Consider the following 230686-nt stretch of genomic DNA (forward strand, 5'->3'; position numbering starts at 1 on the left):
TCTCGATAATCCAACGCTTACGCGGGTCTACCTTATCTCCCATCAGCGTAGATACGCGCCGTTCGGCTTTGGCCGCGTCCTCAATCTGCACCTGAAGCAGGGTGCGGGTGGCCGGATCCATGGTAGTCTCCCACAGCTGGTCCGGATTCATCTCGCCGAGCCCCTTATAACGCTGAAGCTCGAGATTTTTGCTGCCCAGCTGCTTCGTTACCGTCTCCAGCTGCTCGTCAGTCCAAGCATACTGCACCGTGCTGTTCTTGCCTGCCTTCTTCGTAATCTTGAACAGCGGCGGCTGTGCGATATACACCTTGCCGGCGTCGATTAACGGCTTCATGTAGCGGTAAAAGAAGGTCAACAGCAAGACCTGGATATGCGCTCCGTCCGTATCGGCATCGGTCATGATAATGATCTTGGCGTAATTGCTCTCGGAAACGTCGAACTCCGGGCCGACGCCGGCGCCGATGGTCGAAATGATCGCCTTATACTCATCATTTTTCATGATATCCAGCAGCTTCGCCTTCTCCGGATTCATCGGCTTGCCCTTCAGCGGCAGAATCGCCTGATGCTTCGAATCGCGTCCCTGCTTGGCCGAGCCGCCGGCCGAATCTCCTTCCACGATGAACAGCTCGTTCTTCGTGTAGTCCTTCGACTGCGCCGGCGTCAGCTTGCCGCCCAGGTTCGAGCTCTCGCTCTTGCCCTTCTTGCCGCTGCGCACTTCCTCCCGTGCCTTACGCGCCGCTTCGCGGGCTTTGGCCGATTGGACCGCCTTTTTCATAATCATCTGCGCGATCTGCGGATTCTCCTCAAGAAATACGGACATTTTGTCCGAGACGACCGAATCGACTACGCTGCGCGCCGATGCGCTGCCCAGCTGGTCCTTGGTCTGCCCGACGAACTCGACCTCGCCCATCTTGATGTTGATGACGGCCATCATGCCTTCGCGAAGATCCTGGCCGTCTAAATTTTTGTCCTTTTCTTTCAATATCCCGGTTTTACGGGCATAATCGTTCATCACTCGCGTATAAGCGGTTTTAAAGCCGGTTTCGTGCGTCCCTCCGCCGCGGGTCGGGATCGAGTTAACGAAGGAAACCAGTGTTTCCGTATACCCGTCGTTGTATTGAAGCGCTACTTCGACCTCGATGTCGTCCTTCTCCGCCACAAAGTGAATCACTTCGTGAAGAACCGTTTTCTCTTCGTTCAGAAACTGCACGAATTGGCTGGCTCCGCCCTCGTATTGGAATGACTCCTGCTTGTCCGCGCGCTCATCCTTAATTGTGACCTGCAGCCCGGAGTTCAAAAAGGCGATTTCTTGTAAGCGCTCCAGCAGCGTATCGTAATTGACCGAGGTCCCGCCTTGAAACACCCGCTTGTCCGGCTTGAATGTCACCTTCGTCCCCGTCTGACGGGTATTCCCGATGACTTCAAGTCCCGTAACCGGCTCGCCGACATGCTCTGCGCCTTTCTCGTCAACCCAGTATTCAAAGCGTTGACGGTGCGTTTTGCCGTCCCGGTATATGGTCACTTCGAGCCATTCGGACAGCGCATTCGTTACGGAGGCGCCGACGCCGTGCAGACCGCCCGACTTCTTGTACCCTCCGCCGCCGAATTTTCCGCCTGCATGCAGGATCGTAAAAACGACCTGCGGCGTAGGAATGCCTGTTTTGTGCATTCCCGTAGGAATCCCGCGCCCGTTGTCCTGAACGGTAATGGATTGATCTTTATGAATGGTGACGTCGATTCTCGAGCAAAACTTGGCCAAATGCTCGTCGACGGCATTATCTACAATTTCCCAAACCAAATGATGAAGCCCTGAAGTGCTGGTACTGCCTATGTACATCCCCGGTCTTTTCCGAACCGCCACAAGCCCTTCCAGCACCTGGATATCGTCAGCGTCGTATTCCGTCCGCGTGGTTGTTGTGTCAGTAATTAAATCAACATGATCCGCCATCGCAGCCTCCCCTTAATCATGAAGCTCTTAAGCTCTAGTACTATTGTGCATTATAACATCTCGCGCCGTTAGTTCAATATATCTTTTTTCGTGAAGACGCTAAAGGAAACGATCACGGAGATAAGCCCCCATATCGTTAAAACGGTCAAAGAGAACGGTAAATCCATGCCTTTAATGGGCGGAAGACTGCCGGTTAAATAATCGGTTAAGCGCAAATTGACCATAAATAAATATTTTGCCGTTTCCCAGGATGAGACCATATTGGTCAGAATCGTACCTGAAATCAGCACCGCCAGCATGAGTCCCATGCCCGCCGCTGTGCTCCGGATCAGTACGGAAACCATCAGCGACATCACCGCCACGATCACTGCGGAATACCACACCAGGCCGAACTCCATAATCAGATACAGCCATTGATCCACCGCTCGGACGAAGGTGGTGTCCACTTCCGTGCCGACGATCTGAAAGCCGAAAAATACCGGCATATCCCAGCCTCCGTAGCCGAATACGAGCCCGGATATGAGATAACACAGCAGCGCCGTACAAATGACGATAAGCGAGGTGCATAAAATTAAACTGATCAGCTTGCTCATCAGCACCTTCCAGCGGGGAACCGGCCGGGTTAGCAGCAGTTTGATCGTGCCTGTGGAGTGCTCCGACGAGACCAGATCGGATGCAATGACCATCACCATCAAGGGAATAAACAGCCCGACTGCATTTTTCAGGAACTCTCTTGTAAAGGTTACCCCGTTCGGCGCCGCCGGATTCACATCTTTATCCAAATAGTACTGGGCAAGCATGACTTCGACACGGCGGAACTGCTTCCACTCCTCCGGTACTCGCGCACTGCCGATGCTTCGCGTATAATCGACAATTTTCTGCCGCTGCTCGGCCCGCCAATCCGAAGTGCCGAACTGCTTCAGATTGTTTTGCGAAACCTTAAGCTGGGCATAGGTAAACATCGGAATAAGTGCGGCCAGAATCAGCAGGACAACGAGCAAGCGCTTCTTTTTGATAATTTTGATGACTTCATTTTGCACCAACGGATACAAATTAACCAATGCGCTTCCCCTCCGTCAAGCTCAAAAATAAATCCTCCAGCGTTGGACTTTTCGTCTCCACCCCGTACAGCTCCACCCCGGCCTGCACCAGCTTGCGGGTCAGCACGGGGATCAGCTCGGGATTCAATTGGGTAACGATCTCATGAATAACCGCTGCCATCTGCCTCTCCTCCGCCGTCTCGGCAGGTTCCAGCACGTCGATAACCTGTACTTCTGTATGTTTCTTCAGCTGCTCTAGCGCCTGATCTACAGGGCTGACGTGCCATACGACCTTGCTCGCCGATTCGTCGATCAGCTCGTCCACCGTGCCGACCTTGATGACCTCTCCGCTTGTAATAATGGCTACCCTGTCGCACATTTGCTGAATTTCGCTCAGCAGGTGGCTCGAAACGAACAGGCTGAGTCCCGTTTGGGCCAGCCGCTGTATAAATTCGCGCATTTCCTTGATGCCCTGAGGGTCAAGTCCGTTTGTAGGCTCGTCCAGAATAAGCAGCCTCGGGCTGTTCAACAGAGCCTGGGCGATACCGAGACGCTGCCGCATGCCGAGCGAATACGTCTTGACTTTGTCGTGAATGCGCTCATCCATGCCGACAATCCGGACCACTTCCTCAATGCGTTCCTTCGACACGCCGGGCAGCATTCGCGCGAAATGCTCGAGATTTTCCCAGCCGCTCAAATACGAGTACAGCTCCGGGTTTTCTACGATACAGCCGACATATTGAAGCGCCTGATTGTGATCCTTGTGCACATCGTAGCCGCAGATCGTAATCGAGCCTTCCGTAGGGGCGATCAGGTCAACCAGCATGCGGATCGTCGTCGTTTTACCCGAGCCGTTCGGACCCAGAAAGCCGAAAATTTCTCCTGCGTATACCTCAAAGGAAATGCCCTTGATAATCGGTTTGTTTTTGATTGTTTTCTTCACATTGTTAACCGACAGAACGACCTCTGCCTGCCTGTTCAGGACTGCCACCGTTCACTCCTCCTAGTACCGAATGCGGTTTTCGTTAGGTTCGTTGCTTACTTTACGATTTGAGCGATCCGCTCCGCGATTCTTTCATAGCCGTCCTGATTCGGATGAAAATGATCCGTGTACAAATATTTGTTCAAGTTCAGCTCGAACAAATCGTAGGTAGGCACGACGACAATATTCGAGTACCGGTTAGCGATCTCGAACGCTGCGCTGTTCCATTGTTCGACAACAAGCGACCCTTCCTTTTTCGTATCCAAGTCCAGAAAAGGGTGGTACAAGCCGACATAGCAAATGACGGCGTTCGGATTCTGCTTGGCGACCCGGTCCAGAATCTGCTCCAATCGCTTCAATGCGGCCGGCAGCCGGTCCTTTGCGGCCTGGGTACTAAATTCTTCGCCCGCATCCCCGTTAAAAATCCCCTGCCCGCCTTCGAAAATATCGTTTCCTCCGATGGTGAGCAGAATAAGATCCGCCTGGGAAATCGCGGTGCCGATATCCTTCTTGGCATCCAGGTCCGCCAGCACGTCCGTCGTCTTGAAGCCGGGAATCGCAAAATTGTTAAAAATAAAGACCGGTTTCCCCAGCTGTTTTTCCAGCTTCTCCTTCACCTGACCGACATAGCCGCGTCCGGATAAATCCCCTGTACCCGCCGTAAGCGAATCCCCGAGGGCAACAATCTGAATCTTCTCTCTCGATGCAAGCGATACAGTTGTTTGCTTGGGCGGCGGGGTTTCTGAAGGTGCAGCCGGCGCCGGAGCGGTAGCCGCCTTCGGAAATATGATTTGGTTGACGCCATAGACGAACCCGGCCCCGCACAGCAGCGTTGACAGCAGCGCCGCAGATCCGACAGTTCGCCATAAGAAACGGGTTGACAGCAAAAAAACGCCTCCTTCTGTCCAGCTTTCGACAGCCTCCACATCCATTTTAGAGTATCGTTTTATGCCGTGATTTGCAAATTTGTCCTGTACGCGCTTCAAAACGAACGCGACTCCATGTCTTTTAAAGACATAGAAAAACCTAGCCTGTGGCTAGGTAGAGCTTGTTGAGAAAGCTTTGCGTGATACTCCCTGGGGGTACTTCCCCAGCCGCTTTTTGAAATTAGCTTCAAAAAAGCCGGTCATCGTAACCGATGCCGGCATCATTTTCTATGTCAACCTCTTCTTGCTTATTCGGCAGCTTTCTGCAAAAACCGCAGCGGATTTTCCTGCTTCTCTCCAACCCGGACCTCAAAATGAAGATGAACCCCCGTGGCATTGCCCGTACGCCCCATGATCCCGATTTTCTCGCCCTTCTCTACATTTTCATTCTCCGATACGGTCAACTGGCTCATATGTCCATATAACGTGCTGTATCCATTCTGATGATCGATGATAATACAATTGCCGTAGCCTGTTTTCCAGCCGGCAAAAACGACTTTGCCCCGGTCCGCCGCCATAATCGCCGACTGTTCTGAAACCATATCCATCCCTGGATGGAACGCGCCCCACCGCCTGCCGAAGTCGCTCGTTAATTTGGGATGATATACGGGCCAGGCGAACGATCCGGTGCCTACGCCCGGAATGACCTTCGTCCCTCTTTTGACCTGTGAAGGAACGGCCTTGCGGACGATCGTTTCCTCTCCCGCAGATTCTTCCGTCCACTTCCCGTTCAGCCGCGTCGTTGTATAGGTAATTTGCTTAAGGCCGTTCTCGCCCAGCGTCATCACCTGCTTCACGCCCTCCTTGAGCGAGGGTTCGTCCACATAGCTGGTTTCGTATGGAATTTCCAGCGACTCCGTTTGCCGCTCTACGGTTTTTACCGTCAGCAGCGGCTCCACCGATGAAAGTGTAAGCTGCTGTCCAACCCGGAGAAAAGACCCCTTCAAGGTCGGATTCAGCTCATATATCGTCTGCTGAGTGAGATGAAATTTATGAGCGATACAGGAAATGCAGTCTCCCGGCTGTACCTGGTAAAGAACCGGCTGAGCAGCCCCCGCTTCTATCCTGTTCAGCAGCTCCGAACTATCGGATATCTCTTCCGGACGCAGCTGTACAGGCACCAAATCGATCCGCTGAACAATATCGGCCGAGACCAGCTCCCCCTCCGGGATATATTTTTGCTTGTACCGGTCCAGCAGCTCCCGGGCCGTCCGCTCATCCTTGAGCTGGCCCAAGGGCTTACCGTCAATGCGAAGCTGGGTGCCGCTGAATATAATGCGGGCTCTTTTCTCCAGCTCGGCTTTGATCGCCTCATTGTCATAGGTTGCTTTATAAGCACGCTCAGTGATATAATTCAAATGCTCAATAAGAACGTTTGTTTGTATATTTGGATACTGCTGCTTAACCCGTATTTTCTTGGCCTGAAGCCATTCGTCTACGATCAACGGACTGCTGATAACCCCAACCCTTTCCGTGCCTATGATAACCTGATAACGCGTTACCATATGCTGAGCCATATAAAAATACCCGATTGTGCAGAGCAGAGCGGCGACGGTTAGGAAGCTGCCGCCTACGACCAGCCACTTGTCCTTTTTCCAGCTAATTAAATGTTCCACGTAAACCTCCCGATACCGGTATGTCGGTGGATTATTTATGATAAGCCGTTCCTCCCTTGTATGGAAAGCGGAGGTTCGGACGGAAAAGTTCCGGCTGCATGCGCATGCGGCGTGTTCACACTTTGTTAGTCTATTCAGTCCGAACTTGGATTAGCACCCGAATTTTTTAGTAATCATGAAAAAGACGCCCCTTAAGCTTTAGCTTAAAGAGCGCCTTCTAGAGGAGCTGGAGCCTATTTAACCTACCTCGCGCAGGAAGCGGTATTGAGCTTGAATCAATCCGTGATAGATCCCTTTATGCCGGATCAGCTCCTCGTGCGTACCTTGCTCCATCATCGTGCCGTGATCCAACACGATAATTTTATCCGCATTGCGAATCGTGGACAGCCGGTGCGCGATAATAAAGGACGTTCTGCCTGCGAGCAGCGTCTTCAGCGCTTCCTGAATTTTCAGCTCGGTCTCGGTATCGATGCTTGCGGTAGCTTCGTCCAGGATCAGAATCCGGGGATCGGCCAGCAGCGCCCGGGCAAAGGAAATCAGCTGTCTCTGTCCCATGGAGAGCACGTTGCCTCGCTCCTGCACTTCCGTATTGTAGCCCTGCGGCAGATTGACGATGAAATCATGGGCTCTTACCGCTTTGGCGGCAAACTCAACCTCTTCATCCGTAGCGTCGAGACGGCCGAAACGGATATTGTCCCGAATCGTGCCGGAGAAAATAAACGTATCCTGGAGCACAATGCCTATCTGCGAACGCAGACTCGGGATCGTCACATCCCGGATATCGTGCCCGTCAATCGTAATGCTGCCTTTGGTAATGTCGTAGAAACGGCAGAGCAGGTTAATGATCGTGCTCTTGCCGGAGCCTGTATGTCCGACCAGAGCGATCGATTCTCCAGCCTTCACGCTCAGATCAATCCCTTTGAGCGCATGCCGCCCAGGCTCATATTCAAATTCCACCTGCTTCAGCTCAATATTGCCCTGCACGCGCGGCAGCGGTTTGGCGTTCGCCGCTTCGGCTACGTTCGGCTGCTCATCGATGAATTCAAAGATCCGTTCGGAGGACGCCATCGCGATCAGCATCTGCGAATACATTTGTCCCAGACGATTAATCGGCTCCCAGAAATGCCCGATATAAGTGGCGAAGGCGACGAGAAGCCCGACCGAAATCTCGCCTTGTTGAATCAGATACGCTCCGAACCAGAACAAGATGCAGTATCCGACAGCGCCTGTCACTTCAATAATCGGGTTAAACGATTGGTTCAGCATCGTCGCCCGGTTCCACCATTTATGGTTATCCAGGTTCATGCCATGGAAAAAATCGATGTTTTCTTTTTCCTGCGTAAACGCTTGAGTAACCTTGATTCCCTGAATACACTCGTTGAGATGCGCGTTAATCCGCGACTGCTTCGTCTGAACTACTTGCCAGGCACGGCGGATATGTACGCGCAGCTTGGTCGAAATGACGAACATGATCGGTACTGTAACAATGATGGCCGTCCCCAGCTTAATGTTGTAGAAAAGCAGAATGAAGACGATCCCGAGCAGCTGAACGCAGTCAATCATCAGGTTGACAACCCCGTTGGTAAACAAATCCTGCAAGGAGTTGACATAGTTCGTGATCCGCACCAGAATCGAGCCCGCCGGACGCTTATCGAAAAATTTAAATGATAGCTGCTGAATATGGCTGAACAGATCATGCCTCAGATCGTAAATGACCTTCTGTCCAATGTTGTTCGTGTACCGGATCCGGTAATTGTTGGCCGCCCATTGTATCAGATAAAGCCCCAGCATCCCGCCGACACAGAGCATCAAAAGCCTCGTATTGCCCGCTTTCAATGCGTTATCGATCGCATACGCGATTAACAACGGATTAATCAGCTTCGTTAATGCCCCTACGATCATCATGGTAATCACGACCGGCAGCATCTGCCTGGAGTATGGCTTTAAATATTTGCCCAGGCGCTTGACCTGGTTCCAATCAAATTCTTTATCCAGTATCTCATCGTCCTGATAAACAAATCGTTGACCCGTTTGATCCCCTTCAGCCGCTCCCGCCGCATGCTGCTTCGACGGATTGGCTTGCTCTGCTTGACTCATTGTGCGTATCCCCTCCACTTGGTATGACGCGCTGCGGCCACTTGATTAGCGGCCCGCTGCTGTTCTTCCGCCTCTGTCCATTCCTGCACTATACCGTCATGAGCTGCTTCAGAGTCGGTACCCTCCGCAGACTCTCCTTCCGGCTTATCGGCAAATTGGATTTTGTACGTTTCCAGATAGCGGCCTGCCTGCCGCATCAGCTGCTCATGCGTTCCACGCTGCACCACCCGGCCTTCATCCAGCACGATAATCTCATCGGCGTGTCTTAAGGAAGAAATCCGGTGAGCTATAATAAATGTTGTACGACCGGCCATGACTTCCTGAAATCCTTGCTGGATCTCGTGCTCTGTTTCCATATCGACTGCGCTCGTCGCATCATCCAAAATAAGGATTTTCGGATTTTTGATCAGCGCCCGGGCAATGGCGATCCGCTGTTTTTGTCCCCCGGAAAGCCCCATCCCCCGTTCGCCTACAATCGTGTCATAGCCTTGAGGCAGCTCCATGATGAAATCGTGCGCTTTCGCCAGCTTCGCGGCCTGGATAATCTGGTCCATGGAAATATTTTTCACGCCATAGGCAATATTGTTCCGAATCGTGGACGAGAACAAAAACGTTTCCTGGAACACGATAGCCATCTGATCGCGCAGGCTTTCGAGCGTGACATCCCGTACATCTCGCCCGTCCAGCGTAATACGTCCTTCCTGGACATTATAAGCTCTCAGCAGCAGCTGGATCACGGTCGATTTCCCAGAGCCGGTGCCCCCGAGCAGCCCGATGATCGAGCCTGCCGGCGCATCCAGACTAAAATCGTAAAGCGCTGGCTGTTTATCCGTATAAGCAAAGGTCACCTGCTCAAAACGAATATGTCCTTCCACCTGCTCCGGCTTCAGCTGGATCGCTTGATCCTTATCCTTGACGTGTACATACTGATGCAGCACCTCCAGAATCCGTTCGCCGGCCGCTTTGGACTGGGTAAAGTTATTAATATGAAAACCGATGCCCCACAACGGTCCGATGATGTACCAGATCAAGCTGAAGAAAGCGACGAGCTCTCCCAAGCTGATGGACTGCTGAATGACCATGTACCCGCCGATGCCGAGCAGAAGCACGACGCTTAAATTGGCGAACAGCTCCATGAGCGGGAAATATTTCGCCCAAATACCGGAGGTCGTTACGTTATTTTCGCGGTAATCCTCATTGCGCTCCGAAAATTTACCAATCTCGTGCGGCTCGCGGGCAAACGATTTGACCGTGCGGACCCCAGTAATATTTTCCTGCACCGAAGTCGTCATAGTACTCATCGATTTACGGATGGAACGGAAAGCAGGATGAATTTTGCTCTCAAACCGGATTGCCGTAAACACCAGAAAAGGCATCGTAATCATCGTGAGCAGTGTCAGCTTCCAGTTGATCGACAGCATCATGATCGTACCGAACGTGAACATCATGATAACGTTTAATATTTGAACAAAGCCGAAGCCGATAAAATCCCTGACCGCCTGAAGATCCGCCGTTAGACGGGACATCAGATCACCGGTACGCGCTTGATCGTAATATTGGAACGATAAGTACTGCAGCTTCTTATACAAGGCATTGCGCATATTAAACGCCGTATTGTTCCCCAATTTTCCGCTCAGCGTTCCATGCAAAAATTGAAATAACGCCTTACAGCTGACGACACCTACGACAAGCAGCGACAAGGAAGGCACCACGGAAAAATTGTGTTTCGAAATAACATCGTCAATCAAGTAGCGCAGCAGGTTCGGATACACCAGCCCCAGCGCTGTGGCCGTCATTAAGCAGGCAATCGATGCGAACAAAAATCTTTTTTCCGACCAGTAAAACTCCTTCAGTTGTTTAAAAACCTCCATGGTACCCTCCTAAGCATTATTCCGCCAGCAAACTGGCTTTCTTTGAGCATGCATTAAGCTTTGCGCCGGCGAATACAGCGTTCACCCCGTCGAAAAATGACGGTAAAAGCAAAAATGGCTTTCGATGCACAGGGCTCTGCCACCGAAAGCGTTCGCTTTTTTGAATATTATCATCATCCCTATGGGGCGGCAACAGATTAGACTTCCATAATCATCCTTTAAGCGATAAAAATCCCGATATCCCCATGAAAAGGGGGAACAATCCACTTATTTCTCTCGTATAATACCAAATCCACCCAATTGAAAACCTTTTCAGAAAATCAATGAAAAACGGCCATCCCCGAAGGAACGACCGCTTGCACCGTACACTTGTTCACCTTATTTTTGTCCAAAATATTCCAATAACCGGTCATGCTTCGCTTGCAGCTCGGTTATATTAATCTGCATCTCCAACGCGTCCAGCTGGCCTTGGGCATACTCCCCAAGCTCTGCCTGCATCCGCTCCGACAAGGAACGGTACCAATCCTGCAGCTGCGCCCGATAAGCCGCTTCCAGCCGGTCCGCCTGCTGCTGGGCATAGGCACCCAAAGGCTCATGCAGACGCGCCTCCAGCTCGGTACGCATCGTCTGCTTGCCGTTCCCTTCAAAAAAGTGCTTTGCATTCTTATAAAAGCCTGCAAGCCATTTCCCGGTAACGGCCTCCGTCGTAAATACATCCGAGGCTTCCGGTGTCACGAAAGGAGCCGGTTCGTACTGGGACGGCACAAAATCGGCCAGATCGCCGCCAATGGCGTGAACCCACTGCTCTCTCCGTCTTTTTGCCGTCTTATGAATCGCATTCTCCACCCGGAGTGTCGTTGCGAGCACTTCCTGGGACAAGTCAAACGAAATCATCCGGCGCAAATCGTCCCAAGCCTCCTGAATCAGCGTTTTGATATCTTTGCCTTCTTCACGGAAAACCGCCGGATTAAAGGCCAGATTAAACAGCTCGCCGAAGCGGTAAATGGAACGCTGTCTCACGTAATACAGCAGCTCATCGATCTCTTTACGCAGCTCCCGCTCCTCCGCCTCGGTGGACATTTCCCTCAGCATCGTTTGGGCTTCAGCCAATGTGCTCCGCAAGGAGGCCGCACGACGGCTGCGCTCGGATTCATCGGCTTGAGCGCTGGCGATCCACTGCTTCAGCACCTCTGCCGCACGAACCAGGTCCGCTTGGCCTGACCGCACCGCAATCTCCGTCAGCTCCTCAATGGAAAAGCGGACGAAATCATGCTCGAATGCGGCGATGCCGGAAGCCTGCACCGTTTCCTCGGACGAGGCCAGCTTCCCTTCCAGAGCATAATAGCTCGACAGAGGATAAATGCGCGGCTTGCGGATGCCGTGCTGCTGCAGGTTGCTCTCCACATGGTCGACGACGCCTTGCAGCTCCTCTGGGGAGGAAGCCAGGTCCGCCGCGTTGACGATAAAGAACATTTTATCCAGCTCGAAGCTGTCTTTCACGCGGCCCAGCTGGAGCAAAAACTCCTTATCCGCATGGGAAAATGCATGATTATAATAAGTAACGAATAAGATCGCGTCCGCGTTTTTAATATAATTGAACGCCACGCCGGTATGGCGGGCATTGATCGAATCCGCTCCCGGCGTATCGACCAGCACAATGCCCTGATCCGTCAACGGATTGGAGTAATACAGCTCGATCAAATCGACAAAACAGGACTTGGATTCGTCGGCGGCATACAGCGCGAACTGCTCCGTATCGACCTTCAATTCCCTGCCGATCGCTTCCTTCACGTCATTCCAGCCGCGTTCCACCGCTTTCAGGAATGTGTAATGAGGCTTTCCTTTCGGAGAAACCTGCTCCGCGGATAAACGGCGGATCGCCGCAAGACCGCCCTCCATATCCTGTACGGAGATGCCGAGCACCTCCAGCGAATACTTGACGTCATCGACCAGCCGGTCGAGACTCTTCATCCGGATTTTGGCCGTCCCGTGCGGCCAGCCGTTCTCGGGCTCCGGCGGCATAATTTTATTGATCGCCGCCGTCGTCGGGTTCGGCGACACGGGAAGCACCCGTTCGCCGATCAGCGCGTTGGCGAACGACGACTTGCCTGCGCTGAACGCGCCGAACAGCGCGATCGTGAAGCGGTTGCTTGTCAGCCGGCTCGCCTTCTCCAGCAGGGAGCGGCGGATGCTCTGCAGCTGCGCAACGCCCGCAAGCTCCGCCGCGCCGGCGGTCAGCTGCGCCGCCGCCTCGCGCAGGCGGGCGCGGTGCGCGCCCTGCGCGAGCGGCGCGGTGCCGTCGCGCGGCGTGCGGCCCGCGGCGGCGGCTACGGCTGCCAGCGCTTCGCGGGCGGCCGCGCCGGCGTCAGCCGCCTGCGGCGCTGCGGCGCGCGGCGCGGCCAAGCCGGACGCGTCGGGGTCCGGCATCGCCGGAGCCCGCACCGGCACAGCCGCAAGCGGCGCTTGCAGCGAAGCCGCGTAAGCGGCCTCTGCGGCGGCAAGCCGCTCGAGCTCGCGCAGGCTGCCGAGGCGCGCCTGCAGCGCGTCGAGCTGCGCGCGGTAGCCGGCCAGCTGCGGCTGCAGCGACGCAGCGAGCAGTGCTGCGAGCTCGTCGATCAGCTCGAACGCAAGCTTGCGGTACAGCAGCTTGGCTTCCGCGGCAGCTTGCTTCGTGTAATTGAGCGTATAATCGCCGCCGAAGCCGGCCGATTCGCTTACCTGCTCCGCCAGCCACTCCGGTGCAATATCCATATGGAGCCGCTCGGCAATCTCCCGGACCTGGTCGGCCGAAACCTGAGGATAAGCGTCCATCGACTTGCTCAGCGCCTGCTGCAAGTGGCGTTCTACCTGCGTCGCCAGCTGTCCGGCAAAATCGGTGTGGAAGCCGCTCAGCCTGCGTTCCACTTCTTTGGCCGTTTTTGCTGCGCTTGCAAAGAAGCCCACTTTAAAGCCGGGCTTCCGGCTCTGCAAATATTCGTGCGCCAAATCGCGCGTGACCGCCGGCATAATGTTGGCGTTGTCCAGAATCGCTGTGGTTTCCTTGCGCAGCGCCGTGCGCAGCGTTTCCGGCTCCGTCTCGGCACGGGCTGCCGCCTCGCTCAGCTCCGTCCACTGCCGCTGTGCAGAGTCCGCTCCCTCATCCGCCGCCAGCTCGGCCCGCAGCTGCTCCTTCACCGCTTCATTGCGCTCCGCCATCTTCTCCGCATGCGCTAAGGCCAAATGCTTCGCCGATTTCTCAAGACTCAACGCGGTAAGCTCCTCCCGCAGTTCAATAAGCCGCTTCAGCAGCCAGTCCAGCTTCCCCCATTCGCTGTGGGGATGGTCCGGCGCTTTCACCGAAGTATAGACGATCCCGTCCGGCTGGATATGCCAGTTCCCGAACGCTTCACGCACCCCTGCTTGATAGCTTTCGAAGGAAAGCTCCTGCTCCCGGTGCTTGTCGACCTGATTAATAAGCAGGTAGAGCGGCTTGCCCCATTCCTGCATTTTTTTCGTAAACGCGAAGTTGATTTCGGACTGCACATGATTATAGTCCATCACATAAAACACGACATCCGCCAAATGCAGCGCCGACTCCGTTGCCAAATGATGCGCATCGTCCGTCGAATCGATGCCGGGCGTATCCAAAAGCACGGTATGGCTGCCCAAGAAAGGAATCGGATAGCGCAGCTCGATCGTTTCAATATCTGCTCCGTTACGGGCATAGGCGGGCAGCTCCTCCAGAGCAACCTCATGAACCTTCCCCGGCTTGCCTTCCTCCTGCGCCCGATGCGTTACCTTCGCTCCGGCTTCGCCGTTGCTGATGCTAACAATGTTCGCACTGGTCGGGATCGGGCTCGACGGCAGCAAGGTGTGCCCGCATAGCTTGTTGACCAGGCTCGTTTTTCCAGCGGAAAAATGCCCGCAGAAAGCAATATACAGCTTGCCGCTCTCCGCTTTTTGCAGAAGCTGCTTCAGCTTCAAGCCGTTTTCCGTATCCCCCGTCTCTACTACCTTCCGCTCCAGCGAGCGAATGGCTTCCTCCATCGTTTCCCCAAGTAAGCTAGTCTGGTTCATTCCTCTTCTCCCCACGCTCTGTATCTAAACAAAAAAAACCGAATCGCTTCGGCTTTTAGTGTACCACACTTTCTTTCGACGGAATAAAGATTTCAAACAAATTACGGTGCTGCAAAATCGTAATATCTTTATCCTTTACTTTCATTACGACAACCTCTGGCTTGGTTTTCATTTTCTCCAGGTAATGCTCCGGCACATCTCCGGACTCCATAACCGTTACGCCTTCTACTTGCTTCTCTTCATTTTCCGCCAAAGGCGTTTCCAGCACCTGCTCGTAAATATCGGAAAAAACCTCAAAATCGTTTGTGTATACCGAAATGCATTTCATGTCGATCCCATCCTTATCAATTTGCTGTGGTAATGTTTGCTACTGTATAGGTTTCCTACGACTACCGGATTTCATACGTTTTTTTCCTTCACGGCAGCATTCCACCAGCGGACATACGCCGCATTGCGGATTTTGCGCCTTGCAATGATAACGTCCGAAAAAAATAAGCCTGTGATGCGTATCGGTCCGATTCCTCGCGCGGAACCAGCTTCATCAGCTTCTTTTCCACTTCGAGCACGGAATCGTCCCAGCCCGCCATCCCCAGCCGCTTCGATACCCGCTCCACATGAGTATCTACCGCAATCGCCGGGACGCCGAAAGCATTCGAGACAACCACATTGGCCGTCTTCCTCCCCACTCCGGGCAGCTCAACGAGCTGTTCGTGGGTTTCGGGAATTTTGCCGCCATACTTGTCCAAAATCATGGCGCACAAGGCTTGAATATTTTTGGCTTTGTTCCGGTAAAGTCCGATCCGGCGAATATCCTGCTCCAATTCTTCCAACGGTACGGCTAGATAGTCTTCCGGCCGCTTGTACTTTTGAAACAAGGAAGCTGTCACTTTGTTCACCGTTTCATCCGTACACTGCGCTGACAGCAGAACGGCAATCGTTAATTCGAAGGGATTCGAATGATTCAGCTCACAATGCGCATCGGGAAACATACCGGCAATCGTATCGAGTATGCTGCGAACCTGCTTCTTGTTCATTGTGCAAGCATCCTTTTTTTCAAGTAGTATAAATTTCAGTTTAACGAATCCCCTATCAGGAATCAATGACTTTAGACGACAAAATCCGAACTTTTCACGAATTCCGTCTATTTTTTTTTATAACATGCCCTTATCGCGAAAATAAAAGCCGCCTAAGTGGCTGTAGAAGAATCCCCCTACACCTTTTTAGACGGCTTAATTCCGATAAATGTTACTTCGGTTCAGAGCGAAAACAACTTATTTTTCAATTTCGATAATTTTATCATCCAGAATATACAGCGTCACCTCGTCGTTTTCTACAAAGGCGCTTGCTGCAACCGGAGTGGTTCCTTGATGCATATAAGCTTTGGCGTACATGTTATAGTTCGTTTTATCTCCGGCCGTATTCGGCTTCACTTGCAGACGGTTCAAGACATTATCATAGCCTGCAACGGTTCGTTTGGAGGCAGCCGCTACGGAAATAATCGTCTTATCGCCTGCGTTCACGATTTCTACACGATCATCCGCTTTAATGTTGCCCAGCGCAGCGGTGCTTGTTCCATTCTGATTTACAGTGAACTGGCCTCCAACCGTCACAACCTGCACGGAGCCGGCGAAATCCTGAAGAGTGATTGTACCTTTGGCTGTGTCTACTGCCGTAACCTTGCCGCGGACCGTGTTGAGCAGCTCTACGCTGTTCAGCGTGATCCCCGTATAAGCGACCTTGACATACTCGTCAATCGCAATGTCGTTAAAGACATGCGTCGATTTGCCCGGGTTTACGATTCTTTCATCGGAGGAGATCGTGAATTTCAGCGTCGCCCCGGTCTCATCCTTCACTTCCAGCTCTCTTGCGGTAGTATCGGTGCGCAATACTTTGTAAACGGCGGTTTTCTTCACGGACACCATATTGATGACATCTTGATCTCTGTTCAATTCGCCGACGACCAAATCTCCCACCTGCAGATCGCTTAGCTTCGAACCCGATTTGGAGAAGATGTTCACGGTTGCTCCGTTAATAACGTCAAACGTAATATTTTGCCCGCCGCTGGTACGTAAAGTAATCTGATTTGCTGTCGCATTGACTTGAGAGACCGTACCTACCGCTTGTGTTGAAAGCTTCACACTTAGAACTTTATCTTTGGATACGGTCAAATCTACTTTAGTTCCTTTGTCCTTCATGAACTTGCTCTCAAAGTCTTCAAGCTCCACAGGAATATCCCAAGAGCTGATGGCCGTCGATGTAGTCAGTTTATAAGCAAAAGGAGTACCATCCGCCAGTGTTCCATAAAGCTGATTCTTGGTCGCATCATAGAAATCGATAGTTGCAAAGGAACTCTCAATGATAGATCTGCTTGTTACGGTTGCTTTAACCACTTTGTTGTTCACCAGATCCAGCTGCAGTGAATCGCCGATCTCCAGATCCAATATTCCCGCCGTACTCAGACCGTCGATCGATACCGTAGCATTATCGGCAATGTAATAAGCACCCAGACTGCCGTCTGACTTTGTAATGGTCAGCGTCTTGGAATCGTCCTTCGGATCCGTCATCAGCGTACCTTGCACCGTGCTGCCGATATCCGCCTGCTTCGTAATGCTAATTTCGGTCACTTCATTCGCCTTCACCGTATATTTGACCGTATCCCCCACGTGAAGCTTGGACAAATCGCCCGCCGTTCCATCCGGCATCGTCACCAATACTCTGGTTGCGAACGGGAAGGTTTCGTTCTGAGCCGTAGACTGCTCCAGGAAAGTCACCGTGTTAGCATCGTCCTGAATGCTGGCCACGCTGCCGTCAGCCGTTTTGCTGATAGGCACTTGCTTCACGATAATTTTGGAATACTTGTTGCCAGGCAGCAAAAGATTTCTTTTCAGCTCGACCAGGCTCCCGCTTTGAATGGAGGTCAAGCTTAAGCCGCGGCCGTCCTTATCCGTAACCGCCACATTGTCCGCCAGCTCTTTCAAATCCTGTACGCCGGCTTGCGTAATATCGACCAGCATGTTATTCACGTATACTTTGTTTAATGTACCCTCGTAGGATTCCATCTGCTCCGCATCGTTCGTCAGCTCGATATATGTAACGTTGCCATTCTCTTGAATCACATAAACTTCATTCGTTTCTTTCAGCTGCGTCGATGGAATCCGGCTGTCATCCTTCGCGTTATAGATAACGACATCGCTCGCTACGTTGTATTGGCTGCTTTTGCCGTCCTTCGTCTGAACCGTAATTTTGCGGTCACTTCAGCTCCATTAAATAGCCGATCGTTACACGGTCCGAACGCGTCGTCAGCTCTTTATCCGCTCTGCTTAGGAACGTAGCCATCTGAGCCCGCGTTACATTGCCCTTCGGATCGAAATTGTTATCGTCGACACCGTTTACGATTTGGAGGCTGACAGCCGCATTAATGTAGCCCAAGGCCCAAGAGGACATTTTATCGGCATCGCTGAAAATCGAAGTATCTGCGGCTTTCACATCCGCCAGATCCTGCTTGCCGATAGCACGGATGACCAGCTTCGCAACCCATTCGCGGCTTGCAGGACGGGAGCCCCAGGAGTTTTTCGAACTGCTTGACCCCGTTGCGGTTCCATCCGATTCTTCTTTGATACTGATCAAGCCTTCATCGAAGGCATAAGCTACATACGGCTTCGCATAGCTGTCGACGGATACCGGTAAAATCGTCTCCGTTTTATTTTTCAAAGCATCGTTCTCCAAGCCCATCATGCGAATAGCCATGATGATAACATCCTGCTGGGAAACCTGCGTATCCGGGCTGAATTTGCCTTTGTCCACGCCTTGAATAATCCCCAGCGCAGCCAGCTTCGTAATGTGTTTAATAGCCCAATGCTGAGGACTTACGTCCGTAAAGCGCGAGCTGCTGTCGGCAGCGGACGACGATGTGCTTGTACTTGCCGATGCCCCCGCGGAAGTCTCCGCTGCATAGACCGGACTGCTCATAAGTACGGATAATGCCAGTATGCCTGCAGCCATTTTTTGCGATTTTCTGTAAGTATTGGACATTTCGTAGTTCCTCCCGATGAACATGGTAAATATATCAAGGTTTAAGGTGTGCTTTTATGAAACGGGTGCGGTAAATCCATATGTCCCATCAGACTTTCGACAGCCTGACCGTCCAGCAAAAGATCAAAGCTATCAATCTCTGAAAATTGGAATATCGTTTTTTTCAAAGCTTGCAGCAGCAAAGCTTCTCCTCCGGAACCCAGCCTGGACTCCGGCGACATCGAAACGTCGACTGTCAGCAGCTTATCTTTTAAAGCAACGGAGCGAATGGTAAATCCTTTGAATAAGGGCGCGAGTTTAGGGTCGGGTGAATTGGCCAAAGCCTCCAGAGCAGCCTTGTACTTATCGTTCTCCTGCTTAAAGGAAATCGGAACCTGTTTCTCGACAAGGTTCTCTCCTTGCTCATCCCCGTAATAAGCTTTAATCGTCATTTGCTTATTCTCGTCGGCGGGGGGAGAGGTCTGCGCCTGCGAGCCTTGCGCCGGGTGCTGAGCCTCCGTCGAATTCTGCGGCGCTTGGGTTTGGGCCGGGGGCTTCGCCTGTCCACAGGCCGATAGCAATGCAACGAGCGTCATGCTGAGTACCGCCACCTGGAGTCGTCTTTTGTGCATCGTTATCTCCTCCTTAGTCAATGTTCAGCTGTTGCTTGATTCCGGCTACGATCGAAGCGGCAACGCGGTCTTGGAATGCCTCCTGAAACATGGCCTTCTCATCCGATTTGCTCGTCAAAAAACCGACCTCCATTAAGATCGAGGGCATCGTCGTATTTTTGATGACATAGAAATCGTTCTGCTTGACTTTGCGGTCCGGGAAGCCCGTCGCTTTAATCAACAAGCCGTGCATCAGATTAGCGAATTGCTGGCTTTGCTCCGTATAGTAATACGTCTCGGTTCCCGAAACGGATTCCTTCGCGGCTGAATTCCCATGGATCGATACGAACAGATCCGCTTTCATCTCATTGGCAAATGCCGTGCGCTCCGATAATTCTAAGAATGTATCCGTACTACGAGTCATTTCCGGTTCGATGCGGGGCTCCTGCTCCAGCAGCTTGTACACCTTCGTGGCAAGCGACAGCACAAGATCCTTCTCGTTGCGCTTGGTTACGGAAATCGCCCCTGAATCTTTGCCGCCATGTCCCGGGTCGATGACAACTTTGAATTTGTCCTTCGAGGTCTGCAGGGATGCAACGGATATTTTCCATGCCAGCAAGCCAGGATCAGCTGCAGCTTGAATAGACGTCGGCTTCAAATCTAGTTTTTTGGCCGAATCTATTATTATTCTAACGATAGAGGATTCTTTTGAAAATAGCAAATAACGAATTTGTGATATATTCGCGCTGCTTTCCTTTACGGTTCCTTCCCCTTTGGCGTTGACCTTCAGGGCCGGATCCAGCTTCGAAGCAGGAAATTCAATAATCACCTGGTTCGCCGCTGTGGTTACATTAGCTTTCGGCTTCACTGAGAGGACATCGCCTTCAAAAGAAATGGACGTGACCGTCGCTATAGTATCCTTCACAGGTTCCTTCGACGGATCGGTCCCGGATTTATCCGAATTTTCTTGCGTCGGCGCAGCAGGGCTCGTGTTGGAGGGCTCGTCCGCATTCGACTTATCGGGCTCGGTCGTGTTAGGCTTGGCAGGCTCGTCCGTATTTGTCCTGGAAGGCTCGGCTGTACCCGCCCTCGAAGGCTCCCCGGCCACCGGAACGGGCGGCTTGTCCGATTCCTCCTCCTGCTCCACCGGAGAAGAAACCGTCTCTTCTACAACTTCTTCCTCTCCATTCTCCGCCTGGAAAAGGAATACCGAGCGGGTGAGCTCATCCCACGAAACTCTGACCCCCAGCTGTTCGCTCACGAACCGCACCGGAAGGAGCGTATTTCCTCCGCTGATTTGCGGCGCAGCCTCCAGCTTCGTTTTTTTATCGTTGACCAGCGCCTCGTTCTTATCGATAAACAACTGAATCGTTACGTCCGACTTGACCAGTGTGACTTTGCGGCTTTTCTCATCCCACTGCACTTTGGAGCCGAGCGACTCGGCAATGACCCGGATCGGAACCAATGTGTTTCCTTTCACAATCCTCGGGGGCACCTCTGCGGCCAACTGCTTGCCGTTCATGAATAGATGAATGGGCTGCTCGGCGGCAAACGCCATCACGGGAAAGATCAGCAGAGAAACGAGCAGCATGGAAATCAGCGTAGTTATAACTCTCATCATACACCTCAGCTTATGTAATAGATTAATAGATTTCTGCTTAAGTCATAGAAAAGAACATACGCCGAAATTGGCGAAACATACCATATTATAGACGCCTCAAATGCCGAAAAGTTGCGTATAACGACAAAAAAAGCCCATAATAACAGGTATACCTGTTATTATGAACTCAAGGTTCGGTAAAAACCGGACTAGGCAATTTGCATACGGGACTGTTCCAGCAGCTCGCGGAACTGATCCCCGGAAAGCACTTCTTCCTTGATCAAAATGTGCAGCGACTGCTCGAACACTTGCCGGTACTGCTCCAGCATGGCTCTCGTACTCTCTGTCAGCTGCTGCAATATTTTCGTATTTTCTTTCATCAGCTCTTCCTTCGTAACCATCTGGCGATCGATGATGCCTAAGCTCGTCAGACCGGAATCCATCATAGTTCCAACCAGGTTCAACGCCTGCTCGAAATCGTTGCGTGAGCCTGTGCTTCTTCCTCCGTAGAACATTTCCTCAGCGACAGAGCCGCCGAGCGCGATCATAATCTGATGCTCGATATGCTCTTTCGTATATAAATACTGATCCTGCTGTGGATTGTGACGCACATAACCTAACGCCTGCCCCCGGGGACTAAGCGCTACCTGGGATACCGATCCGGGGCGCACCGTTTCCGCCGCGATAGCATGTCCCAGCTCATGAAGGGCAACGCGGTCTCTCTCTTCTTTTGTCGATTCGCGGTCCGTTTTCTCGCCCATCATCACTTTGTCGACAGCCTGCGAAAGATGCTTCTGCTCAATGAGCGGCGCTTCCTCACGCATCGCATAAATAGCCGCTTCGTTCATGACGCTCTCCAGCTGGGCTCCCGAGAAATGAAAGGTTTCCTCAGCGATAGCCTCAAGATTGACCTGCTCCGCCAACGGTTTATTTTTGGCATGGATATTCAAAATATGCAGGCGGCCTTTTTTATCAGGCAGATCCACCTCAATATGGCGGTCAAACCGGCCCGGACGAAGCAGCGCGCTGTCCAGCATTTCCTTCCGGTTCGTTGCCGCAACAATCAGGATGCGCGGGCTTTCGGCCGTATGAATCCCATCCATTTCGGTCAGCAGCTGGTTCAATGTCTGGTCATACTCGCGGTGTTGCCCGCCGTCACGCTTGCCGCCGATTACATCGATCTCATCGATAAATACGATCGCACTTTCCTTGTTTTCCTTGATGGCGCGGGAGCGCGCTTCTTTGAAAATATCACGGATACGGCTCGCGCCGACACCCACGTACATCTCGACGAATTCACTGCCCGCAGCAGCCATAAATACGGAATTCGTATAATGCGCGGCCGCTTTAGCCATTAAGGTTTTCCCCGTTCCCGGAGTGACCGGTCAGCAAAATCCCTTTTAACGGGCGAATGCCCAGCTTTTTGATTTCCTCGTGCTTGATCAGAAAATCCAGCGCTTCTTTGAGTTCATTCTTAGCGCGCTGCTGGCCGCCGATATCATCAAAGGTCAGGTAGGACGGCGCTTGTCCGCGTGCTTTTTTATCCGCTCCGCCGAAGCTTCCGCCTGCCGTTCGCGCACGATTCATATACAACAGCGATCCTAATATGATAGCCATAAATACGAAAGGAATGAGGTTTACTCCGATAAAATAAAGGAATACTAACACAACAGGCACTACGCCAATGGCGATTTCTTTATATATTTTACTCATTCGGCCACACCCCCATTTTATCAGGCGTACGAGGCAGCATGACATACTTGCTTTGAGTACCGTCCGACATGGTCACATATACATACTTATCGTCCATTTCCGTAGACACCTTCAAATTGCTGTCCGCCGCTCTCGCTTGCAGCGTTGCAGGGATTTGCGAATATTTCTTCGTCTCCATCGCTTGGGCCACATCAAATAACGCGGACGACCACCAGGCATCCAAAGAATCAGAGGAGTCGCTGTCCACCTTCAGCTTCAATTGTTTCTCGCCGATGACGGATGCACCGCCCTTCTGAATCTGATTGTATATTTGACGCAGGCTTGCACCAGGCTTCAGCTTCAGCTCTATTGTAGTTTCGGTGCTTGATATCTTAGTATCGACCAACTGTAAAACACCCGGGGTGTTATTAACGACCGAAGCTAATGGATTCTCCATCGCAACGCTTTGATATACGAAATATCCGCCAAACAATACGGTTGCCGAAATAACAACACTCAAAGAAACAGGTAAGAGACGTAACTTCATAAGCTAACGTCCCCCTTTCTATAGTATATCGTCTGTAATATATAGATAGTATAGCATACGATATATACTCAAGGGGAATGTAAAGTGTGGTAAAAACGTCATTGAATGCTTAAACGGTAAGTATCCAGCATAGCTCCGTCTTTAAACGAGTAGTAATCATAATAATAGCGCTCCCCGTCCTCTTCCGACTCTACCTTATAAAAGGCTTCCCATACCAATGCCCCGTTCAAGACACCGGGCAGGAGCCTGACAATTTCAGCATCCGCCTGATGGGCCAGAACCGCCGCCTTGATTTGATCGGCCGTGACGCCGTCCGCAGCCATCTGCGCATAGATTTCATTATCGCCAACCCAGACAATCATCTTTTGCCCGATCTTGTTCTCGCCCTGAATGACGGTGTAGGGCTTATCGCCAACGAACCGGCCTACCTTATCCGCCTTGGCCAGTATCGTCTTCTGATAAGCCGTTTGTACGGCGGCCCGCTGAATCTGCCATTCCTTTTCATGCACCGCATTAAAGAAACGCACGCCGAAAAACAAAAGAAGAGCAGCTGCAGCTACTGCTGCAACCGCTATTTTAATTTTCATAAATGTCCATCCTCCACTTTCCCGGCTTATTGACTGGTGAGCCGTTCAAAGCAGCGCTGAGCTTCGTACAATATTTTTTCTTCATCTAATGTAAGGCATTCTCCGTTCTGCACGATGCGGCGGCCGTCTACCCAGACATCGGTTACATCCTTGGCCGAAGCGGAGTAGATGATATGGGACACATAGTTCGTTTTCGGGAAAAAGTGCGGCTGATCGATGTCGACGGCAATGAAATCGGCTTTCATCCCGGCTTGCAGCGCGCCTACGTTCTCCAGCCAGATGGATCTTGCGCCTTCCAGCGTTCCCATCCGAAGCGCAGCCTCCGCAGGCACTGCCACCGGATCGCCCGTTACCCCTTTATGAATCAGCGCCGCGAGACGCATTTCCTCGAACATGTCCAAATTGTTATTGCTTGCAGGTCCGTCCGTACCGAGCGACACTTTGATTCCTGCCTTCAGCAATTCCGGCACGCGGGCTACGCCGCTCGCAAGCTTAAGGTTGCTTCCGGGATTGTGGGATACGCGGACATCGTATTTTTTCAAAATTTCAATTTCTTCGTCCGTCAGATGTACCGCGTGGGCAACCAGTGTCGGTCTTGTAAACATGCCCAGCTTCTCCAAATGAGCGACAGGCCGAGCTCCATACTGCTCGAAGTTTTCCTGAACCTCTCTGGCCGTTTCCGACATATGCGTGTGCATAGGCAGCTGAAGATCGTGGGCAGCCTGTACGAAACGCTCGATAAACTCAGGAGGGCACGTATACGGCGCATGCGGCGACATCAGCGTTGTGATTCGTCCGTCCGCCTTGTGGTGCCAATCCTTCGCGAACTGCACCGCTTCCGCCAGCTTGGCGTCCTGCACGTCCGGAGGGCACAAACCGATCGCACCGCGTGTCAGCACGCCGCGCATCCCGCTCTGCTCGACCGCAAGCGCTACTTCATTCATATGGTCGTACATGTCGACCACCGCTGTCGTTCCGCCCTTAATCATTTCCAATATAGAAAGCTCCGTGCCGATTCGCACGTCATGCGAGGTAAATTTGCCTTCCATCGGCCACATTTTTTCCTGCAGCCACACCTGCAGCGCCAAATCATCGCCATAGCCGCGCAGCAGCGACATCGCCGCATGTCCGTGCGTGTTGACCAAGCCCGGCAGAAACAGCTTATTTTTTCCGTCGATACGCTCATCGTACTGGTTCAGCGGCAGCGGCGGCTGTCCGCCGATATATGTAATTTGATTATCCTCCCATACCATACATCCGTGTACAACAGGCAGTAACTCATCTAATGTAATAAAAATGCCGTCTGTAATAATCGTTTTCACTTGCATTCCTTCCTTTCTCAGTACCTGACATAAATTTTACTGTACAACTTCATCCTCTATAAATCAAGTAACCATAGATCGGCGAGCCGTACCTTCTTTACATAATAAACCTTTCATGAACATATTCTGAAAAGGATAAACTATCATTGCAATCCATCCGCCGGATGTGTTATTTTTAATTTTGTGTGTAATTTCACGCTAAAATTCTACAATAATCGATGCCATTGTGAATTTATCGTTAAGATACTTTAAGGGGGCTGTTTCATGCTTTTCGCTAAAAAAAACGACACCGACTTTCTTCTCCTGCTGATTAAAGCTTCGGAAAACACGCTGCATGCGGCACAGATGTTCCGCAATGCCGTGATGGGCGACCAACCGCCGGCGTCCTTTTATCCTCAGCTGAAGGATTTGGAGAATGCAGGGGATCAAATCACACATCAAATTTTTAAAGGCTTGAACAAAGTGTTCATCACCCCTTTAGACCGCGAGGATATCATGGAGCTTGCCTCCAAGGTTGACGATGTCATCGACGGTATCGAAGCCTCCATGGCCCGGTTCGATTATTTGAATATTACGATCAGCGATAAATATATGAAGGAATTTTCCGCGGTGATCGTAGCCAGCTGCCAGCACATTCTCGATGCCTTCAAGCTCCTTGCCAAAAAGAAATACATACAAATTACCGAACACACGGTACAAATCAACAGTCTCGAGAATGAAGCGGACCGTCTGATGCGCGAGGGAATTCGGGAAATTTTCACCAATCCGAAGGATCCTTATCATGATTTCAAAATTAAGGAGCTGTATGAAAGGCTGGAGCAAACCACCGACGCCTGTGAAGATGTAGCCAATATATTGGAAAGCGTCGTTTTGCGTTACTCGTAAGCTTTTTTCATACCCGTAGGAGGAAATTATGTTAACCCTATTGCTCATCATTGTTGGACTGGCTCTGCTATTTGATTTCATCAACGGCTTTCACGATACGGCAAACGCTATTGCAACCTCCATTTCCACCCGGGCGCTGACCCCGAAATTCGCTGTTTTTTATGCGGCCATTTTAAATTTCATCGGCGCGGTCTATTCCTCCGGAGTTGCCAAAACAATCGGGGGAAAGGTAGCCAATCCGGCTAACATCGATCATGGTGTAGAAATCGTTATTGCTACGCTGATCACGGCTATCATCTGGAATCTCATTACCTGGTACTACGGCATTCCTTCCTCATCGTCTCATACGCTGATCGGCTCCTTGGCGGGAGCGGTCATTGCCGGAGCCGGATTTAACCAAGTCAACTGGGCCGGATTTAAGGAAATCATTATTATTCTTGTTTTGTCTCCAATCGTTGCTTTTGCAACGGGCTTCGTGTTAATGTGGATCATTCGCCAGCTGATTATTATAAGCGGAAATCATTCCCGGTCCAGGTTGAACCGGTCGTTCCGATTTTTCCAAATTTTCTCCGCCGGCTTGCTTTCCTTATCTCACGGAGGCAACGATGCGCAGAAAGCGATGGGTATTATTGTCTTCGGCCTTGTAGCGCTAGGATATCAAACCGATCTGGACGTACCGCTCTGGGTTAAAGTTTCGGCGGCCATCGCTATGGGGCTTGGAACGTCCATCGGGGGCATGCGGATCATTAAGACGATGAGTAAAAAGCTGATGAAAATCGAGCCGATCAACGGCTTTGCATCCGACTTGAACTCGTCCATCGTCATCCAAGCCTCCACAGCAATGGGCATGCCGTTATCGACGACACACGTCATTTCCTCTTCCATCATCGGTACCGGATCGGTCATGCGGTTTCATGATGTGAAATGGGCAACGGTCACCAAGATGGTCATGACCTGGATTATAACGATTCCGATCAGTATGATACTCGCCTATCTGATTTACAAAATTATTTTTCAGTTCACCTCCTGACAGCACTAAAAATCCCCAACAGAGAAAAGCCTGCACTCCTTTCCCAAGGATGCAGGCTTCTTTTGATACCCTACCGTTCGTTGCGGGCATTAATCGAGATAATAGGCCAAGCTTTGCAGCTCCGTCGTAAAGTCCGCATGGTGGACCCTCATTTCGTTCGGAACCTTGATAATAATCGGGGCAAAGTTAAGAATCGCTTCAACCCCTGCGCTGACAAATTCATTCGCAACATTCTGCGCTTCGTTCGCCGGTACCGTAATAATGCCGATTCTTACGTGCAGTGCGGCGATCGTTTCCTTCAACTCCCTCATCGGCTTCACCTTCAAGTTATTGATGGATTCGCCGATCTTGGATTCATGAGCATCGAATACCGCAACAATTTTCATATTGTCCTTTAAGTAGGCATTATAATTGCAGAGGGCGCGCCCCAGGTTCCCCGCTCCGACCAAAGCCACCGGAATCAGCTTGTCCAGCTTTAAGATCTGACGTATTTTCTCAATCAAGTAGTCGACGTCGTAGCCGATCCCTTTTTTCCCGAATTCCCCGAAATACGCGAGATCCTTCCGGATTTGCGCCGGATTCAGATCGAGCTTCTGCCCGAGATCTTGTGAGGATACCGTATGGACGCTTTTTTTGCTCAATTCGTTCAAAAATCTAAGATATACCGGAAGCCTTCGAACAACCGCTTCTGATATTTTCATTGTTTTCATTCTCCGTTTTCCCCCATCCACTGCTTAATTCGCGGAACCAGCTGATTGGTCGGCATATGCTCGATCTTCGGTCCGGGCAGTGAGTACAAAAAGTATTTCCCGTAAGTCGTATCGATGACCCTCGTGTCATAAATAATGACAATGCCTTTGTCCTTCGCTGTGCGAACAAGCCTGCCGAAGCCCTGCTTGAACCGGATGACCGCTTGCGGAACCGAAAGCTTCATAAACGGGTTCTGATTCAGTTTCTTCAGCTTCTCCGTCTTCGCCTCGACTAACGGATGATTCGGCGGCTGGAAGGGCAGACGAACGATGGCAAGACAGGTTAAGGCGTCACCCGGAATATCGACTCCTTCCCAGAAGCTGCTGGTACCCAAAAGAATGCTGGAGGCGCTGTTCTGAAACAGCCTTGTCAGCTTGCTCCGGTTGCTGCTGTCCACGCCTTGACCGAGAACCTGCATCCCGAAGGGAGCCAGCCGGTCTTTAAGCGAGGCATGAACCAGCTTCAGCATCCGGTTCGAGGTAAACAGCACAAGCATGCGCCCTTTGGTTTCCAGCGCAACCTCCGCCAGCGATTGGGTCAGATGCTCCAGAAACTGCTTCTCACCGGCATTTCCCCGAATGCTCGGGAAATCTCTGGGGATGGCCACCAGCGCCTGCTGCCTGTAGTTAAAAGGGGACGGCAGCTGTACGGTCTTCAGCTTCGGCTCTTCTTCCTTGCTGTCCGTCTCCAAGCCGAGCTGCTCGCAAGTATAATCGAACGACTTCCCTACCGACAAAGTCGCGGAAGTCATAATGATACTGTCCTTCACGTCAAAGAAATGCTGCTGCAACATCGGACTCACGTCGATGGGAACGCAGACCAGCTGGAGCGACTTGCTTTTATTGAATTGTCCCGCTTCGAGCCAGTAAACGTAATTGTCGTCAGGCATGGTCATGAAGTAGTGCAAATTATCGCGGTGACGATAAAGCTCCTTCACGGTGCCCGTTACGTCCGTTAGAATGCCTTGAAGGTCCAGCTCGTCCTGCATCTCCTTCATTTCCGATAACAGCTTGTCCAGCTTCCTCAGCACCTCGCTGGTCAACAGGAAGATGTTATCCTCCAGCACGAGCAGCTTATCCCAGCCCTGAGGCTGGTCTTCCTTCTTAATGCGGTAAACCAGCTGACCGCCTTCCATCTGGGTCGGGTCCGCACGGGAAGCCAGCAGCTGATACAGCAGCTCCGCCAGCTCATCCCACTGCTCCTTGATCTCGACCAGCTTCGGAGTCAGCCCGTCAATCGTCTGACTCCAGCCTTTGACACGCTCGGATTCGTCGCGCTGAAGTCTCGCTCTAAGCGACATCAGCTGTCCGCTGCGGCTGTCCTTGAACAGCCACCACAGCATGCCGACAAAGGCGCCGTAAAACAATTCAATGCCAAGATGCTTGCTGGCGACTTCTTCGAAATGATGCGCTTCATCTATGACCAAATGCTTATAGTTCGGCAGCAGCCGGTTCTCCGCTTTGGTATCGGTAAACAGCATAGAGTGGTTAGTTATTACGACATCCGCCGTGTTGGCATCATGCCGCGCGCGATGGTAGAAGCATTTTTTAAACCAGGGACATGCTCTGTTCAAACAGGAATCCGTATCGCTCGCAACCGTATGCCAAAAGGAGGCGCCTTTATTGCCAAAGTGAAGCTCTTCTTCATCTCCATGCTTCGTTTCGCTTAACCAGACCACCATTTGACCCGCAGTCATCCGGTCTTCCTTGCCCTGCTCGAAATCCTGCAGGTTCATTTTCTGCTCGAATTTACGCAAGCATAAATAATGGCTACGGCCTTTTAATACCGAGGCTTTAAACGGAACTGGAAACAAGTCCTGCAGCAGAGGAATATCCCGCTCCCGGATTTGCTCCTGCAGGTTGATGGTATGCGTACTGACAAGCACCTTCTTCTCCTGCTTTACACCGTAATATAAAGAAGGAATCAAGTAACCGAGCGATTTCCCCGTGCCGGTGCCTGCCTCGATCATTAGATGCTGGTCATGCTCGAAGGCCGACTCCACCTCACTCAGCATGCGTACCTGGGCTTCCCGGTTCGTCGTACGAGGCGAAACGCTGTCTCAGTTCCGCTTTCAGCTGCTCATAAAACTCGCCGAAATCCGAAGGCAGAGCTTGAACCTCCTTGTCTTCCCGGAGAGTCTCCTCCTCGCCCCAGTCGTCAACATTCAGCTCGAACTGCCGGAAGTACCGTCCATCCTCCGAATCGATAGCAGCATACGCTTCTTTATACAGCCGCATCTCCTGAATAAACCAACCGAAATCGGACAGCGCTTCGTCGAAAATAATGTTCAAGCGCTGCAGCGTCAGCAGGGACAGTCCCTGAAAACGCTCTATACAGCGAAGCCAAATGAGAGCGGTCGCCTCGGCATCGCTATCGGCCTGATGCGGCCGCTCATGCGGCAAATCGAACGTCTGGGAAACCATGCTCAGCTGCAGGCTCGATAAAGAAGGAAACAGCACGCGCAGCGCATCCATCGTATCCAGCACTTTTCCGTCAAAAGGAAAGTAACCGTGCTCGTCCAACGCCCGCTGAAGAAAGCCCAGATCAAAGGCAATATTATGGCCTACCAGCACGCTGTCCTGAAGCAGCGGCACCATTTCGGCAATAACCGTATCCAGCTCCGGCGCATCCTTGACCATCTCATCGTCAATACCGGTTAACGTTGTTATAGAAGAAGGTATACCGATCCCTGGATTAACCAAGGAAGTATACCTGTCCGTAATTTGATCGTCCATTATAATGACAAGGCCAACCTGAATAATGCGGTCCGCAGATTGGCTCCCGGTCGTTTCAAAATCCAAAACCGCGAATTTCATTACTTTTATGTCAATCCCTTCATTCCCACTCTCTTCTTAGCATACCAATACTCCAGGGAAAAGGGAATAGTAAACTTCATCCTATGCAGCTCATTTTCGGACAGGATCTTCCAGAAACTGAAGCTCTCCTTTCTTGGAGCAGGCACAAACACCTGTTTCCATTAATGGCTGCACGCTGGTCGGGTCGGTGCGATAGGCCAGATTAAAATATTCCAGCGCTTTATCCATATTCTGATTGTAAGCTTGAATACAGCCCATAGCGTTAAAGGAAATAGCCTTCATCTGACTGTTGTCGGTAATTTGAGAAAGAAAATGAAAATGACTGTAGCTTTCCGTATTTTCTCCCTTGCGCAGATAGCTCATGGCTAAATACACACGGGCCAGCGTAAAATCGGGCTGTTCGCGAACCATGGACGAGAATTCGCGAATGGCTTCGTCAAACATCAGCAGCTTGTAATAGCCTTGACCTCGGGCAAAGCGTTCCGTATGCTTCCCCATCAATTCCGGATTTTGCAGATGATCTTGATATGAAGGATGATTTGACTGGTAAAAAGCCGCAAGCTTCTCCTCAAACAACAGCCACTCTTCAATAAACGTGTCGCTCATAGCTTTGAGGGCCTGCAGCTTCTCCTGAAGCTCTTTTTTGTTCGCACCCTTAGCCGTTCGGTACTGAGCACTCACTTCATCGAGCATTTCGTTCATGGAAGCAAATAAATGTTTGAACATGTATGCACCTCGCTTTAACCTGAGCATACACTCATTTTTCGCCCCTGCCCGTGTTTTCATTCATTACAGCACGGTGGAATGAATTTCTTCCTTCAGTACGCTGACCACTTTATTATTTTCACCCATTATGGCAATTTGAGGATGATGCTTACGAGCTTCCTCATCCGTTAGCATAACATAAGATAAAATGATGACCGTATCCCCTACGTGCACTAATCTCGCGGCGGCGCCGTTCAAACAGATGACACCGGAGCCGCGGGGCCCTGGGATGATATAAGTTTCGAATCTGGCGCCATTGTTGTTATTGACGATTTGAACCTTTTCATTGGGAAGCATATCGATTAAGTCCAGCAGGTCCTCATCGATTGTAATGCTGCCTACGTAGTTAAGATTGGCTTCAGTAACGGTGGCACGGTGAATTTTCGATTTCAGCATCGTTCTAAACATAGGTTAGACCCCCTTGTGTAAGTTATAAGCGAATAATAGTGTTGTCAATGAGCCGGGTCTTGCCGAACTTCACCGCCAAAGCGATTAGAATGGACATGCCTTCCCGAATTTCCGTAACAGGCTGCAGCGCAGGATAGGCTACAATTTCAATATAGTCGACATCCGCCATCGGCGACTGCCGGATCTGTTCCAGAATGGCTTTGTGCAGCTCGCCGGCGTCCATCTGTCCACGAGCCTCCGCAACGAGACGCTCAGCCATTTTCAGCGAAGCAGAAAGGACCAAGGCTTGCTGCCGCTGCTCGGGCTCCAGATAGACGTTGCGGGAGCTCATAGCCAGACCATCCTGTTCCCTGACGATGGGACACGGCACAATCTGTACCGGCATATTGAGGTCCGCTGCCATTTGTTCGATCACGGCCACCTGCTGGGCATCCTTCTGACCGAAAAAGGCAGCATCCGGCTGCACCATGTTAAACAGCTTCATGACTACGGTAGCCACGCCGTCGAAATGTCCGGGACGGGAAGCTCCGCATAATCGCTCCGTAACGCCGGACACCGAAACCACCGTCTTCGTCGGGGACGGATACATTTCGTCCACCCCAGGCAAAAAGACGATATCGGCTTGTTCTTTCTCCGCTAGCGCCAAGTCTCTTTGCTCATCCCGCGGATACCGGGACAAATCCTCGTTCGGTCCGAATTGAAGCGGATTGACAAAAATGCTCAGCACGACCACGTCGCACTGTTCTCTGGCGGCCCGAAGCAGACTCGCATGCCCTTCATGCAAATATCCCATCGTCGGAACGAACCCGACGCGCAGCGCGCTGTTCCCGGCTCTTGCCTTACGGATCGCCGCTCTTAATTCATCAATCCGTCGAATCACCTGCATTTGATGTATGGTTGGCATCCTCATCTATCCCCTATCGTTTACTTTTTGCTGCCGTATAAGAAGTCAGCCATTTCTTCTTCCATCCGGAAAGAGTGCTCAGGCGCAGGGAAAGCTCTTCCCTTCACTTCATCCACATACTGCTTTATGCCGCTGCGGACTTGCGTGCCGATATCGGCATAGGCTTTGACAAACCGTTTAGGGGCGATCTGAGAGCCATAACCCAGCGCATCATGGAATACAAGCACCTGTCCGTCACAATGCGCCCCCGCTCCGATGCCTATCGTCGGGATGGACAGCTCTTCGGAAATATGGGCGGCCAGCTGTTCCGTCACCAATTCTAGGACGACCGCAAAGGCTCCCGCCTGCTCCAAAGCTTTGGCTGCATCCACCAATTTGCGCGCCTGCTCCGAGTTTTTGCCTTGAATCTTGAAGCCCCCGATCTGGTGAATCGATTGCGGAGTAAGCCCAATGTGGCCCATAACCGGAATCCCTGCCTGCGTACAGGCTTCTACCGCAGCGCTAATTTCCCGTCCGCCTTCCATTTTTACCGCTTTGGCCAAGCCTTCCTGCATGATCCGCGCCGCGTTGCGCAAAGTTAAATCCAGGCTTCCGTGATACGTCATGAACGGCAGATCCGTAACAACAAAAGTCGACGGCGCCCCGCGTACAACCGAGCGGGAGTGGTAAACCATGTCGTCCATCGTGACAGGAATCGTCGAGTCGTAACCGAGGACGACGTTGCCCAGAGAATCTCCGACCAGGATCACGTCCACTCCCGCTTCTTCCGACAGCATCGCTGACGGGTAATCATAAGCGGTCATGACGGCAATCGGAGTTCCGTCCTGTTTCATTTTTTTAAGCTTTGAGGTTGTTACCGGCTTTTTGGCTTGCATGAGTACACCTGCTTTCATTCAAGTTTAGTTAGCCTTAGTATAAACAAAAAAACCTTTTAGCCCACGAAAGCTAAAAGGTTCACATGTTAAATCCACCATATGATCCTTCTGTCTCGGTCCGTTAGGCTCAGAGCAGAATCCGACATATTCCAATTGGGCTATTCAGTTGGAACAAAGATCTTACAATGGGAGTGCGGTTCCTGTCGGATACCGCCTCCGTTTTATTATACCAAACTTTTCATAGTCAGTGAAGCCATCATTTATTTTAAATTCGGCTCAAGCTCAGGGAGCGCCGAATTCGATTGTACCTGAATACCACTTGGTTAGTGTGCCATCCTCCTGACGGACGATCAGCGCCCCGGAATCATCGATGCCTACGGCAAAGCCTGATTTCAGCCCTTGCGGTGACTGGGTCCGGACTTGCGTATGGAGAGAGACGCTCAGTGCCTCCCACAACGCCTTGACCGGCGCGAAGCCCTGTTCGTGGTAAAGCTTGTACATCGTCTCCAGCTCCAGCATAAACTGCTTCAGCAGCTCCTTACGATCAATTTCCCGGCCTGCCTCGATCGCAAGCGAAGTCGCGACGCTTTGGAGCTCTTCGGGGTAATCCTCAGGACGCAGATTGACGCCGATGCCTACGCCGGCAATGACATGCTGCAGATTCTCGTCATCGGCGCTGGATTCCAGCAAAATGCCGCTGATTTTCTTCCCGTCGATGAGCAGATCGTTAGGCCACTTGATTCCTGCGGACAGCTGCGTTGCCTGACGAATGGAACGACACAGCGCCACAGCGACCAGCAGGGTCAAATGGGGCGTAAATTGCAAAGGAATACGGGGCTTAAGGATAAGACTCATCCACAAGCCCTTCCCTTTTGGCGAATGCCATGCGCGCCCCATCCGCCCTCTGCCGGCTGTCTGTTTCTCCGCGATGACGAGCGTGCCCTCTACGGCACCCTGTTTGACCAGCGTATGCGCCATCGTGTTGGTGGAATCCACTTCATCGAAATAATGGATCGTCCGCCCAAACGTTTCGGTCTCAAGCTCCGCCATAATAGCCGGAATATCCAGCTTCTCCGGCTTGCCGATCATCCGGTAGCCTTTGCGGGAAACGGCCTCGAACACATAGCCCTCCTGACGCAGCCGCTCAATATGCTTCCAGATGGCCGTTCGGCTGCAGCCCAAGGTCGTGCTCAATTGTTCGCCCGAGACAAAGCTGTCCGGATTCTCTTCAAATATGCGTATCAGTTGTTCATCCATTCTATGTACCGCTTTCCTGCTTAATTAGGTAAGTTCCCGGCTCACCCAGCGGCCGGCTTCCTCCAGCAGCGTGTCCGTACGGTTCTCCATACGGCCTAACGCGACTTCCTCCAGCAAATACTGCAAAAGCACGGACATCCATGGGCCGCCCTTACGGCTGAGGCCCGAGAGCAGCTGGTTTCCAGATAGATTCAGCTCTGAAAGCTTCGTTACTTTCAGCTCGTCAAGCCAGTCCGTTCCTCGGGCCGCCCATCGCTCGACGTCTGCCGGATCGGCTTGGGCGAATAAGTCTAACCTTCTATCGGAACTGATGATGTCATGAAGCTCCCTCAGCGCCTTCGGCCCGAATTTCAATGCCGCCAGCTTCCAGATCCGCTTGGCATCGTCTTGAGCCGATGCGCTGCTTTCTGCCGAAAGTACCGAGCGTTTGGAGGCTAATACCTCATACGCGGCGGCTGCCACCGCTGCAATCTCCCTTATTTGCTGATTGGAGAAGGTCAGCCGCTTCAGCTCCTCCTCTACTTCCGGGGCACTGCGGGAAAAGTGAAGATAGAGGTAGGCCCAGCGGCCGGTCACGGAGCTTAACTGAGCTATAGCCTCCCAATCCCGGTCAGCATGTAATGCCTGAAGAATGAGCGGGGCTTTCGTATAACGTAAAAGTCCGCTGCCCGCCAAATACTGAAGCGCGGTGTGCGGGGCGGAGCCTCCGAGCATACGCTCGAGCTCCATGCGTACCCGCTCCATCGCAATATGCTTCAGCAGCGGGGCATGGCGGCAGAGCGACTCCCAGGTACGGGACTCCACCTGCAGGCCGTACTCGGCCGCGAAGCGGATGCACCGAAGCATGCGCAGCGCATCCTCTTCGAACCGCTCATGAGGCTCTCCGACGCAGCGGAGAGTGCCTTGACGCAGATCCTCCATGCCGCCGAACGGGTCGACCAGCTTGCCCTCGGCGTCCAGCGCCATCGCGTTCATTGTAAAATCGCGGCGCCGTAAATCCTCCAGTAGGGTGTCGATATAATGAACCTCCGCCGGCCTGCGGTACTGCTCGTAACCCTCTTCCTTGCGAAAGGTGGTCACCTCGTATGTGAAGCCGTCAACAACGACCGTAACGGTGCCATGCTGAAGCCCTGTAGGAATCGTTCGTTCGAACGTCTTCTGCACCTGCTCCGGACGGGCAGAGGTGGCAATGTCGTAGTCCTTCACAGTGCGGCCAAGCATCCGGTCGCGGACACAGCCGCCGACGAGATAAGCCTCGTAACCGTGCTGCTGCAGCCCTTGAAGCACCTTGATCGCTCCTGCTTCCAACGGTTCCCTCATGCTGCCTCCGATTAACAATTCAGCGGCTTCAGCTTCAGCTCTTCAGGCATCGGCCGCTCCAGCACGCGGTAATATATTTCTTCATACTGCCGTGTAATGACGTCATTACAGAAAGTAAAGCGCGCTCTGTGCAAACAAGCCGCCTTCATTTTCTCGTACAGGGCGCTGTCGGACAAAAGCCGCTTCGCATAATGGGCCATCGTTTCTACATCCCCGATTTCCGCCAGGAATCCGCTTTCTTCGTGGGTAATCAGCTCCGGGATGCCTCCGGCGTTCGAAGCGATGGTCGGTACTCCGCATGCCATGGCTTCCAAAGCAACCAAGCCGAAGCTCTCCTTCTCCGAAGGCAGCAGCATGACATCGGACAGCGATAACAGCTGCGCCACATCATCCTGCTTGCCGCAGAAGGTGACGCGGTCCAGCAGACCAAGCTCTTTGACCTTGCATAATACTTTGGACAGCTCCGTGCCCCTCCCCTACAAATAGAAGACGGGAAGGAATGTCGCGGCTGACCTTCTCGAAGATCTCCACGACATCGGTGACCCGTTTGACCGGACGGAAGTTGGAAATATGTATTAAAATTTTCTCGTCAGGGTGAGCGAATTCTTTGCGAAGAGCCTGAACCTCGCGGGGATAATACACTCTTTTGTCAACAAAGTTATAGGCCAAATCAATCGGCTTCTCAATGGCCAGAAGCTTGCGCGTTTCGTTGATCAGATCATCCGAAACAGCCGTGACCGCATCGCTGTGATTAATCGCATAGCGGATTAAATCGCTCAAGGATTCGTCCTGAGCCAGTACCGTAATATCCGTTCCATGCAGCGTTGTAACGACCTTAAGCTTATCTCCGACCATTTGTTTGGCGAGCAGTGCGCAAACCGCATGCGGAATAGCATAATGCACGTGGAGCAAATCCAGCTCCTCCAGCTGTACGACCTGCGCCAGCTTGCTGGCCAAGGACAAGTCATAGGGAGGATATTTGAACACATAATAATCGTTGACTTCCACCTCATGATAAAAAATGTTTTTATCGAACTTTCCTAAACGGAAAGGCATGCTGTGCGTAATAAAATCGGACCTCGTGTCCCTTTTCGGCAAGCAGCTTGCCGAGCTCTGTGGCAACGACACCCGAACCGCCTAAAGTAGGATAGCAGGTAATGCCGATCTTCAACCTTTCCTTCATCTGTCTTCACCCTCCCCTGCCCATAGTATATTCCGTTATTCCTAGAATAATTGAATTAAATAAGGAAGCTTGCTCACAAAGCCTTCGGCATAGCCGACCGTTCTTTTCTGGCCAAGCATCCTGTCCTTTGCTTCCACCCGCTCCAGGTATTCCTGATTCAGCGGGGTCGGCACATAATCGTTGTCTGAAGTTCCCTTTTCAAATTGCGTGCGGTAGCATTGGAGCGCCTGCATCTTCTGCTCGTGATTCGAAGTAATGTCTACAACCAAATCCGCTTCCGCCACATCGTTAATAAAATAAAAATAGCACTGCTCCACGGTATGCGCCTCGGTGCCGGGATCATATTTACGCAGCTTGGCATTAAACACAGCCTCCTGCACCAGCTTGCTGCAGGCAATATGATCCGGATGGCGATCCTCCCAATAAGGAGCAAATACGATTCTCGGTTTATGCTTACGGATCTCACTTGTGATAGCGGCAATGTTCTTCGGCTCAATCCATAGGCCCCGGTCCGGCAAGCCAAGATTCGAGCGCATCGCGAGCCCCAACACGAAAGAAGCGGCAGCAGCTTCTTGCTGTCGCGTCTCCACCGTTCCGTTGGATGACATTTCGGCGTACGTCAGATCGCAGATCCCGACACGATATCCTGCCGAAGTATGCTTAACGATCGTTCCGCCCATGCCAATCTCGGCGTCGTCCGGATGTGCGCCGAAGATAAGAATATCCAGTCCGTCGCTCATTGGCCGTCCACACCAGGTTTATATTTATGAACCAGCTCCCGCCATGCGAAATCGCCGCGGTCTAATGCTTTGACGAGAATTTCGGCCGTTGCGATATTCGTTGCAACCGGAATGCCCTGCACATCGCACAAGCGAAGCAGCGCAATAATATCGGGCTCGTGCGGCTGCGCCATCAGCGGGTCTCTCAGGAAAATAATAAAATCCATTTCATTGGTAGCGACCATCGCACCGATTTGCTGGTCGCCTCCAAGCGGACCGGACATAAAACGGTTCACCTGAAGCTTCGTATTTTCCATAATTCGCGTGCCGGTCGTGCCGGTAGCGTATAAAGTATGATGAGCAAAAACAGTCTCGTAGGCGATAACGAAATTGACCATTTCTTCTTTTTTTCTATCGTGGGCGATTAAAGCGATATTCATTGACATGTGTATCGTACCCCTTATGTTTTTCACTAGTCTTAATCTATAAAATGTTCAAATCCGTATACGATGCCTTCAAGCTCCATCGCTTTTTTCACAGCTACATTGACGCCTGGCATGTAACCCGCCCGATCATAGGAATCATGGCGAATTTTCAGCGTTTGGCCGAATGCGCCAAATACTACTTCCTGCTGCGCAAACACGCCGGGCAAACGAACGCTATGTATTCTAAAGCCATTATACAATCCGCCGCGCGCGCCTTCGATCGTCTCTTCTTCCTTCGGATTCCCTTGGCGAAGCTCTTGACGCGTTTCTGAGATCAGCTCAGCTGTTTTAATCGCAGTGCCTGACGGAGCATCCAGCTTCTGATCTCCATGATACTCTATGATCTCCAAATGCGGGAAATATTTGGCCGCTTGCGCCGCAAATTTCATCATCAGAATGGCGCCAATCGAGAAATTCGGCGCGATGATGCCGCCAATGCCCAGCTCTCTGCATTGCTTGTCCCAGTTTGCGATGTCCTCAGGCGTAAAGCCTGTCGTTCCGATTACCGGACGAACCTTATGCTTAAGCGCCAGGGCCGTATTGCTTACTACGGAATGAGGGGTCGTAAAATCGACTAATACGTCCGGTTTGCTTTCGACAAGAGCAAGCTCAAGATCGTTGCTCATGTTTACGCCGCAGGCATCCAGCCCAACCAGCCGACCCGCATCCATCGAAGGGTCTGAGGATCGGCTTACGGCTGCGGCCAGCTCAAGCTCCGGATCTCCTAATACCATTTTTACTACTTCACGGCCCATACGGCCGCTTGCACCCGCTACCGCCACTCGAATACGACTCATAAGAATATCTTTCCTTTCATTTTCGCTTCATAAATAAATAGATTAGGACTGCATATATTGCTTCAAATGGTTCTGATATTCCTCCAGCAGCTGCCGGCCTATTTCATGCTCCGGATCCAGCCTCAACAGCTCCCGAATCGCCTGAATGGCTTGACTATACTCTTTTAGCCGCGAGTAAGCAAGACCCAGCATAAGAAAAGCCTCCCAAGATAAAGAATCCAGCATGATCGCCTGCTTCAACAGCGCGACGGCCATCCACAGCTGATCCTCCGAACCATGGAAAAACTTCTCTGCCTGCCTTATCGTCTGCCTTGCCTGCAAATGCTGCAAATGGAAGATATAATGATCCTCTTCCGGATCCAGCCTGACGGCTTGAGTCGCATGCTCAACGGCTTTGCGGAGCTTATTGCTGCGAGAGTACGTAATGGAAAGCTTGTAATGGAAGGCGGCATTGTTCGGGTTCATCGCAATCGCGCGTTCAAACCATTCAATGGCCTGTTCAAAATCGCTGTTTAAAATGGCTTCATACGCCTTCTTGATTAACGCATCTCCATCCATCTGCCCATCCTCCTTACAAAGGGTGATGGTACAGCATATGAAAATTACTCGTTATCGGTGTTCAATTTTGTCCAGCGATTCGCATCCCGCGTCCGGAATTTATGCATAATTTTATCATGCGCCTCCGTAAGATCAATCCCCAGGGAATTCGCGAAACAAATCGTAATAAACAATATATCTCCAAGCTCCAATTCAATGGAATTGTCTTCCTCCGTAGGCTTCTTGGGCTTTTCTCCGAATTGATGATTGACTTCCCTTGCCAGCTCGCCTACTTCCTCCGACATTCGGGCTAACATGGAAAGCGGGCTGAAATAGCCTTCTTTAAATTGCGATATGTATTGATCCACTTCAGCTTGAAGTTCTTTGAGTGAGCGCTCCGTCATTCTTACCTCCACCGATCCTTTACTTGATGTGACAAATGAACCTGAAATGGATCTCTTCAGGCTGCTTATTACCATGTTATCGCAAAACAGGCAGACATGACAAATTTTTTTTGTCTTTTCTTACACATACTAAGAAATGTATAGGGGAATGACTTGTCGATTTAAGCCCCATTCCAATGAACGATGCAAGGAGATTGCCTTCATGATATCGGAATTTTTCGCTAAGGACAAGCTTCGCAACCTGCTTCCCATCCTGCTCGGGACCGCCATCTACGCCTTCGGTCTTCATTACTTTGTCATTTCGAATGAATTGATGGAGGGAGGGGTCACCGGGATCGCTTTGTTATTAAATTATATTTTTCACCTGCCGCCTTCATTTTCGACTTTGCTGATTAACATTCCGCTATTTTATTTAGGCTGGAGACATCTGGGAAAGGAATCCATGCTTTATACGATCTTCGGGACGCTGTCCCTCTCCTTGTTCCTGTGGGTGATGGAGCAGCTGATTCGCCACGGATGGATCGTCCCCTTTCAGACGGATAAAGATTATTTTCTTGTAACGGCGTATGCCGGAGTCACCTTAGGTGCGGGACTCGGGCTTGTTTTCCGTTATGGCGGGACGACGGGGGGCGGCGATATCATTGCGCGGATCGGACAAAAATCGAAGGGATGGAGCATGGGGCAGGTGATCCTGATTTTCGATACGGCCGTCATCGGATCCTCGTTATTCTTCATTGCCAAAGAAAAAATATTGTACACCTTCGTTGTTGTCTATATTACAACTAAAGTGATCGACATTATTATTGAAGGCGCGTACGCCGCTAGAGCCTTTACTATCATCTCCGATCATACGGAGGAGCTCGCGGCGCAAATTACGAAGCAAATGGAACCGCAGCGCGACGATCATGCCGGCGGTCGGCGCTTATTCCATGCAGCAAAAAAATGTGCTGTACTGCGTAGTCGCCCGCCATGAAATGAAAAAGCTTAAAGACCTGACCCGCTCCGTCGATCCTCGCGCATTTATCATCATCAACGAGGTTCAAGACGTATTGGGTGAAGGCTTTAAGCCGGAGTAAATGAAATCTATTTCCCGAAAAATTAGGGAAGCTGTGCTTTGTCCTGCTTACGGACGGGGACCAGACCGTCGTCTTTCCTAGACAGTCTCCATCCGGCAAAGCCGAGAACAGCCAATATAAACGAACCGATCGCCAGCGTCCACAGAATCGGATTTTGCTGATCCGTGATCGGCAGATAAGCTGCGGCATCTTTTTTCATGAAGAGCTTGTCAATAATTTGCCGCAGCGGCGTCATTACATTCTTCACCGCGCCATAAGGCTCCTGGTCCGAATGCAGCTGCCCCGTTAAGAAGGTGACTAACGAATCCGCCTGCTCCACATCGGCCGGGTCTCTGCTGATCAGCAAGCTGGGGTGAATGATTGCATAATGCTGCTCCAGCTGACGGATAGCCTGCTGCAGGCCCTGCAGCTGCTTCTGCTCGGCACCTTGCTCGATTCCGCGAATGTCCTCCTGCAGCAGCTTGTAATATTGCAGCCACATCGGTTGATTCGAATGGGTTAAGGCATCGGTTGCCAGCCTGATTTTTGCAGCGGATACCTGGCCCTCGTCAGGAGAATACTTTGCCGCGTTGAACACCCGCTTCGCTTGGGTAACGGTTTCGGCCAACGCATTCATCCCCTCCACGGAAGCGATGCCGTAGTACTGTACCTGTGTCACCTGATCGCCCAACTGCTGCAGAACCATGCGCCCGCCTGTGATATCTCCCTGCATAACCTTTGTATACATGTCATCCGCCGTTTGGTTTAGCAGCTCTACTCTTTGCGTCTGTTCGGGACTCGGCAAAGCTTGTTCCAGCTGTGGAGCCGAACGCTCCTGTTTGCTGCAGCCTGCGAACAGCTGTGCCCCTAACAAGATTGCCATCACAAGGCTTGTACCTCTCCAAGCACCTTTAAACAACATCGGACATCCCTCCTACCATCAATTTATGGAGGGATGTCCACGTTTAGACCTGTTCGGAGCGCATACTTTTGCGTACCTGGATCAAAATTACGGCGAGAATCACACTTACAATACTGAGTGCGACCGTGTAAGAAGCCACTTGGGGCAATTCATCCCACAATGATTTGGGCAGCCAAGGAAAAACGCCCACCCCGTAGTCCATGTAATCGTTTAACAGCACCCAGGCCGCAACAACGGCTACTCCGCCCAGCAAATATGTATACGAGCTTACATATAAAATAGCTTCCGCCGCCATGCCCAAATGAGAGATGGTCAGCATCCAATCCTGCCAATTGACAGGATCTCCTTGATAAGCCGCCGCCCAGATCATTGAAACGGCCCAGACGCCATATTTAAAAGATGTGACGACTGCAAAGGCTTCCACAATCGAGCGAAACCAATTGGTCCTCGGCCGTGCCAGTCTTCCTTTGTAGGAATCAACCAGTAAGTAAGCCATCGTTCCTGTAAAAAACAAGCTTGCTGTCGGACTATCCGGCACAAACGGCAGGTACGCCACAGACAGATTGTCAGCGGTAAATACCAGCTGCTTTCCATACCAATAATAACCGTAGATCGTTCCCAAGAAATTAATCCAAAACATGCTCCATAACATAAAGCGCCCGGATAAAAAGGCTTTGGACAAAAAATAACGAACCGACATCCTGAGCAAGGAAGTCCCTCCCGACTGGATCATCTCTATTTAAAAAACATAGCTATGACCCGCTAAATAAACACTGCGCATAAAGAACGGTACTTGATCGAAAGTGACCTGACCGTTAAACGGTCAGGTCCTTGGAAGAGACTATTGTTTCTGCTTAGCCAACCATTCAGCCAGCTTATCGATATCCGCATCAGTCAAGCCTTTTTTAATGTTCTCATCGTATTGTGCCGCCATGTTGCCTTGGCCTTTTTTGATGATGTTCAAAATTTCGTCTTTACTGTGCTTGTCGCCAATACCGCGCAGAGCTGGAATACCGGAAGAAGGCATCCCTTTCAATTCACCGCCGTGGCAGGATACGCAAGTAGCTTTCTTAAAGATTTCCGCTCCCGGATCGTCAGGCGCAACAATAGCCGCAGCTGCAGCAGGTTTTTTCACGGCACCGCCGCCTTCTCCGCCTGCGCCTTTAGCTGCATGAAGCTCTTCTTCACGCTTGATGTGCTCCGGAATGATGTTCTTCTCTTCAAGCTCTTTCTCGTAGTGCGTCCAAGAAACGACTGTGAGGTATGTACAAGCGATCAGAGTCAAAATCATCAAAGTGGAAGCGATCGGCCGTCTGTAAAAGCGTCTTTCCTTCCCTGTATCCAGGAAAGGGGCAACCATCAGTCCGCCGAACAAGATAGCCGGAATGATAACCGTACCGAACACAACGAATTTATCCGAAGTATACGGATACTTCAGCAATTGATACATGAACAAGAAGTACCAGTCAGGCATTGGAATAAACTGTGTATTCGTCGGATCAGCCGGATACCCCAAAGGCGCCGGATCCGATACAACCAAGCACAATATCCCTACAAGAACTACAACCCCAACCATCCATTCCTTCAATAGAAAGTTTGGAATGAACACTTCCGATTTCCCTGGAAACGCAGAGTAATCCGGCTGGGGAATGTGAGAAGATTTAGCACGGACGCGCGAATCTCCCACATAAACGATTTTTTCGTCAGATTTATGACCGTGAGCCACCTATTTGCCCCTCCTTACTTCTTATAGTGTCGGAAGAAATCCCCGAATACTGCCTTAGAATCCTTCCGCACGCAAGAAAAACTGCCTGTCTAACCGCGGACGCTCAAACTTCAAAATGACGTCGTAGAACGTTTTCTTAAAGCGGACCGGAAATACCTTGTTTACGAATCATAAAGAAGTGGCCTGCCAAGAGGGCAAGCAAAGCGCCTGGCAAGAAGAATACGTGCAAGGCAAAGAACCGGGTTAAGGTTTGCGCTCCGACAATTTCGCCGCCTTGCAGGAAGGTTTTGATGTAATCGCCGAGATAAGGAACCGATGCGGCAATCTTAATACCTACTTGGGTAGCGAAGTAAGCTTTATTGTCCCAAGGCAGCAGATAGCCTGTAAAACCAAGACCCAACATAACGAAGAAAATCAATACTCCGACAACCCAGTTCATCTCACGAGGCGCTTTGTAGGAGCCTGTGAAAAAGACGCGCAGTGTATGTAGGAACATCATAACGATTACCAAGCTTGCGCCCCAGTGGTGCATACCGCGAACGATAACGCCGAATGCAACCTTATGTTGGAGGTAATCGACACTTGCATAAGCGTTGATAATATCCGGAACATAGTACATCGTCAAGAACATACCGGACAAGATTTGAATAACCGTGATAAAAAACGTCAGACCGCCGAAACAATAAACAAATGCGGAAAAATGGTGCGCCGGATTCACGTGTTCTGGCACTTCGTGATCGGCCACATCTCTCCACATCGGCGTGATATCTAGACGTTCATCAATCCAGTTATACACATTTTTAAACATCTGATGTTACGCCTCCTTATTTAACCCTTTTGTTCGGACCAAGCTGACCCACATAAACAAAGCCGTTTTCGACTTTGAGATCGTATTGATCCAAAGGCGCCGGCGCTACAGCAAGGTTCTTCCCGTCAATCGTGTAATGCGCACCGTGACAAGGACAGAAGTATTGTTCCTTATACTCCGGATTTGCGTTCCAGTTAACCGTACAACCAAGGTGCTTACAGGTTGGATTCAAAGCAAATAGATTGCCGTCCTTATCCTTGGCAATCCAAGCTTCCAATTCTGCGTCGTTCTCATACCATCCATCCACTTGATGCAACCTTAAACTTGAAGGATTTCGGCTCGTCCGTAATTTGTCCGGCCTCCACAACCTTAACCCAGTCCGCCTTCGTTTTTGGTTGAAGTACAGGATCAACAGCAAATCTTACCATAGGGACCAGCATTCCGGCGCCCATGAAAGCTGTGGCTCCACCAAGGGTATAGGAAAGAAACTGCCGACGGGACATCTCGCGACGTTTAACCGGCTTTTCTCCCTGATGTTGCGCATCCTGATTATTGTGCTCGCTCATTCTTGTTCTACCCCCTTTTGCAACATATATCACGTCGTTCGACATAACTTTACACCACATACTAGGACATTACTAATAATAGCCTACGAGCTAGGGTGCGTCAAGAATTTTGCCTTGCATTTCAAGGCCCCAACTCTTGTCCAAGTGGTAACATTTAACGAAATTGTCACATCTGTGAACGAGCCAAAATGGTATGTCCAGTACATAGAATTAGCAAAAATGCCACCGAACATACACGGTTCGCAAACGTTACCTTGACGTCCATAATTGCTGCACTTTTGCGCTTACCGACTGTCGAACGTCCGACTTTGAATTCGCTATCATTTCCGGTGTCAAAACAAACAGAGCGTCCGCCTCTACCTTCTCCAGCGGCAGAGCTGCCTCCGTTTTGGCCGTAACAATCACAACGTATCGAAATTGCTGCTTCAATCGTGCGCAGGTTCGGCTGAGCAGTTCTTCCCCCGCTTGTCCGTCCACAAAATGAAAGGCCGGATAAGTCAGAACTCTTCCTTTATAGGGAATCTCCAGACAGTCCAGCGCATCCCGCAAAGCCTCCAAGGCCTGCGTTGCCTCCCACGGCTGTTCATCTCCGCTCAGCCCGGTAACGGGCAGCAGACATGTATCCACATAAGGCTGCAGCTCCGGCCATGAAGACGCCTCCACATCGCTAAATTTCATTTGCCACGCTTCCTTTCCTTGCTCGATATAGTACCCAATGTAACACAAAAAAAAGACATATGAAGAGGTTTCATATGTCTTTCATCAAAATGTCATAATTCAGGCTTCAGTACTTCGGCTGCATTCATAGGTGTAGAGCGATTTCAGTTCTGTAGTCAGGGCAAGAAACGATTCTTCATCTCCCTTGGCCAAAGCCAGATCAATCTCTTTGTACAAATACTGCTCCCTATACTTGCGCAAGGCCTCATCCCAGACCATCTCCGCAAACAAGCTCAGCATCATATCATTGGAAACGTTCATTTTGCCCATAGAACTTACCTCCAGACCGGGTCTCTCTTCAAATTTAGAATAGAGCTAAGGATTCGCCTGCTGGCGGTGCTCGCCGCCCGTTGTCACATAGCTTTTCTGCGTTTCACTGCATTCGCTGCAAATCGGCTTCCTTCAATTTTACGTCCAACCTGGCAGGGGAACCGAGTGAAAAGAGTGTATGGGAATACGTTACATTCCGTCATGTGCGAACCTGCCCCTACTAAAGCATATTCACTTATATCCGCGCCGTTAAGTACAATAGCCCCCATCCCGACGAATGTGCCTTTACCTATACGGCGCTTGCGGTTCATGCCATACAGCGGTGCGCTTCGAACAAGCGCTTCACGGATTGTCAAACGGGATGACAATCTTGTCTTCCTCCGGTACGTAAATACCTTGGATAACCCTGCTTCCAAGCTTGGTTATCTGAATAACGGCCCCATGCTCCTCGTGCTCTCCGATCCGCAGCAGTCCAAGATGCATCATCATCCGCATCACACGCTGTTCCAGAATCGATTCGGGCGTATCGTAGTAGAACGGCCGAATCAATGGAAGCAGCGCCTCCTTGGCGGAGGACACGCTTATCCAATCCTTCGCGAGCTTATCCAGCCAGAAAACGAGCGATTGAATATTCGGAATCGCATTCTTGTAAAGCCGGAGCCAGAACCGGTATACCTGCAGCAAATCTTCCTTGCGGCCTGCAGACACGCGTTCTCTTCCGTGCTCCGTAAGCGCCAGAACCTGATGATGCTCCTGAATCAGCTCCGCATAGTAGCAATAATCATAAATGAAGGAAAACCGGTTCGGGTATTCCTTAAACATTCTTCCGTAGCCGAAACGCCATGCCGTTTTGCCAACAGGGTCCTCTTTAACCGAAAGCCGGTCGAGCACCTGCTGAAGCTGCCGCTTGTACATAAAATTCTCTGCCGTTAATGCCGCTTCCTGCTGGGATAGGTACTGCAGAAAATGAGAGATATCGTCGACGATCAGCTGCTGCTCGTCCCTGTATATCCCCGGCTCGCCTGTCAGGACCAAAGATTGCCGGAGCTGCTTGGTCAAAGCCTCTCCGAACCTTCGTTTCAAATCGTTCGGAACCTGGAATAAATACCGGGTATCCCTTGAGTAGCCGTTGAACAGCCAGCCCCGCTGCTTAAAGCGGGTAATCATTTCCCGCGGATTCCACGCGTCATTCTCGTCTTTTTCGAACCGGCTTTGCTGCACTCTGGCGAGGAGTTCTTCCAGGCTGAACGATCCGCGTTGATCGAAGATCAGCGAGTTCAAGAAGCGCACATCTTCAATGGACAAGTCCACCACTTGGCGCTCAAAAATCTCTCTCCGATTGACCGTAGATAGAATCGACTGGATCAACTCATTTTTGGAGTGGCCGTTGCATTCACAGTTGTACGTATCGGCGATTCGGCTTAGATCGTGAATATCCGCATAGCTTAACATATCCGCTAAATTCATCTGTCCCCACCTCCAATGCCTGCTTACTTACCATTATAGGAAGATGCGGCAAATTTAAACGGGGGCGGAAAAATAAAATAACCCCACAAAGTGGGGCTTATGCTTCGAAGCGGACTCAGGTACTTTGCGGGGACCCCGAAAACATATAAATTCTATCATGTTAAAAAAGTCTGCCCCCGGGCTACAGGGAGCAGACGATATAGGCATAATTATTCAATTCCTTGCAGGTGAACCGTGCAGTTCATCAGCTTGCACAGCCACTCGGCTTCCACTCTTTCCACAATCGTAATCGAAGTATTGGCCAAATGGGACTCAACCGGGTCTCCCAGCAGTTGTTCCAGCACCGGAGCGATATAGCCTCCGTGACTGACAAGAAGTATTTTCTGACCGTGGAAACGGCTGTCCAGATCTTGAAGCAGCGAAGCCCAACGCTCCAGCAGCTGCGCATCGCTCTCCATCCCGAGTTCCTGCTGTCTCCAGTTCTCCCCCCAGCGGCGGATCCGCTCCTCCACCGTAGTTCCTTCCACTTCCCCGAAGTGCCGCTCCCGCAACCTTTTATCTACACCAAGAAAAGGGATCTTCGTGACTTCGGCTATCGTCATGGCCGTTTGCTTGGCGCGGATCAAGTCGCTCGAGAGGACTCCGTCCCATTGTTCTCCCACAAGACGCTGTGCCAGCCGCTGTGCTTGAAACACGCCTACCTCGGCAAGCTCGGTGTCCATCTGCCCCTGCATACGTCCGGCCAAATTCCATTCGGTTGTGCCATGTCGAATAAATCCTATAGTGATCAAACCTTTTCCTCGCTTTCTTATGCTTTTCTTACGATTTCGTTCGCGACAACCAGTTCATCACAAGCAGCGTGCTGGTTAAGCCAAGAAGCGAGACAAAGATCATATAATCCTTCACCGTATGAATCGGTCCGGCCTGATACATGAATGGCTCGCTGAATCCTTTCAGGCTGGCCACGGCGGAAGGCATTGAATGCACGTTCATCGATTCGGTCTTGCTGCCTCCTACGGCGACCGGCTCTTCCATTCTTCCGAAAATGGATGAGCTGTTGGACGCTGCGGCGGTTTCTACCGTCGGCTGATGCGTGATGGAAAAGACAAACGAGAAAATAAACAACGCCAAACAAACGGCAATAGCGGCGGATATGTTTCTTCTAAACCTGTATGTAATCGCGTATTTGCGATCCGTTACCGGCACTCTCCAGCTTTCATCCTGATAAATACGCTCCATGACGCTTCTGGAGATGGGGGTGCGTTCCTCCCCGATATCGACTGCCTCGGAGGCGGACTGAATCAGCTCGGTGCTTTCTCTCCACATCTCAAATTCCGCAGCGCAGCTGCTGCAATACATGATATGCTCGTCTACCCGCCGACGCTTCAAGTCGTGCTCCGGAAGGTCCCAATAGACTCCGAACAATTCCTGAATATCATCACATTTCATCATCGATTCATCCCTTCATACTCCTCAAAAATCGGATCAAGAAAGTATGGTTCCAACTGGAGCTTAACACTTGCTCTCGCCCTGAACAATAAGGATTTAACCGAGCTTACCGTCTGCCCAAGGATATTGGCTATTTCCTGATAATCCAACTGCTCGTACTCACGTAAAATAAGAGCGGAACGCTGTTTTTCAGGCAAATTGTTAATAGCATCGCGAACCATCAGTACTTTCTCATTGCGCAAAACCGTCAGCTCCGGCATAGCATCCGCTCCTGCATGGGGTTCCAAACCGCTTTGCTCCAAAGACACCTTCGTATTTTTATTTTTACGCAGCTCGCTTAGCACCGTATTCCTTGCGATGGTGTATAACCATGTGGAAAAAGTAGCCTCAACTTCCCTGAAGGAATGCAGGCTCTTATACGCTTTATAGAACGTCTCGTTGCATAGATCTTCCGCAAGAGATTCCATCTGGGCGCTTTTCAGCATGTGATATACGAAAGCAAAGATTTTACGTTCATAGCGCCGCATTAACTCGTCATAAAGCTGGACGTTGCCGTCCTTGATCTCTCTGATCAACTGGGAATCGGTCATTCAGTACGACCCTCCTTGTGATTCCTGGCTTACTCCCAGTGATTCTAATTGTTTTACCAATTGGGAGTAAAAAAGTTGCGGTATATGATAAAAAAACATATTAATTTTCGGGGTTCCTCCATAGTTATTCGTGAAATAAGTCAAAATTCCTTCTTAATCGACATGATTCAGAAGAATTGCCAAAAAAAGGTGGATGTTCTTACTACTATTGTACGTTAGGCTATCCCGAAAAGAATAGCAGAACAAAAAAATACCACCTTTATACAAAGGTGGCTGCACAATCTTGTGCGATTATTCGGATAGGAGTGGAGAGAAACCATACTGTACTTTTATTATATGTATACGGTTACAAAATGTCAATGGTTTTTTTGAAAACGGTTTCGTTGAGATTATTAAAAAGCCGGGCTCGTACAAAAAGCGATCCATCGCCAATCTTGTACGAGCCCGGCCTATTTACACCTGGACGGCGTAGTTCTCTTTTTTCAGCAGCTCGATGGCTTTATCCATATGACCTTCGTCTCTAAACGACAGCCTCAGAGCGCCGAGAATGTTTTCACGGCTCTCAATGATATGGATGTTACTGAGGTTCACGTTATGATTGCCCAGCAGCATGGTGATCTGGCCGATAATGCCCGGGTGATCCGGCACATCCACATACACCTCGTACACCGATGTGAGAATCCCCTTCCTCCGCTCCGGCAGGCTGCTGCGGAATTCGCTTGCCGTCCGGAACTGCTCCTGGATCCCTTCCCCGTCGGAGTTCTTAAGCAGCTCGATAAATTGGGCTACTTCTTCATTCCAATCGGCAAGCAGCTTGAGCATGACTTCCCGATTATTGATCAGGATATCCCGCCAAATAATCGGATCGCCGGAGGCGATTCTCGTAATATCCCGAAACCCGCCTGCGGCGAGATTTTGATACAGCGAGTTCGCTTCATTATATTTGGCGATCTGATTAACCAGAGCAACCGCAATGATATGCGGCAGATGGCTTATCGCACCGACAACATCGTCATGCAGCCGCGGGTTCACTTTGACCAGAATGGCCCGGGTCGATTGGAGAAGCTCCGTTAAACGCCCGTACACTTCCTCAGGCGTTGTCTCGTCAGGAGACAGAACATAGTAAGCATTCTCAAACAGCTGGGAAGTCGCCGCTTCTACGCCTGATTTCTCCTTGCCTGCCATAGGATGTCCGCCAATAAAGAAGGCGTCCTTCAGCTCGAGCTTGGCCGCGCATGCGGCAATGGAAGCTTTGGTGCTGCCGACGTCCGTAATAATGCAGCCCTGCTTCAACGGAAGCCGGGACAATTTGAGCAAATATTCCTCGAGATTGCCAACCGGAACGCACAGGAAGATAAAATCCGCGTCCTGCACTGCTTCTTCCATAGAGGTCGTCGCATGGTCCACTACGTTACGCTTCAAATATTTCTGTACCGATTGAGGGCTGTTCGAATGACCGACGACGGTTACCCCCGGCTTGCCTTTAAAGCAAAGAGCGAGCGATCCGCCGATCAAGCCAACGCCGAAAATTGCAATTTTTATCATTCGAAGGTTCCTTTATCTCATTATTATCCCAAGCGCATCTATTGCTTATTGGGAATTATGCCTCGACAGGCACCTCATTCAAAGCTTTTTCAAGTGCGGCAACGAATTTTTCGTTTTGCTCCTGGCTGCCTACGGTCACGCGGATCTTGGTAGGCTCGCCCCACCCTGCATCATGACGGATAATAATGCCTTTGCGCAGCAGCGAATCGAATACCTGTGCGCCGGGACGCTGAACGTCGACCATCATGAAGTTTCCATGAGCCGGGTAAAAGGACAGCTGCAGTCTATTGAACTGCTCGGACAAGTAAGCGATTCCTCGCGCATTCGCATCGCGGCAATCTTCAATGAACTGATTGTCCTTCAAAGCCGCCAGTGCGGCTTTTTGTGCAAAACCGGTCGTGTTAAACGGTTCACGGACCTGATTGATCGAGCGAATGACGTCCGCATGGCCGATCCCATAACCGATACGAAGCGTTGCAAGACCGTAAATTTTAGAGAATGTACGCAAAATAATGGCATTTTTAAATTCATTTACAAGCGCGATGCTGTCAGGATATTCTCCCGAAACATTGTACTCGGCATAAGCCTCGTCCAAAACAACAAGCACATGCGGAGGCACTGCTTTAAGGAAATCCGATACTTCCTGGTGGGAATGCATCGTCCCCGTAGGATTGTTCGGGTTGCACAGCCAGACGATTTTGGTCCGCTCGTTAATTTTGGCCAGCATGGCAGGAAGATCGTGCGCGCCGTCCTTCAACGGCACTTCAATGCATACTGCGCCTTCAATCTCGGCATTGTGCTTATATTGAGGGAATGTGGTGGTAGCCATAATCGTTTCGTCGCCCGGAACGAAAAAGGCACGTGCCAGCATCAAAATAATTTCGTCAGAGCCCGCGCCGAAAATGACTTGATCGGTATGGACGCCGAAGTGCTCGGCCACCGCGTTGGTCAGCTCCACGGCTCCTCCGTCCGGATAAATGCTGGTTTGATCGACATGCGCAATAATAGCTTCCTTGGCTTTAGGCGAGCAGCCGAAAGGATTCTCGTTGGAGGCAAGCTTGATGACTTCCGTCAAGCCCAGCTCACGTTTGACTTCTTCCATAGGTTTGCCAGGCTTATAGACCGGCAGGTGGATAATATTTTTCTTCGGTTGCACCCAGGTCACCTCATTCATGATTGTTATTGTCGGATTCTAGCTAGTTCCCTATTAAATTGTCGCACAACGGCGACTTCTGTTCTTGCATTATTCTACCTTATTTATATAGCATATTCAAACCACTATTTTTCACAGATCAGCCGAAATCGCAGGAGCTTCTTCTTCAAATCGTGCCGGATTCAAGGCATAATCAGCATCCGGCGGCAATACACTTAGACAAATTGGATTCGGAAGGCGTGATGGAATATATGAATGGTTATGGAGCGCATCCAAACCAGGCTCAGAAACCGATTGACCAATCTGCCTATGTCGGACAAATGCCCGCCGTGCACAGCCCCATCGTTCCTATCAGCGGAGTGCCTCAGCCGAATCTGTATATGACCCTGCTCGATCCCGTTTTTCTCCAGCATATCAGCAGGCATCAAGGCCAGCAGATCGCATTGATGACAACTGCGGGGCGGCTGCAGGGCCAGCTTGCAGGCGTAGGCGCGGACCATGTACAGCTCAACCTGGAGGATCGTTCCCTTCATATTCGAATCCAGCATATCGTTTATTTCGAAGGGCCTTTGGCCTCCTACCGTTGAACGTTGATCGATGACCAATAATTCTGCTGCCCTTGTTCCAAGGCCGTCTAGCTAAAATTCCATGAGGACGCTGAAAAAACAAACCCCGTCAACCTATAGGTTAGCGGGGTCTCTTTCATTACCCTATTAACTGCCGTACAAATTGGTCAATCTGCGAGAGCGCCTGCGGGCGCGTCGAATCGTTCTCGAACAGCGGAAGCACTTCTTCCACCTGGCGAACCAAGGCGCTGCCTACGACCACGCCGTCGCAAGAAGTCGCAAATCTCGCAAATTGCTCATGCGTAGATATTCCGAAGCCAACCGCGATCGGCAGATCGGTAGAAGCCTTCACCGTTTGAAGGAAATCGTCGATGCCGCTGTGAAATTCGCTTCTTGTTCCCGTTACCCCGAGTGAAGAAACACAGTACACAAAGCCGGAGGCTCTGCCGACGATACGTTTGATCCGGTCATTGGAAGTTGGTGCGACAAGAGGAATTAAGTGAATATCGTTCTTTTCCGCCATTTCACGAACCTCGGCGTCTTCCTCCATCGGCAGGTCAGGAATAATCAAACCGCTGATACCGCTCGCCTTCAGCACTTCAAAAATCCGCTCCAGGCCGTACTGCAGCACCGGATTATAATAAGTGAACAAGATGAAAGGAAGCTCGCTGCCCTCGCTTCTTGCCTGCCGCGCCGTATCCATGACGTCCTGGATCGATACTTGATGCTGTTTCAGCGCCCGCTGCGAGGAGCGTTGAATGACAGGGCCGTCCGCCAATGGATCGGAATAAGGCACGCCCAGCTCCACCATGCTCGCGCCGGAGGCTTCCAGCTGCTTAATAATATCAATGGAGGTGCGTACGTCCGGATCGCCGATCGTAAGAAAAGGAATAAAGGCAGGCTGCCGGCTTTGCTTCAGCTCGGCGAACTTTTGATCAATGCGATTCATTCGGCGTACCTCCCAAATATTTCATAATGGCTTCCACGTCTTTATCGCCGCGGCCCGACAAGCTGACCACAATAACTTCGTCCTTGCCCATCGACGGCGCAATTTTCATTGTCTGAGCAATCGCATGAGCACTTTCCAGCGCTGGAATAATGCCTTCCGTACGACTCAGCAGCTGCAGCGCCTCCAGCGCCTCTGCATCCGTAATCGGATAGTACTCCGCACGGTTCGTATCTTTCAGATACGCGTGCTCCGGTCCGATGCCCGGGTAATCCAGCCCTGCGGAAATCGAGTGAGCTTCCTGGACTTGTCCGTATGCATCCTGAAGCAAATAGCTCATCGAACCCTGGAAGACGCCATGGCTGCCTTTGGTCATCGTCGCGGCGTGCTTGTCCGTATCAATACCGCTGCCTGCCGCTTCCGCGCCGATCAGGCGGACGCCCTCATCGTTGACGAACGGATAGAAAATCCCGATAGCGTTGCTTCCGCCACCGACAGCCGCAACAATCGTATTCGGAAGACGCCCTTCGAGCTCCAGAATCTGCTTGCGGGATTCATCGCCGATAATACGTTGAAAATCGCGCACCATCATCGGATACGGATGAGGTGCCCGTGGCCGACCCGAGAATATAGAACGTGTCGTCCACATGGCTGACCCAGTAACGAAGCGTTTCATTACATGCGTCCTTCAGCGTTTTGGTTCCCGAAGTAACCGGAACGACCTCGGTCCCCAGCAAATTCATGCGAAACACGTTTAGCTGCTGACGCTTGGTATCCTCTTCGCCCATGAATACCTTGCACTCGTAACCGAGCAAAGCGGCCACGGTTGCCGTAGCGACACCATGCTGTCCGGCTCCTGTTTCGGCAATCAGCTTCTTCTTGCCCATCCACTTGGCAAGCAGGCCTTGCCCCAGCGCATTGTTGATTTTATGAGCGCCGGTATGGTTCAGGTCCTCGCGCTTCAAATAAATTTTGGCTCCGCCCAGATGCTTCGACAAGCGCTCGGCATAATACAACGAAGTCGGTCTGCCCGAATAACGGTGGAGCAAATATTTCAGCTCTTCCTGAAATTTCTCTTCCTTCGAAAATTTCTTGTAAGCCTCTTCCAGCTCGATTAACGCATTCATTAAAGTTTCGGGAACGTAACGTCCGCCGAATTTACCGAAACGACCTAATTCATCAGGTACCTGATTCATGTATGCTTCACCCTTTCGACAAAGCTAGTAATTTTCTTCACGTCTTTGATGCCTTCCGTTTCAACGCCGCTCGATACATCTACACCATCCGGAATATAGGCTTCGACAAGCTCTTCTACATTATCCGCCTGCAGGCCGCCGGCGACAAGTAATTTTATTCCCGCTTCGCTGCACCACCGCCGATAAGGCGGAATGGCGTCCCACGCGAAGGTCTGCCCTGAGCCGCCGCCGTAAACCGGATCATGCGTATCCAGCAGGATCGCATCGACTACGGATCGGTATGGCTCCAGAACAGCCGCGACAGCCCGCTCCGCTTCGCCGGCAAGGCCATCCTCCTTAGCAGGAGCAAAATTCTCCTTGCCTGATTCCGGGCTTCCGGCTTCCTTTTCCCCGCTATGCTGTGCTTGCGTTACGGAGATCACCTTCCACACCTGAACGCCCGGGAAGGTTTCTTTGATCCATGCGCACAGCTCCGGGCTTTCCTTGCTGTGCAGTTGAATGACATCAAGCCTCGCCACCTGCATTAACGCTGCAAGCTGCTCCCGCTCCGGCTCGACAAACACACCAACAGAAAGCGGAGTCTGCAGCCCAGACTCCCGCCGCTGCTCCAGAACGCGTGTCATTTCAGCCGCCTGCTGCGGCGTCACCTGCCGCTTGCTCTTCGCAAATACGAAGCCGATATGATCAATCGGCAAATGAAGGATGGAGCGCAGCGTTTCGGGCTCGCGCAGTCCGCATATTTTTACCGTAGCTGCCGTCATCGCTCTTACCCCTTCGCAGCGTATTGGCCCAGCAGATCGTGAACCGCCTGCTCAACGACCGGCTGGCGCATAAAATGCTCGCCAATCAGCACGGCCTTCGCGCCGATGGATTGCAGATACTCTATTTCGGAAGGCCGGGAAATACCGCTCTCGCTGACTACCGTCACGTCCTTCGGAATATAGGAGATCAGCTCCTCCGTCGTTTTCAGATCAGTGACGAACGTTTTGAGGTTGCGGTTGTTGATCCCGATCAGCTTCGCATCCAGCTCGAGAACGCGGTTGCAGCTCTTCCTTGTCATGCACCTCGATCAGCACGTCCAGACCGATGCTTCTTGCTTCCGCGGAAAACTGCTTCAGCTGATCCGTTGTCAGAATAGCCGCTATCAGCAGCACCGCATCCGCCCCGATGCAGCGGGCTTCATAGATTTGATGAAGATCTATCGTAAAATCTTTGCGCAGAATCGGCACCTTGACAGCTTCGCGCACCTGGCTTAAGTAGTCGTTCGAGCCTTGAAAATAATCGACGTCAGTCAGTACGGAGATACAATCCGTTCCCGCACGTTCGTAGGCCTGAGCCAAACGGACAGGCTCGAAATCCTCGCGGATCAGCCCTTTGGACGGAGACGCCTTCTTTACCTCCGCGATGAGCCCCATAGGGCGGTTACGCCGGGAAGCCAGCGCGCTCTCAAAGCCCAGGCACGAAGGCAAGGAGGCGATGCTCTTCTCCATAGCCGCCATGCTGCGCTGTTCTTTCAATACAGCAACCTCGCGCTGCTTGGTATCTACAATTTTATCAAGAAACATGTCTGATTTCTCCCGTACATTGGACTAGCTCCTGCAGCTTCGACAGGGCCTGCTTCGAATCGATTACATGGGCGGCATACTTCACGCCTTCCTGCAGTGTTCCGCATTTGCCTGTTACATAGAAGCAGGCGCCTGCATTAGCCAGCACAACATCGCGGCAAGCGCCGGTTTCGCCCTGGAAAATGCCGCGGATAATTTCCGCGTTCACAAGAGGATCTCCGCCGACAACTTCCTTAATGCTGTAGGTTTTCAGACCGAGCAGATCCGGCGTAATATCATAGGTCATAATATCGCCGTTCTTCAGTTCGGTCACCTGGGTCGCATCCGAGATGCTGATCTCGTCCAAGCCGTCATAGCTGGCCAGCACCAATGCGCGTTTAACATTCAGCGCCTGCAGAACGTGGGCCATCGTCTCCGTCTGGCTGCGATCGAAAATGCCAAGCACCTGACGGTCTGCGCCTGCCGGATTCGTCAAGGGCCCCAGCAGGTTAAACACCGTGCGGACCCCGAGCTCCTTGCGCGGGCCGGCCGCATGCTTCATCGACTGGTGAAACCGCTGTGCGAACATAAAGCAAATGCCTGCCTGCTCCAGACATCTTGCCGCCTGAATTTCATCCAGCTCAATGTTGACGCCGAGCGCTTCCAGCACGTCCGCGCTGCCGCTTTTGCTCGACATCGCCCGGTTCCCGTGCTTCGCCACTCGAATGCCGCCTGCAGCCGCAACGATAGCGGAAGCCGTGGAAATGTTAAAGGTATCCGCGCCGTCTCCGCCTGTGCCGCAAGTATCGAGCAGGTCATTCTGCTCCGTGTGCACCCGGTTCGCCTTAAGACGCATCGCTTCGGCAAAGCCGGTAATTTCCTCTATCGTTTCCCCTTTCATCCGGAGCACTGTAAGAAAGCCTCCGATTTGGGCAGGGGTTACCGTTCCATCCATAATTCTGGTCATGACCTCGCGCGCTTCCGGACGGGTCAAATGCTGATTTCCGATCAATTTCTGAATAGCTTGCTGTACTGTGATTGCATTGTCCATGTGTTACTGCCTCCCCATAAAATCTTGAGCAGCCGGCCAAAAGCTCCGAAGCCGAAGCGAAGCGGCTGTTGGAACGAATATATGTTCGTTGATGAAAGATTAATAGTCGTGGTTTATCGCGTGAGCATACGATTTTTGTTCAAAGACACGTTCCGCCGTACGAATCGCCTTGAGCATACCGGTCGCCTTGTTGATCGTTTCCTGGTATTCGCTCTCCGGCACGGAATCCCACACAATTCCTGCACCGGCTTGAACGTAAGCCTTGCCGTTTTTGAAAATAATCGTCCGGATCGTAATGCACGTATCCAAATTGCCCGAAAAACCGAGATATCCGATCGCCCCCGCATAGGCGCCGCGCGATTCGTTCTCCACTTCCGCTATAATCTCCATCGCTCTCAACTTAGGCGCTCCCGAAACGGTTCCCGCAGGAAGGCAGGACAAGAAAGCGTCGAAGAAGTCTTTATCCTTGGCAATTTTGCCGGAGACGTTCGATACAATATGCATCACGTGAGAATACTTCTCAATCTGCATAAACGTATCGCACTTAACCGTACCGAATTCGGATACGCGGCCGATATCGTTGCGTCCCAAATCGACGAGCATCAAATGCTCCGCGCGTTCCTTCTCATCCGCAAGCAGCTCCAGCTCGTAAGCCTGATCCTGCTCCGGCGTTTTGCCGCGGGGACGCGTTCCGGCGATCGGGCGGGTCTCCACCTTCTCGTCCTCTACCCTAACAAGAAGCTCCGGGGAAGTACCGACGATAACTTCGTCGTCCATTTTCAGGCAGTACATGTAAGGGGACGGATTCAAGGTGCGCAAAATGCGGTAAACATGGAGCGGAGATACGTCCGTTGCAATTTCAAAGCGCTGCGACAGCACGACTTGAAAAATATCGCCTGCCCGGATATACTCCTTCGCTTTCTCCACGTTGCCGATAAACTGCTCCTTCGTCAGGTTCGACTTTACATCGCCGAGCTCTACATCGGCTGGAATCGGCTGCTGCGCCATGGACAACGCAGGCAAAGGCCGCTTCAGCCGCTCAATCGTCTCTTCGATCTTGGCGCAGGTTGCGTTGTAAGCTTCAACAATCTGTGCATCCGTGCCGTGAAGAGGAACATGAACGTTCGCTATAATTTTCAATTGCTGCTTAAAGTGATCGAATACGATTACCTGGTCGCAGAACATAAATTGAATATCGTTCATTTGCAAATCATCTACCCGATGCGCGGGCAGCTTCTCATAATACTGCAGCAGGTCGTAGCCGAAAAATCCTACCGCCCCCCCTGTAAACCGGGGCAGCTCCGGCAGCGAGGGGCTTGTATAAGTCCGCAGATAACCTTTCAGCACGTCGATCGGCTTCTCCGAAGACTGCGTCGTTTCGTGTTTACTCTCGACCTTCGTCACACCGTTTTTGGCGGTTATCATTAAGAAAGGATCCGTTCCGATAAACGAGTAGCGGGCCCATTTCACTCCGCCCTCCACACTTTCCAGCAGGAAAGCGCGGTTCTCCTGGTAAAAATGCTGGAACACCCGAATCGGCGTCTCCGTATCGGCCATCAAGGTCCGGGCAACAGGGATCAAATTGTACTGCTTCGATAACCGTATAACTTCTTTCGCTTCCGGTGTGTACATAGACAACTCTCCTCTTCTCGTCTCAAAATTACCTGTTCTGTCTCTTGGTTCGTCATACAGCCCTATAAATAAAAAAACCTCTACGTCAAAGTAGAGGTGGTTTCGCAGATGATCATTACCGTAACAGTCCCCATGATATGCCGGAAAAAGACAATATCAAATAAACATAAGTGCACTTCCTATCCATGCACGGGGATCTGGAGGTTCTCTCGGCTCTTCTCAACTCTGCTCAACTGTACTGCTCACTCTACTCGGCTCAACTGATCTTATAACTCACTACTGTAACTATACTATTAGTCTTATGATTTTGTCAATTTGGATAAATCGGGACGCAGGCGCATCGCTTCTTTCAAATAAACGTGAACGATCTCATCCTGTTTTTTCTCCGAATTTACCATGAGCATGAAGCGAATACAGTTCGATAACGCTCCAACCACCGGTACCTCAACGGAGCACATCAGTGGAACCAGCTCATAGCCCGGCAATTGACGGATGGCGCTGGCGGGAAAGGTTGCCGTCAGATCCGGCGTAACAGTGATGAACACGCCGCCGATCTCGTCGGGAACGATACCGTTCTGCTCAATAATCTGATGCCACAGCTCCAGCGTTGCCGCCAAAATCTCGTCTTTATCATTCTGTTCTACGGTTGTCGCACCGCGTATGCCTCGAACAAACATCGGTTAAGCCTCCTGTTTCAGTTCTTCAACGACTTCTCTGACCCAAGCTGAAGATACCTGCTTGTTAATCTCCACCTTGCCGATTTCCGTTGGAATGATAAACACCATCGTGCCTTCCATAAACTTCTTATCATGCAGCATGGCTGACATAATCTCATCCGTATCCAAATGCGCCGGCAAGCGGGTAGGCAGCCCGTAGGCCTGCAAAATCCGTTTGGTCACCGTATAGATATGTTCCGGATGTCCTAACCTTACAGCGAGCTTTGCCGATCCTACCATCCCGATCGAGATGGCTTCGCCGTGCAGCAGCTCATTGAACCCGGCTACAGCCTCCAGCGCGTGCCCGATCGTATGGCCGAGATTGAGAATCGCGCGAAGCCCGTTCTCCTTCTCATCCTGGGATACGACAATCGACTTCACCTTACAGCCCGTGTATAGGCCGTACTGCAGAGCCTCTTGATCAAGCGAGAGCAGCTTGGCAGCATTCGCCTCCATCCAATCGACGAAGGCGGCGTCCCAGATCAAGCCGTGCTTGATCATCTCGGACAAGCCTGCCCGGACATCGCGCTCGGGCAAGGTCCGGAGCGTGGCCGTGTCGTACACGACCATCTCCGGCTGGTGAAACGCGCCGATAATGTTTTTGGCCAGCGGATGGTTGACCGCGACCTTACCGCCTACGCTGCTGTCATGCGCAAGTATCGTCGTAGGAACTTGAACGAAGCGGACACCGCGCATGTAGCTTGCCGCCACGAAGCCGGCCAGATCGCCGACGACGCCGCCGCCGAGGGCGACAACGGTCGATTTGCGGTCGAGCCCTGCTTCCAGGGCTGCAGTAATCACATTTTCCAGCACGCCTAACGATTTCGACTTCTCGCCGGAAGCTACTACATAGGACGCTACCTTGTAGCCTGCCTCCTGCAGCTTGTTCACCAGCGGCTCCAGATGATGCTTGGCCACAGACTCGTCCGTTACTACCAGGATAGGGGACGCTTTGCCGATTCCATGCTGCGTAAACAGCGAACCGATCTTAGCCAAAATGCCTTCCCCTATATAAATCGGGTAAGACCGTTCGCCTAAATCCACTTTAAGTTCTCTCATCCGTTCCGACACTCCTTGTACATTGATAGGGTAAGTGTGTGTTCACTAGATTCGGCAGAGACTTAATAGTTCTTCACTTGCTCCAGGAAGCTGTTGTAATTGTTGCGGATTTCCTCCAGCGAATCGCCGCCGAACTTGTCCAGGAACGCATTCGCCACTTCCCAAGCCACGATGTTCTCCATAATAACGCCCGCGGCCGGTACAGCACATGTATCGGAACGCTCTACCTGAGCCGTAAACGCTTCTTTGGTATCGATATCGACGCTTTGCAGCGCTTTATACAAGGTAGAAATAGGCTTCATAACGCCGCGGACCACGATCGGCTCACCGGTCGTCATTCCGCCTTCAAAGCCGCCTGCGCGGTTCGAAGCGCGTTTAAATCCGTTCGCCTCATCGTATAAAATTTCGTCGTGCACTTTAGAGCCGCGCAGCTTGGCCGCTTCAAAGCCGATCCCGATTTCACAGCCCTTGAACGCTTGAATCGAGAGCACGGCCTGCGCAATACGTCCGTCCAGCTTGCCGGTCCCACTGTACGTGGCTTCCCAAGCCGACCGGCACGCCTTCGATCACGCATTCCACGATACCGCCCAGCGTATCTCCGTCTTCTTTGGCCGCGTCGATCGCGGCGATCATCCGCGCTTCCGCTTCTTTATCAACGACACGCAGCGGAGACTCTTCGGTAATCCGGATCAAGTCTTCAATCGGCAGCTCTTGGCGTTGAACCTCCACTTCGCCGATACGAACGACTTGGCTTGCCACTTTAATGCCAAAGGCAGCCAGCAATTGACGCGCCACTGCGCCTGTCGCTACACGCATCGTCGTTTCTCTTGCGCTTGAACGCTCCAGAATGTTGCGTAAATCTCTTTGATTGTATTTCAAGCCGCCGTTCAGATCGGCATGACCCGGACGCGGACGGTTTACCCGGCGCTTGGTCTCGTCATTGCCTTCAATCGGCTCGATATTCATAACGCTGGTCCAGTGCTTCCAGTCATTGTTCTCCACCACCAGCGCGATCGGAGCGCCTGTCGTTTTGCCGTGTCTGACTCCGCCTACAATGTTAGCGGTATCTTTCTCAATCTGCATGCGGCGCCCGCGGCCGTAGCCCTTTTGCCGGCGTCCCAGCTGAAAATTTATCTCTTCAAAATCAATCGTTACATTGCTTGGAAACCCTTCAATGATCGCAGTCAGCTGCGGACCATGCGTTTCGCCTGCCGTTAAGTATCTCACTTGGTTGTCCCCTTTCGTCCTATCCCCAAAAGCACACGCCACTAAACTATACGCTTTAGCGCTTTTATGTACTCCATTCTTGTAATTATAGTATAGGTGCCACCGTTTGACAAGAAACGAGACAACGAAAATAACCCCTCAAAGGCTGATCTTGACACCGGTGCCGATTCAGGTGCTTCACGTGAACTCCCGAATGGTTACGCAGGCTAAGTATAAAAAAAGACGCGCAGCTGGCGGCCTGAAGAGCCGCAGCGGCGCATCCTTTCAAGTTCTTCTTTCCATTACCAAGCTTCGCTTCTAGCCGTTGACTGACTGCTTGGGATAAGCTCTAGCCCCTTCAGACGACTCCGGCTCGTTCACCATTCCCATAATTTGCATCGAATCGATGCCCAGAATTTGGGCGCATTCCTGAATGGTAATAAACCCTCTGCGGTATGCCATTATGACCTTCCTCTTATCCATTAAGTCCTCCTAAGGTTCTGCAGCGCAAGACCGGTTTCCCAAGAAGAAACCAGGCTTTGGCAAGCAAAACAAACTTCGCCATCGCGGTTTAGGCTCTACTCCCCTTAGTATTGGAAAGGATGGAAAAGGTTATACCCCGAGTCAGCCTTTTTTCATATAAAAGAACGTTTCAGCCGGCTCCAGCTGATATTGGCCGGGCGAGAAGATCTGCTCCGTGCTGCCGACAAACAGAATGCCGCCGGGCTTGAGGGCGTTCGCAAATTTGTGATACAACAAATGCTTGGCTTCCTCGGTGAAATAGATCATGACATTCCGGCAGACAATGAGGTCGAACTGCGTATCGAACGTGTCGGTCAACAGGTTTTGCTTTTGAAACCGGATCGCCCGCTTCAGCTCGTCGGCAATGTGATAAGTGAGATTGTCCTGGCGGTAATATTTCTTCAAATAGTTCGCCGGCACGTCTCTGACGGAACGGTCGGAATAGACGCCCGCCTTGGCCTTTGCGATCGCACCGTCATCAATATCCGTGGCAAGCAGGTACGTTTCCTGCAAAGCCTTCAGTTCGTTCAAGATCATAGCCAAGGTATAGGGCTCTTCCCCCGTAGAACAAGCAGCGCTCCATACCTTCAGCCTGCGGCTGCTGCGAAGCATCTGCGGAAGAAACGTTCTCTCCAGCACTTCCCAGCGGTTCGGGTTGCGCCAAAACTCGGACACATTGATTGTCATTCGGTCTAAAAATTCATAAAATAAGTTCTTGTCCTTCGTCATCGCATCGAAAAAAGCGGCGAACGTATCGTAGCCTTTTTTGGTACGAAGCGTGGTTAAGCGGCGTTTCATCTGGGCTTCCTTGTACTGAGCCAAGTCAATGGACGTATAGTCCTTCACCTTTTTGATGAAAAGCAGAAAATCCTTATCCTCCATGAAGCTATCCCCGCCTTAAATCCACTGTTGAATCACTTTCGTATAGGATACCAGTTCTTGATCGTTGAAAAAGTTTGCGATTTCGCGGCGCGCGCTCTCCGGAGAGTCAGAGCCGTGAATCAGATTAAAATTCGTATGTATGGCGTAATCGCTGCGGATCGTGCCCGGAGCTGCGTCCAATGCGCTTGTTTTGCCGATCATGGCTCTGGACAAAGCGATCACTTCGTCCCCCTCCCATACCATCGCAAACACGGGTCCCGAGGTAATGAAAGTGACGAGCCTTTCGTAAAAATCCTTTCCCAGATGCTCCGCGTAGTGAAGCTCCGCCTGTTCCTTCGATAGCTGCAGCAGCTTGGCGCCAACCAGCTGAAATCCCTTTTGCTCGAAGCGTTTAACGATCTCGCCGATCAAACCGCGCTGAACGCCGTCGGGCTTGACCATAAGAAAAGTGCGTTCCTTACTCATCCTTCATTCCTCCTTTGATGTAAAATATATCATAACGTTCGTGTGTCGAACAGTATTTTAGTAGGAGCGGTTGCCGATAAAGTGGGCTACGCCGATCAAGTCTTTTTTCGCTTGAATATCAGGGACACCGTCCAATGCGGCAATCGCTTTATCGATATAGCGGGATGCAAGCTGCTCCGCCAAAGGAATGCCGCTGCTGCCGCGGATCATATCGATAAACCGGCTGACATCCGTCTGTCCGTCCGTCTCCTGAATGCGGCGAAGCTCCGTCAGCAGCGGCTGGCGCAAATGCGGCTCCCGGAGGGCGAAAATGACGGGAATCGTAATATTCCCCTGCTTGATGTCACTGCCTGGCGGCTTTCCGATTTCTTTCTCCGTTCCGCATAAATCAAGCAAGTCGTCCCGCACCTGGAAGGCCATTCCAACATTATAGCCGAATGAGTACAGCCGCTTGGAGATGGCATCGTCCGCGCCGGAGGCAATAGCCCCCAGCTGACAGCTGATCGCTATCAACAGCGCCGTTTTCCGTTTGATCCTTAACAAATAATCGCGCACGGACTGCTCGGCATGGAAGAAAAAGCGGATTTGCTCCATCTCCCCAATGCTCATTTCCACAATCGCCTTGGACAAAATCTGGTGTACCACGGGATTCGGAAGCTGAGTCACCACGCTGAGCGCCTTGGCAAAAATATAGTCTCCCGTATACATGGCAATCCGGTTGTCCCATTTCGGCCGACCGTCAGCTGTCCGCGCCGGGTTAGAGCGTCGTCAATAACATCGTCGTGCACCAGCGACGCCATATGTATAAGTTCCAGGGGCCCGCCACATGCTTGATTTTATCCAGATCATACGTCCCGAACTTGGCGCCCAGCAGGACGAATACGGGCCGTATACGTTTGCCTCCCGCTTTCAACAAATGAAGCGAAGCTTCCCTCAGCAGCGCATGATCGCTGTCGATGCTCCGTTCCAGCTCCTTCTCGATGTACGAGATGTCTTTTTTTAGTTTTGCGTACAAATCAATCAGTTTCATTCCGTCACCTGTGTCACAGTTTTATCGTTCCATAATTGAATGGGCACTTCTTTATCCAGGAAGCCGAGCTCCCATGCATAACGGTAGTAAAGCTGCAGCCCCGCCCACTGATCCGGACCGAACTCGTAGATCAAAGTTGAAAAATAACGCTGCCAATACTCCGCAGATCCGCCTAACAGCTTCCGGGCGTCATGAGCCAGCGGAACGACATCCTCCAGCGACCTGCGCTTGCTCTCGACAAAAGCTTCATACAGTCTCCGCACCCGCTCCGGCTGCTCTTCAACGAGCTGCTTGCGGATAGCGCAAACCGCAAACGTAATCCAGTGACCGGTTCACTTCGTCCACTCGTGCGCCAAATCAGTGACCATCCAGCCATGCTCTTCCCAGCTTGCTTTGATCGCATGATCCCCGATCAGCAGCGCGGCATCGGATGAACGCATCATATCCTCCAGAACCGGCGCTGCATCATGATACACGGGCTTCAGCTTGTAAAACTTCTCCAAAATAATTTTAAGCAGATTGACCGAAGTGGCGGAGGTTGTAGGCAGCGCGATTGTCGCTTCCCCCAGCTCTTCCAGCGGCTTGCGGTGGAACAGCAGAATAGACTGCACTTGATCGTAAGCGCTGACCGATAAATCGGGAAACAGCATATATTGCTCGAAATTCGCCCCGTAAGCGAATGAGGAGATGGGCCCGATATCGATCTCTCCTTTTGCCATTGCCGCATTCAGCTGCGTAGGCACCTGGGTGATGACTTCGAGCTCTCCTGCAAAACGCTCCATAGGGAAATAATAAAACAGCGGCCACACGTTGGTAAAATCAATCCGGCCGATGCGAACCGGCCTGTGCATGCTGCTCATCGGTACTCCCCCATCTTTTGTACAATTCATGCTCCACCCGCATGTTGTCCAGCACTTTGCCGACCATAAAATCAACCATATCCTCCAAGGTTTGAGGGCCTTGATAAAATGCAGGCATGGCGGGAACGATCTTGACACCCAGCCGGGCCAGCTTCAGCATGTTCTCAAGGTGGATCGCATGCAGCGGCGTTTCTCTTGGAACCAGAAGCAGCGGCCTGCCTTCTTTGAGCATTACATCCGCCGTGCGCTCCAGCAAATTATCGGAGGCGCCGCTCGCGATACCGGACAGCGTTCCCATAGAGCAGGGAATAATGACCATCCCTTCCGTACGGAAGGAGCCGCTTGCGGTGCTGGCGCCTATATCCTGTATCGGATGATAAGTAAACGTGCCGCCTAGGCAGCCGAACTGAGCTTCCAGCGTTTCTTTGCGCCGGGATACATCCCAGCCCAGCTCCTCCTTCAGCACGCGCCAGCCTGCATCGGTAATCAGCAGGTGGATGTTCAGCCCTTGAGAAAGCAAATAACGGCAAAGGCGTACGCCGTAAGCCGCGCCGCTGGCCCCCGTTATTCCTACGACCCAAGGCTTGCTCATTTGTGAAGCACCACCAAATCAATCAGTGTAAATACAAGAACCGTAATGCTCAAAATACTGTTCAGCGTAAAGAAAGCCGTGTTGACACGCCGCAAATCCTTTGGATTGACAATCCAATGCTCGTAAAACAAAAGCGCCAGCGCAACAACGACTCCAATAAGATAAAGCCAGCTTAACTCCGTCAAATAAAACAACGTAAGAAAACCGACGGCCGTAATCCCATGGAACCATTTCGCCATACGCAGCGCGCCTGTAACGCCAAAGCGGCTTGGGATCGAGTGCAAGCCTTCGTTGCGGTCAAAATCGATATCCTGTGTCGCATAAATAATATCGAAGCCGGCTGTCCAGAAAGCGATTGAAATATAGAATACAAGAGCCGGCAGGGTAATGCTGTTCGTAACCGCTACCCATCCGCCCAAAGGCGCAAGGCCGATCGTCATGCCCAGAATGATGTGACAAGCCCATGTAAAACGCTTCGTATACGAATAAAATACAAGAAAAAATACAGCTACCGGAAGCAGTTTTACCGCAAGCGGGCTCAAGTTGAATGCCGCCCAGAACAGCAATGTGAAGGAAATCACAATAAATATAATAGCCTCTTTAGACGAAATCAGACCTGCCGGAATGGCTCTCATCGCTGTCCGCGGGTTTTTGGCGTCCATGACTTTATCGATAACACGGTTCAGTCCCATGGCGGCGCTTCGCGCACCGACCATCGCCATAATAATCCACCCGATTTGGCCCCAGGTCGGCAGCTTGTGAAAGACGACCATCGAGCCGAGCAGAGCCCCCATAAAAGCGAAAGGCAATGCAAACAAAGTATGCTCTACCTTAATCATTTCCAGAAATACCTTCATTTTCTTTAACATGGTTTCACTCCCATTCCTATTCCGCTCCCTGCTTCTTGATGCCGATATGAAGTGCCGCGATGCCTCCGGTAAGCGGATAAGCTTGAACATGGGTCAACCCCGTATTTCTGAAAATGTCGGCCAGTTGCTTATGATCGGGAAAATGGATTAACGATTCCGGCAGCCATCTGTACTGCTCATAACGTTTGGCAATCAGCTTGCCCATCAGCGGTAAAATGTTTTGAAAATAAAAATAATAAAGCCCCTTGAACGGCTGCCAGGTTGGTTTCGACAACTCCAACGAAACGACCATACCGCCAGGCTTTACAACCCTTTGCATTTCTTCGATGACCTTGACTAAATCGGGCACATTCCGAAGCGCAAACCCGATCGTGGCATAATCAAATGTGTTATCTTCATAAGGAAGCTGCATCGCATTCCCCTGCACCAGATCGATCTGCTTGTCCAGTCCGGCCTCCCGCACTTTCATCGCGCCGTATTCCAGCATGTTCTGGCTGAAATCGAGGCCGACGGCTTTGCCGTTCCCGCTTGCCTTCGCAAGGCTGATAGTCCAATCGCAGGTACCGCAGCATAAATCAATCGAAGTGCTGCCGGGCTTCACCTGCATTTTGTTCATCGTAAACTTTCTCCAGGCCTTATGCCGGCGAAAGCTTAGGATATCGTTCATTAAATCGTATTTCGGCGCGATGCTTTCAAACACCGAATGTACAAACTCTTCTTTTGATTTCGTCTTGGATTGCACAGGGTTCACCTCATATTTCTTCCATCGCTTTAGGTGTCGAGAGGTATCGCATGAACGGCTCTCCAATAAGCAGAAGCTCTTTGCCAAGCTCCTTCGAATCCAGCGACTGCAGCTTGTCCTGCAGCTGCTTCATGCTCGAATTCAGCATCTGATACAGCTGCGGCGTTACTTTATATTTGAGCCAAATCGATCTCAGCTTGGACGGATCCGCATCCTCCGACTGTATATGCTTCTTCTCTTCCTTGGAAGCGAGCTGCATAATATGCCAATATCCCCAGCTGTCTTTATACTGCTGAGCGATTTCAGAGCGGTTGATTTCCTGCATTAGCACTTCGCACTGGGTAAACAGCCTCAGTACTTCCGGCCATGCGCCTCTCACCGATTCCTCCATAAAACCGGCAAAGGCGAGAAACAGCTGCGTCTTGACCTCCACCGACTGTTTTATGTAATCGTCCGCCGTCATCTTGATCTGCTTCATCAGCTGGTACAAGCTCATTTTCAGCCGGTTCGCTTCACAGATCGCATCGGAAATAATCCCGATCAAATGAATATGTCCTGCATGGGACAGCAGATAGTAGAACCTGCCGGAGAAGTAGTCGCCGGCAAGCACCTTCAACTGCCTGGACCGGGATGCTTTCATTTCTTTCACATTATTATTGATGCTGACCATATCGTGCGTATCCAAGCCCATCTGCACGAGCGTAGTTACCAGGGTAAATAGCTCGCTGCTGCTTGAGAACACACTGTGCCTGCTCAAAAATGCATATAACAACCGTGCCCGGAACTCCGGAAAATGAGGAAGGTCCGTATGCTTGGTGATCATGTCGTATTCCATATATTTTTGAGCCATTTCCGGTATCCGATAAGAATTCATATTTTGCCTCCGACCCCATACAAAGAATCACAATATCTCCATCCAAATTATTATAGCACAATCGGACGTTTGACGCATAATAGATGTTTTAACTTTTTACATCGTAGCGCTCCTGCCATTTAGGCGTATACGTCATACGAAAATGGGACTGCAGGTACGTTTCCAGCTCCTCCTCGCTCTCCGTTTCCTGCAGCGATTCGTTTGGCAGCCACTTCTCCCGCCTTGCGTCCGCCGCGACGAGCAGCGAAGCCGGTCTGCCGCCGTCCTTAGAGCCGTCCATCACCCGGACGAGCACCTGGTTGATGTTCGTAGAATTATGAAACAAGCTGCGCGGCAGCTCATACAAATCTTGAACGATCTCCTTTTTGTCCGTAGCGGGCGAGGCCAGCAAATCGACGGAAACGATCGCATGCGTTACCTCTACTTTACGGATCCGAAGATGCAGCTGGGTTTTGCTCATTACATCCACGATATTGGTCTCCGAGACCTGCTGCGCCTTGGCGGAACGAAAGACGGACGTGCTTCCCAGCCGTTCAAGCTGCGGCAGCATGGAGAGCGCAATGAGGAGTCCCATGGAAAACAGAGTGGTTAACAGAAGACGGGCAATCCATTTCAACGGACAACTTCCTCCTTCATGAGGGTGAGTGCTTGACCGATAAAATCCCTCTTCTATCATTGTACAACGAAAAAAAGCAGGCTATGCCTGCAGAAACTGAGAAATTATTCCTCTGTCTTCATAATGCCGAACTTGGTCATGACTTCCGCTTTGCCGCGGATCTTGACCGCTGAGGTATGAGCTGTAAACTGTGCGATCATAATTTCATTCTTGTCGAGCTTCTCGGTATGGTGAAACCGGGTATCCTGGCCCCGGGTAAGGCCGATGACCTGAACTCCGTTTTCCTTTGCTTTAATAACAAAGTAATCTCCCTGCGTCTGATTTTGATTCTGATTGTTGGCTTCCATAAAGCGTCGCTTCCTTCCTGTCCATTCATCTAATTGTATGATGCAGAAAAACAAAACGAATGTCAACAGGACACAGGCACTAAACCAACGCAAACGAAAAATTTTGCCTGGCACGCCCAAAGAAAAAAGCCGCCTGATTAGGCAGCCATTGTATCCGTAGCATAGCTCGTTTCTTTCTTCCCGCTATAAAAAGCTATAAACCAGTTTGGCAGCAGCTTCGTACCGTATTTGATCACAACGTCGGCCAGCTTTACCGTACCGAATGCGAACAGCATGCCGGCAATCACATCCAGCACCCAGTGAATTTGCAGGTACATGGTTGAGAAAATGATCGAGGCGCAGTAGGCGACCATCATATATTTAAAAATGCGATCCTTCTCGCGCAAAGCAAGCAGCAGCATGGCAAACGAGATTGACGTATGCATACTCGGAAAGCAGTTCATGACATTGACGAGCATTTCATTCTCGGTGGCAAACTGACGGCCGAGCAGATCGGGCTGGCCTTTTACCCACCAAACTTCACGCAGCAAAATCAAATTATAAAAAGGCAGAATAAGAGGAAACTGCAATAAGTGCCCGGAGAGCGCGTAGGAAAGCATCTTCTTCATGCTCTTCGTCCAGAAGCTGCGAACGATACAAATCCACAGCGACAAAACAAAGCCGTAGTTGTAAATCCACACGAAAGCTTTATCCATAGCCGGCGTTTTAAACGTTCTCGCCCATCCGGCGCTATTCAACGGTATGCTGTTCATCATGTTGTCCCACGTCCATGGATGGCGGTTGTTTTCGAACATCCAGTTCGCAATTTTCCACCACAGCCCGTTGCCTGATCCATAGAAATAGTAGAACACATACAGCATGGGGATACCGAAAATAAAAAATCGTTTCCAATCGACGTCTATCTGATCTTTACGAACCCCTAAAAGACAGACCAAAAGCAATACCCAGCACGAAGGACTCCAAGCGCCCGCGATGCCAATGCGCCAGATTAGGAATATCGACAGGATAATCCCGTACATCGTCCAATCGTTAGACGCAAGCCATAATTTTGTTTTCTCTTTCACTCCAGCTAATCCCCCTCTTAAGGTGTCGAACAATAAAAATGAAGTTACCGCCCACTCAGTATATCAAAAAATTGTGCGAATAGCTTCATAAAATTTTAACATGTCTATGCTTACTTGACTATAGTCCTAATGTTCGTTCGGCCATGCCCCTTACGGCCTAAAAGAAGAAAGAGACACCGCTATAACGATGTCTCTTTCATGGTCGGAGTAACACGATTCGAACGTGCGACCTCACCCACCCCAAGGGTGCGCGCTACCAGGCTGCGCCATACCCCGATTACCTTTACGAACAATTTATATTATAAAATGGAAGACGCTGCTTGTAAAGGGTTGCTGCAGCAAAAAACACCCGCAGCTCATTTGCAAGCCGCGGGTGTTTCTCCACAACGAAGGATAACATTTGATTCATGTTATGTAGAAAAACCGTTATTATTGAATCCCGTCTCTCAGTGCTTTCCCTGGCTTGAAAGCAGGGATTTTGCTGGAAGGGATTTCGATTTCTTCGCCTGTTTGCGGGTTACGTCCTTTACGAGCGGAACGTTCACGAACTTCAAAATTTCCGAATCCAACCAGTTGTACTTTATCTCCACCTTGCAAAGCTTCAGAGATCGCTTCGAAGACAGCTTCAACCGCTTTCGTTGCATCCTTCTTGGAAAGCTCGCTTGTTTCTGCTACTTTATTAATCAATTCAGATTTATTCATGCCATTCACCTCCCCCCAAGAGAAATTGCTATCTCGTTATTCTCTTTGTTAACGGAAATGTTCAAAAATATACATCTGACGCTGTAAAACCGAACAAATCAAGACTATAGTAATACACCCATGTTACTTTTTCAAGTAAAAACAAAAAAATGCACCCTTCGGAGTGCATTTTCGTTGAGTAACTGTGACATATATCACAGAATAATAGCTATCAGCCCACCGGAGCCTTCATTGATAATACGTCCCAGCGTTTCCTGCAGCTTGTATCTGGCATTGTCCGGCATCATCGCCAGCTTGCCCTGAATGCCTTCGCGAACGATGGAGTGAAGCGATCTTCCGAAAATATCCGACTCCCACATTTTCAGCGGGTTGTCCTCGAAATCCTGCATCAAATAACGCACAAGCTCCTCGCTCTGCTTCTCTGTGCCGATGATCGGTGAAAACTCGGATTCGACGTCGACGCGAATCATGTGTATAGACGGCGCTGTGGCCTTCAATCTTACTCCGAAGCGGGACCCCTGGCGAATGAGCTCCGGCTCCTCCAGAGCCATATCGGCAAGCGTCGGAGGCGCAATTCCGTAGCCTGTCGTCTTGACCATTTCCAAAGCCTCGGCAAAATGGTCGTATTCCCGCTTCGCATGGCTGAAATCCTGCATCAGCTGGAGCAGATGGTCTTTGCCGCGGATTTCCACGCCCACGACTTCCATCAGAATCCGGTCATACAGCTCATCCGGAGCATACAGGTCGATTTCTGCGACGCCCTGCCCCATATTCATACCCGCCAGAGCGGCTTTTTCGATAAAGTCGTATTCTTCGAATTGGGCTACAACCCGGTCGACATCGCGCAGCCTGCGGATGTCCTGCACGGTTTCGCGGACGGAATTCTCGAAGTGGGAGCGGAGCCAGTGATTTTCCTCCAGCACCATCACCCAGCTTGGCAGATTCACATTCACCTCGTGAACCGGGAATTCGTACAGCACCTCGCGAAGCACGGAGGTCATATCATCCTCATTCATGTTTGCAACGCTCATGGACACGACAGGCACATCATGCTGCGTCTGCAGCTGGCTGCGCAGCTCCTGGGCGAAGTCCCCGTTCGGCTTGGTCGAGTTGACGATGACGATAAACGGTTTGCCGACTTCTTTCAGCTCGTTGATGATTCTTTCCTCGGCATCTACATAGGAAGCCCGGGGAATTTCAGCGATGGAGCCGTCCGTCGTTATGACAACGCCAAGCGTGGCATGCTCCTGGATTACCTTGCGCGTGCCGATTTCGGCCGCTTCCTGAAAAGGTATCGCCTCGTCGAACCAAGGCGTATTAATCATGCGAGGACCGTTCTCATCCTCGTAGCCCTTGGCCCCTTCCACCACATAGCCTACACAATCCACCAGACGTACATTGACATTCAGTCCTTCAGCAACATGCAGCTGCACTGCATTGTTCGGTACGAATTTCGGCTCTGTCGTCATAATGGTGCGGCCCGCAGCGCTTTGCGGCAGCTCATCCGTCGCCCGAATGCGGTCCGATTCATTCTGAATGTTGGGCAGCACGATCGACTCCATAAAGCGCTTGATAAACGTTGATTTCCCAGTACGGACCGCTCCAACGACCCCCAGGTAAATATCCCCGCCAGTACGCTCTGCAATGTCCTTAAAGATATCCACTTTTTCCAATGAGAATCCCTCCTACAGGTTGTTTAAGACGAAACTCGTACATGCTTTTTGGACTAGTAAAAATATATGTACTAGCAAGCGAAATATGATGAAATAATTGTGCCTTTATTTCGAAATCACTCCTTGCTTGTTCGCGGGCATCACACGCCGCAGCTTTATCTCTCTGAGAATATATGAACCGATGCGGGGCGTTATTCTTTGCAGCACAAAAAAACCTCTATCTCCCTTGCAATTCAAGGTTAATAGAGGCTTTATCGATAATTATTTAAGCGAAGGGGCCGGCTGTCCGTTGACCCAGCGATAAGCAAGGGTGCGGGCAGGGACGAAGTAGGAATCCTTGACTAACAGCTCGCGCAGATCCTGATCCGCCTTCAAGCTGCTCTGCAGCGATTTTTTATCGATCAGCCGCATGATTTCCTCCGAATAATCGATGGAAACCTGTCCCGCATCGTCCATAAAAAACGGCAGCACTACATTGCGCGTATACATGCTATGGACCTCGACCGGCTTCTTTTTCATTTTGGCAAAATCGATCCGGTATAACGACGGGGCAATCTCTTCCCCCTTCGGAATGTTCCCGTAATTTTTGGAACGGTACTCGTCAACAAGCTTCTGGACTTCCACCGTCTGCTGGAACGACGTCAAATCCATCATTTTGACCGTCGGCTTCGTCTCGGCATCCACCAGTACATAGATGGCGCTGCCCCCGTTCTCAAAAGCGTTGGCCGGCACGTTGCTGATGACGCCGCGTTCCTTCATTTTTTTAAAATCGACCGGATACTTTTCATAAATCGGCGTCGTTTCTTCACTATTTTTGATCGGCAGCACGCCGGTTTTGGCATGATATTGATCGACCGCATTTTGCACTACGACTATATATTCCCCTGTCGCGACCTGATTTTCCTGACGCATTTCGTTCGGATACATACAGCCGGCTCCCAGCACACAAAGCAGAGCCAGCAAGAAACCGATTGCCGCTTTCTTCAAAATGTCAACACCCTTCCTCTTCCTGCTGTCTTGCCAGCTGCTTTCTGACAGCCGCCTTTAACGGGTCTTCCGGAAGCACTGCAGTGACCGTTCCCGTTACTTTAGCCTGGCAGGCGAGCCGGTACCCCTGCTCTTCCTGTCCTCCCAGCTTCAAACGCTCGTTCTGATTGATCGGCGCGAGCCCCGACGGATCCGGCACCTGAACCTTACACATCATACAGGCTGCTTTGCCCCCGCAGCGCGTCCGAATCTGCACTCTCGCCCTCCGCGAGGCATCCAGGATCGTCGTTCCCGGCCTGACCTCAACGGTCTTACCGTCCGGCAGAAATGTCACTTTTGCTCCCATCGTGATTCGGCGGCTCCTTTATAGTCCTCTTTTTTCTTCTTGTGCCAACACATGATGTAATCGTGACACAAATTCCTCGCTCCATATGCTGCGAGACAGCAAATCATCCAAAGCCGCTGTCGCTTGAGGCGAACCGCTGCCGCTTCTTTGGCCTAGAGCCCGCGCGATGCTCTCATAACGGTCGGGACGGACTCTAAGCAGATTGAAAAGCAGCTCATGCTCAAGCGGCATCAGCCGAAGCTCCTCCAGGCCGCACGCGGCATAATCAGCCGCAGGAACCGCTCCATGCTTGTCATACAAATAAGCTGCCTCTACCTTGTAGACGCAGCCATAGGCCGATACAACGAATCCTCCGACCAGCTCTACCTTGACGTCATGTATTAAATAATGGCTTAAAATCGACCGGTACTGCCCGGAACGGTCATCCAGCTGCTCGTCCACCGCAAATTCAATCAGCGCCTGATGAATGAGCTTCGCTGCGTCATCATCCGCGTACAAGTCCAAATCCCGCGGCTCCGAGGCCAGCGGCACTCCTTGAAGCAGCAGTCCCGTACTGCCTCCTACCAGCCACGGCACCTGAATGGGGCGGAGTCTTTTATTAATCTCAGCCAGCGCCCGTTCCAGCTTATCCGTCATTTTCATGCTTAACCCTCATTTCCCGGCATACATCCTTATTAAAAATAAGGTCGGTGGGTAACCGAAATCGTTCCCTCCCGCTTCACTGTCGCTTGGCATGCCAGACGAAAGCCTTCCTCTATCTCCTCCGGCTCCAGCCGATCCAATTCCGCATCTGTAGGCTCGTTCAACCATTCCGTTCCCTCGGTGACCAGACACCGGCAGCGGGCACAGGTTCCCCGCGTACAAGAGAACGCCCACTCCACCTTGTGCTTCATCGCCAGATCCAATAAGGTCAGACCGGTTTCCGGTTCTATTTGCTGCTGATTTTTACGCCCCTTGATTGTAATCATGCTGCCTTGCTCCCCCACCTTATAATATCGACACGATCATATACAGCAATATCGGCAAAAACAGCATAAACGCGACCATCGAGAGCACGATGCGCAGCACTCCCTTGGTTTTGCTTCGCGCAAAAGTGATCAGCAGCGATGCAGCCACCATTAATCCGATCGCAATAAACGATGCCCACATTTTGTCCATTGGCGACATGTTTCGAATACCCCCTAAATCATCCCTTGCCTGCAAAAAGACTGTGCTTTTGTTTGCTTGTCCCAAAATATTCTAAGCTATTATAGCACAAAAAAAGCACACGCGCGCCGTTTGGCCGCCTGTGCCACGAAACTGTTACTTTTTACTGATCATTTTCATTAGCTGTTCCATGCTGTTGCCGTTCATTTTGCTGCTTTTAATCGCCTGGATCAGCTCATTCATCGTCGATTCGGATACCGGCACGTTGACGAGTCCGGAAACCTGCTTGATCAGCTGTCTCAGCTGAGCGTCACTTTGCATTGTGGAAGGCTTCACGCCACTGGCCAGCTTATAGATGTCCTTCTCGCTGACGTTTTTACCGGTTTTTTTCTTAACGACGTTCAGCACGTCCTTGGACATATTTTTATTGGTCACTGTCCTGTCCCTCCTTAGTCATCTTACTGCCACAAAAGCTGGCTGATGAATCTAAGGTATTTTATGAACAGAAGCCCTAACCCGTGTAGGCGGTTGTCTAACCGAACCACTTTGTTTGAACAGGCTTGGCCACCTCTTCAATCTCATGGGTACGTCCCCTGCCCATTAAATCTTCCACCGCTGCCGCTGCAGGCTTGCCGTTAAACAGCACCTGGTACAGCTCGTCGGCGATCGGCATCTCGACATCGAATTGCCGCGACAGCGTATAAGCCGCCTGCGTCGTCTTCACGCCTTCGACCACCATGCCCATCTGCTTCAGCACTTCCTCCAGCGGCTTCCCTTGGGCAAGCATATAACCCGCCCGCCAGTTCCGGCTGTGCTTGCTTGTGCAGGTCACCACCAAATCCCCGATACCGGCGAGTCCGGCAAAGGTCAGCGGGTTACCGCCCATCGCAGTTCCCAGCCGGGAGATTTCGGCCAGTCCGCGGGTGAGCAGCGCCGCTTTGGCATTATCGCCATAGTCTAAGCCGTCAGTCAGACCGGCGCCGAGCGCGATAATATTTTTCAGGGCTCCGCCGACCTCGACCCCTACGACGTCCGGATTCGTATAGACGCGGAAGAAAGGCGTGATCAGCAGATCCTGCGCCGCTTCCGCAGCCGCCTCGGACTCGGAAGCGACCACCACTGTCGTAGGGCACTGGCGAATGACCTCTTCGGCATGGCTTGGCCCCGACAGCACGATGATCCTGGCCGGATCGGTATCAGGCAGCTCGTCTGCAAGCACCGTCGACATGCGCTTCAGCGTGCCGGTTTCGAAGCCTTTGGTCGCGTGAACCAGCAGCGTATTGCTGTCTAAATACGGCTTCATTTGAGCCGCTACATCCCGCATCGCTGAAGACGGCGCAACAACAACAACGGCTTCCGCTTCCGTCAGCGCCTCCTGCATCGAGCTTGTTGCACGAATACGCGGAGACAGAACGGCATCGGTCAGAAACCGCCGGTTGCGGTGCTCCTTGTTAATCTCGGCAACCTGCTGCTCGTTGCGCGACCACAGCATAACATCCAAATCATTATCCGCCAACACAGAGGCAATGGCCGTCCCCCAGCTTCCGGCAACGAGCACCGATACTTTTTTGGCCAATGTGTCCACACCTCCGATTATTTTTTGGAACCGATTTTGTTCTCCTGTCCTTTGACCAGCTTTACAATATTGGTACGGTGACGGAACACCGCGAAAGCGAAGAGCAGAATGCTTAACCAGAACACTTCGATCGGATACCCCATAAACCAGATAAGAATAGGTATAATAGCGGTAAGCAGCAGGGATCCGAGGGAAACATAACGGGTCACAGCAATCGTTACGATAGCGACAATTCCGGCGTAAACGACAGGCATCGGAGCGAGGAAGAGCATAACCCCGATCGTCGTTGCAATGCCCTTGCCTCCTCTGAAGCCGAAATAGAGCGGCCAATTATGTCCCGAAATGGCGGCTAAGCCGCACAGCGTCTCGATCAGATGATCGCCGCCGGACATCCACCGGCCGATCGCTACCGCAGCCACGCCTTTTACCGCATCCAGCAAAAGAACGGTGATGGCAGGCCCTTTGCCAAGCACCCGCAGCGTGTTGGTCGCTCCGGCATTACCGCTGCCATGATTGCGGATGTCGATCCCTTTTAACAGCCTACCCGCCAAATAACTAAAACTGATCGAGCCTAACAAATACCCGATAATAATGGGCACGACGAACCACACCAGTCATCTCTCCTATCGTTATTCATCATCCGAAGATTTTTTGCGTGTAATCAGCCTTAACGGCGTGCCTTCAAAGCCGAAGGCCGCGCGAATTTTATTATCCAGATACCGTTCGTAGGAGAAATGCATGAGCTCCGGATCGTTTACGAAAACAACGATGGTCGGCGGCTTTACGGCAACCTGCGTCGCATAATTGATCCGCAGTCTTCTTCCTTTATCCGTTGGCGGCGGATTGATAGCTACCGCATCGGAGATGACATCGTTCAATAGATGCGTCTGAACGCGCATAGCATGGGCCTCGGCCACCTGGTTAACGACCGGAAGCAGCTTGTGAATCCGAGATTTGGTCAACGCGGACAAATAAACGATCGGAGCATAGCTCATGAACAGGAAGTGGTCGCGAATTTTTTGCGAAAATTGATGCATCGTCTTATCGTCCTTCTCGACGACATCCCATTTATTCACGACAAAGATCGCGGCTTTCCCGGCCTCATGGGCATAGCCTGCAATATGCTTATCCTGCTCGATGATCCCTTCTTCGCCGTTAATCAGCACCAGCACCACATCGGCGCGCTCGATAGCCTTCAACGCACGCATGACGCTGTATTTCTCCGTATTCTCGTACACCTTGCCGCGCTTACGCATCCCGGCGGTGTCGATAATCACGTACTGCTGACCGTCCTTCTCGAACGGCGTATCGATCGCATCCCGGGTCGTACCGGCAACGTTGCTCACGATAACCCGTTCTTCCCCCAGGATAGCATTCACCAAAGACGATTTCCCTACATTCGGACGGCCGATGAGAGCTACGCGGATGACTTCTTCCCCATATTCATCGTCCTTCGAGTCAGGGAAATGCTGCACGACTTCATCCAGCAGATCGCCCAAGCCCGTTCCGTGCGAGCCCGAAATCCCGAACGGCGTGCCGAATCCCAAGCTGTAAAACTCATAAATATCGTCCTGCCGCTGGATATTGTCAATTTTATTTACCGCTAAGACGACGGGCTTCTTGGAACGGAACAGCAGCTCCGCTACCTCCGAGTCGTTCGGTGTGATGCCCGCTTTACCGTCGACCATAAAGACGATGACATCCGCCTCTTCAATAGCAAGCTCGGCCTGCACGCGAACCGATTTCAGAATCTCGTCTTCGCCGTCAATCTCGATACCTCCGGTATCTATTACACTAAACTGATGATCCAGCCATTCACCGATGCCGTACAAACGGTCCCGGGTTACGCCCGGCATATCTTCAACAATCGCAAGTCTGTCCCCGATAATGCGGTTGAAAATGGTTGATTTCCCCACATTCGGACGACCGACTATTGCAACAACGGGTCTTGCCACTAGACTTCATTCCCTTCCTGGCTGCACAAACCGCACATACCGACAACTTGAAAAATTACACAACTTACATCATAGCATTTGCACCGGGTGAAATCAATGCAGGGCCCGACAAATTCGTTATTCCGAGGAGCTTTTGTGATCCACCAGAATCATGACTCCGTTCTGCAGATCGTGCGCCGAAGCATCCAATATTTTTTCCAGCTTGAAAGCGACCTTTTGCAGCTCTTCCGCGTTGGGAACAAGAAAAATGGGAGCGCCGCCGGCCACCTGTTCCTTATCCGCGGTAACCACCGCCATAATTTTACCCATAAGCTATGCTCCTTCCTTCCCGGCTTTCTGCACGTCCGCCTCTGAGGGCATCCGTACGGCGCTCTCCAGCACAGGCGATTGCAGCAGTACCTTACGCGCCTTTTCCGCATCCAACTCCTGCGGCAGTAAAAAGACGGCCAGCCGTCCGTCCCCCATATCCAGCTTCGCTAAGGGAAGGAGCGAGGGTTCGCCTTCGTCCCGGTATACGCCCATAATCGTCGAAAGATCGTGCAGCAGCGCCTGACGCTGACCGATGTTCGCTATCGTAACGCGGCAATTTTTATTTTTGGGAGTTACGATCAGACCTATGCCCCTTTTGCGGATAATTTCCCGGGTATCATCCAAGCCTACGTTCATAATATAGATGTCGTCGACAAACAAATTCGGGCCGTCCATTTTAACCTGGGCCGTCTTAACGTCGGCAATATGACAGATGCTTTTGCCGGATTTAAAATGGTTGGTCAGCAATATAGCCAGAATGCCCGCAATGATTCCCCAGTACCATGCAAAAACAATGCTGAACAACGCTGTAACGAAGGCCGTGAAAATGACCATGTAGTTGCGGCCCTCAAAAACCATCGCAATGCCTTCTATATATGTAGCTCCGCGCGGAACCAATTCCATGCTGTCGATTTTGGACAGCGTCTGGCGTTCCATATTGCGCACATCGCGGAACTGCTGCGCCGCTACGGTTAAGAAAGTTACGGCGGTATAGTTCTTATCCAGCAATGAAGGTACGGCTACCGCGCCTAAACCGGCCGCGATGAATCCCAACGAAATATGAATGATTTTGCCGTGCGGATAGGTCGGGTATTGGCGGTAATCCGTCCGAAGCATACTCAGCCTTGCCAGCATGCCGAACACGACGCCAAGCACAATTCCGACCGTATATTTCTGCTCTGCAATCCAATGCAGCATCTCCTCGCTCCTTTCCTATTCCCGGTCACCGCTGCGCCGGTGAATTCCTTCAATCAGCCACAGCGCACTCTTCTTACAAGCGGACAGCACGCCGGCTAACACAAGAGATATCCCTCTCGTTAAGCAGATCGTGAGCCACCATAAATCCTGAAAACCGAGCGTGCCCAATTGAAAGCCTGCATGAGCCCGGTGAAGGTAGCGATAGTAGGCATCGCCCAACAGCAGTCCCAAGGAAGCAACCGCTATTTGCACGCCCGCATTGCGGGTCATGAAGCTGAGCAAGACGGCAATCACGAGCGCAATCGTCATCTCCTGATTTCCTATCACGAGAAACGGCATCAGATGGAGCGTTTCCAGCATAAAAAACGTGACCGAGCCCAGCAGGATTCCGATAGAAAGAAGATGAAGCCGGTACAGATGCCCGTGCGAGCGCCATAGCACACGGACAATGACAGCGCACAGAACAAGCACATTCAACTGAATATGACCATACGGTATGGCGACGGAAAGCTTCATGCCTATACACCAGAAAATAAAAAAAAGAAGTATCAACGTGTTAGTTATACCTCTTATCATGAAGTCCTTCCAGCCGCTGGCGAACAATATCAACGTCACAAGCATGAGCAGCAGCGATAAGTATCCTGGATTCATTCGCACCACCTAAGAGCTTTCTTCTTTACTCGCTCCTTAGTATGGCTTTATTATGTAGTTTTAAACAAGCCTGTCCGATTTGCATAATTACGGATATCGATCCCCCGTGCATGGCACCAGGCTGCCGTCTCGCCAGTGATCACCACCGGGTATTTCCATAAGTCCGCGATTTGGTCCGTTCCCAACGCTGTCATAAGCAGCCGAAGCTCGTCGTGCATTTGTCCTATCCGCTCAATTAGCGCCTCTGTTCCTTCGGTCTGTAATGTCTTGAGAAAGGCGCCCGCGATGCCGACAGCGGATGATCCCAGAATAAGCGCTTTGCAGGCTTCCAGAGCTCCCCTTATTCCTCCGGACCCAATGATGGAAACGTCAGAGGAAAGCTTGGAGGCGGGTGAAGAATTTAACGCATCGTTCGCTTCCATAAGAGACACGGCCGTCGAGCAGCCCCACTCGTTGAGCCAGTCCATCGGCAAAGCGCGGCGCGCATTCTCGATAGCGGCAAAATTCGTCCCGCCGAAGCCGCCTACGTCTATAATGCGGACGCCGGCCTGCTGCAGCAGCTTCACGCTTTCCCTGCCTATTCCGAAGCCGACTTCTTTTACGATCACGGGTACGCCCGCATCCTTGACAATAGCCTCAATGCGTGAAAGCATGCCTTGAAAATCGCGGTCCCTTCCGGCATAATCAGCTCCTGCATCACATTCAGATGAATCTGGAGCGCATCCGCTCTCAGCATCTCCACGGCGGCCCGCGCTTGATCAAGCGTCGCTTCGCTGCCCAGGTTGCCAAATACAATCCCTTCCGGGTTAACCTTTCTTACGATCCGGTAGCTGGAAGCCACTTCCGGATCTTTGATCGCCGACATCTGTGAGCCTACAGCCATTGCCAAGCCCGTTTCTCTTGCGGCTGCGGCCAGTTCCCTGTTAATGGCCTCCGTTTCCTGCGCTCCGCCGGTCATCGCATTAATGAAAATAGGCGAGCTCAGTGTGAGCCCGCCTATTTTGGTGTGTAATGAGATGAGCCGAGCTGAGGATTCCGGCAGACAATTAGGAACGAGCCGGATGTCGGAGAAGCCTTGCTCCCCGCTCTGTCCGAGACTTAGTGCATGCTGTACATGCTCCAGTTTCCTAGGTATACGCACCTTGATTCCTCATTTCGTCTTCGATCATTACTTATTTAAATTTGCTAAGCTTGTCGCCGAAACGCTCGCCGAGCGTCAGGTTCAAGCCCTGGTTTTGATATTCTTCCGCAATTTGCGTTTCTTTCGGCTGGCGTGCAGGACGGTCGGATTTCGGCGCTGGAGCGGATGCTGCAGGCGCTTCTTCCGTTTCTTTGATGCTCAGGCTGATCCGCTTCTCATCCACGTTCAGGTCAAGTACCTTCACTTTCACTTCTTGACCTTCCTTCAGCACTTCATGCGGAGTCCCGATATGACGGTGAGCGATTTGGGAAATATGTACCAAACCTTCCACGCCAGGAGCTACTTCCACGAATGCGCCGAATTGAGCAAGACGTTTTACCGTACCTGTCACAATGTCGCCCACGTTAAACTTGGAGCTAACTTGCTCCCAAGGTCCCGGTTGAGTCGCTCTGATGCTCAGGCTGATGCGCTCATTAGCAGGGTCCAGCTTCAAGATTTGTACTTTGACTTGGTCGCCTTCTTTAACGACCTCGCCCGGTGTTTCAACATGGTGCCAAGCCATTTCGGAAATGTGCACCAAGCCGTCTACGCCGCCGATATCGACGAATGCGCCGAACTGCGTCAAGCGTTGAACCGTACCCGTCAATTCTTGACCGACGGAAAGCTGGGAAATGACTTCTTTCTTCTTAGCTTCGAACTCTTCGTCCAGCACATCCTTCTGGGAAAGGATGACTTTGTTTTTCTCGCGGTCGCATTTCTTTCACGCGAAGCTTCAAAGTACGGCCTTTGTAATCGCTGAAATCTTCAACGAAAGTACGCTCAACCATGGAAGCGGGTACGAAGCCTCTCAAGCCGATATCGACAACAAGGCCGCCCTTAACGACTTCAGCTACTTTTGCTTCGAGGATTGTTTTGTTCTCCATATCCTCTTGAAGCTTATCCCATGCTTTCTCGCTATCCACTACGCGCTTGGAAAGAACGAGCTTTTCTTTGTTATCATCAATAGTCAATACTTTCAGCTCCACATCTTGACCGACTTCGATGCCTTCCCCTGCGCTGCCCAAATTAACGGAAGACAGCTCGCGGACTGGAATAACGCCGTCATACTTATAGCCTACATCGACGAAAGCTTGATCGTCGTCGACTTTAATCACTTTACCTTTAACGGTATCCCCTTTTTTCAAGACCGATACGTTGGCCATGGATTCCTCTTGGGATAACTCTTGTGTTTCTTCTTCTTGTAGGTTCTGATCTACTTTTGTTTCCTCTGACATGGTTCAATACCCTCCTTGATTAGCAACCTTCAACCAATGAAATATTAGTTACAATTGCTGCTATCGTATATAATTTACCGGCGCATGAGATGCGCAGGTCAATTGTTTTTCTAAGTATTCCACAAATTATCATTTCGATTCGTACTGTTTAACCAAAGCGCGAATTTCATTCATAATTTTATCCGTCGCCTGCTCCGCTCCTTCAGAGCCCATAGCTCTGAACTCACTGAGATCCATCGGCTTGCCGTAAACCAGTGTCATAGGCCGGAAAAGCTTGTAGCCTCCAACGATGGCCGATGGCACGACCGCGGCACCGGATTTCAGCGCCAGACTTGCGGCGCCTTTCTTGCCCATGCCCCCCGCATTGCGCGAGCCTTCAGGAAAAATGCCCAAAATGTTATTCTCTTGAAGAAGCTGAAGCGATAATCGAATCGATTCTTTGCTCACTCCTCCCCGTTTCACTGGAAAAGCGCAAATTCTGGGAAGCACCCAGCCCAAAACCGGCGACCTCGAACAGCTCAGCCTTAGCCATGTAATGCACCCTTCGGGTAGTCAACGGGCTCCCCAGCAGAGGGGGATCAAAGTTGCTTGTGTGGTTGGCACACAAAATCACAGGCTTTCCTTCAGGGATATTTTCCAGGCCGATAACCCTCAGCCGGTACAATACGCGGAACAGGAAATGAAATGTCGCGCGCAGCGTAGTGTAGAGCATGCTACTTCCCCCCGCCGACCTTAGTTCTGCAAAGCCCCAAAATGTGTTCGACCACCTGCGGAATCGACATCTCCGTAGTGTCCAGCAGAACCGCATCCGCAGCTTGAATCAATGGGGATGTTTCTCTCTGCTCGTCCATCTGGTCGCGTGTCGCAATCTCTTGCTCCAGCTGCTCCAGTGTCACGTCAGAGCGCTGATCCTGAATTTCCTTGAACCGTCTCTCGGCCCGAATCCGTACGCTTGCCGTCAGGAATACTTTAAGCTCCGCATCGGGCAGCACATGGCTTCCAATGTCCCTGCCGTCCATCACAACGCCTTTATCTGCGGCAAGACGCTTTTGTTTGTCCGTCAAAATACGACGTACTTCAGCGATTTGTGCGATACGCGAGACGTTGCCCGTAACCTCGGCCGACCGGATTTCGGTCGTGACATCGCTGCCATCCACGAACACCATCTGGCCTTCCTCGCCCGGTGCGAGACGAATATCCATCCGCTCGGTGACGGAGATCACCTCCGCTTCCTGATCCGGACGAATGCCGGAACGAAGCACGTTCCAGGTAACCGCTCTATACATGGCCCCCGTATCCACGTAGACAAAACCTAACGTATTAGCGACAAGACGGGCGATCGTGCTTTTGCCTGCTCCTGCCGGGCCATCTATAGCAATATTAAATTTGTCCAAAACACGGGCCTCCCAGCAATAATAAATAACAATGATGCTTGTGTAATTAAACAGACCCTGCCTGTGATCGAAGAAAATTATACCATAGGTAAGAGAAGGATTGCAAAGCAAGCGCAGGCTTATCCCGGCCGGCCGCTGTCAAAATCTGATGAACGCTGGTAAGGAACCCCCTCCAGCTGCTCTACTTTGACAAAATAATAGCGCACTCCCGGGATCTGAAGCAGCAGCTGGGAGGCAATCAGTAAAACGAACCATACCGCAACGAACCGCAGCAGCCAGTACTCGGCGCGCTCGGAGAAGCGAACGAATAGTTCTTCGTACCTATATCCCTCTCTTTGCCCGTCGTCCTTATGCTCCATACTATCCACCCCATTTTTACGTTTGGATGGTAGTTTATCCCAACCTGCAGGCTAATATTCGGTTAACGCTTGCGGAATTCGAGCTGACGCTCGAAGCAGTACCTGATAATCTTCTGCCGGTCCCGGTCGGTAATCTCCGCGTAGCGGACGATGACCTGCTGATTGCCGGTTTCCAGCGGCTTGATGCGGACAAGCTCTCCTTTGAAAAACACATGCTCGACTTGTCCGCTCTTATAGTTGATCAACAGCCAGCAGCTTACCGTCTGCTGAGGCACCAGCGTAACATAGCCGTCGCACAGGAAAGAAATGCCGCCGCCTCCGACGTCGTCGGTTATGGCGATGAACTGAAGCTGCTCGGAGTAATTGACCGCAACTTCAAGCTCTGCGGGCACCCTCAAGAAATTACGCCGCTGCACCTTGGTAATGGCGTCAGGCTCGGGCTTCTTAATGAGCACCAGCCGGATCACATCGTCGGTAAAACCAAGAACGGAGCTGGTAAAAAAGTTTTTCACCCCGCCGTCCGTCAAAAAATAGGTTGAAATTTCGTCACCGACATACAAGCGCTTCAGGCGGCCGGTATTCTCATTAATAGGGACTTCCATACTGATATAATTGTCTGTCACGTCGGCAATTCTCGATTTGAATTCCTGTCTCGCTTCTTCCTCGTCAATGGAATTCACTTGTATATGTAAAATTTGATTTACTTTTGGAAGCATCCTCTGCACCTCCCCGCCCATGATGTCAAAACCAGTACTGAAGTACTAGATTCCCAGATTCATTATACCATGTCGCCCCTATATGGGAAGCACAAAAAAGGAGCCGTCCCGATGAAGACGGCTCCTTCAGAAAGCGATCAGGTTTGATTTACCTGTGCTTCTTCCTTGCGTATATGCTCAATCTTTTCTTCCGTACCGTTATCCGCATTGATATACACACGGTACAAGGAGCCGTTGATGGTACCCGAGTATTGGTAGCACAGCACCTCTTCCTGCAGATCGTTGCGGATCAGCGCCAACGTTTCATCGCTGATTTTAAGCTGCGGATTTAGCGACTTCCGAGCTTGCTCCGCAGTCAGCGCAGGCTCTTTCAGCTGGCGTTCCTTATGATTATATACATAATCCGTTGCCTGCAGCCCGATGATTTCCCCATTGTCCAGGGCGACTTTAACGCCGACTTTATCGATATAGTTCACGATATTATTTTTGCGGGTGGCAAAAATCAAATTTCCGATGTTATTGTATTCGTCATAGCTTACGGCCGTCATGTCCTTATAATCGTGCGAATCGAGAAATTCCGCTGCGGCATCCCTTGCCTGGCGGATATCGAGTTTTTTCTCGGCAGCCGGTCTGCTCGCTGAAAACCACAGCAGCTGCCCGCCCTTGGTGCTGTAATCCATATGGACGCCGTCATTCGTATTTGCCTTCGGAGCCATGACGCTGAACGACTGATATTCCGTTCCCGTTCCGTTCTCTACGACTTGAATGCCAGACGGGTCCTGCAGCTGAAGAAACTGTGCAGCCTTCTGCTTAATCTGCTCTGCCGTCACATTGTCGCCGCTCAGCATGCTGACATCATTTTTTTGGTACATGCTCAGCAGACTCGGACTCCATTTGACGTCCGCATATTCAGAGACTTTCTTGTCTACAGTCTGAAAGCCATCGATAATCGCATTATCGAGCGGCTGTTTTTCCGTCGCAAGGGCCGTTTCCACATCCATCCAGCGGAGGTTGCTTTGCAGTACCTTGGACTGCATGTCGCGAAGACTTGTCGAGATTTCCTCGGAATGTTGGTACAGCGCGTTCAAATTGCCCATTTCTTCCTGGCTTAACGGCTGCTTGCTCAAATCGCGCATAGCGGCACGGTAAGAGAAGTTGGCCATATTCGCCAAAAATTCTTCCGTTTTATTAAACGGCAGCAGCGTCAGAGGCAGCTGCGAAATCTCATTCTGAGCCTGGCTCGTAATACGCCATACGTTGATCAGCCCTTTTTTATAAGCATCCTGCGACGTGTTATTTACCGCCAGCGTATTGCCCAGCTCCGTGTGCAGCTTATCCACATGAAAGGATAAATCATGAAACGCACGCTGATACGAATTTTCAGCTTTGATCAGGATCGAGTTTTTTTCCTGATGCTCTAAGTATCCCCATACTCCCGCCCCAACCAAGGCAACAAGCAAAATGGGGAACATAACGATGCTTAATCTTTTGTACATGGTTGTTCTTCTCCCTTCGTCAGCCAAACTTGGTTGGTTGTAGTTTTTGCCCGGAGAAGGAGTCTTATACAAAAAAAGAAAAAAGAAGCCGCACGGGCTTCTCCTTACAAGTCATGATTTTCAATATCAAAATCCCGGTCGTTGTTGCAAATACACTGCTTGAAGCCGGTATCGATTCTTCCTTTATCCCTGCGTCCCCTCAGGACAAATTTCTCGCCGCACATGTTGCAGCGGATCGTTACTTTCACTCTCTCGGTTCCTGACATGCCGTCCCTCCGGTTTGTTCGTTTCTATACATGTAATTATAGACAAACCGGTCAAATTTTAACCTGCTTCTCCGGCTGAGCGACGCGAAGCGGCGATTTGGCATTCGCCCTGTTGACTTTCCACAGGCTGCGGACCACAAATAACTCATCAGCGGCACCATAAACCAGACCCAATAGTTTTTGGTCGTCAGCAGAATGTAATCAAACAAGCCATGCCAGAAAATAGGCAGCAGCAGGGAATACAGCAAGTGTCTCGTCCTTCGCTTCGGATCGAACTTCGCCCGCCCCAGATGGTATCCCATAATAACACCGAACATCGCATGACCCGAAACCGGCAGCAGCGCTCTGTAAATCAAGCTGGAAATCGAAGCCGAATTAAGAAAAGCGTAGAACACGTTCTCCAGCGTGGCGAAGCCCAGCGAGGCGGCCACTGCATATACAATGCCATCATAAGGCTCATCGAACGAGGTGTGCTTATAAATAATGAAATAAACCAGAAACCACTTCAAAAATTCTTCCAGGCCGGCAGAAATGATAAAGGAGAATACGAACGGATTGTCACCCAATCCATGCACGAAAGCCCGCTGAAGCACCATAACGGGAAAAACAAGCATAACGCCAAATAAAAACACCTTGAGCACAAGGTGAAATGGCTCTGTGTCATATCGGTCCTTTAAGTAAAAATAAATGAGCAAAGCGACACCTGGCGCAATCGCTGCCGTCAAGACTGAGAAGACGCTCAATGTGTCCCCCTCCTCCGTTCTTGTCTAACAAAGTCTTATCTCATATTATAGACCGTTTCAAACTACTTTGCCATTCAATCTTTCACGATGGATGGAATTCCGCTTATCCCCCAACGATCGCCTGTCATGGCAGCTTTTAATTAGCGCAAGCAAAAAAGCACCCGCAAAAACGCATGTTTTTACGAATGCCTCTGAACAGCGATTCAATGACCGCAGAATCCCTGTGTATGCGATTTATTTAAAATGCGAGCAGAGCACCTTGATAGCGTCGGCAGCAATAACCGTCTTCCCGTATTCCTCCAAGACCGCCCGGGTAACGGAAGCCGCTTCGCCGAATTCCGACAGCACTGCGATTACCGCTTGATATCCGCTTTCATCCATATCAACGGCGTCCATCTGCAGGAACCACTTGTTCTTATACGAAAACAAGGACCCTCCATCCGTTACAAGCGGATTCAACACCTTGGCCATGCGAAGCAAATCCTCAAAGTCATGGAATACGTAGGAGATTTGATCCGTCTGCTCAAGCGTTACCTCAAGCTCATACATTTCTTCGACTTCTTCATCCAAGGAATCAGCGGAGTGATGAAAATCCATTTTACCGCGGGTCACAATGACGACCATACCTTGAGCGGGAAGCGCAAGCACTTCGACGGCCAAAGAACCGGAAGGTTCGAAGCCCAGCTCGGTGTACGCCTGGTCCATCATATCGCTGAACAGTTCATGCACCTTCGGAATTTCTCTCCACATGTCATCCTTTTGAATGCCTCGCTCCGTCAAGTCGTCGAATGTGAGGAAAATCCGTATCTTGTCCTGACTTAAACGCTCCATTTTCATACAGAATTCCTCCTTGCCGACACGTATAATAACAGCTTATGAAGTAAGGTCAAAAAGGTGAGAAAGCTTCAATAGCTTGTATTCAATTATATGACTATTATATCACAACATAACAAAAATGTACGAATGCCTAATAAAAAAAGAAAAGCATAAACGGAATTTTATCCGCTTATGCCTCTTGAGTTTCTATTCTAAAGCATTTTATTGCACATGATGTTCATTCTGATGATCTGCCGACTGATTATTGTCAGCCAAAATTTCATTGACGGTTGCCTGCAAGCCCGGATCTTCCTTCACAATATCTTTGATCTTGTCCATCCCTTCGGTGCTGAAAGGATCGTCCTTTTTGAAAGCGGCATTTGCCGATTTCTTCGTTTTGTCCATCACATTGCCTAAAGACTGATTACTGGTTAAAGCGGAAAAAAGCATCGATTTACTCTTTTTGTTGAAATAAACGACCGCCGCTGCCCCCACTAATCCGCCGAACAAAAATGAACCGAATTTCATAGCCATCCCTCCATCAGTTAGGTTCATACGTATTTTCCGCTAGGAGCCGCGGTTACATGCATGATAAAATAAGGAAACCAACAAGGAATAGGAGTCATGCCATGAATACGAAGCCGGTCTGGCTGCTCTCGGCCGCACTGCTGCTGTCCGCCGCCGCATGCCAGCATACGAACCCTTCCGCATCCGCTCCTCCGGCTGCATCCGCCGGTTCTTCCCAAGCGGGACCAGCCGCCGCCCATACCCCTGGAGAGGGCAAAGAGTCCGCTCACGCCGACGACACTTCCGCTTCGGGAGCCGCCGGAGCCGGGACGAATCCGGCTCAAGCCTCCGAGCAGGCTAAGCCCGACGTGCCGGCTGCCGAAAAGGATAAGGCCGCTCCACCGAAACAAACGGCCAAGCTCTATAAGCTGAATCCCAAATCGTACGATATCGTGCCTATAGATTCGAATACGGCTTCGAAGCAGGTGGTGCTGCTTACTTTTGACGACGGTCCCAAGGATCATGACATGCTGGAATCCATCCTCACGACGCTGGATAAGCATAAAGCGAAAGCGATCTTTTTCGTCAACGGCTACCGGGTCAAGCAGAAGCCCGAGCTGCTAAAGCTCATTTTCGGACCATGGCCAGACGATCGGCAATCATTCGTGGGACCACATCGATCTAAAAAAGGAAAGCAAGGAAAAAGTAGCGCAGCAAATTGATGACGTTCAGCGGATTGTAAAGGAAGCGGCTGGGGTGACGCCGCAGTTTTTCCGTCCTCCCTTTGGCTCCGGCGGAGACGAGGTGCGTGCGAAGGTCAAGGAAGACAGCATGCTGTTCATGACTTGGTCCAACGGTTCGCTGGATTGGGAGATGTCCGCGAAAAATAACGATCCCGATAAAATTATCGGCAATGTGCTGAAGCAGCTGCGTCCCGGCAGCAACATTCTGATGCATGAGCTGCCCTGGACCGCTCAAGCGTTGGACAAGCTGCTCACCGAACTCGAAGCGAAGCAGTACGGCTTCGTCGATCCGGCCTCTATCGACACTGTGTCTGAATGATGCGTTGACAAAAAAGAGGCGGAGAAGGGTCACAGCTCTAACCTGACCCTTCTCCACCCCCATATCAGCAGGCCGACCACCAATAAGATGAACAGCCACAGCAAGGTTCCGTAAAAAATGCGGAGCCTTTTCTCCCGTTCGGAACGGTGCACCGCGTGTCGCGGCGGCAGCGAGCTTTCTTCCGGTTCTTCCCCCGCAGGCTCTTGTTTTACTTCCATATCCCCGGTAAGTGTAGATTTATACTGCATTAATCCTCTCTCCTGTAGCGAATAATACACCCCATAATAAAATCAATAACAAAGTGGGCGATAATAGGAGTCCATAACGAACCTGTTTGAATATAGATCCAGCCCAGCCCGTAGCTGATACCGAACACCATCCCGGTCATCAGCCAATGCTGCAAATAACGGATATGTATGGCAGCAAACAAAATACTGGTCCAGTAAGGTCCCCATGACGCTTGAATGGCTCCGCGGAACAACCACTCCTCGCAGACAGCAACCACAAACGACATCAGCGCAATATGCCATAAAGGGCGGTTCCTGAACAGCATCTCATTGATCCCGCCGTCGTCCGTCACCTCCGGCGGCACCCAATTCGAAACGAGCAGATCGACCACAAGCACAGCCGCGGCAAAAGCAACTCCCCATACAATAATAACCCAGAGATGCTGCAAGGAAAACATTTGGGCTAGCGATGGCCTCTGAAACAGCATGACGATCGTTCCCAGAACCAGCACTCCCAGCTGGGTTAAATACAGGTTAAGCAGCAGGAAGCGGTCGTCCAGCTCATCGATATTGACTTGACGAAACTTCAATGACTTGAAATTAAATTTTTTCATCCATAGATTCCTTTTTTCGACAAAATCACCTATACTATCAATTAGAAAAAGACGACAAGGAGCTTGATGATGGACAAACGGCTGACACGCTCTGATTACTTATTTGCCGTAACCTTTATTTTTATGCTGGTCTTTGCACTTGGAACCTTTTTCTTCGGTCTCAAGATGGGTCAGGAACGTTCCGCCGCCAAATACGAAGAACTGTTAACCAAGCAAAACGAAGGATCCAAAACATACGGCGCATATCATCAACAGTATTTGGTGTCCTACTATCATACCATTTATCAGCCTTACAGGGAATTTCATAATAAGTGGTTTGATAAACTGGGCGAACTGGAATCCAATCCATCTGCGGATGCATCATTAATTATGAAAGAACTGAGCAAGCTGGCCAAAGAAAAATACGATCAGCTAAGCGCTAAATCTATGCCCGACTCCTCTCCTCTGCTTCAGGAAGGGCTGCAAAATTACGCAAAAAGCTTGAAGCTGTTTAACGAAGCGCTCGGTAACTTCCAAGCGAAAGCGAACAGCTACAAAGGCAGCGACCTGATCGCCGAGATGGACAAGGACGCTTATTTGACCGAAGCTAAAAAATACGCGCTGGCCGCTCAAAAAAACTATTATGACGCGATATTGAAGTGGAACGAAACCGAGAACGCCCAGCTTAAGCATGTAGACGTGACGAAAGAGCTGAGCTTGAATGACTGGAGCACGCTCTCGCTGAACATGAAAAACGATTATCTCGCCAATGCCCTTGCCGCCGCGGTGAACTACACGCCTTACACGCCGCAGGATTTGTCTTCTCGGATCGATGAAATGGTGGCAACCGGGCAGGCTCGTAAAATGAATCTGGCGCAGGTTCAGCAAGTGATTGATGTATTGAATGCAACCGACGCGATCCGCACGGGCGACTTTATCCGCAGTAAGAGCAAGTGGTATCCGAACGAAACCCTGCCTCAGCTGCCGTTCTTTTTCAGCCAAAATTAAATGAAAGCCGCAGCCTTCGAAGCGCCTTGACGGGCTTTCCGGAGACTGCGGCTTTTTAAGTGCTGCTTAATCGTATTGAAAGCCCCGAAGCATGGCGACAGCCGCCATTCCCCCTTCGACGTTCACGACATTGTCGAACCCTTGCTGACGCAAATAATAACAAACGTTCGCGCTTCGTACGCCATGCGCGCATACGATATACACCGTTTTGTCGTCGGGCAGCTCGCTCATGCGTGCCGGGATGGTATTCATGGGGATTAAAGTCGCCTCATCCAAATGATAATAGTTCCATTCCATAGGTTCGCGGACATCGATAATGACGGCATCCCCTAATTCCTTGTTGTTCAGCTTGTTTACGAACTGCTGCGGCTCTATAACTTCAAACGAATCCATTCGTATATTCCCCCTTCTTCAAATGAAATGGTTCCTGTAAGAACCATATCGAAAAAATCCGGGTTATTCAAGAGCGTATTTCGCCGAATTAACACATAATACACAAATAAATAACAAAAAGGGCATTGCAATCGCGGCCGAATTCCCCTAAAATATGAACATAAACACACGAACGTTTATGACTGTTTCAGCCATAATTATTAAGATTTTGGCCCTATCATAATCGTTTCGACACCTATTGACATGACCTTGAAGGCATGTTACGCTAAGAAAAATTTCAATTGCAACAAAACATTGACGGAGACAGTGTGAATGAATAATGCGCAGAGAGCCGATGTATTGGTGTGAGTCGGACATTATTGTTTGCATGGAGCACTCCAGAGTTGCTGTACCGAACTGCATGGACATGCATCTAGGCTCAGCCGGGTAGAATCCGTTATCTTTCCGGGTCTAACGACTCACGAGGCTGTACGTGCGAGCGCACAGCGAATTAGGGTGGCACCACGAAAGTAACTCTTCGTCCCTTCATATACGGTAATCGTATGGGGATTAAGAGTTTTTTTATTGTGTCCGCTTCTCTATGCGAGAAGACGCACAAATCATAACTGGAGGTTAGAGCGAAATGTACAAAGTATTAGTCATGGATGGAATCAGCGATCTGGGGATCCAGTTGTTAAACGATGCACCGGATGTAACGGTTGAGAAAAAAATCGGCTTATCCGAAGACGAACTGATTGCTATTATTGCCGATTATGATGCATTGTTGGTTCGCAGCCAAACCAAAGTCACCGAAAAAATTATGACGGCAGCCTCGAAGCTGAAAGTTGTCGGCCGTGCTGGCGTAGGCGTTGACAATATCGATCTCGAAGCGGCTACCAAACGCGGTATCGTCGTTATCAATGCGCCGGACGGCAATACGATTGCTACCTGCGAGCTTACCTTCGCTATGATGATGGCCGTAGCCCGTTCCATTCCTCAAGCATTTAAGAAAACCGTCAGCGGCGAATGGGACCGCAAAACATTCGTCGGCGTCGAGCTCCGCAACAAAACGCTCGGTATTCTCGGCATGGGCCGTATCGGCAGTGAAGTGGCCAAACGAGCTAAAGTGTTCGGTATGAACGTCATCGGCTACGATCCGTTCCTGACGGAAGATCGTGCGGAGAAGCTTGGCGTGAAGCTCGGCACGGTTAATGAGATTGCCGCTCAAGCAGACTTTATTACGGTTCATACGCCACTGACTAACGAAACGCGTCATATCATTGCCCGCCCGCAATTCGAGCTGATGAAAAAAGGCGTTCGCATCATCAACTGTGCCCGCGGCGGTATTATCGACGAGATGGCTTTGGTCGAAGCTATTGAATCGGGCATCGTGGCCGGCGCTGCGTTCGACGTATACGAGGAAGAGCCTCCGCGTGCGGACCACCCGTTCCTGAACAATCCGAAAATCATCGTAACCCCGCACTTGGGCGCATCCACAGTGGAAGCGCAAGAGAACGTTGCGATCGACGTTTCCGAAGAAGTACTGCATATTCTGCGCGACGAGCCGTTCAAAAATGCGGTAAACATGCCTCCGGTGCCTGCCGTCGTCATGAACAAGCTGCAGCCATACTTTAACCTCGGCGAAAAGCTCGGTCAATTCATCGGCCAAACAACCGAAGGCGCTGTGAAAGAAATTGTCATCAGCTACTCCGGCGATTTGGTTGACGTAGACGTAAATCCATTGAACCGTTATATCGTTAAAGGCGTTCTTGCCAATCAGCTGGAAGGCGTCAATATCGTCAACGCCATGCACCTGGCCAAAACACGCGATGTAAACGTCGTTATCCAAAAATCGAGCACTTCGAAAACTTTTACGAACCTCGTTTCGGTTACGTTGAAAACGAAGAACGAGGAGCGTATTGTAGCAGGTACCCTGCTTGCCGGTTACGGAGAGCGGATCGTTCAAATCGATCAATATCCGGTCGATATCGCGCCAAACGGCAACCTGCTGCTGATCTCGCATAACGATAAGCCGGGCATCATCGGTAAAGTCGGAACGCTGCTCGGAAGCAACGATGTGAACATTGCGACGATGCAGGTTGGACGTAAAGTCATCGGCGGATCGGCTATCATGGTATTGACTACAGATAAATCGACTCCGAAAGAAGTGCTTCAGCAGCTGGTCGAGCTGCCTGAGCTGACAAACGCGAAAGAACTTTCGCTGTAATTCGGGTTTGTTTCACGAACAACAAGATTTCACTCCCTTTTCCAACAAAAATAAAGAGCTTCCGATAAATTATCGGGAGCTCTTTATTTCGTTTTTTGGCGGATTGCAGGGCAATAGCACCGAAAATGTCGTTCCTTGTCCAACCGTGCTTTTCACCTGCACCTTGCCTTGGTGCGCCTCAACGAGGTTGCTGACAATCGACAGCCCAAGCCCCGTCCCCCCGGAAGCGCCGCGGGTACGCGCCTTATCGGCCTTATAGAACCGTTCAAAGATATAAGGCAGATCTCCGGCCGGTATACCTTGTCCTTGGTCCGTAATCTCGATAAGCACAGCTTCCTGCCCTTGGTACGCATCCTCAGAGGCCTTCATGATGATCTGTGCCTGAGCCGGCGTATGCCGAATCGCATTATCCAGCAGATTGGTCATTACCTGCTCCAGGCGATCCTCGTCCGCCTGCTGCAGGACCAGCGGCTTCTCCGGCACGTCGCAGATCATTGTAATGCCCCGCTCCTTGGATAAAGCGGCGAATTTGCGGTGAATCCGCTTCATGAAGCCGTTGACGTCCACGGGACGGAAGTGCAGCTCCAGATTGCCCGTTTCCATACGGGCGAGATCGAGCAAATCCCGAACCAGACGCCCCATGCGCAGCGATTCGTCGTGGATGACCTGGGCGAGCTCTCGGCGCTCTTCAGGCGACGCCGCAATATCGTCCAGCAGCGCTTCGCTGTAGCCCTGAAGCATCGACAACGGCGTGCGCAGCTCATGCGACACATTGGCCACGAAATCCTTGCGCAGCTTATCGAGATGAAACTGCTCGGTCACATCCCGCAAAACCGCTACGGCGCCGCGGACGGCTTCCCTGGAATACAAGGGAGCCATGACGACCGACCATACCTCATTTTGCACATGCAAATGGGTGGTCATGTCCTTCGAGGCGAGAAGTGACCTCATCGAACAGCTGCCGGATCGGCGCCGGAATTTCCTGGGTCTGCGCCGTCTGAAGCTCCTTGTCCGGCTCTGCCACAACCGCGTCGTCCGACCACTGGATACGGCTCCAGTCACGGACAATTTTATCCCCCTGCGGGTTGGTCAGGATCACCTTCCCTTCCGCATCGAAGGTGATGACGGCATCCGTCATGCTCCGCAATACACTCGATAAATGCTCCTTCTCATGACTCAACGCCTTGATCGTATCAGACAGCTCTTCGCCCATCCGGTTAAAGGTTTTGGCCAGCTCGCCTATTTCATCGACCGAAGCGATCGGCACCCTCGTGCCGTATTCGCCGTGCGAAATCATATCGGCCGCTTTCTTGAGCTGCAGCAGCGGCTGTGTAATTTTGGTCGAAAGGAAGAAAGCGAAGAAGGTAGTCATCAAAAAGCCGATAACCGAAACATAGGCAAACAGCCTCTTAACATAGGCCTGCGAAGCTTCGACCGATTGGGTGGATTGATACAGCACCGCGGCGCCGATCGTCTTCGACTGCGAGGCATCCATCAGCGGCACCGCTACGGCGGAATACAAGCTGTTTGCTTTATGTCTTGTTCCGATATTGCCGGAAACCTGGTTATCGATGATTTGGCCTTGAAATACCTTTTGAAGCTCATCCTTAGAGAAAAAATCTTCGTACTTCAGCTGATCGGAGCCGGACGACTCCACGGGGAAATCGGTCTGTTTAAAGTCGGGACTGACCAGAAAAACCGTCGCCTCTTGGGCGCTCAGCAGATCGTTCACAAGCTTGATATACCGGTCGTCCTCCATATGAATGGAGATCCCGCTGGAAACCTTGAGCGCGAGCTTGCGCAAATTTTCCGTCTGATCCTGCGATTTGGGGAACGATGTCTCGATATACTGCCCCAGAAACAAGCTTAATACTAACAGAACAACGGCGACGAGAGCGATAATGGTCAGCCACAGCTTGCCGACAATGCTTTTTAAACTGAACACTTACTTGGGCACCTCAAGCTTATAGCCTACACCCCATACCGTCGTGATCATCGAGGCGGCATCCGGCGATACCTTGTTCAGCTTTTCACGAAGACGCTTAACGTGGGTATCCACGGTTCCAGGAGATCGCCGAAAAATTCATAGTTCCATACATCCTTGAGCAGCTCCTCACGGGAGAATACCTTATCCGGCGATACGGCCAAATAATGAAGCAGCTCATATTCCTTGGGGGTCAGCGCCACTTCCTGGCCGCCGGCCGTCACCCTGTGCGCATCGTGCTCAATGACCAGATTAGGAAAAACAATATTGTTGCTGGAATTGACTTCCTTGGATAAATAGGCGGTCACCGAGGAGCGGCGCAAAATAGCTTTTACCCGGTAGATCACCTCGCGCGGGCTGAACGGCTTCACCACATAATCGTCTGCTCCCATCTCGAAGCCCTGCACCCGGTTCGTCTCCTCCCCTTTGGCGGTCAACATAATAATCGGGGTCGATTTGGACTGACGCAGGCGCAGACAGACTTCGTTGCCGTCAATGCCGGGCAGCATCAGATCGAGCAGAATCAAATCGTAATCGGTCTCCATTGCCATCTTCAAGGCGGTTTCCCCGTCCTCCGCTTCCTCGATCGTAAAATTCTCCTTCTCGAGGTACATCCGCAGCAAACGGCGGATCCGTTCTTCATCATCTACTACGAGAATTGTCGTTTTAATTTCTGTCATAAGCTTCAATCCTTTCACTTGGAAGATAACAGCTGCGCCGTCCTGCAAGCATGCCATTCGAACCAGGGTTTTCCCTGAAGAAAGGCAGCTCGGGACGGCCGCGTGAATTCAAGCAAATGCTGTGGAGGCGAACCTCAGGCCAGCCTAAGTTCCCGAGTAGGAATGCAGGCCGGCGATCACCAAATTGACACCGATCAAAGTAAACATAACAACGAGGAAGCCGATCACCGAGAGCCAGGCGGATTTTTTCCCCTGCCAGCCCCGGGATAACCGGAAGTGCAAATACGCGGCGTAATACAGCCATGTGATCAACGCCCATACTTCCTTAGGATCCCAGCCCCAGAAGCGTCCCCACGCTTCCGCAGCCCAGATCATCGCAAACACCAGCGCACCCAAGGTAAAAATCGGATAACCGATGGCAATGGCCCGGTAGCTGATTTCATCGATATCCTCGGGATCGATGCCCTGCAGGAGCGGTCCGACCAGCGCGCCGATCGGCTTGCGAATCATTAACCGGATCAAGCCGTAAAGGATCAAACCGCCGAGAATCGGACCAGACTACCGTATTGAGCTTCCGTCCCCCGTTCGCTCCCGTAATCCAGGACGGCGCTTCCAGCAGCGGTTCGCTCATGCCAAGGAACGGCTGCATTTGAATGACTTCCGATTGGTACGGCTTAAAGATCGGCGGCAGCACGTAATCCACATTCTGCTGTGTCTTTTGTTCTACATTATTTGCATCTACCGAGGTGGTATATGTAGCAAATTTGGCATGATATCCGGCTGCGTTGAAGCTGAAGATCGCAACGACGAAAGCGACGATCATAACCAGGAAGAAGACCGTGATCTCAACTCCGACCTGCTCTCTGCGGTGCTTACGCTCCTTGCTTTGAAAATTGACGGTGCGAAGCAGGTACATCAGCCCTGCCGCAAAACCTACGGCGAAGAAGGCTTCCCCCGTCGCTGCGGTCGTAACGTGGATTTTGAGCCAGTAGCTCTGCAGCGCCGGAATTAACGGCTGAACTTCCTTCGGAAAGACGGAAGCGTACCCGATGATAATAATGCTGACCGGCATCGCAAAAATCCCCAAGGCCGGCGCCTTGTATAAGAAGTAAACGATGATAAAAGCAAGAGTAATCATCATGCCGAGGAAGGTCATAAACTCGAACATGTTGCTTGTCGGGATATGTCCCGCCTCCGCCCAGCGGGTAAAGAAGAAGGCGGCGTGGCCGGCAAAGCCGATGATCGATAACGTTAAGCCGATCTTCCCCCACTTCCTGGCGTGCCCCTCCGGATCGTCAGGGCTCCACTGCTTGCCAAGTACGGCTACGACAAAGCTAAGAAATGCCAGATTATATACAATAAACGCAATTAATAGAAAGGAACTGCTGGTCACTGCTTACTCACTCCTGCCTCTAGCGACTTGGGATCGACCTCGATCCCAGATTTATGAAGAAACTGGGCAACCTCCTTACGAATACCGAACCAGTTCTTATTCGTATGCGCTCCCAGAACAAGCTGGCCCTTATCAATCCGAAGCCAGATGCGGCGATGATGCCAGTAGAAGCCCATAACCAAGCCGATCATGGAAATGGCCGCTCCTACCCAAATGTAAGGCAGCGCGCGGTCGATACGAATATTCAAATAGCTCACATAATTGGACAGCTTGACATCTTCCATGGAATTGACCGAAAGCTCAAGCTTATTGGCCAGCTCTCCGTTCAGCACATCCTGCCTGAAATTTTCCTTGTCAATCTGCCGGGGGAAATAAATAAAATTACTGCCGTCTTTCGGCATGTCAGGACCTGTGACGGAAAAAATAAAAGCAGGAACGTTCGGCACATTCGACTTGGTCATCGGCATGCTCTTGTCATCCAGCGCAAAATCGGGAAAATACGCTTTCAGGTTCAGCGTGTACGGACCAACCTTATAGGTGTCTGAGGGACGGCTCATCGATAATTCCATCGTGCCGTAGACTTCACCGGTTTGCTTGTTCCTCAGCGAGGGCGTAACCGAAATCAGCATTGGCGATTCCGTGAAATCGTACTGGTAAGCCAGGAAGCCTTTGTAATCGAGCGGTTTATTGACGAGAATATCTTGATTATACACCTCTTCGAGCTTCGGTTCCTTCAAAGGATCGTCGCAGTCCGCCGTGCATTTGTACAATATCGCCTTGGTTTCGTACACTTTCGGAACCGCCTGCTGCTTGGCGCGAAATGCCTCGGACATCTCTTCTTCCTTGTAAAATTCAAGTGTAAACTTCTCATTCTTGAGATAATAGGATGTTTCGGGTATTTTGACCGGCACCCCTTCGGGGAAGGCGAGATGCTGATCCATATTCCACCCCGGCAGGCTTCGCATCAGCACCGCCATCAGGAAGATAATCAGACCGATATGGTTGATATAAGGGCCCCAGCGGCTGAATCTGTACTTTTCCGCCAGCAGGGCTGAGCCTTCCGTATGTACGCGGTAGTGGTGCTTCTTGAGCTTGGCCGCAGCCGCCTGCACCCAGGCCGTCGCCGCTTCCTCCGAGTGCTCCTCATCCGAGACGAAGATGGGAAGCTGTCCGGTGTAGGACACCTTTTGCCGCTGCAAAAACTGGGTGTGCTTGCGGATCTGCTGCTTGTTTAAAGCGCGGTACAGCGGGAGCACCCGGTCCAGGCTGCAAACGACCAAGGAAATTCCGATCATGAACAGCAGCGTAATAAACCACCACGATTCATAGGTATGGGAAAGCCCAAGCTCATAATAAATTTTGCCGAGCGTACCATATTTCTCTTCATAGAAGGTTGAAGGATCGAAGTTGAGAAACATGCTTTCCTGCTCGAAAACCGTGCCGAGAGCCGCTCCTGCAAGTGTGATAATAATTAAATAAATGGCGATTTTCACGGATGAGAAAAAGTTCCATACTTGATCGAGCCATCCGGGATTTTCTTTCTGCGAACGTCTTGCCACCCCATCATATCGCATTTCCAGCGGCGTCGTTTCGTCGTCCTCGAATAACGGCTTACCACAGGATTCGCAAAGAACGGTGCCGACATGATTCTGGTGACCGCATTCGCATTTTGTATTCTGAATCATGGTGCCTCCTCATGCGCTCGTTTAGGTTCATGCCGTATGTGCCTAGGCGCACCCCCGTTCACTAGGAAAGATGCATTCCGCTGACAGGTTTCCGTCCGTCCATGGGAATGCATCTTCCAGTTCAGCTTGAGGTATGTCCTTCACTTGACAAATACCGTCAAAAAAGGCATAAACCAAAACGCGAGCTCTTTATTTACCGGCAATAGAAGCCAGAGTCGTCTCTATAAGCGCTTCGTCCATTTCACCGATATGTATTTTGGCGATCTTGCCGTCAGGCCCGATAAAAAAGGTGGTCGGGTACTGCATGACCCCGTACCTCTTGCGAATCTCCTCGTTATCGTCCAGCAGAATCGGAAAGCTTACCTTGTACTGCTCAATGAAATTTTTGACGGTAATACTGCTTTCGCCCAGATTCAGACCGAGAAATACGACCTTCTGGGGATCTCTCTTCTCGTACTGATGCTGAATCGCCGGCATTTCATCCTTACAGGGCGGGCAGAATGTTCCCCAGAAATTGACCATAACGGTCTTGCCCTTGTAGTCGGACAGATGATGCTGCGTGCCGTCCAATGCGGTCAAAGCAAAATCAGGTGCCTTGGCGCCCTCCGTCGGCTTCTTATCCTTTGCGTACAGATTGTTTATCAACGTCAAGGCGCCGATCAGCACGACAACGGAAAAGATGGCAATTTGCACCCATCTTCTATTTTTGCCCATATGCATACACCTCAATCGATAGCTAGTCGAACCTACACTCATTATATCGAAATTTAGTGCGAAAGCTTATTTCCCTTTTTGAATATTATGTGTCGACAGCGCACTATCCTTCAGCTCTTTCACTTCTTTGGCATCGAGATGCCGGAATTTGCCGCGCGGTACGCCGGACAGAAGAATCGGTCCGAACTTCACCCGCTTCAGCTTGATCACCGGGAATTGAATCGCATCGAACATACGGCGCACCTGCCGGTTCCGCCCTTCGTAAATCGTAATCGATACGATCGTTTCATTCTTGTCCGGACTGATATCGTAATAATCGACTTCAGCCGGCGCGGTCATCCCGTCCTCCAGCTGGATGCCGTCCCTTAGCTTGTCCAGCAGCGTTCCATGCGGAACCCCCTTGACGGTGGCAAGATAGGTCCGCGGCACGTGATGCTTCGGGTGCGTCAGCAGGTTGGCGAACTCCCCGTCATTGGTGAGCAGCAGCAAGCCTTCCGTATCGTAATCCAACCTTCCGATCGGATAGATTCGTTCCTTTATCGGTTTGAGAAAATCCGTTACAATTTTGCGGCCGCCCGGGTCCGAAGCGCTTGTAATAACCCCTTTCGGCTTATTCAGCAGCACATAAATCTTTTTCTCCTGCTGGATTTTGCGTCCGTCCACTTCAATCATATCCTTGGACGCGTCCACCTTGACCCCCAGAGTCGTAATCACTTCATCATTTACTTTCACGCGTCCTGCGGTAATTAATTCCTCACATTTGCGCCGGGAGGCCACTCCCGCTTCAGCCAATACTTTCTGTAATCGTTCCATTAGTCTCCATTCACCTCAAACCTAATGATACCTATCCTCCGGTGAAATCACAAGCTGAGACCATGGAAAAAAGAACCCCGGGCACGAAATCGTATGGGGATAAATATCGTCCGTCTGAAACCGGAACGTTCCTGCAAGCCTAAGAATGAGCTTGTGAAGCAAAAAAAACTGCTCTTTTTCCTCCGACGTGTAATGGTGACGGGGCTCGGAAAAGTCGCCTTCAAGGCAGATATGAACATAAAGGGGATCGGTTTGATCCGGTGAGGGGATGATGGAGCCGTTGCGGGTAATGTAAAAATCGAAGCCTTTGCCGTTAATCGAGGGACAGACGGAATGATGAATCACAACACCATAATACTGCACGCAGCTCACCTCTTTCGTTAGCTGGTACAGTATATGTGCGGAGAATCCGTCGGTTCTAGGCGAACACCAGGTAGCAGATGACGATGGAGGCGACGAAGCCGACCGCATCCGAAATGAGGCCGACCTTCAGCGCATAGCTCGCTTTGCGGATGCCGATGGCGCCGAAATAAACCGTGATCACGTACAGCGTCGTATCCGTGCTGCCCTGAATCGTGGACGCAATGCGGCCCACCATCGAATCCGGACCGAACTGCTGCAGCAGATCGGTCGTAAAGGCGAGCGAGCCTGCTCCCGTAATCGGCCGCAGAATGGCCAGAGGAAGAATTTCGCTCGGAATGCCGAGCATGGCGCAGAACGGGCGAATCCATCCGATCATCAGCTCCATCGCTCCGGAAGCGCGGAACACGCTGATCGCCACCATCATGCCCACCAGGTGCGGGATGATGCGGATGGCGGTATCAAAGCCTTCCTTGGCCCCATCCACAAAGGACTCATACACAGCTATTTTGCGGTAAGCCGCATAGAGCGGAATGAATACGATAATGACGGGAATGGCCCATGCGGAGATCAGATTCACCCAGGAGTACAAGCACGATCATCCTTTCGCTTTCGGATTATGAGGCGGTGTATTCAGCAGCAAATGCTTGCGGCGGTACCACTTATCGACCAGAATAGCTGCAAGCGTCGAGACGAATGTCGCAAGCAAGGTAGTCCCCACGATCTCGGCTGGATTGAGCGAGTTGTAATTCATGCGAATGGCAATGAGCGTTGTCGGAATCAGCGTAATGCTTGCCGTATTGAGCGCCAGCAGCGTACACATGGCGGGACTGGCGATGTCCTTGTTCGGGTTCAGCAGCTGCAGCTCCTGCATAGCTTTAATTCCCATCGGAGTAGCGGCATTGCCGAGACCGAGGATATTGGCGCTCATGTTGGACATGATGTATCCTAGCGCGGGATGATCCTTCGGCACGGACGGGAACAAAAAGCGGATGAACGGGCGCAGCAGCTTGGACATCACCTGCAGCAAACCTGCGTCCTCGGCAATCCGCATCATCCCGAGCCAGAAGACCATGATGCTGATAAGACCGAAGCAGACTGTAACCCCGCTTTTGGCTCCATCAAAGGCCGCCTGCGTAACCAGCTCGATCTTTCCTTGTACCGCTGCGACAACGAAACCGGCGACGATAAAGAACAACCAAATGAAATTGACCATAGCGGGAAAGTCGCCCCTCTCCAAAATATGGAATCTGCCGAACGGTAATTTAAGCGAACGCAGCCTTTAATTTAAGCGCTTCGGCCCGTGAACACGATCCGGAACAAGTACTGGACGATAAACAGCCACTTATCCGCTCCGCCGGATGTCCCTCCGAGTGAGCCGGAGAAAGAGAACGCCCCGTGGTCGTCGAGCTTGAGCCTCGGACTGCCTTTCATAAACAATGGCACGCTGCCGATCGGCTTGCCGCTCAGCATATAATGAACTGCGCCAACTTCGCCGAGCCTGTAATTGGCCGAGGCGGGATCATTCATTTGAATTTGCGAGGTAAATTGGTTCTTCTCCGATTCCAATGCCGGATAACCGAAGGAAATGCCCGCAACATAGGAGGTTCCATCAATTACATCCCCTTTATTGACCAGCGGGTGCAGCGGGAAATTTTTGAACCCGTAATCCAGCAGCTTCGTATGATCGGCCCAGTCATCCGGATCGTTCAGCGTCACGACTGCCAGCTGCTGTCCGTTGCGGGTTGCTGAAGAAACAAGGCAGCGCTTCGCAATCTTCGTGTAGCCTGTCTTAACGCCATCCGCACCGTCATACAGATTTAGCATTTTGTTTTTATTCATCCACGTGTAATCCCATGTCTCATTAGGGTTGGGAGCTTTTTTCACCTTGGTTTTTACAATCTCGCGGAAGACCGGATTGCGCAGCGCGTAAGCCGTCAGCTTCGCCATGTCATTGGCCGTAGAGTAATGGCCTTCCTCATCAAGGCCGGACGGATTTTTAAAGCTGGAGTGTTCCATTCCGATCAGTCTGGCCTTCTCGTTCATCATATAGGCGAAGCCCTCGACCGAGCCCCCGACATGCTCCGCGATAGCCGTCGCCGCATCGTTGCCGGAACGAAGCATCATACCGTACAGCAGATGCTGAAGGCTCATTTCTTCGCCCAGCTTCAAATAAATGGACGAGCCTTCCTTGCCTGCAGCGTTGCGGCTGATCGTCACCTGATCGGATAGCTTGCCGTGCTCGATGGCGACAATCGCCGTCATAATTTTGGTCAAGCTGGCGATGCGCATGGACTTGTCTCCCTGGGAGCTGTACAGGATGCGGTCCGAGCTGACATCGATCAGAGCGGCGGATTCCGCATGGGTGGAGACGGAGGGCGCGGCCTCGACGGACAAAGGCGTGCTCCATACCGGGATGAGCAGCAAGAGGGCAAGCGCGAATAAAATCATTCTTTTCATGAGATCCTCCTGAACAATAGAACTTAAACGGCTCTTCTCCTTGGCAAACGGCTTTGCTGCCCGTCCAAGGATACCTTGTACATATATATGCCCGTCCTGTCCGGTTATGTCCAAGTAGGGCCCGTTCCCGATTGAAATGCTTTCGCCGGAAGCGCCTAATCTGCGCAGCGCAAAAAAGCCCCGAACGAAACGAGGCTGCTGAAAAGTTATCGCTGCGAGTACGGAACATTCTCCGACCGCTGTTGTCCCTGAATTTCATTAAACGAAACGAGGCCACTGAAAAAGTTATTTTGCTTGCGAGGATGGAGCCTTATCTCCGCCACACTGCCTGCCGCCGCAGACTCATTGCTGACTTCTTCTTTACCACAAAGCTTGCAGCGGCTCCACACACTCCGGGCCGTCATGCTTGACATTGCCGACCAGCGGATCGACTTCATACGAGGTCATCTTCTGCGAGAGGTAAGGCTTGCAAATCGACAGCAGCGCCTCCACATCCGTGATGCGGCGGTCCAGCCAAACGGCTTCATCCTCCGGCCGCAAAATAACCGGCATCCGGTTGTGCACCTCGGCCACGAGCTCATTAGGCTCAGTGGTAAGAATGGCGCACGTATGCAGCTTCGTGCCGTCGGCCATAAGCCAGGTATCGTAGATCGCGGCCATGCCGAATAACGCCCCGTCCTTCAGCATAAAGCGGACGGGCTGCTTTCGTTTGCCGGCCGCCTTCCACTCGAAGAAGCCGTCTGCCGGGACAATGCAGCGCTTCCTCTCCAGCATTTTGCGGAAGCCGGGCTTTTGCCCGACTGTCTCCGCGCGCAAATTCATCGGCTTGGGGCCGCTGTTCTCCTCCTGAGACCAGCTGGGGACAAGCCCCCACCTCAGCTGGCCGAGCCGATAAGGCCCCGGCTGACTGTCCTGGTGCCCCTCCGCCGCCGCATTTCCGCCGATCAGCGCGGGAATCCACTGCCCCGGCGCCACATTGTAGCGCGGAGCATAGCTGCCGATTTCCGGCGGCGTTTCCACCATAAACCGGAAAAGCAGCTCCTCCAGCGAAATAGTAATCGTATATCTGCCGCACATTTACGCACCACTCCAATCATCGACGCCGCTCACGAACACAGTAAGCCGCTCGGATAAGTCGACTTCATAAGGCTGCGACACCCGCTGCCTGTCAGCATCCTCCAATACTCTAACGATAGGCCGCTGAGGCACGTTCGGATTGATGCGGACCACCACGCCCTTCTCCCCTGTGCTCAGCATAACCGTCAGGCCGAGCGGGTAGATCGCCACATTGTCGCGAAATAACGCCACTTTTTTATGCTCATAAAGCGTGCCGACACCGGCAAAAAGCACCTCCATCGCTTGATGGGGCAGCATCGCCTGCCGATGGGGCCGGTGCGTCGTGATGGCATCGTAGCTGTCCGCCACTGCTACCCATTTGGCAAATTCAATCATCTCATCGCCCTTGATGCCTCGCGGATAACCGCTGCCATCCTCGCGTTCATGATGCTGAAAAGCGCAGTGTGCCGCTAGCAGCGGCATGTTAGGCTCGTCCTTAAGCAGCTTGAAGCCGTAGACGGGATGCTTCTTCACTTCGTTCCATTCCTCCGGAGTCAGCGGACCCGGTTTTTTTATCATTTCCTGGTTAATCTTCGTCTTGCCGATATCGTGAAGCAGGGCTCCGAGTCCCAGCGTCGTCAGCTCGTCCCGGCTGAAGCCGTTGACCATGCCGAGCATCGTTGCGTAAATACAGACGTTCAAAGAATGCTGGAATAAATAATTGTTCAGCACATTCATATTCATCAGCATCATCATAGAGCCTTCGCGGCCATCCAAATCGTCTATGATCATCTTGATCACATTGCCGAACGCTTTTCCCATCACATGCTGCTTGGAAAATTTGGCTCTGCTGTTTCCTTCCATGAGCGCGCGAAAATGGGTGCGAACCTCGCCCAAAGCCTTGATCCGCGTTTCATCTGAAATCGGATCTTCTACGACAATGTCCTCCGTGTCCGGATCTTTTATGTATACATAATCGATGCCAAGCTGCTGAAGCCGCCGGATCAATGACTGTGAGAGTTCAGCGCGCTCATTCAGTAAAATAAGGCCCTCTTCATTAAAAATACATTTTCCTAAACGCATGCCGGGAACGCAGGAGCTCGTAGGAATTAATCTCACAGAAAAACCTCTCTCATCATAGCATTAGCTTAAATATAGCAAGAAATATTCAGAATCGGCAATATCCATTTCACCATCGCATGTCAGGCTTGCTTGCAGGGTGACGCCGCAGAACCAGAGCGCCCGGACATCCCGGATCGCAAAAAAGCCGCCCGATGAACGGGCAGCCTCGAATCAAAATGATTTACCGGCAAAATTAGACGATAAAGTTCTGATTTTCTATATTGTTCGTAACCTGCGCTCCATGCTCCGACACGCCCGCTGTTTTGCTTTTCATCATGCTCTGGATGCGGTTCACCACGTGCGGTGCCGAATCGATCAGACGCTCCAGCAGATGGGTCTGGTTGTCGAGCGGCACAATCTTGACTCCGTGCTTGCCCACCACCAGAAAAGCAATCGGCGTAATGGAAACCCCGCCGCCGCTGCCGCCGCCGAAGGGAAGCGCCACATTGGCATTCATTCCGTCGTGACGCGTACCTGCCGTGCCTTCCTCTGCGCCGAATTCGCTGCCGCCTGCCGCGAATCCAAAGCCGACTTTGGATATCGGCATAATGACGCTGCCATCCGGAGTTTCAACCGGATCACCCACAATCGTATTGACGTCCACCATCTCTTTGATGTTTTCCATGGCGGTTTTCATTAAACCTTGAATCGGATGCTCTGCCATCATGAGTCCTCCTTATATTCCTGATTTGAAATAAGGTTCTGTTAAGCATTTGTTAGAGTTCCCTGGCCTTCGGCACGATATTCCGGCGCGGCGTTAGCAAAAGTTAACTGGCCTTCAGCAGTTCTCTGCCGCTCAGTTCTGCTCGAAAGGCTTGAAAATAACGCGCTGCCACGTTTTTAATCCGTCCTTCACTCGGAGTATGCGGAATAGGAGCCGGATTCCTGCAAGCAAAATATAAAATAACCGGATTTTTGCGATGCAAATGATTTCGGTTGCGAACGCGTATTCGTTATATTGCGGCACCACCAGCAGCCGAGGCCGGGTTTCCAATTGAATGAATTGAAACAGGAAGCCGAGCAGCGAAGACTTCAAGCTCCAGACCAGACCGGTTGCCATAGCCGTTTCGGCGGCATCGCCCAAGCCTACGTTCGTTTTCCAATACAGCTTCGTACAGCGGACATGCTTCAATGTTTCAAGCATCCACTTATGAAATTGAAAGCAGTGCTCAAGCAATACCTGAACATTGTCATAGGCCTGCTTGATCCGCTCCATCGTGATCTTCCCATGGGAGCCCTGCTCCAGATTGTTGTTGGATTTATTGACAACCTCAGCTTTAACTTCAAAGGCATTTTGCAATTCGGATAACTTTAACACCGGAATAGACAAACGCTGCTTGACGAGTCCGCTCATCGCATGGACATCCACGACGATTTCATCATCAGCGTGCCTTCGCATTAAGGTCAATCTGCATTTGATGCTGCTGGAAAGCACAATCACGAAGCAGACGGCCACGATCCCGGCCACCCAGGCCCATTTCATAATTTCCCTCCCGCTTTCATGAAATAACGCGTTTTCTTGGCATGCAAAAATAACCCCGTTGATGAAAGGAAGCTTGGCGGCTTCGCTTCATTTAGGAGTTAGTATAGCCCTAGGCTGGTAAAACATGCGCGTCATTCCGTATCCGATACGTCCTCGAACGTGATCTGCTCCGCTTCCAGCTTATTGAACAGCAGCCGGGTTTCTTCCTCAAGCCCTTCGTCCACCTGAAACAAGGAGGTTTCGGGCAGCTCGCTGATATGACTGAGAGCAAAGTAATCCAGAAACGCTTTGGTCGTGCCGTACAGAATAGGACGTCCCGGCGCATCGGCCCGGTTCACTTCCTGGATCAAGTCTTTGGCGACCAGCGTCTGCAAAGCGCGTTCTGCTTTCACGCCGCGGATTTCTTCAATTTCCACCCGCGTGATCGGCTGCTTGTAGGCTACAATGGCCAGCGTCTCCAGCGCCGCCTGGGAAAGCGAAGAACGTGACGGAGAATGGGCCAGCCGTTCAAAATAAGGCGCGTGGGCAGGCAAAGTAGTGAGCTGGTACGTTCCGGCAAGCTCAACGATTTGCAAGCCGCGATGACCCGAACGGAAATCGCTCTGCAGATCCTTCACCAGATCACGGATGAAATTAGCGTCCTGCTCCAGTATTTCAGCCAGCTGCTTGGCATCCAGACCCTCGTCCCCTGCCACAAAAAGCAAGCCTTCAATAACTGATTTCATCTGTTGAAAATCCATCTGCCGTTCCGTCCTCTCTTGCCTGTATCACAATATCCTCAAATAAACGATGCTGGTAGCATACGATGACCTTCACCTTCATCAGCTCCAGCATGGCCAAAAACGTTGTTACGATGCCTTCACGCGATGCGTCATGGTCAATGAGCTTGGAAAAAAGCAGCTTGCCCCCCGCATGCTCCAGCAGTTGAACCACTTCCGACATCCGGTCCTTCACGGAAATCTCATCCTTGCGGATTTTGGCTACCATGTTGCGGTTGGTCATCCGGCGCAGCGCCCGCTGAAAGGCGTAAACCAGGTCCGCGATATGAAGCCCTTTGACCGGATTCTCGATCGTTGCCGGAATATAAGGAGTTAAATCCTCCGGCTCACGGGTATAAATCAGGCTTCGTTCGAGCTCTTTGTCCCGCAAATGATCCGCTATCGCTTTATACTTACGGTATTCAATCAGCTTCGCTACCAGCTCCGCACGAGGATCATAATCCTCGTCCATCATATAATCGTCATACTCAATCTCGATAACGGGAGGCTTCGGCAGCAGCATCTTGCTTTTGATGGAGAGCAGCGTCGCAGCCATGACGAGAAACTCGCTCGTCACCTCCAGCTCCAGCTCCTGCATCGCATCGAGGTATTCCATATATTGATCCGTGATTTCTTTGATTGGAATATTGTAAATATCCACTTCCGCTTTATCAATCAGATGGAGCAGCAAATCAAGGGGGCCTTCGAACGTATCCAGCTTGTAAGTTACTTTATCCAACCAGTACTTCCCCCTAAAGACTTTACATGTAATGAGCAAAGCCGGCTTTATAACATCATTAAATCATAAGCTAGGTTCTGCCGGAACAAAACCTAGCTTATGCTAAGATATCATTGAATTAAGACAATTGTCTAGTCAGGTTCGCCATTTCAATCGCGGTAGCAGCGGCCTCCCAGCCTTTATTTCCTGCTTTCGTCCCCGCACGCTCAACCGCTTGCTCGATCGAATCGGTAGTCAATACACCGAAAATCGTCGGTACGCCGGTTTTCAAGTTAATTGCCGCCACCCCTTTAGCCACTTCGCTGCAAACATAATCGAAGTGCGGTGTGGAGCCGCGGATTACGGCGCCGAGTGTAATGACAGCGTCGTATTTGCCGCTTTCGGCCATTTTCTGTGCGATCAGCGAGATTTCGAATGCGCCCGGCACCCATGCCACCTCTACCTCGTCGTCCTTAACGCCGTGACGCTTCAGCGCATCCAGAGCGCCTCCGAGCAGCTTGCTCGTAATAAATTCGTTGAAACGGCCGACAACAATGCCGTATCTTAATCCCTCGGATACTAAATGTCCTTCGTATACTTTCGCCATAATTCGTCAACATCCTTCCTGATTGCATATATTTTTTCACAAAATTCCTGCACAGCGGCCAAGCCAGACCGGCTTACATCTCCAGGCCCGGACGGGGAGCAGCCCCGCCTAAATCTCGAATTCCAGCAGATGCCCGAGCTTTTCCTGCTTCGTATGCAGGTAGTTCGAGTTGGACTCGTTCTCTTGCATCTGAATCGGAACGCGTTCGACGACTTCGAGACCGTAGCCTTCCAGCCCTTTGATTTTGCGCGGATTGTTGGTCAGCAGCCGGATTTGGGTTATCCCCAGATCCTTCAAAATTTGAGCGCCGATCCCGTAATCCCGCAGATCGGGCGCAAAGCCCAGCTTCAGGTTCGCATCCACGGTATCCAGGCCCTGCTCCTGCAAAACGTAAGCCTTCAGCTTATTGATCAAGCCGATGCCTCGGCCTTCCTGCCGCATATACAGCAGCACGCCAGAGCCGGCTTCGTCGATCTGCTTCAGCGCAGCGTTCAGCTGCGGACCGCAGTCGCACCGGTGGGAGTGGAACACATCTCCGGTCAGGCACTCGGAGTGAACGCGCACCAATGTCGGGACAGAGCCGTCGATTTGGCCTTTAACCAGCGCGACATGCTCCTTATTGTCCACCGCGTTCGTGTAAGCGATGGCGGTGAACACTCCGTAGTCGGTCGGCAGCTTCACATCGACCTCGCGTTGAATCAGCTTTTCTTTATGATTGCGATACTCGATCAGGTCCTGAATCGTGATCAGCTTCAGGTCGTGCTTGGCTGCAATTTCAAGCAGCTGGGGGACGCGGGCCATTTCCCCGTCCTCCTTGATCACTTCGCAAATGACCGCGGCAGGATAGGAACCGCACATCCGCGCCAAATCGACCGCAGCCTCCGTATGACCGGCACGGCGCAGCACGCCGCCCTTCTTGGCAATAAGCGGGAACATATGGCCTGGCCGGCGGAAATGCTCGGGTCTCGTCGTCGGATCGATCAGAGCTTTCACCGTCATGGAGCGCTCGGTCGCGGAAATGCCCGTCGTCGTCTCAGAGTAATCGACCGAAACGGTAAAGGCCGTCCCGTGGTAGTCGGTGTTTTTGGTGACCATCGGCGGCAGCTCCAGCTCCCGGGCCCTCTCTTCCGTAATCGGCACGCACACAAGCCCACGGCCTTCCTTGATCATAAAGTTAATGACGTCCGGGGTGGCTTTGTCCGCCAAAGCAATAAAATCCCCTTCATTTTCGCGGTCCTGGTCATCCACTACAATAATCACTTTGCCCAGCATAAGGTCATAAATCGCTTCTTCAATGGTATGAAATGAAGTCGGTTTCGTCATAGCTTCTATCCCTGCCTTCCTTATTCTGCCGTTTTACAGAAATCCGTTCTCGGATAAAAAGGCCTCTGTCAACCGGCTCGACTTGCCCGGGGCAGCAGGGTCCGGATTCCGGCTCAACAGCAGCTTCTCTATATATTTGCCCAGCACATCGGCTTCCAAATTCACCTCATCGCCCGCATGCTTGCGCTGCAGCACCGTTTGGGCCAGCGTATGAGGAATTATGGATACCGTAAATCCCCGGTCGTCTACATGCACCAAGGTAAGACTGATGCCGTCGACCGTAATCGAACCGTGCGGAATCAAATATTTTAAAATATCCCGCTCCTGCGGCTCGATCTGGAAAACGACTGCGTTTTCCTCCGGCTTCCGCGAGGTGATGATTCCGGTGGAATCCACATGCCCCTGCACAATATGACCGCCGAAGCGTCCGCCGGCCGCCATCGCTCTCTCCAAATTGACTGCATCCCCGACGTGGAGTCTCTGCAGCGAGGTTCTGCGGAACGTTTCCGGCATGACATCCACCGTAATGGAGGACTCGTCAAACTGAACGACCGTAAGGCAAACTCCGTTGACGGCAATGCTGTCCCCTAGATGAACGTCCTCCAAAATGCGTTTGGCTCCGATCGTCAGGATCATCGCCTGTCCCTGCTTTGTAATCCGGCGCATGGTGCCGATTTCTTCAATGATTCCCGTGAACAACTGATTTCACCTCATCCCTATTGCGCGGATAACCCGTCAGGCATACATCGTCTCCGAAGCACTGCAGCGAAATCCGCTCCAGTTCGATCGCGTCCTTCATCCGTTCAAACCCGCCGAAGCTGAAATTGCCGGGTGCCTGATCTCCGCCGATAATCTTCGGAGCGTAGAACAGCACCAGCTTGTCGATGAAGCCCTGCTCGAGCATCGCGCCGTTCAGCTTGCCTCCGCCCTCCAGCAGAATCGAGGCGATATCCCGTTCGCCCAAGAGCTCGAGGGCCCTGTTCAAATCCACCTTCGGCCCTGCACCGCAGGACAACACCGTGACGCCCGCGGCCTCAAGCTGCAGGCGCTTCTGCGGGTCGGCGCCTTCCGTTGTCAGGACAATCGTCTCGGCCGACTTGTCCGTGACGACCTGCGCCTGAAGCGGAAGCCTTAAGGCCGAGTCGACGATGAGCCGGATCGGATGCAGCGCAGGCACGTCAAGGCGCGTCGTGAGCAGCGGATCGTCACTCAACACCGTGCCGACGCCGACCATGATCGCTTGATTCCGGTGGCGCAGCGTGTGCACATAGGCCCGCGAGTCAGGGCCGGTAATCCATTTGCTGTCCCCGGTGCGCGTCGCTATCTTGCCGTCCAGCGTGCTTGCCGTCTTCAGCGTAACGAACGGACGCCGCGTCATGATGAAGCGGTTGAACGCTTCATTCAGCCGCTCCGCCTCTTCCCTCAGCACGCCTGTCGTCACTTCCAGCCCGTGCTGCCGCAGTCTGTCGAGCCCCGTACCCGCCACCAGCGGATTGGGGTCGGTTGCCGCCACAACGACCCGCTTCACCTTCTCTTTGATCAAGCGGTCGCTGCAGGGAGGCGTTTTGCCGTAATGGCTGCACGGCTCCAGCGTTACGTAAGCGGTGCTGTCTTCAGCCTCCGCTCCCGCCATTTGCAGCGCATGAACTTCCGCGTGCGCGGTTCCGCGCTTCAAATGCGCCCCCATGCCGACAATGCGCCCGTCCTTGACGAGCACGCATCCGACGACGGGATTGATTCCTGTCTGGCCAGAGGCCCCTTCGGCGAGCTGAATGGCCAGCTTCATGTAAAATTCGTCGTTAAGCAGCTCCACCAACCATCCTCCTCATCCGTTCCTTCACGACAAAAAAAGCCCGCTTTTTCCTAAGAAAAAGGGGCTTGGATCGATAGGTACACGTCAAACGCAGAACAGCTTTACAAAGCTTTTATCATCAGCAGACAGCTTGGAATAAACCGTCATACAGCACAATGAACGGCTGAAAATCGCGACAAGAAGCTCCGCTGACAGGACGCATCGTATCCAAGAAGAGAGGAAATCGATGCTTGTCCGCAGAAAGCGGCATTCTTTATAAAGCGATGTTCATTCCCCACGGCAGGCCAAGCCTGCACGATCGACAGGAATATCCAAGCGGCTTTCAATAAAGGCTAAAGCAAATAAGCATGCAAGTCTACGTTTTCCTTCTCCCATCCAGACTATACTGTCGGTCTCGGAATTGCACCGAGTCCACCGTCTGCAGCAAAGCTTGCAGCACGGGTCACGGACTGAACGTCCTGCCGCCTAAGCAGCGGACGTATCACCGCCGGTAGGGAATTTCACCCCGCCCCGAAGGAAACTTACTTTAAATTAGTATATAGTGTAATTTGGTAGTTGTCTAGTGAAATTACACCTCGACGACTTTCACCGTTTCCATTTTGTCACGGCCTTGGAACTTGTCGACATGCTCCATACCGGAAGCGACTTTACCGAACACCGTATGCTGTCCGTCCAAATGAGGCTGCGGCTGGTACACGATGTAGAACTGGCTGCCGCCTGTGTTACGGCCTGCATGCGCCATAGCCAAGGAGCCGCGCTCGTGCTTGTTCGGGTTGATTTCGCAATTGATTTTGTAGCCTGGACCGCCTGTGCCTGTGCCTTGCGGGCAGCCGCCTTGAGCTACGAAGCCGGGAATGACACGGTGGAATACAAGACCGTTGTAAAATCCTTCGTTAGCCAGCTTTTCAAAGTTAGCCACCGTGTTCGGTGCGTCTTTCTCAAACAGATCGATGACGATCTCGTCACCGTTCGCCATTTTAATTTGCGCTTGTTTTGCCATATGTAGGTACACTCCTTTATTATTCAATGAGTCCTATTGTACTATAATGCGGACATGTTCACAAATCCGAAATGAGGCGGGCCCAAACAAACGCTCGCTGCGCTCTAAAAACAGGAAAAGACCGGCCGCCCCGTACATCCGGGCAGCCGGTCTTTCTTTTTATCTCATCCTGTTACACCGTCTTGGTAACGGGTCTCATGCGTGCAGGGATTACGTCGTTGCCGACGATATTCTGGTAGGTTTCCCGCTCGACAACGACATCCGCTTCCCCGTCTTTCACAAAGACGACGGCCGGACGGCGGATCCGGTTATAATTGCTTGCCATAGCGTAGTTATAAGCGCCTGTGCAGGAAACGGCCAACAAATCGCCGGTTTCTACCTTCGGCAGACGAATATCCCAGATCAGCATATCGCCGCTTTCGCAGCATTTGCCGGCAATCGATACCAGCTCTTCGTCGGCTTCCGCCGCACGGTTCGCGAGCATCGCTTCATAGCGGGATTCATACAGTGCCGGACGCGGATTATCGGTCATCCCTCCGTCTACCGCCACATATTTGCGGATGCCGGGAATGTCCTTATACGTGCCGACGGTATACAGTGTCGTCCCCGAGTCGCCTACGATGCTGCGGCCCGGCTCTACCCAGATTTCCGGGGTAGGGTAGTCGAAGCGGGCGAAATTCGATTTGATCGAATCGGTAATAGACTTCACGTACTGCGATACCGGCAGCGGCGTGTCGCCCTCCACATAGCGGATGCCGAAGCCGCCGCCGAGGTTGATCACGGAGAAGATCACGTTCATCTCGTCGCGTACTTTGGCCGCGAACCCGATAACCTTGTCGACCGCCATCTGGAAGCCTTCTACCTCGAAAATCTGCGAGCCGATATGGGAATGTACGCCCAACAGCTCGATATGAGGCAGCTCGACCGCTTCCTGCACCGCGCGGTAGGCCGAGCCGTTATCGATATCCAAACCGAATTTGGAATCCGTCTGGCCCGTCGAAATATATTCGTGCGTATGCGCCTCAACGCCCGGCGTAATGCGGAACAAGATCTTCACCCGCTGGCGCTTGTCGCCGGCAATGGCGTTCAGCATGTGCAGCTCCACCAGATTATCGACAACGAAGCAGCCGATTTGAGCGTCGATAGCCATAGCCAGCTCCTGCGGCGTTTTGTTGTTGCCGTGGAAGTGGATACGCTCCGGCGGGAAGCCGGCCTGCAGAGCGGTATACAGCTCGCCGTCGGAAACGACGTCCAGCGACAGGCCCTCTTCTTCCACGATGCGGCACATCGCCATTACGCAAAAAGCCTTGCTGGCATAGGCCACTTGAAATTTCAAACCGGAGGCTTTGAATGCCTCCATATACTCACGGCAGCGCTGCCGGATTAAAGCTTCATCCATAATATAAAGCGGCGTTCCGAATTGCTCCGCTAACTGCAGCGTATCGCAGCCGCCGATTTGGAGGTGTCCTTTATCGTTAATTTGACTTGTTCCATGTAAGTACATCGTCCGTATCCCTCTTCCCCCTAAGCATTACATCTAAGGTACCATAGATAAGGATATGCTGACAACAAGGGGATTGGTTAATCCGTTGGCTGTCTGGTGCTGTCCGACGGCTTGGTCAGGCTCATTCGTCTCTTGACGGTCAAGAACGGCTTACGGACCATAATATCGTTCAACGCTTTAAAATTGAACGGGACGAACGGCCACATATACGGCGCGTTGTAAGAGCGGCGGGTGGCCAGATAGATGAACCAGACCGTCGTTCCGATCACCAGTCCGGGAACCTTGAATACCGCCGCGAGCAAAAGCAGTGCAAGCCGGGTCAGCCGGTTCGCGAGACTCAGCTCATAGCTCGGGGTGGCAAACGTTCCGACCGCAGCCACCGCGAGATACAGGATAACCTCATTGACGAACAAGCCCGTCTTCACCGCCACATCGCCGACCAAAATCGCCGCCACCAAGCCCATCGCGGTTGCCAGCGGGGTCGGCGTGTGCACGGCTGCCATCCGCATCAGATCGATCCCAAGCTCTGCGATCAAAAATTGCAGCAGCAGCGGCAGCTTCGCGGCCTTTTGCGGACCGATAAATTCAAGACCCGGCGGCTTCAGCTCCGGCGAGGTCACCAGCAGAAACCATAATGGCAGCAGAAACAGCGAAGCCATAATTCCGATGAATCGAACCCATCGTAAATAAGTGCCGGTCGTCGGCGTCTGCCGGTATTCCTCCGCATGCTGCACGTGGTGGAAGAAGGTCGTCGGCAGAATCATGACACTCGGCGACGTATCGACGAAAACGGCGAGATGCCCCTCCAATAGATGGACGGATACGACGTCCGGCCGCTCCGAGTACCTTACCATCGGATACGGGTTCCACCCGGTACCCACGATGGCCTCCTCGAGCTGCTTCTCCGCCAGCGGCAGGCCGTCTACCTTGACGTCTTCAATTTTTTTTCGTACGGCGTCCACCAAATCGTGATCGCATATATCGTCGATATAAGCGAGACAAATATCGGTATGCGTCCGTCTTCCCGCCCTCGTCATCACCAGCTTCAGCCTCGGGTCTCTGATACGGCGCCGAACCAGCGTCACATTCGTCAGCAGCGTCTCTACAAAGCCGTCGCGCGAGCCCCGGACGACCCGCTCCAAATCCGGTTCCTCGGTAGAACGGACGGGGAAGCTTTTGGCGTCTACGATAATAGCGCTGCTGGAACCTTCGAAGAAAAATCCGGAGGCTCCCATCGACACATTATCGATCACTTCGCTCAGCTTATTCGTCTGCTTGACTTGAATGTGCGGAATAAGCGCATCCATGAACAGCTGGACTCTCTTGTCGCCTTCTTCTCCGTTAATTGCATGCTCAATCGGCGTATCGCTCAGCGCATCGTCGTTCCCGCCTTGCTTGGACGAACGATCTCGCTGCAGCCCGTCGGCATAAGACAGCCTGTCGAGAATCGCGGTAAGCACCGTATCCTTGGCAAAGCCGTTATAATAAAATACGGCGACCTTCGTTCCGCCGAAGATCATCTCCCGGAATACGACGTCGAAGCTTTTATTCAGCCCGACCTGCTCCTCCAGCGCCCTCTTCAGCATATCGAAATCAGGACTGATTTTATCCTCCTTCTTGAACTTCATTTCTTCGCGGGTCAGCACATTTTCGGTTTTTTTGCCGGTTGCCCCCTTCGCTTTTTTTCCGGAAGACTGCTTGTCTTGTTCTTCCCCGCTATGGCCGTTAGGCTTATCGTGCCGCGCATCCTCGCCTGTCTCTTGATGTGCTTTATAATGAGCCTTGAGAGGTTCCTGATGCTGTATATCATCATCATGCGATTCGCCGCGGTGTGCCCCATGCAGCTCCTCACCGGATTTCATATGGTGCTCACCGGGATGCTCTGCATCCATGTATCCCTGCTCTTCTTCCTCCGTTAAATGGGAATGATCGTTCACAATATTTCCTTCACGGTCAATCTCCAGCTTCTTGTCCTCGCCGATTCCGGCGGAATCTCCGTTTGAAATGTGCTTCGGTTTGATAGGCACTTTTCGCATGTGTCATTCTCCTTTCGCATGATGTCGGCGTGTTATTCGAGAAAATGAAGCCAATCCAGTAAAGAGCCCAGCACCTTGCCGAAGATCATAGCCATCAAAAACCAAATCATATACGATCCCATCCCGATACGCTTCGCCAGAATCGGCAGCACATTGATCACTTCCGTCAATGCGCCGGCCAGCATGCCTACAAAGCCGCCCGCCAACAGTCCGAATAAAGCGGCCGCCAAGGGATAGAACGAAAACGACCATTCAAAGAAATCGGTTAAAGTAAAAAACAGCGAGCCGCCGATGACTGCGCCCTCAAGCCATCGAATCAGGTGATACGTCCGGCTGATCTGGGCAAGCCTCGGGATAATGTTCAGAACGACCAAAAAAGCTACCATGCCGCTGCCTACGGCAATGCCGCCCGCGATGCCCAGAAAAATGAGAAGGGGCACCGACCACCAGAGGGTCATGATTTTTCCCTCGCTTCATGAATCTTGCAGTATTCCTCGGTGACAACGTACGTATTGACATTCTCCTGGTACATGAACATTTCCACCTCCAGCGGGCTCGGCTCTTCATTGAATTTCTTCTTGAATAAATGATTGAAGAAAATAATCATGCCGACGCCGATCCCGATAGAATAAGGAATCTGCAGCAGCAGCGGATGCTGTACATATTTGCCGGTCAGCAGCTGATAAATTCGCCTGTGGACCTCCGCCATGCTCACATCGGCATGAAAATTCATTATGGCAAGGCCTGAACCGACGAACAGCAGGAGCCAGACAATAACAATAAGGACCAGATTTGGAGGCTTACGGTCATCATTGACCTCAACCAGACAGTGAGGCTCGCCGAAATGCTCTATTTGGAGCATAGGAAATTGACGTTTTATTTTTTCCACAATGAGCATCATGTCGATGAGTACGATATTGCCTTCCTTCTCCTTGGGCTGATGCAGCAAAAGCTTGTGAAGCGCCTCCTCGTACTCGGTATCGACCAGCAATTGGGCTATGCGCCCCAGATGAATCGATTCCCCCCGTTTGACGGACACCCGTTTGCGCAATCGTATATAAACAGTGGAGCCGACAGCTGCTTTCATCGCCTTCCCTCCCTTGTGCATTTATCCCATAGTATGAAAAAAAGAGGAGCGCATAGTCATCTCGCTTTATGGCAATAATTCACTTGAAGACAATAAAATTAAAGCTTCAGCATGTGTTTGCATGTTTACCGCTCACGCGCCTGAAGCTTCCCATCAAGTTGAAACAAACCATTAAAGAAAGGGTGTATCGAATGGGTAAAGTAGCTCTAACGCTGGTTATCATCGGTGCCTTAAACTGGTTGCTGGTTGGATTGTTTGAATGGGATCTTGTCACTGCAGTGCTCGGCGGAGACATCCACCGTGAGTCGTCCGGGATCAGCCGGATTATCTATACATTAGTGGGCTTATCGGGATTGTATTGTTTGAAATATTTGTTTATGGACGAATCCAGGGCAAGATAACAGCGTGGAGATTCTGGACTGCGATACTGTGCGACAACTGCCACAAAGAGGCCCTGCATTTCAGAATGCAAGGCCTTTTTTTATGGTAAGATTTATTCTAATAACTAACGTCAGTCCGTCATAGAAAGCGAAGTGACCCAGGGATGAATCCTACCCTTACGGCCTTATATCAAGAAGCGGAAAGCTTCATTATTCAATGCTACGCCGAGCTGGGCAGCACCGATCGTACAGCCTCCAGGCTCCTTGAGATCGAGCGGGAAATTGCCCGGACCGGCACCTATAAGCATACGTTCGAGGAGCTCGAACACGGAGCGCGAATGGCCTGGCGCAACAGCAACCGATGCATCGGCAGGCTGTTCTGGAAGTCGCTTGCCGTCTATGACCGGCGAGAACTCGGCACGGCGGAATCCGTCTTTCAAGCTTTGCTGGAGCATATAGCATTAGCGACGAATCAAGGGAAAATTATCCCGACCCTTACCTTGTTCGCCCCCGCTCCGGCCGATCCATCCGATCCTGCTGCAGATTCGGCTCCTGTACGGATATGGAATCATCAGCTGATCCGGTATGCCGGCTACGAAACCGAAGGGGGGATTATCGGCGATCCTAACTCCGTCAAGCTGACCCGCATCGCTCAGCAGTTAGGCTGGAAGGGCGCCGGCACCCGGTTCGACGTGCTGCCTCTCATTATTCAGGTGAATGGAGCGCAGCCCGAATGGTTCGAGATTCCCAAGGCATATGTGCTTGAGGTTCCTTTAAAGCACCCGGAGCTGGACTGGTTCGAGGAATTGAAGCTGCGCTGGTACGGCGTGCCGATGATCGCGGATATGAAGCTTGAAATCGGGGGCATTCATTACGTCGCCGCTCCATTCAACGGCTGGTATATGGAAACAGAGATCGGCGCGCGCAATTTGGCCGATACGTCCAGGTATAATATGCTGCCCGAAATCGCCGCCCGGATGGGGCTCCATACGGAAACGAACACCTCGCTGTGGAAAGATAAGGCGCTGGTCGAGCTCAATATCGCTGTGCTTCACTCCTTCAGGGAAGCGGGCGTCAGCATCGTGGATCATCACACGGCTGCGGAGCAGTTCATGCGCTTCGAACGCAATGAAGCCCAGGCGGGACGGGAGCTCACCGGGGACTGGACCTGGCTCATTCCGCCGGTGTCTCCGGCGACGACCGGCATTTTTCACCGCGGCTACCGCAACGAGATCGTGAAGCCGAATTATTTTCGCCAAGCCCCTCCTTATGAATGAATGCCGCCGCCCGATAACAGCAAAAAACCAAATAGCTATTGGGCTATTTGGTCTTTGATCGATTGCAAAATTTTCTTCTCCAGCCTGGATACCTGTACCTGAGAAATCCCTAGCCGGCTTGCCACCTCGGACTGCGTCTGATCGCGGAAATACCTTAAATACACGATCAGGCGTTCGCGTTCGTTCAAGCTGCCGATCGCTTCGTTCAACGCCAGCTTCTCAAACCATTTGTCCTGTCCTTCGTCGGCTATCTGATCCATCAACGTGATCGGATCGCCCTCATTCTCGAACACCGTTTCGTGAATCGAGGACAGCGGCTTGTTGGCTTCCTGCGCGAAAACCACATCCTCGGGAGAGATCTGCAGCTCTTCGGCCACTTCCTTGATGGTAGGCAGCCGCCCGTTACGCTTGGACAGCTCATCCTTCGTCTTGCGGATTTTGTTGGCAAGCTCCTTTAGCGAGCGGCTGACCTTCAACGTGCCGTCATCGCGCAGGAACCGCTGAATTTCCCCGATAATCATCGGTACGGCATAGGTAGAAAATTTCACATCGTAGGAAAGATCGAATTTGTCTACCGATTTCAACAGTCCGATGCAGCCAATCTGAAACAGGTCCTCCGCTTCATAGCCCCGGTTCAAAAAACGCTGCACGACGGACCAGCACCAGCCGGATGTTGCAGTTCACCAGCGTTTCTCTGGCGAGCGAATCTCCGGATTGGCTCAATGCAATAAGCCGCTTGACTTCCGTATCATCCAAATAGCTGTGGGAGGCATGCTTCAAATCGACATCCATAAGAATCGACCCCTAATTGAATAAAGCTTTTTTAGATTCAATTCGCTTTTTCATTTTGATTTTTGTACCGATCCCGACGGCCGTCGAAATTTCAATCTCATCCATGAAATTTTCCATGATCGTAAAGCCCATCCCCGAGCGCTCCAGCTCCGGCTTCGAGGTGTACAACGGCTGCTTGGCCAGCTCCAAATCATCGATGCCTTCGCCTTGATCCTCGATGGTCAAGTACACCGTATCTCCGTCCATTTCGGCAACAATCGTAACCGTCCCGTCCGGGCGGTTGTTATATCCGTGAATGATCGCGTTGGTTACCGCCTCCGACACGACGGTTTTCAAATCCGTCAGCTCATCCAATGTCGGGTCCAGCTGCGATACGAAAGCCGCCACGGTCACCCGGGCAAAGCCTTCGTTCTCCGAACGGCTCGCAAACTCCAGCTTCATAAAATTACGTTCACTCATGATACGACCTCCAAACTGGTGAGAGCTTGTCTTTCGTTATCTTGAATGGACAAAATTTTGAAAAGCCCCGACATTTCGAATAACCGGTAAACGGACGGATTCACGTCACAAACGACCATTTTGCCGCCCCGCGCCGTAATTTGCTTATACCGTCCCAGGATTACGCCCAGCCCGGAGCTGTCCATAAAGGACAAGTCCTTCAGGCTGAGAATAATATGGCTGGTATTGCCTTTTAACAAGGCGTCCTCCATACGGGTCTTCACAGCATCAGCCGTGTGATGGTCCAACTCGCCCTTCAGTCGCACGATTAAGGCTTTGCGATGTTGCTCCAGTTCAATATGCAGACTCAAGCTGCTCACTCCTTCCCTTTCTTGCACACTCATTTCTACGCGGGAATTCCCATTTCCTGCCTCCCGACAAAACTAGAAGAAATGCGCTAGAATCAGAAGAAATGCGACAACTTTTACCGCCTCCGCGCGAGCGGGGCCCGGTGTCAGTCAATAAAGAACAGTTTTTTCGCCGTCCGCTTCGTCAAGGTCCACCAGCCTGCTTTTTTCACATCTACAGGCGATTCCAGCGGAAACTCCTTCAGCAGCTGATCGCCTTTATAGACGACGATTTTACCGATCGGCTGGCCGATGTTAACCGGCGCTTTCAGGTCCGGATTCAGCTGCACTTCATGCCGGATGCCGGATGCCTCGTCCCCTTTTTTCAGCAGCACGCCGTACTGGTGCGCAGCCGTCAAAGGTACCGTAGGCTGCTCGCCCTTGCTGATCTTCAGATCACCAAGCGCATCCCCGGTTTTAAAGATAGGGTAATTCGTATATTGAGAGAAAGCATAATCGAACAGGCTCGACACTTCCGCATTCCGGGTCTTCGTATCCGGCTCGCCCATCACCACGCTGATCACGCGGAAATTATCGCGTTTGGCCGTCGCGGACAAGCAGAATTTCGCTTCGCTCGTATATCCTGTTTTCAAGCCGTCTGCACCGCTGTAGAAGCGCACCAGCTTGTTCGTATTGACGAGCCAGAACGGCTTCGGCGTCTCCTTGCGCAGGTAATCCTGGTAGGTTCCCGTAAATTTGGTAATCTCCTCATGCTTCAGCAGCTCCTGAGACATCAAAGCGATGTCATAAGCCGAAGAAAAATGATTTTCCGCCGGAAGCCCGTTGGGATTGGCGAAATGGGTATTCTTCAGGCCCAGCTGCTGCGCCTTGTCGTTCATCTGCTTGACAAAGCCCTGCTCGGAGCCTCCGAGCTTCTCGGCCATTGCCACCGACGCATCGTTGCCGGACGCCATCGCAATCCCCTTCAGCATATCCTGAACCGTCATCTCTTCTCCCGGCTCCAGGAAGATTTGCGAGCCCCCCATGGACGCTGCGTATTCGCTCGTACGGACCTTGTCGTCCATCTTGAGCTTGCCTTGATCGAGCGCCTCCATGACCAGCAGCATCGTCATAATCTTCGTGATACTGGCCGGCGGCAGCTTCGCGTCTTTATTTTTTTCAAAAATAACAGTCCCTGTATCCGCATCAATAACTACCGCGGAGGTTGCATTCGGCGCCAAATCCACCGCTTGCTCCGGTGCTTTCTTCTCCTCCGCGAACACTGCCGGAACGAGCAGAGCGCAAATAAGCTGAATGGATACGAATAGCTTCACGACTTTGTTGAGCATAGCTGTTCTTTCCCCTCCAAAATAAGTTAGTTGCCTGCTTATCAGTGTGGACGAATTCCCTGCAAAATATTCCAGTTCAGGCGACAAAAAGAAAAAATCCGGAAGGCTTCAAGCCTCCCGGATAAGTATTCGTGAAGTATTTTATTAAAATAGCTATACCATTTGTACCCCTTGCTTGGTCACAACTGCATAAACCAGCTTCGTCCTAGGCACCTCGTCTGCGCTGAAAGCAAACGCTTCGCGGATCTGCTGCGTCATTTCCTCCGTGAACATCGGCTCGTTGCGGTTCAAGTGCAGCTCAGCAAGCGGCTCACCGGCTTCGACGCGGTCCCCGACCTTCTTCTTCAGCACGATGCCCACGGCCAGATCGATCTTGTCTTCCTTGGTCGCTCTGCCGGCCCCCATCATCATCGCCGTGATTCCCAAGGATTCCGCGTCGATATGGGATACGATGCCGTCATCCAAAGCAAGCACAGGGATTTGATACTCCGCTGCCGGCAGCAGCTCCAGGCGGTCCACCGCCGCTGCATCGCCGCCCTGGGCGGCGACAAGCTGCTTCAGCTTCTCCGTGCCCAGCCCTTCCTGCAGCATCCGCTCCGCCAGCGCCCGGGCTTCATCATAAGAGGCAGCCTTGCCGCCCAGCTGGATCATGTGGGCGCCAAGGACCAAACAAAGCTCCTGCAAATCCTCCGGTCCCTGGCCCTTCAAGGTGTCAATCGCTTCGCGTACCTCCAGCGCATTGCCTATCGCTAGTCCCAGCGGTTCATCCATATTCGTAATGACGGCTACCGTCTCGCGTCCTACCTGTTCTCCTATGTCCACCATCGCTTTGGCAAGCTGGATGGATTCATTTAATGATTTCATAAACGCCCCGCTGCCGGTTTTCACATCCAGCACGATAGCGTCGGCGCCTGAGGCGATTTTTTTGCTCATCACGGAGCTTGCGATCAATGGAATCGATTCGACGGTTCCCGTCACGTCTCTCAGAGCGTACAGCTTCTTGTCGGCAGGCGTCATGTTGCCTGACTGGCCGATGACGGATACGCCGATGCTTTTCACCTGCTCAAGAAACCGCTCCTTGGTCAGCTCGATCTCAAAGCCGGGCAGCGCCTCCAATTTATCGATCGTCCCGCCTGTATGTCCCAGGCCTCTGCCGGACATTTTCGCGACAGGCACACCCGCCGCCGCTACCAGCGGCCCCAAAATGAGGGTCGTCGTATCTCCTACGCCCCCCGTGCTGTGCTTGTCTACCTTCACACCCGGAATCGAGCTCAAATCCGCCTGATCGCCCGAGCGAGCCATCGCCATCGTTAAGTCGGCCGTTTCCTTCGCGGTCATCCCGTTGAAATAGACAGCCATCGCCCATGCGGACATCTGGTAGTCCGGTATTTCCCCGCGGGTGTAGCCCTGAATGAGAAATTCGATTTCATCGGCCGATAAGGTTTCCCCGTCCCGTTTTTTTTGAATGATATCCACTGTTCTCATGGGTTTCCTCCGATCCTGGGTCTATTGCGTCCTGCTGGCAAATCCGGCATTGTCACAACTTTCCAGCCTGGCTGAATCCATTTTATCATAAATGGGATTACGCTGCCTAATTGTATCCCGGCCAATTACATCCCCCGCTAACAAAAAAATCCTGCCGAGCATGCCCGGCAGGCGGAGAGAACCGTTCAGGTTCTCATGGTTTTTATTGAACTACCAGTTTCGTTTTCATTTCGGCATGCCCTGGACCGCAAGGCAGCACACAGTGTACTTCGTAAGTGCCCGGTTTGTCAAAAGTGACGTCAGCGGATTTGTTCGTTCCGTCCAGCTTCACGTTCAAGCCCACGATTTCCATGGCATGAAGGCCTTCTTTGTTCTGGAACGTAACCGTTACTTTCTCGCCAGCTTTCACTGTATATTCAGGCTTGTCGAACTGGTAGTTCGATGCCACGAATTTCAATTGTGGTCCGGCTTTAGCTTCCTTCGCCATTTCGGCTTGACGTTCGCTTACATTTTGGAACAAAACCCCCGCGCCTAACAAACAGGCTACGATAAACAAAGTAAACATGATCCACTTTTGCATTGGAAAAATCCCCCTTACAGTTTTACCATCAGACGTATAGCTACATTGTACATAATCAAGCCAGCTTTACCTATTCCTTTTCAGGGCGTTCCGGTGAAAAATTTGTGACAATTTTGTCCAAGATTTGTACCTTAGCCATTTTATCATAACTTTTATAAAAACAAAAATCTCCTTTTCGCTTGCGGCGGCAAGGAGATTCCACTCAATTTTAGCAGCGGTGAAGGCGGCTGCGGTAGCCGATCCCCGCCGATTGGGCGGCTGCCGGCTCTTTAGGCTGCAGCTCCCGAATCTCCCGCGCCAGACGGGTGCTGCAAGGGAAGCACAGCTTTTGATGGCGGATCGGGGCCCCGCAGCTGTCGCACGGGTAGGATAAATTCGGATAATCGTTAATCGAGAGTCTCTTCGATTTGATCCATTCGGTGATAAGCTGAACCGATACCCCGGTAGCCTGACGCAGCTCTTCGGTCGTTGCCTTGCGGTGACTGCGCAAATAGGTATAGCACGTATCCAAATCATTGTCCAAAGCACGCATACAATCCATGCACAGATTTCGTATATTCTTCTGATATACTTTACCGCAGCAAGGACAATTGGCCACTGCCAGAATGCTCATACTCATCACTTCCCCGTCTGACAATTAGTTCGTTGTGCCTAATTATATCATGATCTTCTTTAGTAGGTAAGGCCCATTTCTCAAAATTTGTTAAGATTTTCACATTTTTCTTTTCATGTATATGAAGACATTGAAGCAACCACAATAAAACCGATGGAGGTGACAGCAATGTCTGACAAGCAGCAAGGTCATGCGAACCAAAACACAACAACCCGCACCAGCGATAAAGGCGCCAAAAAGTCCAAATAATCTTATAGGACTCAACGAAAAAAAAGACTGTTCGGCTCCCCGGAAGGAGCGAACAGTCTTTCCTTTTGCCTGAAGGCGGCGGGCATCCGTCAGCCCAATTTGCTGACGATCCCCAGAATCAGCTTCAAAAATTTAGGCTTCACGCGCTCCGTCGTCTCCATGACTTCCTCATGGGACAACGGCTGATCGAGAATGCCTGCAGCCATATTGCTGATGCAGGAGAAGCCCAATACTTCGATGCCTGCGTGGCGAGCTACAATGACCTCCGCGACCGTCGACATCCCTACCGCGTCCGCTCCGAGCGTGCGCATCATGCGGATCTCGGCCGGCGTTTCATACGACGGACCCAAGAGACCGATATAAACGCCTTCCTGCAGCTTGACCCCCTGCTCTGCAGCTACATCCTTCGCCACTTGGCGCAGCTTGCGGCTGTACGCCTCCGACATGTCAGGGAAGCGGGCGCCGAGCTCGTTGAAGTTCGGTCCGATCAGCGGGTTTCGGGATGTAAAGTTGATGTGATCCTTGATCACCATCAAATCGCCGACCTCATACGAAGTATTCACCCCGCCGGCGGCATTCGTCACGAGCAGCGTCTTGACCCCCAGCTCCTTCATCACACGGACAGGGAAGGAGACTACCTCCACTCCGTAGCCTTCATACATATGAAAACGGCCCTTCATCAGCAGCACATGCTTGCCTTGAATGGTGCCGAGCAGCAGCTCGCCCGCATGTCCTTCCACGGTGGACACCGGGAAATGCGGGATGCTGTCATAAGTAATGACCTTCGCATTCTCAACGAGGTCCGCAATCACGCCCAAGCCTGAGCCGAGAATGAGGCCGATCTCCGGCGCTGTCGGGTACTGCTCCTTTATGTAGGCCGCCGCCTCTTGAATTTTGGTTATCAGATTGCTGTTCTCCATCCATTCATTCCCCCTTATCAAGTGAAAAACGATTAAGTATTATATCAGCGGCAAGAAACTAACCCCGTTGCCGGTCGAAGCCGTGCCGAAATTATCCGCGATCGTCGCCCCGACGTCCGCGAAGGTAGCCCTGATCCCAAGCGGGTGCGGCTGGGTCGTTCCCGGGCTGTAGACCAATAACGGCACATACTCGCGCGTATGATCGGTCCCGGGATGCACGGGATCATTGCCGTGATCCGCCGTCAGGATCAGCAGATCCTCCGGCTCAAGCTGTTCCATCAGCTTGGGCAGCCAGGCGTCGAACTCCATCAAGGCATTCGCATAGCCGGCAGTATCTCTCCTGTGGCCGTATAACGAATCGAAATCGACCAGATTGGTGAACAGCAGCCCTTGGAACGGCTGCCCCAGCTGCTCGATCGTCGCTTGAATGCCGTCGAGGTTGCTTTTGGTCGGCCGGGATTTCGTTACCCCTTCGCCGGAAAAAATATCATTGATTTTGCCGACAGCGATACAGTCCAGTCCCGCATCCTTCAAATAATTCATTACCGTCGGCACCGGCGGCTTCACCGCGTAGTCGTGGCGGTTGGGCGTTCTTTTGAACGCTCCGGGCTCTCCGACATAAGGACGGGCGATAACGCGCCCTACGGCATAAGGATCGTCCAGCGTCAGCCTGCGGGCGATTTCACAAGCGTTGTACAGCTCCTCCAGCGGGATAATCTCCTCATGGGCGGCCAGCTGAAATACACTGTCGGCGGACGTATACACGATCCATGTCCCGGTCTTCATCTGTTCTTCCCCAAGCTCATCGAGAATCTCCGTTCCCGAGGCCGGCTTATTGCCGATGACCTTCCGTCCCGTTTCCTTCTCGAAGCGTTCAATCAGCTCGGTAGGAAATCCGTCGGGAAACACATTGAAAGGGATCTCCACCTTCAAGCCCATAATTTCCCAATGGCCTGTCATCGTATCTTTGCCGACCGAGGCCTCAGCCATTTTTCCATAGGATGCCAGCGGCTGGCCTACGGGAGCAATACCTTGCAGCGGAGCAATATTGCCCAAGCCGAGCTGCTGCAAATTCGGCAGTTCAAAGGAGGCATTCGTCTCGGCGATATGACCCAGCGTATGAGCGCCGGCATCGCCGAAGGCAGGAGCATCGGGCAGCTCGCCAATGCCTACGCTGTCCAGAACGATCAAACAAATGCGTTGAAATCTCAAGATCATGCACCTCCTGTTGGATCCATCCATCTTTTGCTATTATCGCAAAAGCGGTACGGGTTTGCAAAGCACCGCCGCAAAGTTTTCACACCTGGAAACAAGAGCGAAAAAGAAAGCCTGCCCTTGTAACAGAGCAAGCTTCCTTCACCTCTTGCATGACAAATCCAATATGTACTGGCGAGCCCCGGCGCAGCCGCTACCTTTTGGCCCGCGGATGCGCGCGGTCATATACTTCCTTCATTTTCCCCCTGGCAACCTGTGTATAGATCTGCGTTGTCGAAATGTCGGCATGTCCCAGCATTTCCTGAACCGAGCGGAGGTCCGCCCCATTCTCCAGCAAATGCGCGGCAAAAGAATGGCGCAGCGTGTGAGGAGTAATTTCCTTCACGATCTGCGTTTCGGCCGCATAACGCTTAATAATTTTCCAGAATCCCTGCCGTGTAATCCGGGTACCCAAATGGTTGATGAACAGAGCGGTCTCCGTCTTCGACTTCTTCAGCAGCTTCGGCCTCATGTTCGCGATATACTCGCCGACAATGTCCGAGGCGATGGCGCCAAGCGGGATAATGCGTTCCTTGGCTCCTTTGCCCGTACATCGGATAAAGCCCATCTCCGGATTCACATGCTCTACTTCCAGCGATATCAGCTCCGATACGCGTATACCGGTTGCATAAAGCACTTCCAGCATGGCCTTGTCTCTCATCCCATTGGGCACGGATGTTTGCGGGGCCTCCAGAAGCGATTCGACCTCCTGGATCGTCAACACCTTCGGCAGACGCTTCTCCAGCTTGGGCATCTCCAGCTGTACGGTCGGGTCCTGATCCACCTTCCGTTCCCTGACCAGGTATTGGTAGAATGCCCTTAAAGAAACGATCGTGCGGGATTGCGTAGACGCCGCCCTTCCCAGCTGCTTCATATGATGAAGGTAATTGGATATTTGTAATTTTTTCGTTTCCTGGAGAGAAATCGTGCCGCAGCTGTACAAATAATCAATGTACTGCGCGATATCCCTCTCATAGGAGTCCAATGTGTTCTTGGCAAGTCCCCGTTCATCGGACAAAAAATCGATAAACGACTGCAGTTCCATTTTCATGCTGATTTCCCTTTCTATGTCAATCGCCCGATTCCTTTCACAAGCAATCTTAAGGTAAATTCAACATAAATGAGTAGAATCCTGCTTGTGAAGCCAAATCGTTATTCGCCGAGCCAGTAAAAGAGCTTAAGACGCTCGCCCATCGGTCCCTCATCCGTTACGGATACATGATCTTGAAATACTTTCACCGCTCTTCCCGACGGCTCCTTATATCGCGGTCCAGGCTCAATCCATGCGGTCAATATCATCAGCATATGGTAAAGCGCATAAGTGAACAAAATAAAGACAACCATGAATTTCAGCCGTTCGAACCATTTGCGAGCATGCACATGAAAGATCATAGCCAGTCCCCTCCCTTAAGGATAAGCTATGATCCTTTACCCTATTTTATGAGCTGTTTTCCCTATAGAGGAAACAGTCTATTTCAATCGGCCGCCCATGAGGAGATCATCCCGCTTGGCAAAAAGCGAACGTCATGCGGCGGAGCTGACGAACCGTCGGACGGAGCAAGCGTAGGCTTCAGCTAAAAAGCCTGCGGAGTCAGAACCGCTTGCCCGACGCTTGCCGGGCCATAGGCGACCGTACGGACGTCAGCTCCCGGCGGACGAGAGCAGTGAATCGAGCGGAGTGTACGGCCGGCCGATGCCCTCCGCCACCGCCGCATGCGTAACGTGCCCGGAATACGTGTTCACTCCCGGCTTCAGCTCCGGATGGCTGCGTATCGCTTCGACCAGCCCTTTGCCGGCCAGCTCGACCGCATAAGCGAGTGTATTGTTCGTTAGAGCAAGCGTCGATGTGCGCGGAACGGCGCCGGGCATGTTGGCCACTGCGTAATGGATCACGCCGCGCTTCAAATAAATCGGCTCGCTGTGCGTCGTAACGCGGTCGACCGTCTCGATGGAGCCGCCCTGGTCTACAGCCACATCGACGATAACGGAGCCAGCCTTCATCTGCTTCACCATGTCCTCGCTGACAAGCTTGGGCGCCCGGGCTCCGGGTATCAGCACGGCTCCGATCAGCAGATCCGCCCTCTGAACGGCATTGGCAATGCTGTGAGGGTTCGACATTAAGGTGCGGATTCTCCCCTGGAATACATCGTCCAAATACCGGAGCCTGTCGGCGCTGCGGTCGATGATGACGACGTTGGCGCCAAGGCCCAGCGCCATCTTGGCGGCATTCGTTCCTACGACGCCGCCGCCGATGATCACCACATCTCCCGGAGGCACGCCCGGCACCCCTCCAAGCAGAATGCCTCGGCCGCCGTAAAACCTTTCCAGAAACTGCGCTCCGACCTGAACCGACATCCGGCCGGCTACCTCGCTCATCGGCGTCAGCAGCGGGAGACTGCCGTTCGCAAGCTGAATCGTTTCGTAGGCAATCCCCGTCATCCCGCTCGCAAGCATCGCTTCCGCCAGCTTCGGCTCCGCCGCAAGATGCAAATAAGTAAAAAGCGTTAAATCTTGACGGAAGTAGCCGTATTCGGACGGCAGCGGCTCCTTCACCTTCATGATCATTTCGGATTGCTCCCATACTTCCGCAGCATCCTTAAGCAGCACGGCGCCTTCTTTGGCATAATCCGGATCGGCAAAGCCGCTGCCTTCTCCCGCGCCGGCCTGAACGTAAACCTTATGTCCTAACCGGGTCAGCATCCCCGCTCCTCCCGGAGTTAACGCTACCCGGTTTTCATTGTTTTTGATTTCCTTTGGAATTCCGATTTTTTGGCTGGCCATCCTGTCCGCCTCCCTATTCTAATCTATGAATAAACCGCAGAACCCGTTCGTTTTATTTTTCCCACAGCGGCGGTTACTAACCGCTTATTCCCACCATCTTGCATGTCTTGGAACTCCTGTCGCGTCCGTGTTATACTGAAAGCTGGACTTTACAGGCGGGAGCGCGCGAAACGGCAGCTTCCTCGAAAATAACTCCGTCAGTCCGGAACGGTTAGGAAAGGAGCCGCTATGAAAAATATTGGATCGGAAATCCGCAGTTGGGCGACCTCCATCGTCATTGCTTTTGGCTGCGCATTATTAATCGGCGTATTCGTTATCCAGCCGACCAAAGTATCGGGCCATTCGATGGACCCGACATTGCACGACACCCAGCGCATCTTTATTTCCAAGCTGTCGCATACGTTTCGGTATGAGCCCGATTACGGCGATATCGTCATCGTAGACAGCCGCGTGGACAGGCCCCGCAGCTTCCTGGACGATTTGGAGGAGCATCCGCTAATTTCCCTGTTCAAAGGAGGAGATGACCGGATCGTCTATGTGAAAAGAGTCATCGGCAAGCCGGGCGATGTGCTCGAATTCAAGGATCATAAGGTATACAGAAACGGGGAGCCGCTGGACGAGCCTTATTTGCTGGAAACGATGAACTACACTTCACCGGATAAAATTACCGTCCCTGCAAACCAGTTTTTCGTTATGGGCGATAACCGCAATAACAGCAAGGACAGCCGCAATATCGGCACCGTTCCGCTGGACCACGTGCTCGGCATCAAAATGTAAGCACAGCAAAAAACCTTCCGCTTGTCTCCTTCGAATGAAGGACAGGCAGAAGGTTTTCTTTGATTTTATTGAGTATTCTTGTCATTTTTGTCGATGCAGCGATGACAGATCCCTTGAAAATCGAGACGGTGATCCAGCACCTTGAAACGATAATCTTTCTCCAGCCGATCCTCGAGAGGAGTCAGCCAGTCTTCCATGATTTCGTCCACCGAACCGCACTTCACACAAATCAAATGATGATGATGATGATGAGTGCTGTCATTACGCAAATCGTAACGGGCTACGCCGTCCCCGAAATTCATTTTCTCCAAAACGTGAAGCTCGCTTAATAATTCAAGCGTCCGGTATACCGTAGCGAGACCGATCTCGGGAGCTTTATCCTTAACCAGCATAAAGACATCCTCTGCGCTCAGATGGTCTTCTTCGTTCTCCAGCAATACGCGGACGGTAGCTTCGCGCTGAGGAGTCAGCTTATAGCCTTGTGACTGCAGCTGCTGTTTTATTTTTTCAATGCGAGATTCCATGCTACGAGATTCCATGCTACTCCCCCTACGGGTTTTGCATCAAAGCAAAACCTGCTACGTAAGCCTGCGCCCAGTTTTGCACAGCAAACCGTCTGCTGGGCTTCATCTTACATTATAGGTGGAGGTCGCCCGGAAAGTCAAACATTTCAGCGTTTGCGCATGGTCCGGCCATGTGCTTCCGCCCAAATGGAGCCGATGAAACGCTTCAGGAAGCCATCGTGATGATCATAGGGGTCACCCATTTCATCATGACGGGAGAAATATGCGCTTCAAACAGCGCCACGCCCGCCAGCAGTGCGCCGGACACGAGAATGGTCGCCGAATACCGCATAAACGGTTCGTAGAAGGCCCCCTTGCGCGTCATAAAACGGTGCTTGACCATATGAATGGAGAAGGCCATAGCCGTCACGCTGCAAATCAGAAGCGCCGGAATGATAATCAGATTCTGGGGCGCTACCGATACCAAAGCGAACAGCAGGCCCTTCCATGAAAGCTGTCCAACAAGGTATCCGACGGTGAAGCCGATCAGCACACCTTTCAAAAAATCGAGAACCAAGATGAGCGGGAGCCCGATAACGGACATCCCGAGCACCCAAATAATCAGGATCCACTTGATATGCATCGCAAAGGACTGCTGGAAAGAGGCATTCGCCTCCATAAAGCCTCCTTGGTCCACCGACGAGACGAAATTACCCAAGTAACGCATAATTTCCTGCTTTTGTTCCAATGACAGTGCATTGACCATAACAGCTCCGAATACGACGCCCGTAATGAAAATGACGCTGACGAAAATATAGAGCGACAGGTTCTCCTTTAAATACAGCTGTAGCGATGAGTTACGATTCATGCTGCATAGCCTCCCTTGCTCCTTGTACGGTTAGTACAAGCATATGAGCCGATAAGGGAGGATATGACCAAAACCTGCCGGGCTGCCTTTCAACCTTTCAAGCTGAAGCTACTTGCCTGTCACCCTGCCGTACTTCCCGCCTCCGCCTACCTGAAGCGTCAGCTTATCTTCCCTGGCTTGAACGATATAATCGGCTATCTCTTCGCCTACGGAAGCGGCTATCGCCTCCTTCGGAACGCGATGAAGCAGATTCATCTCCGTGCCGAAGGCCTCAAGCAGCTTGTTCAGCTTCCGGCTTCCTAGTCCAGGAATGTACTCAAGCGGAATTTGATAATGATACGGAGGGCGCGAAGCCGGCACATAGGGCGCCTCCACCGGACGGTCGGCGATATCGAGAATCCGGTCGAGCACGCCGCGGACGATTTTTTTGCTGCCGCAGTAGGAGCACCGTTCCACGACGGTTTCCTTCTCCTCCAATAAGGAGCTGCAGGCGGCGCAATACGTCCGGTGATATTTGCCGAGACGCGGATTCAAGCCATAGTTGGCGGCGACGCGGCGCCCCTCCGAGCCTGCCAGCGCCAGCTTCAGTTCTTGGAAGCTCGCTTCCTTAAGCTCCAGCTTGTTATATTCCCTGCCGATCTTCGGCAAGGAATGGGCGTCCGAATTGGTCAGAAACGTGAAGCGGTCGAGCTCCGAAATATAACCGGCCATCTCGGAATCGGAGCTTAGGCCCAGCTCAACGGCCGCCACCTGATCGAGTTCGAGCAGATCCGTCATACGGTCGGAGCAGCTGCCGTAAATGCTTTTGTGCGGAGTGAAGATATGCGCCGGGACCAGCAGCCCTCCGCGGCCGACAACCTCCTGCTGCAGCACCTTGGCCGGCACGTAGATACGCTGGGAGCTCAGCTCCACATTTTTCATATGCTTGCTCATCCACGCCGTGAACTGTTTCATCGCATCGAATGTAGGCAAATAGGCCAGCAAATGTGCGGTTCCAAGGCCAGGGTCGCGCACTTCGATCTCGCTTCCCAAAATGACGGTCGTATCGTGATAGCGTATGCCTCCGCCTTCAAGCTCCTCCATCTCGCCTCGGTCCAGATATTGCTGCATGTCCCGCTGAACCGAAGGGGAGTGACAGTCGATGATCCCAACCATATCCATTCCTTTTCGTTCGGACGCTTCATGGGCGATATTATAAAAGGTCAGGTTGTTCGCCGCGCTGATTTTGACCGCCTGTCCCTCTTCGCTGCGTCCGATATGAATGTGCAGATCCGCATAAAAAGGCCGCAGCTCCATCCTAGAAGCTTCCCGTCAGCTTGTAAGCCTGCCATGCGTATACGGCTGTGATCGTTTTGGCGTCGCTGATCCGCTGCTCCCGGATGTACTGCTGCGCCTCCTCCAGGCTTAAGCTTTCGCATTCCAGAAATTCGTCCTCATCCAATTGGACCGTTCCCTTCGTTAAATCCTGCGCGACGTACAGATGTAATATTTCATCCGCAAACCCCGGGGACGTGTAAAAGGAACATACCTTTTCAATGGAGCCGCAGCGGTATCCCGTCTCTTCTTCAAGCTCCCGCTTGGCCGCTTCCAACGGATCTTCGCCGGCCTCCAGCTTACCGGCTGGAATTTCGACCTGGCTCTTCTCAAGCGGCTTCCGGTACTGCTCGACCACCAGCATGCGGTCATTCAACAGCGCCAGAACCGCTACAGCGCCCGGATGCCTGACGATTTCCCGGGTCGCGGTCTCACCGTTCGGCAGACGAACCGTGTCCACTTGGAGTGAAATCACGCGGCCCTGATACACCGGTTCGGTAGATAGAGTGATTTCTTCGAATTTTTTACGGTTAATAGGTGTCATTGGGATTTCCTCCTAGAAATACTTTCCATTGGGAAAGCCGGCTTGGTAACCATCATCATGAATTGCTCCAAAAATATCCTCTGCCCTAAGTATAGCCGACCTGTCACAAAGACAAAATGGATAGCATAAGCGTAAGCCTTTTCCTTGTGCAGTGTGCTCTATTATAACATAACCACTATGTTCATAGTTTTTCATGACATAACCTGTCCCGCTTACGCATAAGGTGTACAAATCATGTTTGCGTACGAAAAGGAGCGACAAGTCTATGAAAACTTATACGACGGAAAATCAAATTCGGCTGGTGGGACGTGTATGGGAAATTCGCCACTATTTAAAAATGGCTCAGCAGCGGCTGACGACCGATGTGCGCCTGCTTCAATTTCTTGCCGAGCAGACCGGTCATCAAAGCGAGCTGCAGCAAAAAGGACGCGGCCTCTGGCTCGATGGTGAGGCGTCGTTTGCAAACGCGCCCTCGTCTGCGCCGTCCTCTCAGCCCGCCGCAGCTGATTACAAGCAGGACTTCACCGGTCTCTCCAGCACTGCCACGCCTCATCGGCCGCTGCTCCCATCCCAGCTAAACCGGCCATATCCCCGCGTACTTCCCTTCCCATCGAAAGAATGGGCTCAGGGTACGCTTCCAACGCTTGGTCCCACTCTGCAGCCCTGATCGGCTCATGCAAAGAGAGCCGGTGAATCGTCTCGATGCCGGAGGCGGCAAGCTGCTCCCTTAATCTTTGGCCCTGCGCCCCGGACAGCTCCGGCAGCGGAACACGGGCTTGTGCCCTGCTGACGACGGTTAACGCCGTCAGCAGGTGATGGCTGAGTCCGCGATGCCGTTCCCTCGGATCGAGGAAGCTGATTCGGGGAATCACAATCGGCTCTCCGCCCAGCGCGGCGGCCGCATTGATCAGCTCCCCGGTTTCCAGCCCGCTGAAGCCAAGACGCGTGCCTGTGCCGACGCTGCCGGGGCCCATAATAACGACGGCGATATCCGCCTGCAGAACGTGCTTCGCCGCCAATAAAGCCGTATACTTGTTCACCGCCTCCACTTCACCGCCATACGCGTGCCCGTAGGTTACCGTACCGGTCAGCCATTCCTGCTGCTTCAACCGGCGTACATGCCGGCTGAACGCGATAGGCAGCGCGCCGCCGTCGCTCATAATATAGGCTACTCTGCAGCGGGTATTCTGCCGCCTTTCCAGCTGGCGGATACGGCAGAGCACAACTGGCAGCATGCTGTGCAGCTCGCCGATCAATACCGGCATGCCTTCCAGGGACAACGGCCGGCTGAACAGCTCATGATAACGGCTTGCCGGCTCTTCTACGGCCAGAACGGTTCGCTGAAGGGAGGTATAGCGCAGCTTCACGATATGCCCTTCGGTGTGATCCTCCGTATTGTTGTATACAGCGGACAATTGTTCCGGAGAGCAGGAGGAGTTGCTAGGAAGCACCGTATGTATAAAATGGTACCCTCCGGTGCCCAGGTTCTGGGAAACGGCCGTCGTATTCAGCAGCACCTGGTCGCCCGGTGCCAGCGTCCGTTTCGTCCCTTCTTCATAGTAGTAAACCGCCTTGCCGGACGATCCGTCGGCAAGCAGCACCGCGGCTTCCTGCAAGCCCTCCAGCGGTTCCGCCGCATGCTGTACGATCCCAACGCTCCACTTCAACACTGTATCTCAACCCCTTCCGTCCGTCAGAGCCAAGCGCTTCCTTTCAGTGTATGAAGGACTCGCTTGATCTATGTACCGGGTAAGTCTTTAAACAGAAACAAGACCGCTGCCTGAGGGGCACGGTCTTGTCTTGTTCAGTGAGGGTATTGAAAAAACTCAACGCTGCGGGTGCGAAATTTCGCGGGGTTCGGCCACTACTATGCGGCACCGGCATATATTCATCGGCTTTGCTCTGCCGGCCTAGCTGCCTGCAGCTTCCTTAACGATTTCTACGACGACCTCCGCCACCTTCACGAGATCTTTGATGGCGATGTGTTCTTCCGTCGTGTGAATCTTTTGATAGCCGACGGCCAGATTGACGGTCGGAATGCCCAGACCGTTAAATACGTTGGCGTCGCTGCCGCCTCCGGAATGGAACGTTCTCGGCTTGCAGCCGGCTTTCTTCAATGCGTTCGCCGCCAGTTTAACGACCGGCGCTTCATCATCGAACATGAACGCCGGATAAATCAGGTCGCTCGAGAATTCCATCTGGGCGCCCATCTCCGCGGCAGCCTCCTGGCATGCCTTGCGCATGGCTTCCACCTGGCGGTCGAGCTTCTCCTGGACGATGCTGCGGGCTTCCGCTTCCAGCACGACACGGTCGACGACAATATTGGTCGCCCCGTCAACGCCGCCGGCAAAGCGTCCGATATTCGCAGTCGTCTCCTTATCGATACGGCCGAGCGGCATTTTCGATACCGCCTTACTCGCTACGGTAATCGCGCTGATGCCCGCCTCCGGATTTACACCCGCATGAGCGGACCGTCCGGTAAAGGCGATATGAATCTTCGCCTGGGTCGGCGCCGCGACCGCAATATCCCCGATCGATCCGTTGGAATCGAGCGCATAGCCGAATTCCGCCTGAATCCCTTTGCCGTCCATCGCTCTGGAGCCCTTCAAGCCGGATTCTTCACCCGCCGTAATGACGAATTGAATTTGGCCGTGCGGAATTTGATTCTCCTTGAGCACGCGGATGGCCTCAAACATAGCGGCAAGTCCCGCCTTGTCGTCGCTTCCCAGAATCGTCGTTCCGTCGCTTCGGATAACGCCGTCTTCGCCGATCTGCGGCTTAATGCCCTTGCCCGGCGTTACGGTATCCATATGCGAGGTAAAAAAGATGGGAGGCACCTGTCCGTCCTTCGTGGCGGCCAGCGTGCAGATTAGGTTGCCCGAACCGTGGCCGGTCACGGCAGCCGTATCGTCTTCTTCTACCGTCAAGCCAAGAGCCGTAAACTTTTGCTTCAGCACTCCGCTGATCTCCTGCTCGAATTTGGTCTCGCTGTCCACCTGAACCAATTCGATAAACTCCGCAACCAACCGCTTCTCTTGAATCATCTCTTTCCTCCTGTGTATGCTTTAAGTTAAAATAAAACTATTCGTATTGCATGAAGAGGAGTTGAACCTGAAATGCGCAACAAATTGATGTTTAAAATCATTATTTACACAATGATCGCCTGCATGCTGCTGTCCACGATTTTGTTTACCGTGAACCTCTTTATTTAGTATAGCTTCGTTTCCTGATTATAGGATTCCAAATTCTCTTTAACCCGCTGCAGGAACCTTCCGCAAATCACGCCGTCCAGAATCCGGTGATCCAGGGACAAGCAGATGTTGGCCATTGACCGTACCGCAATCATATCCTGAATAACGACCGGCTTCTTGACGATCGATTCGAACGTAAGAATCGCGGCTTGAGGATAGTTGATAATCGGATAGGACAAGATGGAGCCGAACGAACCGGTATTGTTAACCGTGAAGGTACCTCCCTGCAAGTCCTGCAGCGACAGCTTTCCAGCTCTGGCTTTACGCGAGAATTCATCGATTTCGCGGGCCAGGCCGGCGATATTTTTCTGATCGGCCTTCTTGATGACAGGCGTTGTGACGGAATCTTCCGTGCCTACGGCAAGCGAAATATTGATATCCCGCTTCACGATAATTTTATCGACCGCCCAGACGGAATTCATAATCGGATAGTCTTTAATTGCGCTGACGACAGCTTTCATCATAAAAGACAAGTAGGTCAGATTGATGCCTTCCTGACGCTTGAATTCATCCTTCAGCTTGTTACGCAGGTGTACAAGATTCGTCACATCAACTTCAATCATTGTCCAAGCGTGCGGGATCTCCGATACGCTTTGGCGCATGTTGCGGGCAATCGCGCTGCGGATTGGAGTCACATCGATCAAATATTCCCCGCGTCCTTCCAGCGGTTGTCCCTCCACCTCAATATTCGGCAGCGGAGGATTCTCGGACAAATGAATACCCGACGAGCGAACCGGCCCTTTAGCGGGCGCAGCCACAAAGATCTCCCCTTCCGTCACGTTCGGTACAGCCGCCTGCACCGGAGCTGGTGCCGATGGCCCAGCCGAAGCTGCCGCTTGTTGAGGCTCTGGCTTTCGGCCGGAAGCTGCGTAAGCTTCGATATCCTTGCGCGTAATTCTTCCGCCCAGCCCCGTTCCCTGTACGTCCTCCAGACGGACGCCGTGCTCGGCCGCCAGCTTAAGGACGGAAGGGGAATAACGGTTGCGCATTCCCTGATCTTGAGCCAGCGCATCGCTTCCCGTGTTGGCTGCCCGCTGAATGCCGGCCTGCGGCGAAGTCGAGCCTGGCGCCGACGCCACCTGCTCTTCGATGATACATATCGCTTCCCCTACCGCCGCGGTGTAGCCTTCCTCCGCAAGAAGCCGAACCAGTCTGCCGGATACCGGAGACGGCATTTCGGTATTGACTTTATCGGTAATCAATTCGCACAGCACATCGTACTGCTCTATGTAATCCCCCGGCTGCTTCAGCCATTTGCCTATCGTTGCCGAGACGAGACTTTCCGCCAAATGCGGAACCGTAACCTCGGTCTCCCGCGTGTTTTGAGACATATCTTCGATTCCTCCTCATCATCCAAGAAATGGAGGCCCTGCCCGGCAGACCGAACAATGCGTTCATTGCCGGGCTACCGCAGCAAGGCACCCCACTGCTGTTGAAGCCTTTGTTGCCTATCTCACGCTAAAGGCTTTCTTCCATTACTTATTCTTGTTAGTTAGAACAAAGCCAGCTTGCGCATGGCTTCTTTGATTTTGTCCGAGTTCAGCAGGAAAAACTTCTCCATCGGAGGGTTCATCCCGACCGCAGGCACATCCGGCGCGCATAAGCGCATGATCGGCGCATCCAGATCAAACAGCATTTCTTCGGCTATAATCGCAGATACTTCGGCGCCGACGCCTCCGGTCTTATTATCCTCATGGATGATAAGAACCTTGCTCGTTCTGGCTGCCGCCTCAAGAATCGCTTCCTTATCCAAAGGCTGGATCGTGCGCAGGTCAAGAATATGAACGCTGATGCCTTCTTCCTTGGCCAGCTCTTCTGCCGCCTGAAGCGCATATTGTACTGTAATCCCGTAGGAAATAACGGTAATGTCGTCACCTTCGCGCTTCACGTCCGCCTTGCCGATTTCTACCAGCACTTCGCCGTCCGGAACGTCTCCGGTAACGCCAAGATAACACTTTTTATGTTCAAAATAAAGCACCGGATCCGCATCGCGAATCGCCGCTTTCATTAATCCTTTGGCATCGTACGGATTCGACGGCGCAACGATCTTCAGTCCCGGCGTTCCGAAAAATACGGATTCCGGGCACTGGGAATGGTACAGCGCCCCGCCGCCCGTCGCACCGTAAGGCGCCCGGATGACGATCGGACAATTCCAGTCGTTGTTGGAACGGTAGCGGATGCGCGCCGCTTCGCTAATGATCTGATTGGTCGCCGGGAAAATAAAATCGGCGAACTGCATTTCCGCAATCGGCTTCATCCCGTACATCGCCGCGCCGATGGCAACACCGGCGATAGCCGACTCCGCCAAAGGCGTGTCCATGACCCGCTCCTCGCCGAATCTGTCGCGCAGTCCCTTCGTCGCATTCAGCACGCCGCCTTTGCCGACATCCTCTCCAAGCACGAATACGTTCTCGTCGCGCTCCATTTCCTCCGCCATCGCCGAGCGAATAGCTTCCAAATAAGTAATGACCGCCATTACCTTACCTCCCCTTCGTTACCGTACACGTGCAGCAAAGTGTCCTCCGGCTTCGGATAAGGCGCTTGATCCGCATATTGGGTCGCTTCGTTCACTTCCTGCTTGATGCGTTCCAGCAGCTCCGCTTCCTGCTCGTCGCTCCACAGCCCGCAGTCAACCAGATATTGTCTGTATTTCGGAATGCCGTCCTTGCCCCGGTTTTCCTCTACCTCATCCTTCGTTCGATACAGCATATCGTCATCCGACGTGGAGTGAGGGGAGATCCGGTACATGACCGCTTCGATCAGCGTAGGCCCTTCGCCGCGAACCGCGCGCTCACGCGCTTCCTTCATGACGCGGTATACCTCGAGCGCATCGTTGCCGTCCACTTTGACGCCCGGAAAGCCGTAGCCGTTCGCCCGCTCCGCAATGCTGCCCGCCACCTGCTTGTGAATAGGAACCGAGATCGCATATTGGTTGTTCTCGCACATCAAGATGACCGGCAGCTTATGTACGCCTGCAAAGTTACAGCCCTCGTGGAAATCGCCCTGGTTGCTTGAGCCTTCACCGAACGTCGCAAAAGCGACGAAATCCTGCTTCTTCATTTTGGCCGACAAGGCGATTCCTACCGCATGCGGCACCTGGGTCGTGACCGGGCTGGAGCCTGTCACGATATTCAGCTTCTTGTGGCCGAAATGCCCCGGCATTTGGCGTCCGCCGCTGTTCGGATCCTCGGCCTTTGCGAATACCGACAGCATCAATTCCTTCATCGTCATACCGACGGACAATACGAACCCGTAATCGCGGTAATAAGGAAGGAAATAGTCCTTTCCTTTCTCCAAAGCGAACGCGGCAGCCACCTGCGCTACCTCTTGACCGATGCCCGATACGTGAAATGCGATCTTGCCCGAGCGTTGGAGCACGAAGCCCCGCTCGTCAAACTTTCTAGCCTTTTGCATGTATGTGTACATTTCTACAGCCTGTTCGTCAGACAATCCAAGCTTGCGGTGCTTCATCAGCTGGCCAATGGACATGGGTTTAACCCCCTTTAAATTCGTTCGATGAAAAGTTTATTACTAGGTACTAATACTTGCCTCTATAAGTATATTATAAACCGATTCAAAAATGAATACAATTTTTGCGGTAATCAGCCTTCAGCAGTAAATAGCTACATACCGATAGCGCGGCCGTCAACGGCCAGCATCGCTTCACCGAGCGCTTCGGACAGCGTAGGATGCGGATGAATCGTCTGCCCTACCTCCCACGGCGTCGCGTCCAGAAGCTGAGCCAGCGCAGCCTCGGAAATATAGTCGGTGACATGGGGCCCGATCATATGAACCCCCAAAATATCGTTAGTCCGCTTGTCCGCGACAACCTTGACGAAACCATCCGCGTCCCCGTGCACCAGCGCTTTGCCGATGGCCGTAAAAGGAATCCTGCCGACGGCCACTTCATGTCCCGCATCCTTCGCCTGCTGCTCGGTTCCGAACCGATGGACGCCGCCTCCGGTCTCGTATAGACACAGCGGGGCACTTGATGCGCCGCAAAGGCGTGCGGCTGAAGCCCGCTTATATGCTCAACTGCGACGATGCCTTCATGTCCTGCGACATGCGCCAGCTGAAGACCGCCGTTCACATCGCCGATCGCATAAATATGAGCAACGTTCGTCTGCATAAACTCGTTAACGCGGATGACGCCGTTCTCGATTTTTACATCGGTATTGTCCAAACCTATCCCTTCGATATTCGCCTGCCGGCCCACGCATACCATCAGCTTGTCCGATTGCAGCTGCTGACGCTCTCCTTTGCGCTCAACGCTCAGCTGTACCGTGCCCTGATCAACGCTTACGGTTTCAGCCAGCAGCTTCGTGTCCGTCAGCACCTGGACGCCTCTTTTCTTCAGCAGACGCTCCATTTCCCTGGAAATATCCGCGTCCTCCGTCGGAAGCAGGCGGGGAGCGAACTCTACAACAGTCACCTTAACGCCAAAATCGCTCAGCATGGACGCCCACTCCACACCGATTACGCCGCCGCCGATAATGGTCATCGACTGGGGCAGCGTCTCCATCTCTAACGCGTGGTCGGAGTTTAGAATCGTTTGGCCGTCGAATTCGAGGCCGGGGATCGATTTGGGACGCGAGCCTGTCGCGATAATCAGCTTGTCCGGTACCAGCGTAATAATCTCGTCATCGGATTGCTCGACGGACACTTGGCCCGACCGGGGCGAGAAAATGGACGGCGCCAGCAGTCTGCCGTTGCCGTAAAACACGCTGATCTTGTTTTTGCTCATCAAATATTGAACGCCTTTATGTAACTGCTCGACGATATCGAGCTTGCGGGATTGTACCTTAGCAAAATTCAATCGAACGGACGATGTCTCGACTCCATACCGTTCGCCTTCCAGCGTATTGGCATACACCTCCGCACTGCGCAGCAGCGCTTTGCTCGGGATACAGCCGCGGTGCAGGCAGGTCCCCCCAGCTTATCGCGCTCGACGATGGCAACCGATTTGCCCAGCTGGGCTGCCCGGATTGCGGCGATATAGCCCCCGGTTCCTCCGCCAAGGATGACGACATCAAATGCTTGGGTCATGTATGTAAACCTCCTAAAAATCTATGATTCTTTTATTGTAACCTTAATCGATATGATAAATATAGCACAATTTGCTCAACGCTCATGAAAAAATGGCGAATTTGTGGTACCTTAAAGATACAATTTAGTTACGCAGAAAGAGGATAAGGAGTTCCGCAAATGAAGGTTACGTTTTATCGGTTTATTGCCATGATGATGCTGGTTATTCCCGGCGTCATGGCCACCTATGGATTTCTATGCATGAAAGACGCCCTGTTCGCACAGTTTGGCGACGGCGATTCTCACGTGCTGTGGGGGAAATTCGCCCTTGGCGCCGTGCTGTTCTTACTGGGGGTCGCATTCATCGGCGGCTGGACGTTTTTCCGCGACCGCAAACGCAATTATGTAGCTCCCCGCTTCAAAACGAAGCGCAAACGGGGCTGATTGCCCGCATGGCCTACGGCCATCGGAGGACAGGCGGTTAAGATTACGGCGATGGGCTGCAGTGATTGGAGTGCAGCCCATGAGAAGCCTGGGGACTCGGCTCGACCGCTGCCTGGCAGCAGTCGAGCCTGCGAAAAGAGCTAGGCTGCACGAGAACCATGGGAAACACGCGAGAGCAATAGTTTCAAGAAGCGCAAACAGACATAGGAGCCTGTCCGGTTATGCCCGTTCAGGCTCCTTCTATGTTCTCCGGCCCGCGGCGGCCCCATTGATCCAGCCACTGCAGCACCCGATTGCGCTCGATGATCGAGGACAGCGACCGGCGCCAGGTCAAGATGTGCAGCAGCACCAGCAGCGCCAGCAGCGCGCATTGCGCCGGCCAGCCTAGCAGGACAATAGCCCAGCAGCCTGCCGCAAAGCCGAGCAGGTTCGCTCCGGTATCGCCCAGCATGACCTGTCCGCGCAGGTTCGGCTTCAGCAGCGCCAGCGCTCCGCAGACAACGGGCAGCATATCCGGCAGTAAGCCGCCATACCCAGCGCCGGCGGCTGTACTGTTCCATGAAGCGAACGCCCAGCTGCAAAGCAGCAGCAGAAGCGCTATAAATGCCTTCAGCGCGCGGCCCGGCCGCAGATCCAGCAAATTCACCCCGTTTGCCATGAATCCGAGCAAAAGGACCTGTATTCCGCCGATCAGCCAGGAGTGGTTCCCTCTCGCCTGTTGAAGCAGGCAAACAACGGGAATAGCAGCCAATAGAATCCCTCCGGCTTTGATCAAGCCCGTACTTACACGGCGCTGCTCCTTCCATAGACGGTAATGGCCTGCAATGCCTTTGACTTTCGTCCTCGCCCCCAAGGTATCATCAAGAAAACCCAACAGAGCCACGGCGCACCAAGAGCTTGTGAGGCTTCCAGGGCTGGATAGGGGTACTGGGACGGGTATGGGACTCGCCATGGGCACGTCGGCATTGTTAAAAAGCCCTAGCCAAGCTACGGCAGCCTCAACTGCCGAGTGAACCAGAATTAACAGCCAGATCAGCAGTCCTCCTGCCGTCGGGACCGGATCGGATCGATAATTAAGCTCGGTCAGACCGTGGTCGCGCAGAAACACAAGCAATCCAGGTAGCAGCCAGCGCCCCAAAAGCCAAAGAAAAGCCCCGTACAGCGCCGCTAATGAGGCTGCCGACATCCAAGCGGAGCTCAGCATATCGGCTGCCTCCAGCGCTGCCACAGCGTCCCTCCTACGGCACACAGCTGCTTACCGCGGTGGTACCAGCCTCCCCAATCCCGTCCCGATTCCCGGTGTGAAAATGCGACTTCCCGTTCCTGCACCCGGTAGCCCAGCTTGATCGCGTCTATGGTTAAACCGACCTCCACTCCAAAACCGTCGGCCAGCCTGCCGATACGGCCCAGCGCTGCGCTGTGGATAGCCCTTTGCCCGGACAAAGGAGCCGCAGCCTCATAGCCGCATAACTGGAGCACTCCACGCTTGGCCAGCCGCTTGACGAGTCCGAAGCCGCCTTTAGTCAGCGCCTGGGGCAGGACAGCGATAGCCATGTCGCATTCCCCCTGAAGGACCGGCTCCACAAGATTAGGAAAAGCGGACGCTGTCTCGCCTAAATCTGCATCCAGAAAGACGAGAACGTCCCCTTTGGCCATTTTGAAGCCCGTATTCAGGGCAGTCCCTTTCCCGTAACGCTCCGGGTGCTGCACGACCAAATCGGCCCATGGCACCGCTTTCTCAAAGGTATCGTCCCGGCTCCCATCATCTACGACGATAAGCTCTACCCTGGCGGAAGACTGCCTGAAGCTGCCGCATGCTTCACGGATAGCCCGCAAAGTGTGCTCAATACGCTGCCCTTCATTGTAGGCTGGGACGATCACGGATACTTCCGGCTTTACCATAGCTGCTTCCTCCTTTGACGTTTCAGACATTGAACCCATGCTGCTATCCTGCGGAGCCGTCCCGGCTCGTCCAGCTTTTTGCCGCAGCTTTCGGAAGGAGCCTTTGGCGGCAACGGCATGCTGCCGCTTTCTTGAAGCATCGCTAATCCTTTGGCATCGATCAGCTTGCTCCCGATTTTCATTCGGACCAGCAAAGTGCTGCCCATTCCCTTTCTTCCTTTTTGCAAAAAATCGAGCATATGCGCATGGGCTCCAACCGCCACAATACGCTCGCATTCATGATCGTGGGCAAGCAGCATCGCCGCGTCCTCACTTGTCCCGCAAGCAGGCAGAACGGATGCCTCAAGACCCAGCCGACGAATTCTCTCGAATCCAGGAGCCCTTCCATCGAGGTAGGCATGAACAATCAGCTCGGCTCCGCAGTGTAGAGCGGCATCTGTGACGCTGTCCATATCCCCTACAATCAGATCGGGCACATAGCCGAGCTCCAGCAGCGCGTCGGCTCCGCCATCCACGGCGATCAGCACCGGCTGCTGATCCTTGATGTATGAGCTTAAGGCTTGCAGCTCCTGTTTATAATCCGAGCCCCGAACGGCGACTAAGACGGGCCGATTTTTTAGCTGCGTTTTCAAGGTAGGACAAATTAAAGGCTGCAAAACCCAATCTTTTTCCCGTTGGGCATAAGCGAGTGTATTATCGATAAAAGAATCCAGCTGATCTATGTAATGATGACGAGCTTCCTGGTACCGCTGCAGCCAGTACTGCCGGGTCAGCCAGGTGACGGGAATCGGCCGCTCCTCCGCACCGGGAAGCAGGACCGCGGTTTCAGTAAGGCTGAGCTCGCGGTAATATTGTAATCGTGGGAACCATTGCGGGTGAATTTCCAGAACGGGAACACCAGCCTCCAGCAGCATCAGGCAGCCCACCGCCGGCAGCGTGCCGGTCATGGTTTGTCCCGCGTTTATTACAGCGCGCACCCGCGCCTGCAATAAACCTTCGGCCGCCAAATCGTCCAGATCGTCATGGAAGATGACGGCAATGCTCTCCGGCTCCAGATGGCGAAGCAGCTGCTTCGTCGATTCATGAACAGCTATTGGTCCTCGGATGAGGACAGGCTGAGGGACGGTTGTAGTCAAGCTGTTTCGAATGGCCATTTCGCACACTGCTTTCTTGATCACATGGTTTGGTATTTTCAGTACATATCCTTATTTTTCGTTACTGCCCTTCATCTCATACATAGGAGTGAAAAATAAGCAAGCCGGCGGGCTTGCTTTCAACTGCAGTGGGACATCCCTGGGCCTCGGTGCCATTTCACCAATCCAATAAAAAAACAGTCCGGCATGAGCGAACAGCAACGCTCCTCCCGAACTGTTTTTCACCTTTACTTTCTAACCTTCTTCAAATCAAAAAAGCTCCTCGCATCCGCTCCGCATATTCCGTAGAAGCGACAGCTTCCTGGACATAATGAAGAATTGCCGCGGTTTCCGCCTCTTTAAAAGCATATCTGCAGTCCATCCCGTTAAACATCAGATGCATGTTCTTAACAGAGCCTTTCTCCGGAATATCGAATACAATCACATACAGCTCCTCCGGTTCGTCGGCAAATCGGCAGCCTACATTCACCTGCAGCACATGCTGCTCCTCATTCCAATCCATTTCGCAATAGTCAAATTCCATACTAATCCCCACTCCCGTCCTGCCTTGTCCTGAGATCATCTTAACGCATATTCCCGGCCGAAGACAAACATACTATGGACGATCTTATTTCTCTCCAAAGATCATTTCATACAAAGGGAGGCATTTGAAAATGACCGATAATCTAAACAGCCAGTATGACTGCGCCAGCGCCGGAGAAGATCTGCATCAGCTGCAGGAGCAATTAAACGCTCTTCACAATGAGCAGGGAGCTGCCACATCGAAAGAGCAGTCCGACCTTATCAACCGTTTGGAGAACCAAATTCAGTTTATAAAAAACAAATGCGACATCCGTCCATAAATTTGTGAGAGTGCGGCGCCGGGCTTCCGGCGTTTTTTGGTTTTGTCTTAGAGCATACAAGTTCCGCTTCATTCATTTATTCATTCGGTTCAAGCTCGTGCTCTTCAATAAGCATGATATTATTTGAGCGGCACCTCACATATTAAACAATATGTTTTTTAATATTCGGGTAAAGCGTCACACGGCCCAGCTCTGACAATTGAATCCACTTTACAGCCGTTTGATTAGGATCCGGTTTTCTCCGGCATCCTTGGACTGGAGCCTTCCTTCAAGGTACAGTCAAAAATCAAGCTCAGCCCGTGAGGAGCCGGATCGTAAAGGCGTGAAGCCAAGTGCGGCGCATATTCATAGACGAAGGCTATTCGGCCCACATTCATGTCAACGGAGGCTTCTTCCCGCGCTTGCCTTTTAACTGCCTCGACAACGGATTCATTCGCCTCCACACCATCGGCCGGGAGGTTGTAGTGCAGACCGTTTTCATCCTGGAATTCAATTAACAAGACCGATTCCTCTTGTATAATTAGCGCACAAGCCCGAACTCGAATATGAAATTTCACTTTCGTTCCTCCAATATCTTTTTAATGGCTACACTATTTTTACTTAGCTCCACACTGTTTATTGCCATTTCTGCAACCTAATGAATAACATTTGCGTTTAAATAAGTGACACACTTTCGGGAGGTAACGTACATGCGGATTGAGGATGCGATTCAAGCGAAGTTTAAATGCACAAAGTGCAGCGGCACCAGCTGTAGGACCAAAGAAGTGGCTATGACCGGTACAGGATTAAGCAAAATGTTTGACATTCAGCACAATCACTTTCTTTTCGTATCGTGTGAGAACTGCGGTTATGTCGAGGTGTACAATCCAAGTATTCTTGAGGGAAAGTCGCGCGGCCAATTAGGTACTGTGCTGGATATTTTGTTCGGGTAATAGAGGTTATCACAGTGGTAAAAGCCCGCGGAAGGGCTTTTCTCTTTTTACCGGGTCGTTTCCGTTAATTTTATTAGAAGGACCTTATCCGTTGCCAATACATAACGAATCCGAACGTACACTGCGAATTGTTTACCATTTTCGTTCAGCCAAAATTTAAACGTTTCTTCTACTTCATCCGGTACGGTTTCGGATATCATTTTCTTCCGCTCGACATGTAAGTAATCAATCACAGAGGCGTTCGGATATTTCTTCTTAATCTCGCTAAAAGCAAGTCTGCTCCACTTGGCATATTCCGGTTCTTTAGCAAACAGGGTGGAAGGCAGCATTGTCATAAGCGCAACGATAAGCGAGACAAGAAACAACTGAATTGTGCAGTTAGAACGAGTAATCAATTTCATCACCTTTTTGTGTAACTAATTGAAATAATACCGCTTCACTCGGATCATCAAGCTTCATATCCATCCTGTTAACCGTAAATGCTTGAAACCCGCTTCTCTGGGGTCTTGCAACAACAATGACCTGATTCCCGCCAGTCAACACCTCTTCAATTTTGGCTTGCATGGCAATCACAATGTACTGACCCAAGAATCTATCACGATCCGCATTTTGAGGCTGAGTCTGCACATTCGCCAATTCCTCGTCCAGTCCAACATCATGTACAAAATCGTAGTAATTAGAAAGCGCCGCGGTCGGTGCAGTAAATAATCGATGCATAGCAAAATGCAAGCGCAAAGGGACATAAGACCATCGTCCGGCCGAAACGCTGCTATGCCAATACGCTTTATAAACCGGTCTTTGCCATTCGGGTTTGTCGATCAACGTAGTATAAGGAAGTTTGCCGCCACTTCTAATTATATCCAACGGCGCTTTCATTTTAGTGGGGAATGGCGGTTGGTCAAATGGTGGATCAGCCATATCTTTTGGTTGTTCCGGTTCCAAGCGTTTTAACTGTTCTGAAAGCTTATGTATTTCTTGGGATTGGTCAGGACTAGCCTCTGCAGCGTTAGACAGCAATAGCAGCATAATCAGCAATAAAAGTAAAGAGCGCGGCATGGTTGGGTCAGAGTCTGTAAAATAAACTGTGTAAACTCTCAAACCTGCTAAAATAGAAGTAACAGAAAGGTTGGGAGTACACATGGGATTATGGACAAAGGAACAACTCCGCGCATTCATCAAGGAGAATAAGCTGGTCACCGCGCAGGATGCACAAAATGCCTTGAAAGACTTGTTCGCCGAAACGTTGCAAGAGATGCTTGAGGCCGAGATGGATACGCATCTAGGTTACGAGAAGCACGATGTACAAAACAAGCAGACAAGCAACAGTCGTAACGGTAAGAGCAAGAAGAAGATCACTAGCGAGTACGGCGAGCAGGAAATCACCGTGCCTAGGGACCGTTTCAGTGAGTTCGAACCTCTCGTAGTGAAGAAGAATCAGTCCAGTGTAACCGGTATCGAGGATCAAATTATCGCGCTCTATGCCAAAGGAGTCAGCACAAGAGAAATCCAGGATCATCTGCAGAATCTATACGGCATTGACGTCTCGCCAACGATGATCTCAAACGTCACGAACAAGATCATTCCCCTCATCAAAGAGTGGCAGAATCGCCCGCTACAAGGCGTTTACGCAGTTGTCTTTCTGGATGCCATCCACTTCAAGGTCAAGCAGGACGGCGCCATTGTAAACAAGGCAGGCTATATGGTCATCGGGATCGATCTGGACGGCAACAAAGACGTACTGGGCATGTGGATCGGTGAGAACGAGTCGGCGAAGTTCTGGCTCAGCGTGCTGAATGATCTCAAAAACCGCGGCGTACAGGACATTCTCATCACCTGTGTCGACAACCTGACGGGCTTCTCACAAGCGATCACCGCATGCTATCCGAAGACCGAAATCCAAAAGTGTATCATCCACCAGATCCGTAACTCTACGCGCTACGTCTCTTACAAGGATCTAAAGAAAGTAACGGCGGACCTGAAGCCGATCTACAAAGCGGTAACGGAGGAAATGGCGCTTGTGGAGCTCGATCGTTTCGAAGAAGCCTGGGGAGCTAAATACCCGCTCATTATCCGCTCCTGGCGCAACAATTGGGACGAGCTGGCCACGTTCTTCAAATATCCGCCCGAACTACGTAAACTCATCTATACCACCAACATGATCGAAAGCTACCACCGCCAGCTTCGCAAAGTAACCAAAGGAAAAAGCATCTTCCCAAGCGATGAAGCGCTGCTGAAAATGCTCTACCTCGTCACCATGGACGTCACGCGTAAATGGACGGGACGCGTCCAGAACTGGGGACAGATGCTTCTCCAACTTTCTGTGTTCTATCCGGATCGGATCGGTCAACATTTGCCTTGAGTACCGAACTCCCCCTCGGGGGAGCTTCTCTCTAAATGAGTTTACACAAAATTATTGACAGACCCTTGGGTCACCTTCTTAACCTTTGGTGCCTTTATTTTTCCTTTACACGCTAGGTTTTAAACAACGAATAAATACATTTATTAATTATTTACGCATATGCCTCCATATGATTTGTTCAAAAAGATTAAAGTTTTTTGTACACAAATTCTCTGTAACCACGGAAACCTTGCTTGTTGTAAAAATTTTTTGCTTGTTCATTATTAACCCAATAATCTAATTCGACCAAGTCCATACCATGACTTTTGGCAAAGTCGTAAATATAATTCATTAACTGTGACCCATAGCCCTTTCTATTTCGTTCTTCCACAATACCTATTTGATGTACGAACACTGATTTACGTTCTTTTGACAAGGCGTTTGGAGGGTAACTTTTTAATTCTATCCATGCGTAACCGAGCGGCTGCTCGTTCCATAAGAAAGAAAACAAAGTTCTCTTTCGTTATCCACTGCTTAAATAAATCGCGAATGGCTTCGAAATTATATTCTGTGAAATGCTCCGGATATAAAGACACATGTAATTCGTGGACGGGTTTATTCAACCTTGCAAGCAGCTCAAAATCGGTTGTTCGGTTGATTCTCATATTTATCCCTCCCAACTTAATAATGGCATTACTCTGCCTATCCCGTAGTATTCAAAAGTCAGCTTTTGAATCTGACTTCTCAGAACTCATTCGACGATGGACTTTATGCTCTTACATCTTTATTTTTATATTTTTCCCTATTGATCTCTTCTTTTAAATGAAAACACTGTTCCAAATCAACTTCATAAATATTAGCCAACGCTGAAATGTAGTAAAGTATATCATACATCTCTTCTTCAACCGTACCCTTTATGTTTCCAGTTTGGTTTAATCTTTTATTTTTCCTTAGAGCATCTGCTAGTTCTCCGACTTCCTCAATAAGTTTAAGAAAATAATCATTTTTCTTATCTGGTTGATGGTCAAAACCCTTTATATATTCCTGTAACCCTCTTATAGTTAAATTTTCACACATAACCATGCCCCTTAACATTTTTGAAGTTTTTAGTTTATAGATGAAATAAGTTACGGCTAATTTTATGAAATTCTCTAGTTGGTTAAACATTGCTTTCAGTTTCATTACGATTTATATAGATCCTTTTTCATCATTTCTTTGAAACGAATTTCGTTCCTTCGTTCCGCTACCACTCATTCGTGGAATAAAGCGTGCATGAAATTGCGGTAAACTCTTAGCTTGGGCTTTCGATCAATTCTGTCACCTTTTTATCCGGTGTATATAAGAAAAATGAGCATGGAAAAAGGACATCCGAGTGAATGCACCTTATTTATTGTTATTTTTAAATTCTTCTTTTTCTTGATCCTTACCAAATACTTTTTCGTAAGTCAATGCCTCTTTGAAGGAATCATCAAGTACGTACGGATCAAACTCTTGCTCGTTATTTTCTTTTTTCTTCTCATTCATTTCAAGTGCTCCCTTGTATAAATAAAATTATGTAGACACTCCAATTAGGATTAAATTAGTTGTTTTATTAAACTAACACGGATTGTACCGTCCCATAGTGAACCACGTCGAACCTCCTGATAACCCAACTTTTTATTAAGCTCGATTACATGGATATTCGTTTCTTCGGTATGAGTGTATATTAAATTAACTCCATACGTTCTTGCTTCTTCTTCTAATTTAAGTTTGAGTTTGGTAGCCAATCCCTTTCGACGATAATTTGGGTGAACCCATAATTGAAATATCTCCATAAAACGACCATCATCCTGGAATAAACTACGTTCTAGTTCATTGAAGATTGTTTTCCATGGGTAAACAATATCTCTATTGGCTATAGAATACATTATCATCCCAATTCGCTTATCAGAATCGGTCTCTTCAAATACAAAGGCTCCTTTATCGTTTTCAAGCAGGAATTTCAGTATCTTCTCTCTATGTTCTTCTTTCTTACTTAATGTCATATTCGAATATATTGGTACGGAAATTCCCTCATCTTTTAAATCAATAATAGCTAAAAAGTCAAGATCCTCAGTATTTGCTCTTCTTAATTTAATCATTATTAATATTCTCCTTCATAATAATGTTCTAGGTCATTAAACATACCGATGTTCTTCTGATTAACGCCTTTCACACTTTAGAGCTACGCGACCGCTGCACTCTTAATAACTGAAGCAGTCTCAACATCTGTACAATTATATATCAAGCCAATCTGCTATCTCTTGCAGCTTTTTGCCGCCAATTTCAATTTCTTGGCGCTGTACTTCATTGCATCCTAACGCTTCATAGAAGCGTTTTGACGGATTATCTTTAAGAACCCATATGAGTGCTAACGTATATACGGAATGCCCTGAACGCTCTGTCCCCCCCATTTGCAAAACCTACAACCTGCCCATCACTTTCGGCTACATAGATCTTACCTGAATCCAAGAAGTAATTTAAAATAATATTACCATAAAATCCCACTCTGGTAATGCGCAATTTATCTTACTACTCCATATATTTCCTCTTCTTTATTTCACCTGAATTGGAGTTAACCCCCATACAAAAGAAACCGACAATAAGCCATCCCTCTAGATAAAAGCCTTTAGAAATGAACCTGATGCGTTAAAGTAAATAAAAAAAACGGCACCGCTGGGTGCCGTCGATAACTATTGTCATACTTTCGTATTATCCACCATCTGTTCAAACACAAACACCCAATAAATCACTTTGATTTATCGGGTGAGATAGGAAAGTTCAAATCAAGTTTATTGTCTTCGTTAACTAACTGTAAGCAGCTTCCAACTCTCCGAAACCCTTACCCCTCAATCCTCCTTACCCTTTCAAGAAACCTTATGCTCGATGCGCAATTTGTCCGCCACCATCGCGATAAATTCGCTATTCGTCGGCTTCGCTTTCGATATATTAATCGTATATCCGAACAAGTGGCTGATGCTGTCGATGTTGCCGCGCGTCCAAGCGACCTCAATCGCATGGCGGATAGCGCGTTCGACGCGGCTTGGCGTCGTTTTGTATTTTTCGGCAATAGCCGGGTAGAGCGTTTTGGTGATTGCGCCTAGAATTTCAATATTGTTGTAAACCATAGTAATCGCTTCGCGCAGATATTGGTAGCCTTTAATATGCGCGGGGACACCGATCTCATGGATGATTGTCGTAATATTGGCATCCAGGTTTTTCGTTTTTGGCAGCTGTACGACATTCGCCTTGCTGGCCGACGAAGAGCTCGACATGATGGAGTGAGATTGCGTGGTGGATACCAGCTGGCGAATCCGATTCGTCAGAATCTCCATATCAAACGGTTTAAGTATGTAGTAAGAAGCGCCCAGCTGAACCGCTTTTTGCGTAATGTTCTCTTGACCGAAGGCCGTCAGCATAATAATTTTGGGCTGCGGCTGCAAATCCATTTCCCTTAATTTCTCGAGAACGCCGAGTCCGTCCAGATGAGGCATAATAATATCCAAAATTAGAACATCCGGCACCCGATTTCCTTGTTCGATGAGACGAAGAACATCATTCCCGTTATAGGCGATACCTGTCACATGCATATCATCTTGTTCATCGATAAATTCGGAAAGTAAATTCGTAAATTCGCGGTTATCGTCCGCGAGCAATACTTCAATGGTTTGCAACGTAGCTTCCTCCTTCATATGTTGACAATAAATGTTTTTTGCATTTTTTTCCTAAGATTATACTTTCGACAGGGCCGATAAAATTCCTTCTGTCGAAAATTATTTTTATAGCTTTTTTTCAGTTTTTATTCTATAATATTAATTTTGTAGCAAATAAATACATTTTTCGACAAATCTTCTTAAAAAAGAAAGCCAAAGGCGCGTTAGCTCGCCTTCAGCTCCGTTGCTGTGGATCTAAGCATAATTCCGGCATCTTGAAGCATCCATTCGATAAAACAGCCGTATCCGCTGGTCGGATCATTTACGAAAACATGGGTTACGGCTCCTATCACCTTGCCGTTTTGGATGATGGGACTGCCGCTCATTCCCTGAACGATACCTCCCGTTTTATCTAGCAATCTTTGATCCGTTATTTTAATAACCATTCCTTTGGTCGCCGGAAATTCCTGCTTGGCTACATGTACGACTTCAATATCGAATTTCTCCACCTTTTGACCGTTAACGACCGTGTAGATTTGAGCCGGTCACTTCTTTGACCTCTTCCGCAAAAGCTACAGGCAGCGCATCTTTAGTAAAGCTGTGATCCGGCAGCTCCGCCATTTTGCCAAAGATACCAAACGGCGTGTTTTTCTCAATATTGCCTAATACCTTGCTTTCCTTGGAAAACTGAGCGCGTTTCTCGCCCGGTTCCCCATTCTGGCTTTTGGAGATGGATGTTACATTGGAGTGGACGATTTCCCCGGAGCCTACCACAATAGGGGTCTGGGTATCCATATCGGTAATCACATGGCCCAATGCGCCATAGACGCCCTGATCCGGTGCGTAAAAGGTCAGGGTACCAACCCCCGCCGCGGAATCCCGAATATACAAGCCAAGACGATACGCTTTGTCCACTACATCATAGACCGGATAAATTTGAAGATCAATCAGTTCGTTGTTGCGGTTTAAAGTTAGCGTCAGCGGCTTCTTGCTCTCCCCTGCAGCAGCTACAAGCTCAGCTACTTTTGAAATGTCATTCAAAGGCTTGCCGTTAATTTTGACAATCAGATCTCCAAGCTGAATTTTTGCATCCTCGCCCGGGGACGTTTTTTTGTCCTCAGCTACAGAAACAAGATGATGGCCTACCACAAGAACGCCTGCGGATTTCAGCTTGACACCGATCGTTTGACCGCCCGGTATGACTTTCAGGTCGGGGACAACATTGACCTTAACGGTTTTGAGAGGAATGGCGCCGAAGAGCTTTAGCTTCATCTCGGCTTGTCCTGCTTTGTAGGATTCGAGTGAAATCGGATGATGGAGGTCAACTTGAAATGAGTGCCTTGCGGTACCATTGACTTTAAGAATCTCTGGGTCATTCACCGTCACTTGAGCCATGACAGGCATGGAGAGCTGCAGATGAGCCTGCTGTCCGGTAAATAACCGAAGCTCCTCAGGAAAAGAGGCAAAGCTTTGAAAGGGTGTGGATAAGCTGCCTAGACAAACGAAGAAGACGAGCATCAAACCAAGCAGTTTTTTTCTTGGGTTAGAACTCACGTTGTCACGCTCCCTTGCTTCCTTTGCTTAGCGGCAATGCCTTACCGCCGCTTGTGTAATGTTAAGGTAACCCCACACCCTTGCTTTTATAACTGAAAATGATCCCACACTTGACTTATTCCATCCTTGATTTCTTGTTCTCCGCCAAATCGATCATTTCTTTCGCATGCTCTAATGTTTTACCTGTTACTTCAACTCCCCCCAGCATACGAGCCAGCTCGTGGATTCGGCCGTCCATGCTTAAGTCGTCAACATTCGTATAAGTGCGCTCTCCGTCCGTCGATTTATGAATTAAATAATGCGCATCTGCCATACATGCGACCTGCGGCAAGTGAGTGATTGAGAATACTTGGCAGCTTCGCGACAGCCTGGACATTTTCTCCGCAATCGCTTGGGCCGCGCGGCCGCTGACTCCGGTATCCACCTCGTCAAAGACAAGCACCGGAATTTGATCCACCCTTGCAAAAATCGATTTTAACGCCAGCATCACACGGGAAATTTCCCCGCCTGACGCAATCTTGCTTAAGCTTCTTAACGGCTCGCCCGGATTGGCCGAGATGAGGAACTCCACTTGATCGGCGCCCTCAGCCGCAAGCTGCTCTTCATTATAAAGAATCTGAATTTTAAACTGCGTGCGCTCCATATGTAGATCACGAAGCTCGGCAACGATCTCGAAGGCCAGCTTTTCCGCAACAAGCTGACGCTGATCCGATAACCGCTGCGCGCATGCTTTGACTTGTATAAGCGCTTGCTGCTCTTCTTTTTGAAGCTCCTGCAGCTTCTCGTCTTTGTTTTCAATGAGATCGAGCTCATTTTGAACCTTTGCCAAATAACGCAGTATATCCTCAACGGTATCGCCGTATTTTCGCCGTAACGTCTTGATCGTATCCAGCCGCTGCTCAATAAAATCGAGCCGTGACGGATTGAACTCGATTTCGTCGCGATAGTCCCGCACCTGGTAGGCGGCATCCTCCAGCTGGTAGAACGCGCTCTGCGTCTGCTCAACGAGCGGCCCCAGCTTCTCCGGGTCCAGCGCGGCAATATCCTGCAGCTTCTGCATAGCCTTGCCTACCGCATCGAGACCGTTTTTGCTCCCATACAACAAATCGTAGGCATCCGCCGCATTTTGAAATAATTTACCTGCATTGGCTAGCTTGCGCTTTTCTTCCGATAATGATTCATCCTCGCCCTTAATTAATTTGGCGGATAAAATTTCTTCTACCTGAAAACGGTATAAATCCAGCATCCGAAGAGATTGCTTGCTCGCTTCTTCAAGCTCCCTCAGTTTTTTGCGGATTTGCGAATACGCCTCGAAAGCTTCCGTATACTCGCGCTTCGCAGGTCCGATGACCGCATCACCGAACAAATCGAGCCAATGGATATGCTCCTCCACATGAAACAAAGACTGATGCTCATGCTGGCCATGTATATTTACAAGCCAATCCCCAACTTGCTTCAAGCCTGATAAATTGACCAGTTGTCCATTAATCCGGCTCGTACTTTTTCCCTGCGACGTAATTTCACGCCGAATAATAAGGTGCTCCTCATCGTCGCTTTCAATACCAAGGCCGGCTAGCGTCGCCCAAACCGGGTGCTCGGCATGAAAGTGGAACAAGGCTTCAATTGTCGCCTTATCGCTCCCGTACCGAACCAGATCAGCGGAGCTTCGTCCTCCTGCGATCAAGGTCAACGCATCAATAATGATCGATTTCCCCGCGCCGGTTTCACCTGTCAGCACATGAAACCCTTTTCGAAAATGGAGATCTACGGATTCAATGACCGCTAAATTGCGTATAGACATTTCGAGCAGCATAATTATCTCTCCCGTTAACTCAGCATAGACAAAATTTGATTGACCACCGTACCGCTTTGCTCCTTGCTTCGGCAAATGATCAGGATCGTGTCGTCACCGCAAATCGTACCCATAATTTCGGTCCGATTCCAAGCTGTCGATCAAGGCTCCGATCGCGTTGGCTGTCCCCGGCAAACTCTTCATCACTACCAGATTCTCGGTATAATCGATATGCACGAAATGGTCGTTCAGCGCTCTTTTCAATCGATGCAGCGGATTGTAGCGCTGGTCTGCAGGTACTGAATACTTATAACGGCCGTCGTCCAAAGGTACCTTCATCAGGTGAAGCTCTTTGATATCTCTTGAAATCGTCGCCTGCGTTACCGGAAACCCGGCTGCGCGGAGCTGCTCTACCAGCTCGTCTTGGGTTTCGATATCGTTATTCGTAATGATTTCGCGTATTTTGATATGCCTCTGGCCTTTCATGGGTTACCTCCTAAGGGCTTTCTGTAGGAAAGCCTTCTTCGTAAGCACTGCTAAGTTTTACGTGAGTCAAACGCATAGGTGTCGAGAAAGCCATACTAAGTGAGCATGACTGCCAACGCAGGTGGAGTATCTTCTGTAAAAGTTTACACCCGCCTTTGAAATCCGTGAAAATACCTTCAAATCTAATCCGAATTCACGGATTTCAACAGCGGCTGGAGGAAGATAGTCCACCGGAGTATCACGCAAATTCAAATTCAGGGTTCCTTGCCATGCTCCCTGACTTTGCAAGCTTCTGCTAACTCTTGCGCAAATGTTTGTGCTTTTATCTATGTAATGAATCGCTTAACGCTTCCAAATTCATTTCAAACGTGATAACGTTTGCCTTTTGCTCCGCTACATTCAAATAAAGAACGCCCGCCGAATACGGATACAAAAGCTGATATACCAGCAGACGATCCCGCACGGCGCCGCCGGTCATCTCCATCGGCCTGCGGTCCTTCGCCAGCTTGACGACGTAGTATTCTCCGCTCTGTTCCACAACATAATCGACAAACAGCCGGCTTTGCAGGTGCTCCTTATCGTCGATGGAAATTTCGATCGGAATCCGCTGCTTTCCGCGCAAAACCGTGTAGCCCAGCTCCTCCAACAACTCCGTTGCCTCATCCTCAGGCACGTCCTCCGCTGTGGGAGGCTCCGGGAGGGGCGTTTCTTCAACCGTTGCTTTCATTCGGCCTCGGACGTACATAAACAGCCAAGTTCCAAGCACCAATAAAATGAGCAAGATCATAAATCGGTCTCCGCTTTGCATGGAATCTTCACCTCATTGATACTATTCGAGGCTGTCCGAGGATTTCCTTTATTGTTCCAATGCTTGAGTCAGGTCGCCTCTATCCTAAATAACCCCACAAAGTGGGGCTTATGCTTCGAAGCAGACTCAGGTACTTTGCGGGGCCCCGAAAACATATGGAATCTATCATGTTAAAAAAAACTCATCATCCAGATGAGTTTTGCAGCTTTTGGGCGTTGCTGACCGCTTCGCGGATCCATTCATCGACTTGTGCGGGATCGGCAGGAGGCTCCGAGGTGTTGCAGCGGAAATAAGCGAGAAACTCGACATTGCCCTCCCCGCCTTTTATCGGCGAAAAGGTCAGTCCCTTCAACACATAACCGGCTTCCGCGGCAAAGCTTAACGTGGTTTCAAGCACTTCCGTATGTACGGCCGGCTCCCGGATAACTCCTGTCTTAGGAACCTTCTCACGTCCCGCCTCGAACTGCGGCTTGATTAAGGCAACCACTTCCCCTTCTTCAGCCAGCAGGGCTTTCAGCGGAGGAAGAATTAATTTCAATGAAATAAATGAAACGTCTATCGAAGCAAAGGTCGGAACCGGGCACCTTCAAATCCCCTGGCTGCATAAAGCGGAAGTTGGTCCGTTCCATCACGTGCACCCGCTCGTCATTGCGCAGCGACCAGTCCAGTTGATTGTAGCCGACGTCGATAGCATACACGTAGACCGCGCCGTTCTGCAGCGCGCAATCCGTGAAGCCTCCCGTAGACGCTCCGATATCGAGCATAGTAACTCCGTCAACGCGGATGTCGAACTGCTTCAGAGCTTTTTCAAGCTTTAAGCCGCCGCGGCTCACGTAAGGGTGAATCGCTCCCTTAACAATAATTTTGGAGGATCTGGGGATTTTCGTACCGGCTTTGTCGACCGGCTCATCGTCCACCAGTACAAGCCCTGCCATAATAGAGGCTTTGGCCTTTTCCCGGGATTCAAAAAAACCTTGATCCACCAGCAATACATCCAGTCTTTCTTTATCTGATGCCATTCGTTTGCCGCTCCTGCCTGCAGTCCATAAGCTTAGCTTACTCACCGCTCTTTCATTCTAATCATTTATGCGCGCTGCCGTTTGCGCGGAACGAGAGTCTGAACCTCGGATACGAGACGCTCCACCGTCAAACCGACTTCGCGGCGCTGCTCCGGAACCGAACCATGCTCTACGAAATAATCCGGTATTCCGATAATTTTAATATGCAGACCGAATATATCCTGAGTCGAATAATATTCAAGCACTCCGGCGCCGAAACCGCCCAATTGAGTGCCTTCCTCCAGTGTAATGATAGGCAAACGTTCACTGCCAAGCTGGTTCAGCATAGCTTCATCCATCGGCTTAATAAAGCGGGCGTTAACGACACGCAGCTGCACGCCTTCCTTAGCCAGCGTCTCGGCCGCTTCCATCGCTATAGGAACCATTGCGACCGACTGCAAGGACAACAGCGCTGTCCCCGGGTCTCACTACTTCCCAAGAACCGATAGGAATGCATTTCATCGGCTCATCCATCGGAACACCCTGACCTGCAATCCGCGGATACCGGACTGCGATCGGTCCTCATTATATTCTATTGCCGTCTTCATCATATGACGAAGCTCGTTTTCATCCTTAGGCATCATCAAAGTCATGTTCGGGATACTGCGCAAATAAGCGGTATCATATACCCCTTGATGGGTTTCTCCATCCGGACCGACAAAGCCTGCCCGGTCAATCGCAAAGATGACGTTTAAGTTAGCTCTGCAAATGTCGTGCACCACTTGGTCGTACGCACGCTGCAAGAAGGTTGAATAAACGGCATACACCGGTTTGATCCCCTCGCTTGCAAGCCCTGCGCACAGCGTTGCCGCATGCTGCTCCGCAATGCCGACATCGATCATCCGTTCGGGGAACAGCTTGGCGAATTTAAGCAGCCCCGACCCGCCGGGCATAGCCGGAGTAACGGCCACTATGCGCGGATTCTGCTCTGCCAGCTCGATCAGCGCGCTGCTGAATACGTCGGTATACATAGGGGGTCCGGCGGACTTCACCATTTGACCCGACTCAATTTTGTACGGGCTTGCGCCATGCCACGCAAAAGAATCCTTCTCCGCTGGAGTGTAGCCTTTCCCCTTCAGCGTAAGGATGTGCACCAGAACAGGTCCTTCGACTTTCTCCGCTTGCTTCAGCGTTTCGAGCAGAAGCGGCAGATTGTTGCCGTCAATCGGGCCCAAATAAGTAAATCCAAGTTCTTCAAAAATCACGCCGGATACCAGCAAATATTTCAGGCTGTCCTTGAGCTTTTCCATCGTTTTGGCCAGCGTACCGCCGATTGCCGGTATTTTCTTGAGCAGATGCTCGACTTCTTCTTTGGCTCTTACATAATGCTTGTCGGAACGGATTTTGCCGAGATAGTTATGCATCGCGCCTACATTCGGAGCAATGGACATCTCGTTATCGTTCAGGATCACCATTAAATTTTTCTTCTCGTGACCGATATGATTCAGCGCTTCGAAGGCCATACCGCCGGTTAAGGCGCCATCGCCGATGATCGCTACTACGCGGTTATGCTCGCCTTTGAAGTCGCGTGCCATCGCCATCCCCATCGCTGCCGATAAGGATGTGCTGCTGTGGCCGGCTTCCCAGACGTCATGCTCGCTCTCCGAGCGTTTGACAAAACCGCACAAGCCTTTATATTTACGCAGCGTGTCAAACTTATCCATGCGTCCGGTAAACATTTTGTGCACATACGATTGATGCCCCACGTCAAAAATAAATTTGTCATACGGGCTGTTAAAAAGATAGTGCAGCGCAATGGTAAGCTCAACGACGCCAAGGTTAGACGAGAGGTGTCCGCCGGTGTTCGAAAGCTTTTCAACAAGAAACTGTCTGGTCTCTGCGGCCAGTTGCTCTAGTTGCTCTATCGACAGACGTTTCAAGTCTTCAGGCTGATTGATTTGTTCGAGCAGCACGTTTGTTCCCCCGCTTTCCTTGATTGTTTTTTTTCTTTTTCGGATTGAACCATTTGACCCCTAATCGTTCCTGCAGAAATTGAAATACTTTGCCTATAAAAAGGACGATGTCCGTTGCATAATGGAGGGCAAACGATTTGCCCATGGCTTTGCCGCCCACCGTTAATGCCGAAACCGTCGCGGTAAAAACAACGCTGACTACCGTGCGCAGCAGGTCGCTGTCCGCGCCGATCCCGCTCATCAGCTTGATGACGACCAGCGTACAGGCTGCGCCGCTGATGACGCCGGAAATATCGCCGATCACATCGTTGCAAAAATTCGAAAACCTGTCGGCATTGCGTACAATCTGGATCGCTTGACGCGAGCCCTTGACCCGCTCCGAGGCCATCGCATGAAACGGCGTTTCATTGGCCGCGGCTGCCGCCAAACCCAGAATATCGAAGAAAATTCCGTTACAGATCAGAAATATAACAATCAACATGCCGATGCCCCAAGGAAAGCCTTCAAGCACCGTCGTGGATGTTACCGTAAAAATACAGGCCATTGTAAAAGTGACCAGAGATATAAAAATACTCCATCGGATGGAGTGAATGAGCGAAAATTTCATCTTTAATCAGACTCTCCTATACGGGTAAGTCATCGCAAGTAATATGGAGTGGTAACTTCTTGAGTAAACGCTGTGGCTTAGGTCCAGTAGGTTTTCCCAAGCGGCGCTCCTCCCCGTCGCCGGGAAGGCGGTTTCCCTTTATGTCCGCCTTGACGCCGTCACCGGCCGTCAGACTAGATTACCACTTAGTCCACACTATAATCCCCAAGAAGTTTCACCACGAAGCGAACAGTCTAGGAGTTTTCCTCGACAGCCTTGAAACCACTCTTTAGCCTCTTTTGCAAGCCAGATTTCATACAGCAACCGGCGCCGGCATTCTTGGCCGAGAATACAGGCTCCTCTATTCTGTAATCCCCTCTGACTCACTCAAGGCAGGCTACGCTGCACGCAGGTCATTTTAGCACGATCAAGCCTCTGAACGGCCATCCCATACAGGTGAGACCCACACTTGCAGGTTCATACCCCAAGCCGTACCCTTCCGCACGAGGACGGATCAGACCACGCACTTGGGCCTCCGCGGAAGGAGGGTCAACGCCCGCATGCCATTGCGGATCGCCCTCCAACCTTAACTCCCAGCATCAGCCCCCAACTGGGCGTTAGAAGCCAACACCAGGAACTTCATCGATGTGCCCTTTGGCGAATTTTTAGGCCCGCCCTCAAGAATGGTAGACTGACTAGAATACTGCACCACCCGCAAAATACTTGAACCCATTATAGCATAGAGGTCAAGATGTGCTCAAATGGAACATGATACAAAGTTCACACTGCTTGTCAATGGTCCCGCTGGGTCAAATAATCCGCCAGCTCCAACAGGCGCTCCGGCTGCGGGAAGCCCGCCTGGATAATCGCCTGCTTTCCCTGCTCCGTCAGCTGGGCTACCTTGTCCTTGGAGGCCTCCACGCCGACAAAGTACGGGTAAGTTACCTTTTTCTGCTTCTCGTCGCTTTTTACCGGCTTGCCCAGTTTCTGCTCGTCGCCGATCAGGTCCAGAATATCGTCTTGAATCTGGAAGGCCAGTCCGATATGCTGCCCGAATTTTTCCAGCGCCTGCAGCTGTTTGGGAGTTGCCCCGGCCAGATGGCCGCCTGCTTTAAGCGAGAAGACAATCAAATCGCTTGTTTTATGTAAATGGATGTACTCCAGCTGCTCCAGTCCGGTAATGCCCTGCTCGCCCAGCATGTCGGCCGCTTGTCCGCCCACCATGCCCGGCGCCCCGGACAGCTTCGACAGATCTTCGATAATCTCGACGATTTGCTCCGCCGGCACATCGTACGCTCGATACGACTGGACGATCGAATAGAATGCATGCGTCAGCAGCGCATCCCCGGCAAGAATGGCCATCGCTTCGCCGTATACCTTATGGTTCGTCAGCTTTCCTCTTCTGTAATCATCGTTATCCATCGCAGGCAGATCGTCATGGATCAATGAATACGTGTGTATCATCTCAACCGCACAGGCCACCGGAAGGGCAGCCTCTGTGCTCCCCTTCAACGCCTCTACGGTCGCAAGCACCAGAATCGGACGGAGGCGCTTGCCGCCCGCCATCAGCGAATACATCATCGATTCCCGCAAGGAATCGGGAATGTTCCATATGCCCGGCAGCGACTCCAACAGCTCCGCTTCAATCAATGCCGCCTTTTGTTCCAAATAAGGCTTTAAACTGCTTGCCACGCTCATCTGCTTTCACCTTTCTCGTCGGCCGACGGGTTAAACGGCTTTTTGACCAGCCCGCCTTCCTGCTCCATCAAAATCTCGATTTTGCGTTCTACCTGCTCGAGCTTTTGACCGCACAGCTGAGAAAGCTTCATTCCTTCTTGAAAAAGCTCAATGGCCTGCTCCAAGGGAACGTCCCCGCTTTCCAGCAGCGCTACGATCTGCTCCAGCTTATCCATCGCCTGCTCGAAGCTAGGCGTCGTTTCCTGATTTGTCATTTCGTTTCTCCTCCATTGACCACACATGACAATCCACGCGTCCGTCCATCAGCCTAAGCCTCAGCATATCCCCGAGCTGCACCTGGTCGATGGACTTAATCAACTGCTTCTCCTGCTCGTCGTAGACTAAGCTGTATCCTCTTTGCATGACCTTCAACGGACTGAGCGCATCAAGCTGCCGCATTATCGCGACCAACTGCTGACTCTTCTGCTTCTTGGTCTGCTGCATTGCCTGCTGGAGCTGCCTCTCAACCGAGCTGAGCCGCTTGCGGGCATAAATCGCTTGCTCCGTAGGATTAAATACGGACAGCTTCCTGTCCAGTTTCATCCGCCGCTCATGCAGCTTGGTAAGCCTGCTGCGCATTTTGTACACCAGCTGCTCCCGCGTCCCGGTCCAGCCGTTCGGCCGCCTGCATGATCAGCTGGCGGCGGGGATTGACCAGCACCTGGGAACGCGCAGCTCTCCGAAGCCGTTCCCGGCTCACCGCCACCTGGTTGTTCAAGCCGCTGTACAGCTGCTGTCGCAAGTAGGCGAGCTGCTGCTTCAGCTCCATATGGTGCGGCACGGCCAGCTCGGCCGCGGCGGTCGGTGTCGCCGCCCGCAAATCCGCCACGAAGTCGGCGATCGTAAAATCGGTCTCGTGACCAACCGCCGAAATGACCGGGATGATCGAAGCGTGAATGGCACGGGCCACTTCCTCTTCGTTAAACGCCCACAGCTCTTCGAGAGAGCCGCCGCCCCGGCCGACGATCAGCACGTCGACTTCATTCAGATTGTTCATCGCCTCGATAGCTTTAATAATCGACGGTCCCGCCTGTGTCCCCTGCACCAATACCGGGTACAGCAGTACCGGCACGTTGGGGTGCCGGCGCTGCAGCGTAATCATGATATCGCGCACGGCTGCTCCCGTAGGCGAGGTAATAACGCCGATCGCCTTGGGAAACCGCGGAATAGGCCGCTTCGTCGCAACGGAGAACAGTCCTTCGGCTTCCAGCTTTTTCTTAAGCTGCTCGAACGCCAAATACAAGCTCCCGATGCCGTCAGGCTGCATCTGGGTCACATAAAATTGATATTGGCCGTCCCGCTCGTAGACGGAGACATTGCCGCAGGCAATGACCTTGGCGCCCTCCTTCGGTATAAAAGGGAGCCTTTGGTTATAAGACGCGAACATAATGCTCTTTAACCGGCTGTCCGCATCCTTCAGCGTGAAATACATATGTCCGCTGGAATGGTGGGTAAAATTCGAAATTTCGCCCCGTACCCACACGTCCTGAAGACGATCGTCACTCTCCAGACGCATCTTGATGTACCTGTTGAGATCCTTGATCGAAATAACCCGTTTATCCTTCATAGACGCTGCCGACCTAGACGTTGACTTGCGACTGCGCTGCGGTACGTTTAGCCGCTTCCAGCGTGTTGCGCAGCAAAATCGTAATGGTCATCGGACCTACGCATCCAGGTACCGGCGTGATATAGCTTGCCGTATCGAGCACATCGTCGAAGTCGACGTCGCCGGCAAGTTTCCCCGTATCCAGCCGGTTAATGCCTACATCGATGACAACCGCTCCCGGCTTCACATGCTCTTTTTTAATCATTTTGGCTTTCCCTACCGCAGCGACCAAAATGTCCGCCTGGCTCGTAATTTCCGCCATGTTCGGCGTCTTGGAGTGAACGACCGTTACCGTCGCGTTCTCTCTAAGCAGAAGAATCGCCATCGGCTTGCCTACAATATTGCTGCGGCCGATGACAACGGCATGCTTGCCGGCGATGTCATAGCCGATTTTCTTTAAAATAGCGATAACACCAGCCGGTGTACAAGGGGCCGGAACTTTCTTTTCCGATCATCAAATTGCCCACATTGACCGGATGAAAGCAGTCCGCATCTTTATGTACCGAGATCGCCTCGACCACTTTTTCCTCGGAAATATGCTTAGGCAGCGGAGACTGCACGAGAATGCCGTGAATCTTCGGATCGTTGTTCAGGCGCTCAATCAGAGCAAGCACGTCCGCTTCGGGCGTAGCTTCCTCCAGCTTATGAACCTCCGAGTAAATGCCCGCTTCCTCACAGGCCTTGGCTTTGTTGCGAACATATACATGAGAAGCTGGATCATCGCCGACAATAATAATGGCCAGTCCCGGCTGGAGACCCTGCTGGGTCAATTGAGCCACTTCCTCTTTAATCTGTGTGCGGTATGCGCTGACGATTTCTTTTCCATTAATGACTTGTGCTGGCATGAGATGCTCCCCTTCCATTCATTATAAAGCGCTAGCTTTTGGATTTGATCGATTCAAGCTCCCGGATCATTTTTCCGAGTACCCCGTTGACAAACTTGCCGGATTCATCCGTTCCGAAATGCTTGGCCAGCTCAATGGCTTCATTGACGACAACCTTGGGCGGCACATCGTCGCTAAATACCATTTCAAAGGTAGCCAGTCGCAAAATTTCACGATCAACCCGGGACAGCCTGTCCATTTTGTAGCCCTTCAAATAATCCGTCAGCAGGCCGTCGATCTGCTGCTTGTGCTCTACCGTCCCCTGCACCAGCTCGGCAATCTCCTGCGGCACGATTTTGTCCTGACTCTTGGTCAGCTGCCCCTCATCGTCGTTCTGCGCTTCCTCTACGACATGAGCGATTGCTTCCGTCATGCTTACTTCATTCATTTCCATCTGGTACAGGCTTTGGAGCGCCAGCTCCCTTGCCAATCTGCGTCTCATTTACGAATGATCCTCCTTCAATTTACATGTCGTTAAGCCTTATGCCTCGATAACTCATACTAAACAAAAAAATCCTTGGAAACAACCAGGGATTTTCATCTAAACAATCTCCATTTGTCCATGAGCAAACGCCAAATCTCCAGGATCGGAAACGCCGGCTCTCCCCGGTCTACCCGTCTCCCTATGTAATAACCAGTATATACGATTAAAACAAAGATTAACAAATGCCACAGACCGAAAAACAAATAGATGATGCCTAACAGGAAGCCCGCTATAACGCCAGCCGTCTTCCCCCGGTGATGCTCCCACAGCCATTCCCACAGTTGTTTCCACATGGCGGCCTTCACCTCTATTCCACCCTACTCTTAAACGTGGGGGATGATTGTTGAATATTAGCCACGAATACAGTCACAACGGCAACCGGAATGCCCGTAATTTCCTCGATATGGGCCTTCACGCCGGATTGCATCTCCTCAGTCAGCTGAGGAATGGAGCTTTCTCCGTCTACGATGGCACGAATAATAATTTCCAGACCGGCTTGACTCACTTTCACGCGCGCTTTCAAATCTTGAACGCCCCGTGTACGGCGGGCAGCCTTCAAGGATAAATTCTCAACCGTATCCATTGAAATCCGGATATCGCCGTAGTCCGTCCGCTGATCGATCGAAGGTACGTTCGCCTTGCTTCTGCGGAAGGAAACATACAGGAAACGAATACTGATCAGAGCCATAATAACAGTCAATGCGATAAAGATCAGCGCCGTATTCATATCATAGTATACGTTATGGGCAAAGCCCGCCAGACTCTCATAAGAGATCCATCCGAATGCACAGAACAACAGGACGCAGCATGCAACCAGAACAGCCAGGCTGAATACAAATAAAAGCAACTTATCGATAACTCTAACCACAATCCGGACTCCTTCCAAATGAGAGGAAACCCCCTTACAGCCAGCCGAAGGGGGTTTGCCAAGTTTCTATTAACGTGTTCTACTTGACTCGATTAGGCGCTACCTCGATCTCTTCCACCTTGTCCGATCCCTTGAAAATTACATCATGGATATGCACATTGACCTGAACTACGCTTAATCCGGTCATGGATTCAATCGCATGCTTTACATTTTGCTGTACGCCGGCAGCAACCTCGGGAATACGGGTACCGAATTCAATTACGATGGACACATCAATTGCCGCTTCCTTTTGCCCGACGTCCACTTTCACGCCCTTGGACAAATTTTTGCGTCCCAGCAGCTCGGCGATTCCGCCGGCAAATCCTCCGCTCATCCCTGCAACGCCTGGAACTTCAATTGTAGCCATCCCTGCAATGATTTCGATAACCTCAGGGGCAATTTGAATCGTCCCCATCTCGGTTCTTTCATAATCGGCTGCAACGATCGTCATAAACGGATCCTCCTTGGAAGTTTTGTGCGAATCAAGCACTGTTACCTGCTTCTCTCTATGCATATGCGCATTTTCACAAAACTTGTCTTATCGTCTACTATACCATTTTCCAAAAAATATGACAAACGACGAATTACGAATTCGGATCGTCTACATCATGCTCTTCCAGGAATTTAATGTCAAAATCGCCGGCGATAAATTTCTTATGCTCCATCAGCTTCAAGTGAAACGGGATGGTCGAATGAATGCCTTCGATCGTGAACTCCGATAAAGCCCGCTTCATCCGCTGGATCGCATCGTCGCGGTCCTTGCCCCACACAATCAGCTTCGCAATCATGGAATCATAATGCGGCGAGATCGTATATCCCGGGTAAGCGGCGCTGTCGACACGAACACCGAAGCCGCCCGGCGGCAGGTAAAACTGGATTTGTCCGGCCGACGGCATAAAGTTACGAGTCGAATCTTCCGCGTTGACGCGGCATTCGATCGCCCAGCCGTTGATCTGCACGTCTTCCTGCGAGAAAGAAAGCGGCTCTCCTTCGGCAACACGGATCATTTCCTTGATAATATCGATACCGGTAATCAGCTCGGTCACCGGATGCTCTACCTGGATACGCGTATTCATTTCCATGAAATAGAACTGTCCGTCGTTGCCGAGCAGGAACTCAAGCGTCCCGGCTCCCGAATAATTAACGGCTTGGGCCGCGCGGACTGCCGCTTCTCCCATACGGTCCCGGATATCCGGCGTAAGGGTGGAGCAAGGCGCTTCTTCGACCAGCTTTTGGCGTCTGCGCTGTACCGAGCAGTCGCGTTCGCCCAAATGAACTACATTGCCGTGCTTATCGGCCAATATTTGAATTTCGACGTGCTTCATGCCCGTCAAATATTTTTCCAGGTAAACGCCCGCATTGCCGAACGCCTTCTGCGCTTCCTGCTGGGCGGTCGTGATCTGCTGAATGAGCATCTCCTCATCTTCCGCGATCCGGATCCCTTTGCCGCCGCCGCCTGCGGTAGCTTTGATAATGACAGGATAACCGATTTCGCGTCCGAGCCGGATCGCTTCGTCCATATCTTCTACAAGCCCGTCGGAGCCCGGAATGACAGGAACGCCCGCATCCTTCATCGTTTGCTTAGCCACGGATTTATCGCCCATACGGCTGATCGCATCGGGCGAAGGCCCGATAAACGTAACGTTGCAGCTTTCGCAGATCTCTGCGAAATCGGCATTCTCGGCCAGAAATCCGTAGCCCGGATGAATCGCATCCGTATCGGTCAAGGTCGCGACGCTCATGATGTTGGTTAAATTCAAGTAGCTGTCCTTGGACAGCGTAGGTCCGATGCAATAAGCCTCGTCCGCAAGTCTGACGTGCAGAGCTTCCCGGTTCGGCTTCGGAATAGACGGCTACCGTGGAAATGCCCATTTCACGGCAGGCCCGGATGATGCGCACGGCGATCTCACCGCGGTTGGCTATGAGTACTTTTTGAAACTTCAATGGGTTCTCCTCCTACGAGTTTTGCTGGAAGCAAAGCTTTCTTCGTAAGCGTTACTCTGAGTTTGGCTATAAGCAAAACTGGCTTCGTAAGCATTCTGCTGAGCTTTGCTGTAAAGCAAAGCTTTCTTCGTAAGCTTTCTTCTTACTCCGGTCTTACCAGGAATAAAGGCTGGCCGTATTCAACCAGCTGGCCGTTCTCCACAAGGACCTCTACAATTTCGCCCTTGATTTCGGCTTCGATCTCATTCATCAATTTCATCGCTTCAATAATGCAGACGACGGACTTCTCTTTCACCTTGCTGCCCTTCGAAACGAAAGACGCCGCGCCTGGAGACGGGGATTCATAGAACGTTCCGACCATCGGAGAAGCGATCGTATGTAGATTGCTGTCCACCGCCGGCTGTCTTTCCGCCGGAGCCGACGAAGTGCTGACCGTCGAGGCAGCTTGTACAACCGGAGCAGCTGCCGCTTGCGTGTAAGTAGGCTGAGCCGGTACAGACGTCACGACAACGGATTCCGTTTTATTAGGTTTACGAATGAAAAGGCGGGAGCCTTCATTTTGAATTTCCAACTCTTGGAGAGAGGTCTCATCGATCAATTTGATCAATTCTTTAATTTCGCTTAGTTTAAACACTAGATTCACTCCTTCAACGATGGTGAAACAACGACGTTGTTATTATAACACAAAGTAGTTCTAAAGGAAGAGTTTCTTCTTCCAATGTGAAAAAGCTTGTTTTTACAGGATAGCTGCCCCTTTAACTTTCAACCAAAGCGCATTCATAGGAGAACTCTGCGTTCTTCCGGACCGCACACTATTAAGTAATAAAGAAACCCCCGCACACCTGTCTGACAAGGAACACGGGGACTTCGTCCGATTGGGCTCCTCCGCATGGCTACACCACATTCGAGCTGGAACCGTCTATCAAATCCGGATCTATGGTATTGGTACTGCTTGCCTGGTTGTTCGATACGGCTCCGAAGGCATCCCCTGGAGAAAACGCGGCAGCTCCGCCGTAGTTCTTGGAGGAACTGGACAGGGTAATACTCGCCGTGTCGCCAATTTGAACATTAGACCCTTGGCTGACGCTGTTTATTTTAATATTACCGACAATTGAAGGCATAGGCATACCTCTTCCACTTCCACTGAATTAACGTTCACCATACATTGTATGGGGTTTACGCCCAAATGCCACCGGATTAACAAAAAGAGCCCGGCCTCAGCGAGGCCACTGAAAAAGTTAACCAAGAGCAAGCACTCATTTTCTTGAGGAGCTTGCTCCTTTTTTGCTTTATAATAGAGTTAATAGGAGAGAGTAAGTGATGGAATGATTCAACAACAGCAGGAACTGATGATGAGCCCCTACGCGGCGCTTTACGATATTGTGGTGCCCAAGGACAACATGCTGCGGCAAATCAATGCGTTGGTGGATTTCTCATTCATCTATGAAGAATTGAAAAGTAAGTACTGTCTGCATAACGGCCGCAATGCGATTGATCCCATTCGAATGTTTAAATATCTATTGCTCAAAGCGATTTTTGACCTTTCCGACGTCGATATTGTGGAACGTTCCCGATATGATATGTCGTTTAAATATTTCTTGAACATGGCGCCGGAAGATCCGGTGATTGATGCGAGTTCATTAACAAAATTTCGCAAACTGCGGTTGAAAGACACGAATATGCTGGATCTCCTGATCGGGAAAACGGTCATGATCGCGATCGAGCAAGGTATCCTGAAAAGCACGTCCATCATTGTAGATGCGACACATACGAAAGCGCGCTACAACCAACAAACGCCTCGTGAAGTACTTCAAGACCGCGCTCGCAAACTGCGAAAAGCCATCTACGCCGTATACGAATCCATGAAAGCCAAGCTCCCCGCCAAGAATGTGAGCGATGTGCTGGAAGATGAATTAGCCTACTGCAACAACCTGATTCAGTTTCTTGAAACCAAGTCTGGTATCGCCCAAATCCCCAAAGTTCTGGAGCCGCTCAATCTGCTAAAGGAAACGGTGCAGGATGATACGGAACGACTGCAACAGCAAAACGATTCCGATGCGCGAGTAGGTCACAAAACGGCAGATTCCTCATTTTTTGGTTACAAAACACATCTCGCGATGACGGAAGAACGGATGATTACGGCTGCCATTGTAACAACGGGTGAGAAGAATGATGGGAAACAATTGCAGATGCTCATTGAGAAGAGCCAAGCAGCTGGTATGGAGGTCAAAACGGTCATTGGGGACACGGCTTACTCATAGAAGGACAACCTGCTGTATAGTAAGGAGCACGAGTTGACGTTAATTTCTAAGCTCAATCCTCAAATTACACAAGGCGGGCGGAAGAAAGAAGACGAATTTGAATTCAATAAAGATGCGGGCATGTATGTCTGCAAAGCCGGTCATCTCGCGATTCGAAAAGCACGTCAGGGCAAGAAAGGCGTTGGAGCAAACCAAACGGACACGTATTATTTTGACGTAGAGAAGTGTAAACGATGCCCGCTCAAAGAAGGCTGCTACAAGGAAGGCGCGAAGAGCAAATCCTACTCCGTCAGCATAAAATCTAACGTGCATATGGAGCAAATGGCTTTCCAGGAAAGCGAAGCCTATAAAGAGAAGGCGAAAGAACAATACAAAATTGAAGCGAAGAACAGCGAACTCAAACACCGGCACGGGTACGATGTAGCCACAACCTCGGGCCTATTAGGTATGGAGCTACAAGGTGCTATGGCCATCTTCGCCGTGAATTTAAAACGAATCTTGAAATTAAAAGATCAAAATTAGCACCAAAAAGGGACAGCCAACCATCCAAATACCGGACGATTGGCTGTCTTTTTGTTGGTTCAAAAATTTTTGCCCACAATGCTTAGTTCTTCAGTGGCCTCGCCTTAGCCGGACCCTTTCTTCGCTAAAAACTTAAGGCACGTAAGTAACTACAATGCTTTCAGGACCGACGCTCAGCTCCTGCATCACTTTTTCTACAATGCTGACGGCCTGGCTTTTTTGCAGATTATCGCTTTGAACGGTGACCTTCCACTTATTGGCGTCCTGGGTAACGATCGCATTAGCGAAGTCTTTGGTCAACGCGTCTTCCAGATCGCTCACTTTGGCTTCGTTGTCCTGAATTTTTCTCAGCTCAGCTTCGGCGTTGGCTGCCGCTTCGGGCGTTTGCTTCGGATCGGCAAGAATGGTCAGCCATTTTTCGGAAAGCTTCGATAAGCTTTCGTTGCGCTGCATGACCAGGCTGTCAAAGTACCCTTGACCCGATTTGACTTGGGTCTGCACCTGCTGCAATACTTTGGCATCGGCAGCGGAGACAGCGGTCGCAGAAGCAGGCTGATCTCCTTTGGCATCCGTCTTCACATCGGCCTTGGCGTCGGTTTTTACTTCCGTTTTTGTATCCGTTTTGGCTCCTGTCGCTTCATCCGGTTTCGCTTTCGAGCTTTCGTCCGTTTTCGTGCTGCTCGATTTTTGCTCCGGCGCGGTGTTGGCAGCCGGCTGCTTGGCATCCGGCGCAGCGGCTGCACCCGTTTTGGAAGCGGCATTCGTGTCGGCCGGCGCTTGCTTGCCGTTCAGGTCGTTGGTGTTCACAACGATTTCTTTTACGGACGGCGATGCAGTTCCGGCTTCCGCCTTCGTGTCGGTCGCTGTCGACAGCTGCAGGTTATTCACATCCTCGGTGAACAAGTAGTAAGCGGATAACACAACCATCAAGCTCAGCATGGAAACAAGCCAAATCGTTTGTCTTTTCGCGTTCATGAATAGGTTCCTCCTCAAATTAAGTTCTAAGAAATTAGGAAGTTTGAGTGCTGCGGCCGCTACTGTTTGCGCGGCAGTACCGAAATGCGGTGCGCCGGTACATCCAAACCGCGTTCAACAGCCTCGGTGATCATTTTTTTGACGGTTAAGTTCTCAGCACCTGTGGCAACGACGACAACTCCCCTGATTTTCGGTTTGATCGTTTTTAGAACAAGCGGCTGTTTACCGCCGGAAACCTCGTAGAGAACGACTTCCCCATCCCGGGTAACGTTCGTAATATGACGCGTTGCGCCTTTCTCATCCTTCTCGTTGGTGACCTGCTGCGTTTCCTTCGTGTTGTGGTCGACCGTAATCTCCTCTGTCGATTCAATCGTAACCATCACCTCTACCTCGCCGACCGCTACGATTTTCGATAATATCTCTTTCAGCTGTGATTCATAGGCATCCTCATAGTCTTTAAAAGCGCTCTGTTCTTTACTGGAGGCCCCCCCTTTAAAGGCAGACTGTGCAGGAGGATCCGGAGAAGCGCGGCCTTCGCTAATGGGATCAACGTCCTTTACCGTAATAAAAGAGTTGAGAACCATAAACCCCGCGCCAGCCAAGCCGAGCAGCAGCAGCCAACGGAAGGTCGTCACCCGCTTCGTTCCGTTCGGGCCTCCGCCCAGCCATTTCTCCATCCATTTCATGAAACTTCCCATTCGCTCACCTCCCTCTCCAGGACCGGTCAGGTTAAGATTTCACTTTGCCGGGCTGGATGCTGACGCTGACCTGATCCGCCGGAATTTGCCATTCCCGGTTCAGCAGCATCCGGATCTGCGTCTGCTCCTTCTCGTACCCGGAGCTCCCGGCCGCCGCTGCCGCCTGATCGGCTGAATCGCTTTGAACAGGCTGCCGGATCTGAATATCGACAGGCTTCATCGGTTCAATCGTGATGGGCGGAGACGCGCCGGCCTGCGGCTTCGCCTGTTGACCGGCAGGCTCCTGCACGGATGCGGTAACCGCCACGTGTTGAATAACGACCTGTCCCTGGCGATCTTTAGCTGTCTCGACATCCACCCTTTGTACCTTAACCCCGGCGTTTTGCTCTATCGACTTTTTCATCAAAGCGCTCATTTGCTGCTGCAGCAGCTTCTGAGACTGCTCCTCCTGCCGGGCCTTCAGCTGCTCCGCCTGCTGCTCAATCGCGTTGAGCGTCTCCATCTCCGGCGGACTTCCCTTGGAGGAATCGGAAGCGTACAATTTCAATCCGTTTGCCGTCGTTTGCTTCATCGCTTGGGAAAGCATTTGATCCATCGTTCCCTTCGTTTCGAAGATAGAGAATAAAGGCGTAAGCAGCGTCAGCAGGATAAATAGTCCCATGACGGTTTTGACATACCGCTGCATCGTCTGGCTGGGGAGCAGAATGTCCACAAAAGTCGCCAGCAAAACGATAAGAATGATCGATTTCAGCCAGCCGCTCAGCCAATCCATGGAATCCCCTCCGCTTCCCGGCCGACTTTAACGCATCATGACGGAGAGGTTGCCCGCCGTAATCAGGATGGTTATGGCCAGAAAAAACATCAAGCCTACGACCGCCAAGGCGGCGAAAACATAAATCAGACTTTTTCCAATTGTTTCCAAACATGCAATCATCGGGTTATCTCCCAGCGGCTGCATGACCGCAGCGGAGATGTTGTATATGAAGGCAAGCGCCATTATTTTCAGAGCGGGAAAGGCGCACAGCATCAAGATGATGACCACCCCGGCAAGACCGACCGCGTTCTTGACGAGCAGCGAGGCGCCGATCACGGTTTCGGAAGCATCGGAGAACATCCGCCCGACTACCGGAACAAAATTGCCGGCTATATATTTGGCCGTCCGGATGGTGACGCCGTCTGCGACTGCGCTGCCGGCTCCCCGTACGGAAATGACGCCGAGGAATACCGTCACGAATACGCCAAGGCAGCCGACGCTGATCGTTCGAAGCAGGTTGGCCAGCTGTGTGACCTTGTATTTGTCCGATAACGAGCTGACGATATGCAGGACTGCGGAAAAGAACAGCAGCGGAAAGACGATTAAATAAATCGCGGTACCTACCGCATGGATCATAAACACGATTAACGGGTGCATCACGGATACGGAAACGACGTTGCCCATAGAGGCAAGCAGGGTCAGCAGAATCGGAATCACCGCAACCATAAAATGAATCATGTCGGTAATTGCCGTCTTGGCATAGCCTATGGCGACGCTAAAGCTGTTGATGGCCATAATCATAAGCACCATGAAGGTAATCGCATAAGCGACTTTGCTCACCGTATTTTTCTCGAAGGAGCTCTGCAGCGTCTCCAGCAGCATACTGAAAATAGTTAGTATGACAATGGATGCGAGCAGCTTGCCGTTGTACATCAGCTCATGAAAGAAATAACGGAATATTGCGGAAAAGATCGAGGACATATCCACCTTCTTCGTCCCCGTCAGAAGCTCCATCAAGGTAGGCGTTTTATTCTCAGGAAAATAACCGCCGTACTTCTGCATCAGCTGGTTCCAGTACTGCTCGACAGGATCCAGCTGAAGCCTCTCCGCCTGCTCCTTCACGAGCTGCTCTACCGGAGTCGCGGCGTCGGCCGCTCCCCCAAGCATCGCGTGCCCCTCCCAGAAAAAGCATCAGGGCCAGTAACATTCGAAAGGCTAGATTCGGAAGCTGCAAGCCGCTTCTTGGATCACGGTGCCGCGTCATAAGCTTCAACTCCTGGTACAGAGCTTTTTTTTCAGAAAAGAATCAGGCGGGCAGCAGCTTGACGACGGTCTCGATTATGACTGATACGATCGGTATGGCCATAACCATAATCAAAATTTTGCCGGCAAGCTCAATTTTGGATGCAATCGATTCCTGCCCCGCATCTCTAACGATTTGGGCTCCGAATTCCGCGATGTACGCGATCCCGATAATTTTCAATATCGTCTTCAGAAAAATCAGATTGATGTTGGCTTTCAGCGCCAAGTCCTCCAATACCTGAATGACGGAAGTGATCTTGCCGATCAGGAACAAGAAGATGGTAATCCCTGTAAAGGCAGTGAGCAGAAACGCAAACATCGGCTTTTGTTCTTTGACGATAAGCACCAGAATCGTGGCGATTAAGCCCAAACCTACAATTTGTACGATCTCCATGACGCCTCACCTGCATTTACTGGAATAAAAAGATCGTTTTAATTTCCTTGAACAAGCTGTCCAGCAGGTTGACGACCATGAACAGCACGACCACAAAACCGATGACCGTCACCCAATGCGCCATATCCTCTTTGCCCATCTGCTTCAGGACGGTATGGATCATCGCGATAATGATTCCGATGCCGGCAATCTGAAATATCGCGTTCACATCAACGTTCATTCGTTGCACCTCACCTCTAGCCTCTAACTTTCGACTGCTTATTCACGCTTCTTCCCCGCTCTCACCGCCTCAGTACATAAGAATGACCAGGAGAGCTCCCATCAAAAGCCCCAAGCTGCGCCACATGCTCTCATACCGCTTCCGGTCCTCTTGGGCTCCGTCCATTTCTCCCTGCAGCTGCTGGATCGCCAAGCGGAGGTGCTTCACTTCGGTCCGTGCTGTCGGATAAGCCAAGGGTGAATCCAAGCTGACGGATAATGTCCTGCTCTCCCTTTTTCATGGACGTATGCTGCCATTGATTGTGTATGGCTTCCTGCCAGATCTGCTGAACGGATCGGCAGCCGTCTTTCGCCAGCGCCTCGGCCGCATTACGGAACAGAGCGCCGACCGGCGGCGGACAAGCCTCGGCGACTTTCAGCAGCGCCTGAGGCAGGGGCGTAAAGCCATACGTAATTTCCGTCTCCAGTCTTTGTATCGAGCGGATCAGCTCGGCAATCTGCTTGGGGCGCCGGGCGAACTGATGGGCTTGATAAAACCCGAACAGCGTGAACGCCAGCAAAATCAGCATGGCTCCCAGCAGCTTCAGCATCGTTCGGACTCTCCTTCCGCTTTGCTGCGGCCAAACGCGGCATTGCCGGTCCAGTCCAACGGCGCGGAGCCGGCCGTGAAGCCGCCGGGCCGCTTCCGCAGCGAGACGCTTTCTCCGGCCCCGTGGAGATGCGGGGCGGCCGCTTCCCGGGAGCCGAGAGCGGGGCTCAGCCTTTCGCCGCGGGCATTATACACGCCCTCCAGCGTTCCGGCGCCGAGTCGGCCATGAAGAACGACGATTCGGGAAAACACGTTCTCTTCTATCAGATCCTGGAGAACGGGTCTTTTGCGAAGATCGTCCATATCGCTCCCATGCGCAGTCGCAATGACGCGAATGCCTGCATGCAGCGCTTCGCGGATGGCGGCCGCGTCCTCCGGACGGCCGACTTCATCTACAATAAGAACCTCGGGTGACATCGAGCGAATCATCATCATCATTCCTTCCGCTTTGGGGCATGCATCCAGCACATCGGTCCGCGGCCCCAGATTGAACCGGGGAATTCCCCGGACACAAGCGGCAACCTCCGAGCGCTCGTCGACGATGCCGACCTTATAGCCTCTCTCCAGCCGCTCTGCTCCCGGAACGGCCGGCCCCGAGCTGATCAAACGGGCCAAATCGCGAATGAGCGTAGTTTTGCCCTGCTGGGGAGGAGAAACCACCAAGGTGTGGTGAACGCTTCGTGAGAGGTCATCCATCAGATAAGGAAGCACCTTGTTCCCGGTTCCTTGATGTTCCCGCGCAATTCTTATGTTGAAGCTGGCAACGTCCTTCAGCAGCTTGACCTTTCCCTGCTCCAGCACCGTCCTTCCCGCAAGGCCTACGCGATGCCCGCCGTCTATCGTAATATAGCCTCTGCGGAGCTCCTCCTCGAACGAGTAGAGCGAATGCTGTGTTAAATTCTCAAGCAGGATACTGCAATCTTCTCTGGACGGGACGTACGCCTGCACCGGGTTGTCGCATAAACCGCCTGCGGCGGACACAAAGCTGTAATGAACCCCCCATCCGACTTCCAACGGGCGCCGTTCGCGAACCCGAATCTCTTGAACTTGCCGCTGTATTTCACTTGATAGAGTTGATAGGATTTGCTGCAAAGGGACAGAAAAAAGCTGGAGCAGCGAATGCATGTCATCATCCCCCCAAGCTGTCCATCTTTTATACTCAATTTGTATGCTTGGACGACTTTAATATGACAACTACTTTTTCAAAATCCCTATAAAAATGCAGCTGACTCCGACAAGCACCCACAGCATTTTTCCATAGGACAGCTTTTCCGCAATCCCTACCAGCCCCAAGGTCGTTGTGGTCAGCAGCACCAGCGGCCCAACCATGGCCAGACCGGTATTCACCATCAATGCTTTATCAATCTGGTTCAGCCTAAGCATCAGCAGCGCGGCGATAATTTCAAGACTGCCGGACAGCAATCTGAGCGACGCCATGCTTAATACAATTTTGTTAATCATCGTTCTCCTCCCCATGAAAAGAATACGGCCTCATTCCGCCTCTCTATCAATCTATGCAGGCTCGTCTCATTTTAGGCATACTGGGCACAACCCCCAAATCAATTGCATATGATGACACAGAAATTACCCAAAAATTGCTAACAGCGAGGCGATAAGAACATGGAGGTAAGATCACATCTCAAGTGGCACCCCAAGCTCAGCGACCCGACCGGTCAGCGCAGTGCCAAACCAAGAACCGTCGGACAAACGATGGTTATCGATAAGGGCTTGGGCATGAACGCTCTTGAGGATTTAATGCAGACGGCAGGCGACCATATCGACATGTTGAAAATCGGCTTCGGCACGTCTCCTTTGTACAGCCCCGAATTATTGAAGCGAAAAATCAACCTGGCCAAGTCGCACCAGATGACGGTTTATCCAGGGGGGACTTTTCTTGAAGTAGCGGTCCAGCAGGATAAACTGGACACTTTTTTTGATATGGTCTCTTATCTCGGATTCAACGGTCTGGAAATTTCCGACGGAACGATCCATATGCCGAGAAGCCAGCGCAGCGAGCTGATTCGCCGGGCTGTAAACGACGGCTTCACTGTCATCACCGAATATGGCAAAAAATGCTGGGGCTCCTCGATCGAAATCGAAGAGTTGATAGAGACCGTCCTGATCGATTCGGAGCTGGGAGCGAGCTTGGTTACTATTGAAGGACGGGAATCGGGTAAAGGCGTGGGCATATTCGACGAACAGGGAGGCTGTAAAGACAAGGAGATTGAAATGGTATTAACTAGAGTGCCCAGCAAAAGCCTGCTGTTGTGGGAAGCGCCGCACAAAGAGCAGCAGGTGCACCTGTTGAACATGCTGGGACCGGACATTCATTTGGGTAATATCGCTCCTGCGGATATTATTTCGTTGGAGGCGCTGCGCAGAGGACTTCGCTCCGATACGCTGCACCTGGGGCAGGAAATCGAGTGGAACGATTGGGAGATCTAGCAGATTTCCCAAAAGAAAGCCTTAGGAGGGTTTAATAAGTGGAAATTATGGTAATCCCCAGCGTCAACGAAGCGCGAGCGGATGACCTTGCCAACAAAACGGTTATCGTCATTGATGTGCTCCGGGCAACAAGCACGATGCTGACCGCTTTGGCTCATGGCGCCAAAGAAATTTATCCTGTAGAGACGGTGCTTCAAGCCAAACAGCTGCAGCAGCCCCACTACCTGACGGGCGGCGAGCGTTCGTGCCGGAAAATTCCCGGCTTCGATTTCGGCAACTCCCCTCTCGAATACAGGGATGACCGGATCGCGGGCAAAACCATTATTGTCACGACAACTAATGGAACGCGCGCAATTCAAAAAGCCGGCAAAGCCGCGACGATCTTCACCGGATCGCTGCTGAACGGCAAAGCCTGCGCCGAAGCCGCGGCGGCTCTGAACAAAGATATCGTCATCCTATGCTCCGGCACCCAGGATGTGTATGCGTTTGAGGACGGGCTCTGCGCAGGACAGCTCGTCGATGAGCTGCTTCGGCTCTTTCAGCATCAGCGCGCCGAATGGGGCGTTAATGACTTCGGGCTCAGCATGCTGCATGCGTTTCGCCACGTCGAAGGCGATATTCCCCGCGCCCTGCTGCAATCGAGCAACGGGAAGCGCTTGTGCAAGCTGGGCTTCGAAGAGGATGTCCACTACTGCGCGCAGCTGAATCAGGTGCCGCTGGTGCCTGTTCTCCGCGAGGGAAAGCTTATCCTTGGCGGGTAGCTTCTGCGGGTGCAAGTCCATTCCGCTGTTCTAAATCGGGTCCCTACTCATACACATAGAGAGAAATCTATGAGACAAGGGGCAACCAAACGATGAACGGTGACATACTACTCGTACTTCTCATTATTGTAGGACTGTTAGGCCGCTCGCACATCATCACCACAGCAGCCTGTGTACTTCTGATCGTCAAGCTGATCAGCCTGGACCGGTATTTGCCGACCATTGAGCGGCGCGGGCTTGAGCTTGGCCTGTTGTTCTTGACAATGGGAGTGCTAGTCCCCTTTGCCAGCGAACGGATTACGTACAAGGACATCACGAGCATGGTAACGACATGGCCCGGCATCCTGGCCCTGATCGGCGGAGCCATTGCTACTTATATGAACGGAAAAGGGCTCGATCTATTAAAAATAGACCCACAATTAATTGTGGGCCTGGTCATAGGTTCGATCTTCGGTATTATTTTTCTAAAAGGGATTCCTGTCGGCCCTTTGATGGCCGCAGGAATTACCGCCTTTTTGCTGAAGGTGTTCACCTTCATCTTCGATAAGATAAAGTGACGGGGCTTAGCTTAGCGGCGATCCTGCGGCCCGCCGACAAACGCTTGCTCCGCAGTGTCCAAGCCATAGGCAGTATGCAGTGCTTGAATCACTTCGTTCAAACGGTTGTTGTCGATCACGCAGGAGGTTTTGATTTCGGACGTGCTGACCATGTTGATGCTCAGGCCGAGATCGGAAATCACCTCGAACATTTTAGCGGCAACCCCCGGCGTACTTACCATGCCGGCACCGACGATGGACACCTTCACCAAATTTTCCTGCGAAGAAACTTCACGGAAGCCTACCTCGGAGCGGATGCCTTGAATGACATCGACGGCTCTGTCTTTATCTGTCAGCGCGACGGTAAAGGAGAAATCGGCGAGACCGTTCAGCACGCCGCTTTGTACGATAATATCGACGTCGATCTGCTCCTTGGCCAAAGCGGTGAACACCTTCGCCAATTGGCCCGGCTTTTCCTCCACTCCGAGAATACTGATTCTCGCTACATTCTTATCGCTTGCAATCCCACGAACAACGATTCCTTGCTCCATCGCTGCTTCCTCCTTCACTTGAGTACCTGCATTATGGTTAAAGCTGGATCTGACCACCAGCTGCACATTGTAATTTTTGGCATATTCCACGGCTCTTGGATGCAGTACCGCAGCACCCAGATTCGCCAGCTCCAGCATTTCGTCATACGTAATTTCAGGAAGCTTGCGCGCGCATTTGACTACCCGCGGGTCGGTGGAATAAATCCCGTCCACGTCGGTGAAAATCTCGCACACATCGGCTTGAATCGCAGCCGCCAAAGCTACGGCCGTCGTATCCGAACCGCCGCGGCCCAAAGTCGTAATCTCGCCGTCGGTCGTCATCCCCTGGAAGCCGGCCACGATCACTACGTTGCCTTCGCCTAACGCTTTCAAGACACGCTCAGGCTGAATATCCGTAATTCTCGCTTTGCCGTGCACGGGTTCCGTGTACATGCCTGCCTGCCAGCCGGTAAAAGAAACCGCAGGTTGGCCCAAGCTGTGAATGGCCATAGACAGAAGGGCGACAGAAACCTGTTCTCCCGTAGTCAACAGCATATCCATTTCACGCGCCGGAGGCGTCGTGGAGCTTATTTGCTTCGTCAGGTCTATCAAATCGTCCGTTGTATCCCCCATGGCAGAAACGACAACCACACATTGGTGCCCTTCCCGCTGTCTCTCTACAACACGATTGGCTACGCGTTTCATCCGTTCCGCATCACCTACGGAACTGCCGCCGAATTTCATTACTATCAGAGACAAAGCTGTTCACTCCCTACCGAAACTTTTACATAACAATGAATAATTATAGCATAAGAGCGCCTAACGTAGAAGTAGAAAAATGTCGATTAAACCGACAGGGGAATCCAGTCCAAATCATCGACCGGGGAATGCTGGTTCCAGGGAGTTCCGGTAATCGTCTGCAGGTAGGAGGAAATGGTGCCGTGGTGGGAGACCATGTATACCCTGCGCTTCTCCAGCCGCTCGCACCAGCTCAGAAACGCTGTAGACCACGTATTGAACAGCAGCGCCGGCACCGTGTTGATGCCCTGCAGCCAGATATATTCAGGCACCTCGGGCGCAGGCAGAAACTGGCTGTACTGCTCCCTAAGCTGGTTTAGCTCCAGCGTCCGGTCACAGCGGAATGTCTGAAAATCGTATTGCAGCGGAAATTGGCGCGGCCCGATCAATGGATGCACGAATCGCAGCGCATCCGTGCCTTTGCACCAAATCTGCGCCGTTTGCAGCGTGCGCTCGGTGGGACTAACAATTACCGCATCCTGTTCCGTCAGCGGAAGCGCCGTTCTAAGCCGCTCGGCCTGACGGATGCCAAGCCGGGTTAGACCGGGCGACTCCATCTCATAATTTACCGGTTCCTTCATGGTATGCTCCGCCTGACCGTGGGAGACAAATATCAACTCCATGCTTGGGTCACCTCGCCTCATGTTGTTTTATATTTTATGCTGTCGCTGCCTGTCTTAAATCATAGAAAAACCGTGGTAGACTTAGTAGTCTTTAACCACGGTTCGTACAATCGGAATCATATATGGCCGCTGCCGCTGCGGCGCCAAAGCCGGTACATCCCGTACCCCAGCAAGCCTCCGAGCACGTTTAGTATAATATCGTCTACATCGAAGCTGCCTACCTTGAACGTTACCTGCAGCGTCTCTACAAGCAGCAGCAGCCCGGCGAACAAGAGGCCTATTGTCCGCCACCCTCTCGCCTTGCGGAACAGCAGCGGAATCAGGAAGCCGAAAGGCACGAACGCCGCTACGTTGCCGAATAAATTAATAATCCAGGTGTCCCAATTATAATACTGGTAATTCTCTATGTATCCCGTTATCGTCTTGAAAGGCACGATATTGTACATGCGCTGGTCCGGCCGGCTCGAACGCGCAAAACCGATGAACAGCAAATAAAACATAAATGCGGAGTAACCAACAAATACGCACCAGGCCAACCCTTTCAAGGGGCTTTTCGGCTGGGGGCGGACTGTTTTGCTGATCCCTCTCATACGGCAGTCCTCCTTCGCTCCCCGTCCCTGTTACTGCATTGTACGTTTCATCTTATCATAACTTTCCCGGCAAAATAACCCCACAAAGTGACAATATGCTTCGAAGCGGACTCAGGTACTTTGCGGGGACCCCGATAACATATCAAATAACCCCACAAAGTGACGCTATGCTTCGAAACGGACTCAGGTACTTTGCGGGGACCCCGATAACATATCAATTCTATCATGTCAAAAAAAAAGATCCGCACTTTCTCACAGAGAAAAGTACGGATCCGGTTATTCATAACACGAAACGGACTAAGCGCGGGAAATATATTTGCCGTCGCGGCAGTCGATCAGAAGCACGTCCCCTTCGTTGATAAACAAAGGTACTTGTACGTTCAAACCGGTTTCCATCTTTGCATTTTTCAATGCGCCCTGCGCTGTATTTCCTTTTACGCCAGGCTCGGTTTCAGTCACCGTCAGCTCAACGCTGTTCGGAAGATTGATCCCGAGAATTTCGCCTTGATAGCTCATGATGTTGATGTTCATGTTTTCTTTCAGGAAATTCAATTCCCACTTCAGCTGTTCAGCCGGAAGGCTGATTTGATCGAAGGTTTCGGTATCCATGAAGGTATACTCCGAGCCGCTTGCATACAGATACTGCATTTCGCGGTTCTCGATATGAGCCCGTCCAACGTTCTCGCCTGCGCGGAACGTACGTTCCACCGTGTTGCCGTTACGCAGGTTTTTCAATTTGGAACGAACGAAAGCCGCGCCTTTGCCCGGTTTTACGTGTTGAAAATCAATAACGGTGAACAAATCGCCGTCTACTTCAATTGTTAAGCCTGTCTTAAAATCGTTAACTGAAACCACTTCAAAAAACCTCCCTAAAAATGTGAGCAGCCCGCTGAACGGTCAGACCGTTCAGCGTCTGCCAGGTTGTGTTGTTAATCAAGGACAATAAAGTCTTTGCTTGATTGTGTAATTATTTTAATTCCGGTGTCTGTAATAACGATATCATCCTCGATCCGAACCCCGCCGAAGCCTGGCAAGTAGATGCCGGGTTCAACCGTTACCGTCATACCGGGCGTTAAAACCGTATGTCCGAGTCTGGAAAGACGCGGCTCCTCGTGAATTTCCAAGCCGAGGCCGTGTCCGGTGCCATGACCGAAATAATCTCCGTAGCCGTAGCGGGTAATGACATCGCGGCATAAAGCGTCCGCTTCTTTCCCCGTCATGCCGGGCCTGATTTTGTCCAAGGCCTCCAGCTGCGCTTCCAGCACGATATTGTAGATTTCCTTGTGCTTATCCGTCGGCTTGCCCAGCACCACGGTGCGGGTAATGTCCGAGCAGTAATTTTTATAATAAGCGCCGTAGTCCATTTTGACAAATTCATTGGACTGCAGAATGCGATCGCTGGCTTTGCCGTGAGGCAGTGCCGAACGTTCCCCCGATGCGACAATTGTCTCGAAGGAGGTCGACGCCGCGCCGTTCTTCCGAACGAACATTTCAATTTCCAGAGCAATGTCGAGTTCCTTCGCCCCTGGCTTCAAAAAGTTCAGAATATGGGTAAAGGTGCGGTTCGCCAAGTCCGCCGCTTCCTGCATGACCGCAAGCTCCGAGGCATCCTTAATAAGGCGAAGCTGCTCCACCAGGCCGTCCGTCGGGATCAGCTCAATGCCGCTTAACGCTTGGGCCGTGGCCAGGTAAGTACCGTAGGTCAAATCATTCTGTTCGAAGCCGACCTTCTTCAACCCTTGCTGATCCAACAGCTGCTTCACCGTATCCATCGCTTTGGGCGCGTGCTCGACGACTTCATAAGCCGGCGCCTGCTGCGGAGCCTGCGTCATGTAGCGGAAATCCGTAAGCAGATAAGCCTTGGTATCCGTAATGAGCACATAGCCTGCCGATCCTGTAAAGCCCGTCATATAGAGACGGTTCGTTGCATTCGTAATCAGGAGCGCCTTCAGCCCCTTCTCTTGCATGACCAGCCGAAGCTTATCGATACGCGGTTGCTGCATAAGATCATCCCTCCGTTGAATTGAGGTGGTTTACGATGGCGCGCAGGCCGAGCTCATAGCTGTCGACGCCAAGGCCGGCAATTTGACCAAGCGCAACGGGAGCGATAACCGACACGTGCCGGAACGGTTCCCTTTTGTGGATATTGGAAATATGTACTTCTATGGTTGGGATTTGAACGGTGCTGATTGCATCCCGGAGAGCATAGCTGTAATGGGTGAATGCACCCGGATTCATGACGATGCCGTCCTTCGTGCCGAACGCCTCGTGAATCTTGTCGATCAGCGCACCTTCATGGTTCGACTGAAAGCATTCCAGCTCGACGCCGAGCTCTTCCGCCAATTGTTGAAGCCTCTGTTCAATCGCCTGCAGCGTCACTGTGCCGTAGACCCCAGGCTCGCGGATGCCCAGCATGTTCAAATTCGGACCGTTTAACACCAAAATTCGCTTCAAACCAGGAACCTCCGTCACAAACAAAATGGTGTGAACCCACACACCCAGCTATTTTACCATAAGTTTCTTTCATTTGAGAACTATTTTTTGCTTTACAAGCCGATTGGCAGCCTACTCCGGCTGAGGCTCGTGCGAATTTTGAGCGAACGGCTCGCGTATTCTCTCATCGTTAAACTCCAGCGCAATGCTGTAGCCGATAAATAACCCCCAGACGAGGAACAAGCATATCTCGGTAATAATCGTGTTCCATTCCATATAGGCGATCCAGTTCATCATCCCAGTTACAGGGCCGATCAGCAGGAAAATCAGCATCCACCAGATGGCTCCATAGCCCACGCCCGCCCAGGGTCCCGGCACTTTGGACAGCAGAAGCGTGTAAAGCAGCGCAGCCACGATGGAGAACAAAATAAACATGCCCCAGCCGACCATATACCCCTTCCAGGTCAATAAAAAGGACCTTTTAAAGAAAGGCTCGACCAAAAAGCCCGGGGGCAGGCTCGTAAATTTGAAGAAATGCTCCATGATTTTGACGGCCCCCCAGATGATACCGGCCCACAGGCCGATATACACCGAAAACTTCCACCGGTTGGTGCGGTCTATCGTTTCTTTTTGAACCTCCATGTTGTACCTCCCGTATGACCGTTGTAATATGTAGAATGCAACTGCCGGATACCGTTAGTATATACATATAATTGTTCCCTAAACGGTAGCATTCTCTTCTTGAATCCGATACAATAATGTAGAACCGCCCCTATATTCTTAACAAGAGAAGGTGTTTTATTTGTCGCAAAATGAGCAGCCGTGTGCGATTTACGGCGGTCAAGCCGTGATCGAAGGAGTTATGTTCGGTGGACAGAGCGTGAATGTGACGGCCGTTCGCCGTAAAGATAATTCGATCCACTTTTTGGAAGTACCCAAAACCGAAATCGGCTGGGTTCAAATGCTGAAGAAAATTCCTTTGATCCGCGGCATTGTCGGAATTATCGAAGCCAGTGCCAAAGGGGCCCAGCATCTGAATTTCTCGGCGGAAACGTTCGCGGAAGGCGAAGAAAGCGAGCAGGACAAGGCCGTCGAGCAGAAAGAGTCGGTTGCAGGCAAAATTTCAATGATTTTGGGTGTGGCCGTCGTAGGGATTCTGTCATTTCTGTTCGGGAAATTCGTCTTTACCCTGATTCCTCCTATCATTGAGCAGCTGCTGTTCTCCAAGCTGTTTGCGAACCAGATCGGGCACAATCTGCTTGAAGGACTTATCAAAATTATTTTGCTGGTAGGTTACATCTACTTCATCTCGCTCACGCCGATGATCAAGCGGCTGTTCCAGTACCACGGCGCCGAGCACAAGGTGATCAGCGCTTACGAAGCGGGCGTCGAGCTGACCGTAGCCAACGTGCAGAAGTTCAGCACGCTGCATTACCGCTGCGGCAGCAGCTTTATCGTATTTACCGTATTGGTCGGGGTTGTCGTCTACTCCTTCTTCCAATATGACACGTTTATCGAACGTATCATCCAGCGGCTCATTCTGCTGCCTCTCGTCATCGGTCTTTCCTATGAAGTGCTCCGGTTTACCAACAGCCTCCGCGAGGTTCCCGTGCTGCGCTACCTTGGATACCCCGGGCTTTGGCTGCAAATGCTAACGACCAAGCAGCCCGACGACGCTATGGTGGAAGTATCCATCGCCTCGTTTAACCGGATGAGAGAGCTTGACCAGCAAGCAAGGGCATAAATCAGGATTCAAAGGAGGGACTGCTTCTGATGAAAAAGAGATATTCTGCCGCAACGTATATCATACTGGGACTCGCGTTGATCGGCGTCGCCTCCAAAGCGCTGACGCTGATCATTCCTATCCTGGTATTCGGGGTCATCTTCCTGCTTTACAAATTCCCGCCCAGCACTTGGAGAAAACCCGGCTCCTCCGGGCGAGACAGCAGTTCCGCCAGCTCCAGCTCCCGCACGCAGGGAAAACGGACGCGCAACGCAACGTTCCGGGTCATTGACGGAAACAAAGGGAGTTCGGACGAACCTCCCAAATATCATTAAAACGAAAGACGGCGAACGCATCGCCGTCTTTTTTTGCATGCTATCGGATAACCGTGTGCCGCGGACGCAGCACATGCTGCATGTATTTGTGCTTGTAATCGGACAGCTTCCATTTGTTCAGGAACAGCTCTCCCGCCTTGTCTCCCGCCTCGAACAGCTTCAAGCTCTCCTCATTGGTGATATGAAAATCGGTGTTGCTGACGCCGAGCGTCGGAATCTTGATCGTTCTGAATCGGTTCACCTCCTCGATATACCGATCATCATGGGCATCAAGCATCGTCGAGAATAAAGCCCGGAACATCGAGATCGGAACCGTAAATCTGGTTCGGCTTGCCGCTGCCGCGCCCGACCAGCTGAAAGCCGATAGTGGGAATCATCTGATCCAGCGCAGACATATTGTCCTGGTCGAATAACCAAAGCGGAAAATTACTTAGCAGCCCGCCATCTACTATATAGACGAATTGGTCTATAAATTTCTCTTTTGGACGCCGTTTGTCGGCGGATTTGCGGAGAATGACCGGATCAAAAAAGTACGGAATACTCGTGCTCATCCGGACCGCCTTGGCAATCGGAAACTGCAGCGGATTGATGCCATACTGAATAATGTCGTCCGGCAGCACGAGAAGCTTGCGCTGTGTAATGTCGGATGCGACAATGCGCAGCTGATTCAGCTTCAGGTCGCCGAAAGTGCGGATCCCTTTAGCCAGCAGCAGCTGCTGCATCCAATATTCCAGCGCTTCGCCGGAATACAGGCCCTTTTTCAGAAACAACCGCAAGGAAGGGCCGATAATTTTCGTGTCGAACACCTTCGAGCGCTGCAGAAAAGCGCTGAAGGGGGTTTCCATTATCACCCGCTTCATTTCCTCGGCCGTATATCCTGCAGCAACCAGAGAGGCTACAATGGCCCCTGACGAAGTTCCGGCTACCTGATGGAAGCTCAAGCCTCTGCGCTCGGCAGCCTGCACCGCACCTGTCAAGGCAATCCCTTTGACCCCTCCGCCTTCGAATACCGCGTTTATTTTCATACAAACCACTCCCCGCCCCCACAAGAATCCGGCGAACCGAATGCATCTATTCCTCCGAAATGTATGCGGCTAGTGCCTGTTCGTATGCGATAATAAATGTCGATTATTTAGAGCTCACAGGTAGAGCAAGCCTCCCGAGACGGTACGGATAAGGAGCGCGAAATAAAAAAGCATCCGACAATAAAGTCGAATGCCTGGGATCAAGCTTCATCCATCTCTTTCTTGAGCTTCATCAGCTCTTCAGTACGAGACGGATCGCGCCGGAAATATTCAATTAACGTCTCGATGCAGGTAATCGAATCCCAGCTCAAATGATGCTCGATCCCTTCTACATCCTGATAAATCGTATCTTCAGAGACGCCGATCAGCGTCAAAAATTGCTCAAGCAGCTGATGGCGGTCTACCAGCCGTTTTCCCATCTTTTGCCCTTTCGAGGTCAACACCAAGCCGCGATACTTTTCATAAATAAGGTAATTATCTTTATCCAGCTTCTGGATCATCTTGGTAACGGAGGATGGATGCACCTCTAAGCCTTCGGCGATATCGGACACGCGGGCGTATCCCTTCTCATCGATCAGCTTGTAAATCCGCTCCAGATAATCCTCCATACTTGGCGTAGCCATTCCGCTTTCCTCCCGAACATCATCAAAAACCTTGATATGTATTTCATCCGCCATATAAGATCCTAAGAATCAAGCGCAGGCAGCTGTTTAACTATTTTCCACGTGTGAACCGAAGCGCATCGGCGCACAATAGGGTCATTATAAGCGCCTTTTACTATATCACAGTCAACAGAACCGTTGCAAGTATAACGCCCAAAAGCGCACCATGACCTTACAGGAGGCCGTATATGCCTATTGAAACGCTAGACCCGCCGCTGCGCCAAACTGCAGTCTTCGTTCCCGAGCTCGTTTATTTTGAACCGGATGCGCTGAATTATCCCAAGGGCCAAAAAATTTTGGAATGGGCCAAGCAGCAGGGACTTCCCATTCATATGACAACCTCCCATAACCGGATTACGAATCTCCCGGGCGAAAGCGATCTGGAGAAGTACCGTATCGCCAAGCGGACGCTTGTGGTCGGGATCCGAAAGACGCTGAAGTTCGATACGTCGAAGCCGTCCGCTGAATATGCGATACCTATTGCAACGGGATGCATGGCGCACTGCCATTATTGCTATCTTCAAACGACGCTGGGGGCCAAGCCTTATATTCGAGTCTACGTTAACACCGACGATATTATGAAAGCGGCCAAGCAGTATATCGAGGAGCGGGCGCCAGAAATCACAAGGTTCGAGGCGGCCTGTACGTCGGATCCGGTAGGGCTGGAGCATATCAGCGGCTCCCTGCAGGAGCTGATTGAATTTATGGGAAAAGAGCCGCTGGGACGCCTAAGGTTCGTCACCAAGTTTCATCACGTAGAACCGCTGCTTCATCTTCAGCATAACAAGCATACCCGGTTCCGTTTCAGCGTCAATGCGGATTATGTGATCAAAAATTTCGAGCCTGCGACCTCCAGCTTTTATGAGCGGATTACCGCCGCGGGCAAAGTGGCGCAAGCCGGATACCCGCTCGGCTTTATTATCGCTCCGATCATATGGCACGAAGGCTGGGAGGACGGCTATCAGGAGCTGCTGGTCAAATTAAAAGAGGCGCTCCCGGAGGAAGCCGCCTCTGATTTAACGTTCGAATTGATCCAGCACCGGTTTACGAAAACCGCTAAAACCGTTATCCAGCAGCGATATCCGAAGACCAAGCTCGAGCTGGACGAAACAAAGCGCAAGTATAAATGGGGCCGCTGGGGACAAGGCAAGTATGTATACCCGGACGAACAAGCCACCGCGCTGCGCGAATTCATTACCGAGCAAATTTTTGACAAGTTTCCTCAGGCGAATATAGATTATTTTACCTGATCAAGCTATACCGCTTCGCACTTTACTAAAACTTCAGCCAGTCGGGGGTGATCTGGTTCAGCCAGATCGTAATTTTCGTCATCCGGTCGGTATACAACAGGATGGCCATGACGATCATCAAGCCCCCGCCTATTTTCATAATGCGCGAGGAATAACGTAAGATCCACCGGGTCGAGCCGATAAAGAAAGCGAGCACGAAGAAAGGAAGGGCAAAGCCTAACGAATAGGCGCTGATCAACGGAAACCACGAGTCGGGATTCGTCGTGGCCAAAGCCAGTATCGCCGATAAAATCGGCCCGATGCATGGGGACCAGCCTGCCGCAAAGCCCATACCGATCAGAACCGAGCCAATGTACCCCGCAGGTTTCAGTCTCCATTGAAATTTCCGCTCCCTCATCAGCCAGTTAGGCTGAAAAATACCGAGCAGGAATAAGCCCATAACAAAAATAAGAATGGCCGCAATTTGCCGAAGCAAATCTTTATAATCGATAAAAAGATTGGAAACGAGACCGGCTCCCCAGCCCAAGCTGTAAAAAATAATCGAAAAGCCTACGATAAAGCAAAGCGTATGTAAAATGGTTCGGGTGCGGACGCCATTGTCCGCCTCACCGCTTTTGAGCTGACTTACCGAAATGCCGGTAATATAAGATAAGTAGGATGGATACAGCGGCAGGCAGCACGGAGAAATAAACGATGCAATCCCCGCCCACAAGGCGATCCATGAATTGACTTCCATCTCTTTTCTCAACCTCCTGACTACAAACGTAAACCCCGCTTAACGAACAAGCTGATAATTAACAATCCGATCAAAAAGAGCACGATCGTCGCACCCGGTGCCAAATCCCATGTGCCCGCGGCTACCAGTCCGCCAACGACGGATACCTCGGAGAACAGCACCGCCCAGAATACCGAATTGCGGAAGCTTTTGGCAATCAGCAGGCTGCATGCGACCGGAATCGTTAACAGCGAGGAGACCAGGAGCGCACCGACAATTTTAATCGCCACTGTAATGACAAGCGCGGTCAGCATGGTAATCATAATGTTATAAAATCGAAGCGGAAGCCCGCTGACTCCTGCGGCATCCTCATCGAAGAACATCAGGAACAGCTCCTTGTAATTGAAGGCAATGACGCCGACAACCAGTACCGTAACGCCCAGCACCACCCACAGGTCGGTGTTGTCCAGCGTATAGATGCTACCGAAGAAGTAGCTCATCACATTGATGTTAAACCCTTTGCCGAGCGTAAAAAGAAGTGTCGCCAGCGCCACGCCCCCTGACATAATGATGGCGATCGACAGCTCTGCATAAGTCTTGTACGCTCTGCGCAGCCACTCGATGCCGAAGGAGGCCAGCAGGGCAAAAATAAGTCCTACCCCGATCGGGTACACGTGCAGCAAAAAGCCCAGCGCAATGCCGGCGATCGATACGTGGGCCAACGTATCTCCGATCATCGACAGCCTCCGCAGCACGAGGAACACCCCCATTAAAGGGGCTGTCAGCCCGATCAGCAGGCCGCCCAGCAGCGCCCGCTGAAAAAAATACTCCGTAAAAATATCCACCTGATTTCGCTCCTAGTCCTAGCTTAATACCTCGATTTGTTCTCTGAGCTGCTGCATCGAATGCGTCAAATTCGTCTCTATGCAGTTTTCCGGCTCATGCGTATGCTTCACATAAAAGGAAAGCGTGCCGCTCTTTTGGACCGGTTCGGGTCCAATATACGATTGTACCATATCCATGTCATGGGATACCATTATGAACGTGATATGGTGATGCTGGTGCATATGGCGGATCATCCGGAAGAAGCCGGCCTGCGTCTCCGCATCGATGCCGACGGTAGGCTCGTCCAGGATCAGCAGCTCCGGATTGTTAATCAGCGCCCGGGCCAGAAAGACGCGCTGCTGCTGCCCGCCGGACAGCTGGCCGATCCGGCGGTCGGCCAAATCCTCGATGCGCATCACATAGAGCGCTTCCTCGCATTTTTGCTGATCGGCTTTGGTCATCCGGCGGAACATCCGTTTCTTACCGTAAAGACCGGACAGCACGACTTCGCGCACAGTAGCCGGAAACAGCGGATTAAAAGCGTTCTTCTGCGGCACATAGCCGATCCGTTCCCAATCCTTGAACGAAGATACCGGCTGTCCGAATAAACGGATCTCGCCTTGGGACGGCTTCAGCAGGCCGACAATCATTTTGAGCAGCGTCGTTTTCCCCGCCCCGTTCGAGCCGATCAAGCCGACAAAATCCCGCTCCAAAATATTGAAGCTGAGATGCTCAATCACTTGTTTATTTTCGTAGAAAAAAAAGACGTCATCGATAGAGACTACGCTCTGATGACATCCTGCATTCGCCTTAGGATTCATAATGTAAGCTCCTTCTCGCAGGTTCTTACTCTATTGTAATGCTTTTATTAAATTATTCAAATTACTTTCCATCAAAGAGAGATAATCGGCCCCTGCCTTCGCCTGTTCATCCGTCAAGCCCTCGACCGGATTCAAGACGAGCGTCTCAACCTGGGCATCCTTCGCCAGCGTTTTGGCCAGCCGGTCCGAAACCAGCTCTTCAAAGAAAATATATTTGATCTGATTCGAACGGATAAATTCGTTTATCTCCTTCAAATCCTTGGAAGTCGGCTCCGAATCCGGGGACAGGCCCAGAATAGGCATTTGCGTCAGCCCGTATGCCTTGGCCAGGTAACCGAACGACTGATGGGTTACGACGATCTGCTTCTTGGGCAGCTTCGACAGCGTGTCTTTGTACTTGGCGTCCAGCTGGTCGAGCTGACCTGCCAGCTTAGCGTAGTTCGCCTCGTAATCGGATTGGTGAGCGGTATCCAATGCGACAAGCTGGTCTTTGATATGCTTGGCCATGGTCTTCGCGTTAACCGGACTCAGCCATACATGCGGATCGTATTCCGATTCGTCATGCGAATGCCCTTTGGCGTCCGTTTTCTCTTCCTGATGATTGTGCTCTTCCTCCGCCGCTGCCAGCAGCGGAACGTCTTTGCTTGCCTCAACGACGGCCAACTTGGAATCCTTAGGCAGACTGTTGAGCGTATCGTGCACCCAGCCCTCAAAACCGGCTCCAAGGTATACGAACATCTGCGCCTTGGACAAATTCTGAATATCGCGGCTCTTCGGAGACCAGTCATGCGGCTCTACGCCGGTAGGGATCAGGTTAATCACGTTGACGTGATCGCCGCCGATTTTTTGCGTGAAATCATACAGCGGATAAAAGCTCGCGACCACATTCACTTTATCGCTGACTAATGCAGACTGCGGTTTGGAGCAAGCTGACACGAATACGGAAAGCATAAGCAGCAGCCCCAGCAAAAGTACCGCCTGTCTGTTACGAAAAATCATCGAACAAAACACTCCTTCAATATGTAAATCGTAATTTTTTTAAATAACAACAGGATTGATTATACGGCGCTCTTTACCGCATTGTCAACAATTAATAATATTTACGATTAATAGAAGAAGGTTCGTCCAAACAAAAACAGCCCCGGAGCGGGCCTGTTCGCCCGGCCGGGGCATTTTCAGCAGCAAGCTGCCCTGCTGGGAGCTGTCTATAACAATTAAATCTACTACTCTACGCGAATCGCCTGCACTTGAGCTTGGATACAAAGCTCAGCCGCCTTGAACGCATGCTCCTGCGTCATCGCATTCTCTGTGCGGTTGATGCAGTCGAGGATCAGCTGGCCGAAGAACGGGTAGCCGACTTGGCCGCGAAGCGAGAAGTGCTTCTCCCCTTCCTGGTTCACCAGGTACAACTGGTCACCCTGCGGGTCGCGGGCGATATCAATGTACTTCCGGATTTCGATGTATCCTTCCGTACCGAGGATCGTCATCCGGCCGTCTCCCCATGTACCGAGGCCATCCGGTGTCAGCCAGTCGACGCGGAAATAGTTCGTCGCTCCGTTGTCCGCTACGAGGGTAGCGTCGCCGAAATCCTCCAGCTCCGGATAATCCTTGCTATTATAGTTAGCCACTTTACTGTGAAGCACCTTCGCATCCTTGGCACCGGTGAAGAACAGGAACTGCTCGATCTGATGGCTGCCGATATCGCACAAAATGCCGCCGTAATTTTCAAATTTGAAGAACCAGTCCGGACGGGACGGCGCATTCAAACGGTGCGGCCCGAAGCCGATCACCTGTACCACCCGGCCGATCGCTCCCTGTTCAATCAATTGTCCGGCAAAAACGGCACTCTCTACGTGCAGACGCTCGCTGTAATACACCATGTACTTTTTACCGGTTTCCTTCACTTTCGCTCTGGCCTGTTCCAGCTGCTCCAGCGTGGTGAACGGAGTTTTGTCCGTGAAATAGTCTTTGCCATGGTCCATAACGCGAAGCCCCAGCGCCGCGCGCTCCGAAGGAACCGCCGCTCCGGCGACCAAACGGATAGACGGATCGTTCAGGATTTCCTCTTCCGAAGCTGCTGCTTTGGCTTGCGGGAACTTCTTGACGAAAGCCTCTACCTTCGCCGGGTCCAGGATCGTACACCGCTACAAGGTCTGCTCCCGCTTCAACCAGACCGTTGCACATGCCGTAAATATGGCCGTGGTCCAGAGCGATAGCCGCGAAAGCAAATTCAGCTTTGGCAACGACCGGATTCGGTTTGCCTTGCGGAGCGTAATTCATGCCGTCTTTGGTTTGCATAATGGATGATGCCTCCTGGTAATGGAATGGTATTTATAGTTTGCAATTGTTCACGTGAACAATCCTCATTTTACCACAGATCCGTTCGGAAGTGCATCAGAAATTGTAGCTAACGTTAGTTGGTCGCCGTGCGATGCCGCAAGAATCATCCCTTGGGATAATTCGCCGCGCAGCTTGACCGGCTTCAGGTTCGTCACGCAGATGACCTTGCGGCCGACCATTTGCTCCGGCGTATAAAATTTGGCGATGCCGGAGACGACCTGCCGCTGCTCCGTGCCCAAATCCAGCTGCAGCTTCAGCAGCTTGTCGGCGCCCTTCACCGGCTCCGCGGCAATCACCTCCGCTACCCGCAGCTCCACCTTGAAGAAATCGTCGATCGAGATTTCCTGTACGCCCTCGGCGGCCGCCGGTGCCTTCTCTTTCTTCGCCGCCGCTTCCGGCGCCGCAGCCGTCGTCGAAGCCGGAGCGTTCGCGCCCATCGCTTCCGCAATGGCGGCCACTTCCTTGTCAGCCTCGAGACGAGGGAACATTACTTCGCCCTTCACGACGCGGGTTCCGGCCGGAAGCGTGCCGAACTTGTGGATCGTGTCCCAAGCGGTCAGCTCCCCGGCTTCGATGCCGAGCTGCTGCCACATTTTGCGCGGGGTCAGGGTGAGGAACGGCTGCAGCATAACCGAAGCGATCCGCAGCGATTCCGCCAGGCAGTACAGCACGGAGCCCAATACCCGGCGCTTGCTCTCGTCCTTGACCAGAGCCCATGGCTGGGTTTCGTCGATATACTTGTTCGTGCGGCTGATCATCTGCCAGATGGAGCTTAGCGCTACGGAGAACTCCATACCCTCCATCGCTTCTTCGACCTTGTGAGCCGTCGTATGAATGGTGTCAAGCAGACTGCCGTCGAACTCGGTGGCGCCTTGAAGGTAGGCGGGAATGTCGCCGTTAAAATATTTGTCGATCATAACGACCGTCCGGCTGAGCAGGTTGCCGAGGTCGTTGGCCAGATCATAGTTGATCCGCTCCACGAAGCTTTCCGGCGTAAACGTACCGTCAGAGCCGAAGGGCACCTCGCGCAGCAGGTAATAACGAAGCGCGTCCAGGCCGTAACGGTCGATCAAGGTAACCGGGTCGACGACGTTGCCCTTCGATTTGGACATTTTGCCGTCTTTCATCAGCAGCCAGCCATGGCCGAACACTTTTTTCGGTAAAGGCAGACCGAGAGCCATCAGCATGATCGGCCAATAGATCGTATGAAAGCGGACGATTTCCTTGCCCACCAGGTGAACGTCTGCAGGCCAGAACGTTTGAAACTTGCTGTCGTCGCCGCTGCCGTAGCCCAGTGCCGTGATGTAGTTCGACAAAGCGTCGATCCATACGTAGATGACATGCTTCGGATCGTTCGGCACCTTGATGCCCCAGTCGAATGTCGCACGGGACACGGCAAGATCCTCCAGACCGGGCTTGATGAAATTGTTGATCATTTCATTTTTGCGCGACTCCGGCTGAATGAAATCCGGATTATCTTCATAGTATTGAAGCAGCCGGTCGGCATATTTGCTCATCCGGAAGAAATAGCTTTCTTCCTTCAATAATTCTACAGGACGTCCGCAGTCCGGGCAGTTGCCGTTGACAAGCTTATTTTCCAGGAAGAATGACTCGCAGGGCGTACAATACCAGCCTTCGTACGTACCCAAATAAATGTCGTCCTGCTCGATCAGACGGGCGAAAATTTTCTCTACCGACTGTTTGTGGCGCGGCTCGGTCGTACGGATAAAGTCATCGTAGGAAATATCCAGCTTGCTCCACAGCTCCTTGATCCCGCTGACGATACCGTCTACGAACTGCTGGGGAGTGACGCCCTTCTCCTGGGCCTTGCGCTCGATTTTCTGTCCGTGCTCGTCGGTTCCCGTCAAATACAGGACGTTGTAGCCGCGAAGACGCTTGTAGCGGGCCATCGCGTCGCCGGCCACCGTAGTATAGGCATGGCCGATGTGGAGCTTATCGCTCGGATAATAAATCGGCGTAGTGAGGTAAAACGACGGCTGCTTGGTTTGGTCTGTCATCATGGACTCCTCCTTCATATTGAAAAACATTGCACCCAAAAGATAAACGGCTGCCGGCGCGCTCCGGTACAGTGAACGGAATTTGAAGGTCTCGCTGCCTGGGAAGCCGGACCCAGGTGCCCTAGTAAACGCAAAAAAAGCCCTGTCCATCTTGGGACGAGAGCTTGTGCTCACGCGGTACCACCCAACTTCCCCCTTCTTCCCGTCAAGGAAGTCAAGGCTCAGCAGTCGATTGCGACTTTCCGTTAACGCCGGAACAGCGACGACGGCTCACATAGAAATCAGCTTGCCGTCATTTCCTCCCGGACCATCTTCCTCTACCTTCCGTCAACCGGTTCTCAGCCGCCCGGCTCTCTGTATGACCTTGTGTAAAGTACTCATCCGTTCATAGGGAAATTGGTTATTCATTTAACGCAAATATAGCGAAAAGCAGGCATGTCTGTCAAGTTACAGCAGCGGATTCGCCAAAAGAAGCGGTTAAACGTCAAAATGCGACCCGTCTACTGGTTGTCCTCGGTTTGTGCCGGCGGCACATAATCGATGCCGCCCGGATGAAACGGGTGGCATTTGCAGATGCGTTTGACCACCAGCCAGGAGCCTCTGCCCGGGCCGTGCAGCTCCAGCGCCTCCAGCGCATAGGCGGAGCAGGTCGGGTAAAACCGGCAGGTCGGCGGCTTCAGCGGGGAAATAAATTTGCGGTAAAATAAAATGCAAGCGCGCAGCATGGTCTTCATCCTGTTTCGCCCCCGAAAGGATTACATGGCGGCCGGATCGCCGCTTGTTCTATGTATGATGACGAGAAACGCCTTGAAAGTCAAGTCCGCTGCAGCGGATGAAGCTCTAGTCCGGCCTGCACCAATTGCAGCAGCGCTTCCTTGCGCTCCGGCGGGCATGCGATCAAAAAAGGCTCCGGGTTCATCCCGGTAAAAGGCGTGCCGTCAAAGTTCACCACTACGCAGCCCGCTTCTTTGACCAGCAGAAGACCGGAATACAAGTCGTCCCCTTCGGAATTGTACAGGACAACGCCGTCAATGGTGCTCCGGGCGAGCATGGCCCACTGTAATGTCGGCGCCCATAAACGCATCAGTCGCTTCGTATTCGCCTCGATATGTCTCCTCAATAGTCCGGCCCGAGGATCGTGCTGAACCTGATGCCCCTGAATCCAGCCGAGCGTCAGCTTCCCGGGATTCAGTCTGGCTTCGATATGGAGCGCCTTTCCGTTGCGAAAGGCGCCCTGCCCTTTTCTGGCTATGTACACTTGATCCTGCGCCGTATCATAGATGACTCCGAGCACAGGCTCGTTGCGGTAGATCAACGTCAGGGACACACCGAATACCGGCAGGCCGATAGCAAAATTGTTCGTCCCGTCCAGCGGATCGACCAGCCACAGCCAATCTCCCTTCACCCCGGACCAGCCGGACTCCTCGCTGCGAATCTGGTGATCCGGAAAGACGCTCCGCAGCTGTGTCAGGATAGCCTGCTCCGCTTCCAGATCCGCTTCGGTCAGCAGGTCGCCGGAGGCATCTTTTTCCCGGACGGTAAAGCCGCTATGAAACAATCTCAAAGCCGCGGCTCCCGCCTCCCTGGCGGCCTCCACCGCCACTTGCTCCGCTAATGCGACTACGTTCTGCTCCATCGCCCTGTTTCCCCTCTTCCTCCGGTTCGTTACAGCGAAGCCTGTCCGCGGATTTCCGCCAGCTCTTCCTGCTGCGCTTCGGTAAGCGAATGACGGGAGACGTTCGCGCCCAGCGATTGAAACAGATGGATTGCGTCCTCATAGCCCCGCTCCACGTGCTCGATCCCGGTGATCCGCGTCACGCCCTCGGCCGCCATCCCTGCCAGCAGCAGGCTGGTTCCCGCACGAACATCCGTAGCGTGAACCCAATTGCCGATCAGCGGAACGCCGCCTTTGATATAGGCGCTTTCCTTGCGAATTTCCACCTCGGCTCCGAGCCGCGCCAGCTGATGCACGTGCGCAAACCGTTTCGGATATACCCGTTCCGTAATGATGCTTTTGCCTCCCGCCTGGGTCAAGAGAGCGGTCATCGGCTGCTGCAGGTCGGTAGCGAAGCCCGGATACATGCCTGTGCGGATGCGCGTAGCACGGAGTCTTCCGGTTGAGTGGGCCGTAATGCTCTGGTCGCCCACCTCAAGCTCCATTCCGATTTCACGCAGCTTGGCAAGGCAGGAGCCCAAATGCTCGGGGATCACATGATTAACGGTAATGCTGCCCCCGCGAATTCCTGCGGCCATCAGAAACGCTCCCGCAATAAGACGATCGGGGATGACGCCATAGGTTCCGCCGCTCAAATAAGGCACGCCTTCGATGCGGATTTTGTCCGTACCGGCTCCGACAATGCGCGCTCCCAGCTGATTAAGGAAATTAGCCGTATCAACTACCTCGGGGTCCATCGCCGCGTTGAACAGCCGCGTTCTGCCGTTGGCACGCACAGCCGCAAGCATCGCATTGATCGTTGCTCCTGAAGTGATCATGTCAAAATAAATATCCGCACCCTGCAGCTGCTTCGCCTCCACCACATAGTGGTCGTTAAAGAAAGTGATTTCAGCTCCCAGCGTACGCAACGCCTTAATGTGCTGGTCGATTGGACGGGATACGAAATCGTCCCCTCCCGGAAAACCGACGGTAACCTTGCCGAACTTCGCCAGCAGGGCCCCGATAAAATAGTAAGAAGCGCGGTAAGCCGACGCTTTCCCCGGATCGATCGTTGCGCTGTGAATATAGCGGGGATCGATCTTCATCAGCCCGGAGGGCAGCCGTTCGATGGACAGGCCGATATCTTTGCCGATTTGGCGGATGACGCGGAAATCATAAATATTCGGAATCCCCTCCAGCGTCACCTCGGCATCAGCCAGGCAGGAGGCAGCCAACAGAGCCAAGGAGCTGTTCTTGGAGCCTTGAATAGGTACCGAGCCATGAAGCGGGCCCGAAGCTTGCACTTGTATGTAATCCACTCTCGTTCCTACTTTCTCCAGTGTGTTGTGTCAATCCTTCTCCAGAACATACCCGCTTCCGCGGACGGCGCTGATCGTAAAAGTATCCTTGCCGTATTTCTTGCGAATCCGGTATACCAGCGCATTCAGCTCGTCCATGCTGACATCCGGAATCCCGTCGGCATCCGCACTGCGCTCTGGCCAAACCGTTTTCTTGATATCTTCAAAAGGAACCAGCTGGTTCGCATGATCGGTGAGCACTTTAATGAAACCGTACTCCTTCTCCGACATCGCAATGCGCTGTCCGTTCACAGTGCACTCCCGCTTCTCCCAGTTAATCGAGTAGCTTTCTTCCATTAAATGCAGCTGCTGTGTCAGACTGATCGGCTCAAACTCCAGCGTTTGGTCCGCAAACATATAAGAAAAATGCAGCACGACCATGCCCCGTGCCAGCTTGATAATATCAAAGGATTGCAGCGGATGGGGCGTATGCGGCTCCAACGGCTCTCCGTTTACCTCGGTTCCATGGCGGCTCCCTAAATCGTACAGAATCGCTTTCCCCCGCTCCCTGCGGATCATAACGTGCTTACGGGAGATAAATGCATTTGAAAATGAAAGATCCGGCACCTCATCATTCGAGATCCGGCCGACTACCCATTCGTCTTCCTCTAATTGGATATAGGTTCCGGGCCGGTGAGGTTCGCCACGGATGACATATAGACAAGCATAAGCTTCCAGAAGGACCTCCTCCGATTCCCAACATTTTTAACTCTACCATCTTACCTTATTATTGTGCAGGAGGAGAATGCTCTTACACTAACAAGTCACTGACAGCTTACTGATGTTACCGTTACGAAAAAAGGCAAGCCCCTTTCTTGGAAACGTTGCCATCATATTATTGTAGCAAAGCCGCATCGCGCCTGCAACTCGAGCCAAACGCCTTGCCGGAAAAGGTATAGAAGCAGCAAAGCCAGGGACCTCTTCACCATGGACCCCCGGCTTGTATTTATGGAAGAAACAATGTTGCAGTTTAGTCGTTCTCAGATACCGACAGCAGCTTCAACCAGTAAGATAATGCTGCATCTAGATCCAGAGAGCTCGATGCATGGTTGTTATTTTGCTGCATGTGACCAAGGTTACCTTGGCCGCGGCTAGCGTGCTCGGACATGGACTCTGCAGTAGCATTGGTATCAGCGTTCAAACCTAGATTCAATGAACCATGGCTCTCGCTTCGGCTCGAGCTGCTGGATCTGCTGGAATCGTTACTGCCGTTGCTTTCACTACGATCGTTGTTCCATTGCTCGGACATGGACTCTGCAGCAGCATTGGCGTCTGCGTTCAGGCCCACATTCAGCGAACCATTGCTCTCGCTTCGGCTCGAGCTGCTGGATCTGCTGGAACCGTTACTGCCGTTGCTTTCACTACGATCGTTGTTCCATTGCTCCGTCATGAACTCTGCAGCATTGGCATCAGCCTTCAGGCCCACATTCAGCGAACCGTTGCTTTCGCTTTGGTTCGAGCTGTTGAAGCTGCTGGAATCGCTGTTGCCACTGCCTGCATTACGATCGCTGTTCCATTGTTCGGACATGGACTCTGCATTTGCAGCAGCGTCAGCGTTCAGGCCCACATTCAGCGAACCATTGCTCTCGCTTTGGCTCGAGCTGCTGAAGCTGCTGGAATCACTGTTGCCATTGCCTGCGTTACGATCGCTGCTCCACTACTCGGACTTCGACTCAATATTCGCATTTAAGTCCGCGCTTAGTCCTAGGTTCCAATGAGCCGTTGCTCTCACTCTGGCTGGAGCCGCTATTAGAATCGCTGCCGCCATTGGTTGAACGGTCATTGCTCTCGCTGTGACTGCTGCTTCCACTGACATTACCGGATACGCCAATGTCCAAGCTCAGCCCGACGTCTTGTACGCTTTCCAATTGAGATAGACCACTCGTCTGGACGTTATCCAGCATTTCAGCCGAAGACACATTAGCGGATGCAATCAATCCAGCAACAAACGCACCTGAAAGTACCGACAACTTAACCCATTGTTTCATATTATTCATTTGTATACACTCCTTCTCATTCTTGAATGTGTGATGCTAATTCTGTTTGAGAGAAGGAGGAAGCTTGGGGCGGTTGTCCGGGCGGCGCATGCGTCCATTGATCCGCTTTTAGCATATAACTGTCTTTGGCGCTTGATCCCGTTGAGACGAAATATAAGCTGCTGTCATTCCAAATTCCTTGAAGAATCGGATGCGCCCCTCCGCTGTTGGATCCAGATCCTCCCTGTTGTTGGGCGGGAGTCTGCGAATTACTTAAACTTACGGAAGAAGCGGCAGTAGACAGAGGAACAGTTTTGGAAACCGGTGGCCACTCGACCGAAACCGGAACGTTCGGTTGATTCAACTCACTAGCAGAAACATTTGGAGTTTTCCATTCATTGTCTGCAGCTTTGTCGCTATTCGAAGTCTGAATAGATTCATCAGATAAAGAAGTAGCATTATTGGCAGGTTGTATCTGGTTTTGTTCGTTAGGCAGTTCGATGGTTTGCTCTCTAGGTATGTCCTCAGCCGGTTCAGCAGCAGGAGTATGAACACCCCCTGATGCCGGCTCAGTTTCTTTGGAAGCTTCAGCTTTGGTCCCTGCCATATCTACCTGTGCTGCAGGTGTTTCCACCCTAACAACCGGTATATCCCCTTCTGCAATGGGCGCCTCAGTAACAGGCGCTGCATCGGTTGGGACAGGATTCGGCAAAGTGACATCCGGGTTGATGATCGGCGTTTCCACTTTTACCTCCGGTACGTCTACATGTACCAGCGGGGCATCCGCTTTCGCGCTTGGTATGTTCACCTCAACGGAAGGCGTTTCTACTTCAACCTCGGGCAGTTCAACCTCAGCGATCGAAGGCTCTGCTTGTCCACTGGGAAGGCTCACCTCAACGGAGGGCAATTCCACTTGAACATCCGGCAAGCTTGTCTCTGCCAAAGATTCACTGGAACCGGCTTCTTCCCCGGATGCAGCATCGGTTGTCTCCGTCGCCGGCGTACTAGGAGCCGCTTCTGAAGTCTGACTGGAATCTGAATCTTCATCAATCGAAGACCGCACGGCCTCCTCCGGATCCGAAATGACAGAATCCAAAAGCTGCGCCTCTGCCTTGTACGGAGCAAACAATACGAAAAAAACGGACAAAACGATACAACCGCCAATCCAATTCCAAGTCAACCGGCTGCCTCGTAGCCTTGATCGCAGGTTCAAAAATTATCACCTCCTTTCCATTACGGTTTACCCTGTTTGTACAAGTTTGAATAGCCGCCCCTGCCAATTGATGCCAAGAACCTCCAAAATCCGCGTTGCGAGGAATGGCTTCAAACTTACCAAAAGCGCCGCCTTTTCGGGATATTGACACGGTTCAGCAAGCTTCACCCCGGTATCGACCATGAAAAAAAACCGTACGGCAAAATGTCCGTACGGCTCCTTTAAGGCGTATTCAGTTGATCGTATAGCATTAGTTATTCTTCACAGATTAGCGGACACTATGATTTGCAGCCTGAAAACCTTTAGCCTCAAGCCGCTGCTTCACAGCTTTCCTTACGCGATTGATGTCGAAGCCCCGAACGGGGAGGCATACCCGCTGATGGAGCTCAGAATGCGATGCGCTTCTTCTTCAGTCATAGATCCGTAGCGCTCTACGGCGTCTACAATTTTAGGGAACAAGTGCACATCCCCAGCGCTGGCGAAGCCCGCAATATTCGGGAAAGACAGCACGAAATGAACGCACGCATCGATAATTTTCTGCTCGGAAAAAGGCTCGTACCAGGTGGCGAAAGAACGCTCCTGCCCTTCCGCCCATGGACCCTTGGCAATAGCCTTGATGACGCGCACCGCAGTCTGCTGCTTGCCCGCTTCCTCCAGCAGCCGGTCAAAATCGGCTCTATATTCCGGCAGCGAATACATATGGTAGTTCAAAGGAAGCAGCACCGTGTCAAACGAAAACCGCTGCAGCGCCTCGTAATGGGTAGCCGGAGCCTGGTGTCCGTGACCGGTAATGCCGATAGCTTTCACGATCCCCTCATCCTTCGCTTCCAGCAGAGCCTCCAGCGCGCCTCCGCTTGCCGTACATTTGTCCAGCTCCTCAATCGTTCCTACCGCATGCATCTGGATCAGGTCCAGCCGATCCGTCTGCAGCAGCTCAAGCGAACGGTAAATTTGCTCCTTCGCCTTCGCTTTCGTCCGTTCTCCCGTCTTCGTCGCCAAGAAAATTTCGTCGCGGATGCGGGGCATCCACGGTCCCATGCGAAGCTCGGCATCGCCGTAGCTGGCCGCCGTATCAAAATGATTCACGCCATGCGCTCTCGCAAAAGCAATGGAATCGTCCGCTTCCTGCTGCGTAACCTTGCCGAGGCTTGCCGCTCCGAACATAACGACCGAGCTTTGAAAGCCCAGCCGGCCCATTTCACGTTGTAACATCTGTTTTATTCCTCCTTTGGACTATTGTATATCGTGCCGATTACCTGGTGGAACCCAGCGCATTGCGCATGCTGAGAATATATTTGGACGTATCGAGGGGATTGACTCCTCGCCTCGGTCTCTCGATATCGAACCCTTCGGGGCATTCCCTGTACCCGTCGAAGCGGGTGGTGAAGGTTCCCCGGCCCCCGGTCAGCGTACTTAACTTGACGGGAAAATCCAGCGAGCTCGCGACCGGGACGGTTCCTTCCACCATCAAGCGGTTCCCCGTTCGAGCCGGGTAATCAAACACCGCGCGCATCAGCGTCAGCTCATGCAAAATTTTGCCGCTTGCTTCCTCAGGGGCCGCAATCCGGAAATGAACGTACGGCTCGAGCAGGGTCGTGCCCGTCCGGTCCAGTCCATCCATAATGCCCATCGGCGTCGCCAGAACGAAGTCCAGCGGATGCGTGTGCCAGACATGGTGCTCCCCTTCGATCAGGGTCACCTTCAGATCGGTCACCTCCCACCCGCGCAGCCCCTGCTGAAGCGCTTCAGGCACCCGCCGGGCTACCTCGTTCTGATAGCTCGGAAGCAGATGCTCCGGCTTCACGACAGAGCTGTACTGCAAGCCGCTTCCGCGTTCGCCGGGTTCGATATGAAACTTGAGAATAGCCCAGCAGGGCTTAGGCATCGTATACGCTACAAAACCGATCCCCGCCTGGCTCGGCGTTTCTTTATAAATGACGGTAGGCTGCCCGAATTCGGCTTCCAGTCCGAACCGGCTGCGCAGCAAGTGCGTCAGTACCTCCAGCTGAATCGGCCCCATAATTTTCACATGGAGCTCCCGCTCATTCTGGTGCCACTGCAGATCCAGAAGCGGGTCCTCGTCGGACAGCTCCTGGAGGGCGGCGACAAGCTGCGGATAATCCGCCTCACGCAGCGGCTTCACCTGCACGGTCAGCAGCGGCACGGTCAGCCGATGCTCGGGCGGGATCAGCCCGGCGCTGCCGATGACATCGCCGATCCGCACCCGGCTCAAGCCGCACACCGCGGCAATATCTCCGGCCTCAAGGAGCCCGACGTCCTCCGAATGGCCGGCATGCACCTTGCGGATCTGGGTCACCTTCTCGTCCAGCCCGAGCGTCGCGTTACGGATAACGTCGCGGTTACGAATCCGGCCTCCATACAGGCGGACCAGGGCCAGCCTGCCCATCCCTTTATCCCGCTCGAGCCGGAACACGATACCGGACAGCGGATCCTCCGGGCTGCCCGAAGGAGGAGGCAGCAGCTCCACCATCGCATCCATCAGGCCCGTGATGCCGATGCCTTTGCTCGCCGCCGCGAACAAGACGGGCACGATCTGCGCCCGGTGCGTCAGCGACTTCAAGCGCGGAACCCAGGCAGAGGCGGGGATCGGTGTGCCGTTAATATAATCCTCAAGCAGTGATTCGTCGAATTCGGCCAAACCGCCGATCAGCGCATCATATTCCGGCTGTCCGGGTTGTCCAGTCACGTCCGCGAGGCGTTGCTCCTCCTCCGTCAGATTTCCCCACAGCGGCTCGACGCCTTCAAAGCTTTCTTCTACTCCGGTGTACCGCTGAATGGGCACGGCGTTCGGCGTCAGCACCGAACGAATTTCTTGAAGCACGCGCTCCGCATCGGCCCCGGTTCAGCTCATTTTATTGATCAGAATCAAAACCGGGATCCGCAGCGCCTTCAGCGCATTCCACAGCGTCTCGGTATGGGCCTGTACGCCTTCCACAGCGGAGACGACGAGAACCGCGCCGTCAAGGACGCGCAGCGACCGCTCCACCTCGGACGAAAAATCGACATGGCCCGGCGTATCGATCAGATTGACCGTACAGCCCTTCCACGTAAATTCCGTCGTTGCGGCCCTGGACCGAGATGCCTCGTTCCTTCTCGATATCGAGCCAGTCGGTTTGGGCGGTGCCGGCGTCAACCCGGCCCAGGCTGCGAATTCGGCCGCTTTCGAACAATATGTGCTCGGTCGTCGTCGTTTTGCCTGCATCCACATGAGCGACAATACCGATATTTCTTATGCGTGAAGCTTGCTCATTTGGATTCATACTCATGCTGCCTCTTTTGCCTGTGATCTCCTCATCCCTATCCTTCTTCCGTCCGGTCTGTCGCTGGCGGCGGCGTTACCGACATCGCCGAAATTTCCTGGCGCCACTCCGGCGTCATCGCGATCTCTGCAGCAGCCAGGGAAGGCTCCAGCTGCTCCACGCTGCGTGCCCCGATAATCGGAGCCGTTACAGCCGGATGCGACATGACCCAGGCGACGGCGAGCGATGCCGGGTGCACCTCACGCTCCAGCGCATAATCGGCGAATTTCTCCGCCACATCGTAGTTGCTTTCGCTGCGGTAACGCTCGGCATACATTTTCTGCTCGACCAGTCTGCCCTGAGCCGGCTTCCGCTCTTTGCCGTATTTCCCGGTCAGCAGGCCGCCTCCGAGCGGACTGTAGGTAATGACGCCGACCTGCTCCGATTCGGCCAGCGGCAAAATCTCCACCTCAGCCTGCCGCTTCACCAGATTGTACATCGGTTGAATGCATTCGAACCGTGCCCAGCGGTTTCTCTCGGAAATACCGAGCGCTTTGGCGATCTGCCAAGCAGCCCAGTTGCTCACGGCCGGATACAAAATTTTGCCCTGCTGCTGAAGATCGTCCAGCGCCCGCAGCGTCTCCTCCATCGGCGTCAGCGGATCGAAATGATGGACGAAGTAGACGTCCAGCCGGTCCGTTCCGAGCCGCCGCAAGCTATCCTCTACCGACAAAAGAATATGACGGCGCGACAGCCCTCTTGCATTTCTGTCCTCTCCGGTAGGAAAACATACCTTCGACGTCAAAACAATATCGTTGCGGCAGTTTGCGTCGCGGATGCAGCGGCCGAGAATTTCCTCCGACCTTCCCTGCGTATAAACATTGGCCGTATCAAAAAAATTAACGCCTGCCTCCCGGCAGCGGTTAAACATCGCCCGCGACTCGGCTTCGTCCGCATTGCCGCCGAACGACATCGTCCCGAAGCACAGGCTCGAAACCTGCACTCCCGTCTTCCCTAAAGTTCTATACTGCATACGTACCTCCCGAAATGATAATGTAGGATAGTTCTTCTATTAGCAGGTCAGCTGCGGCGATCCGGGCGAAAGCTGCATAAATTCAATCCGGTTCCCGTCCGGATCCTTGGCCCAGCATTGATAGTTCGTATCTTTCCCCTGCTTGGGCTCTACATCCAGGGTCACACCGTTGGCCTTGAGATGATTGGCGATCTGATGAATATCTTCCACTTCCAGGCACAGGTGATTAAAGCCGATCGGCTTTATAACCGGCTCCGGTTTGTTAACTCCGCCGTAAAACAGCTCTATAAATTGTCCCTCGCAAACTTTAATATATTGAATCCACGGCTTGTCTTCGTTATCGTGCAGTTCAAACGCTTTCTGAAATCCCAGAATGTCGCAGTAAAAATGAAGAGATTGCTCCATATCCTGCACCGTCAAAGCAATATGCCCTATACGCTTGATCATTTGGAACGCCCGCCTCCTCCTTGGTATGAGCGAAATGCCTACGCTCTTCTACCATCATATAGAATTTCATATGAAAATATAAGGGCTGAAGACGATTTCATTTAGTTACCTTAAGGTAACTAAGCCGCTTAAACGGCAACAAAACAACCCCACAAAGTGGGGCTTATGCTTCGAAGCGGACTCAGGTACTTTGCGGGGACCCCGTCATGTCAAAAAAAGCGCTGCGCGCATCGGCACGCCAGCCCTTTTTCGATGGGCCCCGCAAGCCCCGCTTATTCATCGTTTCTTCCTGCGGCGTTTGATCTGCCGCCTGCCGCCTGGTTTCAAACTGGCTGTCACCGCTTTGGAGGAAGCGAACGAGCCGATCATTTTGAACATCGGTCCCATCTGCTGGAACAGCTTGAATACTTGATTCGCTTTCGTCATCATCGAAATGATACCGTCAACCCCTCCAAACAAGGACAGGAAGGATCCGGCCCCCTGCGCCGGAGCGGCAGCGGCTCTATCGGCGTCTAAGGCTGCACCTTCGGCGGTGTCCGTACTGCCTCCGCCGTTTTGAGTGAGCGACGGCTCGACATAGCTTTCGTAATCCGCAGGCCCCGAATAACCGCGGACGGGCCTTTTCCGTTTCGAGTAGGAAGGTTTCCCCGCCTTAACGCTACCTGCTCTGGAAGGATTGGTCTTCAACGTATTCGTCCTGGATGGGGCTGCTTTGGATACGGTCGGTTTACCCACATTTTTTTTCATACGAATCCCTTTCCTTTGCTTAATCATGTTGTTCCTTTCACGACAAAGCCAAGCGTCTTGCTTTACTGTATGTGGCGGCAGCGGAAAGGGCATGGGTAGGTGCTCCGTCGGCTTGTAAATGTGTTATTGTCCAACGGCAGCTCATTCCTCATCCTGCTTAAGTTGCATTGAGATAAGGGCTGCTAAAATAATGGAGTAAACCCATACGTTAGCGGGTGGAGAGGGAATGAGTATGGGGTTCCAGCCGTTGTTGAAGCCGTGTTCCTTTGGATGAGATAAGGCGGGGGGAACACGGCTTCAAAGACGGCACGTAAACTTTTCACCCCATACCCATACCCATTCCCTCTTGCGGGCTGCTGCTGGTGCTATCCCGCCGCTCTACCTTCTATCTCGAACACCCTGTTTTGTGCTCAGACAGCTCCACTTGTCAGCTCACAAGCATAGAAGAAAGGCGGACCGGGCTCCCTCATCTCAAAGCTGCCGGGCTTATCGCAGCGCAAGGCAGCCAAAGGCAGCAAAAAGAACCGGCCGGGAAATTTCTTTCCCGCCAATCCTTTTTTTGGCTCCGGTCCATACCGGTGAAGCAGCTGCTAGCCTTGACTCGGCAGCGTGATCCAGCCTTGATAGATAGAATAGTAGAATAAGAAGCTCGCGATAAATCCGAGAATCAGGAACAGAAATCCCAGCTTCAGCTTCCGTTGGAAGAACAGCACCAGCGCCCCGCTAAAAAATGACCCCATAATCAGAATAAACAAAATGAACAGAATGATCATGCAAGCAGAATCTCCTTTATCCTCTCAAGTTCAGATAGATTCTACTTTATCATTTTTATATAGGAAATGCACTAAACCGTTTCCGCCCTGTCACTTTCCTCCGCCCAGCTTGGCTTCAATCTGCTTGCCCATCGTTTCGATCGTTTTGTAGGCGTCGTCAAGCGACTTTTTCCCGAACCAGACCGCTTCCATTTCCGTCTGATACGTCTGTACCCACTCCGACCAGCCGGTTGGAGCCGGGTAGAAGGGCAGCGCCTTCTCTATAACCGTATCCAGCAGCTTTCTGCTGATCAGATCGGTCGGCTGCAGCGTCGGCTCAAGCTCCTTATAAATTTCATTGTTGATCGGAATGCCCCTGGAGGTGCCCAGCGTTTTGCCGGCCTCCTTATCGGTAATGAACCAGCGGATAAATTCCTTCGCTTCCTTCTTGTATTTCGACGTCGAGCTGACACTCAGAAATAGTGTCGACTGCGCCCAGCCGCCGCCTGCAGGCCCCACGGGCATCGTCGTAAGGCCGACCTTGCCCGGCATCAGCTGCTCCATAACCGCTACGGAAGCGACGGTGACGCCCTTGGTCATGACCGTGCCGGAAGCCATCGAGTCGCCTTTCGGATCGTTGTCCACGAACGCCTTGGTGACGTCCGGCGGCGGAACGGTGCCGTCCTTGCGGAACTGGGCGAACAGATTTTGATACTCATACCAGAGGTCTTTGTCCAGATTGAACTTTTTGCCGTCGACCATGATCGGGCCCTTCCCCTTGGCGGTCTGGTAATACTGGTAATTATCCCACACATTGGAGCCGTCGCCGATCGGATATTTACCCTTCGGCAGCTTGCTTCTTCCTTCCTTGGCGAAGGCGATAAAATCGTCCCAGGTCCAGTTTTTGGCGGGAAGCTTCACGCCTGCGGCCTCCAGCTCCGTCTTGTTGAAGGCCATCCCCTGACCGTTATGCCCGAGCGGAATGCCGTATAGTTTTCCGTTGATTTTGGAGTTTTCGATAATTTTCGGATCGACAATGCCCTTCAAATCAATATCGGACAAATCCTCCAGCGTGCCCCTGCTTGCATAGTCCTGGATGTAGGCTCCGTCCATCTGCAGCACATCCGTCATGGACTTGGAAGCAGCGAGCGTTGTCAGCTTGCTCCAATAGCCGTCCCAGGCCAAATATTCCGGCGTAAACTTGATCTTCGGGTTCTGCTTGGTGTACAGATCCAAGGCAGCGAGCGTCGCTTTATGCCGCGAATCGGGCCCCCACCACATAATTTTCAGGTTGGCGCTCCCGTCGCCTCCCTTGCCTTCCTCCGGCTTGCCCGATGCTCCCTGACTTCCCCCGCTGCAAGCGGTCAGCGACAATACGGCAGCCAAACCAAGCGATATGCCTTTGCCCCAATGGAGATAACGCTTCATCCTTCCATCCCCCTTCATCATTTGAATTTCTGCAGGCTCAGCCCTTCAAGCCGGTGGTCGTAATGCCTTCGACAAAATGCTTTTGTGCAAGAAAAAAGACAATAACCGAAGGGACAATCGAGAGCAGCGACATGGCCAGCAGCTGTCCCCATTGGATCTCGAACTGATCGACGAACATGCGCAGCGCGAGGCCGACGGTATATTTTTCAACGGAGCTTAAATAAAGCACCTGTCCGAAGAAATCGTCCCAGCTCCAAATGAACGTAAAGATCGCTACCGTTACCAGGGAGGGCTTCAGCAGAGGAAAGATGATCCGGGTGAAAATACCGTAGACGGAGGCGCCGTCGATTTTGGCCGCTTCGTCCAGTTCCCTGGGAATGCCCCGGATAAATTGCACCAGCAGAAATACGAAGAATGCGCCGCCGCCGAAAAAGTGAGGTAAGATCAGCGGAAGATAGCTGTCAACCCAGCCGAAATGGTTGTACATAATATATTGCGGAATGACCGTCACCTGTCCCGGAAGCATCAGAGTCAGCAACAGAATCGAGAACCAGAACCCCCGCAGCTTGAACTGCAGCCGGGCGAAGCCGTAGGCGACGACAGCGCTTGTGAGCACCGCGCCGATCACATTCCAGCATTCCATCATCAAGGTGTTGCCGAAGAAGTGGGCGAAAGAGAATTCAGGCGAGAAGTGCCAGCCTTTGCTGTAGTTTTCCCACATCGGCACGGCTGGCCAGATTGTCGGCAGCGCCATCTCCTCGGTTTTCTTAAGCGAGGCGCCCAGCCACCAAATGACCGGGTACAGCATAAGCAGCGAGATTGCCATCAGCAGCAGATGATTCGCGAGCTTCGAGCTTTTCAGACGGGAAGCGGTCATTTCGCTTTGCCTCCTTCCGACTCATAGAATACCCAGTAACGCGAAACGAGGAAGTTGATTCCGGTCAGCACAGCGATGATAAGCAGCAGAATCCAGGCGAGCGCCGAGGCATATCCCATCTGGTAATGCTTGAATGCCTTTTCAAACAGAAACAGCGCATACATGTAAGTGGAATTCACCGGCCCCCCCTTGGTGATGATGAAGGCGGAGGTAAACATCTGGAAGGCGCCGATGACCCCGAGCACGAGGTTGAAGAACATCACCGGAGACAGCATGGGCAGCGTAATATGGAAAAATTGCCTCGTCTTCCCTGCGCCGTCAACGGAGGAGGAATCGTACAATTCGGACGGAATCTGCTTTAACCCGGCGAGGAAAATAACCATAGTCGAACCGAACTGCCAGGTGCTGAGCAGAATCAGCGTCCCGAGCGAGGTGTTCGGGTTGGAGATCCAGCCGACTCCCTGAATCCCGAACCAGCCCAGCACATGATTCACATAGCCGTCCAGGCTGAACATATTGCGCCACAGCACGGAAACCGCGATGCTTCCCCCGATCAGAGACGGAAAATAAATAGCTGTCCGGTACAAATGCATCGCCTTTAAATTTTTATTCAACAGCATGGCTACCATCAGGGAGAAGAACAGCTTCAAAGGAACGGCGATAAGCACGAAAGCGAAGGTCACGACAAGCGAGGTGCGGAAAAGCTGGTCATTCAAAAAAATGTTGGCGTAATTCTGGGGCCCTACCCATACCGGGTCGTTCAAGAGCGAATATTCCGTAAACGATAAATAAAAGGACTGCGCGATCGGCCAAACCGTCAGAAGCAGAAAACCGATCAGCCAAGGTGAAATAAAAATATAACCTGCAGCATTCGTTTCACTGCGGTTTTTGCTCCACAGCCTTGAGAGCCTGCCTGCGGCGGTTTTCGGCCGGGACTTGGCGTCGTCTTGCAGCGCGGACACGTTAGACATCCATCAACCTCCTCCTGGTACAATGAACAGCTTGTGGTTATAAAATTAACAAAAGCGCTTTCAAAAGGACAGGTGACGAATTTACGAATTTGTTTGATTTTTTTAGTGGGAAAATAGAGCCCCGCCGTGGAACAAAAAAAGCGCTCAGGCTGGGGACCTGTACGCTTGTTTGTTCTCCCTTGGGCAGGCTTTGTAAGCTTCCTGCAATACACCCTATACCCCTGTGGATTCCCGGTATTCGCTGGGGGAGAGCCCTACCTTCTTTTTGAAAATTTGGCTGAAATACCTCGAATCCTTATAGCCTACCTTTTCAGCCACCTCGTAATTTTTCAAATGCGTGCTTTTCAGCATCTCCTTTGCCTTATTGATCCGAATTTCGGTCAATTGATCGATAAACGTTTTGCCGGTATTCGTTTTAAACAGGGAGCTCAAATACGTCGGCGTCATATACACCTTTTGAGCGACGCTGTACAAGGTAGCATGCTGGCACTCCTGCTCCATATATTGAATCGTTTTTTTGATAATGCTGCGGGTACACTCCCTGTCGCTCTGCAGCATGCCTTCTTTTAAAGCGGTCAGGTGGCCGGCGACAAACGCTTTGACCTCCTGGATGGATTTCTTCTCCATGACCGTCAGCATATCGCACCTGTTGCAAGCGCTTACGTTTTCGCGTTCGGCTGCCAGCCTTTTTTCCAAACCGATCAACAGTCTGATGGTCAGCTCGTAGATGGATTTGGGCGCCACCGGCCCGTGCTGAAGAATAGCCGCAAAATAGGCGTCCACCGCAGCGGTTATTTGCTCCGGAGTTCCCGCATATTTTAATCTCTCGAACAAATCCTGCTCCGCTTCGGCGGGATAGATGCTGATGCTGTGATAATTCGCAAGCTCGCTGTAATAGACGATCTCGCCGGCGCCTTTATAAAAATTATCCTTCAAAGCCAGCTGCGCCTGCCGATAGGAATGATGAATGTCCGCGAGCTGACCGCACGGCTTGCCGACGCCGATATTGACCGCTACCGCATACTGCTGGCTTAACCGCCGTCCGAGGGCCTCCATCCCCTCCTTGGCCACCCAGGAGAACAGCACGCAGAGCCGGCCGTCCCCATCCATAAAAATAGCGCTGCCGTTCGTTTCACCCCGCTGCACATCGTCGCGCAGCCTCTCCATATACATGCGTTTCTCGTTCTCCTCCGCAAAGTCCAGGACAGGCTCCATTAAGGCCAGGGCGGGAAAGGTGAAATACGGATTAAGATGCAGGGAGGACAGCGCCTCCTGCAAGCGATGCTTGTAGGGCGATTCCTTGATGACCAGTCCGGTTAAAAAACGATCCCTCATGAGCTTCAGCATTTCTTCATCGTCAAAAAAACGTTTCTGATTCTGCATGCTCCATATCCCCTTTGGAAAAGGTTAACGTTTTGAGATCTCGGGCGTTAGCATTCCTCAGTTTATCGATTATCGATAATTGAATATAAAAAAAGAGCTGATGAACCTGCGGCATCCAAAGCGTTAGCTTGTGTTATGGGCTCCACATGATCATCAACTCTGCGTAGAAGTATAATTATCGATAATCGTTATTGTATTCCTATTGCTATTATAAACATCCGACTGCCGTTTGGATACGGGAAATTTGCACGGATTATGTCGAATCTTTATTTTTTCAATACGCTTTATTCGCTTGTATACAGCTTGTAAAAATCAAGTCCCCGTACGAGCTTATACTCCGTGACGTCCACGTCCCCGGATTTGATCAAATCCAATATTTCCGTGTGCGAATCGGGAATGCTGTAGCCTGGGTGGTCCTTGTTGGTCACCGAAATAAACCGCATAATTTTCGTCCGGATCCGGTTCCATATGTCAACAAATAAAGCATTGCCGCTGCGCTCGTAGAAAAAACCGTGAAAATTCATATCGAGCTCGACCAGCCGGTAAGGATCGTTGTCATCCACCGCTTGCTTCATCTGAACCACAATATTCTCCAGATAACCGATATCCTCGCGGGTCAGCACCTTCATCGTTTCCCGCAGCGCATGCCCCTCAATAAGCTGGCGCAGCTCGTAAATGTCGCGGATTTCCTTGGGCGTAATCTCGGATACGACAGACCCTTTGTTCTGTTTGCCGATAATCAGCCCTTCCTGCTTCAAACGCTCCAGCGCTTCGCGCACGGGAGCTTGACTGACTTCGAACTGCTTGGCGATTTCCAGCACGATCAGCCGGTGTCCGGGCGGTAGCTCTCCCTTCAATATCTGTCTCTTTAATGCCACGTACACATGCTCGCTTAGAGAAGTAGGGAGTTGTCGCGTATTTGCTGTATCCATCAATGGATTGAATGCCTCCGATCGGAGTAGGGTGTAGAGCCGATAAGATTACCGATTAACGATAATCTTATCTTAAGGAGAGACAAGCCCTCCCGTCAAGCTGCATCCCCTTTCACCCCTTACGCCCTCACTATTTGGCGAAACGCTTTTCCGCATCATCCAGCGCCATCTTCGCGCCCATAGCGGAATAATCGAGCCACGGCTGCTCAGGCACTACGTAAACATGATTTGCCTTGACCGCTTTCAAGCCCTGCCAAATCGGACTTGTCTGCAGCTGCTGGAACAGCTTCTGGGCGCCTTCGTCCTTGTTTAATACAATAAAGATCGCATCCGCGTCATAGTCCGGCAGCACCTCCTGAGAGACGACCTCGAACGCCTTGTCCTTGCTGATCTTGTCTACCCCTTTGGCCGGTTTAAGACCCAAATCCTCATACAGCAGCGGTCCTGATCGGCCTTCTCAGGCTGAATACCCGCAGCTCCTTGGGAGTTACGCGAACCGCCAGAACGGTGCCGTCGCCGATTTGGCTTTGCAGCGATTTCTTCACCCGCTCCGCCTGTGCGTTGTAATCTTTTATAAAAGTTTCGGCCTGCGGCTCCTTGCCGACCAGCTTGGCGACTTTCTTCAGCGTATCTCTCCAAGTGCCGTCATTGAGATCAAACACTTCCGTCTTGGCGATTTTCTCGTATTTGGCCACGTCCTTGGAGGCATAGTCTTTATCCGCATAGATCACGTCCGGCTTAAGCGCCAGCAGCGATTCCATATCCGGATCCGCAACGACGCCAAGCTGCTTGGTGTCCTTCAATCGGTCCGCCACGTGCGGAAGGAAGGCTTTCAGATCGCCGCCGACTACCGAGCCGATGGGCGTAATGCCGAGCGCCAGCAGCTCGCTGGTCAAATGAATCGACAGCGAAGCGATTCTCGGTTCTTTGCCTGCGGGAGCAGGCTGTTTACTGTCCCCGGCGGTTCCTGACTGAGGAGCCGGAGCTGCGTTTGACTGCGGCGCGGTTTGGCCGCATGCGGCTGTAAGGAAAGCCATAATAAGAATAAGCAGCGATAAGTAAGTCTTTTTCATAATAATCCCCTTTTGCCAATAAATTTGCTTGGTGAATGTACGTTTACTTTGCTCTTACGAGCAGATATAAAAAATACGGGGCGCCGACAGCCGCCACCACGATACCGGCCGGTATCGCATTCGGCTGAAACAGGGAGCGCCCGACCGTATCCGCGACGACGAGGATGACCAGCCCGAGCATTCCCGCAATCGGCAGGAAATGCTGATGCATCGGGCCGACCAGCCGGCGCGCCAGGTGCGGCGCCACAAGGCCGATAAAGCCGACGCCGCCGGCCATCGCTACACCCGCGCTGGACAAGCCGACGGCCGCTGCCAGCAGCAGGAGGCGCTTCCTGCCGACATCCGTGCCGATTCCGACAGCCAGCTCGTCCCCAAGCGTAAACGCATTTAAGCTGCGGGACTGGCTCAAGGCGTACGGGACGAGCACAGCAACCCAGGGGAGCAGCGCCGCCACATGGACCCAGTCGCGTCCCCAGACGCTGCCCAGCAGCCAGCGGGAGGTGAACGCGTAAGTCGTATCCTCAAGCCGCAGCGAGAAAAACAGCGTCACCGCGCTGAAGCCCGCCGCCACTGCGATCCCGATGAGAATCAGCCGTACGGGCAGCACCCCCCGGTGGCGGTCGTAGGCCAGAAGCACGATCAATGCGGCCGTCAGCACGCCTCCCATAAAGGTAAACAGCGGAATCCACAGCGAGACAGCGACCTTCCATCGTCTGAAAAAAGCTGACGAATATCATCAGGCCGAAGGCGGCCCCCGCATGCAGTCCCAGAATGCCCGGATCGGCCAAGGCATTGCGCGATAAGCCCTGGAGGATAGCGCCGGACATGCCTAACGCGATCCCCGCCAGCATCGTAATCAGGATGCGGGGCAGGCGAAAATCGAACAATACCATCTTGTCGTCCGGCGTCCCCATGCCCAGAAAGGTTCGAATGACCGACGCCGGGGGCATCCGGATCGTTCCCGTATTCAAGCTGACCAGCACCGCCGCCGCACAAATGACGGCAAGTATCAAGCCGACCCTCCAGGCACTCTTTTCTCTCGAAGTCTGAGACCCGTTCATGATAAGCTCCTCCTTTCCCGTCGTGCCAGGTAAAGAAAGAAGGGAACCCCTACCATCGCGATCATAATTCCGATTGCGAGCTCCTTCGGCGGGTTAACCATCCTTGCGGCCAGATCAGCCAGCACCAGCAGCACGGAACCGAGCACGGCCGAGAGCGGAATGATGAACCGGTAATCGACTCCGATGAGCTTGCGCGAAATATGGGGGATAACCAGCCCGACGAAGCCGATGGCTCCGACGGCCGAGACCGATACGCCTGCCAGCACAACGGCAAGAGCCATCGCCATCACCTGAACCCGCTTCGGATCGATCCCCAGGCTGGCTGCCGTCTCTTCCCCCAGAGAAACGAGCGAGACGGGCCGGCCCATCAGGACCGCGCCGGCCATTGCTGCCAGAAGCACCGGAATCAGAAGCTGCAGATGCGTCCACTTGATACCTGCGGCCCCGCCGGCATACCAGAAGGCCAAATCCTGGTTCAGGTCATAATAAATCGCGACGCCCGAGCTTAGCGAATGAAGCATGGCTGCTACAACAGCCCCGGCGAGCGTCAGCCGCATAGGCGTCATGCCTCCCGGCGACGAGGAGCCGAGGATAAAAATAAAGACGGTGCTCAGCACCGATCCGGCGAAGGATACCGCCATCAGGCCCGAATAAGGCAGATTAGGCCAAAAGGCGAAGCTGAGCGCCACAACGAAGGTCGCTCCCGAATTAATGCCGAGGATGCCCGAGTCGGCAAGCGGATTGCGGGTCACCCCCTGCATGAGAGCTCCGGCCACCGCAAAGGCCGCTCCAACGACCGCCGCCCCCAGCACGCGGGGCAGGCGCAGCTCATGAATGATTTGATGGGGGGTTAAAGCAGGGTTATATTGAAAGACCGCCGCCCAGACGTCGCTGGCCGGCATATCCTTGGCGCCCCAGGAAATCGCCGCAAACATCGATACCGCCAGCCCAAGGCACGCCAAAAGCAGCACAATGCCAAACCTTGAAACGCTGGTACTCGTTTGAATAAAAATCAGCCCCGCTCATTAATATTGATAATCATTATCATTCGTTATCATTATAAAAACCTCTCTCGAGGTCGTCAATGACATATTTCAACCTGTTTTTTTTGGACTATTCTAGCATATCGCCGGATACGGGCCGTCCGTGAACAGCTTCACTGCAGCTTCAAGCTGCATGTCAATGGCTCCCGGAGCATAGCCGATCCACCGTTCATGCTCAAGGAAGAACACACGTCCCGACAGCACGGCCGGATGATTTTGCCATGCCGGATGCTTCTGCAGAAGCTTCATGACCTTGCTTCGTTCAGCCGCAGATGAAATAACGATCAGCAAAAAGTCCGCCGCAAAGTCCGCAATCTCGTCCAAACCGCCGTACAGCCAAGTAAAGGCGGTTCCGGCTTCATGCTTCTTCAACTCGGCCCCGATCCGGTCGGGCGGCGTCAGCTGCAGCGAGCGGTAAAATACGTGTCCGACATTGCGTTCGCCATACATACGGAATCCGTCTCCTTTCAGCTCGCAGACCGCGAGCGTTGCGCCGCCGGCAATTCGCGCCACCTGCTCCCGGGCCCGCTCCGCTCTGTACTCATGGCCGTTAAGCCAAGCCTCGGCGGCCGGCTCCCTGTCCACTAGCCGGGCAATATGCTTGAGATGGCCGAACACATCCAGCTTCGTCCATGGAATGGGAATGATAGGCGCAATGTCGGGAATATGCTCCCTCGCTTTGTTCAGCACGTTCTCCTTGCATACAATCAGGTCGGGCTGAACCGCCAAAAACGTCTCCCTGCTGATTTCCCATGGCTGGAATGCATGCCGCGGCAGCTCCAGCGCCCTCATGCCGGCCGCAGGCAGTCCGTCGTCCTGCGCTGCGCACGGCGTGACCCCGAGCGTGAACAGATGATCCGTGTAAGGGGCCGACAGCGAGACGACATTCGGATGGCTTTGACGGGAATAGCGCGTCGGCGGACAGCCGGCGCTCTCCTTGAATCTGCGGCTGAAATAAAATTCATCCCGGTAGCCGACACTTCGCGCAACCTCGCGGACGCTGTGCTCCGACTCCAGCAGCAGCTCCTTCGCCTTGTTCATCCGCAGCTGCGTCAGAAACTCAATGGGCGTCTTGTTCATTCGCTGTCTGAACAGACGGGAATAGTAAGTCGGATGCATGCCCGCAATGTCCGCAAGCCGTTCGACCTTGATTTCATCGGCGTAATGATTTCTTATGTAGTCTACCGTCTGCTTCAGCCACGCCTCCTGATTCTCCGGCTCAATGGGCATGGTGTGCTCCAGGAGCAGCAGCTCCAGCATCTGCCCCAGCATTTGCTGCTTCCGCAGCTTTGAGGTCCAGTCGGTTACGTCTTCGGCAGGACCCTGAACCAGCAGCGTTTCTAGCCTTGCGTACAGGCGCTTGGATATAGAAGGAATGAGACCATGTACAGGGAACGACGACTCTTTCTCGTACACTCTGCGCTCCTCCGTCCATTCGGCGGGACGAAACAGATCGAAGGCAAGTCGGCGGCTGACTGCCTTGTTCCGGGACATGTCCGCACGCTGGATTCGCGTTCCCGGGGGCAGGACGCAGACTGCCGAACGTACCGGCTTTACGGGAATGTCATTTATAAGGAGCCGGCCTCCCCCCTCAAAGCCCCATAGGATCGTATGGTGCTGTAATGTTTCCTCGCTGACAGACAGCTCGCGGCCGGCATCGGCTTCCTTCCATTCCAGCATCACTTCGTGCAAAACCGGCTGATTTCGTTGTTCGCCTCCGTGCTTCTTCATGATGTCTTCACTCCTTTTTTATGCTGTCCCTTATCCCAAGCCTCCGGTTCAACCTCATGTCCAGACCCGGGCTATAATCTAGCCTCAAATCCGGCCAGCAGCACATCGATGCCAAACATAAACTCATCGTCCCAATCAGCCTTCGCCATAGAAGATGCCAAGCGGGCGATATGCGGATAACGCTTCCCGTCCAGCGATGGAAAACGCTCGGCGGCCGGTGGCGTGCTGCCATCCGCAGCCATCCGCTCGCGCTCGGCGCGGTCGGCCAGACGCTTTTCCTCCTCGGCAAAGCCAAGAATATGATTCTTGAGCATCCCCGAAAGCCATGGGATTTGCGAGTCTTGAAAGCCTGCTTCCGCAAACAGCCGAAACAAAAATTCAATTTGCTCCAGCCGGTTCGGACTTGCAGCGAGCGTCGCCTCCATAATGCGCCCCGCATCCCTGTACCGGAGAAGCGTCCTTCGGAAGCTTAACGACCACTCGCGGAGCTGATGCTGCCAGGACAGACGAGGATCGGGATAAGTAATTTCGGAGCTGATCCGCTCCGCCAATAAATGCAGCAGCTGCTCCTTGTCCTTCACATGATAATAAAGTGCGGCAGCCTTGACTCCCAGGCTATCGGCTATTTTTCGCATCGTAATCTGTTCGAGACCTTCCTTATGCAGCAGCAGCAGACCCGCAGACACGATGCGCGGCCGGTCCAAGGGCGTATGCAGCGGCTCGCCGCTTCCTGCTTTATCCTGCCCGGGCGTCCGGTATATTCGTCTTCTCGCCATGGTGTCCCTCCTATTATTCTCTTGACAATTATAGCACACAGCATTAATCTAACGATATTAAATTAAAATTTAACATTGTTAAATTGAGTGCAGATATATTTTAAAACCTGAAGGAGTGATGCATATATGAACCGCCTTTCATTTGCCGGGTTTGCCGGTCTTATCCGGAAAACAGAGCCTGTTTTGTCCGAAGCCTGGAGATCGGTGCTCCAAGAAAAGCATGAGGAATTAACCCGGATGTTCGAAGCATCTGGAGACCGCGCCTACGGCGTTTGGATCCAGCAGTTTATGGAGCCTGTCGCAGCCTATATCCGCAGCGAGGGATTTATTATCAAGGGAGGCTTCAACCGAAACGATTCTATTGAGCGCTGGGGGCCGCCCGAGGAAAGGGAGCGCTGCATCTGGTACGCCGTAAAGACGGACGATAATACGCCTGTCGGCACGCTCGTCCTGCAGGTATATCATTCGCATAAGTCGTTTCATCTGCCCAGAGCCCCCCGTTTGCTTGCGCTCGAGGCAACGGACAGAGAGGCTGTGATCCAAGCGCTTTCCCGCGCGTCTGCCCGCATCCGCTGGGATATCAAGGAAGAGCGGCTCCCTCTGCCTGAAGGAACGGCACCTGAGCCGTCCGCCTGGGAATATGCGGCGGACGTGTCGATCGGCGATTGTCTTGCAGGAGCGGACAAGGATGGGCAGCAATCCGGCTGGGCCTTGGATGAAGCGTTGTCGCACTGGGGACGGTACGGCTGGGAGCTGGTGTCCGTCGTGCCGGACGGACGCCGGGTCGCCGCTTTTTTCAAACGGCGCAAACCTGTCTGACCCCGCTAGCCGAATGCTTCCTCCTTCCAGCATACGCGAATGTCAGGCGAACGCTGCGGTAGGTTAACCCCCTCAAGCTTTGTTACCTTCCGGATCGGTACGGCCCTCAGCGGCAGCTATTTCAAGCTCTCCGCCATGCGCAGCAGCTGCTCTTCCTTCACATTCATGCCTGACAGCATGATATAAGTATCGTCGTGCTCAATCCAGTTTACCTGCACCTGCCCTGCCTCTGTGGTCACGACAAGTCCCCTGCTCCCGCGCAGAAATACTTCCTTCGAGACGGACGGAGAGAAGGTGCCGCTGGTCATGGCGCCGCCCGGGTGGAGCTTATAGAATGACAGACGCAGCAGATGGCGTTCCGGATCCGTATAAGTCAAGAGGGCATGTTCTCCGACGGGACGGCCCTCCTGGAGCCATACCTCCCCTTCGCTGAAAAAATAGCCGTCAGGCAAATACGCTGGAGTTACCATTGTAAAATCCGCGTACGCCTTGGCTTCCCGCTCGCTCACCTTAAGGCTGTTCAGCCTTACCGGCGCCCCGCTTCCTTCTCCCGCTTCATGCAGCAGCGGCACGGTACCCGCGCCCTGGAACTGCGCCTCCGAGTCCCTGCCCTCCGGCCCGAAGACAAAGCCGCCAAGCAGCAGAAGCACCACGAGGCCCCATACAAGCGCGAGACGCCTCAGACTGCGGCGCTGCTTTTTTCTTTTGTGCAAGTAAGCGTACAGCTCCGGCCAGACTCGAAGCAGCGGCGCTGCCGGGCAGTGCCGTTCTTCCTCGTCAAAGAACGCCTCATGAGAGGCGTACCTTTGGACGGCCTCGCCGGCGATCCGCTTCAGATGCGCCGCAATTTCCTCGCCGTCCATCCGGGCAAAGCTCGTATGCAGCGCTTGAAGGAATACCTCGCGGACAACGGCTTTGGCCGCTCCCTCCTCCAGGGCTGCCAGGCCCGGGACGTCAAGCACCAGCAGCACTAACTGTTCGAACAGCCCCTTCTGAACCTGAACCGGCTGTGCTGCTATATTTTCTTTAAAAACCAACAGCCAACTGCTGTTCATTGCCTTAGAACCCTCCCGGCTCTTTGAAGTCTAGCGGATCATTGGCCGCTGCACGTGCGCGCCTCGTTCCAAGCACCTGCTCAAGCGCAATGCTTCGGATGCCAGCCGGCAACGCTTGCTCAGAACAATTAGGGGCACGATGCCGCCGATTTCGGCTGCTTTTCACCGGATTTCCAGATCTCCGGGCGCCGCCGCATTGCGAGCCTATTCCTCTTCTGCGTGCGGCTAACGTCAGCCGGCTCATTCCTCCGCCAGCTGCATGCTGTCAGCCAGCTCATTCTGTTCCCGCTCGCCAAGCCCGCCTCGGATGATGACGTTGATATCCTCCACGTTCCACTCCAGCTCGCCTCCATGTCCCCCGGCATCGGCAACCCAGCTGCGCTGGCCGTCAGGCATGCCGCTATGGCTGCTATAAGCGCGCTTGCGGACCAATATCGTAAGCGGCTGGGCACTGCCCTTCGTCGACCTGTATACGAGCTTGGCCGCTCCGGCCTTCGACGCTCCTGCCGAATAATGCAGCAGGACATGCTGCAGGCTGTACCCGTCAGGCGGATCCTTCGGCACGGGCAGCACGAACTGTGTCTCAGCCTTCGCTTCGACGGCCGAAACCTGCTTCCTCCGGTAGGCGCCCTCCTCCGGAAGGTGCCGGTTGTCCTGCAGCGCGGTCTCCGGCAGCTCATCGTCATCAGGCGGAGGCGCCGTTTTCGCCCCTGTCCGGGATGGAGGCTCCGCGGTGCTGTACTGTACGCTGACCGTGCCGCCTTTCATTTTATAGACCAGCTCGAACATCGGCCGGAAAGCCTCCGTCGTCTGCAGTGAGTGAAACAGCCACGCTCCGGCCAGCAAAGAGGCGGCCGCATAGCTCGCCCACTGGATTCTCCGCGTCCAGACAGCGCGGCGCTGCTCCCGAAGCAGACGCTGCTGTAACTGCTTCCAAGAGGCTTGCGCCGCAGCATCCGAATCCGGCAGCGGACCGGAAACCGACGCGTCGATCCGCTTCATCGCATCCTCGAACTTCAGGTCAAACGCCGTATCCCATTCGTTCTTGCTCACGACTCGCTCACCTTCCAATCCCGGGCCAGCTTCCGCCGGATCGATTCTCTCGAGCGATGCAGCGTTTGCCGGATTTTTTCTTCCGATACTCCCAGCTTCCGGGCCATCTCTTTGTAGGACAAATGTTCAATCCAGCGCATGTGAATCACTTGCCGGTAAATAGGTTTCATCTGATGAATATAATGAATGATGGCTTCCTCCATCAGCTTCGCTTCAACCTGCGCTTCCGTCGACACGGAGACGCCGCACATCAATGGGACGGCAGCTTCCATGAACAGGTCATCCGTCAGCAGCTCGTCCCGCTTTTTTTTATGCTTCCGCAAATAGCTGATCGTGGTATTGCGGGCTATGGCCCGAATCCATGGGATAAGACGATCCTCGTCGACGTCATGGGGGCATTTTCGAATAATTAACACAAAAGCTTCGTGAATAATATCTTCCACGGCCGGAGGATCTTTCATGATATACATGATGAGAGGATATACAAGCTTATAAAATTCTTTGTACACCTGCTCCTGAAGCAGAGGGTCGACCGACCTGATATCCCCTGTCAGCAGCAGCAAAATCGATTTGGACATAATGCCTCCGTTTCCCTATTTATCGAAACCAAACGGTATGACAATATAATTTTAGATAATATTGGGTATTCTGTTTTATTCTACACTTTGCCGAATCGTTTGGGGAGTTAAAAAAGAAAATAACTCCATTATTTTCCACAAATGATCCTAAGGACGCAGAGTCTGAATACACAATGAAGGCCGTTAAAAACGAATTGCAGCGGATTCTGAAGAAAAAATGAGGATAAAGTAGCAGATCGAAAAAAGCTGTGATACATTAGGTAATACCTAATAATATTAGTTGTTGCCTAATATTCGAAAGTGAGGAAAGCCGCATGCTGGAATGGATGCTAAGACAAGTGATGGCGGAACGATCGATTTGGTCCGGCGCAGCGCTTGCAAGACTGTTGGAGGAAAAGGCGGGATACCGGCTGTCCGCGCCGTCAATCAGCGCTTTGCTGACCAGTCAGCCGAAGCAGATGAAGGCCGACACGCTGGATGCGCTCTGCACCGCGTTGGAATGCTCCCCGAACGACTTATGGGTTTACACTCCGCCGCATCAGGTAAAGGGGGCTTAAACGATGTCTGTGAAACAAATTTTGCCGTTCGGCGATCCGATTTTGCGAAAAACCGCAAAGCCTGTGGAGACGCTCACCCCGAAGCTGCTTAAGCTGCTCGACGATATGGCGGACACGCTCTACGCTTCCGAAGGACGCGCCGGTCTTGCCGCTCCTCAGGTCGGATTTCTGCGGAGACTGATCGTGATGGATTGCGGGGACGGGCTGATCGAGCTGATCAATCCCCAAATTATTTCTATGAAAGGCGAACAGACGGGTCCTGAGGCCTGCCTGTCTTTTCCGAATTATGTTGGCGATGTGAAGCGCGCACGGCACGTTGTCCTCACCAGCCTCGACCGCAAAGGAAATACCTTCACGCTGGAGGGCGAAGGCTTCCTTGCCCGCTGCATTCAGCACGAAATCGATCATTTGAACGGAGTGCTGTTCATAGATCATGTGCAGGATCAATGGCTTTATCACGAGCAGACGCATAAGAAAATCAGCCTGCTCGATGTGCTCAAGCTGTCCAAGCCCAGCTAACGGTAATTATTATGGCGTTTGGCAGGTTAGCGACAGATAGATATTCAATATATTGTGCTTATCCAGTTGAATGGAGGGTCCGGCCATGGGCATTAAGAATTTTCTGATTGAGGGCGTTTCCGGCACCGGCAAAACTTCGGTCTGCAATGAATTGCAGCGGCGCGGCTATCATGCCATTCATGGCGACCGTGAATTGGCTTATCAAGGCGATCCGGAAACCGGTACACCGACGGATGGCGCCGCGCACGAGCACCACATTTGGCGTGTGGATCAAGTACAAGCGCTGGCCGCCAACCAGGATGAGGCGGTAACATTTTTCTGCGGCGGTTCCAGGAACTTTTCGAAATTTATAGATCTGTTTGACGGGGTGTTTGTCCTCGAGGTCGACCTTGACACCTTGATCCGGCGGCTTGAGGAGCGGCCGGAGGATGAGTGGGGCGGCAAGAAAGCGGAACGGGAGCTCATTGCGCGATTGCGCCATACGAAAGAGGACATTCCGAAAAGCGGAATTATAATCGACGCCACCGCGCCGCTTGAACATGTCGTGGACGAGATCATTCGTCAAAGCGAAGCAAACAAAAGCCAACGACTGTAACTTACAGTCGATCACGGACAGCCCAATACACCGGTATACCTGAATACGAATAGTCCCATCCACTGCAGGGGCTTTCGTTCAATATTAAGTAGCTTTGTTAATTCTCTTCCACAATAGAACCTCTTAAAGTAAGAAAAAAAGGCGGGCAGCCCCTTCCCGATACCGGACGGACTCCCCGCTCTCCTGACACGCTGCAGCGCCCATGGGGCCCCCGCGCTGCAGTTTCTCTATGCGTTTCGCATGCGTATGGCAAGTGATTTGGCCATAGGCCGGAGTCATATTATGCCGCAGACTCGCAGATCTGCTGGTCGACCGGGGGTCTCACCAAGCTGTCGCATCACATCTCTGTGGATCGGCCGAGGATCTCACCGAACTGTCGCATCGCATGTCTGTGGATCGGCCGAGAGCCTCACCGAGCTGTCGCTTCACATGCCTGCCCATTGGTTGAGGGCCTCACCTTGCTGCTGCCTCGCATACCTCTGCCGACCCGCCAAGGGCCATCACCAAGCTTTCGCTTCCGATGCCTGCGGATCGAGCTCCAGCCTGACCACCAGCCCCGCTTGCACGAGACCGCCGCCGAAGCCGTAGAGCGCCGCCCGGTCCCCTGGCTGGATGCGGCCGCTTCGAAAGCCCAGATCGAGCGCCAGAGGAATGCTGGCGGCCGAGGTATTGCCGAAATAAACAAGGCTGTACAGCGTACGGTCCAGTGGAATGCCCAGCCGTTCGCAGATTGGCTCGATAATCCGCAGGTTGGCGCTGTGCGGGACGAACCAGTCGATCTCGTCCAGCGACAAGCCTGCTTTTGCCGCCAGGGCTTTAACACCTTGAGGCACCGTCCTTACCGCCCACTTGAACACTTCCCTGCCGTTTTGTACCAGCAGCTTGCTGTCGTTAAGCTCCACGCCGTGCAGCTTGTTGGCAATCCGCGTCTGGTACACATGGATTCCGCCCTCTCCCTCCGTCGTCGTATGATGGGCCAGGAAGCTGCCGCGCGAGCTGGAGGATTCCCGCTCCACCAGCACGGCCCCGGCGCCGTCTCCGAACAATACGCAAGTCGTCCGGTCGGTATAATCCGTAATCTTGGACAGCGCATCCGCGCCGATGACAAGAATTTTACGGTGCAGCCCTGAGGCGATAAAGCTGTTGGCAGTATGCAGGGCATACACGAAACCGGCGCAGGCTGCGCTTAAATCGAGCGCTCCTGTCGTCGATGGAATGCCGAGCTTGGCTTGAACGATGGAAGCCGTGCTGGGAAACGGAAAATCCGCAGTGCTCGTCGCGACAAGAATCATATCCACATCCTCGACGGACTTGTTAAACCGGTGCATCAAATCTTGGACCGCGGCAACGCACAGATCGCTGGTATACTGTTCCGGCTCGCTGATTCTGCGTTCACGGATACCGGTGCGCTGCACAATCCATTCGTCATTCGTCTCGACCAGCCGCTCCAGATCATGGTTCGTCAGCTTCCGTTCCGGAACATAGGTTCCAATCGCCGTTATTCTTGCAGAGTATAGCTGCAATGATTCCATCGTTAAAAAACCTCCCGGGTTGATATCAACTCACACCTTAGTATTAGTACCTGATACTAAAATCAACTATACACGCGATTTCCTGCTTCTGTCAATGCACAAAAGCCCTTCGAGTCTATCGTCGAAGGGCTTTGCAGAAATGATCTTTTGAAGTACGCCCGTACTGTTTTAGCGTAAGCGCC

Annotated in this window: 227 protein-coding genes, 1 tRNA gene, 35 pseudogenes, 1 riboswitch and 1 other annotated feature (2 of these 265 cut by a window edge); of the genes and pseudogenes, 29 read left to right on the top strand and 234 right to left on the bottom strand. The window is 52.0% G+C overall.

The annotated features are described in order from the left end of the window. The 19 genes and pseudogenes from parE to ACHHV8_RS19765 all read right to left on the bottom strand — a co-directional run. A protein-coding gene (parE, locus tag ACHHV8_RS19675; RefSeq protein ID WP_395160822.1) for a DNA topoisomerase IV subunit B crosses the window boundary here: on the bottom strand, positions 1-1948 show its 5' portion. It extends 29 nt beyond the left edge of the window; 1948 of the gene's 1977 nt are visible here — the first part of the coding sequence; the start codon lies at positions 1946-1948; its stop codon lies off the left edge, out of view. Between the two features lie 68 nt (positions 1949-2016). Next, positions 2017-3009: an ABC transporter permease gene (locus ACHHV8_RS19680; RefSeq protein WP_395160824.1), complete on the bottom strand. Its 993-nt coding sequence runs from the start codon at positions 3007-3009 to the stop codon at positions 2017-2019. After that, entirely contained in the window at positions 3002-3979 is a 978-nt protein-coding gene (locus ACHHV8_RS19685; protein ID WP_395160826.1) for an ABC transporter ATP-binding protein, read from the bottom strand. The genes ACHHV8_RS19680 and ACHHV8_RS19685 overlap by 8 nt, the downstream gene beginning before the upstream one ends. Before the next feature lie 47 nt (positions 3980-4026). Next, on the bottom strand, positions 4027-4857 hold the full coding sequence (locus ACHHV8_RS19690) for a GDSL-type esterase/lipase family protein (protein ID WP_395160828.1): 831 nt from the start codon (positions 4855-4857) through the stop codon (positions 4027-4029). Positions 4858-5144: 287 nt separating this feature from the next. Continuing rightward, entirely contained in the window at positions 5145-5444 is a 300-nt protein-coding gene (locus tag ACHHV8_RS19695; RefSeq protein ID WP_395163564.1) for a M23 family metallopeptidase, read from the bottom strand. Positions 5445-5555: 111 nt separating this feature from the next. Continuing rightward, a pseudogene (locus tag ACHHV8_RS19700) lies at positions 5556-6413 on the bottom strand (G5 domain-containing protein); the annotation flags it as partial. A 336-nt stretch (positions 6414-6749) separates the two neighbouring features. After that, on the bottom strand, positions 6750-8609 hold the full coding sequence (locus ACHHV8_RS19705) for an ABC transporter ATP-binding protein (protein WP_395160830.1): 1860 nt from the start codon (positions 8607-8609) through the stop codon (positions 6750-6752). After that, a complete protein-coding gene (locus ACHHV8_RS19710; RefSeq protein WP_395160832.1) occupies positions 8606-10480 on the bottom strand; it encodes an ABC transporter ATP-binding protein in 1875 nt (624 codons plus the stop codon). The genes ACHHV8_RS19705 and ACHHV8_RS19710 overlap by 4 nt, the downstream gene beginning before the upstream one ends. A gap of 378 nt (positions 10481-10858) precedes the next feature. Further along, positions 10859-14536: a dynamin family protein gene (locus ACHHV8_RS19715; protein WP_395160834.1), complete on the bottom strand. Its 3678-nt coding sequence runs from the start codon at positions 14534-14536 to the stop codon at positions 10859-10861. Positions 14537-14591: 55 nt separating this feature from the next. Next, positions 14592-14864, bottom strand: a complete 273-nt coding sequence (locus tag ACHHV8_RS19720; protein ID WP_395160836.1) for an NAD/NADP transhydrogenase alpha subunit — start codon at positions 14862-14864, stop codon at positions 14592-14594. Positions 14865-14903: 39 nt separating this feature from the next. After that, a pseudogene (nth, locus tag ACHHV8_RS19725) lies at positions 14904-15570 on the bottom strand (endonuclease III). A gap of 237 nt (positions 15571-15807) precedes the next feature. Continuing rightward, entirely contained in the window at positions 15808-17652 is a 1845-nt protein-coding gene (locus tag ACHHV8_RS19730) for a hypothetical protein (RefSeq protein ID WP_395160838.1), read from the bottom strand. 133 nt (positions 17653-17785) lie between these two features. After that, on the bottom strand, positions 17786-18568 hold the full coding sequence (locus tag ACHHV8_RS19735; RefSeq protein WP_395160840.1) for an S-layer homology domain-containing protein: 783 nt from the start codon (positions 18566-18568) through the stop codon (positions 17786-17788). Positions 18569-18609: 41 nt separating this feature from the next. Next, complete coding sequence (locus tag ACHHV8_RS19740; protein ID WP_395160842.1) at positions 18610-19179, bottom strand: GerMN domain-containing protein; 570 nt, start codon at positions 19177-19179, stop codon at positions 18610-18612. Positions 19180-19192: 13 nt separating this feature from the next. Continuing rightward, entirely contained in the window at positions 19193-20779 is a 1587-nt protein-coding gene (locus ACHHV8_RS19745; RefSeq protein WP_395160844.1) for an N-acetylmuramoyl-L-alanine amidase, read from the bottom strand. A gap of 188 nt (positions 20780-20967) precedes the next feature. After that, positions 20968-22471: pseudogene (locus ACHHV8_RS19750) on the bottom strand (AAA family ATPase). Next, a complete protein-coding gene (locus ACHHV8_RS19755; RefSeq protein ID WP_395160846.1) occupies positions 22464-22997 on the bottom strand; it encodes a hypothetical protein in 534 nt (177 codons plus the stop codon). The pseudogene ACHHV8_RS19750 and the gene ACHHV8_RS19755 overlap by 8 nt, the downstream one beginning before the upstream one ends. 98 nt (positions 22998-23095) lie before the next feature. Next, positions 23096-23584: a cell wall elongation regulator TseB-like domain-containing protein gene (locus ACHHV8_RS19760; protein ID WP_395160848.1), complete on the bottom strand. Its 489-nt coding sequence runs from the start codon at positions 23582-23584 to the stop codon at positions 23096-23098. 26 nt (positions 23585-23610) lie between these two features. Beyond that, complete coding sequence (locus ACHHV8_RS19765; RefSeq protein WP_395160850.1) at positions 23611-24912, bottom strand: amidohydrolase; 1302 nt, start codon at positions 24910-24912, stop codon at positions 23611-23613. Positions 24913-25170: 258 nt separating this feature from the next. On the opposite strand from ACHHV8_RS19765, the gene ACHHV8_RS19770 reads away from it, so the two are divergent. Both ACHHV8_RS19770 and ACHHV8_RS19775 read left to right on the top strand, forming a co-directional pair. Beyond that, positions 25171-25791 (top strand): DUF47 domain-containing protein, encoded by a 621-nt coding sequence (locus ACHHV8_RS19770; RefSeq protein WP_395160852.1) that lies wholly within the window; start codon positions 25171-25173, stop codon positions 25789-25791. A gap of 28 nt (positions 25792-25819) precedes the next feature. Beyond that, positions 25820-26821 carry an inorganic phosphate transporter gene (locus ACHHV8_RS19775; protein WP_395160854.1) on the top strand — a complete coding sequence of 334 codons (1002 nt, stop codon included), beginning with the start codon at positions 25820-25822 and terminating at the stop codon, positions 26819-26821. An 89-nt stretch (positions 26822-26910) separates the two neighbouring features. Here the strand turns inward: ACHHV8_RS19775 and ACHHV8_RS19780 are convergent, their stop codons facing one another. The 14 genes and pseudogenes from ACHHV8_RS19780 to ACHHV8_RS19845 form a co-directional block, all read right to left on the bottom strand. Then, positions 26911-27531: a redox-sensing transcriptional repressor Rex gene (locus tag ACHHV8_RS19780; RefSeq protein WP_395160856.1), complete on the bottom strand. Its 621-nt coding sequence runs from the start codon at positions 27529-27531 to the stop codon at positions 26911-26913. Further along, a pseudogene (dinG, locus tag ACHHV8_RS19785) lies at positions 27528-30387 on the bottom strand (ATP-dependent DNA helicase DinG). The gene ACHHV8_RS19780 and the pseudogene dinG overlap by 4 nt, the downstream one beginning before the upstream one ends. A 90-nt stretch (positions 30388-30477) precedes the next feature. Continuing rightward, on the bottom strand, positions 30478-31113 hold the full coding sequence (locus tag ACHHV8_RS19790) for a hypothetical protein (protein WP_395160858.1): 636 nt from the start codon (positions 31111-31113) through the stop codon (positions 30478-30480). Between the two features lie 63 nt (positions 31114-31176). After that, positions 31177-31560 carry an aspartate 1-decarboxylase gene (gene panD / locus ACHHV8_RS19795; protein ID WP_395160860.1) on the bottom strand — a complete coding sequence of 128 codons (384 nt, stop codon included), beginning with the start codon at positions 31558-31560 and terminating at the stop codon, positions 31177-31179. Positions 31561-31582: 22 nt separating this feature from the next. Next, entirely contained in the window at positions 31583-32446 is an 864-nt protein-coding gene (gene panC / locus ACHHV8_RS19800) for a pantoate--beta-alanine ligase (protein WP_395163565.1), read from the bottom strand. A gap of 38 nt (positions 32447-32484) precedes the next feature. Further along, positions 32485-33339, bottom strand: a complete 855-nt coding sequence (panB, locus tag ACHHV8_RS19805; protein ID WP_395160862.1) for a 3-methyl-2-oxobutanoate hydroxymethyltransferase — start codon at positions 33337-33339, stop codon at positions 32485-32487. Positions 33340-33621: 282 nt separating this feature from the next. Further along, positions 33622-34596 (bottom strand): biotin--[acetyl-CoA-carboxylase] ligase, encoded by a 975-nt coding sequence (locus ACHHV8_RS19810; protein WP_395160864.1) that lies wholly within the window; start codon positions 34594-34596, stop codon positions 33622-33624. Between the two features lie 24 nt (positions 34597-34620). Beyond that, complete coding sequence (locus ACHHV8_RS19815; protein ID WP_395160866.1) at positions 34621-35916, bottom strand: CCA tRNA nucleotidyltransferase; 1296 nt, start codon at positions 35914-35916, stop codon at positions 34621-34623. An 11-nt stretch (positions 35917-35927) separates the two neighbouring features. Next, positions 35928-37099, bottom strand: a pseudogene (gene bshA, locus ACHHV8_RS19820) (N-acetyl-alpha-D-glucosaminyl L-malate synthase BshA). A 41-nt stretch (positions 37100-37140) separates the two neighbouring features. Then, the gene (bshB1, locus tag ACHHV8_RS19825; protein ID WP_395160868.1) at positions 37141-37839 is read right to left on the bottom strand and encodes a bacillithiol biosynthesis deacetylase BshB1; all 699 of its coding nucleotides are present in this window, start codon (positions 37837-37839) and stop codon (positions 37141-37143) included. Beyond that, the gene (locus ACHHV8_RS19830; protein WP_395163566.1) at positions 37836-38258 is read right to left on the bottom strand and encodes a methylglyoxal synthase; all 423 of its coding nucleotides are present in this window, start codon (positions 38256-38258) and stop codon (positions 37836-37838) included. The genes bshB1 and ACHHV8_RS19830 overlap by 4 nt, the downstream gene beginning before the upstream one ends. A gap of 38 nt (positions 38259-38296) precedes the next feature. Then, positions 38297-39100: a 4-hydroxy-tetrahydrodipicolinate reductase gene (gene dapB, locus ACHHV8_RS19835; protein ID WP_395160870.1), complete on the bottom strand. Its 804-nt coding sequence runs from the start codon at positions 39098-39100 to the stop codon at positions 38297-38299. A 42-nt stretch (positions 39101-39142) separates the two neighbouring features. Further along, a complete protein-coding gene (locus tag ACHHV8_RS19840; RefSeq protein WP_395160873.1) occupies positions 39143-39658 on the bottom strand; it encodes a tetratricopeptide repeat protein in 516 nt (171 codons plus the stop codon). A 44-nt stretch (positions 39659-39702) separates the two neighbouring features. Further along, positions 39703-40041: a nucleotide pyrophosphohydrolase gene (locus ACHHV8_RS19845; protein ID WP_395160875.1), complete on the bottom strand. Its 339-nt coding sequence runs from the start codon at positions 40039-40041 to the stop codon at positions 39703-39705. Positions 40042-40243: 202 nt separating this feature from the next. Here ACHHV8_RS19845 and ACHHV8_RS19850 point away from each other — a divergent pair. Next, positions 40244-41117, top strand: a pseudogene (locus ACHHV8_RS19850) (YitT family protein). 22 nt (positions 41118-41139) lie between these two features. On the opposite strand, the gene ACHHV8_RS19855 reads toward ACHHV8_RS19850, so the two are convergent. From ACHHV8_RS19855 to hisC, 14 genes and pseudogenes are all read right to left on the bottom strand, one after another. Then, a complete protein-coding gene (locus ACHHV8_RS19855) occupies positions 41140-42018 on the bottom strand; it encodes a sporulation protein YpjB (protein WP_395160877.1) in 879 nt (292 codons plus the stop codon). Positions 42019-42061: 43 nt separating this feature from the next. Next, positions 42062-42718, bottom strand: coding sequence for a DUF1405 domain-containing protein (locus ACHHV8_RS19860; RefSeq protein ID WP_395163567.1), 657 nt, complete (start codon positions 42716-42718; stop codon positions 42062-42064). A gap of 141 nt (positions 42719-42859) precedes the next feature. Next, positions 42860-43744 carry a c-type cytochrome gene (locus ACHHV8_RS19865; RefSeq protein WP_395160879.1) on the bottom strand — a complete coding sequence of 295 codons (885 nt, stop codon included), beginning with the start codon at positions 43742-43744 and terminating at the stop codon, positions 42860-42862. Positions 43745-43880: 136 nt separating this feature from the next. Then, complete coding sequence (gene qcrB / locus ACHHV8_RS19870; protein ID WP_395160881.1) at positions 43881-44552, bottom strand: menaquinol-cytochrome c reductase cytochrome b subunit; 672 nt, start codon at positions 44550-44552, stop codon at positions 43881-43883. A gap of 16 nt (positions 44553-44568) precedes the next feature. Further along, positions 44569-45118, bottom strand: a pseudogene (locus tag ACHHV8_RS19875) (QcrA and Rieske domain-containing protein). A gap of 249 nt (positions 45119-45367) precedes the next feature. After that, positions 45368-45796 carry a DUF2487 family protein gene (locus ACHHV8_RS19880; RefSeq protein ID WP_395160883.1) on the bottom strand — a complete coding sequence of 143 codons (429 nt, stop codon included), beginning with the start codon at positions 45794-45796 and terminating at the stop codon, positions 45368-45370. A gap of 99 nt (positions 45797-45895) precedes the next feature. Next, positions 45896-46105, bottom strand: coding sequence for an IDEAL domain-containing protein (locus ACHHV8_RS19885; RefSeq protein ID WP_395160885.1), 210 nt, complete (start codon positions 46103-46105; stop codon positions 45896-45898). Positions 46106-46150: 45 nt separating this feature from the next. After that, positions 46151-46398: pseudogene (locus tag ACHHV8_RS19890) on the bottom strand (gamma carbonic anhydrase family protein); the annotation flags it as partial. Between the two features lie 49 nt (positions 46399-46447). Next, positions 46448-47572: a hypothetical protein gene (locus tag ACHHV8_RS19895; protein ID WP_395160887.1), complete on the bottom strand. Its 1125-nt coding sequence runs from the start codon at positions 47570-47572 to the stop codon at positions 46448-46450. A 209-nt stretch (positions 47573-47781) separates the two neighbouring features. Beyond that, entirely contained in the window at positions 47782-48363 is a 582-nt protein-coding gene (locus tag ACHHV8_RS19900) for a histidine phosphatase family protein (RefSeq protein ID WP_395160889.1), read from the bottom strand. Positions 48364-48391: 28 nt separating this feature from the next. Beyond that, entirely contained in the window at positions 48392-49024 is a 633-nt protein-coding gene (locus ACHHV8_RS19905; RefSeq protein WP_395160891.1) for an anti-sigma factor family protein, read from the bottom strand. After that, entirely contained in the window at positions 49021-49611 is a 591-nt protein-coding gene (locus ACHHV8_RS19910; RefSeq protein ID WP_395160893.1) for an RNA polymerase sigma factor, read from the bottom strand. The genes ACHHV8_RS19905 and ACHHV8_RS19910 overlap by 4 nt, the downstream gene beginning before the upstream one ends. Before the next feature lie 453 nt (positions 49612-50064). Continuing rightward, on the bottom strand, positions 50065-51156 hold the full coding sequence (locus tag ACHHV8_RS19915) for a prephenate dehydrogenase (protein ID WP_395160895.1): 1092 nt from the start codon (positions 51154-51156) through the stop codon (positions 50065-50067). Between the two features lie 55 nt (positions 51157-51211). Then, positions 51212-52312: a histidinol-phosphate transaminase gene (gene hisC / locus ACHHV8_RS19920; protein ID WP_395160897.1), complete on the bottom strand. Its 1101-nt coding sequence runs from the start codon at positions 52310-52312 to the stop codon at positions 51212-51214. Between the two features lie 248 nt (positions 52313-52560). Between hisC and ACHHV8_RS19925 the strand changes: the two genes are divergently transcribed. Next, complete coding sequence (locus tag ACHHV8_RS19925; RefSeq protein ID WP_395160899.1) at positions 52561-52896, top strand: DUF2642 domain-containing protein; 336 nt, start codon at positions 52561-52563, stop codon at positions 52894-52896. A 118-nt stretch (positions 52897-53014) separates the two neighbouring features. Here ACHHV8_RS19925 and trpA read toward each other — a convergent pair whose 3' ends face one another. The 9 genes and pseudogenes from trpA to aroC all read right to left on the bottom strand — a co-directional run bounded on the left by trpA (position 53015) and on the right by aroC (position 62246). Then, on the bottom strand, positions 53015-53824 hold the full coding sequence (gene trpA, locus ACHHV8_RS19930) for a tryptophan synthase subunit alpha (protein WP_395160901.1): 810 nt from the start codon (positions 53822-53824) through the stop codon (positions 53015-53017). Beyond that, positions 53811-55017, bottom strand: a pseudogene (gene trpB / locus ACHHV8_RS19935) (tryptophan synthase subunit beta). Before trpB ends, trpA begins: the two are co-directional and overlap by 14 nt. Continuing rightward, on the bottom strand, positions 55014-55778 hold the full coding sequence (locus ACHHV8_RS19940; protein WP_395160903.1) for a phosphoribosylanthranilate isomerase: 765 nt from the start codon (positions 55776-55778) through the stop codon (positions 55014-55016). The pseudogene trpB and the gene ACHHV8_RS19940 overlap by 4 nt, the downstream one beginning before the upstream one ends. 5 nt (positions 55779-55783) lie before the next feature. Next, a pseudogene (trpC, locus tag ACHHV8_RS19945) lies at positions 55784-56582 on the bottom strand (indole-3-glycerol phosphate synthase TrpC). Further along, positions 56572-57612, bottom strand: coding sequence for an anthranilate phosphoribosyltransferase (gene trpD / locus ACHHV8_RS19950; RefSeq protein WP_395160905.1), 1041 nt, complete (start codon positions 57610-57612; stop codon positions 56572-56574). Before trpD ends, trpC begins: the two are co-directional and overlap by 11 nt. Before the next feature lie 99 nt (positions 57613-57711). Continuing rightward, positions 57712-59244, bottom strand: coding sequence for an anthranilate synthase component I (gene trpE, locus ACHHV8_RS19955; protein ID WP_395160907.1), 1533 nt, complete (start codon positions 59242-59244; stop codon positions 57712-57714). Positions 59245-59543: 299 nt separating this feature from the next. Further along, on the bottom strand, positions 59544-59921 hold the full coding sequence (aroH, locus tag ACHHV8_RS19960) for a chorismate mutase (RefSeq protein ID WP_395160909.1): 378 nt from the start codon (positions 59919-59921) through the stop codon (positions 59544-59546). Between the two features lie 3 nt (positions 59922-59924). Next, positions 59925-61019 carry a 3-dehydroquinate synthase gene (gene aroB / locus ACHHV8_RS19965; protein WP_395160911.1) on the bottom strand — a complete coding sequence of 365 codons (1095 nt, stop codon included), beginning with the start codon at positions 61017-61019 and terminating at the stop codon, positions 59925-59927. 62 nt (positions 61020-61081) lie between these two features. Further along, positions 61082-62246, bottom strand: a pseudogene (gene aroC / locus ACHHV8_RS19970) (chorismate synthase). A 106-nt stretch (positions 62247-62352) separates the two neighbouring features. Here aroC and ACHHV8_RS19975 point away from each other — a divergent pair. Continuing rightward, positions 62353-62547, top strand: a complete 195-nt coding sequence (locus ACHHV8_RS19975; protein WP_395160913.1) for a hypothetical protein — start codon at positions 62353-62355, stop codon at positions 62545-62547. Here ACHHV8_RS19975 and ACHHV8_RS19980 read toward each other — a convergent pair. From ACHHV8_RS19980 to ACHHV8_RS20165, 38 genes and pseudogenes are all read right to left on the bottom strand, one after another. After that, on the bottom strand, positions 62544-62708 hold the full coding sequence (locus ACHHV8_RS19980) for a hypothetical protein (RefSeq protein WP_395160915.1): 165 nt from the start codon (positions 62706-62708) through the stop codon (positions 62544-62546). The two genes, ACHHV8_RS19975 and ACHHV8_RS19980, sit on opposite strands and share 4 nt — an antisense overlap. Positions 62709-62849: 141 nt before the next feature. Then, a complete protein-coding gene (locus tag ACHHV8_RS19985; RefSeq protein ID WP_395160917.1) occupies positions 62850-63629 on the bottom strand; it encodes a CheR family methyltransferase in 780 nt (259 codons plus the stop codon). 15 nt (positions 63630-63644) lie between these two features. Beyond that, the gene (gene ndk / locus ACHHV8_RS19990) at positions 63645-64094 is read right to left on the bottom strand and encodes a nucleoside-diphosphate kinase (protein WP_395160919.1); all 450 of its coding nucleotides are present in this window, start codon (positions 64092-64094) and stop codon (positions 63645-63647) included. A gap of 57 nt (positions 64095-64151) precedes the next feature. After that, positions 64152-65124 (bottom strand): annotated as a pseudogene (locus tag ACHHV8_RS19995) (polyprenyl synthetase family protein). Continuing rightward, a pseudogene (locus ACHHV8_RS20000) lies at positions 65121-66014 on the bottom strand (menaquinone biosynthesis protein). The pseudogenes ACHHV8_RS19995 and ACHHV8_RS20000 overlap by 4 nt, the downstream one beginning before the upstream one ends. Then, entirely contained in the window at positions 65944-66576 is a 633-nt protein-coding gene (locus tag ACHHV8_RS20005; RefSeq protein ID WP_395160921.1) for a UbiX family flavin prenyltransferase, read from the bottom strand. Before ACHHV8_RS20005 ends, ACHHV8_RS20000 begins: the two are co-directional and overlap by 71 nt. After that, on the bottom strand, positions 66573-67445 hold the full coding sequence (locus ACHHV8_RS20010) for a UbiA-like polyprenyltransferase (protein WP_395160923.1): 873 nt from the start codon (positions 67443-67445) through the stop codon (positions 66573-66575). Before ACHHV8_RS20010 ends, ACHHV8_RS20005 begins: the two co-directional genes overlap by 4 nt. Before the next feature lie 16 nt (positions 67446-67461). Continuing rightward, positions 67462-68187 carry a demethylmenaquinone methyltransferase gene (locus tag ACHHV8_RS20015; RefSeq protein WP_395160926.1) on the bottom strand — a complete coding sequence of 242 codons (726 nt, stop codon included), beginning with the start codon at positions 68185-68187 and terminating at the stop codon, positions 67462-67464. A 10-nt stretch (positions 68188-68197) separates the two neighbouring features. Beyond that, positions 68198-69061 (bottom strand): heptaprenyl diphosphate synthase component 1, encoded by an 864-nt coding sequence (locus ACHHV8_RS20020; RefSeq protein ID WP_395160928.1) that lies wholly within the window; start codon positions 69059-69061, stop codon positions 68198-68200. Positions 69062-69149: 88 nt separating this feature from the next. Then, positions 69150-69677: a hypothetical protein gene (locus ACHHV8_RS20025; protein WP_395160930.1), complete on the bottom strand. Its 528-nt coding sequence runs from the start codon at positions 69675-69677 to the stop codon at positions 69150-69152. Between the two features lie 104 nt (positions 69678-69781). Further along, positions 69782-70024, bottom strand: a complete 243-nt coding sequence (gene mtrB, locus ACHHV8_RS20030) for a trp RNA-binding attenuation protein MtrB (protein ID WP_395160932.1) — start codon at positions 70022-70024, stop codon at positions 69782-69784. A gap of 137 nt (positions 70025-70161) precedes the next feature. Continuing rightward, positions 70162-71088 carry a phosphatase PAP2 family protein gene (locus ACHHV8_RS20035; protein WP_395160934.1) on the bottom strand — a complete coding sequence of 309 codons (927 nt, stop codon included), beginning with the start codon at positions 71086-71088 and terminating at the stop codon, positions 70162-70164. Between the two features lie 199 nt (positions 71089-71287). After that, positions 71288-71364 (bottom strand) — tRNA-Pro (locus ACHHV8_RS20040). A 153-nt stretch (positions 71365-71517) separates the two neighbouring features. Beyond that, a complete protein-coding gene (locus tag ACHHV8_RS20045; RefSeq protein ID WP_094013322.1) occupies positions 71518-71790 on the bottom strand; it encodes an HU family DNA-binding protein in 273 nt (90 codons plus the stop codon). A 194-nt stretch (positions 71791-71984) separates the two neighbouring features. Then, the gene (gene spoIVA, locus ACHHV8_RS20050) at positions 71985-73463 is read right to left on the bottom strand and encodes a stage IV sporulation protein A (protein WP_395160937.1); all 1479 of its coding nucleotides are present in this window, start codon (positions 73461-73463) and stop codon (positions 71985-71987) included. Positions 73464-73724: 261 nt separating this feature from the next. Beyond that, positions 73725-74450, bottom strand: coding sequence for a hypothetical protein (locus ACHHV8_RS20055; protein ID WP_395160939.1), 726 nt, complete (start codon positions 74448-74450; stop codon positions 73725-73727). A gap of 4 nt (positions 74451-74454) precedes the next feature. Then, positions 74455-74796, bottom strand: coding sequence for a 2Fe-2S iron-sulfur cluster-binding protein (locus ACHHV8_RS20060; protein WP_395160941.1), 342 nt, complete (start codon positions 74794-74796; stop codon positions 74455-74457). 18 nt (positions 74797-74814) lie between these two features. After that, entirely contained in the window at positions 74815-75438 is a 624-nt protein-coding gene (locus ACHHV8_RS20065) for a nucleotidyltransferase domain-containing protein (protein WP_395160943.1), read from the bottom strand. Between the two features lie 32 nt (positions 75439-75470). Further along, positions 75471-75764, bottom strand: coding sequence for a 2Fe-2S iron-sulfur cluster-binding protein (locus tag ACHHV8_RS20070; RefSeq protein ID WP_395160945.1), 294 nt, complete (start codon positions 75762-75764; stop codon positions 75471-75473). A gap of 19 nt (positions 75765-75783) precedes the next feature. Beyond that, on the bottom strand, positions 75784-75963 hold the full coding sequence (locus ACHHV8_RS20075; protein WP_395160947.1) for a DUF2768 family protein: 180 nt from the start codon (positions 75961-75963) through the stop codon (positions 75784-75786). Between the two features lie 135 nt (positions 75964-76098). Then, complete coding sequence (locus ACHHV8_RS20080) at positions 76099-76362, bottom strand: stage VI sporulation protein F (RefSeq protein WP_395163568.1); 264 nt, start codon at positions 76360-76362, stop codon at positions 76099-76101. A 112-nt stretch (positions 76363-76474) separates the two neighbouring features. Further along, positions 76475-77518 carry an NAD(P)H-dependent glycerol-3-phosphate dehydrogenase gene (locus ACHHV8_RS20085; RefSeq protein WP_395160949.1) on the bottom strand — a complete coding sequence of 348 codons (1044 nt, stop codon included), beginning with the start codon at positions 77516-77518 and terminating at the stop codon, positions 76475-76477. A 17-nt stretch (positions 77519-77535) separates the two neighbouring features. Beyond that, positions 77536-78132 (bottom strand): glycerol-3-phosphate 1-O-acyltransferase PlsY, encoded by a 597-nt coding sequence (gene plsY, locus ACHHV8_RS20090; protein WP_395163569.1) that lies wholly within the window; start codon positions 78130-78132, stop codon positions 77536-77538. 15 nt (positions 78133-78147) lie between these two features. Beyond that, positions 78148-79473: a ribosome biogenesis GTPase Der gene (gene der, locus ACHHV8_RS20095; protein WP_395160951.1), complete on the bottom strand. Its 1326-nt coding sequence runs from the start codon at positions 79471-79473 to the stop codon at positions 78148-78150. Positions 79474-79590: 117 nt separating this feature from the next. Continuing rightward, positions 79591-79782, bottom strand: coding sequence for a capping complex subunit for YIEGIA (locus tag ACHHV8_RS20100; protein WP_395160953.1), 192 nt, complete (start codon positions 79780-79782; stop codon positions 79591-79593). Positions 79783-79785: 3 nt separating this feature from the next. After that, positions 79786-80700, bottom strand: a complete 915-nt coding sequence (locus ACHHV8_RS20105; protein WP_395160955.1) for a YIEGIA family protein — start codon at positions 80698-80700, stop codon at positions 79786-79788. A gap of 15 nt (positions 80701-80715) precedes the next feature. Continuing rightward, positions 80716-81351, bottom strand: coding sequence for a YphA family membrane protein (locus tag ACHHV8_RS20110; protein WP_395160957.1), 636 nt, complete (start codon positions 81349-81351; stop codon positions 80716-80718). Between the two features lie 50 nt (positions 81352-81401). Next, a pseudogene (fni, locus tag ACHHV8_RS20115) lies at positions 81402-82492 on the bottom strand (type 2 isopentenyl-diphosphate Delta-isomerase). 31 nt (positions 82493-82523) lie between these two features. Next, positions 82524-83766, bottom strand: a pseudogene (gene rpsA, locus ACHHV8_RS20120) (30S ribosomal protein S1). Positions 83767-83895: 129 nt separating this feature from the next. Further along, positions 83896-84478 (bottom strand): annotated as a pseudogene (locus tag ACHHV8_RS20125) (lysophospholipid acyltransferase family protein). Position 84479: 1 nt separating this feature from the next. Further along, on the bottom strand, positions 84480-85160 hold the full coding sequence (cmk, locus tag ACHHV8_RS20130; protein WP_395160959.1) for a (d)CMP kinase: 681 nt from the start codon (positions 85158-85160) through the stop codon (positions 84480-84482). Positions 85161-85279: 119 nt separating this feature from the next. Next, complete coding sequence (locus ACHHV8_RS20135) at positions 85280-85519, bottom strand: DUF5359 family protein (protein ID WP_395160961.1); 240 nt, start codon at positions 85517-85519, stop codon at positions 85280-85282. A gap of 62 nt (positions 85520-85581) precedes the next feature. Further along, a complete protein-coding gene (locus ACHHV8_RS20140; protein ID WP_395160963.1) occupies positions 85582-86235 on the bottom strand; it encodes a flagellar brake protein in 654 nt (217 codons plus the stop codon). 137 nt (positions 86236-86372) lie between these two features. Further along, a complete protein-coding gene (ypeB, locus tag ACHHV8_RS20145) occupies positions 86373-87731 on the bottom strand; it encodes a germination protein YpeB (RefSeq protein ID WP_395160965.1) in 1359 nt (452 codons plus the stop codon). 104 nt (positions 87732-87835) lie between these two features. Then, complete coding sequence (locus tag ACHHV8_RS20150; protein ID WP_395160967.1) at positions 87836-87997, bottom strand: hypothetical protein; 162 nt, start codon at positions 87995-87997, stop codon at positions 87836-87838. Positions 87998-88048: 51 nt separating this feature from the next. Then, positions 88049-88740: pseudogene (gene prsW, locus ACHHV8_RS20155) on the bottom strand (glutamic-type intramembrane protease PrsW). Between the two features lie 234 nt (positions 88741-88974). Then, on the bottom strand, positions 88975-89577 hold the full coding sequence (locus ACHHV8_RS20160; protein ID WP_395160969.1) for a genetic competence negative regulator: 603 nt from the start codon (positions 89575-89577) through the stop codon (positions 88975-88977). Positions 89578-89778: 201 nt separating this feature from the next. Continuing rightward, positions 89779-90084: a hypothetical protein gene (locus ACHHV8_RS20165; RefSeq protein ID WP_395160971.1), complete on the bottom strand. Its 306-nt coding sequence runs from the start codon at positions 90082-90084 to the stop codon at positions 89779-89781. Positions 90085-90185: 101 nt separating this feature from the next. Here ACHHV8_RS20165 and ACHHV8_RS20170 point away from each other — a divergent pair, with 101 nt between their 5' ends. Beyond that, entirely contained in the window at positions 90186-90785 is a 600-nt protein-coding gene (locus tag ACHHV8_RS20170) for a polysaccharide deacetylase family protein (RefSeq protein WP_395160973.1), read from the top strand. Then, positions 90739-91125: a polysaccharide deacetylase family protein gene (locus tag ACHHV8_RS20175; protein WP_395163570.1), complete on the top strand. Its 387-nt coding sequence runs from the start codon at positions 90739-90741 to the stop codon at positions 91123-91125. The genes ACHHV8_RS20170 and ACHHV8_RS20175 overlap by 47 nt, the downstream gene beginning before the upstream one ends. A gap of 29 nt (positions 91126-91154) precedes the next feature. On the opposite strand, the gene ACHHV8_RS20180 is transcribed toward ACHHV8_RS20175, so the two are convergent. Continuing rightward, positions 91155-91373 carry a hypothetical protein gene (locus ACHHV8_RS20180; protein ID WP_395160975.1) on the bottom strand — a complete coding sequence of 73 codons (219 nt, stop codon included), beginning with the start codon at positions 91371-91373 and terminating at the stop codon, positions 91155-91157. After that, positions 91373-91966 (bottom strand): CPBP family intramembrane glutamic endopeptidase, encoded by a 594-nt coding sequence (locus ACHHV8_RS20185; RefSeq protein ID WP_395160977.1) that lies wholly within the window; start codon positions 91964-91966, stop codon positions 91373-91375. The genes ACHHV8_RS20180 and ACHHV8_RS20185 overlap by 1 nt, the downstream gene beginning before the upstream one ends. A 66-nt stretch (positions 91967-92032) precedes the next feature. Here ACHHV8_RS20185 and ACHHV8_RS20190 point away from each other — a divergent pair, with 66 nt between their 5' ends. Beyond that, the gene (locus ACHHV8_RS20190) at positions 92033-92953 is read left to right on the top strand and encodes a hypothetical protein (RefSeq protein WP_395160979.1); all 921 of its coding nucleotides are present in this window, start codon (positions 92033-92035) and stop codon (positions 92951-92953) included. 66 nt (positions 92954-93019) lie between these two features. Here ACHHV8_RS20190 and ACHHV8_RS20195 read toward each other — a convergent pair whose 3' ends face one another. After that, complete coding sequence (locus ACHHV8_RS20195) at positions 93020-93346, bottom strand: rhodanese-like domain-containing protein (RefSeq protein WP_395160981.1); 327 nt, start codon at positions 93344-93346, stop codon at positions 93020-93022. Positions 93347-93631: 285 nt separating this feature from the next. Continuing rightward, positions 93632-93874: a binding site (T-box leader), on the top strand. A 94-nt stretch (positions 93875-93968) separates the two neighbouring features. On the opposite strand from ACHHV8_RS20195, the gene serA reads away from it, so the two are divergent. Then, positions 93969-95552, top strand: coding sequence for a phosphoglycerate dehydrogenase (gene serA / locus ACHHV8_RS20200; RefSeq protein WP_395160983.1), 1584 nt, complete (start codon positions 93969-93971; stop codon positions 95550-95552). A 69-nt stretch (positions 95553-95621) separates the two neighbouring features. Here the strand turns inward: serA and ACHHV8_RS20205 are convergent, their stop codons facing one another. From ACHHV8_RS20205 to ACHHV8_RS20330, 26 genes and pseudogenes are all read right to left on the bottom strand, one after another. Beyond that, a complete protein-coding gene (locus ACHHV8_RS20205) occupies positions 95622-96476 on the bottom strand; it encodes a sensor histidine kinase (protein ID WP_395160985.1) in 855 nt (284 codons plus the stop codon). Further along, positions 96448-97497, bottom strand: coding sequence for a HAMP domain-containing protein (locus ACHHV8_RS20210; protein WP_395160987.1), 1050 nt, complete (start codon positions 97495-97497; stop codon positions 96448-96450). Before ACHHV8_RS20210 ends, ACHHV8_RS20205 begins: the two co-directional genes overlap by 29 nt. Next, positions 97498-98216 (bottom strand): annotated as a pseudogene (locus ACHHV8_RS20215) (response regulator transcription factor). It lies immediately after the preceding gene. A gap of 144 nt (positions 98217-98360) precedes the next feature. Next, positions 98361-99609, bottom strand: a pseudogene (gene ccsA / locus ACHHV8_RS20220) (cytochrome c biogenesis protein CcsA). Then, entirely contained in the window at positions 99606-101294 is a 1689-nt protein-coding gene (gene resB / locus ACHHV8_RS20225) for a cytochrome c biogenesis protein ResB (RefSeq protein WP_395160989.1), read from the bottom strand. The pseudogene ccsA and the gene resB overlap by 4 nt, the downstream one beginning before the upstream one ends. Before the next feature lie 189 nt (positions 101295-101483). Beyond that, positions 101484-102008, bottom strand: coding sequence for a thiol-disulfide oxidoreductase ResA (gene resA, locus ACHHV8_RS20230; protein WP_395160991.1), 525 nt, complete (start codon positions 102006-102008; stop codon positions 101484-101486). Between the two features lie 66 nt (positions 102009-102074). After that, positions 102075-102821 (bottom strand): pseudouridine synthase, encoded by a 747-nt coding sequence (locus ACHHV8_RS20235; RefSeq protein WP_395160993.1) that lies wholly within the window; start codon positions 102819-102821, stop codon positions 102075-102077. Positions 102822-102842: 21 nt separating this feature from the next. Then, entirely contained in the window at positions 102843-103184 is a 342-nt protein-coding gene (locus ACHHV8_RS20240; RefSeq protein WP_395160995.1) for a hypothetical protein, read from the bottom strand. Between the two features lie 55 nt (positions 103185-103239). Next, a complete protein-coding gene (locus ACHHV8_RS20245) occupies positions 103240-103773 on the bottom strand; it encodes a spore maturation protein (protein WP_395160997.1) in 534 nt (177 codons plus the stop codon). A gap of 6 nt (positions 103774-103779) precedes the next feature. After that, complete coding sequence (locus ACHHV8_RS20250; RefSeq protein ID WP_395160999.1) at positions 103780-104397, bottom strand: nucleoside recognition domain-containing protein; 618 nt, start codon at positions 104395-104397, stop codon at positions 103780-103782. A gap of 71 nt (positions 104398-104468) precedes the next feature. Continuing rightward, positions 104469-105641, bottom strand: a complete 1173-nt coding sequence (locus ACHHV8_RS20255) for a D-alanyl-D-alanine carboxypeptidase family protein (protein WP_395161001.1) — start codon at positions 105639-105641, stop codon at positions 104469-104471. 360 nt (positions 105642-106001) lie between these two features. Further along, positions 106002-106718, bottom strand: coding sequence for an SOS response-associated peptidase (locus ACHHV8_RS20260; protein WP_395161003.1), 717 nt, complete (start codon positions 106716-106718; stop codon positions 106002-106004). Then, positions 106719-107816, bottom strand: coding sequence for an HD-GYP domain-containing protein (locus tag ACHHV8_RS20265; RefSeq protein WP_395161005.1), 1098 nt, complete (start codon positions 107814-107816; stop codon positions 106719-106721). Between the two features lie 196 nt (positions 107817-108012). Next, positions 108013-108483, bottom strand: a complete 471-nt coding sequence (ytfJ, locus tag ACHHV8_RS20270) for a GerW family sporulation protein (protein WP_395163571.1) — start codon at positions 108481-108483, stop codon at positions 108013-108015. A gap of 132 nt (positions 108484-108615) precedes the next feature. Next, positions 108616-109302, bottom strand: coding sequence for a DUF2953 domain-containing protein (locus tag ACHHV8_RS20275; protein ID WP_395161007.1), 687 nt, complete (start codon positions 109300-109302; stop codon positions 108616-108618). A 131-nt stretch (positions 109303-109433) separates the two neighbouring features. Further along, positions 109434-110042 (bottom strand): SMC-Scp complex subunit ScpB, encoded by a 609-nt coding sequence (gene scpB, locus ACHHV8_RS20280; protein ID WP_395161009.1) that lies wholly within the window; start codon positions 110040-110042, stop codon positions 109434-109436. After that, entirely contained in the window at positions 110011-110799 is a 789-nt protein-coding gene (locus ACHHV8_RS20285) for a segregation and condensation protein A (protein ID WP_395161011.1), read from the bottom strand. The genes scpB and ACHHV8_RS20285 overlap by 32 nt, the downstream gene beginning before the upstream one ends. Before the next feature lie 118 nt (positions 110800-110917). After that, positions 110918-111385 (bottom strand): 6,7-dimethyl-8-ribityllumazine synthase, encoded by a 468-nt coding sequence (gene ribH / locus ACHHV8_RS20290; RefSeq protein WP_395161013.1) that lies wholly within the window; start codon positions 111383-111385, stop codon positions 110918-110920. A gap of 108 nt (positions 111386-111493) precedes the next feature. Continuing rightward, positions 111494-112708 (bottom strand): bifunctional 3,4-dihydroxy-2-butanone-4-phosphate synthase/GTP cyclohydrolase II, encoded by a 1215-nt coding sequence (locus ACHHV8_RS20295; RefSeq protein WP_395161015.1) that lies wholly within the window; start codon positions 112706-112708, stop codon positions 111494-111496. 33 nt (positions 112709-112741) lie between these two features. Beyond that, on the bottom strand, positions 112742-113407 hold the full coding sequence (ribE, locus tag ACHHV8_RS20300; RefSeq protein WP_395161017.1) for a riboflavin synthase: 666 nt from the start codon (positions 113405-113407) through the stop codon (positions 112742-112744). After that, positions 113388-114521 (bottom strand): bifunctional diaminohydroxyphosphoribosylaminopyrimidine deaminase/5-amino-6-(5-phosphoribosylamino)uracil reductase RibD, encoded by a 1134-nt coding sequence (gene ribD, locus ACHHV8_RS20305; protein ID WP_395161019.1) that lies wholly within the window; start codon positions 114519-114521, stop codon positions 113388-113390. The genes ribE and ribD overlap by 20 nt, the downstream gene beginning before the upstream one ends. Positions 114522-114880: 359 nt before the next feature. Next, positions 114881-115043, bottom strand: a riboswitch (FMN riboswitch). A gap of 46 nt (positions 115044-115089) precedes the next feature. Beyond that, positions 115090-115521: a peptidylprolyl isomerase gene (locus ACHHV8_RS20310; protein WP_395161021.1), complete on the bottom strand. Its 432-nt coding sequence runs from the start codon at positions 115519-115521 to the stop codon at positions 115090-115092. Between the two features lie 172 nt (positions 115522-115693). Continuing rightward, a complete protein-coding gene (gene lysA, locus ACHHV8_RS20315; protein ID WP_395161023.1) occupies positions 115694-117025 on the bottom strand; it encodes a diaminopimelate decarboxylase in 1332 nt (443 codons plus the stop codon). A gap of 77 nt (positions 117026-117102) precedes the next feature. Beyond that, on the bottom strand, positions 117103-119061 hold the full coding sequence (locus ACHHV8_RS20320) for a spore germination protein (RefSeq protein ID WP_405045393.1): 1959 nt from the start codon (positions 119059-119061) through the stop codon (positions 117103-117105). A gap of 32 nt (positions 119062-119093) precedes the next feature. After that, positions 119094-119519, bottom strand: coding sequence for a stage V sporulation protein AB (locus ACHHV8_RS20325; RefSeq protein WP_395161025.1), 426 nt, complete (start codon positions 119517-119519; stop codon positions 119094-119096). Beyond that, positions 119516-120148, bottom strand: a complete 633-nt coding sequence (locus ACHHV8_RS20330; protein ID WP_395161027.1) for a stage V sporulation protein AA — start codon at positions 120146-120148, stop codon at positions 119516-119518. Before ACHHV8_RS20330 ends, ACHHV8_RS20325 begins: the two co-directional genes overlap by 4 nt. 191 nt (positions 120149-120339) lie before the next feature. Between ACHHV8_RS20330 and ACHHV8_RS20335 the strand changes: the two genes are divergently transcribed. Continuing rightward, positions 120340-120549, top strand: coding sequence for a DUF378 domain-containing protein (locus ACHHV8_RS20335; protein WP_395161029.1), 210 nt, complete (start codon positions 120340-120342; stop codon positions 120547-120549). Between the two features lie 143 nt (positions 120550-120692). Further along, on the top strand, positions 120693-121805 hold the full coding sequence (locus ACHHV8_RS20340; RefSeq protein ID WP_395161031.1) for a nitric oxide synthase oxygenase: 1113 nt from the start codon (positions 120693-120695) through the stop codon (positions 121803-121805). A gap of 35 nt (positions 121806-121840) precedes the next feature. On the opposite strand, the pseudogene sigF reads toward ACHHV8_RS20340, so the two are convergent. From sigF to ald, 12 genes and pseudogenes are all read right to left on the bottom strand, one after another. After that, positions 121841-122597 (bottom strand): annotated as a pseudogene (gene sigF / locus ACHHV8_RS20345) (RNA polymerase sporulation sigma factor SigF). Between the two features lie 12 nt (positions 122598-122609). Continuing rightward, positions 122610-123056 carry an anti-sigma F factor gene (gene spoIIAB, locus ACHHV8_RS20350; RefSeq protein WP_395161033.1) on the bottom strand — a complete coding sequence of 149 codons (447 nt, stop codon included), beginning with the start codon at positions 123054-123056 and terminating at the stop codon, positions 122610-122612. Continuing rightward, positions 123053-123406 (bottom strand): anti-sigma F factor antagonist, encoded by a 354-nt coding sequence (spoIIAA, locus tag ACHHV8_RS20355; RefSeq protein WP_395161035.1) that lies wholly within the window; start codon positions 123404-123406, stop codon positions 123053-123055. Before spoIIAA ends, spoIIAB begins: the two co-directional genes overlap by 4 nt. Positions 123407-123549: 143 nt before the next feature. Then, positions 123550-124731 (bottom strand): D-alanyl-D-alanine carboxypeptidase family protein, encoded by a 1182-nt coding sequence (locus tag ACHHV8_RS20360; protein WP_395161037.1) that lies wholly within the window; start codon positions 124729-124731, stop codon positions 123550-123552. Positions 124732-124884: 153 nt separating this feature from the next. Next, entirely contained in the window at positions 124885-126216 is a 1332-nt protein-coding gene (locus ACHHV8_RS20365) for a pyrimidine-nucleoside phosphorylase (protein WP_395161039.1), read from the bottom strand. Positions 126217-126418: 202 nt separating this feature from the next. Next, positions 126419-126796: a cupredoxin domain-containing protein gene (locus ACHHV8_RS20370; protein ID WP_395161041.1), complete on the bottom strand. Its 378-nt coding sequence runs from the start codon at positions 126794-126796 to the stop codon at positions 126419-126421. 208 nt (positions 126797-127004) lie between these two features. After that, positions 127005-127409: a flagellar protein gene (locus tag ACHHV8_RS20375; RefSeq protein ID WP_395161043.1), complete on the bottom strand. Its 405-nt coding sequence runs from the start codon at positions 127407-127409 to the stop codon at positions 127005-127007. Between the two features lie 338 nt (positions 127410-127747). Continuing rightward, positions 127748-128578 carry a purine-nucleoside phosphorylase gene (locus tag ACHHV8_RS20380; protein ID WP_395161045.1) on the bottom strand — a complete coding sequence of 277 codons (831 nt, stop codon included), beginning with the start codon at positions 128576-128578 and terminating at the stop codon, positions 127748-127750. A gap of 39 nt (positions 128579-128617) precedes the next feature. Continuing rightward, positions 128618-129796 (bottom strand): phosphopentomutase, encoded by a 1179-nt coding sequence (gene deoB / locus ACHHV8_RS20385; RefSeq protein WP_395161047.1) that lies wholly within the window; start codon positions 129794-129796, stop codon positions 128618-128620. Positions 129797-129986: 190 nt separating this feature from the next. After that, positions 129987-130883, bottom strand: coding sequence for a site-specific tyrosine recombinase XerD (gene xerD, locus ACHHV8_RS20390; protein ID WP_395161049.1), 897 nt, complete (start codon positions 130881-130883; stop codon positions 129987-129989). A gap of 101 nt (positions 130884-130984) precedes the next feature. Next, the gene (locus tag ACHHV8_RS20395) at positions 130985-131224 is read right to left on the bottom strand and encodes a DUF4227 family protein (RefSeq protein WP_395161051.1); all 240 of its coding nucleotides are present in this window, start codon (positions 131222-131224) and stop codon (positions 130985-130987) included. 249 nt (positions 131225-131473) lie between these two features. Continuing rightward, positions 131474-132613 (bottom strand): alanine dehydrogenase, encoded by a 1140-nt coding sequence (gene ald / locus ACHHV8_RS20400; protein ID WP_395161053.1) that lies wholly within the window; start codon positions 132611-132613, stop codon positions 131474-131476. Between the two features lie 228 nt (positions 132614-132841). Here ald and lepB point away from each other — a divergent pair, with 228 nt between their 5' ends. Then, positions 132842-133390, top strand: coding sequence for a signal peptidase I (gene lepB / locus ACHHV8_RS20405; protein WP_395161055.1), 549 nt, complete (start codon positions 132842-132844; stop codon positions 133388-133390). A 65-nt stretch (positions 133391-133455) separates the two neighbouring features. Here lepB and fur read toward each other — a convergent pair whose 3' ends face one another. The 4 genes from fur to ACHHV8_RS20425 form a co-directional block, all read right to left on the bottom strand. Further along, complete coding sequence (gene fur, locus ACHHV8_RS20410) at positions 133456-133914, bottom strand: ferric iron uptake transcriptional regulator (RefSeq protein ID WP_395163573.1); 459 nt, start codon at positions 133912-133914, stop codon at positions 133456-133458. A 205-nt stretch (positions 133915-134119) separates the two neighbouring features. Beyond that, a complete protein-coding gene (spoIIM, locus tag ACHHV8_RS20415; RefSeq protein ID WP_395161057.1) occupies positions 134120-134761 on the bottom strand; it encodes a stage II sporulation protein M in 642 nt (213 codons plus the stop codon). A gap of 108 nt (positions 134762-134869) precedes the next feature. Then, positions 134870-136057, bottom strand: coding sequence for an endonuclease Q family protein (locus ACHHV8_RS20420; protein WP_395161059.1), 1188 nt, complete (start codon positions 136055-136057; stop codon positions 134870-134872). A 1-nt stretch (position 136058) separates the two neighbouring features. Next, positions 136059-136619, bottom strand: a complete 561-nt coding sequence (locus ACHHV8_RS20425) for an NUDIX domain-containing protein (protein ID WP_395161061.1) — start codon at positions 136617-136619, stop codon at positions 136059-136061. A 265-nt stretch (positions 136620-136884) separates the two neighbouring features. Between ACHHV8_RS20425 and ACHHV8_RS36815 the strand changes: the two are divergent. Next, a pseudogene (locus ACHHV8_RS36815) lies at positions 136885-136929 on the top strand (hypothetical protein); the annotation flags it as partial. Between the two features lie 21 nt (positions 136930-136950). Here ACHHV8_RS36815 and ACHHV8_RS20430 read toward each other — a convergent pair. From ACHHV8_RS20430 to ACHHV8_RS20440, 3 genes are all read right to left on the bottom strand, one after another. Further along, positions 136951-137172: a hypothetical protein gene (locus ACHHV8_RS20430; protein WP_395163705.1), complete on the bottom strand. Its 222-nt coding sequence runs from the start codon at positions 137170-137172 to the stop codon at positions 136951-136953. Beyond that, the gene (locus ACHHV8_RS20435) at positions 137141-138289 is read right to left on the bottom strand and encodes a DUF3866 family protein (protein ID WP_395161064.1); all 1149 of its coding nucleotides are present in this window, start codon (positions 138287-138289) and stop codon (positions 137141-137143) included. The genes ACHHV8_RS20430 and ACHHV8_RS20435 overlap by 32 nt, the downstream gene beginning before the upstream one ends. A 240-nt stretch (positions 138290-138529) precedes the next feature. Next, on the bottom strand, positions 138530-139663 hold the full coding sequence (locus tag ACHHV8_RS20440) for a M20/M25/M40 family metallo-hydrolase (RefSeq protein WP_395161066.1): 1134 nt from the start codon (positions 139661-139663) through the stop codon (positions 138530-138532). Positions 139664-139735: 72 nt separating this feature from the next. Between ACHHV8_RS20440 and prli42 the strand changes: the two genes are divergently transcribed. After that, on the top strand, positions 139736-139831 hold the full coding sequence (prli42, locus tag ACHHV8_RS20445; protein WP_395161068.1) for a stressosome-associated protein Prli42: 96 nt from the start codon (positions 139736-139738) through the stop codon (positions 139829-139831). Here prli42 and ACHHV8_RS20450 read toward each other — a convergent pair. The 5 genes and pseudogenes from ACHHV8_RS20450 to ACHHV8_RS20470 all read right to left on the bottom strand — a co-directional run bounded on the left by ACHHV8_RS20450 (position 139828) and on the right by ACHHV8_RS20470 (position 144916). Beyond that, positions 139828-141201 (bottom strand): dihydrolipoamide acetyltransferase family protein, encoded by a 1374-nt coding sequence (locus tag ACHHV8_RS20450; protein WP_395161070.1) that lies wholly within the window; start codon positions 141199-141201, stop codon positions 139828-139830. The genes prli42 and ACHHV8_RS20450 overlap by 4 nt on opposite strands. Before the next feature lie 161 nt (positions 141202-141362). Next, complete coding sequence (locus ACHHV8_RS20455; RefSeq protein WP_395161072.1) at positions 141363-142346, bottom strand: alpha-ketoacid dehydrogenase subunit beta; 984 nt, start codon at positions 142344-142346, stop codon at positions 141363-141365. Next, positions 142346-143359 carry a thiamine pyrophosphate-dependent dehydrogenase E1 component subunit alpha gene (locus tag ACHHV8_RS20460; protein WP_395161074.1) on the bottom strand — a complete coding sequence of 338 codons (1014 nt, stop codon included), beginning with the start codon at positions 143357-143359 and terminating at the stop codon, positions 142346-142348. Before ACHHV8_RS20460 ends, ACHHV8_RS20455 begins: the two co-directional genes overlap by 1 nt. 134 nt (positions 143360-143493) lie before the next feature. After that, positions 143494-143760 carry a hypothetical protein gene (locus ACHHV8_RS20465; RefSeq protein WP_395163574.1) on the bottom strand — a complete coding sequence of 89 codons (267 nt, stop codon included), beginning with the start codon at positions 143758-143760 and terminating at the stop codon, positions 143494-143496. Continuing rightward, positions 143655-144916: pseudogene (locus ACHHV8_RS20470) on the bottom strand (dihydrolipoyl dehydrogenase family protein). Before ACHHV8_RS20470 ends, ACHHV8_RS20465 begins: the two are co-directional and overlap by 106 nt. 159 nt (positions 144917-145075) lie before the next feature. Here ACHHV8_RS20470 and ACHHV8_RS20475 point away from each other — a divergent pair. Next, positions 145076-145339, top strand: a complete 264-nt coding sequence (locus ACHHV8_RS20475; RefSeq protein ID WP_395161076.1) for a DUF2627 domain-containing protein — start codon at positions 145076-145078, stop codon at positions 145337-145339. 229 nt (positions 145340-145568) lie between these two features. Here the strand turns inward: ACHHV8_RS20475 and ACHHV8_RS20480 are convergent, their stop codons facing one another. The 4 genes from ACHHV8_RS20480 to ACHHV8_RS20495 all read right to left on the bottom strand — a co-directional run bounded on the left by ACHHV8_RS20480 (position 145569) and on the right by ACHHV8_RS20495 (position 148918). After that, a complete protein-coding gene (locus tag ACHHV8_RS20480; RefSeq protein WP_395161078.1) occupies positions 145569-146567 on the bottom strand; it encodes a hypothetical protein in 999 nt (332 codons plus the stop codon). Beyond that, positions 146537-147241: a glycosyltransferase family 2 protein gene (locus tag ACHHV8_RS20485; RefSeq protein ID WP_395161080.1), complete on the bottom strand. Its 705-nt coding sequence runs from the start codon at positions 147239-147241 to the stop codon at positions 146537-146539. Before ACHHV8_RS20485 ends, ACHHV8_RS20480 begins: the two co-directional genes overlap by 31 nt. Further along, positions 147235-148395, bottom strand: a complete 1161-nt coding sequence (gene steA, locus ACHHV8_RS20490) for a putative cytokinetic ring protein SteA (RefSeq protein ID WP_395161081.1) — start codon at positions 148393-148395, stop codon at positions 147235-147237. Before steA ends, ACHHV8_RS20485 begins: the two co-directional genes overlap by 7 nt. Before the next feature lie 244 nt (positions 148396-148639). Beyond that, positions 148640-148918: a hypothetical protein gene (locus ACHHV8_RS20495; RefSeq protein WP_395161082.1), complete on the bottom strand. Its 279-nt coding sequence runs from the start codon at positions 148916-148918 to the stop codon at positions 148640-148642. A 130-nt stretch (positions 148919-149048) separates the two neighbouring features. Between ACHHV8_RS20495 and ACHHV8_RS20500 the strand changes: the two genes are divergently transcribed. Then, entirely contained in the window at positions 149049-149237 is a 189-nt protein-coding gene (locus tag ACHHV8_RS20500; protein WP_395161084.1) for a DUF2524 domain-containing protein, read from the top strand. Between the two features lie 224 nt (positions 149238-149461). Here ACHHV8_RS20500 and ACHHV8_RS20505 read toward each other — a convergent pair whose 3' ends face one another. Continuing rightward, on the bottom strand, positions 149462-149794 hold the full coding sequence (locus tag ACHHV8_RS20505) for an NUDIX domain-containing protein (protein ID WP_395161086.1): 333 nt from the start codon (positions 149792-149794) through the stop codon (positions 149462-149464). Between the two features lie 132 nt (positions 149795-149926). Here ACHHV8_RS20505 and ACHHV8_RS20510 point away from each other — a divergent pair, with 132 nt between their 5' ends. Further along, the gene (locus ACHHV8_RS20510; protein WP_395161088.1) at positions 149927-150169 is read left to right on the top strand and encodes a zinc ribbon domain-containing protein; all 243 of its coding nucleotides are present in this window, start codon (positions 149927-149929) and stop codon (positions 150167-150169) included. 47 nt (positions 150170-150216) lie between these two features. Here ACHHV8_RS20510 and ACHHV8_RS20515 read toward each other — a convergent pair whose 3' ends face one another. Further along, the gene (locus tag ACHHV8_RS20515; protein ID WP_395161090.1) at positions 150217-150570 is read right to left on the bottom strand and encodes a DUF3889 domain-containing protein; all 354 of its coding nucleotides are present in this window, start codon (positions 150568-150570) and stop codon (positions 150217-150219) included. Further along, positions 150548-151267 (bottom strand): hypothetical protein, encoded by a 720-nt coding sequence (locus tag ACHHV8_RS20520; RefSeq protein ID WP_395161092.1) that lies wholly within the window; start codon positions 151265-151267, stop codon positions 150548-150550. Before ACHHV8_RS20520 ends, ACHHV8_RS20515 begins: the two co-directional genes overlap by 23 nt. 40 nt (positions 151268-151307) lie before the next feature. Between ACHHV8_RS20520 and ACHHV8_RS20525 the strand changes: the two genes are divergently transcribed. Further along, on the top strand, positions 151308-152528 hold the full coding sequence (locus ACHHV8_RS20525; protein WP_395161094.1) for an IS256 family transposase: 1221 nt from the start codon (positions 151308-151310) through the stop codon (positions 152526-152528). A 187-nt stretch (positions 152529-152715) separates the two neighbouring features. Here the strand turns inward: ACHHV8_RS20525 and ACHHV8_RS20530 are convergent, their stop codons facing one another. The 25 genes and pseudogenes from ACHHV8_RS20530 to ACHHV8_RS20650 form a co-directional block, all read right to left on the bottom strand. Next, complete coding sequence (locus ACHHV8_RS20530; RefSeq protein ID WP_395161096.1) at positions 152716-153018, bottom strand: GNAT family N-acetyltransferase; 303 nt, start codon at positions 153016-153018, stop codon at positions 152716-152718. Then, positions 152927-153172: a hypothetical protein gene (locus ACHHV8_RS20535; RefSeq protein WP_395163706.1), complete on the bottom strand. Its 246-nt coding sequence runs from the start codon at positions 153170-153172 to the stop codon at positions 152927-152929. Before ACHHV8_RS20535 ends, ACHHV8_RS20530 begins: the two co-directional genes overlap by 92 nt. Before the next feature lie 103 nt (positions 153173-153275). Continuing rightward, the gene (locus tag ACHHV8_RS20540) at positions 153276-153689 is read right to left on the bottom strand and encodes a MazG nucleotide pyrophosphohydrolase domain-containing protein (RefSeq protein ID WP_395161098.1); all 414 of its coding nucleotides are present in this window, start codon (positions 153687-153689) and stop codon (positions 153276-153278) included. Between the two features lie 201 nt (positions 153690-153890). Further along, positions 153891-154031: a hypothetical protein gene (locus ACHHV8_RS20545; RefSeq protein ID WP_395161100.1), complete on the bottom strand. Its 141-nt coding sequence runs from the start codon at positions 154029-154031 to the stop codon at positions 153891-153893. A 50-nt stretch (positions 154032-154081) separates the two neighbouring features. After that, entirely contained in the window at positions 154082-154627 is a 546-nt protein-coding gene (locus tag ACHHV8_RS20550) for a GNAT family N-acetyltransferase (protein ID WP_395161102.1), read from the bottom strand. Positions 154628-154762: 135 nt separating this feature from the next. Next, positions 154763-154945: a hypothetical protein gene (locus ACHHV8_RS20555; RefSeq protein ID WP_395161104.1), complete on the bottom strand. Its 183-nt coding sequence runs from the start codon at positions 154943-154945 to the stop codon at positions 154763-154765. Positions 154946-155392: 447 nt separating this feature from the next. Then, positions 155393-156199, bottom strand: a complete 807-nt coding sequence (gene spo0A, locus ACHHV8_RS20560) for a sporulation transcription factor Spo0A (protein ID WP_395161106.1) — start codon at positions 156197-156199, stop codon at positions 155393-155395. Between the two features lie 203 nt (positions 156200-156402). Continuing rightward, positions 156403-157696 (bottom strand): annotated as a pseudogene (gene spoIVB, locus ACHHV8_RS20565) (SpoIVB peptidase). Positions 157697-157847: 151 nt separating this feature from the next. Further along, positions 157848-159545, bottom strand: a complete 1698-nt coding sequence (gene recN / locus ACHHV8_RS20570) for a DNA repair protein RecN (RefSeq protein WP_395161108.1) — start codon at positions 159543-159545, stop codon at positions 157848-157850. A gap of 14 nt (positions 159546-159559) precedes the next feature. Further along, a pseudogene (gene ahrC / locus ACHHV8_RS20575) lies at positions 159560-160010 on the bottom strand (transcriptional regulator AhrC/ArgR). Positions 160011-160332: 322 nt separating this feature from the next. Continuing rightward, positions 160333-160797, bottom strand: coding sequence for a hypothetical protein (locus tag ACHHV8_RS20580; RefSeq protein ID WP_395161110.1), 465 nt, complete (start codon positions 160795-160797; stop codon positions 160333-160335). Between the two features lie 205 nt (positions 160798-161002). Then, positions 161003-161837, bottom strand: a pseudogene (locus tag ACHHV8_RS20585) (TlyA family RNA methyltransferase). 65 nt (positions 161838-161902) lie between these two features. Continuing rightward, positions 161903-163789: pseudogene (gene dxs / locus ACHHV8_RS20590) on the bottom strand (1-deoxy-D-xylulose-5-phosphate synthase). Then, positions 163761-164396: a hypothetical protein gene (locus ACHHV8_RS20595; protein ID WP_395161112.1), complete on the bottom strand. Its 636-nt coding sequence runs from the start codon at positions 164394-164396 to the stop codon at positions 163761-163763. The pseudogene dxs and the gene ACHHV8_RS20595 overlap by 29 nt, the downstream one beginning before the upstream one ends. A gap of 771 nt (positions 164397-165167) precedes the next feature. Next, complete coding sequence (locus ACHHV8_RS20600) at positions 165168-166073, bottom strand: polyprenyl synthetase family protein (protein WP_395161114.1); 906 nt, start codon at positions 166071-166073, stop codon at positions 165168-165170. Continuing rightward, positions 166070-166327, bottom strand: coding sequence for an exodeoxyribonuclease VII small subunit (gene xseB, locus ACHHV8_RS20605; RefSeq protein ID WP_395161116.1), 258 nt, complete (start codon positions 166325-166327; stop codon positions 166070-166072). The genes ACHHV8_RS20600 and xseB overlap by 4 nt, the downstream gene beginning before the upstream one ends. Continuing rightward, positions 166302-167679, bottom strand: a pseudogene (gene xseA, locus ACHHV8_RS20610) (exodeoxyribonuclease VII large subunit). Before xseA ends, xseB begins: the two are co-directional and overlap by 26 nt. A 13-nt stretch (positions 167680-167692) precedes the next feature. Beyond that, a pseudogene (folD, locus tag ACHHV8_RS20615) lies at positions 167693-168563 on the bottom strand (bifunctional methylenetetrahydrofolate dehydrogenase/methenyltetrahydrofolate cyclohydrolase FolD). A 31-nt stretch (positions 168564-168594) separates the two neighbouring features. Further along, positions 168595-169044, bottom strand: coding sequence for a transcription antitermination factor NusB (gene nusB, locus ACHHV8_RS20620; protein ID WP_395161118.1), 450 nt, complete (start codon positions 169042-169044; stop codon positions 168595-168597). 95 nt (positions 169045-169139) lie between these two features. After that, entirely contained in the window at positions 169140-169379 is a 240-nt protein-coding gene (locus tag ACHHV8_RS20625; protein ID WP_395161120.1) for a DUF2273 domain-containing protein, read from the bottom strand. Positions 169380-169393: 14 nt separating this feature from the next. Then, positions 169394-169954 (bottom strand): alkaline shock response membrane anchor protein AmaP, encoded by a 561-nt coding sequence (gene amaP, locus ACHHV8_RS20630; RefSeq protein ID WP_395161122.1) that lies wholly within the window; start codon positions 169952-169954, stop codon positions 169394-169396. 79 nt (positions 169955-170033) lie between these two features. After that, on the bottom strand, positions 170034-170444 hold the full coding sequence (locus ACHHV8_RS20635) for an Asp23/Gls24 family envelope stress response protein (RefSeq protein ID WP_395161124.1): 411 nt from the start codon (positions 170442-170444) through the stop codon (positions 170034-170036). Positions 170445-170577: 133 nt separating this feature from the next. Then, positions 170578-171937: pseudogene (accC, locus tag ACHHV8_RS20640) on the bottom strand (acetyl-CoA carboxylase biotin carboxylase subunit). Between the two features lie 142 nt (positions 171938-172079). Then, the gene (accB, locus tag ACHHV8_RS20645) at positions 172080-172571 is read right to left on the bottom strand and encodes an acetyl-CoA carboxylase biotin carboxyl carrier protein (protein ID WP_395161126.1); all 492 of its coding nucleotides are present in this window, start codon (positions 172569-172571) and stop codon (positions 172080-172082) included. 259 nt (positions 172572-172830) lie between these two features. Continuing rightward, entirely contained in the window at positions 172831-173058 is a 228-nt protein-coding gene (locus ACHHV8_RS20650) for a spore germination protein (protein ID WP_395161131.1), read from the bottom strand. A 204-nt stretch (positions 173059-173262) separates the two neighbouring features. Here ACHHV8_RS20650 and ACHHV8_RS20655 point away from each other — a divergent pair. Beyond that, positions 173263-174720 (top strand): annotated as a pseudogene (locus ACHHV8_RS20655) (IS1182 family transposase). Between the two features lie 132 nt (positions 174721-174852). Here ACHHV8_RS20655 and ACHHV8_RS20660 read toward each other — a convergent pair. The 10 genes from ACHHV8_RS20660 to ACHHV8_RS20705 all read right to left on the bottom strand — a co-directional run bounded on the left by ACHHV8_RS20660 (position 174853) and on the right by ACHHV8_RS20705 (position 181112). Next, a complete protein-coding gene (locus ACHHV8_RS20660) occupies positions 174853-175695 on the bottom strand; it encodes a SpoIIIAH-like family protein (protein ID WP_395161133.1) in 843 nt (280 codons plus the stop codon). Between the two features lie 59 nt (positions 175696-175754). Further along, positions 175755-176393 (bottom strand): stage III sporulation protein AG, encoded by a 639-nt coding sequence (spoIIIAG, locus tag ACHHV8_RS20665; RefSeq protein ID WP_395161135.1) that lies wholly within the window; start codon positions 176391-176393, stop codon positions 175755-175757. A gap of 31 nt (positions 176394-176424) precedes the next feature. Then, positions 176425-177165, bottom strand: a complete 741-nt coding sequence (locus tag ACHHV8_RS20670; RefSeq protein WP_395161137.1) for a stage III sporulation protein AF — start codon at positions 177163-177165, stop codon at positions 176425-176427. Between the two features lie 27 nt (positions 177166-177192). Beyond that, entirely contained in the window at positions 177193-178314 is a 1122-nt protein-coding gene (gene spoIIIAE, locus ACHHV8_RS20675; protein WP_395161139.1) for a stage III sporulation protein AE, read from the bottom strand. A 139-nt stretch (positions 178315-178453) separates the two neighbouring features. Next, complete coding sequence (spoIIIAD, locus tag ACHHV8_RS20680; protein WP_395161141.1) at positions 178454-178843, bottom strand: stage III sporulation protein AD; 390 nt, start codon at positions 178841-178843, stop codon at positions 178454-178456. Between the two features lie 16 nt (positions 178844-178859). After that, positions 178860-179063 carry a stage III sporulation protein AC gene (spoIIIAC, locus tag ACHHV8_RS20685; protein WP_094013427.1) on the bottom strand — a complete coding sequence of 68 codons (204 nt, stop codon included), beginning with the start codon at positions 179061-179063 and terminating at the stop codon, positions 178860-178862. 69 nt (positions 179064-179132) lie between these two features. Then, a complete protein-coding gene (locus ACHHV8_RS20690) occupies positions 179133-179228 on the bottom strand; it encodes a hypothetical protein (protein ID WP_395161144.1) in 96 nt (31 codons plus the stop codon). Then, positions 179194-179652 (bottom strand): stage III sporulation protein AB, encoded by a 459-nt coding sequence (locus tag ACHHV8_RS20695; RefSeq protein ID WP_395161146.1) that lies wholly within the window; start codon positions 179650-179652, stop codon positions 179194-179196. Before ACHHV8_RS20695 ends, ACHHV8_RS20690 begins: the two co-directional genes overlap by 35 nt. Further along, positions 179646-180776 (bottom strand): stage III sporulation protein AA, encoded by a 1131-nt coding sequence (spoIIIAA, locus tag ACHHV8_RS20700; RefSeq protein WP_395161148.1) that lies wholly within the window; start codon positions 180774-180776, stop codon positions 179646-179648. The genes ACHHV8_RS20695 and spoIIIAA overlap by 7 nt, the downstream gene beginning before the upstream one ends. Before the next feature lie 69 nt (positions 180777-180845). Continuing rightward, a complete protein-coding gene (locus tag ACHHV8_RS20705; protein ID WP_395161150.1) occupies positions 180846-181112 on the bottom strand; it encodes a DUF2619 domain-containing protein in 267 nt (88 codons plus the stop codon). A gap of 159 nt (positions 181113-181271) precedes the next feature. On the opposite strand from ACHHV8_RS20705, the gene comA reads away from it, so the two are divergent. The 3 genes from comA to ACHHV8_RS20720 all read left to right on the top strand — a co-directional run bounded on the left by comA (position 181272) and on the right by ACHHV8_RS20720 (position 183414). Further along, complete coding sequence (gene comA / locus ACHHV8_RS20710; RefSeq protein WP_395161152.1) at positions 181272-182096, top strand: phosphosulfolactate synthase; 825 nt, start codon at positions 181272-181274, stop codon at positions 182094-182096. 47 nt (positions 182097-182143) lie between these two features. Then, positions 182144-182857 (top strand): 2-phosphosulfolactate phosphatase, encoded by a 714-nt coding sequence (locus ACHHV8_RS20715; protein ID WP_395163575.1) that lies wholly within the window; start codon positions 182144-182146, stop codon positions 182855-182857. A 92-nt stretch (positions 182858-182949) separates the two neighbouring features. After that, on the top strand, positions 182950-183414 hold the full coding sequence (locus ACHHV8_RS20720; RefSeq protein WP_395161154.1) for a DUF441 domain-containing protein: 465 nt from the start codon (positions 182950-182952) through the stop codon (positions 183412-183414). Positions 183415-183425: 11 nt separating this feature from the next. Here the strand turns inward: ACHHV8_RS20720 and ACHHV8_RS20725 are convergent, their stop codons facing one another. The 7 genes from ACHHV8_RS20725 to ACHHV8_RS20755 form a co-directional block, all read right to left on the bottom strand. Then, positions 183426-184682, bottom strand: coding sequence for an aspartate kinase (locus ACHHV8_RS20725; protein WP_395161156.1), 1257 nt, complete (start codon positions 184680-184682; stop codon positions 183426-183428). An 86-nt stretch (positions 184683-184768) separates the two neighbouring features. Next, the gene (locus tag ACHHV8_RS20730) at positions 184769-185344 is read right to left on the bottom strand and encodes a histidine phosphatase family protein (protein WP_395161158.1); all 576 of its coding nucleotides are present in this window, start codon (positions 185342-185344) and stop codon (positions 184769-184771) included. A gap of 116 nt (positions 185345-185460) precedes the next feature. Then, positions 185461-185934: a VanZ family protein gene (locus ACHHV8_RS20735; protein WP_395161160.1), complete on the bottom strand. Its 474-nt coding sequence runs from the start codon at positions 185932-185934 to the stop codon at positions 185461-185463. A gap of 297 nt (positions 185935-186231) precedes the next feature. After that, on the bottom strand, positions 186232-186789 hold the full coding sequence (gene efp, locus ACHHV8_RS20740; protein WP_395161162.1) for an elongation factor P: 558 nt from the start codon (positions 186787-186789) through the stop codon (positions 186232-186234). A 74-nt stretch (positions 186790-186863) separates the two neighbouring features. Next, complete coding sequence (locus ACHHV8_RS20745; protein ID WP_395161164.1) at positions 186864-187937, bottom strand: M24 family metallopeptidase; 1074 nt, start codon at positions 187935-187937, stop codon at positions 186864-186866. A gap of 4 nt (positions 187938-187941) precedes the next feature. Next, positions 187942-188388, bottom strand: coding sequence for a type II 3-dehydroquinate dehydratase (gene aroQ, locus ACHHV8_RS20750; RefSeq protein ID WP_395161166.1), 447 nt, complete (start codon positions 188386-188388; stop codon positions 187942-187944). A 111-nt stretch (positions 188389-188499) separates the two neighbouring features. Further along, complete coding sequence (locus ACHHV8_RS20755; RefSeq protein WP_395161168.1) at positions 188500-189009, bottom strand: YqhR family membrane protein; 510 nt, start codon at positions 189007-189009, stop codon at positions 188500-188502. Positions 189010-189229: 220 nt separating this feature from the next. Here ACHHV8_RS20755 and ACHHV8_RS20760 point away from each other — a divergent pair, with 220 nt between their 5' ends. Further along, on the top strand, positions 189230-190111 hold the full coding sequence (locus tag ACHHV8_RS20760; protein WP_395163576.1) for a DUF1385 domain-containing protein: 882 nt from the start codon (positions 189230-189232) through the stop codon (positions 190109-190111). A 29-nt stretch (positions 190112-190140) separates the two neighbouring features. Further along, complete coding sequence (locus ACHHV8_RS20765) at positions 190141-190425, top strand: hypothetical protein (protein ID WP_395161170.1); 285 nt, start codon at positions 190141-190143, stop codon at positions 190423-190425. 40 nt (positions 190426-190465) lie between these two features. Here ACHHV8_RS20765 and ACHHV8_RS20770 read toward each other — a convergent pair. Continuing rightward, positions 190466-191450: pseudogene (locus ACHHV8_RS20770) on the bottom strand (patatin-like phospholipase family protein). A 200-nt stretch (positions 191451-191650) separates the two neighbouring features. Then, the gene (gene mntR / locus ACHHV8_RS20775; protein WP_395161172.1) at positions 191651-192073 is read right to left on the bottom strand and encodes a transcriptional regulator MntR; all 423 of its coding nucleotides are present in this window, start codon (positions 192071-192073) and stop codon (positions 191651-191653) included. A 227-nt stretch (positions 192074-192300) separates the two neighbouring features. On the opposite strand from mntR, the gene splB reads away from it, so the two are divergent. Beyond that, positions 192301-193362, top strand: a complete 1062-nt coding sequence (gene splB, locus ACHHV8_RS20780; RefSeq protein WP_395161174.1) for a spore photoproduct lyase — start codon at positions 192301-192303, stop codon at positions 193360-193362. 25 nt (positions 193363-193387) lie between these two features. On the opposite strand, the gene ACHHV8_RS20785 is transcribed toward splB, so the two are convergent. The 31 genes and pseudogenes from ACHHV8_RS20785 to ACHHV8_RS20935 form a co-directional block, all read right to left on the bottom strand. Continuing rightward, positions 193388-194098, bottom strand: a complete 711-nt coding sequence (locus ACHHV8_RS20785; RefSeq protein ID WP_395161176.1) for a cytochrome c biogenesis CcdA family protein — start codon at positions 194096-194098, stop codon at positions 193388-193390. A 20-nt stretch (positions 194099-194118) separates the two neighbouring features. Further along, positions 194119-194922 carry a metal ABC transporter permease gene (locus ACHHV8_RS20790; protein WP_395161178.1) on the bottom strand — a complete coding sequence of 268 codons (804 nt, stop codon included), beginning with the start codon at positions 194920-194922 and terminating at the stop codon, positions 194119-194121. A gap of 18 nt (positions 194923-194940) precedes the next feature. Continuing rightward, on the bottom strand, positions 194941-195723 hold the full coding sequence (locus tag ACHHV8_RS20795) for a metal ABC transporter ATP-binding protein (protein WP_395161180.1): 783 nt from the start codon (positions 195721-195723) through the stop codon (positions 194941-194943). Between the two features lie 30 nt (positions 195724-195753). Further along, positions 195754-196722 (bottom strand): metal ABC transporter substrate-binding protein, encoded by a 969-nt coding sequence (locus tag ACHHV8_RS20800; RefSeq protein WP_395161182.1) that lies wholly within the window; start codon positions 196720-196722, stop codon positions 195754-195756. Between the two features lie 224 nt (positions 196723-196946). Then, a pseudogene (locus ACHHV8_RS20805) lies at positions 196947-198021 on the bottom strand (Gfo/Idh/MocA family protein). A 65-nt stretch (positions 198022-198086) separates the two neighbouring features. Then, complete coding sequence (metG, locus tag ACHHV8_RS20810) at positions 198087-200084, bottom strand: methionine--tRNA ligase (RefSeq protein ID WP_395161184.1); 1998 nt, start codon at positions 200082-200084, stop codon at positions 198087-198089. Between the two features lie 497 nt (positions 200085-200581). Then, positions 200582-200815, bottom strand: coding sequence for a membrane protein insertion efficiency factor YidD (gene yidD / locus ACHHV8_RS20815; protein WP_395161186.1), 234 nt, complete (start codon positions 200813-200815; stop codon positions 200582-200584). An 80-nt stretch (positions 200816-200895) separates the two neighbouring features. Then, the gene (locus ACHHV8_RS20820; RefSeq protein ID WP_395161188.1) at positions 200896-201717 is read right to left on the bottom strand and encodes an inositol monophosphatase family protein; all 822 of its coding nucleotides are present in this window, start codon (positions 201715-201717) and stop codon (positions 200896-200898) included. A gap of 29 nt (positions 201718-201746) precedes the next feature. Then, entirely contained in the window at positions 201747-203054 is a 1308-nt protein-coding gene (murA, locus tag ACHHV8_RS20825) for a UDP-N-acetylglucosamine 1-carboxyvinyltransferase (RefSeq protein ID WP_395161190.1), read from the bottom strand. A 30-nt stretch (positions 203055-203084) separates the two neighbouring features. Then, positions 203085-203771 (bottom strand): FHA domain-containing protein, encoded by a 687-nt coding sequence (locus ACHHV8_RS20830; RefSeq protein WP_395163577.1) that lies wholly within the window; start codon positions 203769-203771, stop codon positions 203085-203087. Between the two features lie 292 nt (positions 203772-204063). Continuing rightward, positions 204064-204621 carry a hypothetical protein gene (locus tag ACHHV8_RS20835; RefSeq protein ID WP_395161192.1) on the bottom strand — a complete coding sequence of 186 codons (558 nt, stop codon included), beginning with the start codon at positions 204619-204621 and terminating at the stop codon, positions 204064-204066. Positions 204622-204766: 145 nt separating this feature from the next. Beyond that, the gene (locus ACHHV8_RS20840; RefSeq protein ID WP_395161194.1) at positions 204767-205090 is read right to left on the bottom strand and encodes a hypothetical protein; all 324 of its coding nucleotides are present in this window, start codon (positions 205088-205090) and stop codon (positions 204767-204769) included. A gap of 16 nt (positions 205091-205106) precedes the next feature. Then, positions 205107-206282, bottom strand: coding sequence for a hypothetical protein (locus ACHHV8_RS20845; RefSeq protein WP_395161196.1), 1176 nt, complete (start codon positions 206280-206282; stop codon positions 205107-205109). A 333-nt stretch (positions 206283-206615) separates the two neighbouring features. Then, positions 206616-207494: an aldo/keto reductase gene (locus ACHHV8_RS20850; RefSeq protein WP_395161198.1), complete on the bottom strand. Its 879-nt coding sequence runs from the start codon at positions 207492-207494 to the stop codon at positions 206616-206618. Positions 207495-207534: 40 nt separating this feature from the next. Beyond that, positions 207535-209124, bottom strand: coding sequence for a GTP-binding protein (locus ACHHV8_RS20855; RefSeq protein ID WP_395161200.1), 1590 nt, complete (start codon positions 209122-209124; stop codon positions 207535-207537). 21 nt (positions 209125-209145) lie between these two features. Further along, positions 209146-209328, bottom strand: a complete 183-nt coding sequence (locus ACHHV8_RS20860; RefSeq protein WP_395163578.1) for a GTP-binding protein — start codon at positions 209326-209328, stop codon at positions 209146-209148. After that, the gene (locus ACHHV8_RS20865) at positions 209264-209569 is read right to left on the bottom strand and encodes a GTP-binding protein (protein ID WP_395161202.1); all 306 of its coding nucleotides are present in this window, start codon (positions 209567-209569) and stop codon (positions 209264-209266) included. Before ACHHV8_RS20865 ends, ACHHV8_RS20860 begins: the two co-directional genes overlap by 65 nt. Positions 209570-209600: 31 nt before the next feature. Further along, a complete protein-coding gene (locus tag ACHHV8_RS20870; RefSeq protein WP_395161204.1) occupies positions 209601-210575 on the bottom strand; it encodes an aldo/keto reductase in 975 nt (324 codons plus the stop codon). 39 nt (positions 210576-210614) lie between these two features. After that, positions 210615-211022 carry a VOC family protein gene (locus ACHHV8_RS20875; RefSeq protein ID WP_395161206.1) on the bottom strand — a complete coding sequence of 136 codons (408 nt, stop codon included), beginning with the start codon at positions 211020-211022 and terminating at the stop codon, positions 210615-210617. A gap of 276 nt (positions 211023-211298) precedes the next feature. Continuing rightward, the gene (locus ACHHV8_RS20880; protein WP_395161208.1) at positions 211299-211769 is read right to left on the bottom strand and encodes a hypothetical protein; all 471 of its coding nucleotides are present in this window, start codon (positions 211767-211769) and stop codon (positions 211299-211301) included. Positions 211770-212359: 590 nt separating this feature from the next. Continuing rightward, a complete protein-coding gene (locus ACHHV8_RS20885; RefSeq protein WP_395161210.1) occupies positions 212360-212542 on the bottom strand; it encodes a hypothetical protein in 183 nt (60 codons plus the stop codon). 90 nt (positions 212543-212632) lie between these two features. Next, positions 212633-213949, bottom strand: a complete 1317-nt coding sequence (locus ACHHV8_RS20890) for an ABC transporter substrate-binding protein (RefSeq protein WP_395161212.1) — start codon at positions 213947-213949, stop codon at positions 212633-212635. Between the two features lie 37 nt (positions 213950-213986). After that, complete coding sequence (locus ACHHV8_RS20895) at positions 213987-214826, bottom strand: carbohydrate ABC transporter permease (RefSeq protein ID WP_395161214.1); 840 nt, start codon at positions 214824-214826, stop codon at positions 213987-213989. Continuing rightward, on the bottom strand, positions 214823-215797 hold the full coding sequence (locus ACHHV8_RS20900) for a carbohydrate ABC transporter permease (protein WP_395161216.1): 975 nt from the start codon (positions 215795-215797) through the stop codon (positions 214823-214825). Before ACHHV8_RS20900 ends, ACHHV8_RS20895 begins: the two co-directional genes overlap by 4 nt. A 213-nt stretch (positions 215798-216010) precedes the next feature. Next, positions 216011-217180 carry a helix-turn-helix domain-containing protein gene (locus tag ACHHV8_RS20905; protein WP_395161218.1) on the bottom strand — a complete coding sequence of 390 codons (1170 nt, stop codon included), beginning with the start codon at positions 217178-217180 and terminating at the stop codon, positions 216011-216013. 284 nt (positions 217181-217464) lie between these two features. Beyond that, a complete protein-coding gene (locus ACHHV8_RS20910; protein ID WP_405045394.1) occupies positions 217465-218058 on the bottom strand; it encodes a GntR family transcriptional regulator in 594 nt (197 codons plus the stop codon). Between the two features lie 184 nt (positions 218059-218242). After that, positions 218243-219185 (bottom strand): annotated as a pseudogene (locus ACHHV8_RS20915) (ABC transporter substrate-binding protein). A gap of 43 nt (positions 219186-219228) precedes the next feature. Then, positions 219229-220246: pseudogene (locus ACHHV8_RS20920) on the bottom strand (FecCD family ABC transporter permease). After that, entirely contained in the window at positions 220243-221181 is a 939-nt protein-coding gene (locus ACHHV8_RS20925) for a FecCD family ABC transporter permease (RefSeq protein WP_395163580.1), read from the bottom strand. The pseudogene ACHHV8_RS20920 and the gene ACHHV8_RS20925 overlap by 4 nt, the downstream one beginning before the upstream one ends. A gap of 183 nt (positions 221182-221364) precedes the next feature. Beyond that, positions 221365-223020, bottom strand: coding sequence for a helix-turn-helix domain-containing protein (locus ACHHV8_RS20930; protein ID WP_395161220.1), 1656 nt, complete (start codon positions 223018-223020; stop codon positions 221365-221367). Positions 223021-223091: 71 nt separating this feature from the next. Further along, positions 223092-223796, bottom strand: a complete 705-nt coding sequence (locus tag ACHHV8_RS20935; protein WP_395161222.1) for a TetR/AcrR family transcriptional regulator C-terminal domain-containing protein — start codon at positions 223794-223796, stop codon at positions 223092-223094. Between the two features lie 126 nt (positions 223797-223922). Between ACHHV8_RS20935 and ACHHV8_RS20940 the strand changes: the two genes are divergently transcribed. Further along, positions 223923-224615, top strand: coding sequence for a DUF6022 family protein (locus ACHHV8_RS20940; protein WP_395161224.1), 693 nt, complete (start codon positions 223923-223925; stop codon positions 224613-224615). Positions 224616-224731: 116 nt separating this feature from the next. On the opposite strand, the gene ACHHV8_RS20945 is transcribed toward ACHHV8_RS20940, so the two are convergent. From ACHHV8_RS20945 to ACHHV8_RS20955, 3 genes are all read right to left on the bottom strand, one after another. Beyond that, positions 224732-225670 carry a DUF4367 domain-containing protein gene (locus ACHHV8_RS20945; protein ID WP_395161226.1) on the bottom strand — a complete coding sequence of 313 codons (939 nt, stop codon included), beginning with the start codon at positions 225668-225670 and terminating at the stop codon, positions 224732-224734. Between the two features lie 240 nt (positions 225671-225910). Then, positions 225911-226723 carry a hypothetical protein gene (locus ACHHV8_RS20950; protein WP_395161228.1) on the bottom strand — a complete coding sequence of 271 codons (813 nt, stop codon included), beginning with the start codon at positions 226721-226723 and terminating at the stop codon, positions 225911-225913. Beyond that, the gene (locus ACHHV8_RS20955; protein ID WP_395161230.1) at positions 226720-227301 is read right to left on the bottom strand and encodes an RNA polymerase sigma factor; all 582 of its coding nucleotides are present in this window, start codon (positions 227299-227301) and stop codon (positions 226720-226722) included. Before ACHHV8_RS20955 ends, ACHHV8_RS20950 begins: the two co-directional genes overlap by 4 nt. A 314-nt stretch (positions 227302-227615) precedes the next feature. Here ACHHV8_RS20955 and ACHHV8_RS20960 point away from each other — a divergent pair, with 314 nt between their 5' ends. The 3 genes from ACHHV8_RS20960 to ACHHV8_RS20970 all read left to right on the top strand — a co-directional run bounded on the left by ACHHV8_RS20960 (position 227616) and on the right by ACHHV8_RS20970 (position 228972). After that, positions 227616-227858, top strand: a complete 243-nt coding sequence (locus ACHHV8_RS20960) for a helix-turn-helix domain-containing protein (RefSeq protein ID WP_395161232.1) — start codon at positions 227616-227618, stop codon at positions 227856-227858. A gap of 3 nt (positions 227859-227861) precedes the next feature. After that, positions 227862-228377 (top strand): peptide deformylase, encoded by a 516-nt coding sequence (def, locus tag ACHHV8_RS20965; RefSeq protein WP_395161234.1) that lies wholly within the window; start codon positions 227862-227864, stop codon positions 228375-228377. 85 nt (positions 228378-228462) lie between these two features. Continuing rightward, complete coding sequence (locus tag ACHHV8_RS20970) at positions 228463-228972, top strand: AAA family ATPase (RefSeq protein ID WP_395161236.1); 510 nt, start codon at positions 228463-228465, stop codon at positions 228970-228972. Between the two features lie 500 nt (positions 228973-229472). Here the strand turns inward: ACHHV8_RS20970 and ACHHV8_RS20975 are convergent, their stop codons facing one another. After that, positions 229473-230504, bottom strand: a complete 1032-nt coding sequence (locus ACHHV8_RS20975; protein WP_395161238.1) for a ketoacyl-ACP synthase III — start codon at positions 230502-230504, stop codon at positions 229473-229475. A gap of 168 nt (positions 230505-230672) precedes the next feature. After that, positions 230673-230686: pseudogene (gene araA / locus ACHHV8_RS20980) on the bottom strand (L-arabinose isomerase) (it continues 1476 nt past the right edge of the window).

Origin of the sequence: Paenibacillus sp. TAB_01 (assembly GCF_043945595.1) — a bacterium.
GTDB lineage: Bacteria > Bacillota > Bacilli > Paenibacillales > NBRC-103111 > Paenibacillus_S.

Bases quoted from the DNA above. Each gene is read 5' to 3' on its own strand.
- ACHHV8_RS20635 (WP_395161124.1), bottom strand. From the start codon at position 170,444: ATGACGATCGTTGCAGCCGATTATGAAAGAACCGAGATGGGGACGATT.
- ACHHV8_RS20715 (WP_395163575.1), top strand. From the start codon at position 182,144: ATGGTAATCCCCAGCGTCAACGAAGCGCGAGCGGATGACCTTGCCAAC.
- ACHHV8_RS20795 (WP_395161180.1), bottom strand. From the start codon at position 195,723: ATGAATCCTAAGGCGAATGCAGGATGTCATCAGAGCGTAGTCTCTATC.
- ACHHV8_RS20745 (WP_395161164.1), bottom strand. From the start codon at position 187,937: ATGCAGCAACCGCGTATCGATAAGCTTCGGCTGGTCATGCAAGAGAAG.
- ACHHV8_RS20010 (WP_395160923.1), bottom strand. From the start codon at position 67,445: ATGTTAAAGAAAATGAAGGTATTTCTGGAAATGATTAAGGTAGAGCAT.
- ACHHV8_RS20690 (WP_395161144.1), bottom strand. From the start codon at position 179,228: ATGGACGGAGCCCAAGAGGACCGGAAGCGGTATGAGAGCATGTGGCGC.
- ACHHV8_RS20140 (WP_395160963.1), bottom strand. From the start codon at position 86,235: ATGCTTCCAAAAGTAAATCAAATTTTACATATACAAGTGAATTCCATT.
- ACHHV8_RS20820 (WP_395161188.1), bottom strand. From the start codon at position 201,717: ATGGAGCAGAACGTAGTCGCATTAGCGGAGCAAGTGGCGGTGGAGGCC.
- scpB (WP_395161009.1), bottom strand. From the start codon at position 110,042: ATGGATTTTCAACAGATGAAATCAGTTATTGAAGGCTTGCTTTTTGTG.
- ACHHV8_RS20395 (WP_395161051.1), bottom strand. From the start codon at position 131,224: ATGATCTTTCATGTGCATGCTCGCAAATGGTTCGAACGGCTGAAATTC.
- spoIIIAA (WP_395161148.1), bottom strand. From the start codon at position 180,776: ATGCATTCGCTGCTCCAGCTTTTTTCTGTCCCTTTGCAGCAAATCCTA.
- ACHHV8_RS20310 (WP_395161021.1), bottom strand. From the start codon at position 115,521: ATGGCAAAACAAGCGCAAATTAAAATGGCGAACGGTGACGAGATCGTC.
- comA (WP_395161152.1), top strand. From the start codon at position 181,272: ATGGAGGTAAGATCACATCTCAAGTGGCACCCCAAGCTCAGCGACCCG.
- ACHHV8_RS20495 (WP_395161082.1), bottom strand. From the start codon at position 148,918: ATGGAATTTGACTATTGCGAAATGGATTGGAATGAGGAGCAGCATGTG.
- resB (WP_395160989.1), bottom strand. From the start codon at position 101,294: ATGATTCAGAATACAAAATGCGAATGCGGTCACCAGAATCATGTCGGC.
- ACHHV8_RS20940 (WP_395161224.1), top strand. From the start codon at position 223,923: ATGAACCGCCTTTCATTTGCCGGGTTTGCCGGTCTTATCCGGAAAACA.
- ACHHV8_RS19780 (WP_395160856.1), bottom strand. From the start codon at position 27,531: ATGAAAACAATGAAAATATCAGAAGCGGTTGTTCGAAGGCTTCCGGTA.
- ACHHV8_RS20670 (WP_395161137.1), bottom strand. From the start codon at position 177,165: ATGGATTGGCTGAGCGGCTGGCTGAAATCGATCATTCTTATCGTTTTG.
- ACHHV8_RS19885 (WP_395160885.1), bottom strand. From the start codon at position 46,105: ATGGGCAAAATGAACGTTTCCAATGATATGATGCTGAGCTTGTTTGCG.
- ACHHV8_RS20960 (WP_395161232.1), top strand. From the start codon at position 227,616: ATGCTGGAATGGATGCTAAGACAAGTGATGGCGGAACGATCGATTTGG.
- ACHHV8_RS20455 (WP_395161072.1), bottom strand. From the start codon at position 142,346: ATGGCGGTCATTACTTATTTGGAAGCTATTCGCTCGGCGATGGCGGAG.
- ACHHV8_RS20075 (WP_395160947.1), bottom strand. From the start codon at position 75,963: ATGTCGCCAATGGACAAAATGTGGGCATCGTTTATTGCGATCGGATTA.
- ACHHV8_RS20330 (WP_395161027.1), bottom strand. From the start codon at position 120,148: ATGAAAGCAGCTGTCGGCTCCACTGTTTATATACGATTGCGCAAACGG.
- ACHHV8_RS20695 (WP_395161146.1), bottom strand. From the start codon at position 179,652: ATGCTGAAGCTGCTGGGAGCCATGCTGATTTTGCTGGCGTTCACGCTG.
- ACHHV8_RS20250 (WP_395160999.1), bottom strand. From the start codon at position 104,397: ATGGTCAATTTCATTTGGTTGTTCTTTATCGTCGCCGGTTTCGTTGTC.
- ACHHV8_RS20975 (WP_395161238.1), bottom strand. From the start codon at position 230,504: ATGGAATCATTGCAGCTATACTCTGCAAGAATAACGGCGATTGGAACC.
- aroB (WP_395160911.1), bottom strand. From the start codon at position 61,019: ATGAGAGAACTTAAAGTGGATTTAGGCGAACGGTCTTACCCGATTTAT.
- ACHHV8_RS19715 (WP_395160834.1), bottom strand. From the start codon at position 14,536: ATGAACCAGACTAGCTTACTTGGGGAAACGATGGAGGAAGCCATTCGC.
- ACHHV8_RS20600 (WP_395161114.1), bottom strand. From the start codon at position 166,073: ATGAGCGTGGCAAGCAGTTTAAAGCCTTATTTGGAACAAAAGGCGGCA.
- bshB1 (WP_395160868.1), bottom strand. From the start codon at position 37,839: ATGAGCGACGGACTGGATATTCTTATCTTCGGCGCACATCCGGACGAC.
- ACHHV8_RS20735 (WP_395161160.1), bottom strand. From the start codon at position 185,934: ATGAGAGGGATCAGCAAAACAGTCCGCCCCCAGCCGAAAAGCCCCTTG.
- ACHHV8_RS20535 (WP_395163706.1), bottom strand. From the start codon at position 153,172: ATGAGAATCAACCGAACAACCGATTTTGAGCTGCTTGCAAGGTTGAAT.
- ACHHV8_RS20875 (WP_395161206.1), bottom strand. From the start codon at position 211,022: ATGATCAAGCGTATAGGGCATATTGCTTTGACGGTGCAGGATATGGAG.
- ACHHV8_RS19810 (WP_395160864.1), bottom strand. From the start codon at position 34,596: ATGGATGAACAACTGATACGCATATTTGAAGAGAATCCGGACAGCTTT.
- xseB (WP_395161116.1), bottom strand. From the start codon at position 166,327: ATGACAAATCAGGAAACGACGCCTAGCTTCGAGCAGGCGATGGATAAG.
- ACHHV8_RS19855 (WP_395160877.1), bottom strand. From the start codon at position 42,018: ATGTTGTTTAAAGGTGCTTGGAGAGGTACAAGCCTTGTGATGGCAATC.
- trpA (WP_395160901.1), bottom strand. From the start codon at position 53,824: ATGAATCGCATTGATCAAAAGTTCGCCGAGCTGAAGCAAAGCCGGCAG.
- ACHHV8_RS20060 (WP_395160941.1), bottom strand. From the start codon at position 74,796: ATGGGAGCAAAAGTGACATTTCTGCCGGACGGTAAGACCGTTGAGGTC.
- nusB (WP_395161118.1), bottom strand. From the start codon at position 169,044: ATGAGACGCAGATTGGCAAGGGAGCTGGCGCTCCAAAGCCTGTACCAG.
- trpE (WP_395160907.1), bottom strand. From the start codon at position 59,244: ATGTACACACCGGAAGCGAAAGAAGTTATACGGTTATCGAAGCAGTAC.
- ACHHV8_RS20890 (WP_395161212.1), bottom strand. From the start codon at position 213,949: ATGAAGCGTTATCTCCATTGGGGCAAAGGCATATCGCTTGGTTTGGCT.
- spoIIIAE (WP_395161139.1), bottom strand. From the start codon at position 178,314: ATGCTTGGGGGAGCGGCCGACGCCGCGACTCCGGTAGAGCAGCTCGTG.
- ACHHV8_RS19925 (WP_395160899.1), top strand. From the start codon at position 52,561: ATGAATGGTTATGGAGCGCATCCAAACCAGGCTCAGAAACCGATTGAC.
- ACHHV8_RS20930 (WP_395161220.1), bottom strand. From the start codon at position 223,020: ATGAAGAAGCACGGAGGCGAACAACGAAATCAGCCGGTTTTGCACGAA.
- ACHHV8_RS20100 (WP_395160953.1), bottom strand. From the start codon at position 79,782: ATGGGTAAAATTATGGCGGTGGTTACCGCGGATAAGGAACAGGTGGCC.
- ACHHV8_RS20870 (WP_395161204.1), bottom strand. From the start codon at position 210,575: ATGCAGTATAGAACTTTAGGGAAGACGGGAGTGCAGGTTTCGAGCCTG.
- ACHHV8_RS19845 (WP_395160875.1), bottom strand. From the start codon at position 40,041: ATGACGGAGCGCTCACTCAAAGAACTTCAAGCTGAAGTGGATCAATAC.
- ACHHV8_RS20110 (WP_395160957.1), bottom strand. From the start codon at position 81,351: ATGAATCCAGGATACTTATCGCTGCTGCTCATGCTTGTGACGTTGATA.
- yidD (WP_395161186.1), bottom strand. From the start codon at position 200,815: ATGAAGACCATGCTGCGCGCTTGCATTTTATTTTACCGCAAATTTATT.
- ACHHV8_RS20105 (WP_395160955.1), bottom strand. From the start codon at position 80,700: ATGCTGCATTGGATTGCAGAGCAGAAATATACGGTCGGAATTGTGCTT.
- ACHHV8_RS20475 (WP_395161076.1), top strand. From the start codon at position 145,076: ATGAAGGTTACGTTTTATCGGTTTATTGCCATGATGATGCTGGTTATT.
- ACHHV8_RS19840 (WP_395160873.1), bottom strand. From the start codon at position 39,658: ATGGATGGAGATGCGTTAATCAAGAAGGCGTATGAAGCCATTTTAAAC.
- ACHHV8_RS20720 (WP_395161154.1), top strand. From the start codon at position 182,950: ATGAACGGTGACATACTACTCGTACTTCTCATTATTGTAGGACTGTTA.
- ACHHV8_RS20420 (WP_395161059.1), bottom strand. From the start codon at position 136,057: ATGGAGCTGCGGCCTTTTTATGCGGATCTGCACATTCATATCGGACGC.
- ACHHV8_RS20235 (WP_395160993.1), bottom strand. From the start codon at position 102,821: ATGGAACGATTACAGAAAGTATTGGCTGAAGCGGGAGTGGCCTCCCGG.
- ACHHV8_RS20070 (WP_395160945.1), bottom strand. From the start codon at position 75,764: ATGATTACAATCAAGGGGCGTAAAAATCAGCAGCAAATAGAACCGGAA.
- ACHHV8_RS19915 (WP_395160895.1), bottom strand. From the start codon at position 51,156: ATGATAAAAATTGCAATTTTCGGCGTTGGCTTGATCGGCGGATCGCTC.
- ACHHV8_RS20705 (WP_395161150.1), bottom strand. From the start codon at position 181,112: ATGATTAACAAAATTGTATTAAGCATGGCGTCGCTCAGATTGCTGTCC.
- spoIIIAD (WP_395161141.1), bottom strand. From the start codon at position 178,843: ATGGAGATCGTACAAATTGTAGGTTTGGGCTTAATCGCCACGATTCTG.
- ACHHV8_RS20545 (WP_395161100.1), bottom strand. From the start codon at position 154,031: ATGAATGAGAAGAAAAAAGAAAATAACGAGCAAGAGTTTGATCCGTAC.
- ACHHV8_RS19880 (WP_395160883.1), bottom strand. From the start codon at position 45,796: ATGAAATTTAGCGATGTGGAGGCGTCTTCATGGCCGGAGCTGCAGCCT.
- ACHHV8_RS20595 (WP_395161112.1), bottom strand. From the start codon at position 164,396: ATGAAATTTTCGCTCATTCACTCCATCCGATGGAGTATTTTTATATCT.
- ACHHV8_RS20335 (WP_395161029.1), top strand. From the start codon at position 120,340: ATGGGTAAAGTAGCTCTAACGCTGGTTATCATCGGTGCCTTAAACTGG.
- ACHHV8_RS19860 (WP_395163567.1), bottom strand. From the start codon at position 42,718: ATGTCGGTTCGTTATTTTTTGTCCAAAGCCTTTTTATCCGGGCGCTTT.
- ACHHV8_RS19720 (WP_395160836.1), bottom strand. From the start codon at position 14,864: ATGAAATGCATTTCGGTATACACAAACGATTTTGAGGTTTTTTCCGAT.
- metG (WP_395161184.1), bottom strand. From the start codon at position 200,084: ATGATGACAGACCAAACCAAGCAGCCGTCGTTTTACCTCACTACGCCG.
- ytfJ (WP_395163571.1), bottom strand. From the start codon at position 108,483: ATGGCAGAGCATCCGATTCAAGGTTTAATGAAAACCGCCATGGAAAAC.
- ACHHV8_RS20840 (WP_395161194.1), bottom strand. From the start codon at position 205,090: ATGAATAATATGAAACAATGGGTTAAGTTGTCGGTACTTTCAGGTGCG.
- ACHHV8_RS20525 (WP_395161094.1), top strand. From the start codon at position 151,308: ATGGGATTATGGACAAAGGAACAACTCCGCGCATTCATCAAGGAGAAT.
- panC (WP_395163565.1), bottom strand. From the start codon at position 32,446: ATGCAGGTGATTCGACGGATTGATGAATTAAGAGCGGCGATCCGTAAG.
- ACHHV8_RS20260 (WP_395161003.1), bottom strand. From the start codon at position 106,718: ATGTGCGGCAGATATACGATTACTATTTCGCTGGAGGAGCTGCTTTTC.
- ACHHV8_RS19710 (WP_395160832.1), bottom strand. From the start codon at position 10,480: ATGGAGGTTTTTAAACAACTGAAGGAGTTTTACTGGTCGGAAAAAAGA.
- panB (WP_395160862.1), bottom strand. From the start codon at position 33,339: ATGCAAGCCAAAAAGCCGGTAACAACCTCAAAGCTTAAAAAAATGAAA.
- trpD (WP_395160905.1), bottom strand. From the start codon at position 57,612: ATGGACAATGCAATCACAGTACAGCAAGCTATTCAGAAATTGATCGGA.
- ACHHV8_RS20450 (WP_395161070.1), bottom strand. From the start codon at position 141,201: ATGTCTCAAAACACGCGGGAGACCGAGGTTACGGTTCCGCATTTGGCG.
- ACHHV8_RS19775 (WP_395160854.1), top strand. From the start codon at position 25,820: ATGTTAACCCTATTGCTCATCATTGTTGGACTGGCTCTGCTATTTGAT.
- ACHHV8_RS20370 (WP_395161041.1), bottom strand. From the start codon at position 126,796: ATGCAAAAGTGGATCATGTTTACTTTGTTTATCGTAGCCTGTTTGTTA.
- ndk (WP_395160919.1), bottom strand. From the start codon at position 64,094: ATGAGTAAGGAACGCACTTTTCTTATGGTCAAGCCCGACGGCGTTCAG.
- ACHHV8_RS20375 (WP_395161043.1), bottom strand. From the start codon at position 127,409: ATGAGCATTCTGGCAGTGGCCAATTGTCCTTGCTGCGGTAAAGTATAT.
- ACHHV8_RS19985 (WP_395160917.1), bottom strand. From the start codon at position 63,629: ATGGAGGATAAGGATTTTCTGCTTTTCATCAAAAAGGTGAAGGACTAT.
- ACHHV8_RS20935 (WP_395161222.1), bottom strand. From the start codon at position 223,796: ATGGCGAGAAGACGAATATACCGGACGCCCGGGCAGGATAAAGCAGGA.
- ACHHV8_RS19980 (WP_395160915.1), bottom strand. From the start codon at position 62,708: ATGGATAAGAGGAAGGTCATAATGGCATACCGCAGAGGGTTTATTACC.
- ACHHV8_RS19790 (WP_395160858.1), bottom strand. From the start codon at position 31,113: ATGTTCAAACATTTATTTGCTTCCATGAACGAAATGCTCGATGAAGTG.
- ACHHV8_RS20865 (WP_395161202.1), bottom strand. From the start codon at position 209,569: ATGAGTATGAATCCAAATGAGCAAGCTTCACGCATAAGAAATATCGGT.
- ACHHV8_RS19895 (WP_395160887.1), bottom strand. From the start codon at position 47,572: ATGAATTTAGCGGATATGTTAAGCTATGCGGATATTCACGATCTAAGC.
- ACHHV8_RS19815 (WP_395160866.1), bottom strand. From the start codon at position 35,916: ATGAGGGAACCGTTGGAAGCAGGAGCGATCAAGGTGCTTCAAGGGCTG.
- ACHHV8_RS20510 (WP_395161088.1), top strand. From the start codon at position 149,927: ATGCGGATTGAGGATGCGATTCAAGCGAAGTTTAAATGCACAAAGTGC.
- ACHHV8_RS20365 (WP_395161039.1), bottom strand. From the start codon at position 126,216: ATGAGAACAGTGGATATCATTCAAAAAAAACGGGACGGGGAAACCTTA.
- ACHHV8_RS20755 (WP_395161168.1), bottom strand. From the start codon at position 189,009: ATGGAGGTTCAAAAAGAAACGATAGACCGCACCAACCGGTGGAAGTTT.
- ACHHV8_RS20500 (WP_395161084.1), top strand. From the start codon at position 149,049: ATGACCGATAATCTAAACAGCCAGTATGACTGCGCCAGCGCCGGAGAA.
- ACHHV8_RS20205 (WP_395160985.1), bottom strand. From the start codon at position 96,476: ATGACCACCCATTTGCATGTGCAAAATGAGGTATGGTCGGTCGTCATG.
- spoIIIAG (WP_395161135.1), bottom strand. From the start codon at position 176,393: ATGGGAAGTTTCATGAAATGGATGGAGAAATGGCTGGGCGGAGGCCCG.
- fur (WP_395163573.1), bottom strand. From the start codon at position 133,914: ATGGAATCTCGCATTGAAAAAATAAAACAGCAGCTGCAGTCACAAGGC.
- ACHHV8_RS19770 (WP_395160852.1), top strand. From the start codon at position 25,171: ATGCTTTTCGCTAAAAAAAACGACACCGACTTTCTTCTCCTGCTGATT.
- lepB (WP_395161055.1), top strand. From the start codon at position 132,842: ATGAAAAATATTGGATCGGAAATCCGCAGTTGGGCGACCTCCATCGTC.
- ACHHV8_RS20730 (WP_395161158.1), bottom strand. From the start codon at position 185,344: ATGGAGTTGATATTTGTCTCCCACGGTCAGGCGGAGCATACCATGAAG.
- ACHHV8_RS20185 (WP_395160977.1), bottom strand. From the start codon at position 91,966: ATGAAAAAATTTAATTTCAAGTCATTGAAGTTTCGTCAAGTCAATATC.
- ACHHV8_RS20340 (WP_395161031.1), top strand. From the start codon at position 120,693: ATGAATCCTACCCTTACGGCCTTATATCAAGAAGCGGAAAGCTTCATT.
- dapB (WP_395160870.1), bottom strand. From the start codon at position 39,100: ATGAGTCGTATTCGAGTGGCGGTAGCGGGTGCAAGCGGCCGTATGGGC.
- mtrB (WP_395160932.1), bottom strand. From the start codon at position 70,024: ATGGAAGCCAACAATCAGAATCAAAATCAGACGCAGGGAGATTACTTT.
- ACHHV8_RS20580 (WP_395161110.1), bottom strand. From the start codon at position 160,797: ATGATCTTGCTCATTTTATTGGTGCTTGGAACTTGGCTGTTTATGTAC.
- ACHHV8_RS20515 (WP_395161090.1), bottom strand. From the start codon at position 150,570: ATGAAATTGATTACTCGTTCTAACTGCACAATTCAGTTGTTTCTTGTC.
- ACHHV8_RS19695 (WP_395163564.1), bottom strand. From the start codon at position 5,444: ATGGATATGGTTTCAGAACAGTCGGCGATTATGGCGGCGGACCGGGGC.
- ACHHV8_RS20080 (WP_395163568.1), bottom strand. From the start codon at position 76,362: ATGTCCAAGGACGTGCTGAACGTCGTTAAGAAAAAAACCGGTAAAAAC.
- ACHHV8_RS20065 (WP_395160943.1), bottom strand. From the start codon at position 75,438: ATGAAAATGACGGATAAGCTGGAACGGGCGCTGGCTGAGATTAATAAA.
- ACHHV8_RS20135 (WP_395160961.1), bottom strand. From the start codon at position 85,519: ATGGAGCATAAGGACGACGGGCAAAGAGAGGGATATAGGTACGAAGAA.
- ACHHV8_RS20550 (WP_395161102.1), bottom strand. From the start codon at position 154,627: ATGATTAAATTAAGAAGAGCAAATACTGAGGATCTTGACTTTTTAGCT.
- ACHHV8_RS20765 (WP_395161170.1), top strand. From the start codon at position 190,141: ATGAAAAAGAGATATTCTGCCGCAACGTATATCATACTGGGACTCGCG.
- ACHHV8_RS19735 (WP_395160840.1), bottom strand. From the start codon at position 18,568: ATGTCCAATACTTACAGAAAATCGCAAAAAATGGCTGCAGGCATACTG.
- ACHHV8_RS20190 (WP_395160979.1), top strand. From the start codon at position 92,033: ATGATGGACAAACGGCTGACACGCTCTGATTACTTATTTGCCGTAACC.
- ACHHV8_RS20660 (WP_395161133.1), bottom strand. From the start codon at position 175,695: ATGAACGCGAAAAGACAAACGATTTGGCTTGTTTCCATGCTGAGCTTG.
- ald (WP_395161053.1), bottom strand. From the start codon at position 132,613: ATGGCCAGCCAAAAAATCGGAATTCCAAAGGAAATCAAAAACAATGAA.
- ACHHV8_RS19745 (WP_395160844.1), bottom strand. From the start codon at position 20,779: ATGATGAGAGTTATAACTACGCTGATTTCCATGCTGCTCGTTTCTCTG.
- xerD (WP_395161049.1), bottom strand. From the start codon at position 130,883: ATGAAAATGGAACTGCAGTCGTTTATCGATTTTTTGTCCGATGAACGG.
- deoB (WP_395161047.1), bottom strand. From the start codon at position 129,796: ATGATCTTGAGATTTCAACGCATTTGTTTGATCGTTCTGGACAGCGTA.
- ACHHV8_RS20955 (WP_395161230.1), bottom strand. From the start codon at position 227,301: ATGTCCAAATCGATTTTGCTGCTGCTGACAGGGGATATCAGGTCGGTC.
- steA (WP_395161081.1), bottom strand. From the start codon at position 148,395: ATGGCCATTCGAAACAGCTTGACTACAACCGTCCCTCAGCCTGTCCTC.
- ACHHV8_RS20295 (WP_395161015.1), bottom strand. From the start codon at position 112,708: ATGACGAAACCGACTTCATTTCATACCATTGAAGAAGCGATTTATGAC.
- ACHHV8_RS20905 (WP_395161218.1), bottom strand. From the start codon at position 217,180: ATGCAGAATCAGAAACGTTTTTTTGACGATGAAGAAATGCTGAAGCTC.
- ACHHV8_RS20440 (WP_395161066.1), bottom strand. From the start codon at position 139,663: ATGATTCAAGAGAAGCGGTTGGTTGCGGAGTTTATCGAATTGGTTCAG.
- recN (WP_395161108.1), bottom strand. From the start codon at position 159,545: ATGCTGCTCGAAATGTCTATACGCAATTTAGCGGTCATTGAATCCGTA.
- ACHHV8_RS19910 (WP_395160893.1), bottom strand. From the start codon at position 49,611: ATGACCGATTCCCAGTTGATCAGAGAGATCAAGGACGGCAACGTCCAG.
- ACHHV8_RS20785 (WP_395161176.1), bottom strand. From the start codon at position 194,098: ATGGAAGTCAATTCATGGATCGCCTTGTGGGCGGGGATTGCATCGTTT.
- lysA (WP_395161023.1), bottom strand. From the start codon at position 117,025: ATGTACTTACATGGAACAAGTCAAATTAACGATAAAGGACACCTCCAA.
- ACHHV8_RS20160 (WP_395160969.1), bottom strand. From the start codon at position 89,577: ATGAAAATGGAGCGTTTAAGTCAGGACAAGATACGGATTTTCCTCACA.
- splB (WP_395161174.1), top strand. From the start codon at position 192,301: ATGCCTATTGAAACGCTAGACCCGCCGCTGCGCCAAACTGCAGTCTTC.
- ACHHV8_RS19765 (WP_395160850.1), bottom strand. From the start codon at position 24,912: ATGCAAGTGAAAACGATTATTACAGACGGCATTTTTATTACATTAGAT.
- panD (WP_395160860.1), bottom strand. From the start codon at position 31,560: ATGTTTAGAACGATGCTGAAATCGAAAATTCACCGTGCCACCGTTACT.
- ACHHV8_RS20925 (WP_395163580.1), bottom strand. From the start codon at position 221,181: ATGTTTGCGGCGATTTCCTGGGGCGCCAAGGATATGCCGGCCAGCGAC.
- ACHHV8_RS19705 (WP_395160830.1), bottom strand. From the start codon at position 8,609: ATGAGTCAAGCAGAGCAAGCCAATCCGTCGAAGCAGCATGCGGCGGGA.
- ACHHV8_RS20900 (WP_395161216.1), bottom strand. From the start codon at position 215,797: ATGTCTAACGTGTCCGCGCTGCAAGACGACGCCAAGTCCCGGCCGAAA.
- ACHHV8_RS20625 (WP_395161120.1), bottom strand. From the start codon at position 169,379: ATGTGGAAACAACTGTGGGAATGGCTGTGGGAGCATCACCGGGGGAAG.
- def (WP_395161234.1), top strand. From the start codon at position 227,862: ATGTCTGTGAAACAAATTTTGCCGTTCGGCGATCCGATTTTGCGAAAA.
- ACHHV8_RS19830 (WP_395163566.1), bottom strand. From the start codon at position 38,258: ATGAATATCGCTTTAATCGCCCACGATAGAAAAAAAGAAGAAATGGTC.
- ACHHV8_RS20195 (WP_395160981.1), bottom strand. From the start codon at position 93,346: ATGGATTCGTTTGAAGTTATAGAGCCGCAGCAGTTCGTAAACAAGCTG.
- ACHHV8_RS20360 (WP_395161037.1), bottom strand. From the start codon at position 124,731: ATGCTCAACAAAGTCGTGAAGCTATTCGTATCCATTCAGCTTATTTGC.
- ACHHV8_RS20380 (WP_395161045.1), bottom strand. From the start codon at position 128,578: ATGGAGAACAGCAATCTGATAACCAAAATTCAAGAGGCGGCGGCCTAC.
- ACHHV8_RS20835 (WP_395161192.1), bottom strand. From the start codon at position 204,621: ATGTCCGAACAATGGAACAGCGATCGTAATGCAGGCAGTGGCAACAGC.
- spoIIM (WP_395161057.1), bottom strand. From the start codon at position 134,761: ATGAATCGTAACTCATCGCTACAGCTGTATTTAAAGGAGAACCTGTCG.
- ACHHV8_RS20020 (WP_395160928.1), bottom strand. From the start codon at position 69,061: ATGAATTCTTATCGGATACCGGAAATGGCTCAAAAATATATGGAATAC.
- qcrB (WP_395160881.1), bottom strand. From the start codon at position 44,552: ATGTTTAAAAATGTGTATAACTGGATTGATGAACGTCTAGATATCACG.
- ACHHV8_RS20895 (WP_395161214.1), bottom strand. From the start codon at position 214,826: ATGACCGCTTCCCGTCTGAAAAGCTCGAAGCTCGCGAATCATCTGCTG.
- ACHHV8_RS20800 (WP_395161182.1), bottom strand. From the start codon at position 196,722: ATGATTTTTCGTAACAGACAGGCGGTACTTTTGCTGGGGCTGCTGCTT.
- ACHHV8_RS20150 (WP_395160967.1), bottom strand. From the start codon at position 87,997: ATGTCAGGAACCGAGAGAGTGAAAGTAACGATCCGCTGCAACATGTGC.
- spoIIAB (WP_395161033.1), bottom strand. From the start codon at position 123,056: ATGAGTGAACGTAATTTTATGAAGCTGGAGTTTGCGAGCCGTTCGGAG.
- ACHHV8_RS20460 (WP_395161074.1), bottom strand. From the start codon at position 143,359: ATGTCCATTGGCCAGCTGATGAAGCACCGCAAGCTTGGATTGTCTGAC.
- mntR (WP_395161172.1), bottom strand. From the start codon at position 192,073: ATGGCTACGCCAAGTATGGAGGATTATCTGGAGCGGATTTACAAGCTG.
- resA (WP_395160991.1), bottom strand. From the start codon at position 102,008: ATGGGCAAAAATAGAAGATGGGTGCAAATTGCCATCTTTTCCGTTGTC.
- ACHHV8_RS20485 (WP_395161080.1), bottom strand. From the start codon at position 147,241: ATGGTAAAGCCGGAAGTATCCGTGATCGTCCCAGCCTACAATGAAGGG.
- prli42 (WP_395161068.1), top strand. From the start codon at position 139,736: ATGCGCAACAAATTGATGTTTAAAATCATTATTTACACAATGATCGCC.
- ACHHV8_RS20255 (WP_395161001.1), bottom strand. From the start codon at position 105,641: ATGAAAAGAATGATTTTATTCGCGCTTGCCCTCTTGCTGCTCATCCCG.
- serA (WP_395160983.1), top strand. From the start codon at position 93,969: ATGTACAAAGTATTAGTCATGGATGGAATCAGCGATCTGGGGATCCAG.
- aroH (WP_395160909.1), bottom strand. From the start codon at position 59,921: ATGTTTGTTCGAGGCATACGCGGTGCGACAACCGTAGAACAGAATGAT.
- ACHHV8_RS20945 (WP_395161226.1), bottom strand. From the start codon at position 225,670: ATGAACAGCAGTTGGCTGTTGGTTTTTAAAGAAAATATAGCAGCACAG.
- ribH (WP_395161013.1), bottom strand. From the start codon at position 111,385: ATGGCGAAAGTATACGAAGGACATTTAGTATCCGAGGGATTAAGATAC.
- ACHHV8_RS20170 (WP_395160973.1), top strand. From the start codon at position 90,186: ATGAATACGAAGCCGGTCTGGCTGCTCTCGGCCGCACTGCTGCTGTCC.
- ACHHV8_RS20970 (WP_395161236.1), top strand. From the start codon at position 228,463: ATGGGCATTAAGAATTTTCTGATTGAGGGCGTTTCCGGCACCGGCAAA.
- ACHHV8_RS20540 (WP_395161098.1), bottom strand. From the start codon at position 153,689: ATGAAACTGAAAGCAATGTTTAACCAACTAGAGAATTTCATAAAATTA.
- ACHHV8_RS20425 (WP_395161061.1), bottom strand. From the start codon at position 136,619: ATGACACCTATTAACCGTAAAAAATTCGAAGAAATCACTCTATCTACC.
- ACHHV8_RS20880 (WP_395161208.1), bottom strand. From the start codon at position 211,769: ATGAAAAAAAATGTGGGTAAACCGACCGTATCCAAAGCAGCCCCATCC.
- ACHHV8_RS20005 (WP_395160921.1), bottom strand. From the start codon at position 66,576: ATGAGCAAGCCTTGGGTCGTAGGAATAACGGGGGCCAGCGGCGCGGCT.
- ACHHV8_RS19940 (WP_395160903.1), bottom strand. From the start codon at position 55,778: ATGACGGCAGCTACGGTAAAAATATGCGGACTGCGCGAGCCCGAAACG.
- ACHHV8_RS20045 (WP_094013322.1), bottom strand. From the start codon at position 71,790: ATGAATAAATCTGAATTGATTAATAAAGTAGCAGAAACAAGCGAGCTT.
- ACHHV8_RS19740 (WP_395160842.1), bottom strand. From the start codon at position 19,179: ATGCACAAAAGACGACTCCAGGTGGCGGTACTCAGCATGACGCTCGTT.
- ACHHV8_RS20430 (WP_395163705.1), bottom strand. From the start codon at position 137,172: ATGAGGCGTGGCAGTGCTGGAGAGACCGGTGAAGTCCTGCTTGTAATC.
- ACHHV8_RS20850 (WP_395161198.1), bottom strand. From the start codon at position 207,494: ATGTTACAACGTGAAATGGGCCGGCTGGGCTTTCAAAGCTCGGTCGTT.
- ACHHV8_RS20275 (WP_395161007.1), bottom strand. From the start codon at position 109,302: ATGAAATGGGCCTGGGTGGCCGGGATCGTGGCCGTCTGCTTCGTGATT.
- ACHHV8_RS20760 (WP_395163576.1), top strand. From the start codon at position 189,230: ATGTTCGGTGGACAGAGCGTGAATGTGACGGCCGTTCGCCGTAAAGAT.
- ACHHV8_RS19905 (WP_395160891.1), bottom strand. From the start codon at position 49,024: ATGATGAAATGTGATGATATTCAGGAATTGTTCGGAGTCTATTGGGAC.
- spoIIIAC (WP_094013427.1), bottom strand. From the start codon at position 179,063: ATGAACGTTGATGTGAACGCGATATTTCAGATTGCCGGCATCGGAATC.
- ACHHV8_RS20650 (WP_395161131.1), bottom strand. From the start codon at position 173,058: ATGCCTTCAATTGTCGGTAATATTAAAATAAACAGCGTCAGCCAAGGG.
- ACHHV8_RS19755 (WP_395160846.1), bottom strand. From the start codon at position 22,997: ATGAAGTTACGTCTCTTACCTGTTTCTTTGAGTGTTGTTATTTCGGCA.
- ACHHV8_RS20320 (WP_405045393.1), bottom strand. From the start codon at position 119,061: ATGCGAAAAGTGCCTATCAAACCGAAGCACATTTCAAACGGAGATTCC.
- ypeB (WP_395160965.1), bottom strand. From the start codon at position 87,731: ATGTACAAAAGATTAAGCATCGTTATGTTCCCCATTTTGCTTGTTGCC.
- ACHHV8_RS20325 (WP_395161025.1), bottom strand. From the start codon at position 119,519: ATGACCCTCTGGTGGTCGGTGCCCCTTCTCATTTTTCTGGGCATCGCG.
- ACHHV8_RS20165 (WP_395160971.1), bottom strand. From the start codon at position 90,084: ATGAAATTCGGTTCATTTTTGTTCGGCGGATTAGTGGGGGCAGCGGCG.
- ACHHV8_RS20885 (WP_395161210.1), bottom strand. From the start codon at position 212,542: ATGATCATTCTGTTCATTTTGTTTATTCTGATTATGGGGTCATTTTTT.
- ACHHV8_RS20180 (WP_395160975.1), bottom strand. From the start codon at position 91,373: ATGCAGTATAAATCTACACTTACCGGGGATATGGAAGTAAAACAAGAG.
- ACHHV8_RS19760 (WP_395160848.1), bottom strand. From the start codon at position 23,584: ATGAAAATTAAAATAGCGGTTGCAGCAGTAGCTGCAGCTGCTCTTCTT.